Origin of the sequence: Mitsuokella apri (assembly GCF_047974105.1) — a bacterium.
Classification (GTDB): Bacteria; Bacillota; Negativicutes; order Selenomonadales; family Selenomonadaceae; genus Mitsuokella.
Genome location: NZ_JBHYRS010000001.1, coordinates 249,153 through 479,838 on the forward strand (window position 1 = coordinate 249,153; position 230,686 = coordinate 479,838).

Here is a 230,686-nt window from a genome sequence, read left to right on the forward strand (position 1 = left end):
GCGGTTTTGTCACGACGACCGTGTCACTTGGACGCAGCAGGATGTCGAGCATCGTATCGATGTCCTTGTCCTTGAGGATGCCCAGAAGCAGGACGCGGCCCTCTGCCGGAAAAACCGTGTCGAGGCTTTCGCGCAGGGCCTTCATGCCGGCCGGATTGTGCGCGCCGTCGATGAGAATCTTCTGGGAGCCGAGCTCCAGACGCTCAAAACGCGCCGGCCAGCTCACGAGGCACAGGGCCTCGCAGACCGACTGCATCGTGATGCGTTCATCGATGTTGTGCAGGAGACGCACCGTCATCAGGGCCACGGCACTGTTTTCCACCTGATGGCAGCCGAGCAGATGCAGCTCATACAGCTTTTTCTCGATGCCCAAAAGCTCCGACGTGAATTCGAGCTTCTGCGTATGGCCGTCGCACGACAGGAAGTGCGAGGAAAAATCTTCCCCTGCCACAAAAATATCCGCGTTCTTCGTTTCGGCCGTCTCACGAATGACCTCTAAGGGCTCGCCCTTGGCCGCCGTGACAACGGGGACGCCCTCTTTGATAATGCCGGCTTTATTCTCGGCAATGCTTTTGAGCGTGCCGCCGAGTTTATCGGCATGCTCCATTGTGACATTTGTGATGACCGAGACTTCCGGCGTGATGACATTCGTCGAGTCGAGCGTGCCGCCGAGGCCGACCTCGATGACCGCGTACTCGACCTGGCATTTGGCAAAATAATAGAAGCCAAGTGCCGTGAGCACCTCAAACTGTGTCGGGCATTCATCGCCTTCCGCGAGCATCTCGTCGATTTTTTCACGGATGACCGTCAGGCCTGCCGCAAAATCCTCTTCACTGATGTTCTGCCCGTCCACGCGGATGCGCTCCGTATAAGAAACGAGATGCGGCGAGCTGTAAAGCCCCGTATGAATGCCGCTGCGGCGCAGGACGCCCTCGACCATGGCCGAAACCGAGCCCTTGCCGTTCGTGCCCGTCACGTGAATCGTACGATAGCGGTCCTGCGGCATATCAAGAAGCTCTAAGAGTCTCCTGATACGCACAAGGCCGAGACGGATGCCAAAAATCTTCAGTCCTTCCAGATAGGAAATGGACTCCTGATAATTCATATCGCGTCGCTCCATTTCTCAAAGCTTGGCAAGATCCTCGATGCGGCCTGCCACGGCATTCTTCTTCTCTTCATAACCGGCGAGCTTCTCGCGCTCCTTGGCGACGACAGCCTCCGGTGCCTTTTTAAGGAAGCCTTCATTGCTGAGCTTACCCGTCAGGCGCTTGATTTCTTTTTCGAGCTTATCCATTTCCTTCTGCAGGCGGGTCGTCTCCTTCTCGACATCGATGAGGCCCTTTAAGGGCAGGTAAATCTCAACGCCATCGACGACACCGGCCATGGCATTCTCTGGCTTTTCGGCCGTCTCGGCAAGCAGCGTGACAGGTTCGGCAGCGGCCAGCGCCTTGAGATAGCCCTCATTGTCGGCAAATACCGGACGCAGTTTGCTCTCCGTAAAATGCAGCATGACTTCGCTCTTATGGCCCGGAGCTGCCCCGACTTCTGCGCGCAGGTTGCGGACCGTCTTGATCGTCTCCATGATGGCCGTCATCTGAGCTTCGGCTTCATCATCGATGAATTTTTCGTCGCCTGCCGGCCAGTCGGCAATCATGATGCTCTTACATTTCTCGTCATGCGGCACTTTCTGCCAGATTTCTTCCGTGAGGAACGGCATGAACGGGTGCAGCAGGCGCAGCGTATGCTCGAGAACGTACGAAAGGACATAGAGGGCCGTGTTCTTCGCGCGCTCATTTTCCTTATCGTAGAGGCGTGCCTTCGTGAGCTCGATGTACCAGTCGCAGAACTCGTTCCAGATGAACTCGTAAATCATGCGGCCCGCTTCGCCGAGCTCGAAGTTGTCGAGGCTCTTCGTGACATCGCGCTCCGTCTTCGCATAGCGCGAGAGAATCCACTTGTCTGCCAGCGTGAAGTCGCTCTCCTCAGGCTTAAAGCTCTTGTCAAAGCCCTCAAAGTTCATGAGCATGTAGCGCGAAGCATTCCAGATTTTATTGGCAAAGTTGCGGGCCGATTCGACGCGTTCCCAGTAGAAGCGCATATCATTGCCCGGCGTATTGCCCGTAATGAGCATGAAGCGCAGCGTATCCGCGCCGTATTTTTCGATGACTTCGACCGGGTCGATGCCGTTGCCGAGCGACTTGCTCATCTTGCGGCCCTGACTGTCGCGCACGAGGCCGTGGATGAAGACATGGCGGAACGGAATGTCCTTGCCGAATTCCATGCCCATCATGACCATGCGGGCCACCCAGAAGAAGATGATATCGTAGCCCGTGACGAGTGTCGACGTCGGATAGAACTGCTCGAGCTCCGGCGTCTTGTCCGGCCAGCCGAACGTCTCAAACGGCCAGAGGCCCGAGCTGAACCACGTGTCGAGCACGTCTTCATCCTGATGGATGTGCTTGCTGTGGCAGTGCGGGCATTCCATGAGGTCCGTGCGCGAAACGCTCGTCTCGCCGCAGTCGTCGCAGTACCATGCAGGGATGCGGTGGCCCCACCAGAGCTGACGCGAAATGCACCAGTCGCGGATATTTTCGAGCCAGTTGATGTAGATTTTCGTGAAGCGTTCCGGCACAAACTGGATGCGGCCGTCCTTGACAGCTTCGATGGCCGGCTTGGCGAGGCTGTCCATCTTGACGAACCACTGCTTCGAGACGAGCGGTTCAATCGTCGAATGGCAGCGCGAGCAATGGCCGACAGCATGCTCATGCTCTTCAACGGAAACGAGCACGCCCGTCTCCTCGAGCTCTTTGACGAGGGCCTTGCGGCATTCGTAGCGGTCCATGCCGGCGTACTTGCCGGCGCCTTCGAGCATCTTGCCCGTATTGCCGATGACCTTGATTTCCTCAAGATGATGGCGCTGGCCCATCTCAAAGTCGTTCGGGTCATGGGCCGGCGTGACCTTGACGGCGCCCGTGCCGAAGTTTTTGTCGACGTATTCATCGGCAAAGAGCGGGATGCGGCGGCCGACAATCGGCAGAATCAAAGTCTTGCCGACGAGGTCTTTATAGCGCTCATCGTCCGGATGAACCGCAACGCCCGTATCGCCGAACATCGTCTCCGGACGCGTCGTGGCGATTTCGACATATTTGCCCGGCTCGCCTTCGACTTCGTAGCGCAGATGCCAGAGATGGCCCTTTTCCGTCTCGTGCTCGACTTCGATATCCGAGATGGCCGTGTTGCAGGACGGGCACCAGTTCGTGATGCGCGTGCCCTGATAAATGAGGCCTTTTTCATAGAGGCTGACAAAAACTTCGCGCACGGCGCGGCTGCAGCCTTCGTCCATCGTGAAGCGCTCGCGGTCCCAATCGAGCGAAGAGCCGAGGGAACGCAGCTGGAACATGATGCGGCTGCCGAATTTTTCCTTCCAGTCCCAGACGCGCTCAAGGAATTTCTCACGGCCGAGCTCATAGCGGTTCGTGCCTTCCTTGCGCAGCGCGGCCTCAACTTTTGCCTGCGTCGCAATGCCGGCGTGGTCGCAGCCCGGAATCCAGACCGTGTTGTAGCCCTGCATGCGGTGATAGCGGATCAGGATATCCTGCAGCGTATTGTCGAGCGCGTGGCCCATGTGCAGCTGGCCCGTGACATTTGGCGGCGGAATGACCATGCTGTACGGCTTCTTGCTCTTGTCGACCTCAGCATGGAAGAATTTATTCTTCTCCCAGAACGTATACCATTTCTTCTCAAACGACTGCGGGTCATAGACTTTCGGGATGTTGTTCCCGAGCTCTTCTTTCTCTGCCATTTAAATCCTCCTCAATAAATAAAGCGCCTCCGTCCAAAAGGACGAAAGCGCCTGCCTTCGTGGTACCACCAATTTTCTCAGGCTCCTGCCTGACTCTCGCGTTAACGCCGCCGACGTCCCCGCCTACAATACTTTCAGCACGTTCAGCGAAGCAACTCCGAAGCTACCTTCCGCATTCTCCTGCCAGAGCTCACACCAGCCGCCCCGTCTCTTTGCCAGAAGCAATCCGTACTCCTCTTCGTCATCGTCTTTGACAAAATTTGTCCTATACGGGAATTATCTTATCACAAGACACCCCAAAAAGCAATTCTTTCCCTAAAGTCTCTCCCGTACCTCAATCCAATTCCTTCTGACCATGCAGTGTACGGAACCTTGCTTTGTCACTGTCATAGTCGGGACTCGTCAAGTCATTCTTGTCCTCATAATCATCCGGCACCATAATCCCCATGACAGCTAGCATTGTATTATAGATCAAATCATTTGTAAAACGAACCTGCGCATGTTCTCTAAGTTCATGAAGAACACCTGGATTTCTGCTCATGTACTCATCTGAAAAAATCATATAAAATGGAATTCTTGTCATATCCTGCGTAAAGCGGCTGGCATCGTGCCCAATATTGCGGTCAACATCATCGGCATGGTCTGCAAAATACACCATTCCCTGAAAATTCGGCATCTGTTTCGCCGTGTCATAAAGATGCTGCACAACGTAATCGTTGTAAAGAATGCTGTTATCGTATTCAGCCGTCGCCCCTTGTTCTACAGCAAAATCCTTCGGATAACGATCAGCATAGCTGCCATGATTCCCCATAAGATGAATCACGATGAGCATTTTATCAGTCGGCTTAATTTGTGCCAAATGATCAGCCAATGCGCCATCGTATACAGCTGTCTCGGTTGTTTCGCCAACATGTGTATTAAGCCATTCTTGTTCATCAGCCTCGCTGGCAATCGCTGAAGTCGGTGTATCCCATGCACCATAGCGAACCTGATTGCTGAGCCAGACTGTTTCATAGCCGGCCGCTTTCGCTGCTTCAATTAAAGTTGTAGATTTTGCTAAGTCACGCTGGTCATATTGATTTTTAGCAGTCAATGCATAGGAAAGAACTGGTACCGTATGTGTATGACAAGAGCGGGCATCCGTGAAAAATACCGTGTGCGTATCATTCTTCATCTGGTCAAGCCACGGAGTTGTCTCTTTATCATAACCATACGCTGACATGTGCATCTTGTTTTGCGATTCTCCAATCACAAGTATATAAACGCCGTCACGCCCACTGCTGATGCCGGCAAGATTGTCTTTCAGAGCCGCTGCCCTTGCGTTCCTATAAAGTGTAAAATCACGATAGGCCTGCAAACCGCGCTGGGATTCCCATGCAAGATGTTTATAAAAGTTATCGCGCGTGCGATATAAGGAATATCCTGTCAGCAAAATGCAAAATACGACCAGCATGAATCCCCAACGATTTTTTAGAGAATCCCTCAGGCAAACCAAAGACGGCTGCCATTGGCGCAGTATAAAGACGTAGGCCGACAGCAAAACAGCCATAACGCCCCACGCCTGCCATGGCATAAAGTCAAGCAAATAACTCTTAGCCTCTGCCGGATTCGTCTGAAACACAGCCAGAACAGCCGTAGCGTTAAGCAAACTGTGAGAAGCAAAGAAATATCCCCATGGCAGAAGAAACACTAAAAATACAATTGCATAAAAAAATATTGATACGATTCTTCTTATTTTCCCCAATGGCAGTAAAGACTGCAGGAGGAAAAATGCCCCTGAAATTATCAAAGAGAACGCAATCGTTCTGTACTGCATGGGCAGCGGCAAAGGCTGCTTGGCCAGCAAACCAATAAATGCAGGCGACATCAATAAAACGGCAGTACAAAAGGACCGCATCAGAAACTGCTTTTTCCCGGTCAGGCATGCACAGGCAAAAGTCAAAACAAGCACACACAAGGCCAGATCACCCGATTTTACTTTCCAAAATGGAAAAATTAAATAAATCAATAGTTCCAACAAAGCATACCCAGCCAGTGCACCGCTTGCGTAGATAAAAACGGTCTTAGGGCACCATTTCTTCACCGACAACATCTCCTAACCATTATGAAAAAACTTGATTCCGATTAGATTCGTATTATAAAATTATACATTTTGTACAATACATTTTCAAGTCTTTCCGTTTTGAGCAATACTAAGAGATTTGCCTGTTCTTATAGTATAATCGGGACAAACAGGGAGGGATATGGGTGAAATTTGGCGACCGCATTCGTTATGCCAGGGAATGTTTGGACATTTCGCGCAACGATTTGGCGAAAAAATTGCAGTTAAGTTATTTTACACTGTCAAAATATGAAACCAGTGAACGTGAACCGGATTACCAGACACTCCTGCACATCGCACAAGCTCTCCATGTATCTACAGATTTTCTGCTCGGCAATGAAATGACACAAACCGCCATGGATTTATCAGAATCAGAGCTATCCTTTTTAATGCAATACCGCGTTCTCTCTTCAAAAGCAAAAGCACGCATCCAAAATCAAATGAACTTTGAATTTATACAACAGCAACAAAAATAACGCCATGATTCAAAATACACTCTGAATCATGGCGTTATTTTTGTTAAATTAGAATAAACACTTGAAATCGGCTCAGGCTTCACTCGCCAAGTCCTTTAACGGGACATGATGAACACAGCGGCAGCCATCGCCTTTGCCGCAGCGGTTGTAGTATTCCACTTTGTCGTGATACATGCGGCGGTCGGTGATGCGCAGCGCTTCGTTGAGCGTCCTGCTGTCCGCGGTCCAGTCGCTGCCCACGGCGACAAAAATCTCCTTTTCCTGCTCCAGTTTTTCACGAAGGCGCTTAAAGCTGTTCACAAAATCGATTTTTTTGATGAGCGGCACGAGCACGACGAACTCGTCGCCGCCGGCGCGGTAGGTATTTTCCACGCCATAGCACTCCGTCAAAATGGCTGCGGCCCGCTGCAGGGCCCTGTCGCCGGCCTCATGGCCAAAGTTGTCGTTGATTTCCTTGAGGCCGTTGAGGTCCGCATAAACGACGCCGACGCTGCACGCGCTCTGCTGCACGGCATCCATTTTCTCGATCAGCGCGTTGCGGTTATGAAGACCGGTCAGGGAATCGTAGCGGCTCAGACGCTCGAGCTCCGCCATGAGACTGTGATTTGTGATTTTCGAAGCGATAAAATACGAGACCGTCTCCAAGATATCTGCGGTATTGATAAGGTCACTGACTTCGTAATTATCGGCCCCGAGATAGCCGATGCAGCTGCCATCGTGATAGAACGGCACGGCGATGAGCCTTTCTATGCCCTGCCGTTTTAAGATGTCATAGGCCGCAGGGTCATAGGCCTTGAACGCTTCGAGTTTCTCGATAAGCACGTAGGGTACATCCTTAAGCATTTTCTCCCAACCGCTGAGATATTCCCTGCAGTCGAGATTCTGCAGCGTGTCAATCTCCGGCGTGATGCCCTCTGCGCACCATTCAAACGTATTCGAGACCGTTTTGCCGTCCGTTTCGAGGATATAAAGTCTGTCGGGATGAATGACACGGCTGAGTTCCTGCAGCGCGTGATTCATCGAAGTCTCATAATCTTCTTCATTATTGAGGATTTTGGAAATGCTCAATATGGCCTTCTGCGAGGCATCGCGCTGCTCCATGTTCAGCTTATATGCACGGTCGGCATCGATATTCATAAAGGTATAGGACACATAGCCCGGACGAGACAGCGGCATAATCGTAAAATCAAGCCAGTGCTGAATTTCCGGCGCATAAACGCTGTCGCGGATGGGCCGCCCCGTCTTGATAGCCTGCCCGCAGTACGTCATCCAGCAGGGATCGGCCTCTTCAAATGAGGACATAAACATACTGCCGATGAGCTCCTGCTGGCTTTTCCCCGCCAGCTCGCAGTAAAGACGATTGACATAAACATACTGTGTATCCTTTACCGTCTCGCCGTCCTCGGCAAAAAACACCTTAAAAACGGCATAGGCCACCGGAACATCGTTATAAACATCAGGTGTCCAGCTGTTTTCCATCTTACTCATCCTATCTTATTCCGTCTTGCCAAAACAAAACAGACCATCTGCTCAGATACCGCAAAAAGCTTTGCTCATATCCGAAAGAGATAATCTGTTTCATTTTATTTCTCTGCTTTCATTATAACATAAAGAAAACATTTTGTTTGCTTATTTCTTTCCTTTTGTCTGGAAAGGGCAGCATAATTTACGCTTTATCCACCAGCCTGAGGGGCTGGGCGTGGCGTGCGGCGCGGTGGCCAGTGCCCTTGTCGCGCCGATTGTAATACTCGACTTTATCATGATACATACGGCAGTCGGTGACGCGCAGCGCTTCATTGAGCTTCGTGCTGTCGGCAATCCAGTGACCGCCGACGGCCACAGAGATCTCTTTTTCCTGCTGCAGTTTCTCCCGCAGACGGCTGAGGCTGCTTTGAAAATCGATTTTCGTGATGAGCGGCACTAAAACGACGAATTCATCGCCGCCGGCACGGTACGTATTTTCCACGCCATAGCACTCCGTCAAAATGGCGGCGGCCCGCTGCAGGGCCCTGTCACCGGCACCATGGCTAAAGTTGTCGTTGATTTCCTTGAGCCCGTTGAGGTCGGCATACACCACACCGACACTATAAGTGCACTGCTGCATGGCATCCATTTTTTCGGTCAGGGCATTGCGGTTATGCAGGCCGGTCAGAGAATCGTAGCGGCTCAGCCTCTCGAGCTCGGTCATGAGACTGTGATTCGTGATCTTGGAGGCGATAAAGTACGAAACCGTCTCCAAAATATCTGCCGTATTGATGAGGTCGCTCACTTCGTAATTATCCGCCCCGAGGTAGCCGATGAGCCTGCCATCGTGATAAAACGGCACGTCGAGAATCCGTTTGATGCCCTGCCGCTTCAGATTGTAATAATCAACGGGGTCATCCTCCTTGAGCGTCTCGATATCCTCGATGAGGACATTCGGCGAGTCCTTGAGGAATTTCTCCCAGCCGCCAATGTACTCCTCGTAGTCGAGATCCTGCAGCGTGTCAATCTCCGGCGTGATGCCTTCCGCACACCATTCAAACGTATTCGAGACCGTTTTGCCGTCTGTTTCGAGGATGTACAGCCTATCGGGATGAATGACACGACTGAGTTCCTGCAGCGCATGGTTCATCGAAGTCTCATACTCCTCATCATTATTAAGTATTTTCGAAATATTCAAGATAGCCTTCTGCGAGGCATCCCGCCGCTCCATGTTCATCTTATAGGCACGGTCCGCATCGATATTCATAAAGGTATACGCCACATAGCCAGGTTTCGCGAGCGGCATGACCGTAAAGTCCAGCCAATGCTGGATTTCCTGCGCATAAATGCTGTCGTGAACCGGCCGTCCTGTCTTAATGGCCTGTTCGCAGTACGTCAGCCAGTGCGGGTCCGCCTTATCGTAAGAGGACAGGAACAGGCTGCCAACGAGCTCTGCCTGACTCTTCCCTGCCATCTCGCAGTAAAGCCGGTTGGCATAAACATACTGCGTGTTCTTTACGGTCTCACCATCCTCTGCAAAAAGTACCTTATAAACGACATACGCCACTGGAATATCGTTGTAAACATCAGGTGTCCAGCTGTTTTCCATCTTACTCATCCTATCTTACCCGGTTTTGCAAAGACAAAACAAACCAGACTATCCCTCTCATCACCAAAAACTTCCCTCCTATTCCTTTCGCTTCTATTTGAAAAGAGATACTCCGCTTTATTTTTCTTATCTAATAGTATTATAGCACAATTAAAACATATTGTTTGCACAAATCTGTCCATCACCGGAATAATGTCCCCCCCTAATGGACTAAAACAGCAAAAGGCACGCTGCAGGGCTTTGCTGCAGCGTGTCTTTTCATGACTTGTCGCTTCTATTGATTTTGTTGATTTTGTTGATTTTGTTGATTTTTTGAAGATTTATTTGGCAGAGGTCTGTGCCGAATTCTGCCGATGGCGCAGATAGCTCGGCACAATCAGAAGAGCGCTGACCGCAAGGCCGAAGAACAATGGATTGCCGGCGGCGCCGAGGAAAACAACGGCGAGAGCAGCGGCTGTCGAAAGTGCCATCGAGAGCGTCGCACCGATATTTGTCACGGTATGCGGCGCAAAGATGGCAAAACTCAGCGGCAGGAAAATACCGCCGCTGCGCAGGGCCATGGAAAGGTAGTTCCAGAACAGGACCTGCGAGCCTTCGTTGGCAAAGGCAATGAAGGCCGCGAGGGCAATCACCGCGAGCACGATGGCCCGCGTGACGGCGAGTTCGGAGAAATGATACGGATGATTGACGGTCGGAATTTCCGTGATGTCGATTTCCTGCTGCTCGGGGTCATCGGCGAGCTTGTGAATTTTGCGGGCACGCAGCGTCACGCGGGCGCGGTGGAAAATATCGCGCGAAAGCATCGTGCCGATGCCGAGCGAGAGGCCGGCAATCGAGCCAATCAGAGACAGCATAATGCCGCCCATCGCAATGCCGCCGAGGAGCGACGGCTGCTCCGTCAAAAGGTAGACAGGCAGCGAGAGGATTGGCGTGACTTCCGGATGAGCTGCATGCATGTAGATGCCGACGAGGGCACACGGCAGTCCGACCGGCAGGCTGATGAGCGCGGCAAAAAAGGCGGCGACCGAGGCCGTGCGCGGGTTCGAAGCCGAAAAAATCGCCTGAATGTACGACTGCGTGCAGAGCATGCCGATAACGACGGACAGGAAATTTGCGAGGATATGGCCCGTATCGCCGTGCAGCAGGTTAAACGTGCCGTCCGGAATAGCCGCTGCTACTGCAGCATCCGCGAAAAGCGAATGTGCGGCCATGGCTCCGGCGATGGCCATGGTCACCCAGATGACAATCATCTTGAGGATGCCGCCGACACCGGCACTCTTCATGCCGCCGAAAAACGCATAGGCCGCGACCGCAAGAATCAAAAGGATCGTCGACGGAAAGAACGAAATGCCAAAAATCGCCGAAACGATGTAAATGGCCGGCAGGCAGCTCGCGACGGCGCTGAAGAGAATACCGATGGACGAGACGATGCTCGAGAACACGCCGCAGGTCAGGCCAAAATTCTGCGCGAGGAACTGCGGAATCGTCTCCAAGGCCGTTTTGCGCAGGGGTCTCGCATAAAAAAGTCCCATGATGATGAGGCCAACGCCCGAACCAATCGTGAACCACCAGGCCGAGAGCCCCGCCGTCGCCGCGAGCTGTGCCGTACCGACGGTGGCGCCGCCGCCCACGCACGTGCCCGCAATGCCGCCCGCGACGAGCGGCACACCGGCCGAGCGCCCGCCGACGCTGAAGCCCTTAGTCGAATGGACCGAACCTGCCGCGCGGATGCCAAAACCCAAGACCACGGCAATTGTCGCACAGATGACGACGAGCTGAAATAACGAAATCTCCATGAATTCCTCTCCCTCACGATAAAACTAAAAGAAAAACGCCCCGTGCTCCAAAAGAGGGGCGCATAACATACATCCAGCAGAAAAGACGTCAAAGGGGACTTGCCAACGCTCCGCGCAGCAGGCTGAAGCTGCGCTTATGGCAAGTCCCCTTTGACTCACGATTTGCGTACGACATTATGAAAATATCTTACGCTCGTCTATTTTTTTCGTCAACTATTTTAATTGATTTATCATGTCTTAGCAAAGCCAATGCCTCAGCCAAACCAAATCCAGAGCACACCGGCTACGGCGACGACTACGGCTGCGGTGTTGCGGTGATAGTAATCCGCGAGCCAGTTTGCATGGGTTGTATCGTAGAGCCAGCCGAGCACGCGCAGGGCGATGTAGTGAATGACACAGCCCACGATGTAGGCGAGGCCGACTTCGATGGCAACGGCGAGCATCGTGATGGAAAGTCCGACCATCGCAAAAATTCCCGTGAGGAACAGGCCGAGGATCACGGCAGCTGCGACGATGACAAAGAACGTGCCGCCGAGGGCGACGCCGACACCGGCAAAGGCCGTGAGGATTGCTTTTAATGCGTCCATGATTTTCCCTCCTATCGAAATAAACATCTCCTGAAACGAAATGGTATGAATCTGCCTTCATTATAGAGAGTATCCGCAAAGATGGCAAGAGTGCATTTTGCGTCAGCCATTTTTTTCTTCGAGCAGAGGTTTCAGGAATTTGCCCGTATACGAGGCCGGCACCTTGACGATATCTTCCGGCCTGCCTGCCGCGACAATCGTGCCGCCCTTGTCGCCGCCTTCGGGGCCGAGGTCGATGATGTAATCGGCCGTCTTGATGACGTCGAGATTGTGCTCGATGACGACGACCGTATCGCCGCCATCGACAAGGCGCTGCAGAATGTCGAGCAGTTTGTGGATATCCGCAGTGTGCAGGCCCGTCGTCGGCTCGTCGAGGATGTAGAGCGTCTTGCCCGTCGAGCGGCGCGAAAGTTCCGTCGCGAGCTTGACGCGCTGGGCCTCGCCGCCCGAAAGCGTCGTCGCCGGCTGGCCGAGCTTGATGTAGCCAAGGCCGACATCCTGAATAATTTTGAGCTTGCGCGCAATGCGCGGCACATTGGCAAAGAATTCCACGGCTTCATCAATCGTCATGTCGAGGACTTCTGAGATATTTTTGCCCTTATAGCGTACTTCGAGCGTCTCGCGGTTGTAGCGCGCGCCCTTGCAGACTTCACAGGGCACATAGACATCGGGCAGAAAATGCATCTCGATTTTTAAAATGCCGTCGCCCTTGCACGCCTCGCAGCGTCCGCCCTTGACGTTGAAGCTGAAGCGGCCTGCCTTATAACCGCGCATGCGCGCTTCGCTCGTCTGGCTGAAGAGCTCGCGGATGGCATCAAAAACGCCCGTGTACGTCGCCGGGTTGGAGCGCGGCGTGCGGCCAATCGGCTGCTGGTCGATGTCGATGATCTTGTCGATGTTCTCAAGACCTTTAATTTTCTTGTGTTTGCCCGGCTTGCCCTTCGCGTGGTAAAGACGCGAAGCGATGCCCTTGTAGAGAATCTCATTAATGAGCGTCGACTTGCCCGAGCCCGAGACGCCCGTGACGAGCGTTAAGGTGCCGAGCGGGAAACGCACGTTGATGTTCTTGAGATTATTTTCGGCCGCCCCGACGACCTCGAGGAATTTGCCATTGCCCGGACGGCGCTTAGAAGGCACCGGGATGAATTTGCGGCGCGAGAGATACGCACCCGTGATGGAATTGGGATTCTCTTTAATTTCTTCGGCCGTGCCCTCGGCGACGACCTGTCCGCCGTGCGCGCCGGCCCCCGGCCCGATGTCGATGATGTGGTCAGCCGCGTACATTGTATCTTCATCGTGCTCGACGACAATCAGCGTATTGCCGAGGTCGCGCAGATGCTTCAAGGTCGCGAGCAGGCGATTGTTGTCGCGCTGATGCAGGCCGATGCTCGGCTCATCGAGGACGTAGAGCACCCCCTGCAGCCCCGAACCGATCTGCGTCGCGAGGCGGATGCGCTGGGCCTCGCCGCCCGAGAGCGTCCCTGCCGAACGCGCGAGCGTCAGGTAGTCGAGTCCGACATTTAGGAGGAAATTCAGCCTTGCGTGGATTTCCTTTAAGATCTGCGCGGCAATTTTTGCCTCGCGCGGCGTCAGCGTCAGCTGCTCAAAAAATGCATCGGCCTGACGAATCGTCATGCGCGTGACCTCGTCGATATTTTTGCCGCCCACCGTGACCGCAAGCGTCTCGGGCTTGAGCCTTGCGCCGTGGCAGGCCTTGCACGGGATTTCCGTCATGTAGTTTTCGTACGACTCGCGCATCTCGTCGCTGTCCGTCTCCTGATAGCGGCGCGCGAGCAGCGGCAGCACGCCCTCAAACGGCACGAAGTATTCCTTGTCCTCGCCGAACATATTCGTATAGCGGAATTTGAAACGCTCCTCGCCCGAGCCGTGCAGGAGCACCTGCTGCGTCTTTTTGTCGAGCTCCCGCCACGGCGTCTCAAGTGTATAGCCGCGGTTTTCGAGTATGGCCTTCATCACGCACATCGCGTACGAATGGAGGTTCTTCGACAGCGGCGCAAAGACGCCTTCGCCGACGGAAAGCGCGGGGTCCGGCAGCACGAGCTCCTCGTCGAACTCCATATGGCTGCCGAGGCCCGTGCAGACGGGGCAGGCACCGTACGGATTATTGAACGAAAACATGCGCGGCGTGATTTCCGGCAGGCTGATGCCGCAGTCCACACAGGCGAAATTCTCACTGAACATCAAAAGCTCGCCCCCGACAATCTGGACATAGGCAACGCCGTCGCCGAGCTTCAGGGCCGTCTCCAAGGAATCTGCAAGGCGCGTCTCCATGCCCTCGCGCACGACGAGACGGTCGATGACGACTTCAATCGTGTGTTTTTTATTTTTTTCGAGCTGGATGTCCTCGCCGACGTCCATGACCTCGCCGTCGATGCGCACGCGTACATAACCTTCATGACGAATGTGCGCGAGAATCTTCTTATGCTCGCCCTTCTTGCCGCGCACGACCTGCGCCATAATCAGCAGTTTCGTGCGTTCCGGCAGTTCCTTGATTTGATCCATCATCTGGTCGACGGTCTGCTGCGTGATGGGTTTGCCGCATTTTGGGCAGTGCGGATGGCCGGCGCGCGCAAAGAGCAGGCGCAGATAATCGTAAATCTCCGTGACCGTGCCAACCGTCGAACGCGGATTGTGGCTCGTCGTCTTCTGGTCGATGGAGATGGCTGGCGAAAGGCCGTCAATCTGGTCGACATCGGGCTTGTCCATCTGCCCGAGGAACTGACGTGCATACGACGACAGTGACTCGACATAGCGGCGCTGTCCTTCGGCATAAATCGTATCAAAGGCCAAGGACGACTTGCCCGAGCCCGAAAGGCCCGTGATGACGACGAGCTTGTCGCGCGGGATATCGACATTGATATTTTTTAGGTTGTGGGCTCTGGCGCCCCGAATCTTAATGTATTTTTCCATACTAAAACCTTCTATAATATATACTCAAGCTTTTTGATGAATCATCGTGTAGTAAACGAGAATGCTCAACAGATAGCCGCTGAGCATCAAAATGCCCATGGGCAGCGGATTGCTGTCACCGGCAATGCCGACGAGCGGCATCATCGCACCGCCGAGAATCATCTGACTGAAGCCCAAGAGAGCACTGGCCGAGCCGGCATTTTTCCCCTGCCGCGAGAGCGCGAGCGAGAAACTCGCCGTGCCCATGACGGAAAGCGGCACAATCGTGACGAAGAGCACGGGCAGCGTGTACCAGATGGGCGCGCCGAAAGCGAAACCAGCGAGCAGCAGCGCGGAACCAACAAGCGGCAGAAACAGGGAGTACTCCAAGAGCTTCTCATCGGGCACGCGGCCGGCAAAACGGGCCGGCACCGTGCCCGCCAAAAAGAGGCCGACGCCGATGCCGCCAAAAATCAGGCTGTACATCTGCGCCGAAACATGGTAGACATTCTGAAATACAAAGGAGCTGCCGCCAATATAGGAAAAGAACGAACCAAAAAAGAACAGCTGCAGCAGGCAGTGGCCAATAAAATAACGGTCGCGCACGAGCTGCGGGAATTTGGCAAAGGACTGCCCGACGCTTTTAATGCGCTCGGCAGGTTTCAGTGTCTCGCGGTAAATCAGCGTCGAAACGAACTGCGCCACGCCAATGAGCACGAGCAGGGCAAAAATACCGCGCCAGCTCGTAAAGCGCAGGACCTGACCGCCGATGACCGGCGCTAAGATTGGCGCGAGGCCGTTGACGAGCATCAGGATGGCGAAAAAGCGCGTGAGTTCCGGCCCCTCTGCCACATCGCGCGCAATCGCCCGCGCGATGACGATGCCGCTTGCACCGCTGAAGCCCTGCAGGAAGCGGAACACGAGAAAGGAAGAAATATTCTCTGACAGATATGCCCCAAGGCTTGCCGCCGTAAACACGGCCATGCCGATAAGCAATGGCTTTCTGCGGCCGAACCGGTCGGAAAGCGGCCCCATGAAAATCTGGCCAAAGGCCATGCCGAGCATCGTCATGGTCAGAGTCAGCTGCGCGAGTGACGCCGAAATGCCAAAGGCCTCGACAAACTCCGGCAGAGCCGGCAGGTACATATCGGTCGAGAGCGGCGCCATCGCCGTCATGATGCCGAGGAACACGGTCAAAAATAATTTCTGTTTTGGACTCAAGGTCAAAAAAATCTTCCTTCCTATTATATAGTCTTCTTATATCGTCTTCTCACGCCTATCCCAAGGTATTTGTCACTTTTTCGCACCGGGCAGGCTGCCGTCGAGCTCGAGAATCATATCGCGAAGCTCGGCCGCCCGCTCAAATTCGAGGGCCCGCGACGCCTGCTGCATCTCACGTGTCAGCGTCTTGATGAGTTTTTCCTTATCCTTCTTCGTGAGTTTCTTTTTGCCTTTCTTGACCTCGTACTTGCCGCCGCTCTCCGCCACGAGCGTCGTTTCGATGAGCGGCTTGATGGGCTTGACGATGGTCTTCGGCACAATGCCATGGGCCTTGTTGTAGGCATCCTGTATCTCGCGGCGGCGGGCCGTCTCATCTATCGCGCGCTTCATCGAATCCGTGATGCGGTCCGCGTACATGATGACATGGCCGTTCGCGTTGCGCGCGGCGCGGCCGATAATCTGTATGAGAGAAGTATCACTGCGCAGGAACCCCTCTTTATCCGCATCGAGGATGGCGATGAGCGAGACCTCCGGCATATCGAGGCCCTCGCGCAGCAGATTGATGCCGACGAGCACGTCGAATTCGCCGGCGCGCAGGTCGTGGATGATTTCCGCACGCTCGATTGTTGCGATGTCCGAATGGAGATAGCGGACCTTGACACCGACTTCCGTGAAGTAGTCTGTGAGATTTTCCGCCATCTTCTTCGTCAGGGTCGTGACGAGCACGCGTTCATGGCGCTCAATGCGAAGTTTAATCTCCGCGAGCAGGTCATCAATCTGGCCTTCCAAAGGCCGCACTTCGATTTCCGGGTCGAGAAGGCCTGTCGGGCGAATAATCTGCTGGGCTACCTGCTGCGCATGCTCAAGCTCGTATTTGCCCGGCGTCGCCGAGACAAAGATAATCTGGTTGATGCGCGCGGCGAATTCTTCAAACGTCAGCGGACGGTTGTCAAAGGCCGATGGCAGGCGGAAGCCATTCTCGACGAGCGAGACTTTGCGGCTGCGGTCGCCCGCGTACATCGCGTGGAGCTGCGGCAGCGTCACGTGGCTCTCGTCCATGACAATGAGGAAATCCTCTGGGAAATAGTCGAGCAGCGTGTACGGCGCTTCGCCGGCTTTGCGGTGTGTCAGATGGCGCGAGTAGTTCTCGATGCCCGAGCAGTAGCCCATTTCCTGCATCATCTCGAGGTCGTAGCGCGTGCGCTGCTCGATGCGCTGTGCCTCCAGAAGCTTTCCTTCAGCCTTGAATTTCCGGACCTGCTCCTCCATTTCCGCTTCGATGTCCTTCATCGCAATCTTGAGGTCTTCCTCCTCCGTGACATAATGCGAAGCCGGGAAAATCATCGAATGCGTGCGCTCGCCGTAGACTTCGCCCGTCACGACATCGAATTCAACGATGCGGTCGACCTCATCGCCGAAGAGTTCGATGCGCACAGCGCGGTTGTTGTAGCCGGCCGGAAAGACCTCGATGACATCGCCGCGCACGCGGAACTGGCCGCGCTCGAACGCCACATCGTTGCGCTCATAGCGGATGGAGACGAGCTTGCGGAGTATCGCATCGCGGTCAACTTCCTGTCCCTTATGCAGCGAAAGCACCATCTCATGGTAGCTTTCCGGCGAGCCGAGACCGTAGATACACGAGACCGACGCGACGATGATGACATCGCGCCGTTCGAAAAGCGAGCACGTCGCGCTGTGGCGCAGTTCATCGATTTCATCGTTAATCGAAGCATCCTTCTCGATGTACGTATCCGTCGAAGCGATGTAGGCCTCCGGCTGATAAAAATCGTAATAGCTGACAAAGTAGCCGACGTAATTATGCGGGAAAAACGCCTTGAACTCGCTCGCGAGCTGCGCAGCGAGAGTCTTATTATGCGCGATGACGAGCGTCGGCTTCTGGACCTTCTCGATGACCTTCGCAATCGTATACGTCTTGCCCGTGCCCGTCGCACCTAAAAGCACCTGTGCCTGCTGCCCGTTTTTTACGCCTTGTGCCAGTTCTTCGATCGCCTGCGGCTGGTCGCCCATCGGCTCAAACGGCGCCACTACCTGAAAAGGCGTCTCCTTATCAAAATGCATTGTATTGAGTTTTGGCACCATCGCCATCGCGGTCCCTCCCGTAATCAAAAAATATTATCCATTGTCAAACGTAACTCCATTATATACGTCCGGACAAAAAAAATCCACCATCTGATAGAGAGAGTTCCCTTCCCTCTTTCAGATGGCGGATTTCGATATTACAGCTTAATCAACTCAGCCTTTGACGACGATATTGACGAGCTTCTTCGGCACGCAGATGACTTTGACAATCTGTTTGCCGGCCGTGAGTTCCTTCGTGCGCGGCAGGTCCATGGCGATGGCCTTCATGCCGTCGCGGTCCGTGTCCGCAGGAATCGTGATTTTGTCGCGGACTTTGCCGTTGATCTGCAGGACGATCTCGATCTCATCGAGCTTCGTCGCGGCTTCGTCATACGTCGGCCACTTCTGCTGATGAACGCTGCCCTGACCTGCAAACAGGCGGCTCCAGAGTTCTTCCGTGATATGCGGGGCGAACGGGGCGAGCAGCTTGATGAGGTTCTTGGCGACTTCACGCGCAAGGCCTGCGTTGATTTCTTTATCCTGGAAGCCATAGAAAGCATTGACGAGCTCCATGATGGACGAAACGGCCGTGTTGAACATGAAGCGGTCGCGCACATCTTCCGTGACTTTGCGGATCGTCACGTGCAGGATGCGGCGCAGGTCTTTCTCTTCCTTTGTGAGCTTCGTGACATCGTAATCATCCGCACCGTTCTTGATGTCCTCTTCGAAATGGCCGAGGATGCGCCATACGCGGTTCAGGAAGCGGTACGAGCCTTCAACGCCCTGGTCGCTCCACTCGAGGTCGCGGTCGACAGGTGCGGCGAACAGGATGAAGAGGCGGGCCGTATCGGCGCCGTACTTCGCGATGATTTCTTCCGGCGAGACGACATTGCCCTTCGACTTCGACATCTTCGAGCCGTCTTTGAGGACCATGCCCTGCGTCAGAAGGTTCGTGAACGGCTCATCGAAGTCGACGAGGCCGGCATCATGCAGAACCTTCGTGAAGAAGCGCGAGTACAAGAGATGCAGGATGGCATGTTCGATGCCGCCGATGTACTGGTCGACAGGAGCCCAGTAGTTGACTTTATCCTTCGCGAACGGCTCCTTGTCGTTGTGCGGGTCCGTATAGCGCAGGTAATACCACGAGGAGCAGATGAACGTATCCATCGTATCCGTCTCGCGCGTCGCGTCGGCGCCGCATTTCGGGCACTTGCAGTGCACGAAGCTCTCGCTCGACGCCAGCGGCGAAAGCGAGCCCTGCTCAAACGAGACATCTTCCGGCAGCATGACCGGCAGGTCTTTTTCCGGTACGAGCACCTCGCCGCAGTGCGGGCAGTTGATGACCGGAATCGGTGCACCCCAATAGCGCTGACGCGAAATCAGCCAGTCGCGCAGGCGGAAGTTGACGCGGCGCTTGCCAAAGCCCTCTTTTTCGGCCTTGTCCATGATGCCCTTCATGGCTTCCTTGATGTCCATGCCCGTGAATTCCGCGGAGTTGACGAGCACGCCGTCCTTGTCCGTATACGCTTCCGTCATTTCTTCGAGCTTGAGCTCATGGTCGCGCGGCTGCAGCGTGATGATTTTCGGGATGTTGTACTTCGTCGCAAACATCCAGTCACGCGAATCCTCGGACGGAACGCCGATGACCGCGCCCGTGCCGTAGTCGGCAAGAACGTAGTTCGTGACCCAGATCTGGACTTTATTGCCGTTGAACGGGTTGATGCAGTATGCACCCGTGAAGATACCCTCTTTTTCGGACTCGCTCGACGTGCGCTCAATCTCGCTCTGGTTTCGCGTGCGCTTGACGAAAGACTTGATTTCCTCAGCCTTCGGGTTGTTCTCGCAGATTTTGTCGACGAGCGGATGCTCGGCAGCGAGAGCGAGGAACGTGATGCCGTAGACCGTATCCGGACGCGTCGTGTAAGCCGCGATTTTCTCGCCGAGTTCCGGTGCCTCGAGGTTGAACTCAAGGCCTTCGCTGCGGCCAATCCAGTTGTCCTGCATCGTCTTGACGCGCTCCGGCCAGCCCTTGAGCTTGTCGAGGTCCTTCAGGAGCACATCGGCATAATCCGTAATCTTGAGGAACCACTGCGACAGGTCTTTCTTGTGGACCTCATGGTCGCAGCGCCAGCACTTGCCGTCGATGACCTGCTCGTTCGCGAGAACCGTGCCGCACGTATCGCACCAGTTGACCGATGCTTTTTTCTTGTAGGCGAGGCCGCGCTTGTAGAAGAGCTCAAAGAGCCACTGCGTCCATTTATAATAGGAAGGGTCGCACGTCTTGACTTCGCGGTCCCAGTCGTAGGAAAGGCCGAGCTTCTTCTGCTGCTTTTCCATGTTCTCGATGTTGCTGTACGTCCAGTCGGCCGGTTTTACGCCGTGCTTGATGGCCGCGTTCTCGGCCGGCATGCCGAAGGAGTCAAAGCCCATCGGATGCAGCACATTGAAGCCTTCCATCGTCTTGTAGCGCGCCATGACGTCGCCGATGGCGTAGTTGCGCACATGACCCATGTGCAGATTGCCCGATGGATACGGGAACATCTCGAGTGCATAATACTTCGGGCGGTTCGGGTCTGCTTCTGTCTTATAGACCTTGCCCTCTTCCCATTTTTTCTGCCATTTTGCCTCGATGTCCTGCGGCGAATATCTTTCCATGCTGTTTCCTCCTAAATAAAAAGTCCCCGGCCGTCATTTCTGACAGCCAGGGACGATGATTCGCGGTACCACCCTGCTTGATGCCTGAGCATCCTCTCGGAGCCTTAACGCGGCTGACGTCAGCTGTTTTGGCTTTAAGGCCTCCCCAGCAGCTCCTCAGCAGTGAGTTCAGCAAATTCTGCCGCCAGCTCTCACCTGCCGCTGGCTCTCTTGGGGCTCCTTTTGCCTACTGCTCTGCCTTCATCGGATTTACGCATTTACATATGACTTATTATAGCCGCGAAAATCCATATCGTCAACTATTTCTCTTTCGGTGCATGGCTGCTTTCAAAGGCCAGCTGCTTTTCGTGCGTCTGCTGCCACTTGCGGCGGGCATCCTCGTAGCTCTCGCAGTCAAGCGTAAAGCCCTTGCCCGAGACTTCCGACGTATCCGAGACAATCATGAAGGCCTGCGGGTCGTGATGATTGACGATGGTCTTGACGCGGCTGACCTGCGTGAGGCTCACGACGACGAACAGAATATTCTTCGGCTCCTCGGCAAAACCGCCGCGCCCGTCGATAAATGTCGCGCCGCGGTGGACATTCTCCATAATGTCGCTGCAGATGGCCCTGGCCTGCGGCGAGACGATGAAGATAGATTTCTCGCGGTTGAGGCCGGCTGCCACGCGGTTCGTGAGCTCCGCCGTGACATAAATCGAAACGATGCTGAACAGTGCGACCTCGATGCCAAAGAGGGCCACCGAGCCCATGATAATCAGGAAGTTCAGGATGAAAACGACCGTACCGACATCGACGGAATAATATTTCTTCGTGACGGCCGCGATGACATCGAGACCGCCCGTGTTGGCGTTCGCGCGAAAGACCATGCCGAAGCCGACGCCGGCGAGCACGCCGCCAAAAATCGAATTGAGCATGGGGTCCTGACAGATGCTCCAGCCGACGAGAAAATGCGTCGCATCGAGGATGACGGAAAGGGCCACTGTGCCAAAAATCGTGTCCGCGGCATAGAGCTTGCCAAAAACATGATAGGCAAGATAGAGAATCGGCAGATTGTAAACGAGGTTCTGCATGCCGACGGGCAGGTCCGTCAGGTAGTAAATGATGAGCGCAACGCCGCTGATGCCGCCCGTCAGGAGATGCGCCGGTATCAAAAAGAGGTTGAAGCCAAGACAGACGAGCAGGCAGCCCAGTGTAATCTGGAAATAACGCAGGGCATGCTTGCGCCAGATATTCTGATTCATAGAGACGCTCTCTTTCTCTGACCCAAATCAGGCCAGCGAGAAAAAGTCCTTTGACTTGCGGTCGGCGATGACTTCGACATGGCCTTGATCCTGCAGCTCTTCGCGCAGGCGCTCGGCGAGGACCTCGACAACAGGGAATTCCGTGCCGAAATGGCCGGCATCGATGACGTGCATGCCGAGCTCGGCGGCGTGCTGGGCATCGTGATAGCGCACATCGCCCGTCACGTAGGCATCGGCGCCCATGGCCGCGGCTTTTGCGATGAATTCTGCACCGGCGCCGCTGCAGAGAGCAACTTTGCGCACGGGACGGTCACCGGCATCGACAAAGCGCACGTGCTCGGTTGGCAGGGCATGGCGCACCTGCTCGGCAAATTCACGGATGGTCATCGGCTGCGGAAGTGTGCCGATACGGCCGAGGCTCTCTGTCTGGCCGTCCTCAGCCTGTGCCGTGATGACAAAACTCGAGAGTTTGCCGAGGCCGATGGCTTCGGCGAGCACATCATTGACGCCGCCGCGCGCGATATCGAGATTCGTATGCGCTGCTGCCACGGCGATATCGTGCTGCAGCAGGAGCTGCAGGCGATGGCCGAGCGGCTCATCCGTGCGGATTTTCTTGATTGGACGGAAGATCAGCGGATGGTGCGCGACGATCATCTCGGCTCCTTCGCGGATAGCCTGACGGACCACGCTGTCGCTGACATCGAGGGCCGTGAGGATGCGGCTGACCTCCCTTTGCGGGCTGCCGACGAGCAGTCCCGGGTTATCCCAGTCCTCTGCTAAATGACGCGGTGCGATGCGCTCGAGCGCATCCATGACAACTTGACATTTCACCATGACAAATGCTCCTCCAATTCCTTGATATGACGAACGGCCGCCTGATACTTCTTGGATTTCCGCGCTTTCTCGCTCTTTTCCATGCCGGCAGCGGCGCGCCGCTGCTGAAACAAAAGCGACTCAATGTGATGGCGCAAAAGAGGCGGCTTTTTCTGCCAGAGCATCGGGCCGATCTCTAAGAGCAGCGGCGACGGCATCTTGCGGCGGCCGCGTTTAGCCATAATGATCTCATAAATGCGGCCGTCGTCGAGTGCCAGCGTCTCATCAGCAATATACCAGTGATTTTTATAAAGCCACTGGCGAAGCTCGGCAGCGCCTCCCTGCGGCTGCAGGATCAGCGTCTTAAGCCCTGCCACGATTTTGGGCGAAGCGGCCAGTATTTCCATCATAAGCGTGCCGCCCATGCCGGCAATGCAGACCGTATCGACTTCACCGGGGGCAAGACTCTGCAGACCGTCGCCGAGGCGCACGGAGATGACGTCATCCGTCAGTCCGTTTTCCCGCACGGTGCGGACCGCGGCCTCATAAGGCCCGGCATTTTTATCACTGGCAACGACAAATTTCGCCTTGCCAGACTGTACAAGTTCTACAGCGAGATACCCATGATCCGTGCCGATATCGGCCACACGGCTCCCCGCCGGCACAAAATCGGCCAGCGCCTGCAGCCTGTCACCAAGCTTCATGAAAATCCCTCCTTTAAAACACAAAGCATGAAAACATGAAAGCGCAAAACGGCAGCAAAAAGAAAAATTCTGACTTTGCCTTTATCTTAACATAAGAAAAAGGGTGTAACAAGCGTTACACCCTGATATTTCATTTGGCTCCTCGAGCAGGATTCGAACCTGCGACAGCCTGATTAACAGTCAGGTGCTCTACCGGCTGAGCTATCGAGGAATATCAACAACAGATATTATGATACACGAAAAAAATCATTTTGGCAAGTCTTTTTTACAAAAAAAGAAAAAATTGTGCTCAAAAAGAAAAGGCCCGCCAACCGGACCTTTCATCTCATAAAATCAATCCAAGAAATCTTTGAGCTTGCGGCTGCGGCTCGGATGGCGCAGCTTGCGCAGAGCCTTCGCTTCAATCTGGCGGATGCGCTCGCGCGTAACGCCGAAGTTCTGGCCGACTTCCTCAAGCGTGCGGGCACGGCCGTCATCGAGGCCGAAGCGCAGGCGCAGGACTTTTTCCTCGCGCGGCGTCAGCGTATCGAGAACTTCCTCGAGCTGCTCCTTCAGCAGCATGAAGGATGCCGCATCAGCCGGTGCCGGTGCATCCTGGTCCTCGATGAAGTCGCCGAGATGCGAGTCTTCCTCTTCGCCGATTGGCGTCTCGAGGGAAACAGGCTCCTGCGCAATCTTCATGATTTCACGCACGCGCTCAACGGAAATTTCCATTTCCTTGGCAATCTCCTCCGGGGTCGGTTCGCGGCCGAGCTGCTGCAGGAGCTGACGGGAAACGCGGATGAGCTTGTTGATGGTCTCGACCATATGCACCGGAATGCGAATCGTGCGGGCCTGGTCCGCGATGGCACGCGTGATGGCCTGACGAATCCACCAGGTCGCATACGTGCTGAACTTATAGCCCTTGTTGTAATCGAATTTTTCCACTGCCTTGATGAGGCCGAGATTGCCTTCCTGAATCAGGTCGAGGAACAGCATGCCGCGGCCGACATAGCGCTTGGCAATGCTGACAACGAGGCGCAGATTTGCCTCGGCCAGACGTTTCTGTGCTTCTTCATCGCCGGCTTCCATGCGCTTGGCGAGAGCAACCTCTTCTTCTGCCGTCAGCAGAGGCACACGGCCAATCTCCTTGAGGTACATGCGCACCGGATCATCGATGCTGACGCCCTCCGGCACGGAGAGGTCAATCTCGACTTCCTCATCCGACTTGTCGATATCTACATCATCGTCATTCGAATTATCCTGTGAATCATCGACGATCTCGATGCCGCGTTTGCTGAACGTATCGTACATGGTATCAATCTCGTCCGGAGAAAGGTCCTGCTTCTGCAGGGCATCGATGAGTTCCCCATAGGTCAGAGTGCCACCATTCTTTTTGCCTTTGGCCAGAAGATTCTCCACAATTTCAGAACTGGAACTGCCCGCCTTGCCGGCAGTTTTTGCTGTCTTTTTTTCAGCCATTCGACTGCCCCCTTTCCACATGTTTCATCCATCTTTTCTCTAGTGATTTACCATTCATCCATTTCATGTTTGATTCTATTTACCTCATTCAATTCCTGCAGACAGGCCTTATCCTGGCCCTTCTGCGCATATTCATTTGCCCTGCGGCTGTGTTCTTCGTACAGCACATTCAGGTACGCCCTGCGCAGCACGCGCAGCGAATCATCGTAAGCCTCTGTCTCATCACGGCCGCCAAGATCCTCAACGAGCGCGCGGGAAAGCTCCGCCGCGGCCTCATCACTCAGGGACGACGCACTGGCATCATCGACCGGCCGGCCTTCCTCTGCTGCTTTCTGCAGAAAGGCCAGGATCTCATGCTGCACAGGGTCCCTTATGCCGTCAAGCGGGACGATTGTCTGAAGATGAGCGAGTACGGCAGGATCCTGCCAGGCCATGCGAATGACGGTGCGGCCGGCTTTGCGCAGAGCCGTATCAGGCTTTGCGACGGCCCTGCGCATGTTCTGGCGCTGCCCCGTGCTGACAGGCTCAGGCTCTTCATGATAATGACGGAGCTCCGAGCGCACAAGGCCTTCATCGAGCATCAGCGTCTGCGCTAGTTTTTTCTCATATTCCAAAAGCACAGTCTGACTGCGGATGCCCGCAAGCACGGGAACCATCTCGTGCAGGGCCTTGACCTTGCCGTCGAGTGTGTCGTAATTCGTATGCGACAGGACATAGCGCAGCCGGTATTCCACCAGCGGCAGTGCCTTGCTGACGAGTTCACGGAAAGCATCCGCTCCGTGCTTCCGGATAAATTCATCTGGATCCTTGCCATCCGGTACGACAATGACGCGGACAACGGCCCCTGTATCACGCACAATGGAGAGTGCGCGAATCGTTGCTTTCTGGCCGGCCTCATCGCTGTCATAACAGAAGCAGATTTCCGGTGCATAATGCAGAAGTTTCTTGGCATGCTCGGGTGTAAACGAAGTGCCAAGCGAAGCCACGACATTATGTACACCGGCATCGAATACCGAAATGGCATCCATGTACCCCTCGACCACAATGGCCCGTCCCTCCTGCTGGATGGCGCGGTGCGAACGGTCGAGGCCGAAGAGGATTTTCCTCTTATTAAATAAGATGGTTTCCGGTGTATTGAGATATTTGGGTGTCGAGTCATCGAGCACGCGCCCGCCAAACCCTACTACCCTGCCGCGTTCATCGGCGATGGGAATGATGACGCGTCCGCGGAAGCGGTCGTAGAGGCCGCCCCCCTGCCTGCGCTCAGCCGCAAGGCCGCTTGCCAGTAAAAACTCCTGCTTAATTCCACGCTTCAGAAAAGCAGTGGACAACTTATCCCAGGCAGGCGGTGCATAGCCGAGCTGGAATTCCTCGATGGTTTCTTCCCGGATGCCGCGCCCGGCAAAATAGGCTTTGCCCGTTTCGCCCATGCGCGTCATGGTCAGACAGTTGTGGAAAAAGTCACGCGCGAGTTCATTGACCTTCCGGAGGTCCTTGATCTCACGCTCCCTGGCAATCTCCTGAGGACTCTGACGGCGTTCCGGCAGCGGTATCCCCAGTTTTTCTGCCTGCAGCTTGATTGCGTCAAAATACGAGATGTTTTCGATAAGTGAAATAAACTTAAACGCGTTGCCGCCGGCATGACAGCCAAAGCAATAAAAGAAACCCTTATCCGGAACGACAGAAAAAGACGCCGTCTTTTCCTGATGGAACGGACAGCAGCCCCAGTAGCGGTTTCCCCTGCGCTTCAGGGGCACATACCCCTGCACGACGCGCAGGATATCCGTGGCCTCACTGACCCTTTCGACGAAATTGTCCATCGCCTCATTTCGCATTCGTTCCAAAGTCTGTCATCCTTCCCCCCATTCATGCTGCTGCATAAAGGGGCACTTTTGTATATTCGCTGTCATTTGCGAAAAACCTTCCTGCACTGCACAAACTTTCTGCTGTTTTGCCAGCAGAGATTTCTCTTGGGCCTTCTTTTCAGATATATATTCCGCAAAAAAACGAAATCTCCTTTTTCTCATGTGCAAAATTTATCATTGGCCTGCCCATCAGCGGCTGTAGCGTATGACACGGCCCACGGGCGGAATGAAAATCTCCGAGAACAGCTGTACCGCATAGCTGTCCGTGAGGCCTGCAACGTAGTCCGTCACGATCTGCCTGCGGCCCCAGCGTTTTTCCCGCTGACAGAATTCCTCCGGCAGTTCCGTCGGGTGCTCCAGGAAATACGCATAGAGCTGCCGCAGCATGAAACCGGCCTGACGCCTTTCATGCGCGAGGGCGTCCGACAAATAGATATGCTCGAACATAAACTTACGGAAAATGTCCATGACCTCTTTTACTTCGTCCGACTGCCGGATATCCTGCAAATCCGCCGAACTCTCAATCATATCGGCCACCATGCTCGTAATCATATGCGAGGTATCCTCGCCAAAGCATTTGTAGACAATATCCGGAAGGTCCCCGTGATGCAGGAGTCCCGCCCGCAGGCTGTCATCATAATCATGGGTCAGATAGGCAATGCGGTCAGCCGTGCGCACGATGCATCCTTCCAGTGTTTTGGGAAGATGCGGCCCCGTGTGATTGACGATGCCATCCTTGACCTCAAACGTCAGGTTGAGGCCCCTGCCGCCCTTTTCCAGAAATTCCACAACGCGCAGGCTCTGCTCATTATGGGCAAAATGCCCCGTGAGTTCGTTCATCACGGCTTCGCCGGCATGGCCAAACGGAGTATGCCCGACATCGTGGCCGAGGGCAATGGCTTCGACGAGGTCCTCGTTGAGGCGGAGCCCCCGCGCAATCGTCCGCGAAATCTGCGCGACCTCAAGGCTGTGCGTCATGCGCGTGCGGTAATGATCGCCCGCCATGATGTAAACCTGAGTCTTATGCTTGAGACGCCTGAATGACTTCGAATGCAGGATGCGGTCGCGGTCGCGCTGGAATTTCGTGCGCAGTCTGCACTCGGTGACCGGCTGCTTGCGTCCTGCCAGGCGGCTCTTCGCTGCCTGCGGCGCCAGATACTGTTCTTCAAAAGCTTCTGTCCGTTCCCGTATGTTCACACGATTCCTCCTTCCCCCTTGTTCCCTGTTCCTTTGACCATCTGCCCGCCGCATTTTCCTGCGGATAAACAGTGACAAAGTTCTTCTTTTGTCATATAATTATATATTACGCGCTTGATGTTCAATTTCCTGCTGACAGCATCTCATTTCTTTATTTTTTGCAAAATATGCATAACAGGAGTAAAATAAAGGCATCTGACTTGATATGAGGTGATCCTTTGCTTACACTCTGGAAAAATAAAGGAAAAGTACTCTTATGCACCTGCCTGCTCACGGCCATTTCCTGTGCAGCGGCTTCTGCTGAAAATACGCAGCCCGTCACAGAAGTACGGCCCATCACATCGTTTGCCCAAAGCGTGCAGCCTGTCATTTCAGCCAATTCTGTCCGCTACGATGAACAGATGGGCCGCTATATCTGCCATGGCAATGTGCGCATCAGCCTCGGCGACCGCACAATTGCTGCCGATGAAGCCCAGCTCACGGGCGACCTCAGCGCCATCTGGACACAGGGCCATGCCAAGTTTACCGAAGGAGAAACGACGTTCTGCAGTGAGGCCATTTACGCCCGTCCGGCAGACGGTCTCGCTTATTTTTTCGGCGACCGCTGCAAACTCAAGCGCCCCGGTCTGGCCATTGACAGCGACTCCATCGAATACAACTGGCAGAATAAGATTGCGGTCTTCGACGGCCACGTGCTGCTCATCGACAGCAGCGGCGAAAAAGCTGCCGCCCATCTCGAATACGATTTCAACAAAAACAAGGCTTCCTGACCGCAGCTTGCGAAAAATATTTTCCATATTAATTCCATATAATAATAAGGGAACAAAAAGAAGGGCCCGGCATCCAAATGATTCGAATGAGTCTTTGGACGCCGGGTCCTTCTTTATGAATCTTTCAGTCAGCTCAGCCTTCAGGCCAGGACAATCTTCGTGAAATCGGCAATGCGGTTCACGAGGGTATCAATGGACTTCAGGAGTGCGAGACGGTTGTTCTTGATCTTCTCGTCCTTATCCATGACCATGACATCATCGAAGAACGCATTGATGGGCTGCTCGAGCTCGGCAAGAGCCGCGATGGCCTCAGCATAAGCTTCTTTCTTGATATCGCCGTCCACGGCAGCGGCCGCTTTTTCATAAGCGGCGAAGAGATTTTTCTCTGCGTCGTTCTGGAACAGGGCGGGACTTACTTCAGCCGCTTCGGCTTTCTTCGCGAGATTTGCCACGCGGACAAAGGCCTGAATGCCAGCTTCCGCCTTGGCAGAGGCCACAAAGTCGGCAACAGCTTTGGCACGCAGAGCTACGGCATAAATATCATCGACATCCGCAAGAACGGCGTCGACGACATCATAGCGGATATCCTCGAGCACGTTCTTGAGGCGCAGGCGCATGAAGTCGGCCACATCCTGCTGCATCTTGGCGCGGGCCTTTTCGTCCGTGATGCCATAGAGGTCCATGGACTTGGCGACGATGGCAGCAAGGCTCAGATGATACTGGGCTTCAATGATCATGTTGACGAGGCCGAGTGCCTGACGGCGCAGGGCAAACGGGTCCTGCGAGCCCGTCGGAATCTTGCCGAGGCTGAACGTGCCGACAATCGTATCAATCTTATCGGCGAGGCTCACGATGCGGCCGGCCGTCGTCTGCGGCTGACTGTCGCCGGCAAAACGCGGCTTGTAATGCTCGTCGATGGCAATGGCGACTTTCTCGCACTCGCCGTCGAGTTTTGCGTATTCGCGGCCCATGATGCCCTGCAGTTCCGTGAACTCCGTGACCATGCCCGTGACGAGGTCTGCCTTCGAGAGGATGGCAGCGCGCTTTGCATGTTTATGTGCCTTCTCGTCGGCGCCGATGGCATCCGCGATGAAGTCCGCGAGTTTTTCGAGGCGTTCCGTCTTCTCATACATCGTGCCGAGGCCCTGCTGGAAGACAACGGTCTTGAGTTTCTCGCGATGTTCTTCAAGACTCTTCTTGCGGTCTTCGTCGAAGAAGAACTGCGCGTCAGCGAGGCGGGCACGCAGCACGCGCTCATTGCCATGCTGGACCGTCTCGAGGTACTCTTTGCCGCCGTTGCGGACCGTGATGAAGAGAGGCAGGAGCTTGCCTTCGGCCGTCTTGACCGGGAAATAGCGCTGATGGTCGCGCATCGGCGTGATGACAGCTTCCGGCGGCAGGGCGAGGTATTTCTCCTCGAATTTGCCGCAGAGCGCCGTCGGATACTCGACGAGGTAAAGAACTTCCTCGAGCAGGTCTTCCGTGATTTCGGCCTGACCGCCGTTTTCCTTCGCGACTGCTTCAATCTGCTCGCGGATCATGGCCTTGCGCTTGTCCTGATCGACGATGATGAAGTTCTCTTCACAGGCTTTCTCGTAGTCATCGGCAGAAGCGATCTCAAAATCGCCCTGCGAGAGGAAGCGGTGGCCGCGCGACGTGCGTCCCGACTTGACGTTGGCAAGCTCAAACGGGATGACGTCCTTGTCGTAAAGGGCGACGAACCAGCGGATCGGGCGGATGAACTTGAAGTCGAGGCTGCCCCAGCGCATATTGTTCGGGAACGAAAGGCCGCAGACGAGGTCCGGCAGCAGCGTTTCGAGAAGTCTGGCCGTCGGCTGTCCCTCTTCGTGTACTTCTGCATAGACATAACCGTCCTTGACGACAAGGTCCTCAGGAGCCACGTGCTGGCCGCGGGCAAAGCCCCGTGCTGCCTTCGTCGGCTTGCCGTCGGCGTCAAAGGCAATCTTGACGGACGGACCGCGATTCTCGCTCGTGACATCTTCCTGCTTTTCGGCAAGGCCTTTTACGAGCAGGGCCGTGCGGCGCGGCGTGCCAAGCGTGCGGATGGAATCAAAGGCAATGCGGTTTTCCTTAAATGCCTGTTCGGCATGTTCTTTGAGCTGGGCCAGTGTGCCCGGCATGACATGGGCAGGAACTTCTTCCGTGCCGATTTCAAATAACAGATCTTTGGCCATGGCTCACTTCTCCCCTCTGTGCAGCATCGGATACCCGAGCTCTTCACGCTGTTTCAGATAACACTCGGCGCAGAGACGCGCGAGTTTTCTCACGCGGCCGATGAAGGCTGCGCGCTGCGAAACCGAGATGGCACCGCGGGCATCGAGCAGATTGAACGTATGCGAGCATTTGAGCACGTAGTCGTATGCCGGATGAACGTAGCCCTTCTCGATGATGCGCACGGCCTCTTTCTCGTATTTGTCGAAGAGGTCGAAAAGCAGTGCTTCGTCCGAAAGGTCGAAGGCATAGACCGACTGCTCGTACTCATTCTGATGGAAGACATCACCGTACGTATAATCATCCGTCCACTGGATGTCGTAAACATTCTCGACACCCTGGATGTACATGGCGAGACGCTCGAGGCCGTACGTGATTTCCGAAGCGACGGGACGTACGTCCTGGCTGCCTACCTGCTGGAAATACGTGAACTGCGTGATTTCCATGCCGTCGAGCCAGACTTCCCAGCCAAGGCCCCAGGCACCGAGCGTCGGCGACTCCCAGTTATCCTCGACAAAGCGGATATCGTGCTGCTTCGGGTCAATGCCGAGGCGCTCAAGGCTCTCGAGATACAGCTCCTGAATGTTGTCAGGCGACGGTTTCATGATGACCTGGAACTGATGATGCTGGTACAGGCGGTTCGGATTATCGCCATAGCGGCCGTCGGCCGGACGACGCGAAGGCTCGACGTAAGCGACATGCCACGGCTCCGGGCCGAGCACGCGCAGAAAAGTCGACGGATTCATCGTGCCGGCGCCCTTCTCGACATCATATGGCTCTGCCAAGATGCAGCCCTGTTCCGACCAGAATTTCTGCAGGGCCAGGATGATTTCCTGAAATTTCATGGGAACAACTCCTTTTCCTCTATATCTGTCACAGAAACAAATAAAAATCTCGTTCCTGCAACGTAACGTTACAGGGACGAGACTTGTTTTTTATCAAGTACCGCGGTTCCACCCTGATTGACCTTCCCGCATGCTGAAAAGATGCCGGAAAGCCCGCCTCAAGTTATGGGATTATGCTCCGAAGTGCCTTTCGTCTCATTTCATGTTTTTCATGCTTAAAAAATCATGGACAGCCTCACACCATCGCTGTCTCGCTGGATAGGAGATTACTCTTCTTCATCATTGCTACCTACGAGTTTAGCAAAAGGCTTAAGACTTGTCAACCGCTTCGGCGCATTCCGCAGGCTGCGTCAGGCAATCAGGAAAAAGGAACTCAGCCCTTCTGCCACATGATAATGAGCGGCTTGCCGTATTCCTTCTTGAACTGCTTGCAGTACGACTTCATCTCAAACTCTGCCGCGCTGTGGTCCTCGCCCTTCTTGCCGCGCAGCGAGAGCACGACGGCCTCTTCATCGTCGGCGACGTCAATCTTGCGCACGACGCCTTCATACGTCACATCGGCAGCCTCGGCAAGGGCCAGCAGCAGCGCAAGGCGTCTGACTTTTTTCCAGTCAGCCGGCGTCAGCATCATCGCGTAGCGGTAGGCGCGCATGATTTTATTGCTGATGCCGTGATGGAAGCCCGCAATGAACGCAGCCTTGAGCTGTTCGAGCTGGCGCATGCCGTAAAGCGGCGCATGCGCGATGATAAAGGCCGAATGGCGTGCATGGTCGTAATAATTGACGACCTTGCCCGAATCGTGCAGCCAGGCCGCGACCTCTAAAAGGCTGCGGTCGCGCCGCGTCGCTTCATGTGATTTTTTGAGCTGGTCGAAGAGGCTCAGCGCAAGATTCTTCACGCGCTCGAGGTGCTCCATGCGGCGGTCGGCACTCAGGAGATAGTTGTGTACGCTCTCGCGCAGGACATCCTGCACGATTGGGCCCTGACCGTATTTTTCACCGTAATACTCGAAGAACACGCCGTCGCGCAGGCCGCAGCCGGAAACGATGATGTTCTGTCCGCCCGCAAACTCCATGAGCGTATTGACGATGATGCTGCCCGCGACGATGAGGTCCGCACGCTCCGAAGAGAGCCCCTTCATGCGGCGGCGGGCCGAAAGATTTGACTTGATGATGTCCGCGTGCATCTCTTCAAAGCGCTTGCGCGGGATGATGTAGTTGTGGATGCGCGAAAGCTGATAGTTTGTGCGCGCCTGGTCCATCTTGGCAAAGTTGCGGACCGTGCCGCCGACGCCGATGACCGGCAGATTCGTGTCCGCCGCCCACGGAATCATCTCTTCGTACTTTGTGCGCACGAACTCAATGCAGCGCTCAATGGCCGCGCCCGTGACCTTATCCCCGAGATTGAACGCATCCGTCACGGTCACGGCACCAATCGGCACGGAGACGGACTCGACAATTTTGCGGTCGCGTACGAGCGAGACTTCGATGGACGCGCCGCCGAGGTCGAACTGCAGATAATTTCGTTCGTCAATCGTGTTGACGACACCGAGATAGCCGAGATACGCCTCGCGTTCCCCCGAGATGACCTCAATCTCAATGCCCGTCTCGCGCTTGATGCGCTCAATGAACTCCGCGCCGTCTGAAGCATTGCGCGCAGCTGCCGTCGCCACGGCGATGCATTTTGTCACCTGCATGACCTCCATCATGTGCTTGTAGACATGCAGGCAGGCCATTGCCCGCTCCACGCCCTCCGGATTGAGTTTTCCTGTTTCCGACATGCCGCGCCCGAGCCTTATGGCCTCTTTCTGCTGATATTCGAGATGATAGGCCTTGTTGTCTGCCACCTGCATGACAATAAAGCGAATCGAGTTCGACCCCATATCGATGATTGCCACTCTCTCCATGAACGGAATCCCCCTTGTCTTGCTTGAATGCATCTGTATATTTTATGAAATTTATAATTCGGATAATTTTAGTATAACAATTCAGACGGTATGCTTCAAGATAATTCAAAATTTCTCCATAATGAGGTATAATTAAACTTACATTCTTATCGATGAAATACAGGCCATGACGAATATGTTTTTCATGCTGTACCGAGTATAAGAATGCCTGTCTGCGTTTCCTTACCTTAACAAAAAATTTACGTAAAAGTAACGCGGAAAGCGCAGCAACTGCTTACAATATAAATTATGGGTATATCGGCTCTTCGCTATGGAGCACCGACCAGTACTCCAGAAAGGATGTTATTTATGAAGAAAAAGTCGATTTTCGGCATCGTTCACATCGGCTCCATCCACACGAGCATGGCCATCGTGGATTATCGTTCCCCGACGGACATCAAAGTGATTGAATCGGCCAATAAAGAACTGCCGCTCGGCGAGGAAGTTTTCCGCACACACCGGCTCTCCTTTGCCTCCATCCACGAGCTCAGCCGTATCCTGCAGGGCTTCCGTCAGCTGCTGCTCGATTATCAGGTTGACACGGTCTATCCGATTGCGACGACCGTGATCCGTGAAGCGGAAAATCGCCTTGGCATTCTCGACCTGCTCGCCATGCGCACGGGATTCCGCTTTCACGTTGCCGACATGACGGAAGAAGTGTATTACAAATTCTTCGCCCTGCATCATTTCCTCAAAAAGAACGAAATGGTCGGCAAGAAACCGACGCTGCTCTTAGATGTCACGTCAGGCGGTCTCGGCTTCACGGGCTGGCAGGACGGCACGCTGCTGTTTCAGACGAATGTCACGGGCGGCCGCCTCAGCGTCCTTGAGCACTTCACCGAGGAAGAGCGCGTCGATGTCATGTTCCCGTCGGCCGTGCGCGACTATCTGCACGCTTCGCTCTCGTCCCTCTGGCCGCGCATCGAGCATGCGGACATCCACACACTCGTACTCACGGGCTTTGAAGCGCGCATCCTCGTCTCGCATCTCACGGAAGGCGCGAATACATCGTATCCGGCCGTCATCGACCCGCGCAAATTCCTGCAGATTGCCGAATCCTTAATGCCTTTAACCACGCATAAGCTCATGCAGGCCTTTCATCTCAGCGAACGCAGGGCACAGCTCCTGCTGCCGACACTGCTTCTTTATGAAGAAGTCGTGCGCACGCTCAACATCGACACGATTCTCGTCATGGATACGACGTTTCTCTACGGCTATGCAGCCTGGTGCGGCGCGCGAGAAATCAGCCCTAAGGCCATCACTGAGCAGGACGATTTGCTCCTCGATCTCGCGCGCAGCATCGCTATGCGCTACAACTGCAACCTGCCGCACATCAGCCGCATCGATGAGTACGCGACGAAGCTCTTTGACGGACTGCGCCGCGTCCACGGGCTCACGCCGCGCCACCGCCTGCTGCTGCGCATGAGCTGCCTGCTGCACGAAACGGGCAAATTCGTCAATCTGCGCAACTATCCGCTGCATTCGTGGCAGATCATCATGGGCACGGACATCTTTGGCATTACGGATGCCGAAAAAGAGGTCATCGCCTGCATCAGCTACTATTATCACCGCGACAACCCCGGCAAGAAAGACGCACATTACCAGCGCCTGACGCAGACGCAGAAAATCGTTGCGGATAAATGCTGTGCCATCCTGCGCCTCGCCGATGCACTCGACCAGGGCCACAGCGGCCGCATCCAGGGACTTTCTGTCCGCCTCGTAAAAGAAAAACTCTACGTCAACTACACCTCGGAATACGATATTTCGCTGATTCGCTGGACCTTCAAGCAGGCCTCGACGCTCTTCCGCGAAATCTTTGGCATCGAGCCTGTCTTAAGGAGGAAATAAATATGGATTTGAATTTCAATGACCGTCAATATTATCTGAACCGCGAATGCACGTGGCTGAGCTTCAACCAGCGCGTGCTGCGCGAATCCACGAGCGAGGACAATCCGCTTTTGGAGCGCCTGCGCTTCATCGCCATCACCTGCTCCAACCTCGACGAGTTCTTCATGATCCGCGTCGCCGGCCTCAAGCATCTCATCGAAAGCGGCGTCAAGCATCACGACATCAGCGGCCTGACCCCTCAGGGCCAGATGGACGCCGTCAGCAAGATTGCGCACGAGCAGATGCATGACATCGACCGCTGCCTCAAGGCGACGCTCGCCGAGCTTGAGATGCACGGCATCCGCTTCATCCATCCTGCGGACCTCGACACGAAGCAGGAGCTCTGGCTGACGGAATTCTTCGAGCGCGAGATTTTCCCAGTCGTCACGCCGATGGCCATCGACCCGTCGCATCCGTTCCCGTTTCTGACGAGCAAGAGCCTGAACCTCGCCGTTCACCTCAAGCGCCCCGAAGACAAGGATGTCCGCCTCGCCATCCTGCCTGTGCCGGTCTCCGTCATCGGCCGCCTCATCAAGGTGCCGGAAGTCCAGCACTACCTCTATCTTGAGGACATTCTGAGCTACTTTGCCAACCGCTTCTTTACGGGCTATGAAATCATCGAGACGACGCCGTTCCGCGTCACGCGCGATGCCGACCTCGATATCCGCGAAGACGTCGACGACCTGCTGCTCGAAGTCGAAAAATCCCTCGAAAAGCGCCGCAAGGGCGCGGCCGTCCGCCTCGAGCTCGCCAAGACGAGCTCCAAAGAGACGCGCAAAATCCTGGAAAAGGAACTCGAACTCAAGGAAGAGGATATCTACACGATTGACGGCCCGCTCGGCGCTTCGTTCTTCTCCTCTTTCGCAAATATCAAGGGCTATGACGACCTTCGCTACGAACCATTCGTACCGCAGCCGTCCATCGAGCTCTCCGCGCGCCATACCAAAGATATCTGGGCCGCCATCCGCGAAAAAGATGTACTCGTCCATCATCCGTATGAAACGTTCGCCACAGTCGAAAATTTCATCCGCACGGCTGCGGACGATGAAGCGGTCCTTGCCATCAAGCAGACGCTTTACCGCGTATCGAGCAAATCGCCGATCATCTCGGCCCTTGCCGATGCCGCGCGCAACGGCAAACAGGTCACGGTCCTCATGGAAGTCAAGGCCCGTTTCGATGAAGAGAACAACATCATCATGGCCCGCCGCCTCGAAGAAGCCGGCTGCCATGTCATTTACGGCATTCTCGGCCTCAAGACGCACTCGAAGATCACGATGGTCGTGCGCCGCGAAGAAGACGGCATCCGCCGCTACTGCCATCTGGCCACGGGCAACTACAACGGCTCAACGGCCAAGATTTACACGGATATCGGCCTGATGACCGCCGACAACGAAATTGGCGTCGACGGTTCGCGCTTCTTCAACTTCCTCTCGGGCTTCAGCGATCCGCCGACCTGGAACAAGCTCATCGTCGCGCCGCTGAATCTGCGCGAGACCATCATGGCCGAGATTGACCAGGAAATCGAGCATGCTAAGCGCGGCGAACCGGCCTACATCGCCGCCAAGATGAACTCCCTGCTCGACCGCTTCATCATCGCAAAACTCTACGAGGCCTCGGCTGCCGGCGTCAAGATTGACCTCATCGTCCGCGGCATCTGCGTCCTGCGTCCGGGCGTGCCGGGTGTCAGCGAAAACATCCATGTCCGCAGCATCGTCGGCCGCTTCCTCGAGCACAGCCGCATCCTCTACTGCTATAACGGCGGCCGCGAAGATGTCTTCATCTCCTCGGCCGACTGGATGCCGCGCAACCTCAACAACCGCGTAGAGCTCATGATCCCGATCCGCGAGCAGGACCACAAAAACCGCCTGCATGCCATCCTGCAGACGTACCTCAAGGACAACACGAAGGCCTATCTCATGCGTGCTGACGGTTCCTATGTCCGCGCTTCGTGCCGCAAGGGCCAGACGCCGGTCGGCGCTCAGCAGACCTTCATGGAAACGGCACTCAAGGGCAAAACGCTCGGCTGATTTCCTTTCATCTAATTTCATACAGACAGCAAAAAAAGACATCCTCAGGGATGTCTTTTTTGTTACGAAAATATTCAAGTCATGCTGAGCTGCTGGATAAAGGCCAGTGACTTCAGCGGACGTCCGAGAAGCTCCTGCAGGTACTGCAAAAGCAGCTGTTCGGCAGTCATGAGCAAAGTCGAGGAAAGACGCATGGTCCCTTGCTGCCAGTCAAAATCGCGCAGGCCGATGATAAAATGGCGCAGTTCCGCAGGAAAAGGCTTTGCCGACGCTGTCCGGCAGTTTTCGCAGAGCACGCCGCCCTCGCTGATGGCAAAGAAAGCATCGCCTTCTATTTTTTTGCCGCAGTGCACGCAGTGCTCATAATGAAGCTGCAGGCCCGTGAATTCCATGAGCTGGTAGACGGCGGCCAGCGCGGTCACGCGCGGATTGCGCCGCTCAAAGGCTTCGAGAATCTGCAGCAGGAGCTCAAACATCTTCGGCTCCGGCTGCCCTTCGGGCAGGAACTCACGCAAAAATTCCGCGACAAAACTGCCATAGGCCATGGCTGTGAGGTCCTCACTGAGCTTCTTGTAATGATGGCGCAAAAGGCACTGGCGCACCGTATCGACGCGCCGCCCTTCCGATAATTGCAAATCGAGATGCGAAAACATCTGCATGCCTCCGGCCAAAGGGCTTCTCGGTCTGCGGCAGCCAAAGGCCGCGGCTTTTACGAGGCCGCGCTCTTTGGTGAAAAATGTCATCATCTTATCCGCGTCGCCCCAGTTTTTCGCGCCGAGCACGACTGCTTCAGTCTGGTAGATGGCCATGCTTACGCCTTCTTCTTTTTCGCGAGCTCGGCAGCCGCTTCTGCTGAGATGTTGGAAGAGGACTGTTCCGTTCCCCCATGAGCGAGTTTCTGCGGCATGACTGCGCCTGCCGTCAGCATGTACTGCAGGGCCGACTCGCTGCTGATGTCGAGATAGATGACGTCGGACTTGCGCACGAAGAGGTTCGTGCCCGAGGTCATGTTGAGGCTCCAGGGCACAAAGACGCAGACGTAATCATCGCCGAGTTTTTCCTTGAGCACCTGCGGCACATCGGCCATGATAAAGCCCAGAGCCTTGGACTGATGGAACGGAATGAGCACGACGTGGTCAAACATATTGTTTGACTCAAAGACAGCCGTCGACAGATGCTTGACGCTGTTGTAGATGAATTTGATGATGGGGATCTTGCCGAGCAGGGCTTCGCCGTAATGAATCAGGCGCCGCATGATCCAATACGAGGAAATCCAGCCGACAAAATAGATGCCGAGCACGACCGTGAGGATGCCGAGCCCCGGAAAATAGAACGGCAGATGCTTGCCGAGCACACCTTCCGTGAAGTGCAGCACCTCACTGCAGACGAGCAGCGTGATGACAATGGGCACAAGGAGAATCAGGCCATTGACAAAACGGCGGGAAATGCGCTTTGAGAGACGGCTCTTGTGTTCTTCTGACATTACGACTCCACTCCGAAACCGAAGTTATGCAGCACGCCCTCGCGGTTGCGCCAGTCCTTCTTGACTTTGACCCAGAGGTCGAGGAAGACGCGCGAACCCAGAAGAGCTTCAATATCTTTGCGCGCCATCGCACCGATTTCCTTGAGCATCGCGCCTTTCGCACCGATGATGATGCCCTTCTGCGAATCGCGTTCGACATAAATCGTCGCGCGGATGTAAACATCGCCGTTCGGGCGCGTCGTCATCTCATCCGTTTCGACGGCTACGGCATGCGGCACCTCGTCGCGCGTGAGCTGCAGGACCTTCTCGCGGATGAGCTCTGCGACAATCAGGCGCTCCGGCTGGTCCGTGACCATGTCCTCCGGATAATACTCGGGGCCTTCGGGCAAATATTTCTTGACTTCCGTCAGCAGCGCATCGAGATTCGTCTCCGCCTTCGCGGAAATCGGCACGACCCCGACAAACGGGTATTTATCGGCATAGCGCGAAATAATCGGCAGCGCCTGTTCCTTCTCGATGAGGTCAAGTTTATTGACGACGAGGATAACCGGCTTGCGTGTCGCCTGCAGGCGTTCGAGGATGTAGTACTCGCCCGGTCCCATCTTTTCCGTCGCATCAACGACAAAGAGAATCGCGTCGACTTCCTTGAGCGTGCCTTCGGCAGCCTTGACCATGTATTCGCCGAGTTTGTGCTTCGGCTTATGAATGCCCGGCGTATCGAGGAAGATGATCTGTGCATCGGGTTCCGTCAGAATGCAGAGAATGCGGTTCTGCGTCGTCTGCGGCTTGTCGCTCATGATAGCAATTTTCTGGCCAATCAGGGTGTTGATGAGAGTCGACTTGCCGACGTTCGGACGGCCGATGACGGCGATAAAGCCCGATTTATGCTTTGTGTTCTGCTGGTTCTGTTCCATAGGATTCACTTCTCTTTCTTCTATATATTATGTTATGACGATGGCAGCTTTCCTGCCAGTCTTTTCTTATTCGCGCGGAATGCCGAGTTTTTCCATGACAAAACGCTGCTCGGCCTCCATTTCAAGGCGTTCGGCCTCTTCCATATGGTCATAGCCTAAAAGATGCAGCATGCCGTGCACCGTCAGAAAGGCCATCTCGCGTTTGACGCTGTGGCCGTAGTCCCTGGCCTGTTCCTCAGCGCGCTCAACGGAGATGACGAGGTCGCCGAGGACGTTGATGTCCGCGCCGCCCGTGACCTCCGGTTCCTCGCTCTCATTGAGGGCAAAGGACAGGACATCGGTCGGACGGTCGATGCCGCGGTACTCGCGGTTGAGTTTGTGGATATACTCGTTGTTCGTCAGTGTGATACTGACTTCGCCGTTGTCCACGCCGTAGAGCTCCCCGACTTTTTCGGCGGCTGCCGTCACATTTTTGACATATTCCTCCGGCACCTCGAGGTCTTCCGGATAATTGCTGATGATGACATTCACTTCGCGCGCACCTCCCGTTCTTTTTCCTTCTGCTCTTTTTCTTTTTTCTTTTTCTCTTCCCAGGCTCCATAGGCCTCGACGATGCGCGTGACGACATCGTGGCGGATGACATCGATGGGTGCCATGCGCACGATGCCGATGCCCTTGACGCCGCGCAGAATCTGACTGGCCTCGCGCAGACCCGAAGACACGCCGCGCGGCAGGTCGACCTGCCCGAGGTCGCCCGTGACGACCATGCGCGAACCAAAGCCGAGTCGCGTCAAAAACATTTTCATCTGCTTGTCCGTCGTATTCTGGGCCTCATCGAGGATGACGAAGGCATCCTCAAGCGTGCGGCCGCGCATATAAGCAAGCGGAGCAATCTCGATGATGCCCTTGGCCATGAGCTTCTGGTAGCTGTCCTGCCCGAGGATGTCCTGCAGGGCGTCGTAGAGAGGACGAAGATACGGGTCGACCTTGTCCTGCAGGTCACCGGGCAGAAAGCCGAGCCGCTCGCCCGCCTCAACGGCAGGACGCGTCAGGATGATGCGCCGCACCTCTTTATTGCGCAGGGCTGCAACAGCCATGACCACGGCGAGATACGTCTTGCCCGTACCGGCAGGGCCGATGCCAAACGTGATGGAATTATGGCGGATGGTATCAAGATAAAGCCGCTGCCCGAGGGTCTTCGGGCGCACATGACGGCCGCGCGACGTCACAAGAATCGTATCGCCAAACAGCGTGTGCAGAGCCTCGCCCTTGCCGCCGCGCACGAGCCCGATGCCGTAGCGCACTTCGTGCATCGTGATGGCCGTGCCCTGCCGGTAAAGATACTGAAGCTCCTCGACGAGCGTCGCCGCCATTTTGACCTCTGCGGCTTCTCCGAGAATCTCAAGCTGCTCGCCGCGGCTGATGAACTGGCAGTCAAAATTCTCACGGAGCACCTGCAGGAATTCATCGCGGTCCCCAAGCAATGCATATGCTTCTTTATGGTCTTCAAAGACAATCTGTCTTTCCAATGCCTGTTGCAAAGAATTACTTCACCTGTTTCTTTCTTATAAATAGAGATAACATTTCACAATATAATTTCATTTTACAACACCCATTATTTTTGTCAATAATCGGCATCGATTCGTAAATCGCATTTCAAAGAAGAGTTGACGGTTAACCCGTATACTCCTATAATGTTGACTATGAATATTTTTACAGCATGCATGCGACCATATCATCAACGAATCGAGGGAATATTATGTCCGAATCAAAATGCCTTGCTCTGGCAAAAAAAATAATCGCCGGTTACCGTATTAAGCGCGGCGACGACCTCTCAATCTTTCTCTCCGCGCCGCTTGCGGAGCTGCAGGAAGGCGCGCGTTTGCTGCAGGACCATTTCTGCGGCAGGCACGTCGACTTCTGCACCATCATCAACGGGCGCAGCGGCCGCTGCGGCGAGAACTGCAAGTACTGCGCGCAGGCAGCCTGCCATAAGACGGGCATCGAAACATATTCCTTTCTTCCCAAAGAGACCATCCTCATGCATGCGCGCGCCAACGAAAAGGCCGGTGCCAACCGCTTTGCCATCGTGACCTCGGGGCGTGCCCTCACGGGCCGCGACTTTGACAAGGCCATCGAGACATATGAGGCCATGCGCGACACACTGCACATCGGCCTCTGCGCCTCACACGGCCTCTTGTCGCGCAGCCAGCTGCGCCGCCTGCACGAGGCCGGCGTCACGAGCTACCATCACAACATCGAGACGAGCCGCCGCTTCTTCCCGCAGATCTGCACGACACACACGTATGACGACCGCATCCGCACGATCAAAATGGCACAGGAAGAAGGCTTCTGCGTCTGCTCGGGCGGCATCATCGGCATGGGCGAAACGTGGGAGGACCGCCTCGATATGGCGATTTCCCTCGCCGAACTCGGCATCGAGTCCATCCCCATCAACGCCCTGATGCCCATCAAAGGCACGGGCATGGAAGGGCGCGCACAGCTGCCGGCCGAAGACATCCTGCGCACGATTGCCTTCTTCCGCTACATCAACCCGACCGCCAACATCCGCCTCGCCGCAGGGCGCAAGCTGCTGCCGGAAAACGGTGCCACGGCCCTGCGCGCCGGTGCTTCCGCCTCCATCACGGGCAATATGCTGACGACATCCGGCACGACCATCAAGGAAGACATGCAGATGCTCAAAGAACTCGGCCTTACAAACCGCGACGATGACTGCCAGTCGGTCACCGGCACCTGCGGTGCCCGCTGATAAAAACAGCTGCACAAAAGTACACAAAAAGGAAGGATTCCCAAAAGAGTCCTTCCTTTTTACTTTGCCATACTGTTTTATTTGTTTGGGCACCGAGCTCAGTCTTCGTGGAACTCTGCCTTCCAAAGGCCGTGCAGGTTGCAGTAGGCCAGCGCTGCCACCGGCTTGTCGCCGCCAGCGAGCATGAAAATGGCCTCCGGCGCATCCCCGGCCTTGAGGTGCTTAATCTGTGCGCCTTTTTCCGTCACAAGGTGAATCCATTCAATGAGATGCTCCGGCGTCATCGGATGCGCTGCCGTGCCGACCTGTACCGTGACTTCGCCGCCCTCGCGATCGAGCGTGATGACCGGGACGTGCTTTTCCGCCGCTGCATCCGTCGTATTCGGGATGAGCTCCTTCATTGGCTGACCGCAGCAGGAAAGCGTGCCGCCGCCATCATTGATCAGGCCCACGATGTTGCCGCATTTCTCACAAAGGAAAAAACGTTTTGCCATAAGAATACCTCCCCTATTGATTCACGCGATTCACATCCTGTGAATCTTACACATCTTCATCTTCATTGTAGCGAATCCAAACGCATGTTGCAAGAGGGATACAGGGCTTAGCGGCGGCGCGCGTTAAACTTCTCGATCATCTTGACCGGCTTGTACGACTCCTTGGCCTTGCGCAGGCCCTCATGGCCCATGTCCTCTTCGCGGTTGATGTACGTCATATCGCTCCAGGCGTGTTCGACAAAGCCCTGATTGATGGCCGGATAAGCCCCGCGGATATTCGGGTCGGCCTTCTCGACGTGGATGACGGCCGTATCGGCATTAAGGGGCTCACCGAACGTAAAGGCGATGATGCGGTTATCGAGACGGATGGCACCGCCCTTGAGCTTGAAGAAATCATAGTCGTCGAAGATCTCAAGGATGGCCTTGCGCTCCCAGCCGATGAACGGGTCATCCGGTTCATCCTGAATGCGCAGCTTGTACCAATTGTTGAGTTCGATCTTGCAGGCCGTGATGATATCCTCGGTAATCGGCAGATATTCCGCCTCGGGATGGAGCTTGCGGAAGGCGTTCAGGTGATTTTTCTTGGAATGCAGCTTACGGCCCGAAAGACTGATGAGTTTTTCGGCCTCATAGACATAGTCCCAATTGTCGCGGTCGTCTTCGACTTCAAAGTCAGCGTCTTCGTACTGCTGCAAAAACTCTGCATAGGCTTTCTCGATGCCCGTAAAGACCAGCGGGCGCTGCTGCTGCTCAAAATACGCGATGATGTTCGCAGTGGCTTCGGGCCATTTTTCTTCAGCGCAGAACGGCTGAATGGCCATGAGCTCGTTTTCCCATTCGCAGGTCATGTAGAGCACGCCGTCTTCTTCCGCCCATTTGACATGGTACGGCTCGCGCCACATGAAGAAGTTCGTGAAATTGAAATGTGAGTTCTCGTAATAGCCGCTGGCAAAATATCGGTCCAGCACCGGTTTATCCTCTTTGGTTAAATCCTGAAAATTGATGGTACTCATCCCCCTGACCATAAAAAAATCCGTCAGTCATAATCTTACACCTGTTCATTATATCAATTCTGTCAAATGCTGTTTGTGACCCGCTCACGCAGAACTCCGAAATATCATGCCGATGGATTTTCCATCTTGGCGAACTGGCGTGCCGATTCGGCCTGCCTGACGACCTCGCTGAGGTCCGCGCCGTTTGCCGCTGCTACAGCCGCGAGGACTGCCCCTTCGGCAATCGGGCAGTCGACGAGGCGCACGGCTTCGTCGCGGCATTCTTCGACGGCAAGCTCTGCCGTCATGACGGCAGAGCCCATATCCATGAGCACGACCGCACCGTCTGCACCGCAGACATCTTCAATCGCGACTTTGACGCGCTCAAAGCTCGTGCCGAGCAGCCCTTCCTCCAGGCCGCCAGCCGCTTCGATGTGCACGTCATGTGCCATCATCTCTGCAAGTTCCTTTACACCTTCAGCCAATTTCTGGCTGTGCGATACAATTACGATACCAACCAAGGCAATTCCCCCCAATATAAGAATGCGGCCAGTAGCAACTGACCGCATTCGTCAACATTTCTTTTATTTTAGCACGTCAGGCGCTGAGCGTCCACTTATTTATAGTAGCGGACACCGGCCTCAAAGAGCTGCTGGTCCTTGTTGCCCGGTACGTTCTTGGCTACACAGCAGCCAATGCGCTCCGAATGGCCCATCTTGCCGAGCACGCGGCCGTCCGGACTTGTGATGCCTTCGATGGCATCGACGGAGCCGTTCGGGTTGAACGGAATGTCAAGCGACGGATTGCCTTCAGCATCGACATACTGCGTCGCAATCTGGCCGTTTGCCTGCAGCTTTTTGACCGTCTCGGCATCGGCCACGAAGCGGCCTTCGCCATGGGAGATGGCAATCGTATGGACATCGCCGACCTTGACGTTGTTGAACCACGGTGAGAGGTTCGAAATGACGCGCGTGTCGACCATGCACGAAGCATGACGGCCGAGCGTGTTGTGCGTCAGCGTCGGGGAATTCTCCGCGAGGTCGCGGATTTCGCCGTACGGTACGAGGCCGAGCTTGATGAGAGCCTGGAAGCCGTTGCAGATGCCGAGCATGAGGCCGTCGCGCTTCTGCAGCAGGTTCATGACCTCTTCCTTGATGCGCGGATTGCGGAACATCGCCGCAATGAACTTACCCGAGCCGTCCGGCTCATCGCCGCCCGAGAAGCCGCCCGGCAGCATGATGATCTGCGAACGCTTGATGCCATCGACGAGGGCATCGACCGTCTCTTCGACAGCCGTCGGCGTCAGGTTGCGCAGGATGATGGTCTCCGCCGTCGCACCGGCGCGCTCCCATGCTCTTGCCGAATCGTACTCGCAGTTCGTGCCCGGGAATACCGGAATGATGACGTGCGGGCGCGCGATATGCGTCGAAGACGTGACGGCATTGCCCTTTTCGTACGGAACATACGTGGCCGTGCCGCTGACCTTCTTCGTCTGCGTCGGGAAGATTTTCTCAAGCGGCGTCGTGTAGGCCTTCAGGGCCTCGTCAAGGCTGACTTTCAGACTGCCCATCGTGATTTTTTCTTCTGCAGTCGTCCGGCCGAGTTCGTAAACGCCCGTATCGGCGAGAGCCGTCTTGACATCGACATCATCCTCAAGCTCGAGGATAATGGAGCCGTAGTCGGCGCAGAAGAGCTGCTCTTCCATGAGGTCTTTGGCAAATTTGAAGCCAATGCGGTTGCCGAGCGTCATCTTCGTGATGGCTGCGGCGATGCCGCCTACGCCGATGGTCTGTGCGGCGCGGACTTTTCCGGCAGCCGTGAGCTGGCGGATTTTCTCGAAGTTTGCACGCAGTTTCGGGAAGACCGGCAGGTCCTGTGCATCCTTCTCTGCCGGCACGACATAGACATGGCTTCCTGCCTGCTTGAATTCCGGCGAAACGGCATTGCCGGCCTTCATGACGTCGACGGCAAAGGCTGCAAGCGTCGGCGGGACGTGAATGTGCTCAAACGTACCGGACATCGAGTCCTTGCCGCCGATGGCCGGAATGCCGAGTTCATGCTGTGCCCAGAGAGCACCGATGAGGGCGGCAAACGGATTGCCCCATTTTGCCGGGTCTTTGCCGAGGCTCTCAAAGTATTCCTGGAACGTCAGGCGAATCTTCGCGGCGTTGCCGCCGAGGGCGACCATCTTAGCCGCTGCTTCGACTACGGAATACAGGGCACCGTGGAACGGGCTCCAAGTCGTGAACGCCGGATTGAGGCCAAATGTCATGGCCGTGGCCGTCGTCGTCTCCGCGCCGAGCACCGGCAGTTTGGCGACCATGCCTTCTGCCGGCGTCATCTGCGTCTTGCCGCCGAACGGCATGAGCACCGTGTTGCCGCCGATCGTCGAGTCAAAGCGCTCGGCAAGGCCTTTCTGGCTGCAGACGTTGAGGTCGGAAAGGTTCGTCAGCCATGCTTTGTGAAGGTCACTGCCGCAGGCCTTGACCGCTGCCGGCACCTCTGCGAGGTAGCGTTTTGCCGTATCCGGCTGTGCAATGACAGCCGTGACATGCTGGCGCACGCCGTTCGTATCGAGGAAGGCGCGGTTCATCTGAACGATGGCATTGCCGCGCCATTTCATGATGAGGCGCGGTTTTTCCGTGACGACGGCGACAGGCGTTGCCTCGAGGTTCTCTTCATCCGAGAATTTCTGGAAGGCTTCGACGTCCTTCGGGTCGAGCACGACAGCCATGCGCTCCTGCGATTCGGAGATGGCGAGTTCCGTGCCGTCGAGGCCTTTGTATTTTTTCTTGACGGCATCGAGGTCAATGACGAGGCCGTCGGCCAGCTCGCCGATGGCGACGGCGACACCGCCGGCACCAAAGTCATTGCAGCGCTTGATCATGCGTGAAACGCTCGGATTGCGGAACAGGCGCTGAATCTTGCGCTCCGTCGGCGGATTGCCCTTCTGGACCTCTGCACCGCAGGTCGTCAGCGATTCTTCCGTATGCTCTTTCGAGGAGCCCGTAGCACCGCCGCAGCCGTCACGGCCCGTGCGGCCGCCGACGAGCACGATGATATCGCCGGCGGCCGGACGCTTGCGCACGACATTTTCTTTCGGGGCAGCCGCGATGACGGCACCGATTTCCATGCGCTTGGCCATGTAGCCTTCATGGTAGACCTCGCGAACCTGACCCGTAGCAAGGCCGATCTGATTGCCGTAGGAGCTGTAGCCTGCGGCAGCGCCGAGCGTGATTTTCTTCTGCGGCAGCTTGCCCGGAAGCGTCTCACTGAACGGACGGCGCGGGTCAGCAGCACCCGTCACGCGCATGGCCTGATAAACATAGGAACGGCCCGACAGAGGATCGCGGATAGCACCGCCGAGACACGTTGCCGCGCCGCCGAACGGCTCGATTTCCGTCGGATGGTTGTGCGTCTCATTCTTGAACATGACGAGCCAGTCTTCCTGTTTGCCGCCGATATCGGCCTTGACGACAATGCTGCAGGCGTTGATTTCTTCCGACTTGTCGAGGTCATCGAGCAGGCCCTCTTTGCGCAGGGCCTTGGCGCCGATGACGGCGATGTCCATGAGCGTGACGGCGCGGTCCGTATCGGCACCGTACAGTTTATCGCGGTCTTCTTTATACTTGCGGTAAGCAGCCGTCAGGGCCGGCGAGAAGTAGCCATCCTCAATCTCGACATCGTCGATGGCCGTCGTGAACGTCGTATGGCGGCAGTGGTCGGACCAGTACGTATCGATGACGCGCAGTTCCGTAATCGTCGGGGCGCGGTGCTCCGTATCGCGGAAATATTCCTGACAGAACTTGAGGTCTTCAAAGCTCATGGCAAAACCGCGCGCATCCATAAAAGCGTGCAGCTCATCTTCGCTCATGTCATTAAAAGCCGTCAGTACTTCGACATCGGCCGGTTCTTCCGTGACCATGTCAAGGGACTCCGGCTTTGCAAGCGATGCTTCGCGGCTCTCAACGGCGTTGATGCAGTAGTCCTTGATTTTCTGCAGGGCTTCATCGTCAACATCGCCCGTCAGGACAATGACGCGTGCCGTGGCAATCTGCGGACGCTCTTTCTGCGTGACGAGCTGGACGCACTGTGCTGCCGAATCTGCCGTCTGGTCATACTGGCCCGGCAGGTACTCAACCGCGAATATGCGGGAGTCCGCAAATTCCGGCAGCGTCTCTTCATAGACTTTGTCAACAGGGGCTTCTGCAAAGACGACAAATTTGACCTTGTCATACTCTTCATCGCTGAGGCCTTCGATATCGTAGCGGTTGATGATGCGGACCGACTTGAGGCCATCGAGATGGAACGTCTCCTTGAGATCGTCGCAGAGCTGCTGAGCCGGGATGTCAAATCCCTGTCTTTTTTCTACGAAAATTCTTCTTACCGTCATGAGTGCTTTTTCCTCCAAATGCAATATAGATCTGAAACACAGCGTCACAGAATCACAAACAATCCATCGCGATCTTGACCACGACTTTGGTCACGGATGCAGGTGCCCCCACTGCCGCCTGCGGACGGTGCACGTCCGCAGGATAAAGCACGGCAAAGAAGCCCGGCCGCAGGGTGATATCACTTTCCGGCACGAGCTTTTCATAAAAGAGGATATCCTTCTCTTTATTGTAGGGAACGGCCACCTTTAGGTCCGGACTGACCGGGCACCAGCCCAGTCTTTCCTCCCCTTCGACAACGTACTGGATATCTGTAAAGCGCTCATGGCGTTCGGGCCTGCAGTCGGCTGCCGGACGCGTCGTATAGCGCTGCAGATTTGCCGTAATGCCCTTGGCAATCTGGTACGAACCATCTTCCATTTTCGTAAAATCATGCGCATGCAAATACGCAAGTGACTGTTTGATGGCCTCGGCGAGATTTTTGGCATCTTCGGCAAGGATATCCATATTTCCTACAAACATGCGAAAGCTTCCTCCTCATTCCTGCTGTCATGAATGTATTTGCTTCTATATTAGTATTGTACCCAAAACATATGTCAGATGCAAGAAGCCCTCACAATCTTTTCGCAAAGAGACGCCTGTCCTGCTCTTATTCTTCATTTGTCTTTATCATATGGACAAGCCCAGACATCATTTATTCTCGCTTCCCCTTAGGGGGCCGATATGATATAATTATCTTTAACTTCTGTGAATTATTTATGCATGATGACCATCAAGGGAGGATTTCCATATGAAAGAATTGCTGGAGCTGCTCGAGCACGATGCACGCCGTCCTGTCAGTGAACTCGCTTCCATGCTGCACCGCAGCGAATACGAAGTCGAGCAGGACATCAAGAAACTCGAGAAAGACAAGATCATCCTGTCGTACAATACCCTGATTAACTGGGAAAAATTCGGTACGGACACCGTCACGGCTGTCATCGAAATCAACCTGACGCCGCAGCGCGAAGTCGGCTTCGACGCCATTGCGGAGCGCATCTACCGCTTTGACGAGGTCCGCACGGTCTACCTCATGAGCGGCAGCTTCGACCTGCTCGTCATCATCGAAGGCAAGTCTCTGAAGGAAGTCGCCAATTTTGTCGCCACGCGCCTCGCGACGATTGAAGGCGTCACGCAGACGCGCAGCCACTTCATGCTGAAACCCTATAAAAAAGACGGCGTCATCATCAACGACGAAGAGCGTGACCGCAGACTGGTGGTGACGCCATGATTGAGAAGAGAACCGACTGGCAGCAGCGTCTCTCGCCGCGCGTCAATGCCATCGCACCTTCGGGCATCCGCAAATTCTTCGACATTGCTGCCAAAATGGAAGACGTCATTTCCCTTGGCGTCGGCGAGCCGGATTTTGTCACGCCGTGGTCCATCCGCGAGAGCTGCGTCTACGGCCTCGAACAGGGCTATACCTCTTATACGGCCAACCGCGGCCTGCCGGAACTGCGCGAAGAAATCGTCAAGCACTATCAGGAAGAATACAACTGCTCCTATGATGCCGAAACGGATGTCCTCGTGACCGTCGGCGTCAGCGAGGCCCTCGACCTCGTCATGCGCGCCATCCTCGCGCCCGGCGACGAAGTGCTGATTCCGGAGCCCTGCTACGTCTCGTATCAGGCCTGCACGACACTCGCGGGCGGCACGCCGGTATCCGTCCCCGCCAAAATCGAGAACGAATTCCGCATCACGCCGGAAGAACTGGAAGAACACGTCACGCCGAAGACCAAGGCCCTCCTGATAGGCTATCCGAACAACCCGACGGGTGCCATCATGACGCGCAAGGACCTCTTAGCCATTGCAGAATTCGCCGAGAAACACGACCTCATCGTCATTTCGGATGAAATCTACGGCGATTTAACGTACGGCGGTGAAAAGCACGTGGCCTTTTCCTCGCTGCCCGGCATGCAGGAACGCACGATTCTCTTAAATGGCTTTTCCAAGGCCTATGCCATGACGGGCTGGCGCATCGGCTACGCCCTCGGCAACAAGGCCTTCATCAGTGCCATGACGAAAATCCATCAGTACACGATGCTCTGTGCGCCAATCACGGCCCAGATTGCCGCCGTTGAGGCCCTGCGCCACGGCAAGAAATACATGCTCAAGATGGTCGCCGAGTACGACCGCCGCCGTCACCTCATCTACGACGGCTTCACGAAGATGGGCCTGCCGTGCTTCGAACCAAAAGGCGCGTTCTACATCTTCCCGGACATCACGAGCACGGGCTACACCTCCGACGAATTTGCCGAAGAGCTCCTGAAGACCGAACACGTCGCTCTGATTCCAGGCTCCGCTTTCGGCGCCTGCGGCGAAGGCCACGTGCGCTGTTCCTACGCTACGTCAATCGACAAAATTGCCGAAGCACTCGCACGCATCGAGAACTTCCTCAAGAATCACAAAAAATAAAGACAGTTCTTAAAAATAAGGCTTTGCACGCGCGTTTTTTCGCGCTTGCGGGGCCTTATTTTTCTTGCTTGTCATTTCTTCATCGCAGTGCTGGAAAAAGCGCCTTTGCCCCCTTGTCAGCCCTCCATACCATGTTATAATGTAATCGTTTTCAGAGTGATAAACCGCTTTTTATCATAGACTTTTAGAAAAGAATCGAAAGGAGCATATGACATCTATGGATTGGGCAAAAGGCTATCTGCTCATTACACTTACTGCATTTCTCTGTGAATATGTCCGCGTGCGCGTCGACTATCATATTCTCGAACTCGTCCTCATTGTCGCCGCTGTGCCGGTTGTTCTGTTTGGCATCTCGCTGGTTTTCTACCTCATCCTCGCTTCGCTTACCGACCATGTCTGCGACTTCATCGAAAACAGACATTCCGTCGGCCGCATGCGCACCGACCCCTGACAAGCCACGAGGGCTCAAATTGACAATATCATGGTTTCCATGGTATACTATTTTTTGTTCACGATGAACGCGCGCTCGTAGTCCAGTGGATAGGACGTTGGCCTCCGGAGCCGAAAGCGGCAGTTCGACTCTGCCCGAGCGCACCAATTGCACACTAGGCGTATCCGCATGGATGCGCTTTTTTTATAAGTTTTTTGCAATCGATATTTACCTCTCTTTCATATTTCGCTACAATAAAGTAAAATGAAACGTTTTGCTTTTCCGAAAAGAGGATTTTTATGAAACACCCCCTCCTCTCCCTCGTGCTCGTGCTCTGCCTGCTCGCCGGCTTTCCTGTTGCTCCGGCAGAAGCCGGCGCCGATACCTCCGTCCCAAAAATCGTGCGGACGGGCTATACGCTTCCTGACCCGAATGTCCCGGACCCTTCTGCGGTGCCGCGCACGGGCTATATCTACGAGTACCAGCAGATGATCGCCTCCTTCAATAATTGGCAGTATGAGTACGTCTATCACACCTGGAGCCAGATGCTCAAAGAACTCGAAAACGGAGACATCGACCTCATGGCCAACGTCTCCTATACGCCGGAACGCGCGAAAAAATACGACTTCTCCGCCTTTCCGCTGCGCATCGAGACGTATTACATCTTCGTACCGGTGGCCAAAGCCGACGAATACCCCAATGCCGAAGCGCTGCGCGGCAAAAAAGTCGGTGTTGCGAGGAGCACGACGACGGACGACCAGCTTCGGGAATGGAACGAAAAAAACCAGGCGGGCATAAAGATTGTCGAGTTCAAGGATTTCCAGTCGCGCCGCGATGCCCTCGACCGCGGCGATATCGATGCCATCGCCGAATTCACCTCGCGCGTGGAAATCGGCACTTATGTCGTCCCTGTCGTGCGCTACGGCTCGAGCAACTCCTACATCGCCGTTTCGAAAAAACGCCCCGACATCCTCAAAGAGGTCAACGAAGCGCTCGCGATGATCAACGTCTACAATCCTGCCTTTCAGGTCAATCTGAGCCAGAAGTATTTTCTGCATTCGGCCGATGCTGCCATCCTCACGGCAGAAGACAGACTCTGGTTCAAGAAGCACGGCACCATCCGCATCGGCTACCTCCGGCACATGGCTCCATTTATTGAGGAAGGCCCTGACGGCGAGGCGCGCGGCATGTTCCGCGACCTCATCAACCACGGGTTCAAGGCCTTTGAACTCGATAATACGGTCGAGTACGTCCCCTACGATGACCCCGATGAACTCAAGCAGGACCTTATCGCCCATAAAATCAATGCGGCCCTGCCGGTCTACGATACGCCGTGGGAAGATGAAAAGCTCCATCTGCTGCAGACGCCAAATGTCGTCTCCATGCAGATGTACTGCGTAAGCCGCACGGATGAACCGACGACCAAAGATACCATTATTGCCGTGGCGGATGACCTGCCGCCGCAGCTGAAATTCGTCAAAGAGTATTTCCCTGATAACGAAATCCGCCATTACAAAACAGAGGACGAAGTCATCGAAGCCCTGCACAAGGGAGAAGCCGACGCTGCCTTCATGAATCCCTACCTCATCTCCATTTATCTGCAGGGCGAAACGAAGCTCCATCAGACCCTGCTCGATAATACGGAAAATCTGACCATTGCGGTAAGCCCCGTAGACCACCCGCTCTTCATGGCCATAAGCCGCATGAACACACTCTGGGGCGAAAGCAGCATCCGCGAGTCCCTGCTGCGCCACACGGATGAGTCCTTTGTCCCCTCCTTCTGGTACTTCGTACAGAGGCATTACAAGGAAGTCCTGCTGCTCACGGCTTTTGGCGTCATGCTGCTGACTTTCATCATCGCCTTTGCCGTCTTCCGCACGCGCCAAAAAAGGCAGGCCGACCGCATTGCCCGCCACGACTTCCTGACAGGGCTCGAGAACCGCCGTGCCTACGACGAGCAGATTCTGGCCTTGGAAAAGAATCCGCCTCAGCACTGCGCCATCTCGATGATCGACATCAACGGCCTCAAGGCGGCCAACGATACCATCGGTCATAAGGCCGGCGACGAGCTCATCCGCGGCGTGGCCGCCTGCCTGAAAAAAACTTTTGCCGACCCGCGCTGCGCTGGAGCTCCTTATTTCGGCTACCGCATCGGCGGTGATGAGTTCACGGTCATCGGTCTCGTTGACGATGCACTGTTCTGCCAAATCGTAGAGACCTTCCGCGGGCATATCGCCGCCTGGAAGGGCGAATTCTGCGATGCGCTCTCGATTTCATTTGGCTGGGCCAGTCACGAAGAATTCCCAGAGGCCTCAATCGACGAACTCCTGCACAAGGCCGACAAGCGCATGTACGCGGACAAAGCCGCCTACTACCGCCAAGCTGGCATTGACCGGCGCAAACACTAAAAAAATCCCTGCCATGGCTGCAGTTCCATGGCAGGGATTTTTTTATTACGCTTCGCTGTGCTGAAGGATATCTTGAATTTTCGTCTTCATGATGTCAAAGGCCACATCGTTGAGACCGCTGTTGATGACGATGTCCGCAAGATTTTTTGTCGGTTCGACATAGAGATAATGCATGGGCTTGACCGTTGTCAGATACTGATTGATGATATTCTCGAGGTCGCGGCCGCGCTCGTTCATATCGCGCAGCACGCGGCGCAGAATGCGTTCATCGGCATCAGCCTCGACAAAAATCTTGATGTCAAATAGATTGCGCAGGCGCTCATCCTGAAAAATCAGGATGCCCTCGACGATGATGACGCGGCTCGGTTCGATGCGCTTTGTCTTCGCGGAACGCGTATGGCGCGTGAAATCATAGACCGGACAGTCGATGCTCTCGCCAGCACGCAGTTTTTCAAGATGCCCGACGAGAAGGTCTGTATCAAGAGAATCCGGATGGTCGTAATTGATGTACTGGCGCTGTTCAAAGGGAATATCGTCATGCGGCTTATAATAATCATCGTGGTAAATGACCGTGACTTCATCGCCAAAATACGCCTTGAGTCGGTTCGTGAAGGTCGATTTGCCCGAGCCGGTACCCCCAGCAATGCCGATAATGGTCGTCTTGTTCGTATCCAATGCTAAAGTCCTCCCCTGTGTCTGCCCGTTCTTCCTATTTTGTTAGGAAACATTTCTCACTATCTTATCACAGAATTGCCTTTCTGTCTGCCCTAATGCCAAAATCAGCGGCTGACATACGGCTTGATGAGCAGCGTGATAAAGAAAATCACCGACGAAATGACGACAATCGTCGCACCGGCCGCCATGTCAAAGTAATAGGCCAGCGCCAAGCCTAAAAGGCCTGAAAACAGGGCAATCAGCACGGAAAAGACGTGATACTGCTTGACATTGTTCGCGACATTGCGCGCGCCGGCTGCCGGCAGCACGAGCATGGCATTGATAATCAGGATGCCGACCCACTGGATGCTGATGGAGACGACGACGGCCAGCATCGCCGCAAAGGCACTTTCAACCCAGAACGTTTTGATGCCGCGGCTGCGCGCAAAAGACGAATTGATGGACAGCACAAGCAATTGGTTGAAAATCAGGGCCCACGCGATGATGCCGAGCACAAAGACAATAGCCAGTGCCGAGAGGTCCTCGGGCGTAATCGACAGAATATCGCCAATCAGGAACGAGGAAAATTTATTGAAGCTGCCGCCGTGGCTCATGAGCATGAGGCCGAGGGCGATGGCCGTGGCAGAGAAGACACCGATGATTGTATCCGTCGAAGCCGTGCTTTTATTCTTGATATAAGTGATGAAGAGCGCAAACGCCACGGAGAAAATGACGAGCGACAGGAGCGGCGAGACAGAGCCTAAAAGCACGCCAATCGCGATACCCGTGAAGGCTCCGTGGCCGAGCGAATCGGAAAAAAAGGCCATGCGGTTCGAGACGACCATCGTGCTCATGAGGCCGAAAAGCGGCGTGACGAGCAACACGGCCAAAAACGCATTCTTCATAAAGGCACTCGTCAGCCAGCCAAATGGCAGGATGACATCCATCACCTGATAAATCATATCCATCAGCATTTGCCCCCTTCCTCTGACGCCGCTTCTTCCGTTTCCTCATGACCGGCAGGGATATCCGCTGCGGCTTCAACTGCCGACTCCCCTGCGAGCATGCCAAAGATTTTCTTCGTGCGTTTATCGGCAAAGACTTCTTCGGGCGTACCGCTCATGACGACGCCCTTGTTCATCAGCACGACCTGGTCTGCGTGCTTTGCGACCATGTTGAGGTCATGCGAAATCAGGATAATCGCCATATCCTCCTTTTCGCGCAGATCCGCGACAATCTCATAGAAAAGCTCAAGCCCGTTCTGGTCGACACCGGACACAGGCTCATCGAGCAGCAGCAAATCCGGCATCGGGTCAAGAGCGAGCGCGAGAAGCACGCGCTGCAGCTCGCCGCCCGAAAGCGCGCCAAGTCTGCGGTCGATGAGGTGTGCCGCACGCACGCGCTCAAGGCTTTTGAGGACGCGCGGGCGCAGGGATTTTGCCGAGCACAGCCAGACAGGCCGGCGCGTCAGGCAGGCCATGAAGATATCCATGACGCTCGTCGGCGAGCTCACGTCAAAGCGCAGATACTGCGGCACGTAGCCGATGACGGGATGGCCCGTATGCTTGCCCTTGGCATCGACATAATGGAGCTTGCCCGCATGCGGCACCTCGCCGAGGATGGCCTTCAAGAGCGTGCTCTTGCCGGCGCCGTTCGGGCCAATGAGGGCCGTGAGCTGCCCGCAGTGGATGTGGATATTGACATGGTCAAAGATGGTCAGACGGCCGATCTTGACCGAAAAATCCTCGATTTTCGTGCAGCAGAGCTTTGTGCAGTCTGTGCACGACGAGGCATGATGATGCAGGATGGTCTTAAACAAAATACGTTCCTTTCTATTATATATGCTTTATTCTGTGAGCCGGCGAAAGGCGCGGCTGCCCCAGATGAGCCCGATAAAGGCATAAGCGAATAACACGAGCAGGGAAAGCATCGATACTTCCGCATCGCTGCCGAGGCCGCGCAGGAGATAACTCGTATGCGTCAGCGGCAAAAGCTCGATAAAAAAGCGTACAAACGCAGGCAGTGTCTGCGTCGAGAAAAACGTGCCGCAGAGGAAGGACATCGGCAGCAGGATGTACGTATTGACCTGTGCCATCTCTTCATACGTGCTGATCTTCATTGCCGCTAAGAAGCCAATCTCGGCAAAAACAATGCAATTGAGCACGAGAACCAGCAGGAAAAGCGGCGTCATCGAAAAATGTGCCCCAAAAAGCAAAGCGAGCACAACAATGATGGCCGAGGAAATCAAGGCGCGCAGCACGGCAGCCAGCACCTTGCCGATGAGGAAGGCATCGGGCCAGATTGGCGCGATGATGTATTCCTCAAGGCTCTTATGATAAATTCGCTCGGCATGCACGGGCGTGATGCTGTTGAAGCTGATATTCATCGAGTTCAGGGCGAGGATGCCCGGCACGAGGAAATCGAGGTACGAGCCCGCGCCGACATCGATGCTGCGGCCGAGGCCCCAGCCAAACGCCACAAGGTAGAGCATCGGCGCGACCATGCGCGACAAAATGAATTTGGTCATACGGCGCCTTAAAACGACCCAGTCGCGCCAAAATACGGTCCAGATATCCAAAAGGTTGTTCCGGATGTTCATCTTCTGCCCCCTTCGCGCTTGTCTTTTTCCGCCGTCAGCGCCAAAAAGACTTCCTCAAGATTCGGCAGGTCCATCTTTTCACGCAGATGTGCGGGCGTATCGAGGTCGACGAGCTCGCCTTTCGCGAGAATCGCCACGCGGTCGCAGAGGGCTTCGGCCTCTTCAATATAATGCGTCGTCAGGAAAACCGTCACGCCGTTTTTTGCCATATCGCGCACGAGCGACCAGATGCGGCGCCGGACCTGCGGGTCAAGAGCCACGGTCGGCTCATCGAGAAACAGGATGCGCGGTTTGTGTATGAGTGCGCGCATGATGAGCAGGCGGCGCTTCATGCCGCCCGACAGCCGGCGCACGCCGTCGTTGATGACATCCGTGAGCTCGACATAGCGCAGGAGCTCCTCGATGCGCGCTTCGCGTTCCTTTTTGCCCATATGATGGAGTCTTGCGTGCAGTTCGAGGTTTTCCCCGACCGTGAGGTCCTGATCGAAATTGACATGCTGCGGCACGACGCCGATAAGCGATTTGATTTCCCTGGCATTCGTACTCGTATTGAGCCCGTCGTAGAGAATCGTGCCGCCCGTCGGCTTTGTCTGCATGGTCATCATGCGGATGGTCGTGGTCTTGCCGGCGCCATTCGGGCCCAAGAGGCCGAAGATTTCTCCTTTTTCTACGGACAAAGTCAAATCCCTGACCGCAGTTTTCCAAATTTCTTTCCCGGACTTATCTTGATGCGGGAATTTCTTGACAAGGTGGTTGAGTTCTATCATATCAATATAAACTGCCTTTCTCTGCAGCCATGCTGGCATGCATACAGTACCTTTTATTTTCGCACAAAATTTTCTATCTGAAAAGGTGTTTGGAGAGGATTTCCCCAAAAGACGGCGAATAATTCTCATATACCGAAAACAGGCTTCGGTCAAGGAGGAATCTTTATGAGTGTACGTGAAGTAAATGAAAAATTTAAGCGGCTGCCTCTCGGCCTGCCCCTGACGGTCAGCGGCCTTGCGACCATCGCGACGATTTTTGCCGGCAAGAAAGTCCACATTGCCTGCGGCGCGGTCTGGGGCGCTCTGTCCATCCTGCACGGCCTGCAGCACGCCGGCAAGATGAAACACGATGTCACGAGCATCGTGGGACGCACGGCCAAAAAAGCTGCGGACAAGGCCGAGGATATTTCCCTGCACGCCTTCCTCGCCGGTACGGACATCCAGAGCTATCTGCCCGGCCGCGTGCGCGTCTACAATCTCGCGCTCGCCGGCAACGAAAAACTTGCGAAGCAGCTGACCGATTTCGTCAAGTCATTTGCGGGAATCAAGGATGCACTTGTCTCCCTGCCGACCGGCGGCATGCTGATCACCTACGAGCCGGAAACGCTGCGCAAGAATCCGCACCTCGCCCATGTCGAAAAATTCATCGCCGAGCACGCCAAAATCAAATAATTTGGCTGCTCTATTTTTAAAGACTGCTGTCTGCTGACGGCAGTCTTTTTTATTCGGAATGAATTTCATTTCTTAATTGTTAACAAGATGTTAACAAATCCTTTGCAATTCGCCTGACGATACCTGTTAGACTGAAGGCAAATACAAAGGAGGAAACATAATGTTCAGTATCAGTAACAAGCATGAGGAGTTCTTTGACTACCTGATGGAAAACGCCGAGAATTTTCACCGCGGGGCTCTGATTGCGCAGGAAGCCATGACCGATATCAAGAAGCTGCCGCAGCATCTCGATGACATCGTCAATCTCGAGCATAAATCCGACGCGATTAATCAGGATATCATCCACAAGCTGTCGGTCATCTTCATCACACCGATTGACCGCGAGGACTTTTACCGCCTTACCTGCCATCTCGAGGAATGCATCGACTGCCTGCAGGGTGCCCTGATGCGTCTGAACATGTACCATATCGATACGCTGATTTCTTCGGCCGGCAAAATCATGGCCCAGATCGTCACGATGTCGGAGGAACTCAAGGTCCTGTTCTCCCTGCTGAAGAACATCGACCGCAATGAAGCCGAGCTCATGGCCCGCGCCGACCACCTCGGCAAGCTCGAATCCGAAGTCGACCACATCTACCGCGAAGAGATTTCCGACCTGTTCGATGGCACGAAAGACCTTTTCGATGTCATCCGCTGGAAAGATATTTTAGCTACGCTTGAAGATACGGCCGACAAAGTCGAAGAACTCTCCAACATCATTAAAGAGGTGACGATGAAGTATGCCTGATACGTCACTCATCATCCTCGTCGTCATCCTCGCGCTGACTTTCGACTTTATCAACGGCTTCCACGATACGGCGAACGCCATCGCGACCTGCGTCTCGACGCGTGCCATCCGCCCCGGCGTCGCCATCATTGGCACGGCTGTGCTGAACTTTCTCGGCGCCATGATTTCCACGGGCGTCGCCAAGACCATCGGCGGCGACATCGTCATGTCGGCTTCGATGATTACCGAAGTCACGATTGTCGCCGGCCTCATCGGCGCCATCATCTGGAACCTCGTCACGTGGTGGTTCGGCATGCCGTCGAGCTCTTCCCACGCCCTGATTGGCGGCATCATCGGTGCCGTCATCGTCTCGGCCGGCATTTCCGCACTCAACGGCTGGGGCATTCTCAAAATCGTCCTTTCCCTGATTATTTCCCCGGTGGCGGCGATGATCTGCGGCTACATCCTTATGAAAATCGTCTTTGCCATCTGTCATTCGTATAAACCGGCCCGCGTCAACCTCACGGCCAACCGCCTGCAGGTTCTCTCGGCCGCACTCATGGCCTTCTCGCACGGCTCGAACGATGCGCAGAAATCCATGGGTATCATCACCCTCGCCCTGCTGTCCGGCGGTTTCATCGGCACACTTGAAGTACCGGATATCGTCAAACTGCTCTGCGCTGCGGCCATGGCCTGCGGCACGAGCGTCGGCGGCTGGAAAATCATCCGCACAGTCGGCGGCAAAATCTTCAAGATGCATCCGATTCACGGCTTCGCTGCCGACCTCAACTCCTCGCTCGTCATCTTTTCCGCTACGCTCATGCATCTGCCGGTTTCCACGACGCACGTCGTCTCCGGCTCCATCATGGGCGTCGGTTCTGCCGAGCGTGTCAAAGCTGTTCATTGGGATGTTGCACGCCAGATGGTCACGGCCTGGGTCATGACCATCCCCTGCACCGCCCTGATGGGTGCGCTCTCGTACCTCGTGGTACACACATTCTTCTAATTTTGCCCATCCTTCATTTCTTATTTCTTTCACATTTCTCAAACACAAAGACACGCTGTGCCGCGTTGGCGGTCAAGCGTGTCTTTGTGTTTTATGCAAAATAAATGACTGAAATTACGTTGTCTTATGGCGGAACAGCCAGCCGGCCAGCGGCATCGTCAGAGCCGCGACGGCCACCATCGGCACGAAGTCGCCGGCAATCTCCGTGAGCCCTGCACCCTCCAGATAAATGCGGCGCACGGCATCGATGACAAAGCGCATCGGGTCGGCATACGTGATGACCTGCAGAAACTCCGGCATGTTGTTGACCGGCGTCACGAGGCCCGACAGCAGCACCATCGGAATCATGAGCACGAGCAGATAGACGAGGACCTGCTGCATGTTCTTCGCGACCGACGAAATGGAAAGGCCAAGCCCCGTCGTGCTGACCATGAAGATAAACAGCGTCAAAAACAGCGTGAACAGACTACCGGCAAACGGTACCTCGAACCAAAACCGCGCAATGAGGAAGACCATCGCGGCCTGAAACAGGCCGACGAGCACCGGCGGCGTCGCCTTGCCGATGAGAATTTCCGTCGGCGAGAACGGCGTGACGAGCAACTGGTCAAACGTCCCCTGCTCACGCTCCTTCGCAATCGAGAGGCCCGCGAGGAACATGACCTGCACAAAGGCAATCATCGCGAGGAAGGAAGGCAGGAACGTCCAGCGCGAGAGCTGGTTCGGATTGAACCACGTGCGCGTCTCGATGGAAACGGGCAGGCTGGCATAGCCTTTTTCCTCACTCCACGAAGCGGCAATCTGCGTGATGTAGCTCTTGACCATGCCCGCAATCATCGGATTGCGCCCATCCGTGATGACCTGCACGGGAGCCTGTTCCCCATGTTCCAGTTTTTTCTCGAAGTCTTCGGGCACAATGACGCCGCCGAGGACGTCACCGGCATCGATGAGCGTGCTGACTTCCTGCACATTGCCGCAGACCGCATAGCACGAAAACGTCGGAGCACCGGCGATATGTGCAAGAAAATCACGCGAAGATGCTGTCGCCGAATTGTCGACGACGGCATACGGCACTTCCTCGATATTGTAATTGGCCGCATAGCCGAACAAAAAACCTTCAATAATAACCGGCATGACCAGCTGCGTGCGCATGCGCGGGTCCTTAAAAAGCGACAGCAGCTCTTTCTGGCAGATGAAATAAAGATGGCGCAGGAAACGCTGCAGCGAAAAATTCATGGCTCCACCTTCTTCCGCGTCATATGAAAGGCCCAGCCGAGGAAAAACAGCGCAAATAAGACGAGAATCGCCGTGTCGCGCGCAATGAGCGGCCAGTAATTGCCCGACAGAAACAGCGATTTCATGAGCTCGAGGTAATACGTCGTCGGGATAAGGCTGCTGACGACGCGAATCGCCGCGGGCTCCGCGTGCAGGTCAAACAGGAAGCCCGACAGCACGACCGACGGCAGGAAGCTGATCATCAGCGAGACATGGCACGCGAGGAACTGATTTTTCGTCAGGGCTGAGATGACGAGGCCAATGCCAAGCGATACGACGAGGTAGAGCATCGACTCGCCGATAATCAGTACGAGCGAACCGCGCATCGGCAGGTCGTAAAGTTCACGGCCAACCACCAGACAGAGCAGCATGCCAATCATGGCGATGACAAAGTACGGAATGGTCTTCGCGAGAATCAGCTCCAAAATCTTCATCGGCGTGACAAAAAGCGACTCAAACGTACCGCGCTCCCATTCGCGCGCCATGACGACGGAAGTCAGGAACACGCCGCTGATGGTCAGCACGAGCATGAGAATGCCCGGCACGTAAAACCACGTGCTCGTATTCGCATCATTGAACCAGATGCGCGGGACAATCTCGATGCCGCCGGCCGCCAGGCCGTGCTTCGCGCCTTCTGACGCGGCCCACGTCAGGATGCCCGCTTCAAAATACCCCTGCGCACTCATGGCCGTCGTCGCTTCCGTGCCGTTGAGGATAACCTGCAGTTTGCCTTTGCCCTCGGCAAAACGCGCCGAAAAGTCAGGCGGCACGACGAGCATCGCATCGACCTTGTGCTTTCGTATCATCGCTTCGCCTTCCTGCAGGGACGGGACAAAGACGGGCTGAAAATACTCTGAGCCCTGCGTAAAGCTCACGGCCTGACGCGCGAGCGGCGAGCTGTCCTCGATGACCACGGCCGTGGGTACATTCTTGACATCAAGGCTCATGCCATAGCCAATGATGAGAATGAGCACCAAAGGCAGGACAACGCCCAAAGCCAGACTGCTGTTGTCGCGCAGGAGTTCGCGCGTCTCCTTGCGTATGAGCGCGAGCAGACGCCGCCAGAATCCACTTGTCATCATGACTCCGCCCCCTTTGCTTCATTTTTCTCAGCACGCGACCTTTCAACAATGGCCACAAAAATATCGTCCATCGTCGCCGCGCCTAAATGCATGCGCTGCCGGATTTCGGCCGGACTGCCGAGCACGAGCATTTTGCCGTGGTCCTGTATCATGAAGCGGTCGCAGTATTCGGCTTCTTCCATGAAATGCGTCGTGATGATGATGGTCGTGCCTTTCTCTGAAAGAGCCGTGATTTCACGCCAGAACGTGCGGCGGGCCAGCGGGTCGATGCCGCTCGTCGGTTCATCAAGGAATAATATCTTGGGCTCGTGGATGAGAGCCGCGGCCATCGAAAGGCGCTGCTTATAGCCGCCCGGCAGGCTGCCGGCCGCGTGGTCCGCCACGTCCTGCAGATGGAATTCCTGCATGACCGCCTGAATACGCTCGTAAAGATGCGCGCCAAAAAGGCCGTAGGCCCCACCAAAAAACCGCAGATTCTCATAAACAGAAAGGCTGCTGTATAAGGAAAATTTCTGCGCGACATAGCCGACTTTCGCGCGCGCCTCGATGCGCGCCGTGCGCAGATTGACACCCGCGACCGAGAGTTTGCCGCTCGTCGCCGGCAAAAGGCCGCAGAGCATGCGGAACGTCGTGGTTTTGCCCGCGCCGTTTGGGCCGAGCAGACCGAAGACCTCGCCGCGGTGAACGGAAAACGAAGTATGCGAGACGGCCGTAAAGTCGCCGAACTTGCGCACAAGGTCCTGTACTTCAATCTCCACAGGCGCATCCATCGGGGAACGGCCCGAAAATGCACCCATATTTTCGGCTGAGGCAGCGGCCTGACTTACAGGCTGTCCTGCCTTGTTTTCATCCTCTTTGAGAAGCGTCATAAAACCGTCCTCAAGGCGCGGCTCGATGGCCTCTGCCCTTAAGGAACGACGCTTTAAAGGCGCCAGCTCGTCCGGATTTCCGCGCGTGATGAAGCGCACGACACCGCCCGACGGCACGGCATCGATGACGTCTTTTTCCGCGAGCAGACGGCTCTGCAGCGAACGCAGGGGCATACCCGCGGGCGGCGTCACCTTGTAGCAGGTCCCCTTGGCCACCTCGCGCAGTTCATCCGGTGTGCCGATTTTCAGGAAATGGCCGTGATTGAGCACGTAGACTTTTTCGCAAAGTGCCGCTTCTTCCATATAAGCCGTACTCACGAGCACCGACAAACGCTCCTCATGAACGAGCTGCTGCAGAATCTGCCAGAGCTCGCGGCGCGAGAGCGGGTCGACGCCGACCGTCGGCTCGTCGAGCAGCAATAGCTTCGGCGAGCGCACGAGCGTACAGGCAAGGCCGAGTTTCTGCTTCATGCCGCCCGAAAGCTTGCCCGCGAGACGCTTCGTAAAAGGCGCGAGCTCCGTCATCGCGAGGAGATGCGCAAAGCGCTGCTCCCTTATATCCTGCGGCACGCCGTGCAGGTCCGCGTAGAGGTCGAGATTTTCCTGCACGGTCAAATCCTCATAGAGGCCGAACTTCTGCGGCATATAACTTAAAAGGTCCTGTACGGCCTGCGGCTTTTCCGTGACATCAAGCCCCACGACCTGCAAGGTCCCGGAAGTTTTCGTCATCAGCCCGCAGACGAGGCGCATGAGTGTCGTCTTGCCGGCGCCGTCAGGCCCGACGAGTGCCGTAAGCTGTCCTTCCGGCACCTCAAGGTCGATGCCTGACAGGGCTCTGACCTCCGTCCCATCTTTCAGGGTAAAAATCTTCGTGAGTCCCTTTGCTTCGATGATCTCCATGCGATCACCTCCGCTCAAAGTGCAATCTTGACCGTCGCAGGCATACCGAGGCGCAGGACATTATCATCATCGTCGACATAAATGCGCACCTCGTAGACGAGGGCCGTGCGCAGTTCGTCCGTCTGTACGGTCTTAGGCGTAAACTCTGCTGTGTCCGCGATGTAGCCAATCTGTCCCGTGAGGGGCTTATCCTTCTGGCTGTCAATGTAGACCTTGGCAGTCTGTCCCTCATAAATCTTGCCGAGGTCGTCTTCTTTGACATAGGCGCGGACCCATTTCTTGTCGAGCAGCGAAAGCTTAAAGACAGGCGTCGAAGGCGAGGCCATATCACCGGGTTCCAGGAGGCGCGAGCGGATGACGCCCTTCATGGGCGCGCGCAGCTCGTACTGCGAAAGCAAATATTCCTCACGCGATTTTTCTTCCTCAAGGGCCTGCAGCTGGGCTTCTGCGGCCTGAATATCCTCAGAACGCGGGCCGTTTAAAGCTTCATTGAGCGCTTCTTTGGCCTCATCGACCTCGGCCTGCTTGGCTTCGGCCTGCGAGCGCGCATTGTCGAGGTCCTGCTCGCTGACGCCCTGCACGCTGTCATAGACGGCCTGACGGCGTTCGTATATGCCCTGTGCGTTCGAGGCAGCGGCCTGCGCAGCCTTGAGTTTCTGCTGGGCCTGCGCGATTTCTTCTGAGCGCGTGCCGTTGTGGAGTTTATTGACGGTGCTCTCCTGCGCGGCGATCTGCGCCTTTGTCTTGCGCAGATTGATGTTCAGCTCATCTGTATCGAGCCGCGCGAGGACCTGTCCCTCCTCGACCGTATCCCCCTCTTCGACGAGAATATCCTTGACGCGGTCGCTCTCACGGAACGCCAGTGTCACTTCACGCACATCGACATTGCCCGAAAGCGTGAGTGTCTGGGCAGCGGCTTTTCGGGCCGCTTCTTCATGCTGCTCATAGGCATAAATCCCGACGCCGATGAGCAGTATGAGAATGACAGCAAGGATGCCCTTCTGTTTTCGTTTCATGAAAATCCCCCTCCCAATTCTTTGCGTACTGCAATTCTGAGGTCTGCCAGCAAAATAATAGTTCCGTTCCAAATAAAAAAATATCCTATTCTGCTTATAGGATATTTTTCTAGGAAGAAACATGGAAATCCTCTTTGTCTCAGGAATCCATCAAAATGATTTTTTCAGGAGGAAAATAAAGCGAGAGTTTCGCCGCCGCAATGCGCTGCCATTCCTCCTTCGGCAGCTCCCAGCGGATGCGGCGGGCATTCGTGCCGGCGCGGCGCACCATGATGAGATACGAGAACGTGTCCTCGATGACATCCGTGACTTCCATGCGGAAGATATTTTTTTCAGGGCTCTCGCCTTCTTCGCGGTAGGCAAAGAAATGCGCGCGCAGTCCGACATAGGAAAGATTTGGACTGACCTCTCCCTCCGTATGCAGGGGCAGCTGCCAGTCTTCCGCTTCCACCAGGTTATCGGCAAGTTTATGTGCCTTGGAAACATTCTTGCAGCCCGTCAAAAGCGTTGCCGCCAGCGTTTCCGGATTTTGGAAGAGTTCATCGCGCGTACGCACGGGCTGCATTTGGCCGCGGTCGATGACGGCTGCGCGGTCAGCAAGGCGGTAGACCTCGCCGCGGTCATGCGAGACGAGCATCGCGGCCCCGCCGTACGCCTTCAGCACCTCGCGGAGTTCGAGCTCGAGCTTCCATTTGAGGTAATGGTCAAGGGCCGAGAACGGCTCGTCAAGCAGGAGAATCTTGGCCTCGGCCGCCAAAATGCGCGCAAGGGCCGCACGCTGCTGCTGGCCGCCCGAAAGTTCCGCAGGATATGCCTCACCGAGCTCCGTCAAATCGAAGCGCGCGAGATTCTCGCGCACGCGCCGTTCGCGCTCCGCCTGGCTGCCCTTTGCCACAAAGCGGATATTGTCGGCAATCGTCATATTCGGGAAAAGGGCAAAATTCTGGAAGAGATAGCCGACCTGACGCTGCTGCGGCGAAAGGTTGATCCCTTTTTCGCTGTCAAAGAGCACGCGGCCGTCAAGCACGATGCGTCCCCTGTCCGGCCGCTCGAGCCCCGCGATGCACTTCAGCGTCATGCTCTTGCCGCAGCCGGATGCCCCGAGCAGGGCAAAAACCTCATCGCGCACGGCAAAATCAGCCCGCAGCGTAAAATTGCGCAGTTTCTTTTCGATATTAACAAGCAGTTCCATTACAGCCTCCTGCTCTGCGGCACACCCGTGCGCGAAATCACGATGTTCATCAGGCTGACAAAGACGAGCGAAAAAATGATGATGACCACGGCCCACTCGAATGCCAAGTCGTAGTCGTTAGCCTGCACAGCCGCATAAACCGCCGTGCTCATCGTCTGCGTGACGCCCGGGATATTGCCGGCGAACATGATGGTCGCACCGAATTCGCCGAGTGCGCGCGTAAACGCCAGCACGAGGCCGGCTAAGATGCCTGAGCGCGCATTCGGCACGAGCACATGCCAGAAAATGCGCCATTCCGAGACCCCGAGCGTGCGTGCCGCACCTAAGATATTCGGGTCAATCTGCTCAAAAGCCCCGCGCGCCGTGCGGTACATCAAAGGCAGCGAGACGATGACGGCCGCCATGACCGCAGCCTTCCAGGTAAAGACAATCGTAATATCAAACTGCAGCAGAAATCTGCCAATGAAACTGCGCCTGCCAAAGGCCAGCAGCAGAAAAAAACCAACGACGGTCGGCGGCAGAACCAGCGGCAGCGTAATAACGGCATCGGCAAGACCCTGAAACCGCCGCATGCGCGCGACGGCCAGAGCCAGGCCGATGCCGAGAAAAAATGTTGCCACCGTTGCCACCACGGCCGTTTTCAGCGTGATGAGAAGCGGTGCATATGTCATTTTCACTTTACCTCGAAACCGTATTTTGCAAAGCGTTCCTTGTTTTTATCATTCGTTACAAAAGCGAGAAAATCCTTTGCCGTATCGAGATGTTTCGTGTCCTTCAGGATGGCTGCCGGATAAATGATATCCTTATGCGTGCCCGCAGGAGCCTTGGCTGCGATGCGGACATCGCCCGAAATGGCAGCATCCGTGGCGTAGACAAGGCCGGCATCGGCTTCGCCCGAAGCGACCCAGGCGAGGACCTGACGCACATCGGAGCCATAAACGGCCTTGGCTTTGACATCATCGAGGATGCCGAGCTTCGTGAGGATTTCTTCCGAATACTGACCGACCGGTACGCCTTTCGGTTCACCGAGGGCGATATGCTGGAGCTGGCCGCTCGTCAGCTGGTCAAAGGAAGTGATGTCCTTGCCGCCTTCTTTCGGTACAATCAGCACGACCTCATTCTGCAGCAGGTCCTTGCGCGTGCCGTCAGCGAGCAGGCCCTTCTTGTCGAGGGCATCCATCTGCTTCTGCGCAGCCGAGAAGAACAGGTCGGCATTGCCGCCATTCTCGATGGCCTGCTGCAGGGCACCCGAACTGCCGTAGTTGAATACGACTTTGACATTCGGATGCTCTTTTTCGTAATCCGCACCGATTTCATTCATGACATCCGTGAGGCTCGCTGCCGCCGAAACATGGAGCTCCACAGGCTCCTGCGACGACGACGATTTCGTTTCACTGGCATTCTGACTGCCGCCGCAGCCCGTCACCAGGGCCAAAAGGCAGACCGCCATCAGGGCAAACAGTTTCTTCATATACATTCTCCTTTTCAAGAACGGAAGGAAATATCATTTCTAATATTTCCCTGTGGGTTTTACCCAGGCTCAATCTCGTAGACTCATCGTCCTTAGAGATTTTCGCTCGGAGTATCGACTTTATTATTATAGCAGAAAACTATATCACTTCACGATGATTTTTTTCACATTTGTCCGGGTTTATCGCATAAAATAAAAAATCCGCCTGCCGAGAGACGGATTTTTCAGATGTGTGATATGGAAATAAAAAGTCAGAACGACTGCAAATTATTTTGCTTCCAAAGCATTCCAAGCGTCGTTGGCGCGCTCGAGATAGAGGTCCTGGATGGCCTTGTTCTCGCCGATGCCGTGGATGTAGGCATCGACTTTATAGCCGGCGGCTTCGAGGATGGATTTATGCGAATCCGGGTCAGAGCCTGCCATATCATTGTTGGCATGGTCACCGGCGACCATCATCATCGGCATCAGCGTGACGTGCTTGATGCCATTTGCCTTGAGCTTCGGCATGACCGTCGCAAGCGATGGCCAGCCTTCGACCGTGTAGACAAAGACATTCTTGTAACCAAGCTCATCGATTTTCGCCTGAATGACGGAATAATAGGCGTTCGAAACCTGCGGCGTGCCGTGCGCCATGATGAGGATGGCATCGTGTTTGCCCTGTTTTGGGAACTGCGTGGCCAGTGCCTTGATGGTCTCCGTAACATCGTCCGGCTGGTTTTCCTGTCCCTGCCAGTACATCAGCGACGTGCCGAGCGTCATTTTCTTGAACTGGTCCTTGTAGTTCTGATAGACGCCGAGGTCGTAGTTGTACTCCATGCCTGGGATGACATCGAGCGAGACGAGCGCGACGCGGCTGTAGCCATCGGCCTTGAGCTGCTGCAGGGCTTCCTCCGGCGTCGGGAACTTGATGCCTTCTTTTTTCGCCACGCGGTCGATGATGATGTGTGACGTGTAGGCCGTCACGACCTTGACGCCCGGATGGGCAGCCTTGATGGCATTGACGGTTGCATCAATCGTCTTGGCGCGCGTGTCCTTGTACGTCGTGCCAAACGTCATGACGACAATCGCATCTTTATTGGCCGTATCTTTAAGTTCGGGGTTCTCATTCTTGAGCACGCCGATTTCTGAAGCCTGTTTCAGGGCCATCGTCGCGTTCTTCACTTCCGGATTGAGCTGGTACGAAGCCTCTGTCACAGCCTGATTCCAGCCGAAGGCAGCCGTGCATACGAGACCGGCCGCCAGCATTTTCTGCCAATGTTTCATTTTTTTCCTCCTTCGACAAACCATATAGAAATAAAAAAGGCTCTTTTCGCACGCATGCGAAAAAAGCCTTCCTATCGTAAAAAACTGTACCACAAAGACACAGCTTTGCTGATAGCAATCGCCTTCCCATCGCTCGCAGGTCGTAACGGTGATTTTCGGACAGGCAGTTCTCCTGGCTCGGTTCATCGCTCCTCTGCGCCTTCCCAGAAATTTTCCAGTGACGTAACTATGCAGATTCGCTTCCCTTACAGTGGCGGGACCGCGCCGGCTTATACCGGCTTCTCTTTTCAGCGCCATATGGCGCCACCTGTGCCCTCATATGAAATTGTCAATCATGAACTGCTGAAATCACAGAACCTCAGGGAGCAACGTCCTTGCCGCCATCGGCCGCACGCAGCCGGCGATTGATGGACGACAGCCCCTTGTAGATGGTATTGAGGTCAATGTCATCGCTGCGCGTCTCCATGTATTTCTCGAGCTTGCGCTTGACACGCTGCAGGGCATTGTCGATGCTCTTGACATGACGTCCTAGGTCTTCTGCGATTTCCTGATAGGATTTGCCATCAAGATAGCTCATGAGTACCTTCCACTCAAGGTCTGAAAGAATCTCCTCCATCTTTTTCTCGATGTCGACAAATTCCTCCTGACTGATGACAAGTTCCTCAGGGTCCGACACCTTAGCCCCCGAAATGATGTCGAGCAGTGTACGGTCTGAATCCTCGTCGTAAATCGGCTTATTGAGTGAAACGTATGAGTTGAGCGGTATGTGTTTTTGACGGGTCGCCGTCTTGATGGCCGTGATGATCTGACGCGTCACGCAAAGCTCCGCAAAGGCGCGGAACGACGAGAGCTTGTCATCGCGGAAGTCACGAATGGCCTTGTAAAAGCCAATCATGCCCTCCTGCACGATGTCCTCGCGGTCCGCACCGATGAGAAAATACGAACGTGCCTTAGCCCGGACAAAATTCCGGTACTTGTTGATCAGATAATCCAGTGCGACCTTGTTGTTATGTTCCTTGATATCAAGCAGGATTTCTTCGTCCGTCAGATTTTCATATCCACGGTACATGTCCTCCATGATATCCGTGTCTGCTGCTTCTGCCATCGCACTTTCTCCTTTTTTTATGACAAACACGTATCCTTATAAACTTCCCTAAAATCCCTTCATAAATTCGATTATACGCTCTTTCCCCTAAAAGCTCAAGATGAAGCCCGCTTCTTTGCCAGGCGCTGACGCATGGATTCGTACATGAGGATGGAGCCGGCGACCGAGGCATTGAGCGAATTGATGCGGCCGACCATCGGCATGCTGACAATGAAGTCGCAGGCTTCTTTGGTCAAGCGGCTCATGCCCCTGCCCTCGCTGCCGACAACGAGCACGAGCGGGCCCGTGAGGTCGGCCTCATAGTAGGCTTTCTCGCCGTCCATATCGGCACCGGCCACCCAGAAGCCCTTTTCCTTGAGCTTCTTGATGGTCTGCGCGATATTGCCGATGCGGGCCACGGGGACGTATTCAACGGCACCGGCCGAAGTCTTGGCGACCGTGGCATTCAGGGAAACGCTGCGGCGTTTCGGAATCAGGATGCCATGCACGCCGGTCGCATCGGCCGTGCGCAGCAGGGCGCCGAGGTTGTGCGGGTCCTCGAGTTCATCGAGCAGTACGAGAAACGGCGCCTCGCCTTTTTCCTCGGCAGCCTTGAGGATGTCGTCAAGCTCGACATACGGCACCGGCGCCACATAGGCCAAAACGCCCTGATGACGGTGCCCGCCCGCAAGAGCCTCAATTTTCGCGCGTTCGACATACTGCACGACGATGCCGCGCTCTTTGGCGAGGGCGGCAATCTCCGTGATGGAGCCTTCCCTGTCGCCATTGGCAAGCAAAATCTTGTTGATGCCGCGGCCTGCCTTCAAGGCCTCGGTCACGGCGTTGCGTCCGATGAGAACGTCATCCGGCAACTCGCGCGGCTCTTCCCGATGGGGATTCATTGCCTGCTCGGGATTTGACCGGCGCTTTTCTGCCCGCCAATCTTTTGCCGGACGGTCCTCCTGCCTGTGGTTTCTCTCCGGATGCTGAAAGTTATTTTTTCGGCGGCCGCGGCTTTCCTGCGGACGCGGCTTTTTCTTTTCTTCGTATCTGCGTTCTTTTCGTTCCATAGGCCTCAGTCCTTTTCTCTGAGCTTCAGCATCTCAGCCAATTTGCCGCAGGTCATATCGCCTTCCGGGCAGCGGCCCGTATTGACGCAGCTCGCACCGGCATTGTGGAACAGCGTCGGCGCGACTTTCTTGACCTCGGCGAGCATCTTGTACGCCATCTCGCGGATTTCCCACTGCGCGCGGTTGCAGCAGCGCAGATTGAAGAAATGCAGAAGTGACCTGGCATTCATCGTCACGAGGATTTTCGTCTCGGCCGCGTTGGCGAGAACATAGCGCGCATCTTCTTTGGGCACGCCCATCTCCGTGAGCTCGTCATACGTCCTGCGGATTTCTTCCATCAGGGCGTCGTATTTTGCCTTGGCCTCAGGCTTTTCCGCGATGGTCGGCGGCGTGATGTACTTAAAACCATGCGCTGCCACATAGCGCTGCGACTGCTGGTCGTACGACGCGATGCGGTGGCGCACGAGCTGATGCGTCAGCACGCGCGAAACGCCTTCAATGCCAAACGTGAAGGAGACGTGCTCGATGGTCGAAGCATGGCCAAGCTTGACCATCTTGCGGACCATCTCGCGGACCTTTTCATCGCTGAGGCGTTCGGCGAGCTCTTCCGCGCCGACAGGCGAATAGCAGAGACGTGCGGCCATCGCCACAACGCGCTCCGGCTCCGGTGTATAGTCCAAAAGTTTGACTTTAATCATGCCTTGTTCTTCTCCTCCGTCTTTTTGTCATGAATTTCCTGCATCATAGCCTTGCTGATGACCTCAAACGCCGCTTCAGAAACCTCTTCGAGACGCTCGAACTGCTCCGTGAGGTAAAGCGTCCCCAAAAGAGCCTCAAAGCCGGTACTCGAATGATATTCCGCCACGCTCGAGCTGCGCGGTGCGTGGCTCTTGGCGTTGCGTCCGCGGCGGTAAATGGCCTTTTCCTCTTCCGTCAGCATGGATTCAATGCCGAGGTATGCTTTGTGCTGCCAGACGGCCGAGACAATCTGGGCACTGAACGCATGCAGGGCATGAACCTTGGCCTGCTCATATGCCAAGAGACGCGTGCGCACAAACAGATGAAAGACGGCGTCGCCGACGTAGGCGAGCACGAGAGGATTCATCTGCCGGACGTCCGTGCCTTCATAGCGTTTCTTGATGCCGCCGTTTTCGTCCGGCGTGAACATCATATCGACGAGCAGCTTGAACTGCGTGAACTTCATGCCTTTTTCCACCGTACGCCGTTTGGCGTATCCTCAAGCACGACACCGGCGTCTTTGAGGGCATCGCGGATTTTATCGGCCACGGCCCAGTTCTTTTCCCTGCGCGCGTCCTGACGCAGCGTGATGATGATGTCCATGAGCTTATCCGTCAGACCATCGTCGGCGGCTTTGTCCTGCTGCTCGAAGATGCCGATGATCTCGGCCATCTCGGAGTAGACATCGCTGACTTTCTTGAAGTTCTCAGCATCAAAGGCCTTGCCGCCATTCACGACATCCTGGTAGTAGATGTTGATGTCCTTCGACAGCGCAAACATCTGGCTGATGGCCAGAGCCGTATTGAAATCGTCGTCCATGGCTTCGTAGAAGGCTTTTTTGAGCTCTTCTGCTTTCGCTGCGAGCTCTTTGGCCGTATCAGCCGTGCCCTGTTTCTTCAGCAGTTCATCAACATATTCCTTCGTATTCTGCAGGCGGCCGAGGCTCGTCTGTGCTTCCTTGAGGCGTTCATCCGAAAAATCGAGCGGGCTGCGGTAATGCGTCTGCAGGATGAAGAAGCGGATGACTTCACCCGGATATTCCTTGAGGATATCCTTGACCGTGAAGAAATTGTTCTTCGACTTCGACATCTTCTCGTTGTGAATCGTGATGAAGCCGTTGTGCAGCCAGTACTGGGCGAAGCTGTGGTCATCGCCGATGCAGGCCTGCGACTGTGCAATCTCGTTCTCGTGATGCGGGAAAATGAGGTCGCTGCCGCCGCCGTGGAAGTCGAATTTCTCGCCGAGATATTTCAGAGACATCGTCGAACATTCGATGTGCCAGCCCGGTCTGCCCTTGCCCCACGGGCTGTCCCACGAAGGCTCGCCCGGCTTTGCTGCCTTCCAAAGGGCAAAGTCCATCGGATGATGCTTGGCCGTGTTGACCTCGATGCGGGCGCCGGCCTGCATGTCGTCGAGGCTGCGGCCGCTGAGCCGGCCGTAATGCGAGAATTTCTCGACGCTGTAGTAAACATCGCCATTGTCTACGACATAGGCATAGCCCTTGTCGATGAGCTTCTGCACCATGGCGATGATTTCCGGCATCGTCTCGCTGACGCGCGGATAAACATCGGCGTGGCGGACGTTCAGGGCATCCATCGCTTCAAAATAAGCCTTGATATAGCGGTCGGAAATGTCCTTCCACGTCACGCCCTCTTTGTTCGCCGCGTTGATGATCTTGTCATCGACATCCGTGAAATTCTGGATATAGCGGACTTTATAGCCCTTCTTGGCAAAGTAACGGCGAATGACATCCCAGGTCACAAACGGGCGCGCATTGCCGATATGCGGATGGTTGTACGGCGTGACGCCGCAGCAGTAAATGCTGACCTCTCCTTTTTTGAGCGGCTTGAACTCCTCCTTGCGGCGGGTCATCGTATTGTAGACTTTAAGCATGTTCTTTATCCTCCAATCTCTTTTCGAGTTCATCAACTTTCTTTTCGAGCGCCTGAATCTGGCGCATCATGCATTCGCGCATCTCCTCATCGGGGTCCGGCAGCATGTCATGGTCGAGGTCGACATCGAGTTCTTCCTCGATATCATTGATATTATCGTCTGACTCGACAAGGCGCGTGCTGCGCAGGGCCTGACGAAGCTCTTCAGCCGTGTGGACGCGCTTGCCGTGCATGACGACAATGCGTCCCGGAATGCCGACGACCGTTGCATAGGCCGGCACGGGTTTTAAAACGACGGAACCGGCGCCAATCTTGGCGTGGTCACCGACCGTGAAGGAACCGAGGACCTTGGCGCCGGAAGCCACGACGACGTTATTGCCGATAGTCGGATGGCGCTTGCCCTTTTCCTTGCCCGTGCCGCCGAGCGTCACGCCCTGATAGAGCGTGACATTGTTGCCAATCTCGGCCGTCTCGCCGATGACGATGCCCGTGCCATGGTCGATGAACAGGCCCTCGCCAATTGTGGCCCCCGGATGAATCTCAATGCCCGTCAAAAAGCGCGCAAAATTCGAAATCATGCGCGGGATAAGCACCCAGCCCCTTTTGTATAGGGCATGGGAGATGCGGTGAAACCAGATGGCGTGAAGTCCGGAATAACAGAAGAGCACCTCGATGACACTGCGTGCAGCCGGATCGCGCTCAAAAACGACACGGATATCCTTGCGGAGCCGCGAAAAAAAACTCATATTCCTTCCTCCTAGTTCGTACACAGCAAAGGCCCCGCATCTCTCAGAGACGCGGGGCCGTGGTTCCACTCTGGTTAAGGGAAATGGAAAATTCCCTTCACTCAAGAAGATAACGCCTTCCTGCGTCAGGACGTACTATGAAAACATTCAGTCCTGCAGCTCCGAGGTGCATTTCAGGCTTCTATCCATAGTCTTATTCCAGCAAATAAAGACCTCTCTGTATGGACGCGATTGACCGTACTTCTCCTCATCATCGCTTTTCTAATATGGAATTCATTCTATCACAGCTTCTCGATTCCTGCAACTGCATAGGCCGAGATTCCCTGTTCTGACCCTGTGAAGCCGAGTTTCTCCTCTGTCGTGGCCTTGACATTGACATCGTCCACGGAAATACGGAGCACGCGTGCGATATTTTCGTTCATCTGCGGGATGTAATCCTTCATCTTCGGCTTCTGCGCCACAATCGTCGCATCGACATTGCCGACACGATAGCCCTTTTCCTGCAGCAGACGGCCGACTTCTTCAAGAAGTTTGAGACTGTCCGCGCCCTCATAGCGCGGGTCCGTGTCGGGAAAATGGCGGCCGATGTCGCCAAGGGCAGCAGCGCCTAAAAGTGCATCTGAAATGGCGTGCAGCAGAACGTCGGCATCGGAATGGCCGAGAAGACCAAGTGTATGCGGAATCTCCACGCCGCCGATGATGAGCCTGCGGCCCGTGACGAGGCGGTGGACATCATAGCCCATACCAAAACGCGTCATGTGCAATCAATCCTTTCCATGCAAGAAATCATGTACCTTGGCGGCGGCATCCTGCATCGTATCGTGCAGGCTCCTTTTCTGCCGCAGAAAAGCTTCGGCCACAACGAGGTCCTCAGGCGTCGTGATTTTGATGTTCTGATACGAATCCATGACGACATGGACCTTGGCACCATAGTGTTCCACAAGGCTCGCGTCATCCGTACCGAGGAAGCTGTCTTTTTCCGCCTTTTCGTTGGCGGCCATTAACAGGCTGCGCTGAAAGCCCTGCGGCGTCTGTACAGCCCAGAGTTTGGCACGTTCAGGCGTCGAGACCACCACACCATCTTCCACGATCTTGACGGTATTTTTCTCGGGCACAGCCGCAATGGCAGCCCCGTATTCCTTTGCCGCCGCAATGACGTCTTCTATCGTCTTGCGTGAGACAAGCGGACGCGCCGCATCGTGAACAAGCACGACATCGGCGTCCGCAGACGAAGCCTCCAGGCCGTTCCAAACAGAATACTGCCGTTCACTGCCGCCGGTCACGACTTTCACGGCAGGCAGACCCGGCAGATGCTGCAGGGAACGTCTGAGAGCGGCCACTTCATCTTTGCCCGTCACGACAATGAGCTCCCTGACTTCCGGCACCGCCGCAAAGGCCCTGAGCGTGTGGTAAAGAATGGGCTTGCCCAGAAGGCTCAGAAATACTTTATTGACTCCCGCCTGCATGCGCTTGCCGCGCCCTGCAGCGGGCAGGATGACACTGACCAAGATATTTCTTCCTTTCCACTTTTCCGTTGCTGCGCATCAACGGGCCGGTTTAGCAAAAATCATGCGGCCAGCCGCCGTCTGCAGGGCAGAAGTGACCTCGACCGTAATGCTTTCATTCATATGATGGTAACCGTTCTCGACAACGATCATCGTGCCGTCATCGAGGTAGGCCACACCCTGTCCAGGTTCCTTGCCCGACTTGACAATCGTCACGCGCATCGTCTCGCCCGGAATAACCACAGGCTTTACGGCATTGGAAAGCTCATTGATATTGAGGACTTCGACGCCGCGCAGCTGGGCGACCTTGTTGAGGTTGTAGTCATTCGTGATAATCTTGCCGCCGACCTGCTGGCCAAGGCGCACAAGCTTCGAATCGACTTCGGCAATATCATCAAAATCGACATTTGTAACCTCGACTTTGACCTTCTTGCTCTGACGGATGCGCTGCAGGATATCGAGTCCGCGGCGGCCGCGCGTGCGCTTTAACGCATCGGCAGAATCCGCGATATGCTGGAGTTCTTCGAGCACGAAGACCGGAAGCAGCAGCGTCCCTTCGATAAAGCCCGTATCGCAGATATCGGCGATGCGGCCGTCGATGATGACGCTCGTATCGAGCAGCTTGTAGTATTTGGGAGCTGCCGATGCATCCTGCGGCTTCACGGGGACAGCAGCTGCCTTTTCCGCGGTATTCGCCTGTGCCTGCTGTGCGCGCATTTCCCGCATCTTCGTGAATTCCTTCATAAAGCGCGGCACAAAGTCAAAAAGGCCCGTGAGCTCCTGACGCTTGCGTATGGTAATCGTGATACCAAGATAACCGAAAACAATGCTGAAAATGACGGGAATATAATCTCCGACGACCGGAATCTTCGCAAAGGAATAGCCAAGCAGATTGGCAATAATAAGTCCGACAGCGAGGCCAATGGCACCGGCGATGACATCATGAATTGGCATCTTGTTCAGCTGCACTTCAACCCAGCTCGAAAAACGCTTGAGCCGGCCTATGAGATACGGCGACACCAGATAGCCGATAATACCGCCAAGGATGGCACCTAAGAGGATGCAAATAAGACTTCCCACCGTAATCCTGACAACGCCCATCTCCATTTTGAAGATTTCCGTACCAACGTACATCGTCAAGACAGGACTGGCAAGGTCCAGAAGTGCACCTCCGGCAATCGCTAAAAATAACGTGATAAAAAAACGTAAGACACGATCCAGCATGTTTTCACCTCCTTAATAAAAAAGACAAAAAGAAAAGTCCGAACAGAATCAGTATACTCTACTCTGCTTGGACTTGTCAAAAGTCGTTTTCTCATTTTGCTTTGTTTCGTTATTTTGTTCCCTACCAACCCGGCTTCAATGCGCAAAGGCATTTTCTGCCAATACCGAAGAAAGCCAATGCTCGACTTCCTTCGGCGTTTTATTGCAGGCATAAACAAGTTCGCTGACAAGGATCTGTTTTGCCAGGTCCAAAAGGCGCCGTTCACCGGAAGAAATATGACGGCGGCGGTCCTGCAGGATGAGATTGCGCGCGACCGCAGCGACATCGCAGATATCGCCGCTTTTCATGCGGTCCAGGTTCGCATGGAAGCGTTTATTCCAGCTGCCCTTTGGTTTTTCCGGCTTCTCCTCCAGCACTTCGCGCACCTGCTCTACCTTATTTTCCGGAATGACATCGCGGAGTCCGACATGGTCGGCATTGTCCGTCGGGATCATGACCTTCATGTTGCCAAGCGGCATTTCAAGAACGTAGTATGACTTGCCCTCGCCGAGGACTTCACAATTCTCGATGCCAGCAATCACCCCGGCACCATGCATCGGATAGACGACCTTATCTCCTATCTGTAACAAGAACACCCCTCCTCTACACACGAGCCAACCACCTGTCAAGTCCATGACATTTACATATTTATTCTAGCATAATTCCGTAAAAAAGTAAAATTTTAATTTTATCACAACGCATAGGCAGAGTCAATATAAAATATCATAAAAAAAAGGAGACTGACGCCTTCTGCGTGAGTCTCCTTTGCATTTTTGTATGTTCTCAGACCGCTTCCGCTAAGTCTCAACGCACAAAAACGACGTTCGTGCGGTCAAGGAAGCCCGTGGCACCATTTTCAATCAGGACACGGTTGGCATCTGCGACCGAAAGAATCGGATTGCCATTGTGGTTGTCGAGTCCGACAGCCTTGACAATCAGAGGATTCTGGCCTGCGCGGGCTGCTTTGTTGATATCCGTCGTGTAGCTGGCCATGCCATTCTTGATGACCGTAGCCGAATCGAGGTTCTTATAGCCATAGATGGGTTCCCCGTTCGCATTCTTGATGACAGGGGACATGACCGGCTTGAGACCAAGTCCGCGGCAGTCCACGATCAGGCCCGTATAACCGCCAATGGCTTTGCCGGCCGGAGCGGCTGCTGCCGAAGAGCCCAGCACGGACGGCGTGCCCGTCGTTGCAGCCGTCGTGCCCGGCGTCACCTGCACATTGACCTGTACGGAAGACGGCGTGCTTGCCGGCACGGAAGCATCCGGAGCAGGGAAGGACGTCTGCGTGGTATTTGGCGTCAAAACAGCCCCGGCGAGGGAGTTTGAGGCACCAAAGACCGACATCTCCATTGTCACGGTGTAGCCGCCGCCCTCAACGGCCTGCTCCGAAACGATGCGTGCGCCCTGAATCAGGGCCGTAACTTTTGTCCTTGTGACGTCACTCGTCACCATCATATTCTCGACCGTCGTCTCGGAATCGACATTGACGCCCTTGACGAGCTCAGCGAGCTGACGGTAGGCGTCGACCACAGCCGCACGGCGTGCGAGCATGCGGGCCTGAATGGAATTGACGGCAGTCGTCGGTGCTACGCCCATGCCCTGCACCGTAAGTTTGCTGTCACCGCTCCAGTCCATGCCGGTTCCTGCCGCAAAGGCACTGGCAGCCGACATGATGACCATGGTCATGGCCAGAAGACACGCGGTCAGCAGCTTGGAAATATGTTTCTTCATCCTACTTCCTCCCCCTGTATCAAAAGGTTAAAGATTTTATTATGAAGTGAGCATACACCCACTATCTTAAGATTTCCCCAAAAAACAAAAATTATTTTACCACATCAACCAATAATTTGACAAGGCCGTCTCATTCCGCCTTTGTTGCACGCATAAAGAGCTGCATGAGCTGTGCCTTCGGGTCTTTATGCACGTGGATAATCGCATAGACCGTCGCACAGATCGGCAGTTCCACATGGAATTCACGCGAAAGGTCCATGAGAGCTTCCACTGTGTAGACTCCTTCTGCCAATTTCGTAAAGGGTTTGCCGGTGATGAGGTCCTCACCGAAGCGGCGGTTGTTGCTGTGCGGCGAAAAAAGCGTCGCTTCATAATCCCCGAGATGAGAAAGGCCGTAAACCGTCATGCGGTCGCCGCCCATTGCCTCAATCAGTCGCGAGAGTTCATGTGTGCCGCGGGCCATCAGTGCGCCCTTGAGACTGCTGTAGCCAAAGCCGTCGAGCATGCCCGCAGCCAGGCCGATGACATTCTTCGAAGCAGCGCCGATTTCCGTGCCCAGCAGGTCCTCTCCATAATAGAAGCGAATCAAGGGACTCGAAAAAGCTTCGACGAGCTCTTTTGTCAGCTGCATCTCACGCGCAGCGATGACCATGCAGTTCGGGATGCCGCGCACAAAGTCCTGCACATGGCCGGGCCCGACCCAGACGGCCACGCGCACCGCAGAGCCCATTTCTTCGTAAAAGACCGTCGTCAGGCGCTTGCCCGTGCCAATCTCCAGCCCCTTCATGCAGAGAACAAAGCGTTTTTCTGCAAGACTGCAGTCAAGGGCCTGCAAATCGCGGCAGAACGAACGAAGCTGCTGTGAGCTGATGGAAATGATGATGATATCGGCCGTCATAACAGCGCTTTTGAGGTCGTCCGTCAGCTTGACTGCATCCGGTAATGTCAGATACTCATTTTTTCTCGTTTCCTTGAGTGCCTCGAGATGTTTCGAGCCCGGACGTCCCCAAAGGGTCACGTCATGACCGATGTGATTGGCATACCAGGCATGGAACGTTCCCCAGCGTCCGCAGCCGAGTACGGAAATATTCATGCAGATACCTCCACTTTGGCCCCCGTGAGGTCACGCACGACTTCGCCGGCAATGATGAGGCCGACGACAGACGGCACGAACGAGATGCTGCCCGGCACGGCACGGCGCATATCGCAGTTGCGCGCACTGCCCGGCGGGCAGATGCAGTTCTTGCCGCAGCCGCTCTGGCGGACCCGCAGGGGTTTTTCCTTTGAATAAACAACCTTGAGTTTCTTAACGCGGTTTTCCTTGAGCTTTTTGCGCATGACGCGCGCGAGAGGGTCGACGCTCGTCTTGTAGATATCCGTGACCTCGAACTTCGTCGGGTCAAGCTTGTTGCCGGCTCCCATACTGCAGATAATCGGAATATGGCGGTCGCGGCACTGCAGGACAAGGTCAATCTTGCCCGTCACGGTATCGATGGCATCGACAACATAGTCGTAATGACCGACAAAGAACTTATCGGCATTTTCCGGCAGGTAAAAATCCTCGATAGTATCGACCACAGCCTTCGGATTGATGTCAAGAATGCGCTCTTTCATCGTCTCCGTCTTCTTTTTGCCGACCGTCTTGGACGTCGCATGAATCTGGCGGTTGATGTTCGTCAGGCAGATGAGGTCATTGTCAATGAGGACAAGATGACCGACACCGGCACGCGCCAGCCCCTCCGCTACAAAGGAGCCAACCCCTCCCACACCGAAAATAGCGACCGTGCTGTTTGCAAGTTTTTCCATGCCAGCTTCGCCAAGCAGCAGTTCCGTGCGGGAAAAACGACCTAATTTACTCAAGATATCTGTTCCTTTCTATGTACTATGCATTGATGCAGTCTCGTTATTTCTCGTCCTTATCGTCAGGTGCCAGACGGAACGCTGGAATGGCAAAAGCCCCCTGCGGCTTTGTCTGTGCTGCCGGACGATTTCCCGCAGGAGCCTGCTGCGTCATAAAACGCGGCGGCTCCAGCGTAAACGAGTCTTTCTTCGGCTGCGGCGCTGCCTGCTCTGCAGCCGGCTTTTGCGTCTTTTCTTCCTGTCTGCCCGCGCCCGTTCCCTTGAGCATGACACCATCCGTGAAGTCCGTCGCGATGATCGTCGCGCGCACATCGCCATTCAGCGAGTTGTCAATGACCGTGCCGAGGATGATGTTGACTTCAGGGTCCGTATGCTCATAAATGTAGCGCGTCGCTTCATCGACGTCGTAAAGGCTCAGCGTCTTATCGCCCGTAAGATTCAGGATAATGCCGCGCGCTCCTTCAAGGCTCTTGCTGATGAGCGGGCTGTCAACGGCCTGCTGCACGGCTTCCACGGCACTGCGCGAACTGCGGCCAATGCCGAGCAGGGCATCGCTCGACGCGCTCTGACGGAAAATCGTTGTGACATCGGCAAAGTCGACATTGATGACACCCGTCGTCAGGATGAGCTCTGCAATGCAGTTAATGGCCTGCTGCAGGATATCATCGGCACACGAGAAAGCCTTAACCAGCGTCATATGGCGGTTCTCGGGCAGCTTCATTAAATTGTCGTTGGCCACGAGAATCAGGGCGTCCATTTGTGCCTGCATTTTCGCGAGGCCTTCATTGGCCAGACGTTTCTTGCGGCTGCCTTCAAAGCTGAACGGCTGCGTGACGACGCCGACCGACAGCGTGCCGAGGTCGTGGGCAATCTTGGCCACGACGGGGGCTGCTCCTGTACCCGTGCCGCCGCCGAGACCGGCCGTGACAAAGACGAGGTCTGCACCGGACATGGCATCGCGGATTTTTTCCGAGGCATCGAGAGCTGCCTTCTCGCCAAGCGCGATATTGCCGCCCGTGCCGCGTCCTTTTGTCAAATCCTCACCAATCTGCAGTGTTTCCACGCCGGCTTCCGCCACGCGTGCAAGCTGCTTGGCATCCGTATTGACGGCAATCAGGTCAATGTCGAGATCCTTATGACGGCCCATACGCATGAGTACGCTGTTGCCGCCGCCGCCGACACCAAATACTTTGATTTTTACTTTTGGCTTTATGATTAACGTTTCTTCTGCTGCCATGCGCTTTTACCCCTCTCGAATCAGAATCTCTGGGAAATATTTCGCCATTCAAAAAACAATTTCCTGCCCCTGCCGCGAATTTCGCAGGCTTCCATTCATCGAAAAGAGCAGGGCTGCCACCAGCAGCTCTGCTCTTTTATCCGACGGACTCCTATAGCAAATCAATGGAAGAGAAGTACAGCCGCACAGGCCAGAACAATCTTCAAGCTATCGAGCTTCACGTAAAAACACTTCCTTGTTATATTCCATCTAAATTTTATGATTTCTGCAGTCATATTACCAGCTGCTATTAATACGATTATACAATGATGCCGTACCTTTTTCAAGACATACGGCGGCGATCCTTGAGAAGCGGCCGAATCTGCGTGATAATCATACCAGCCAGCATCAAAACACAGCCCATGATCTGGGCAATGGTCATCTGTTCACCGAGCAGCAGCCAGCTCGAAAGCACGCCAAAGACGGCCTCAAAACTCATGATAATCGCAGCCTGACCAGGCTCTGCGTACTGCTGGCCGAGAATCTGCAGCGTGAACGCCACGCCCGCTGACATGACGCCGCCGTAAAAAATGGCAAACCAGGCACTAAAGATCGGCTGCACGGCAATGGTCTCAAAAAGCAGCGCCGCGACGAGACTTCCCGCCGCACAGACGCCTACCTGTGTCGTCGAAAGTTCAATCGGGTCAACGAGACTGGCAAACCGGTCAATAAAGAGAATATGACCGGTCCAAAAGAAGGCACTGATCAAGACGAGCCCATCGCCAAAACTCAGGGCTACTTCACCGTGTATCGAAAGAAAATAAAGACCGGCCAAAGCCAAAAAAGCACCAATCCAGTTCTCAATATGGATGCGCTTGCCAAGGAGCACGGCCCCGAGCGGCACCAGGATAATGTAAAGCGCTGTAATGAACGCCGTCTTGCCCGCCGTCGTATAAAGCATGGCTACCTGCTGCAGCGAAGTCGCCACGAACATGATGCAGCCGGCACCAAGGCCTGCCTTCCAGCCGGCATGGTATGTCCCGGCACGCTTGGCCGTCTCACGCGGCCCCTTCCAGGTGTACCAGAGCCCGACAAGAAAGAGAAAGCCCAGAATATAGCGCGCAGCCGCATACGTAAAAGGGCCTAGTCCATCCATGCCGACCATCTGCGCGACAAAAGTCGTGCCCCAGATAAACGCCGCTAAGAGCAGCATGAGATTCCCACGAAGATGCATAAAGTCCCCCTGTTATAATGAATGAAGCAAATAAAGCGTCAAAAAACAGGTATGCAATGCATACCTGTTTGTATTTTACGATGTTTGTGCGCCTCAGGCAAGTCCCGTAATCATGTAGAACAGGATGCAGAGGAACGGCACGAAGAACTTGAGTCCCATGATGACCGCGATATCGAAATACGAATCGTGATGCGTAAGTCCGCAGATTGCAAGCAGCGTGACAAGGGCGCCGCAGTGCGGGACCGGGTCAATACCGACCGAAGCGATGGCCACGATGCGGTGCAGAACCTCAAGCGGAATGCCCGCAGCCTGGGCCATGGCAGCCCACTGGTCACCGAGCATCGAAAGGGCAATCGTCAAACCGCCCGAAGCAGAACCCGTGATGCCGGCCATGATATTCGTCGTGATGACGGCCGAGAGCAGCGGGCCGAACGAGTCCGCAATGCCGATGAGGGCCTGCGTAACCGGCACAAAGCCCGGCAGAGCCGTGATGACACAGCCAAACGCGTAGCCGGAAGCGACGTTCAGGACGGCCGTAGCCGAAGAAATGGCTGCGTAGTTGATCGGTGCGAGGAAGCCATCCATGACCATGAAGCGCTTGCGGCCAATGAAAGCCGCTGCGATACTGCTCAGGATGAGCGCTACCGTAATCGACCAGATGGCCGAGACCTTGCCGACATTTGCTGCGAGCAGACTGAGCTTCAACGGCAGGAACGCCTCGAGTGCATTTGCATCCCAGTGGAAGCCCCACGACCATTTAAACGGATTCGAAAGGATGATGTTGATGACGATAACCATCACGAGAGGCAGGAGGGCCCAGTACCACGGAATGTGGATTTTCGGACTCGGCTTGTGATGAGGAGCTCCCTCAAGATGACGGCCATAGCCTTCGCCGCGCGCCTTCAGGATTTTTGCACGGCGCGTCACCCAGCCCCAGCCGATCAGCAGGAACAGGAAAGACGCGAACAGGCCGATGATTGGTGCCGACCATGTGCTCGTGGAAAAATACGAGGACGGAATGATGTTCTGGATCTGCGGCGTGCCCGGCAGAGCGACCATTGCGAAAGAAAAGATACCGACCCAGAGTGTTGCTGGCAAAAGGCGTTTTGGGATGTCCGCCTTGCGGAAGACGACAGCGCCGAACGGATACATGACGAATGCGACGACAAAAACCGAAAGGCCGCCATACGTCAGGGCACCGCAGCCCAGAAGGACTGCCAGCACAGCACGCTTCTCGCCGAGAACATCGACAATTTTTGCTGCTACAGAAGAAGCCAGACCACCTTTTTCCATCAGGCGTGCAAACACAGCGCCAAATAAGAAAATCGGATAATATGACTTTGTATACTCAGCCATACGTGTCATATAGAGCTCACTGTACGTAGGCAGAACGCCAAAGATACTGGCAAGCGCTGCGACACCAGCAAAGATTGGTGCAATCAGAATGATTGACCAGCCGCGGTAAGCAAAATACATGAGACCGACAAGGGCCACCGCGATACATATTCCTTCTAACAGATGGATCGTCCCCTTTCTTTCATGTTTCAGAGCCCCCCGGCGCGAAACATGGCGAATGGCAGCCGTTCGGCTCCACCGGCTGCCATTCATTTGTATTGTCCTGCGTCATGCAGAAAACGAACTATCATCCTGCATGACGCGCATTACGATGTAATCATACCATTAGTATTTTTTATTGTCAATATTGCTTGCTAAAAATTTTTGTAATGTTGTAATCTTACGAATTTAGTCAAAACTTGTCTGCAGGCGCAGTTTCGGTTACAATAAAAGAAATACGATAAAACTCCCTGTAAGGGAAATGAAACAAGCGAAAGAACAGGTGATAGTACATGGCTGTCCATGTCATCAATGAGGCACGCCGCTGCCTCCAGTGCAAAAAGCCGCTCTGCCGCCTCAAGGGCTGCCCTGCGCAAACGAATATTCCGGAGATGATCCGCCTTTTCCTCGACGGAAAAATCAATGAAGCCGGCGAGATGCTCTTCATCAACAATCCCATGAGCATCGTCTGCTCCCTCGTCTGCGACCACGAGAAGCAGTGCGAGGGCAACTGCATCCAGGGACGCAAAGGGGCCCCTGTACAGATTTCCAGCATTGAACATTATATTTCGGATATCTATCTCGACAAGGTCGTCATGAAGCACGAACCGCCCAAAGGACAGAACGTTGCGGTAATCGGTTCCGGTCCGGCCGGCATCACCGTGAGTGTCAAGCTCGCGCAGCTCGGCTACGATGTGACGATCTTCGAGCGCAAGAGCAAACTCGGCGGCATGATGCGCTACGGCATCCCGTCATTCCGCCTGCCGCTCGAAATTCTCAACCGCTATCAGGAAAAACTCATCGAACTCGGCATCCACATCCGCCCGAACACTTCGATTGGCGGCGTGCTGACACTCGACACGCTGTTTGCCGATGGCTACGATGCCATTTTCATCGGCTCGGGTGTTTGGCGGCCGCGCGGACTCGGCGTGCGCGGCGAAAGTCTCGGCAACTGCCATTATGCCGTCGATTACCTGCAGAATCCTGATGTCTATCATCTGGGTGACCGCGTGGCCGTCATCGGCTCGGGCAATTCGGCCATGGATGCCGCGCGTACGGCCATCCGCAAGGGCAGCCGCTTTGTCACGGTCTACGCGCGCCGCAGCGAAGTGCGCGCGAGCATACGCGAATACGAATACGCGCAGGCTGACGGCGTTGAATTTGAACTCTGCAAGGGCGTTGCTTCCATCACGAAGGACGGCCCGATGCTCTACGACCGCCATTTCGATGAAGAAGGAAATCTCGTAAGCGAGGACGAACCGCGCCTCTACGAAGCCGACAGCACGATCATCGCCGTCAGTCAGGGACCGAAGGACAAGATTGTCCGCACGACCACGGGCCTTGAAGTCAACGAACGCGGCCTTGTCGAAGTAGACGAGAACGGTGCGACGACACGTGAGGGCGTCTTCTCGGGCGGCGACGTCGTCCTCGGACCGGCCAATGTCGTTCAGGTCGTTAAGGATGCCAAGCACGTGGCCAAGGCCATGGATGCCTATCTGACGAGCAAGCGCGAAAATGCCTGACAGTCATTGATACAATAGTTTCTTTCTATATATAATAGGAAGGAAACATACAAAAAAAGAACCTTTTCTCTGTGAAAGTGCGCATTACACGCTCCTTTCTGCAGATAAAAGGTTCTTTTTTGTTTCAGCTCTTAAAAATCAATCTCCTTCTCGCGCATATCCTTCGGCGTCTTCATGCTCTGGTCGTAATTGCCGGTCAGATAGTCGCCGAGCAGGCCGACCTTGAATTTCTTCGGGTCGCCGTCGGGCCGCTGCTCATTCTTGGTCAAGAGCAGGTCAAGAGCATACGGCGTGCGCACAGCTGTACGGCTCATATGCATGATTATGATAGCGCCGCGGCGTACATCACCATTGCGCTTATGGACAATATGATCCAAGATGCCCTCGAGTGATTCCATGGAAATCGAACCATAATCTTCGGCACTGCCTGAGCCGCTGACTAAATATGTAAAGCCCTCATCCATAGCAATTGCAGAGCCATTACGGCTGACGGCCAGCTGCGGAGGACGCATGAGGCGCGTGAGCCCATAACGCCGGCCATTCTCGATTTTCATATCCCCAATGGTTTCAAAGAGCTTGGTGTAGGAATCCCTGACATTTTGACGATAGGTCTTTTCATCCTCAACAGCATGGCTGCGCCCTTTTTTATCAACAGTCAGCATCGGTACATGATGGTCTGTATGGCTGCCGACTTCATTGCCCTCTGCCACGATGGCCCTTAATAGATTCGGGTTATGAACCATATTTTTCGTGATGACGAAGAACGTTGCATGTACGTGGTGTTTGCGCAGGACGTAGAGCAGCTTATTGACGGAATCATCTTCGCCCCAGTCATCAAAAGTTAAAAATATAGTCTGCGGCGCAGCGGTCTTGACAAGGCCCGTCTCGTCAGCCAGAGCCAATTCCCGTGTTGTGAAGCCCAGCATGCGGTCGTTAGCACTGACTTCAGGGGCACCGATATAGCGCTTACAGAATTCCCTCTGGAAATTCTTCTTCGTGATATTGCCGCTGCCGTAGCCCGGCTGCAGTTCGATGGGTAGGTCCATATCATCGACTGGATACGTATAGAGATGGGACGTATCATTCAACACATCCTGTACCGAAGCAATCCGGTAAGCAGAATCGTTGCTTCCGGAATGTTCCGCCCCCTCTTGAAAAGCAATATTATCCACCTTCTGCTTTTTAATGGCCATCATGACTTCAGCAGCCAGTGTCGGCTTCGTATAAAAATCCGTACGGATGTAGACAATCTCATTGCGCCCCAGAGATGTTACCCATTTGCCAAAGATATGAGGCATGACCTCGTCAGCAGACATGGCATTCTTATCCTTTGACTGCACGGCGTTAAGTCCCTGCCCGACAAAATAACCATGCATCGCCGAAACAGCTTCTTTCATGGCCGCTTCGTTCTCTGCTGATGCCAATTGTCTCATGAGATTTGTCTGCACACCATAGCGCGTCCGCAAAAGCTGCTGAACTCTAAAAATCTGTGCAGCATATTCTGCGGCCGTGCCGCCCCCTTTAATGGAAGTCAGGCCGATGCCGAGGTCCTGCCCATACGACTGAATCAGATGAATATTGTCTGCATTGCGTTTGAGCTCACGCTCTGTCGCAAAAAATGTGCCGTGCATGTTGTTAGCCTTCATATCATCAAGTACACGCACCAAGCTTTCCCGCTTGGAAAGTCCGCCAAACGTAAAAATCACCGACTGGCTCGTAGAAGGTACAAATGTATGTTTCTCTGCCTGATGCCCCTGATTCTCCGCCAGTGCTTCGCGAACTTCCTGCGGTATATTGGCCTGTACGGCCGTATTTTTTGTCGTTTTCATTTTGGGAGCCGGAGTTTGGGCCATTTCTGCGGCTGGCTGAACAAGATTTTCCGCAGCAGCCTCTGCACGCGCAACCATATCACCCGAAAAAGGAACATCCAGATTCAGGCACGTGCTTCCCGACAGAAGGGCCAGTCCCAATAGAATCCTCCCTGCCAATTTCTTTTTACGCAAGAATACCACTCCCTTATTCCTTCACTTCGTGCTGTCATGCTTTTATGCCATTATGGATGTACTTTGCCGAGGTCTTCGTTGCCGCCGAGACGCCAGATGCTCACATCCGTAATGCCGAGATTGGCAATCTCCGTAATCCACGCGTTGAGCGTCTCATCATCGGCATACCAGACTTCATAATGATGCTTGTCCTCATCATAGGCAAACGTCAGTGCTCCGCTCATCTCATCGCGCTTGACTTCTGCCTTGTGCTTTTGTGCCAGAGCCGCTGCCTCCTGCTCGGAAATGAACTTCGTCGGACCGCGGCTCAGGCCGAGCAGCTTATAGTCCTGCCAAAGGCAGCCGCCCGTCGCGATGGCCACGCTTTTTTTGCCCGGCAGTTTCTCCATGCGCTGAATCGTCTTCTTGATGAACGCACCGTCAGCCTTGGGGCCTGGGCCGCTGTGCAGGCCGTACAGATTGTAGAGCATCACGACGTATTCCGGGCCCTTGGCAAACGGCGCATCGAAGGGAGCCGACGGCTCGAGTACAATGCGCAGCTTGAGATTCTCCTTAATGCAGGCCGAACTCAGCTTATAGGTAAAATCGAGAAACGGCGTCTTCAATTTACTGTCCTTGAAAATGCGCTCGTAGTCGAGCTCAATGCCGTCAGCACCGGCTTCCTTCGCTTTCTGCACGAGCAGCTGTACCTGTGCATCCTTCGAAGTCTCGTCCTTCAGTAAACGGCCGACAAGCGCCGTATCCTTTTCCTGACTTTTCCCAGCGGCATCCTGTCGGTCGTTGACGACGGTCAGATACGCTTCCTTGCCGTCTTTTTTCGCCTGCTTCAAGGCCTGTTTTGTCTCTTCGGGCACGAGCAAAGCATCATCGGGGCCGTAATAGGCCGCAAACGCGCTGATGCCATCAAGGCGGCGGCGGATTTTTTGATAATCCTCCCTGCCGGCCTCGTCATCCCAATAAGCTGTCCAGGCTGAAAGCTGCACCGCCGGATGCGGACCATCCTTTACGGATTCCGCTTTCGCGCAGCTCAGGCCGGCAGCTGAAACCGTCAGGACGGTCAGAACGGCCAGGCCGCAGATGATTCTCTTCCGTGTCCGGAATAACATAATATATCCTCCCACTATTCATCATTGGACATCGATACGAACGGTTGCTGCAGCATCAGAGATTCGTCAGGAACCACTTGAGAATGGCCTCCCAGATTTCTTTGGCGCGATGCTCGTAATGCTCAAGTCCCGTATACTGCATCGTGAACAAGACTTTCTCGTCTTTTTCATCCTTGCCTGTATTGGCAAGGACGGTGAATTTGTCAAACACGCCGTCGTAGACATCGTCGGCGAGATTGCGCTGGCTCCAGGCATCGGCCTTCCAGTCTGCACCGAGAAGGATGCTGCCATTCTGCGTACTGCTGATGGGCAAATCCTCGCAGGCCGTCCTGCCATCAAGCTTTACCGTCAGCATTTCATCTTTAAAAGCAATATCGATATCGTGTTTGCTGCGTTCATGAAAGCTCGTTACGGCATCATCCGCTTCAGCACCGTCCTCGACAGATGCGGCCGGCTCCTGCTGACGCTCATTTGCGCGGGAAAGATATTCCTTCGCTTCAGCCGGCGAATCCGCATAGCGTGCAAAGGCCTCGTTCTCCGTGACCTCTGCTTCCTTTTTCATCTCTTCTTTCGAAGGGATTTTCTCACCGAGAATGGAGGCAATCTTTCCGCGGTAAAGCTCGCGCTCTGCACCGCCGATTTTTTCCGTGACGACAAGGTCGCCGTTGCGCAGACTGACTTCCTCGTAGCTGCTGAGGTCGTCCGCTGCGTGGAAATAGATTTTCTGCGTGCCGAAGGTATTGCCCTCAAGGCGCGTGCGGATGCGGGCATTGCGGAACTTATCCTTCCTGTTCAAGCGGGAAAGGGCCTCACCTTCCGGCAGCGTCGTCAGGATGTATTTTTCTTCCTTGATTTCAGCCGCACCTTTGGTGTTTTCCCAGTCCCCCTGATGGCGGTCTTCGCCCTTCATGAAGGTAATCGGCTGATTGATATCGTACTTGATGCGCATGAGCAGGTGATTGACCGGCCAGTATGGCTGCGGCTGCATGCGCGTGAGGTCGTAAATGCTGCTGTTTCGCTGATTGAACGAATACCCCTCACGGTTGAAATTCATCGTGAAGAGGTCGCGAATCCAGTACTCATTGACCGCGCTGACATCGCGGTTGTTGCCGAACCGGCCCGTATTGGCATGCATGAGCACATAAACAGACGGCACCTTGCCGAGCTTATCCTGATAAACGTCATTCAGGTGCTCGTAATCGTAGCTCACACGCCGTTTCATATGGTCGTAGCTCTCTTTGGGCACGCCGTTCTTGTCGCGGATATAATCCATGAGATAATGATTGTAGTAGCGTCCAAGATAGCGGTGCACCATGGCATAGCGCAGAGGGTCGATCTCGCCGAGATAATTGCCGTAGCGGTCACGGACATTGATGTACTCAAGGCGGTAGCCATTGGTGCCAAGCTCCCAGAACGTCGAGTCTTCCATATCGCGCAGTTCTTTTGGCTTCAGGAATTTGGGGTCCTCGCGGTCAAATTCCCCGGCATACGTCATCATGGTCGCCTTGTAATTCATGCGCTCCATGAGATTGTCGGCAAAAATCGCCGTATCGCGGCGCCCGTCCTCAAACATCAGATAGAGAGCCCGCCTTGGCAGCTTCTTGCCGTGCAGGTAATAGTCCTCGATATCCTTCTGCGTGATCGTGACATAGCCCTGTGCCTTGAGTGCCTTTAGATGCTGTTCCAAAAGGTCCTTGCCGATGAGCGTCGAGGTATCGCCGATGCGGTCAACGCCAAAATACGAGATGGCAATGAAGCCCGTGTCCTCGCTGCTGTCCGACACCTCCCCCTCTCCATAGGGATGATAGGTCTTTAAATGAAAGAAGAGACTGAACAGCAGGGCAAGGCAGACCGCGAGAATGAGGAACTGCAGCAATGTGCGCAGGCGTTTATGGCGCTCCTTGCGCTTCGTGAAAGCATCGTCGCCGAGAGCCGCAATTTCCGCTGCCAGATTTTCCTTTCCTTCTGCGGGATTTTCCTGCGTGTTTTCTTGTTTGTCTTTATCAGAAATATCACTCACGGCTCATTCACCTTCTTCTTTTTCTTCTCCTCTTTCTCACGCTCTTTTTTCTTCTTCTTCTCGAGTTCCGCGAGGTCCGCCGGCGTCATGCGCGTGCCCCAGGTCGACTTCCAGAACGTGAACCAGGCGACCGGCATCTGCCAGAGAAGGACCGCTTCATAATAAAGGCAGAACCAGACACCGAAAATCCACGTCGTGCTGCGGCGAAGGAAAAGCTGAGCCATGCTCATTAAGAGTGCCATCATGAGCATGCCGACGAGGAATGCGAGCGGGAACACGCGGTGCATAATCGGAATGTAGATGAGGTTGTAGAGCACGATGATTGGCGCGGCAATCGGCACCAAAAGGCCCATGTAAAAACTCAGGGACATAAAAGGCTCTTTTTTCCACATATAGCAGGCCGCGATGATGGACTCGCGCAGCCACGAACGCTTCCAGCGCATCTGCTGGCGCAGGAACATCTTATACGACTTCGGCACAATCGTCATGCAGACGGCCGTATCCTGATACGTCGTCCGGTTGTGGCGCAAAATGAAATTTGTCATGCTGCGGTCGTCGCCGAACGTCGCCTTCTGCCCGAGGAATTTCTGATTGATCCAGTCATCGGCGTATTTCAGCACGAGGTCCTTGCGGTAGCAGGAAAGCGGCCCCGACAGGCAGGTGACGGCGTCGAAAAATCCCTCTGCCGCCTTCATGATGCGGAACGCGATGTAATAGCGCACGGCCTGCATCTTCGTCAGCGTATTCGTATACGTATTGGCCACATCCGTGCGGCCCGAGACACCGCCCATTTTCTTGTCCTTAAACGGCTGGACGATATTGCGCACGGCATAAGGGTCGAGGAAACTGTCGGAATCGACGAAGACCAGGAGCTCATGCTTCGCCTTATGCGCGCCTAAGTACATTGCATCGCGCTTGCCCTTATTGACGGGCTGTACGTAGTAATGAAGCCGGTCTTCGATGCGGTACATCTTGCGGTCGCCATCGTTTTCCTTGAGTTTTTCGATGATTTCCTTGATTTTCTCGACGGAATGGTCGTTGGAGCAGTCATCGACCACGATGACTTCAAGCTTGTCAATCGGATAGTCCTGATTGATGCAGCCGAGGATCGTATGCTGGATCCATTCTTCTTCATTGAAGCACGGAATGATGATGCTGACGCCCGGCGTATACTTCGGGTCGATCTTCGTCGGCCGGTAAAAAGAACCGAAAAGATAGCGCGTCAAAAGGAATGTCGCGGCGATGATGCTGTAGAGATAGAGCCAGCGGTTAAACTGGAAGTAAATGACGGACTCGGCACGCATAAGCACGATGACAAAGACGATGACCGCGAGAAAGAACGAAGCGACGGCCAGCATGTAATTCTTGCGGTGCGTGTTCGAAAATTCAGCGAGCGTCGACTTGAACTGCATGCCGTAAAGCTTCGTGCCATCCGGCCGTTCCGCCTCTCGCACACACTGAGCCGGTATTTTCTTGACCGTCATTTCATAGCCTTCCGGCATCGACCCCGGCGTGATTTCAAACGTCAGCTTGATGTTTTCCGCTTCCAGCAAAGGCAGGGCCTCGCTGCCGGCCGGCTGCGTCAGCAGAATGCCGGTCGTCGAGATATCTTCGCCCTTCAGCGTTTCGGTGTATTTTTTCCCTTCGTACTGGAAAACGGCCGTGACCTTATAATCGACGAGATAGCGCTGACCGTTTTTATCATCCTGCTGCAGCTTGATATACCCTTCGCTCGTCCCTGCTGAATCTTTGCCGCGGCGGTCGCGGTTCGTGCGCGTGCCCGTACTGTCCGGCGCGTAGGAAAGCAGACGGCGGTCCGGCTTCAGATGGAACAGTACATCCTGCTCTTCCTGTTCTTTTTTCTTCTTGCCTTGTTTCTCCTGCTCACTGCCCATCAGCTGCCCCTCCTTCCTGATTTACCAGCGCATCAGCCTGTGCCTTCGCCGCCTCTTTCGCCTGACCGGCAAGGACAGCAGCATTGGCGGGGATGTAATGGATTTTGCGGAAGCCGTTGACATTCATCACCTTGAACCCCCGATTCTCAAGAGCCGTCAGCAGCCAGTCGAGCTCATCGGCAAGGTCGACGGTCGGTGCGGCCGGTTTTTGCCCGTCATCGTGGATGGTCGGCTTCATATCAATGGCGGGACGCTCATCGATATCGCCCTTCGTCTCGGCCTTGCGCTCGACCGGATGGCCGATTTCAACGGCTATGATGCTGCCGTCGGGAATATTGGCCGCATACGCAGCAGCATTTTCCTGACTTGCCAGCGTCCCCTTCTTATAGCGCACATTTTCCTTGACTGCATAAGAAAGGCCGGCTGCATGAACCGTCTTCAGCAGTTCATCGGTAAAGACCGTGCGCGGTGCCCGGAAAAGCGTTGGCGTAAAGGCAGAACGCACATTGACGATTTTCTGCGTGCGGCATAGTTCAGCAAGCTGCTCGTCCTGTGAGGCCTTATCAAAATCTGCAAGCCCGACCAATGTGTAATTGCCCAGCTCAAAGCCCTTGTCGCGCAGCAGGCGGATGGTCTCAGGCTGGTCCGCCGCATTCTGCCCTTCCACAAAAAACGTCGCCGTGGCCTGATGTTTTTCGAGTACATCGATGAGACGCGCCGTCAGGGGACGGTCGGGCAGGCCGTCGATGACGATGGCCACGCACGAAGCTCCTTCCGGCAAAGTCGTGATGACCTGCGCCGGCTCAATCCCAGCCTGCAGTTTGTCCTTCGCTTCCGCGATTTCCTCATCGGCCTGATACGCAGCGCTGACATCGGTGATTTCACTCAGTTCGTGCTTTCCTACCGATGTATGGTCCCGCAAATAAACGAGGCCCGCGCATATTACCAGCAGCACCGCCAGGGCAATCGCTGCAATTTTTTTATAGCTCAAGTTTCCCACTTCCCCGAATGAAAACGAACTTCCTATTCACCTGCTTCTTCCAGGGCTCAAAGGCCCCAATAGGCAAAGCCAGCCCGCCCGGCTTCCTTCCTATTAAAGATATGCTTCACATCGACGAGCACGGGCCGGCCTTCTCCACAGGGCCTTGCCATTTTTTGCAGTTCTGCCATCGTCAGCTCCCGAAATTCCTGATGCGCCACGAGGAAAACAAGAGCATCCGCTTCCTGAATCTCGTTCAGCGGCCGCAATTTTATGCCAAATTCTCTGACAAATGACGCTGCCTCGGCCCGCGTATCGACGGCCAGCGGTGAAATTCCATAGCTCTCGAGCTGGTGGTAAATATCGACAGCCCGGGAATTGCGCGTATCGGGACAGTTCTCTTTAAAAGTCATGCCGAAAAGGACAATGCGCGCATGAGCTACATCGATTTTCTGCCGAATGAGCTCGCGCACGATATTGCCGGTCACAAAGGCACTCATACCCTCGTTCGTCTGCCGTGCGGCCAGAGTCAGTGGCGTGTGGCCCCCCAGACGTTCTGTCTGATGAATCAGATAATAAGGGTCGACACCGATGCAGTGCCCGCCGACGAGCCCCGGGCGGAAATGCAGCGAATTCCACTTCGTATCCATGGCCCGGGCGACATCTTCTGTGTCAATGCCCATGCGGTGAAACGAACGCGAAAGCTCATTCATGAACGCGATGTTGACATCGCGCTGGGCATTTTCCGAGAGCTTGGCCGCTTCTGCTGCCTTGATGCTTGACGTGCGGTAGATGGATGGCGCAACATTTTGATAAACGGCTGCAATCTCAGACAGAGCCTCTTCATCGGAGCCTGACACGATTTTTGTCACCTGTGCCAGACGATGCTTTTTGTCGCCCGGATTGATGCGTTCCGGTGAATAGCCAATCTTAAAGTCATGCCCGCAGCAAAGTCCGGATTCCTGCTCGAGGATGGGCCTGCAGACATCTTCGGTAACCCCCGGATAAACCGTGGACTCGTACACGACGATACTGCCCTTTTGGAGATTTCGGCCCACGCTGTGGCTTGCCGCTGTCACAGGGCCGAGGTCCGGTGTCTTATCATCATGAACAGGCGTCGGCACGGCCACCACGATAAAAGAGGCCTGCGCAAGTTCAGAAGCATCTGACGTAAATTTCACCTTGGCCTCGCGAAGAGCAGCATCGCCGACTTCTTCCGTGACATCATGTCCCTTTTGGTAACAGGCAATTTTTTCCTCATTCAGGTCAAAGCCGATTACCTCGAAGTGTCTGGCAAATGCAACAGCCAAAGGCAGGCCGACATAACCGAGGCCGACGACAGCCAATGCCGTCTGCCGTGCCTTTAATTTTTCTACTGCCCCCATCATTTCTATCGTCCCCTTGTTATGAATATATTCTGTATTGTATCGGTATCTTCTCTTACTCAGTCAGTCTTCATAATTCTTGAAATACGTGGTCAGTGAGCCCCAGATGGTATTGCTGGCCTTGTGCCCATCGAGATCCCAGAGATGATAGTACTCGAGATTAAAGAGCCAGTCTTTGCTCAGGGTGTACGAATATCCGGCCCCCCAGCCCTTGAAGCCGCCATACTTGCGCATAAAATCGGCCGTGCCGTTCATCGTATGCGAGTAATACGTCTCATACGGCTGATAATAGTATTTGAGCCACCAGCTGCGGCTGCGCGGCTTCCAGCTCTGCTCCTGTCCGTTTGCCGCCGAGATGACGTACCCTGTGCCATCATGCCCGCGGTCCTTGCCGTAAAGGACCATGGCCCCGAGGTCAATACTGCCCACGAGCTTATGGACATTGGCCATGGCGATGCTCTGTTTGCCATCGCGGACGACATTGTCTTTATCGTAGCCGCCCTCAAAGCGGTAGACGCCCGCGCCGATGCTGTAAGTTGGCTGCACATAATCGGCCGTAGCATCCCAGGCCTTGTCCGTATCATTCGCTTGGCCGTATTCAAAAGCGTATTTTACAGGCACACCTCCCTCAATGCGTATGCCCTTGAACTTGCTGTCGTAGATATTGCCCTCGGCCATCAGGGAACCAAAGGCCCCGGCATCGACCTTGGCCAGCCCAACATGGCCCTCAAGGTAATACCGGTCCAGACGCAGTTTTTCGTCATCTTTGTCCTTGCGGCTGCCGAATTCCTTCTTGCCTTCCACCATGCCGATTGCATGCCAGTTGCCGTCGATGTTGTAATCCGGATAAACGCGCAGGCGCAGTTCCGAATTGTGGTAGCGGTATTCATCCCGGTCTCCTGTAGATTTGCCATCCGACAGACGTACCTCGCTATCGATACGCAGCCTCGGACGCTGAACATCCTTGACCGGAAGGTCGTCTGCCAGATGCGCATTCTGCTTGTCAAGAGCCCCCGCTTCGTCCAGCTCGCTGACAAATTCCGTGCGCAGGGCCGAAAGACGCGCCATCGCGTCCGCATCCTGAGCAGAGCTGTCGCGCAAAAGCCCTGCACTCTGAGGGGACGCAGCCGAACCATTTATGCCGGACGTGCCAGTCATGCCAGCTGTGCCGGCTGGCAAAGAGCTCTGCGGCAGCGGTCCTGTGCCTGACGATGCCCCTGTCATGGCCGCCATGATATCATTCTGTCTCTGCTCGAGTTCGTCGGCCATGCGCTGACGGCGCAGGGCACGCTGGCGTGCAATCGCAAAGTCGCGCGCCGCTCCCTGCAGCCGCATCTGGCTTTCCTTAGCCCGTTTCTGCAGGGGCTCCATGACTTCAAGGCGGTTGTTGCCGCGCAGGGACTGGCGTGCCAGGGCATCCGTATCGCGCCGTGCCTCTCTTTCCCGCTGGCGAAAGATTTTGCCGGCAGCTTCGAGCTGCTCTTTGGCCAGCCCGAGTTGGACTTTATCTTCCACGAGCAGCTTCGTCACGCGGCCGTATTCATCGGCAAGGCTTGTTCCCTCATAAGACTCCATCCGGTCCATCGCTTTGCCGACCAAAGCAGCGAGGTCTTTGCGGCTCAGCTGATGCAGGTCCCCTGGGGGAAGTTCGAGATACCCTGCTCCGGCAAGCTGCTCTAAATCTTCATATACCCATTCGTCCGCCACGGGTGCTGCCATGGCAGAGGACGGCATCACGCTGATGGCAGCGGTCACCAGCGGCAGATACCAAATCCACTTCTTTCTATTCATCAACCATCAATCCCCTCGTGTGAATCTCTTTTCATCCATTCCCCTGCGTCCGTCTTTTCTCAAAAAAGCTTCTGCAGCATGACGAAAGACTGCCAGCCATGGCTGTCTCCCTGTATCCCATCGTTCTGTTTATAATAGGAAAGCTCTGCGCCCAAACTCAAGTCTTCGCGAAGCAGCCGCTCCATGCCAAGTACGCCCGACCAACGCCTCACATCCTTTTGCAGCAAATAGCGGGAAGGTTCGATGCGCGTACCTCCCATTTTCATATAAGAGGCTCTGGCATAATATAATAAGAAAGGATTTTCTTCATGACGCCAGCCAAGTCCGTAAAGAATGCCGCTGCAGCGGCCATCTTCCCCTGCCTCAAGACCTGTGAACCCAGAAAAATCCGTGCTGTAACGGCCGGCCAGCTGGCGGAAGGAAGCCGCATAAGCCTGCATGGCATCACGGGAAGACACGTAATGCTCTGCATACCCTCCGAAAAGAGTCTGGGTACCGGGACGATAGCGGAGATTCCCGATTTCGCTCTTTTCCTCTGTCATACACACGGCCTTCAGCATATAAGAGGAAGCAGCGCCGCTGTGCAGGTAAGCAAGGGACTGGCGGTAACGATTGCCGGGATGAACATCCGGCTGCCACCCCTGCAAAGCCGGTGCCCGATAATGCCCCGGTACCGTGATGTCAAAACGCGTTTTCAGGACGTCATCCTTCGTATAATGATAAGAAAATTCCATGCCCGGCGTGACTTCCCAGCCGCGATGAACATAATCTATGGTACCAAGGCCATCGGGGACCAAATCACGCACGGACTGCGTCCTGCCCGTCGGCAGGCGAAGCCCCAGAATATAGCGCAGGCCGCGCGGTCCGGAATGCGCAGGTTCAAAGGAAGTTTCCGTTTCCAGATCCAGCAGACTGGCAAAGTCTTTGCCGAACCCTTCCTCATTTTGCTGATGCTGCCATAAAAAACCGCCTGCCGCCTTGACCGCAAAACCATCTTTTGCATATGATGCTGCCAGCGGCCAGACAAGCTGGCTGCCCTTATCGGCACCGGCAGGCCATGAAGAACGGCCGGACCATGACGCATAGGACATGCCCATCCTGACGGTATTTCGCTTGTCCAAGGCCCTGAGCTGACGCTCGATTTCAAGGGCCCGGACCTGTTTATCGGTCAGAAAAAGTTCCGCTTTATCACGCGCCGCGGCCGCTTTTGCCGTTTCCTGCTGCCAGTAAGCGCGCCTTTCTTCAATCAATTGATTGTGAAACTGCGTTTCCTGATAGATTCTCAGCTCCGTCTGACACATCTCAAGATGCTGCTGCGCTGCGGCCAGTTCCTTTTGGGCCTGCTTTTCTGCCTGAGCGTTCCGGTCTTTTTCTTTTGCCAGTCTCTGTCTTTCATGATGTTCATGACTCGTCTGGCTGAGTTCCTTAAGGTCTTCCTGTGACTGTGTCCACGGCTGCAGGCTGCCGGACGCCAAAGCGCGGGAATGAAGAAAAGGCAGCAGGCATAAGGAACCTGCTGACAGACAGGCCAGAGACTGACGCAGCTGACGCTGCCGTCTCTGCCGGTCGCGAAAACGGCGTAAAGAAAGACGGCTTCCATACCTTGACCCTGCACAATCTTCATTCTGCTCTTTGCACCGTCTGAGCCATGCCCTGCGGCGCCGTCGTGTCATACGCATGTATCCGTCTTCACCACCTTTATTCCATTCTTCTATCGCTTAATATAAATGATTAAAATCATTTTGTTTTAATAATACTACAAATGCAACGAAAAATCCACCTTAACAATAAGGAATGAACGATTCATTAAAAAAAGGAAACAAAAAACCAGACTCCCTATTTTAAGGAATCTGGCTTCTAATAAAATTATGGAATACTATATTATGCTTTCTTCTGCAGTGCAGCGAGTTTCGCCGCTTTTTTCGCGAGGAAGCGCTGGCGCATGACCATTTTATGCTTCATGCGCTCCACGAGGTCTTTGGCATCCGCGATATCCTGTTCATCGGGATGCGTCGAGGCGAGTTTCCAGCGCTCCATGCTCTTCGGACCGCCGTGCGGGTCATCGGGGCCTGCATTCTGGCGCTTCTTGAGCATGGCCGGATTGATCTTGCCGCGGCAGCCGAACGTGCCGAGAATCGTGCAGTCAGGGCCAAGAAAATAGCCGGCGCGCGCAAAGCTCGTGATGGCGTGTTCGCTCGTCGGCGCCGTGCCGTGCGTCTGAAAGAAGATGACCTGAGCATCATGGACCTTCGGCAGATATTTGAGCATCAGAGGGTCCGGCTGACCGAGGCGCAGCCAGTAGCCAAGTGCTACAACCTCATAGCCGGAAAGGTCCTCCGGTGCATCCTGCACGCGGAACACGTCAGCATCTCCGGCCTGCTCCGCGATGGCTTCTGCGATTTTCTTTGTATTGCCCGTAACCGACGAATAAATGACGGCCCATTTTCCCATATCTATCATCCTCCTGTTTCATGTTTTCATCGTAACACAATACCTTGTATTCCACAGTAACATTTGCTACAATATAAGGCGCTGCAGGCAATCCGCTCTGCTGTATTACGGTATGTTGTTTATGTAATTTATATAGAAAGAAGTGTTTTTATGTCTGAACTTCTTGCGTCGCCGACAGCCGACTTTGCCATGCTTGGCACTTTGCTGTTGATTTTAGGCGGACTTTATACGCGTCATATCCATCTGACAACGCGCACGCTCATCGATATCGCGCTGATGCTCGCGCTGACGATTGTGCTGCACCAAATTCGCATTTTCCATATGCCGCAGGGCGGCAGTGTGACACTCGGTGCCATGGTGCCTCTTTTGCTGCTCTCGTACCGCTATGGTCCCGGCATCGGCGCTCTGGCGGGCTTTCTCTACGGCCTCATCAACATCATACAGGACCCTTTCATCGTGCATCCCGTACAGGTGCTCTTCGACTATCCGCTGCCGTATATGGCCATGGGCCTTGCCGGCCTCTGGCGCGAGCATATTTACCGCGGCACGGCTCTCGCCTTTCTCGCGCGTTTCCTCTGCCACCTGATTTCCGGCGTGGTCTTCTTCGCCTCGTATGCACCGGCCGGCATGAACCCGCTCGTCTATTCGCTCGTCTTCAATGCCAGCTACCTGATTCCGGAATTCATCATCTGCTGCATCATCCTGCGCCTGCTGCCCATCAAGCGGCTGCTGCGGGCCATGGGAGACAAGAGCAGCCGTATCTAATACAGGCAAAAAATTCAAAGGAGACTTTTTCATGTCAAGCGAATTAACCGCCAATGTCAAGTTAACTGCCAGAAAGGACGGCACGCTGCTCCTGAGCACCGGCCATTTCCTCAATGATTTTTACTGCAACTTCCTGCCCATCCTGCTGCCGATCATCATGCCGAAGCTCGGCATTTCCCTGACCGTCAGCGGTCTCCTCGTCATGGTGCTCTCCATCACGAGCAATATGATGCAGCCGGTCTTCGGCTACATCATGGACCGGCACAATCTCAGCCGCCTGCTGATTCCCGTCATCCCGTTCGGCGCCGTCTGCATCTGCTCGATTGGCCTGATTTCGACGAAATTCATGCTGTTCCTGCTCATCGCATTCACGGGTCTTTCCGTTTCGGGCTTCCACCCGCTCGGCTCGACACTCGTAGCCAAGACAGCACCATCGGAACGGCAGGGACGTTCCATGTCGTATTACATCGCGGGCGGCAATCTCGGCTATGCGCTCGCGCCGATCATCGTCATCGCCTTCCTCAATCGCTTCTCGATGGAGGATCTGCCATGGCTCATGGTGCCGGGCTTTCTCTTTGCCTTCATCTGCCTCAAGAGCGGCCTCACGCAGTATTCGACCGTTGCCGATAAGGCAAAAGCCAAGGTCTTCCATCTCAGCGAAGTCTTCCAGAATGCTTCTATCCTGCGCCTGAACATTGCCATGGGACTGCGCTGCTGCACGCATGTCTCGATGTCGACGCTCCTGCCGCTGCTGCTCGTCTCGCATGGCTACTCGGGACTTCTCTCCGGCACGCTTTTGACGCTTTTCCTCGTTGGCTGCACCGTGGGCGGCCTGATTGGCGGCTATCTTGGCGACCGCTTCGCCCATAAGCGCATCATCATCATTTCTTTAGCCCTCTCGATTTTCCCGACCGTCTACTTCTATCTGAATCCGGGCAACGAACCGCTTTCCCTCATCGCACTGTTCCTGACGGGCGCCCTGCTGCTCGCACCGCAGCCGAGTTCCCTCGTCTGGGCACAGCGTGCCATGCCCGGCAGTGAAGGCATGGCCTCGGGCATGATGCTCGGCTTCTCCTTTGGTCTCGGCAGCCTCGGCACGGCCATCACGGCTGCCCTCGGTGACCAGATTGGCCTGACGCAGGCCCTTTTGCTGTCGTCACTGACGCTGCCGCTTGCCGCCATCTGCACAATTTTTGCGCCGTTCCCGCAGAAAGCAGCGAAATAATTCCGTATATATGAATCAATCCTTTCCTTTGCAGAGGGTGATGACCGCCTCTTCAAGGACTTCATTGCCGGCCTGCCCCGTCTTCAGCGTATAGTCGGCGCCAATCAGCATGAGCATGGCGCGTTTGAGTACAGGCTCCGGAAAAGCTGCAGCCGCACGGCCGAGTTTTTCGGCAATAAAGGGATTGAGCTCCAAGGGCTTCGCGAGCGCTTTGCCGCGAATGCCCTTTTTCATTAGTTCCTTTGCCTGCCAGAGCTGACGCACATGACGTGTCAACAAGGCCACGAGCACCGTGAAATACGTGCCGTCCGCAAGCTGACGGTGCAGGAGCAGCAGGGCTTTTTTACTGTCGCGCGCACTGATGGCATCAAGCAGGGCAAAGACTGAGACTTCCGGCAGCCCTGAAAAAACCTCAACGAGCTCGGCCTTCGTAATATGGCGTTCTTTGCTGAACAGCGCGAGCTTGTCAAACTCCTTGTCAAGATACGCGAGGGAAATCTGCTGCATCATGCTGACAGCTCCGGCAAAATAGGCATAAGCCTCACGGTCCATATCTTTATTGAGAGACCTCAGCTTTCCCTGCAGCCATTCGCCAATATTCCAGGCACGCAGGGGCTCTGCCTCAAGGATCAGGCCGGCCTTATTGACGGCCTTGTAAAGCTTGCGCCGCTTGTCGGCCTTATACGGGGCAATGAATACGACATAACTGTAAGGCGGCATATCCCCGAGCAGCCGGATGAGTTCATCGAGTTCCTTGCTGTCGCCGCCCGCCTGTTTGCTGTCGCGGAAGAGATTCGTGCCATTCAGCAAAATGACGTTCTTGTCCGCAAAAAAAGGAACGGACTCAATATTTGCGAGCAGCGCAGAAAGTTCCATATCGCCATCGGCCTTCTGCAGGGCATCTTCACTCCCCTGCCCCTTAGGGAACAAACGGCTTAGTATGGCCTCTTTCGCCTTATCGATATAATAATGTTCTTCTCCTGACAGCAGGAACACATGCGGCAGTTCCTGTTTACGGATATTCCCCATGAACTCTGTGAATTTCACCCGGTTTACGCCCCTTTCTGCAAAGTGTTTCTAAAAAATTATAACACAAATCCTCCCATACAAAAAAGCACGCTGCCTGACAAAAACAGGCAGCGTGCTTTAGCATTCAGACATTTTGTACATAGCGGCGCGGCAGCGTGCGCAAAAAACGGCTCATATGCGTGTAATGGCCGCGCTGTGACTGGCACCAGGACAAGAAAAGCTGTTTTTTCGGCCGCGTGATGGCCACGTAAAAGAGACGTGCCTCTTCATCCATCGTATCATTCTTCTCGGCCTGCAGTCCCGGAAAATTTCCTTCCTGAAGTCCCGCAACAAAGACATAGTCAAATTCCGAACCCTTGGCCTGATGCACGGTGATGATGGGAATCTGCTGACGCTTGGTCAGGGCATCGAGGTTCGTGTTGGAGAGGACGGTATAATTGAGAAAGCGCAGAAGGGCATCGAGGGGCCTGACTTCCTTTTCGTCCATATCACGTGCCTGACGAAAGAGGTCCCGCAGATTTTCGATGCGCGTTTCTTCGTTTCTGCGCCTATAATAGTCATCCATTTGCGTCTTGACGACGATCTGGCCAATCAGCTGCCACGGCCGCATCACTTCGGCATCCCGCCGGAAAGAAGATATTTTCTCTGCCATATCCGTAAAGAGTACCTGCCATTTCGCCATAAAGGCACGGCGGTCCTCTGCATAGGGCTTTATATTATGCTCCACGGCAAACAGCAGGATTTCCGAAGTTGCACAGATATCATCCATGGCATCGTGCGTGGAACGGTGTGATACCTTGCAAAACTCGCCGAGATATTCGAGTTTATGGTTCGGCAGGTTCGGATAAAAGCGCCGAAAAATGTCAAGTGTATCATAGTAGCGGCGGTATTTAAGCTGCGGCAGTCCGAGACGCGTGAGTTCACTGCCGAGGATGCTGAGGTCATAGGTGACATTATGCCCGACAATGACCGCGTCTTTGGCAAACTCGCAGAAATCCCGAAGCACCTGTGCAGGTTCCTGCCCTTCCTGCTGCAGCATATCATCTTCAATATGATGAACGCGCACGCTGTCGCCCACAGAACGCGCAGCTCTCAAGAGGCGCTTGAACTCCGCCTTGACGCTGCCATCGCGGCTGAGCCTTATCCCCGCAATCTGGATGATCTCATCGCGCGTCGGGTCCACACCTGTCGCTTCGACATCAAAGACGACGACATTGTCTTCGTCCAAAGCCTTCAGCAGCACCGCAAACGGGTCGCCCGTGCGGCGCGCATCATCGTCGAGATAATCCGTGATGCGGATGCCTGCCCTGCGATACGATTCCTGCGATATCCTGCGGATTGTCCCCGGACCTATGCCTTTGCCGAAACGGTTGAGGATACGCACAAAACTTGCCGTATCATGCGGATTGAGGATGAGCTTCAGAAAGGCCAGTACATCCTTGACTTCCTGACGCCTGTAAAATTTGACCTCATCAATGAGCATGAACGGCAGCCGCTCTTTGTCGGGCAAATGACAGCCAAAGCTCCGAAAATACGAAGAGAGGTCCTTATTATAGCGGTTGCTGCGCGTCAGGACACAGACACTGCTGTAATCCTTGACGCCCAGCTGCTGAATCGTATAATAAATCCACTGTGCTTCTTCCTGAAAACTGACAGCGCCCTTGAGGACAATGGGCGGACCGTACTCAGGACTTACGGCATGCAGCCCCTCGGGATAAAGCGCCGAAACGCGCTCGGGAAAAAGCTGCTGCAGGCAGGCAAAGGACGCACTCAAAAGGACCTGCGTGGAACGATAATTTTCCGTCAGGACCAGGCGGCGCGGCTGCCAGTCCCGCTGATAAGCGCGCAGGACCGTCTCGGGGTGTGAACCGCGCCATTCGTAAATCGTCTGAAAATAATCGCCGCAGAGCAGCAGACGACTGCAGCCAAAGATGCGGGCCATGATCCTGTACTCGAGTTCACTCGTGTCCTGCACCTCATCAATATTGATATAAAGGAAGCGGCGCGCCCATTTCGTCGCAATTTCGTCCTGCCGGAACAAGGCATCTGCCTGTACGATGAGGTCCGTAAAGTCAAGGCCGTGGATATCGTGCAGCCTTGCATCATAGAGAGCCGTGACATGCGGCCCCCAGACCTGCCAGCCCTCAAAGAGCTGCCGATAGAACTGATAGTGTTCATCCGTGGACAGTTTGCGGACCGCTTCCGGGTGTTCCTGCATCAGACGTCTGAGTGCTTCCTGATAATCCGCTTCATCGTCTCCGGATTCAAGATGATAAGCCGTTCTCGCCGACTTCAGGCCGGCAATCAGGGACTGCACGGACCGTTCGGGCCATTTCTCCTCAAGGAGCTCGCGCACAATTCCCAAGCAGTCGGTCTCATCAAAAATCGTAAAATCCGCAAAAAGGTCGGAATGACGCTTGGCTTCGGTCTTGATGACGTCGTAGCAAAAGCCATGGAATGTCTTGACGATGACGCGCCTGCCGGCCTCACCAGCCCGCATGACAATGCGCTCCTTCATTTCGCGGCAGGCCTTATTCGTGAACGTCAGGCAGAGGATTTCCTCTGGTTCCGCACGTTTCTGCTCCAGGATATTGGCAATGCGGCAGGCCAACGTGTTTGTCTTCCCCGTGCCGGCCGGTGCGAGGAGCAGGATATTGTTCTGCAGGTCCTGTACGGCTTCTCTCTGCGCCGGATTCAGTTCTTCAAATTCCATAACGTCACCTCAAAATCTTTGTATCCGCATAGGTCTCCACGCGCATGGTCTTCCCATCGGTATGAAAGACGACAGCCCCATCCCGGTCCGTGCGCAGGGTCCGTATGCCATGCTCCTGATAGCGCTGCACGATTTCCGGCTTGGGATGGCCGAACGAATTTTCAAAGCCCACACAGAAAACACCGTATGACGGGGCCACGTTTTCCAGAAAAGCCTCTGAGCTCGACGTCGCGGAGCCATGATGACCGGCCTTCAGGACATTGGCATGCAGATTTTTTCCTGTGGCGATGAGCTTTGCTTCCTGCTCTTTGACAAGGTCGCCCGTAAACAAGAAACTGGCCCTGCCATACGAAACGCGGTAAACATTTGACACTTCATTGCCCGTACCGCCGCCGGACGGCTTTGGCGGAGCAAACAGCACCTCTACTTTAACACCGTCAAGCATAAACGCATGGCCTTCTTCTGCCGTCTGGAATTTCCGCAGCACGGGGTCAGCATCGCTGAGCTGCAGACTGCGCGCGTAAGCATCCAGGCCCTCTTTCGCCATATAGACACGCTCGACGGGTATTTTTTTCAGGATGCCGCTGCAGCCCTGCGCATGGTCCTCATGTGCATGCGAAAGAAAAATGGCATCGAGCGCGTGGACATCGTGATGCAGAAGGTACGGCACATCGACCTTGCTGCCGATGTCAAAACTGCCGTCGCGCGTGCCGCCCGTATCAAACATCATGGCCCTGCCATGCGGCGTCACGACGAGGACGGCATCTCCCTGCCCGACATCGAGGAAATGCACGGCCATTTCGCGCGTGGCCAGCAGCTGCGACAGCCCATAGACAAGAAACAGGGATAAACAAACAGCCGCTGCCTGCCGCCTGTACGGATAAAGATGCGTCCGGACAAAATCGCGCCGGCAGAAGCAAAACAGCAAAAAGCCCAGCAGAAAATAATAGAGCAGACAAAGCTGCCATTTCATCGCCGGCAGATACAGAAGGCCTCCGGGAATTTTAGCCAGTACATGCGCAAGCTCTGCCGCCACGCCTAAGAGCAGGCTGTCAAACGCAAAGATGAGATGACCGGGAAACGGCAGAAAAAACGCCGCAATGCCGGCAAACAGCCCCAAGACAATCATGAGCTCCAAGATGGGCACGACCAAGAGATTGGCCAGCAGGGAAGACAGGGATACCTGCCCGAAATACCAGAGCAGCACGGGAAGGGAGGCCAGCTGCGCTGCAGCCGTGATGGCCAATCCCATCGCCATAAAGGAAGGAATCCCCCTCTGCCTTCCCCAGCGGTACAGCACCGGTGCCAAAAAGATCAGTCCTGCCGTTGCCAGATAGGAGAGTTCAAAGCTGATATGAAAGAGCAGCAGCGGCTGCCACATCAGCATGAAAATCCCTGTCAGCAGCAGGATATAGCGCGACTCGCGCTCGCGCCCAAAGGCCAGTGCCAGAAAACTCAAGCTGCCCATCAGCGCCGAGCGGATGACAGGGGGAACACAGCCCGCGAGGATGCTGTAAAAGGCAATGCTGCCGAGCACGAGGACAGCAGAAATGGCACGCGGCAGGCGCAGCATGGAAGCCAGCCAGAGCATGACGGCCGCGACAAGGCTGATATGAGAGCCCGAGACCGACAGAATGTGCACGATGCCCGTCGTCTGAAAATCCTCGATGAGTTCCGGCTCAATGCCCTCATAGCCGCCAAACAGCATGGCAAAAACAGCAGCCGCATCTTCCTTTGGCATGACGTTTTCCATGCTCTGCCGGTAATGGCGGCGGCAGTCGGCGACGAACCGTTCCAGAGGGCAGGCATCCCTCTGTTCTATATGGACAGTTCCCTTGCCCGCTGTCAAAAGAGCGGTAATCCCGTCGGCGCGCAGCAGCAGCTCCGTATCAATCTGTCCCGGATTCTGATAGCCATGGGGCCTTCGGACCGTCCCGCCCACCGTCAGGCCGTCACCGATGCGGGCCTTTTCCTCTTTTGCCGTCGTTCTGGCATAGACATAGCATTTGCCTGAAGCTGCCTGCCACTGGCCGCCGGACTTGACTTTTTCTGCCTGCACGAGATAACGCACCTTATAAAACATGCTGCCATCGGGCGCCAGCACGCTCTGCCAGCGCGGCTCCTCAAGCAGCGTCCCGCTGAGCCGGATTTCCTGTTTAGGCTGCTCTGCCCATCGTGAAATATCATGTTCCGACAGGGACATGCTGCTCTGCAGGCGAAAAATCCCGCAGAGGAAAAAGAGCAGCAGCAAAGGCAGCCAGCAAAAGCGGCTGCTGTGCCAGGTCATCCATACCGCCAGCAGGAATACCGGCAGTCCCAGCATCAGCCAGAAAGATACACCGAACCCCCAAAAATCTCCCAGATTCCCTAAATAAGGATGGAAATACGATACAGCAATTCCCGCAGCCAGCATCAGCAGCAGGCCGGCGAGAAAAAGAACGGGATATTGTCCTGTCTTCATAGCCGCCTCCCATTAAGGTCTAAGGTCAGATACAGATCTTGTCTTTGAGTTTCTGGAACTTTGCCTCGCCAATGCCCCTGACCTTCTTGAGGTCCTCGGGGGCTGCAAAGCTGCCCTCTGTCTCACGGTATTCGATGATGCGCTTTGCCATGGCAGGGCCAATGCCCGGCAGCGTGTCAAGCTCCTCAGCCGATGCCGTATTGATATTGACGACAGCTGCTGCAGCCGCGTTTTTCGCGCTGCTTTGTCCCGCTGTCTGCTTGTTCGCTGCTGCAGATTCTCCCTTCTTCTCCGGAATGCGGACCTGCTGCCCGTCCTTCAGCACCTGTGCCATGTTGATCTGCCCGCTGTCAGCCGTTGGCAGCAGCCCGCCGCAGGCGTTGACGGCATCCATGGTGCGCGCCCCGTCTCTTACGGTCACGACACCCGGCTTGTTCACCGCACCTGTCACATAGACTGTTACTTCAGGAAGATCCTGCTGCGTCCCGCTGCTGCCTGCCGCCGCATCAAGCTGAATCGTCTCTTTATCCTGCGTATAACAGCCATAATACGTTCCTCCTGCCACTGCTGCGACGATAAGGAGCAGAATCAGCAGAGATTTTCTGTACATCGGCAAGAAAATCGCCTCCTCTTCTATTTTGTTTTCTCCTTACACACTTCGCGCCCAATAAAAAAACTCCTGCCTGAGCAGGAGCTTTCCTTTACTTTTGATTAAAATTTAAAATCCATAACATGCCCTTACGATTCAAAGATTCAGGCAGTCGCCGTCTGGACGCGGAAGAAATCTTCAATGTAGCTCGTCCAGCCAAGGTCGTAAATATTTTCTTCGCCAATCTCGTTCTGGTAAAGTGCCAAAACAATCATCATCAGGGAATCGGCCACATAGCGGTCATCCGCCATGCCCATTTCCTCGTAGTTCTCATAAATCGGTACGACGATGCGCGTGAGACGTTCACGGGACATGCTGGCGATGATATCATACATGGCGTCGCAGTATTCCATTGTATCTTTGCGATAAGCCATCGGATTCCTTTTGACGGAATCTTCGATATTCCGAATCTGGCTCAAAGCAATCAATTTAATTCTCATCATAAGCATATCTTTCATATACATACGTCATTCCTCCATCCGTGGATTTATTATAGCGCAGGTTTACATATATTGCAAATTGTATGCATGTATACTTAATGGATGTTTCGATGATGATTCTATATTTTTACTCTTGTATACATAGTACATGCCAGAAATATCGCATAAATCAATTCAGGAAGGACAAAACAGGTTGATTTTTTTATATTGTCTTCTCTCAATTGACAAAGCACAGCAAAATCTTATAGAATAGAACAATCTACACCGCATATATTTTTTCAATCTCTGGAAAGGAGAATTTGCTTTATGACGAAAAAAGGACTGCAGATTGGGCTGCTTCTGTTCGGCATGTTCTTCGGCGCCGGTAATCTGATTTTTCCACCTTCCCTTGGCTTTCAGTCCGCCACGATGTTCGGACCAGCCATTTTGGGCTTCCTGCTCTCCGGTATCGGCATGCCGGTGATCGCCCTGATCATCGGCACGTTCAACAGCGGCGGCTTCCGTGCGGAGATGAGCCGCAAACTCTCCCCATTTTTCTCGCTGCTCATTCTCTCACTCATCTACCTCTCCATCGGACCTTTGATGGCCATCCCGCGCACGGCCGCTACCTCTTTTTCCATCGGCGTACTGCCCATCACGGGCGACGGCACTCTGCCTCTGGCCATTTTTACCAGCCTTTACTTTGCCTTTGGCTGGTGGCTGGCCATCACGCCTTCCAAACTTCTCGCCCGACTCGGCAAAGTGCTGACGCCAATCTTCGTCCTGCTCATCGTCGTGCTGACGATTGCCGGTCTCTGCACCTATACGAATACCACACTGCCGGCCCCGCTTGGCAAATACGCTGAAGCATCATTTGGCACCGGCTTCATCGAAGGCTACAATACGATGGACACGCTGGCTTCCTTCGCATTCTGCATCATTGCCCTAAACGAGATGCGCCGTCTCTCCTTCCGTTCGGCCAGGGAGCATTATTTCTGCATCTGGATGGCGGGACTTGCCGTTACGCTGCTCATGGGGGCCCTGTATCTCGGACTTGCCCTGCTCGGCAATCACTTTCCCATTGCTCCCGAAATCTACAGCAATGCCCATATCAACCTCGGCGCTTATGTGCTTTCTGAGACTTCCCTGCATCTTTTCGGGCCCGCAGGCATGTATTTTCTCGCCGTTATGATTACCCTGACCTGTTTCACGACAACCGTAGGGCTCATTGCCGCTGTGGCAGAATTCTTCTATGGGGAATTTCCTTTTATGTCCTACCAAAAATATGTGACGGCCATCAGCCTCGTGAGTTTCCTGCTCGCTAATCTCGGCCTGAACGAGATCATCAAGGTCTCCCTTCCCCTGCTGCTTTTCCTCTATCCCATTGCCATCACGATTGTCCTCATGACGATCCTGAACAAATTCGTAAAGCTCTCGCGTACTGGCATGCGCCTTGCCGCTTTTGCTGCGGCTCTTGTATCGCTTTTGGACATACTGCGCCAGTTTGCAGGGCTTTCCTTTGCCGCTTCCATCACGGGCAGCCTGCCCCTGCACGAAAGCGGTCTTGCGTGGCTGCTGCCCGTCATCATCTGTCTTGCTCTCTCGCTGCTCCTGCCCGACAAAATCAGCGGCGAAGATACTCTAAACGCATAAAAGCCATCAAAAAAAACTGCTGTACTAACAGCAGTTTTTTTATTTCTTCCTATATTATATAGGAAGATCTTATTTAGATTTCGTAGAAATTGACGAGCTTGGCGTCGAAGATGCCATCGAGGGCTTTGACCGTTTCGAGAAGAGCTGGCGGGATATCGTTGTCGACCGTCAGAACCATGAGGTTCTTGCCCTCTTCCTCCGTCGTACCGACCTGCATGGCCGAGATATTGACACCGTTGCCGCCGAGCAGCGTGCCGACCGTGCCGATGACGCCAGGACGGTTGATGTGTGGACAGATGAGGATGCGCGCATGCGGGTCAACATCGACGCGGAATTTATTGATGCGGACGATGCGGCCCTGTGTGCCGAACAGCGTGCCCTGTACGGAAAGTTTCTTGCCGCCGGCGACGACATCGACCGTGATGAGGTTGGCAAAATTCTCGGCCTCGCGCTCCTTGCGCTCCGAAACCTTGATGCCGCGCTCTTTGGCAAGGCCCGGTGCATTGACATAGTTGACTTCATTCTCCATGACCGGATTCAGGATGCCCTTGATGACGGCCGTCGTCAGAAGCCCCGTATTGACTTCCGTAATCTCGCCGTTGTACGTGACTTCGACGGATTCAATCGGGCCGTCGGCGAGGCCGACGACCGTGCCGCCGAGACGTTCCGCCAGCGTAAGGTACGGCGCGATGACGCGCATGACCTGCGGCGAAACCGGCGCCATGTTGACGGCCGTAGCCACAGGCTCACCGTGCAGGGCAGCGATGATGCCCTTGGCTACATCGACCGAAACACCGATCTGGGCCTCAACGGTCGAGGCACCGAGGTGCGGCGTCAGGACAATGTTCGGAGCCTCGAGCAGCGGATTGCCTTTTTCAGCCGGCGGCTCGCTCGTGTAAACATCGATGGCCGCGCCTGCCACGAGGCCCTGCTTGAGTGCTTCGGCGAGATCCGCTTCGTCGATGATGCCGCCGCGGGCGCAGTTGACGAGGCGGACGCCCTTCTTCATCTTCTTCATCTGCTCCATGCCGATCATGCCCTTCGTTTCCTTTGTCAGCGGCATGTGCACCGTGATGAAATCCGAGTTCTCGATGACTTCGTCAAAGGTAGCGATTTTGACGCCGAGAGCTTTCGCACGCTCTTCATTAATATAAGGATCATAAGCGAGCACGTTCATGTCGAAAGCCATGGCGCGTTTGGCAACGCCCGAGCCGATGCGGCCCATGCCGACAACGCCTAAAGTCTTGCCGCGCAGCTCAACGCCGACGTATTTCTTGCGGTTCCATTCGCCCTTATGCATCGTCTCGTTGGCAATCGGGATGTTGCGGGACATCGCGAGCATCATGGCCATCGTGTGCTCCGTTGCCGCAATCGTGTTGCCGCCCGGGGAATTGATGACGATGATGCCCTTGGCCGTAGCGGCCGGAATATCGATATTGTCGACGCCGACACCGGCACGGCCGATAATCTTGAGGTTCTTGGCACGGTCAATGACCTCTGCCGTCACCTTCGATGCCGAACGCACGATGATGGCATCAAACTCCGGAATGATTTCCAAAAGTTCCTCTGCCGGCAGTTTGTCCTTGACAACGACCTCGAACTCCTTCTGCAGAAGCTCAATTCCTTTTGGCGAAATACCATCTGCTGCTAAAACTTTCATGTTTTTCTCTCCTCTTCATCATACCTGATAAACTAAAAAAGCGCCCGTCCCGATTTGGGACGAAACGCTTTGATTCCGTGGTGCCACCCAAGTGAGGCAAGGCCTCTCTCTCGACGCTTTAACGGGCGTACCCGTCTGACTTTCATCAGCTGCTCCGGGGCGGAACCTCAAAATACCCTGCTGACTTGCACCGGCCGTCAGCTCTCTAAAAGGGTCTCTTTCCCGGCTTCCCCATCTTCGCCTTTGCTTTTCATTTTGCAATTTTGCATTGTCTGCATTTTTCGTGCATATGTGTATTATATGCCATCCACTTTCTGCCGTCAAGTGTCTGCTCAGAAAAAACAGTTTTTATTTTTCTGCTTGCTTTTCTGTTTTTTTCGCGCTAGAATATAAAAAACGCGAGCCTGTCCACAAGACATGGACAGGCCCGCAAACCGGACTGATTTCCAAAGACAAGTCCGTTAAAAACAAGCAGATTCAACAAAATTCAAGATTACAAGAGGTTTTGGGAGGTTTTTTCATGGAAGCAGGTCGCGTCTATAATTTCAACCCGGGTCCGGCAACCCTGCCGCTCGAGGTACTCAAAGAAGCACAGGCAGAGTTTTTGAACTTCAATCACACTGGTATGTCAATTCTTGAAATCAGCCATCGTGCACCGGCGTATGCCGCTGTTCACGAGCAGGCAAAGAAAGACATCAAAGAGCTCATGGGCCTCGGCGATGACTACGAAGTCCTGTTCTGCCAGGGCGGTGCCAGCCAGCAGTTCGCAATGATCCCGCTGAATTTCGCCACGAAGGAGCATCCGGGCAGCTACGTTCTCTCGGGCAGCTTCGCGGAGAAATCTTACAAAGAGGCCGAGCACCTCGGCGTCGGTGAAATCATCGCTTCGAGCAAGGAGACGGGCTACCATCATGTACCGCAGCAGGACGAGCTCAAGATTGACCCGAATGCCGCTTATGTCCACGTCTGCTACAACAACACGATTTACGGCACGGAGTATCACTACGTCCCAGAGACGAACGGCGTGCCTCTCTTTGCCGATATGTCTTCTGACATGCTCTCGCGTCCGGTTGATTTCCACAAATTCGATTTCATCTACGCAGGCGTACAGAAGAACCTCGGCCCTGCCGGTGTCGTTCTCGTCGTCGCCAAGAAATCGCTGCTCGAAAACAGCCCGGAAAAACTGCCGACGATGTTCCGCTACAGCACGTTCTACAAGAAGGATTCGCTCTACAACACGCCGCCTGCTTTCTGCATCTACATGGTCGGCAAGGTTGCTGCCTGGATCAAGGCACAGGGCGGCCTCGAGGAAATGGAACGCCGCAACATCAAGAAGGCAAAGGTCGTCTACGATGCCATCGACAACTCGAACGGTTTCTACCGCGGCCATGCCGACAAAGAAAGCCGTTCTTTCATGAACGTCACCTTCCGCCTGCCGAACGAGGAACTTGAGAAGAAATTCGTGGCCGAAGCTCTCGAGCATCAGCTCAGCGGCGTCAAAGGCCATCGCAGTGTCGGCGGCATGCGTGCCTCGATCTACAATGCCATGCCGTATGAAGGCGCTGTCGCCCTCGCGGAGTTCATGGACAAATTCCGCAAAGAAAACGCCTAAAATAATTTGATTTGACCGCACAGCTCCTTTTGCCCTGCACCTTTAGAGCAAGAGGGGCTTTTTGTTTGAGAAGGGAAGATGTTCATGAATCCCCGCCATACGAATCTCCTTGACATCATCAGCCGGGAAAAACGCGTGTCCGTGACGGAACTTGCCCGCCTGCTCAAAGTCTCGGAAGTCACAGTCCGCAAGGACCTAAACCTGCTCGCCCATCAGGGCCTTTTAAAACGCGAGCACGGCTTTGCCAGCATGGTCATGAGTGATGATATCGGCCATCACCTCTTTTTTCACTATGAGAACAAAAAGCGCATTGCCGAACGGGCCGCACGCTGCGTACAGCCCGGTGAAACCGTCATGATTGAATCCGGCAGCTGCTGTACCCTGCTCGCCGAAGAACTTTGCACACGCTGCCGTCATATCACCATCATCACCAATTCTGCCTTCGTCGCCGGCTTTGTCCGCAAGATTCACGGCGCCCGCGTCATCCTTTTAGGCGGCAGCTACCAGAACGAATCACAGGTCATGGTCGGACCGCTCGTCGGCCTCTGTGCGAGAAATTTCCGCGTGGATAAATTTTTTCTCGGCATTGACGGCTTCGATGAAACCGGCGTCAAGAGCAGCGACCGCCTGCGCATCGAAGCCGCGCAGGCCATGGCAGCCCAGGCCCGCGGCATCATCGTGCTGACGGAATCCGAAAAATTCCGCTGCGAGGCAGCCGGGCTCCTTTTCCCCTTTGAACAGCTGCGTGCCGTCTATACCGATGCACAGGCCGAACCGCAAATGATTCAAACACTCGAAGCTCATGGCGTCGATGTTTTCCTCGCCGCCAAAAGCCAGAAATAAAAAAATCCTGCACAAGCCCTTCGCAGAAGCTTGTGCAGGATTTTTATTTTATTCACTCGCTCACTCTTTGGAGAAGTAATTGACTTCCTGAGCAGCCGTATGGATGATATCCGATTCGAACATGCGGTTCCACGGGAAACGCACTTCGATATTGGCCAGCGAATCGATTGGCGGCAGATTATCCTCGACAAAGCGCGTGAGCATGCGCTCCGAGCGCGTTGCGACGGCATCCGTCTTCGAATCGAGGCTGCCGTAGACGCCATCGCCGCGCAGCCAGGTCAGCTGGCGTGCAATGACGTTGCGCACATTGGCCTGATAAGCCCAGTCATCGAGATAGCGCGTGAGCAGCAGGTCATCGACAGCGTCATTCGTCATGTCCTTCGCGAGCATGCCCTCGCCGATGACAAAGCCCGTGCTGTTTGTCGGCGTATTCCAGCCGGCATAGGCGCGAATCTTGAAGAGCAGGCCGCGGTCGCGCAGCTCATCCATCAGGGCATTGTCGGAGCCGTTGGCATACGCGATATCGGCAATGCCGACCGGATAACCGCGGCTCACGTAATCACTGACGATATCGGCGAAGTATTTCGTGCCTTCGCGCGGCGTGCCGTCATTCTCGCGGTCATTGGCTTCATACGTTTTGCCATTCGGGTTCGTATTAACCGTCAGCACGAGGTCAGCCTTCTCAGGCGACTTGACCATCATGCCGCCCGCAGCCGTGACGGCCGCAGCGATGGAATCGCCGATTTTTTCATCGGAGTACGACGGCACCGTGTATTCGCCCTTGCCCCAGTTGTAGCGGGTGTAGACAAACGGCACATCGCGGCGGATATCGTTGACAGCGCGTGTCAGCATCAGCATACCGATCTCGTCGATGCCAGCCATGGCCTGAAAACGCGTCTTGCCGAGGTCCTGGCCCTCAGCAGCGAGATGACGGCTCTCAAGGTGCGTCTGTGAATACGGCGCATTATCGTCGCGGCCAAGCACGAAATAATTGAATGTATTCTTACGCGTCAGCTGGATCATCTTTTCGTTGGCTGCAAAATTCTTTTCGCGGCGGCCCATCCAGTCGCTAAGAGAAGCCTTCGGAATCAAGCGCTGCAGGAAATCGTATTCCTTCTTTTCGCGGCGCGTCAGGCCCTCCATCTCCTGCTTGTCCTTGAGTGCCGTATAGCGGAAAATATCGGCACCGTAGTTGCGGTAGTAGCCCGGTTCCTCATGACCGGAAGCCTCGCCGGAACGCGGCGTGCGCATGATGGAGCCAAAGACGTAAAGCTGCATCTTCGGGTATTCTTTGCGGAATGTCTGGAATTTATCCACGCGGTCGAGCACTTCTTTTTTCGAATACTCGTGCTTGCGCGAGCCGACCAGACTGCCATAGAGCATGGAGTCCGACGAAATAACGGCAGCATCGGCATCCTGTGCATTCTGCTTGAGCCAGTTCCAGAGCTCATCGGGATGACCGAGGTCGCTGCGGCTGCCGAGCATATCATCCGGCGGCACGACTACGTCATACCCGAGCTTCTTGACAACTTCCGCTGTCTGCTTGTCCGAAATTGGACGATTGTCATGCGGAATGTAGAGGATCTTCTCGACCTTCTGCGTTTTGTGATGAGCGGACGCTGCCGGCATGACGGCCAACGTCATCATGAGAGTACAGAGCACTGCCGTGAGTGCCATGATACACTTCTTCAAAAAATCTCTCCCTTCTTTTTGCTTTTCACTGCGTTTTTTGTTTTAGTTTTCACTTTGCTGGTCAGACGAAGCGGACGAATCTGCCGGACTGTCCTGCTCCGACTGAAGTTCTGTCTCTTTGTCCTTGAGCAGAGCCACGAGGGCTTTTTTGACATCATCCGGCACATTGAGCTGCGTATCGAACTCGATGCCGCCGTCTTTTGGCGTTGCCCCTTCAATCTCAATCATATCGGTGAGCTTATGTCCCTGATACTCCGTCCTGCCAAAGTCGGATTCGGCGAGCACCTGGCTGTAATCCACCGTAATCGTGTTGTGCTTGATGGAAACCGGCAGATTGTCCGGCATATCGATATGACCGACCATGCGCTCTGCCATCGACAGCGAGATGCGCGAAAAAATCCACGACATCAGGCCGTGTTCCGGGATGTTGCGGCTGCGCACGCGGTACGTCACATACGACTTGTCGCCGTTATGGACGAATTCCTTGATTTCGCCGGATAATTCCACGGGACCGACTTTTTTCGTCTCCGCGCGGATATCCATCCGGCCATTGGCGTGCGATTTAATGGTCACGCCCGTGACCTGCCCGCCTTCGGGGATGCGCTTGGCAATTGCCTCGTTGATGACCGAGTCCGGCACAAAGAGTTTTCCCTGACTGATCTCCAGCAGAGATTCTTTTGACCACGTCTGCTGCAGTACCTTGATGGCCGGACCGTAATCCTTGACCGACTCCTGTACTTTCGACCAGTCGATGTTCTGGATTTTCTGCACCCAGTTCGCAGGAATATCAATCATAAAAACACCTTCTATCGATGTAACGTTGTATGCTTCTCAAAAACAACACTTTTTAGGATACCACAAAATGATGAAAAAAGAAATAAAGACAAGCAAAGAGACGGCCGAAGCCGTCTCCCATTCGCCAATATACAGCGAAACTATGAAATTTTGAACATTCATCTGAACATTCAGCAGCGGCCAAAGTGCTCCGTCAAGGCACGAAGCTTCTTGGCATCGAGCTTTTTGAATTCTTCCGGACGCATGCACCAGCGCCAGTTGCCCTCGGATGTGCCCGGTGTATTCATGCGGCAGCTGCCGTCAAGTCCTAAGAGGTCCTGCATCGGGATAACGGCGAGTCTTGCATTCGACGCATAGGCAAAGCCGATAAGATGAGCTGCAATTTCTTCCGGTCTGCGTACATCGGCGCGCACGAGGTCGGCCACGGCCTTGCGCAGCGACGGCGTGATATCCGTCTTGAGCCAGCCAATCAGCGTGTTGTTATCGTGCGTGCCCGTGTAGACGATGCTGTTTTCCGGCACGACCGTGCCCAGGCGGTGCTGGTTGTTGAGATACAGCGTGAACTCGAGGACTTTCATGCCGGGGAAGCCGCAGTCGTCGCGGAGCTTCTCGACTTCCGGCGTGATGATGCCGAGGTCTTCTGCCACGATGGGCAGATTGCCGAGCTCGCGGCGCATTTCATCGAAGAACGGCTTGCCCGGGCCCGGCAACCAGCGTCCCTTGATGGCATTTTTCGCCTTGCCGTCGACTTCCCAATACGACTCAAAGCCGCGGAAATGGTCGATGCGGGCGATATCGACAAGCGAATAGAGCTTGTGGAAGCGCTTTTTCCACCAGGCGTAATTCTCAGCCTTCATGGCCTGCCAGTTGTACTGCGGATTGCCCCAGAGCTGTCCCGTCGCACTGAAATAATCTGGCGGTACGCCGGCAACCGTATGGGCCGTGCCATCGGGATTGAGGTCAAAGAGTTCCTGATTAGCCCAGACATCGGCGCTGTCCTGTGCAAGGAAAATCGGCATATCGCCCATGATGCGGATGCCTTTTTCCTTGGCATATTCATGCAGGCGCTGCCACTGGCGGTGGAACAGGAACTGCATGAACTTCTGCAGCTCGATGTTTTCCTCCAGACGTTTGCGCAGGGAAGCCAGTGCCTGCGGGTCGCGTTTTTTCACCGGCTCCGGCCAGTCCATCCACACCTTGCCGTCGTATTCCTTCTTGGCTGCTTCAAACAGGGCATAGTCATCGAGCCAGTAGGCTTCTTCTTTGCAGAACACTTTGTATTCCTGCTGGGCTTCCTCATCCTGCTGGAACGCAGTATGCGCCTTGCGCAGGCATTTATTCTTGAAGGCGCGTGCCTGCTCAAAGTCGGCCGACGAATCAAAGTCTGCGTACGTGACTTTTGTCTCCTGTTTTGTCAGCCAGCCTCTTTCCACGAGTTCATCGATATTGATGAGCAACGGGTTGCCGGCAAAAGCCGACGGCGACTGGTACGGCGAATAGCTGAAGCCGACCGGGCCGAGCGGCAGAATCTGCCAGACGCTCTGCCCTGCCTCAGCGAGAAAATCGACGAATTTATACGCCTCTTTGCCAAAGTCGCCGACCCCGTATTTCGACGGCAGCGACGTCGGATGCATGAGCACACCGGCTTCATGCTTGTACTGACGCTCCGGCGGGATATTCTGGAGCAGGAAGCCCTTGAGCGGCAGCAGCTTCACCGTCAGCTGGCCGTTCTCGACCGTAAAGCGCGTCTCCGGATGAAATGCATCGGCAAAAGCGCCATCGGCAAAGTCGCCGACATTGAGCGTGACGGTTTTTTCTTCCTTGAGACTGCGGTTAAAGAGAGAAATGAAGCATTCATCTTTGGCCGGCTCACCGAAGACATCACGGCCGCCGCGCACGACGCGGGCAAAGGCCATGACATCGCCCTCCGCGTAAAGCGGCAGCAGCTCACCGGTCTGCAGTGCCGTGTGGGCATTGCGCATGTGAATCAGGCGCTCATAGCGGCTGCGCACATACGTATCGCCGCTTTCCCAGTTGTACGGACGGCGGTTGTACGGGTCTTTGAAGCCCTGCATGGCAATTTCATCGCCGTAGTAAATGCACGGCACACCGGGATACGTCATCTGCCAGAGTGCAGCCATGAACAGGCGGGCCATGCCGAGATTGTACTGGTCATCCGTCAGCCGCGCGCGCGACTGCTCGATGGCCGGCATGCCGTCGTAGAACGGCTCTTCGCCGAGAACGGTCATCGCGCGTTCGACATCGTGGCTGCCGATGAGGTTCATCATGGCGTAGAAATTCTCGCGCGGATAATTCTCGCGCAGGCTCTCGAAGCGCCTGAGGCTCATCTTCGCATCGACATGGCCGAGCAGGAAGTCAAACAGGATTTGGCGGAACGGATAGTTCATGGCCGAATCCATTTCCTGACCGCAGAGATATTCACGCGGCACGCCGTAAGCCACTTTGTGCGACGCATCCTCCCAGACCTCGCCAATCATGACGGCCTCAGGATTCGTCTTCTTGAGCTCTGCAAAAAATGCCTGCGAGAAAGCCGCCGGCAGCTCATCGATGACATCGAGACGCCAGCCCGCAATGCCCTCTTTCATCCAGTGATGCATGACGCTGTCTTTGTCATAAATGATGAAGTCCATGTACGACGGCGTCGTTTCCTTGACATCCGGCAGCGTGGAGAAATTCCACCAGCTCTCGTATTCGTACGGGAAATTGCGGAAATTATACCATTCATAATACGGAGAATCCGGCGACTGGAACGCACCAATCGTATCGTACTGGCCTTCGCGGTTAAAATAACGGCTGTTGCTGCCCGTATGGCTGAACACACCATCGATGATGATGCGGATGCCCTTAGACTTTGCCTTTTCTACGAGATGATGGAACTCTTCATTTGTGCCGAGAATCGGGTCAATTTTATGGTAATCGCCCGTATCGTAATGATGATTGCTCTCCGACTCAAAGACCGGATTAAGGTAAATCACCGAAATGCCCAGTTCCTTCAAATAATCGAGCTTGCCTTCGATGCCCTTGAGATTGCCGCCAAAGAAATCATATGCGACGATTTCCTTGGTATCGGGATCCTTGTAGTAGCACGGGTCATCCTGCCAGCAGGCATGGAATACCGCACCCTTTTTCTCAATGATTTTATCGCCCTCACGCGCAAAGCGGTCCGGAAAAATCTGGTACATGACGGCATGCTTGAACCAATCCGGCGTCTTGGCTCCTTTATTATAAACGGTAATCTGGAAAGACGGGGGAACATGGTCGTAAAGTGTACCCATGCCGCCAAGCTGTTCCGGATTATTGCCATAATACCAGGTACCATCCTCCATCGAGATGACAAAATAATACCAGATAAGTCCGCCTTTTTCCGGCAGCGGCAGCCAGCCGCTGTAAAAATGATTCTCCTGCAGCGGGTCATCCTGCGTCTCAAGAGGAATGAGATGCTCGCCTGTCTGATCCTGCCAGCAGCGCAGAATAACCTGGCGAATCCCCTCTTTTGTCCGCAGGCGCAACCCCATTCTGACTTTTGTGCCTGCTTCCGCCGCGCCAACCGGCGAGCGGTAATTGATATCCTGAGAGTCATGCCAGACCTGATCTTGCGTCAGCATGAAAACTCCTCCTTCCAAATCGAAAAGAAAGGCGGCATGAACTGCCGCCCTCCTTCTCACTTGCTCATTTCTTATTCTGCTTTTTCTGCCTGTGAGCCCATGAGTTTTTCATAAAGTGCCTTGTACTCGCGAGCCGATTCCTTCCAGCTGTAATCCGAGTTCATGGCATTTGTGGCAATCTGTTTCCACTCTTCGTAATTCTCATAAGCACTGAGTGCACGCTTGAGTGCGTACATCATCTCATGTGCATTGTAATCGGAGAACAGGAAGCCATTGCCTTCCTTCGAATATTTGTCGTACGGGATGACCGTATCCTTCAGGCCGCCTGTCTCGCGGACCACCGGAACCGAGCCATAGCGCAGGGCAATGAGCTGGCCAATGCCGCACGGCTCATAATTCGACGGCATCAGGAAAATATCCGATGCTGCGTAAATGCGCTGTGCCAGCTGATTCGAGAAGCGAATGTTGGCCGACACTTTCGTCGGGAAACGCCATGCGAGGCCTTTGAACCAGTCTTCATACTCCTTGTCGCCCGTGCCCAGCAGGACAAACTGAATGTCCTCATGCTGCAGGATCTCATCCATCATGCGTACGACAAGATCGAGGCCCTTTGCTGCCACGAGGCGCGAAACCATCGCGACCATCGGCGTACGGCGGGCAATCGGCAGGCCAAGATCTCTCTGCAGCAGGACCTTATTGTCAGCCTTGCGGTCGAGCGTCGTCACATCGTAGTTCTCATAGAGATTTTTGTCCGTAGCCGGATTGTAAACGTTGTAATCGATGCCATTGACAATGCCGAAAAGCGTGTCCTTGCGGCTGCGCAGCAGACCGTCGAGGTGCTCGCCAAAGTACTCATACTGGATTTCCTTGGCATACGTCTCGCTGACGGTCGAGATGTAGTCGGCGTAAATCAAGCCGCCCTTCATATAATTGACCGCATCGTAGAACTCAAGGTCGCCATTGTTGAAGTACTTCCAGTCGAGGCCGAGTACATCGCCCATGACATCTTTCGGGAATACGCCCTGATATTTGAGATTGTGAATCGTATAGAGCGTGCGGATGTTTTCGTAGCGCTCATCACCCTGATGCTCAAGCTTCAGGAAAACATTCACGAGACCGGAATGCCAGTCATTCGTGTGAATGACATCCGGCCAGAAATCCATGGCCGGCAGCAGGTTGAGCACGGCGCGGCAGAAAAACGAGAAACGCTCTGCATCGTCACCGTAGCCATAAAAGCCCTCGCGCTTGAAATACTCTTCATTATCGACGAAATAATACGTTACGCCTTCATAGTCGAGTTTATCAAGGCCGACGTATTTCGAACGCCACGATACCGGAATTTCACCATCATAGATGTGCTCCATCTCGTTGCGGAAATGCTCCGGGATCTTGCCGAATTTCGGCATGATGACGCGAACGTCCACTCCCTCGGCCTTCAGGGCTTTTGGCAGAGAACCAGCAACATCAGCCAGACCACCCGTTTTGGCAAAAGGCACTGCCTCAGAAGCAACATATAGAACTTTCATTCGAGAATCCCCCTCATGATGTACTTTGCAAATATTTGATTTGATATCCTAATGTATTGAGCTGGTCAATCAGGATTCACCTGCAGCGGCTTTCGTCGCTTCTTTTTTCCTGCTTGTCTTGCGGGCCGTTGTCTTTTTAGCTGCAGCCTTTGCGGTTCCCGCACTGCGTCTGCGCGTCGTCTTTTTGGGCTTTTCCCCCGCTGCTTCGGCCTTCGCTTTTTTCGCGGCTTCCCTCTTGGCCTTGGCTGCGGCTTTTTCCTCTTCCGTCATGCGCGGACGTCCGCGGCGGCGCTTCGGCTTGTCTTCAGGAGTCTCCTCCTTCTTGGCAGCAGTGCGTTTTGCTGCTGTCTTTTTCGTTTTTGCTTCGGCGGCTTCTGCCTTGTCAGCAGAACTTTTCTCTTCATGGCCTCTGACTTCGATCTCCACCGGAGCCTCATCAAAAGAATTCTTGCCAGCTGCCACCTGCCCCTTGTGGCGCAGATAAATCGTGGCCATCGGCGGAATCGTCAGGACGATGGACTGGTCGCGGTCATGCCACTTGATATCCTCAGTTGGGATTTCCCCCTCGTTCTTGACGCCGCTGCCGCCAAAGGCCTCATCATCGGAGTTGAACACTTCGACATAGCTGCCCTTCTCCGGCACGCCGATGCGGTAGCCATGGCGCACTTCCGGCGTGAAGTTGCAGACAGCGATGAGATAGTCAGAAGGATCTTCTGCCTTGCGGATGAAGGAAACCACGCTGTTCTCATTATCGTTGCAGTCAATCCACTGGAAGCCGTTCCAATCGAAGTCAACCTGCCAAAGAGCCTTGTGATCGCAGTAGAATTTATTGAGTGCGCGGCTGTATTCGAGCATTTTCTTATGCATCGGATACTGCTGCGGCAGATGCCAGTCGAGGCTGTCATCGTAGTTCCACTCAATGAACTGGCCGAACTCACCGCCCATGAACAGGAGCTTCTTGCCCGGATGAGCGATCCAGTAAGCAAAGAACGTGCGCAATCCGGCAAATTTCTGCCAGTAATCGCCCGGCATCTTGCTGATGAGCGAGCATTTGCCGTGTACGACTTCATCGTGCGAAAGCGGCAGGACAAAGTTTTCGCTGAACGCATACATGAACGAGAACGTGACTTTGTCGTGATTCCATTTGCGGTAAATCGGGTCGAGCGACATGTATTTGAGCATATCGTTCATCCAGCCCATGTTCCACTTGTAGTTAAAGCCCATGCCGCCCATGTAGACAGGCTTGGAAATCAGCGGCCAGGCCGTCGATTCCTCCGCAATCATCAGGGCCTGCGGATGATACTTGAAGATATTCTCATTGAGCTTTTTCAGGAAGTCCATGGCCTCGAGGTTGCCCGTATCGCCGTATTTATTCGGCGTCCACTCGCCATCCTTGCGGCCGTAGTTGAGGTAAAGCATATTGGCGACTGCATCAATGCGCAGACCATCGATGTGGAATTCTTCAAACCAGAACATCGCATTCGAGATCAGGAAGCTCTGTACTTCGGTACGGCCGTAATCGAAATTCGTCGTGCCCCACTCCCAGTTCTCCGCGAGCTGCTCATTGTCGGACTCGTAAAGCGTCTGGCCGTCGAAATGGCGCAGGCCCTGTTCATCCTTGCAGAAATGGCCCGGCACCCAGTCCATGATGATAGCAATGCCATTCTTATGAGCTTTGTCAACAAGATAGCGGAAATCATCCGGCGTGCCAAAACGGCTCGTCACCGCATAATAGCCCGTAATTTGGTAGCCCCACGAGCCGTCAAACGGATGCTCGCAAAGCGGCATGAACTCGATGTGCGTGTAATGCATCTTCTTGACGTAGTCGATGAGCTGGTCAGCGAGCTCACGGTAAGAAAGATACTCGCCATCCTTATCGCGGCGCCAGGAACCGGCGTGCACCTCATACGTCAGCATCGGGCGTTCGTAAGAAGACTCTTTTTTCTTCTGTTCGAACCATTCACCGTCCTGCCATTCGTATTTGCTGAGATCGTAAACGCGTGAAGCCGTCTCCGGTTTTTTCTCAGCATAGAAGCCATAAGGATCGGCCTTCATGATGCGCGGACCGCCCCACTGCGGTTCAATGGCATATTTATAGACAGCGCCCTGCTTGACATCGGGAATAAAGACCTCCCAGATTTCGCCATCGCGAATGCGCGTCATGGGATTCACGCGTGTATCCCAGTTATTGAAGTCACCAACCACACTGACGGACTTGGCATGAGGTGCCCAAACAGCAAAACGCACCCCCTGCTGCCCGTCGTGTTCGACGAAATGAGCGCCGAGCATTTCATAGGCATGATAGTTCGTCCCCTGATGGAACAGGTAAAGGTCGAACTCGCTTAATTCTGATGTTTTCACAAATAATCCCCCTCTGTATATCCCCTCAGAACCAGGCAGGGGCAAGGCCCCTGCAAAATTCCAAGCTTATGGGATCATGACAGGTTTGACCTGCCAAATTTCATTTGCATATTCATCAATCGTGCGGTCCGAAGAGAACCTGCCCGAATTGGCGATATTGACAGCAGAAGAACGCAGCCACTGGAAGCGTTTCTGATAGCGTCTCATGATTTCGACATGAGCATCGGCATAGGCATTGAAATCCTTGAGGATGAAGAATTCATCGTTGGCATGGACGAGGTAATCAAACAGCGACTGGAAGTTGCCATAGGTGCCGTCCGTCAGCTGGTTGACGACCGTGCGCACGTTTTCATTCGTATTGTATTCATCCCAAGCGGAATACGTGCCCGTTGCATAATAATTGAGGACTTCCTCTGCCTTGAGGCCGAAGATGACGCAGTTGTCATCGCCGCCCACAGCTTCGCGGATCTCAACATTTGCACCGTCGAGCGTGCCGAGCGTGATGGCGCCGTTCATCATGAACTTCATGTTGCCCGTGCCCGATGCTTCCTTCGAAGCCGTCGAAATCTGCTCACTGACATCGGCTGCCGGATAGACGATTTCGCCGATGGAAACACCGAAGTTCTCAATGAAGACAACCTTGATCTTGCCCTTGATGCTCGCATCATTGTTGATCTTATCGGCAACGGCATTGATGAGGCGGATTGTTTCCTTGGCGATGTAGTAGCCCGGTGCAGCCTTGCCGCCAAAGAAATACGTCGTCGGCAACATATCAAAGTTCGGATCCGTCTTGAGCTTATTGTACTGATACATGATATGCAGGATATTCATGAGCTGGCGCTTATACGAATGGATGCGCTTAACCTGGATATCGAAGATGCTGTCCGGATTTACCGTGATGCCATTGTGTTCCTTGACGTATTTTGCCAGGGCTTCCTTGCGCAGATGCTTAATGGCACCGAGTTTCTCGAGGAACGGCTTATCGTCAACATAATCATTCAAGAGGTCGAGCTGTTCCGGATGACGGTGCCAGCGGCGGCTGCCAATCGTCGCATCGATGAGGTCCGAAAGCTCGGGGTTTGCGCCCATGAGCCAGCGGCGATGCGTAATGCCGTTCGTCTTGTTGTTGAACATGCGCGGATTGTATTCGTAGAATTCATGCAGCGTCGTGGATTTCAGGATGTCCGTATGGATGCGGGCCACGCCGTTGACGCTGTGCGAACCAACAATGGCGAGGCGTGCCATGTGAACCATGCCGTCCTGAATGATGGAAAGCTCATGGACCTTCGTCTCATTGCCGGGATAACGGTCACGCACATCGATGAGCCAGCGGCGGTTGATCTCGTCGATGATCATGTAGATGCGCGGCAAAAGCGGCTTAAACATGTCAATCGGCCATTTCTCAAGGGCTTCCGGCATGATCGTATGATTCGTATAAGCAATCGTGTTCTTCGTGATTGCCCAGGCCTCGTTCCATTCAAGGCCCTCTTCATCGACGAGGATGCGCATGAGTTCGGCGACGCAGAGTGCCGGATGCGTATCATTGATATGAATGGCAATCTTCTGCGCGAATTCATGAATATCCATGCCGACTTTCTTATAATGGCGCACAATGCTCTGCACACCGGCCGAAACGAAGAAGTACTCCTGAATAAGGCGCAGGCGGCGGCCATCGTACGTGCTGTCATCAGGGTACAGATAGCGCGTGATGCTCTCGACGAAATTGCGGTAATCATTCTTCTGACGCATCTGTTCCTGCGTCAGGCGGCCGTAATCCGAGAAGTCGCGGTTGACCTCTGCATTCCAGAGGCGCAGCGTGTTGACCGTATTGTTATGATAACCGACAATCGGCACGTCATACGGTACAGCCATGACCGTCATCGGATTCTCATAGACGAGTTTGAGGCTGCCATCCGGCATTTTCTTCATATAGGCATTGCCGTTGAATTTGACATCAATGGCCTTATCCGGTTTGCGGTACTCCCAGGCAAAACCATTCTTGAGCCAGTTATCCGGAATCTCAACCTGATTGCCCTCAATGATTTTCTGCTCGAACAGGCCGTACTGATAACGGATGCTGCAGCCATGGCCCGGCAGACGGTGTGCTGCCATCGAGTCAATGAAGCAGGCAGCCAGTCTGCCGAGGCCGCCGTTGCCGAGACCGGCATCCGGCTCTTCCTCGAACGTCTTGACGATATCGAGATTGAAATCCGCGAGAACATCCTTAACGGCTTCTTCAATACCGAGATTGATGAGATTGGACTTGAGCAGACGGCCGAGCAGGAATTCGATGGAGAAATAGTAGATCTGTTTCTCCTGGCGTTCTGCATATGTCTTATTCGTCTTGATCCAGTTATCCGAAATGAACTGCTTTGCCGTAGCAGCTACCGTCTGATAGACTTCATTCTTAGTCAAGTCCTTGATTTCACGGCCATACATCAAATGTGCCGTATTGACGAAACGGATTTTTAGATTTTCCTTGAGCTTCTCAAACTCACGGCTCTTTTGTTTCTGTTCCTTTGTTTCTCGTGCCAAAAAAAACACTCCCCTTGGCTATGTCTTGCTTATTTTATATAAGAAAAGCCGTCGTAAACGAGCGCTGGCCCATACCTGCCTGTGCATGTCCATTTACAACGGCTTGTCTCAAGCTTAAATCACCACATTTTTCGCAACGATCAGCGGATAATTCTGCGCTCCCTTGAGCCATTTCTCCTTCGTGATCACTACATTCTTATCACAGATGACGTTCTCCAGCAAAGAATTTTCCTGAACATCGCATTTCTGCATGATGATGGAGTTCTTGACTTTAACGCCCTTTTCAATGGTCACGCCGCGGAACAGGATACTGTTCTCGACTTCACCGCGAATGATACAGCCGTTGGCAATCAAAGAATTCTTGACAACAGCCGTGTCCTTATACTGGACCGGTACCTCATCCTTGACCTTCGTATAGATGGAATTATTGCCCATGAAGAGCTCTTCCCACGTAGACGGATTCAGTACATCCATATTCGCTTTATAATAGGAAGATGTCGAATCGATGTGTGCAACGTAACCGTCATGCTCATAAGCATAGATATTGTACTCATTTGCACGGCGGATGATGCCGTCGAGCAGCAGGTCCTGACCGCCGTGTTCGTAGCTGTAGCGGACCATCTCAACGAAGATGCGCTTCTCCATGAGGAATACATTCATGGAAACCTTCGAGCCGTCATAGACAGCCGGTTTCTCGGCAATATCTTCGACAAGACCATTTTCTGCCGTCTCGATGACGGTGTTGCGGCCGGCCGCTTCCTGCGGCGCCGTGTAGTACACCATCGTGATATCGGCGTTCGTGTTCTGGTGGAAGCGCAGCAGCTCATTGAAATCAATGTTGTAAACGAAGCTGCCTCCTGCCAGAAGCACGTATTTCTGCGAGCTGTGCTCAAAGAAATCGAGGTTGTAATAGAAGTTTTTGAGGTCGCCGCGGCGTTTTGCCTCTTCTTCCTGCGGAGCGGGCAGATAGAACAAGCCGTCATGACGGCGGGCTAAATCCCAATCCTTACCGGAACGCAGGTGATCGAGTACGGAACGCGGTTTATTCGGCAGCATGACACCGACATTCTGAATGCCAGAGTTTACCATGCTCGACAAAGCGAAATCAATCAGTCTGTAGCGTCCGGCAAAAGGCAGAGACTCCACAGCGCGGCGGTCAGTCAGCTCACGAATCAGGCTGTTGTCTTCCTGAAGATTGATAATCCCCATTACTGTTTTCAATTTTATTCACTCCGATCTTCTGGTCTATGTTCTATTGTATATAGGAGCGGACAACTTTCTCAGCCTGCCTGCTTGCTGCCAGCTTCGGCCATGACAGTTTCTCCGTCTGCAACGACCGTAATGGCACCCTTCTCCCCGACTACTTTGGCACCCTCGCCTACTTCACAGTTCTGGGCAAGGATTGCATAATCAACGACGGCATTCTCACGGATAACCGTCGACGGCATGATGACCGAATTGCGGATCTTAGCGCCCTTGCCGATGCGCACACCCGGGAAAATGACCGAGTTCTCTACATCGCCAAGAATCATCGAGCCTTCGCTGACCATCGAATTCTTGACCTTGGCATCCGGACCGACATAATGCGGCGGCATGGACGGGTTCGAAGAATAAATCTTCCAATCACCATTGAGTTCAAAAGGCGGCTGATCCTGCAGCAGATCCATATTAGCCTGCCAGAGGCTTTCAATCGTGCCGACATCTTTCCAATAACCATCAAAAGCGTACGAGAACAGACGTGCCTTATCGGCAAGCATCTTCGGGATGATGTTCTTGCCGAAGTCATGAGCCGAAGTCTCATCCTTTGCATCTTCCTCAAGATACTTCTTCAGGAAGTCCTTGTTGAAGATGTAAATGCCCATCGAAGCGAGATTGCTCTTCGGTTTTGCCGGTTTCTCTTCGAACTCTTCGATGCGGCCGCTCTTATCGGTATTCATGATGCCAAAACGCGGTGCCTCTTCCCACGGAACTTCGATGACGCCAATCGTTGCTTCTGCCTTATTGGCCTTGTGTGCATCGAGCATCCAGGAATAGTCCATCGTGTAGATATGGTCGCCAGACAGAATCAGCACGTACTCCGGATCCGCGAGGTCAATGAAATTCAGGTTCTGATAGATGGCATCAGCCGTGCCGCGATACCAGTCTGCTCCCTTTTCACGTGCATACGGCGGCAGGATAAACACGCCGCCCTCTTTCTTATCGAGGTCCCAGGCACTGCCCGAAGCCAAATAGTTGTGGAGTTCCAGCGGACGATACTGCGTCAGCACACCGACCTTATCAATGCCGGAATTGGCGCAGTTACTGAGCGGGAAATCAATAATGCGGTACTTGCCGCCAAATGGAACGGCCGGCTTGGCAATTTTCTTCGTCAAAGCACCGAGACGGCTGCCCTGGCCGCCGGCCAGTATCATTGCTAAACATTCTGTCTTTCTCATACAAAATCCCCCTTGGATATATCTGGCAGGAATGGCCTCCCCTTACATAATTCGCCATGCCCGCCAAGCATGCATTTTCATAACAGATAATACTCTGTCAGTATACAACATTTATCAATTATTGCAATAATATTTTATGTATACATGAAATACGTAATACCAATATTACCGATCGCATTCACCCTGCCCTCTCTAAAAAAACATATGAAAACCGCAATTTTTCCGTCAATTCCCATGAAAGAACTGCTGCTTTGTGCACAGCTCCTGTTGAATTTCAGAAAACTATCTTTATATTATGTAGGTTCTATACAAAAAATAAAAATCCTTCACCGTCAAAGTAAATTTACATAATTTTTTTAGAGAAAATACCAAAAAAATAATCTGCCCGGCCCGCAAGGCAGGCGGCAGACCCTTTTCAGTCTCAGCAGCAGGGCAAAATGCCTGCAGTCATGAGCATCATCAAGTATGCGCAAAGAAATCAATAAAGCGCAGCCGCGCCGTGAATGATGTCCGGCAGCATGTCATAGAGATTCTGCCCTGGGCAGGCTGTCGCATTAAAATCACGATGGCCAAAAATCGTCGCAGACGACGGCGCAAAACCATAATAACGGCAGAGAGCAGCCAGCAGCTTCTTAGCAGAAGCGATCTGTGCATCCTCTGGCATATAATCCTCAAAATTGCCAACCAGGTTCACGCCGACCGTATGGTCATTCTCGCCATAGCAGTGTGCCCCGACCGTATCCATGGGCCTGCCCTGTTCGATCGTGCCGTCCTTGCGAATCACGAAGTGATAGCCAATGCCGGCCCAGCCATTGGCCAAGTGCCAGCGGTGGATGGTCTCCGCTGATACATCCGCATTCGTATTGCCGACATGATGCACGATGATGGCGTCGGTCACGCGTCGGTTTGTCAGGGAACGGAATGTCAGATAGGTTTGGCGTATGGATACACCGGAAAGACCGCTGCCGTCCTGCCAGGCTGCCTCTGCCATCTTACTCGTGACGATTTCCGGTGCAAGGGCCAGCCCCACTCCCATATAAAATAAATTCCGAATAAACTCCCTGCGTTTCATTGCTCTATCTGCTACCCCCTGTAATTTTATTATTTTAGCGCATTTATCTGAAAATCAGCCGAAAGCTCATTTCTTTCCATTCATTTCCTATTCCCACACCGCTGCACATCCTTTTTGTCTGCAAAGCAAAATTCAAGCAATCAAACATTCTTTTTTATCTGTTTATATTGTATTTTAAGGAGGATTGACCTATAATGAAGATGAATAATCAACAACTTCAAAAATATTTACGAGGGATTAGAAAGAAGGGGCTTTTATGCTGGGATTGGAACGCCGACAAAAAATCATGGAAAAAATTCGGCTTGACCGCAAAGTTTACGTCTCCGAACTTGCGAAGTCGTTCAAGGTAACGGAAGAAACCATTCGCCGCGACCTCGAAAAACTGGAAAGTCAGGACCTGCTCCGGCGCAGCTACGGCGGTGCTGTCATCGCCGAAAGCACGAGCGACGAACTCTCTTATACACGGCGCAGCGCCATAAACAGCGAGGGCAAGCTGCTCATTGCCGAAAAAGCGGCCAGCCTGATTCACGATGGCGATACCATCATGATGGATTCCAGCACGACGTGTCAGGCACTCCTGCAGCGCTTAAAAGGACAGCGCGATATCACGGTCATCACAAATTCCATCCGCCTCATGAACGACTTCACGGGCAGCGGCTTCAAGATGATCTGCACGGGCGGCACGATGCGCGACAGCTCCTGCTCCCTGACCGGCTCCATTGCCTGCCAGACTCTTGCCAGATACTATGTGGACTTTGCCTTCATCAGCTGCAAGAGCATCGACCTCAAAAAAGGCATCATGGAGTCCAATGAAAGCGAGAGCCGTATCAAGAGCATCATGATGCAGCAGGCCCGCAAGACCGTCCTGCTCGTGGACCACTCCAAGTTCGACAAAACAGCTTTCGTCAAATGCGACAATTTTGCACGCATCGATACGCTCGTGACAGATGTACCGCCTTCCAAGGACTGGCAGGAATTTCTTGCCGACCAACACATCAACGTAATCTGCTGACGAACAATTTCCTACTAATATATATAAATAATAAAATCCCCGCTTCACTGCCTGCACAGGAAGCGGGGATTTTATTACTTTAGGAAAAGATATCAAGTGGATGAGCAAGTTCAAGGCAGGAAGAATACCTGCTGCATCTTTGGCTGTGCACCCGTCTTCGGATCCATTTCCATGACCATGACATCTTTCATATATTCATTCCATTTATCCACAACGGGGCTTTCTGCCTGATACTTCTCAGCGTAGGCCACGCCCTTTTCGCATTCAAAATAACCAAAGAGCTCATTACCGACATTCCAGATCGTATAATTTGAAATGCCAGCTTCCTTGAGCACCTGTTTCATCTCCGGCCAGATATGAGCATGACGATACTTGTACTCCTCGAGTTTGCCATCCTTGACCGTAGCTTTCCATGCAAAACGTTCCATCGAAAAGACCTCCTAAAAAGAAAGAAAAGAGCCTTCCCCCTGCTTCTCCATTTGTCTGTCAAAAGAAGTCAGCCGAAAAGGCGAAGGCCCTTTATTGATACAGATTACCTAAAATCGTGAATCAACATCTGTTATTTTCCTGCCGGATGCATCGTGCTGGCATTCTGCTCAGCAGAATCAACAAACCAGCCATTTTCATCGATTTCATTGCCATAACGCTGTTTCGTGACTTCATCAAGCGTCATACCGCGGGCATCCGAACCGAAGAACGTGCCGGCAACCCAGCTGACGAAAACAAAGCCAATCATGATCATCGCAGCGACCTGGAAACCAACCGTCTCCATGAGGATTGGAACAAGGAAGCCCCAGATAGCGGCCGAAAAACGCGTAACAAAGAACGTGAAGCCCTGTGCCGTTGCACGATAGCGAACCGGGAAGAGTTCGGAACTCCAGAGCTGATAGAACTGCTGCTGCATCGAGAATCCCCAGAAAACGGTAAAGAATACGAGCATCCACATCTGCAGCATGTCAGCCGGCAGAGCCCAGACAAACCAGCTGATAACGCCAAGTCCGGAAAAAATGCCAAAGATCTTACGGCGATTGAATTTATCACCCGTGTACATGAAAATGAATGTCGTCAGGATGCAGACGGCAAAGTTCGTAGCCGTCAGGAGCAGGGACATGGAATTCGAAAGTTTGCCGACATGCTCGTAAATGTACGGCATAAAGAAACCATTCGTGCTGGCTGCGAGGTTCCAGAGCGTGTAAACGGCGCAGAGCATGACAACCGTCTTGAGGCAGGTGCCATGAAGGATATCGCGGTAATGGACTTTGCGGACTTTGACGCCTTTGGCCTCAAGTTCCTGTTCGCGTTTATGCGCTTCCGTCCATTCTGTCGACTCCGGCATTTTCAGGCGCTGATACCAAATCCAGCCGGCGACTACAATCAAATGAGCGAAGATAATGCGGTTGCCGAGGAGACCGAACATCGAGTTGAGCGGGATAGATGCGAGGAAGACGACAACTGGGCCGAGCATCCAGGCAACCTGCGCGGAACCGCAATGCTTAGCACGGTCCTTCGAAGGAGCTTCTTCGGCGATGAACGTCCAGGAAGCAACGACATCGGCACCGACCATCAGGCCGACAACGACATAGCCGAGCAGGAACATTGGATAGTTCGTTGCGAGGCAGATCATCAGTACGCCGATCATGTAAATGAGCAGTGCGTAGTTATAAACGAATTTACGTCCGTACTTATCACAAATCTTGCCGCCGATCAGGGCACCGATAGCTGCACCGCCTGTGTTCGAGGAAAGCGCGGCCAAAAGGCCCATCTGTACGCTGCTCATGCCGAGATAATCCTGCCACATGGAAAGACCGGAAGCACCTGCTACGATTGAACCAGCATCGATATAACTGATGAGGCCGGCAATCAGGGTCTTTTTCCAGGCGGACATGTGGTAATCAATTTTGACACCTAACATTATAATTCCTCCTATGATCCCCAAAATTCATTTTTGCTTATGAATATTAAGTCAATTAAGGTTTTAGGAATGGCGGCAGGAGCAGTTCATTTCTCCTGCCGCAATCCGATTCATTTAGTCCAAAAGGTCCGTATTCAGGTTAATGTGGAAATCCTTCGCGAGCTGGATGAAGCCCTCACGCGGGATGGTCTGCTTCTTGCCGCCCATCGAAAGGACTTTGACGCAGATTTCCGAAGCCTTCTCGACCGTATCCATGAGGCCAAACGCTTCATCGAAGTCATCGCCGCAGACGAACAGGCCATGATGTGCCCAAACGATAACGCGGTATTTCTCCATGAGCTTGACGGATGCATCGGCAATCTCCTTGCCGCCCGGTACCATCCACGGCACAACGCCGATGCCTTCCGGGAAGATGACCGGATCTTCCGTGGCCATTTCCCAAAGCGCACGCGTAAATTCCTTATCCTTGAGCGGCAGGACAAACGTCAGCGCGATGAGATTCGTCGGATGAGCATGATAGATGATGCGGTTCGTGCCGTTCGTCATCTTTTTCTTGAGCTCGTGAGCCGCAAGATGCGTCGGCAGTTCACTTGTCGGACGGCCACCGTTGACGAGGCCCCAGACGATGCCGTAATTCTCGCCCTTCTCATCAATCTTGATGAGTGCGGTATTTTCCTCAGGAGCCAATGCTACATTGCGCATGTACTTGCCGCTGCCCGTGACGAGGAAATACTCGCCAGCAAGCCCCGGCACCGTATTGCCAATCGGCTTCCACTCTTTGACTTCGTGCAGGGATTCCTTGACCGCCTCGACGTCTTCCGGTTTGACGCGGTACGTCAGGTTGCCGCCGTTGCGCTCATGCCAGCCCTTCTGGAAGGCATCGGCCGTCAGGCGTTTGAAGCCCTCCATGAATTTTGAGTCCTTGATATCCATGACACATTACCTCTTTATAGCAAAACTTTGATTATCTCTTGAACAGAACGTCCTTCTCGTATTCCTTGACAACCGGATACCACTGGCCGTCAACTGGAACATCATTGCGTTTGCAGAACTCGGCCCAGACATCGCCGAACGGCAGCGTCTTGATTTCCTCCAATCCCTGCAGGACACGCGTGAAATCGGCCTGATCCTGTGCTTCCTTGAGTTCCTTATTCGGCGTCAGCAGACCATAGAGCAAGGCTTTCTGCATATTGCGCATGCCGATGACCCAAGCCGCGATGCGGTTGATGCTGGCATCGAAGAAGTCGAGGCCAATAAATACCTTGTCGAGGGCATCGCAGCGGACGAGTTCCGTCGCGAGTTCCTTGAGCTCATCGTCGAGTTTGATGACATGGTCACTGTCCCAACGGACCGGACGGCTGACGTGCAGAGCAAGGCTGTCGTTAAAGAGCAGCATAGAGGAAATCTTGTCCGAAACGACTTCCGTCGGATGATAATGGCCCGTATCGAGCAGGCACATGATGCCGTTCTTCGCAGCGTAGTTCATGTAGAACTCATGCGAACCGACCGTATACGATTCCACGCCGATGCCGAAGACCTTGCCTTCGACCGAATCCGCGATGTTCTTGCGGTCATATTTGACGGAAAGAATCTCATCGAGGGATTCCTTGAGGCGCTGACGCGGTCCGATACGGTCAGCCGGCACATCCTTCGTGCCATCCGGAATCCAGATGTTATCGAGCGCCGTGATGCCAAGCTCTTCGCCGAAGTAGTTTGCAATCTTACGGCAGGCTTTGCCATGGGCAATCCAGAAGTCGCGGATATCCTTATCAGGGCTCGAAAGCGTCATGTTGTTCTTGACGTTCTTGTGGCTGAAGAACGTCGGGTTGAAATCAAGGCCGATGCCTTCTTCCTTCGCAAAGTCAACCCAAGCCTTGAAATGTTTCGGCTCAATCTTATCGCGGTCGACTTTTTCATCCGTGATGCGGTAGGAAGCATGCAGATTGAGTTTATGCTTGCCCGGAATCAGGGAATATGCCTTCTTGATATCCGCCATGAGCTCTTCCGGATTGCGTGCACGGCCCGGATAATTGCCTGTCGTGGCAATGCCGCCCGTCAGGGCATCCGAGTCAAAGCCAAGGACATCATCGCCCTGCCAGCAGTGCATGGAAATGCGCACTCCCTGCAGTTTTTTCAGGGCAGCTTCAACGTCCACGCCAATGGCTGCATACGCTTCTTTTGCATCTTCAAATCTCGACATTATGAAAACCTCCTAATATTATTCAAATGTATTCTCGATGCGCTTGACATCGAACGATTTTGCCACGACCTGACGCGCTTCCTTAAGGTCTTCAAAGACCTTGTCACGCAGCATCTGGGCCATGATATTGCCGATGGCCGTCGCTTCAACCGGACCGGCATAAACCTCTTTGCCCGTCGTCTCCACGAGCAGACGGTCGAGGAATTTATCCTGACAGCCGCCGCCGACCACATGGATCGTATCGTAGGTACGGCCCGTGACCTCTTCGATTTCCGCGACGGTCTTGGCGTAACAGTTCGCCAGACTCTTGTAGACGCAGTAGAGAAGTTCGCATTCCGTTTCCGGTTTTTCCTGTCCCGTCTTCTCGCAGTAGTCCTGCAGTGCCTTGATCATGCTTTCCGGCGCGAGGAAGGATTCGTCATTGACATCGACGGTCGATGTGAAATAACGGCCGATATGCGCGAGCTCGTAAAGCTCTTCAAACGTGTATTTATGTTTGAACTCGCGGCGCAGGTTCTGCATCATCCACATGCCCATGATGTTCTTGAGATAACGGTAACGGTGATGATAACCGCCCTCGTTCGTGAAGTTATGCTTGCGGCTCTTTTCCGTGCAGTCCGGAATCAATCGTTCAATGCCCATGAGCGACCAGGTACCGGAACTCAGGTAAATGCTGTCGTCCGAATTCGTCGGCACTGCCATGACGGCTGAACCCGTGTCGTGCGTAGCCGGCAGTACAACGTTTGTCGTGAAGCCGACGCGTTCACTCATTTCTTTTGAAAGCGGTCCGACCAGCGTTTTCGGCATATTGAGCTCACCAAAGATCTTCGTTGGTAGTCCGAGCATCTCGAGAAGCTCAAAATCCCAGTCCTGTGTTTTTGCATTAACAAGCTGTGATGTTGTGGCATTTGTATACTCATTCATGGCTACGCCCGTCAGGCGATAGTTGAGATATTCTGGGATCATCAAAAAACGTTCTGCTTTTTCCAGTGCTTTTGGTGTTTCTTTTTTGATTGCCATGAGCTGATAAATGGAATTGAACAGCTGCTTTTGGATACCGTTGCGCCCGTAAAGTTCCGATTCGGAGATAACCTTGTATACCTCTTGATCCATGCCTTTCGTGCGGCCATCGCGGTACGCTACGGTATTGCCGATGATATTGCCGTTCTTATCGAGCAGGACAAAATCAACGCCCCAGGTGTCAATGCCGACGCTCTCCGGAATGCGGTCGAGTTCCCTGCATTTCTTAAGGCCCTCCGCAACCTCATGGAAAAGGTGCTCAAGATCCCAGCAAAGATGACCATTTTGTTTGACGAGCTTGTTTTCGAATCGGTAAATCTCCTCGATGCGGATCTTGCCTTTGTCAACCCAGCCCAGGATATGCCGACCGCTCGAAGCGCCGATATCAACAGCCAGATAATACTTTGTTTCTGACATATTTCCATCCCTTTCGATGAAGCAACACACTCAAAAACGCTTATTATTATTTTGTTATTGCTTTGTTTATCTTTGTTCTTACATGAGTTATTATATTCCCAGCGATGATAAAAGTCAACATTTTTTTCTTTATTTTTTATGTTTTTATTTGATTTATAATTGAATTATCTTCTGAAATAGCAGAAAAACCAACATTCATATAGAATCACAGGCTTTTTATACGACAGATCCTGCAATATCTGCATAAAAAAATCCGATTGGTTCTAAAACCAATCGGAAAATAAACAAATCCTATTGATGAAATATCTGTGTTCTTCTGTTTATCAGACCGTTACCGGACGGCACTGCCAGCTGCCGTCCCCCATGAGATGGAGTTCTTCCTGATGCTGCCGGAAAAGTGTCGAACGATGGCCGACACTGACGATACCCGTATGCGGCAGTTCCCTGCGCACGAGTTCGTACATTTCCTGTTCGCGCGGTTCATCGAGAGCCGAAGTCGCCTCATCAAGGAAGACCCAGTCGGGCTTTACGAGCAGGATGCGGGCAAAAGCCAGACGCTGCTGCTCGCCAAGAGAAAGGATGCGGCTCCAGTCGTCGATATCGTCAAGGCGTGGGATAAAGTCAGCCAGTCCGACTTTGCGCAGAGCCTCTTTGAGATTTTCTTCCGGCCCCGACGCACTGAGAGGATAATACAGGGCTCTCCTGAGACTGCCAAGCGGCAGATACGGTTTCTGCGGCAAAAACAGGATCCTGCTCTTAGCCGGAATCTCCACTTTGCCCTCACCATAGGGCCAAATGCCAGCCAGCGTGCGCAAAAATGTACTCTTGCCGCAGCCGGAAGCACCGGTAATCAGCAGACGGTCCCCGGCCTTGAGCGTCAGATTGCAGTCAGACAGCAGCACGCGGCCGTCCGGCAGTTTGACATCAAAATCACGCAGGGAAAGGTCATCCGTTGAAGCATTTTCACGCACCACTTCGCTTTCGATATCTTCTGCCCCTTCCATATGATTTGTAAAGCTTGCAAGACGGCGGATGACAGCTGCAAGCTGCGCGATGGTATCGTAAACCGAAACAAAGTAGGAAAGTGCATTCTGCACGCGGCCGAAAGCGGAAGAAGTCTGCATCAGACCGCCGAGTGTCATCGTGCCGGCAAAATACTGCGGTGCCGCCATGACGAGCGGCACGATGATGGCCAGCTGCCCGTAGCCGTTAACATAAAAGTTCAAGAGTTTTGTCCGACGCATGAGCTGCCAGTAGTTTTTGATGACCTTAGCAAAGCGTTCCGCAAACCCCACGGACTCCGGCTGTTCGCCGCGGTAAAAAGCGATGCTCTCGCTGTTCTCGCGCACGCGCATCATATTGAAACGAAAATCGGCTTCGTAACGCTGCTGGTCAAAATTGAGCCCAATAAGTTTGCGGCCGACAAAATGCACGCCAATCGTGCCGAGCACCGAATAAATGAGCGAGAACCAGAACATATACCCATAAATGACAAATTCATGACTGCCAATCGGCACGGTAAAGGCACCGGAAAGATTCCAGAGCACCACGCCAAAGGCGCCGAGTGTCGTGATCTGCTTGAGAACACCCACGAGCAGCTGCAGAGTCAGCGAGACAAATTGATTGATATCCTCGCTGATTCGCTGGTCCGGGTTATCCGTATCACTGCGCAGGACCTGAAGCCGGTAATAGACCTGCTTGTTCATCCAGTCATCAAGATAGCGGTCCGTCATCCACGTACGCCATTTAATCTGCAGCATCTGACGCAGATAAATCGCATAAACAGCCAAGATGATATAGAGGAACGCAAGACCTGTAAATTCTGCAATAAGCGACCAGAACGATTCTGCCTGATACTGCTGCAGGGCATTATAAAAGACATTATACCAGCTGTTTAGCTGCACCAGTACATAGACCGAGGCAAAATTCAGGCCAATGACGATGGCTAAAAGTCCCCGTGCCTTCCATTTTTCTTCTGAATTCCAGTATCCGCGAAACAGATGCCAGAAATTTTTCCAAAACTCTTGTTTCAAATTATCACATCCTTAACGAACACAGTATAACGCGTTCCCCGCTTCCCTGCAAGACTTGCGCCATTGTCTTTCCCGCTCCTATTTGTTAGAATAACAGTAAGAAATGAATTTTCGGAGGTAAGACCATGCTCATTTATATAGGGGCCATCGTCGCCATCCTGCTGCTTGCACTTCTCTACCATTATATACCGAGCCGCAGGATTTTCTTCTGTTTTTTTCTCGTCCTCTGTGCAGCGAGCGCCATTGTCTTTTTTGTCTGGCCTTCACCGCATCACAGCAATGACATCGTCATCAGTCAGCAGGAACGCGAAGACAGGCAGCAGCAGCAGCAAATATTTGCCGTTTGGTACGAAGGCTGCCAAAAGGATATCGATGACCTTGACCATAACTGGCAGCGGTATCATAAGATCCTCTCGGATTTCCACGACGACATCATCAGCATCCAGACGACGTATCTGCGCCTTGCCCAACTCGAAAAGGACAGTCAGGCACTCGAAGACCGCATTGCCGGACGCACACCGCCCCTCGAACTCAACGACTACTGCTACGACCAGTCCATCGAACTCGTGCGCAAGACTCATGACTATGCCGATGCCCAGCACCGTGCCATTGCCCTGACACGCGCTGCTGCAGATCCTGCGAATCTGCACACAGATGATCAGGAAGAACAGAGCCGGATGCTGCAGGCCGTCATGATTCGCGAATCCCCATCGGCACTCTTCATTGCCGATGAAATCGCGGCCATCCGCAGCTACCTCGCCCTGCCGGAAGAAACAGCAGACGGCGATAATACGGACAGCAGTCAAAAAGAAAACTGAAACAACTTATAAATTACAAACTGCAAACGACAAAAGGCCTCAAACCATGGTGCATGATGCATGATTCACCATGGTTTGAGGCTTTTTGCATATATTTTGTCTTTATAAGAGAGGGATGCTCAGACAAAAGTGGATACGTTATCAGAAACCATTATTTTCTGCAAGCCCGCGGAACCAGCGGCCCGACTTCTTAATGGTTTTTTTCTGTGTGACGAGGTCAAGCGCGATGAGGCCATAGCGGTTCTTGTAGGCATTGGACCAGGACCAGCAGTCAATCGGCGTCCAGAGATGGTAGCCAAAACAGTTCGAGCCTTCCTGAATGCCCTTGTGCAGCCATTCCAGATGCTCACGGATGAAGTCAATGCGGTAATCGTCGGCAATGACGCCATCTTCACCGATAAACTTCTCCTCGCCTTCCACCCCCATGCCGTTTTCGGAGATATACCACGGAATATTGCCGTAGTTATCGCGGACGTTGATGGCAACATCGTAGATGGCCTTCGGATAAATTTCCCAGCCGCGGTACGGATTCATGCGGCGGCCCGGCATTTCGTATGTATCAAAGTACTTATCCGGCAGCCAGCCATGCGAACCGTCGAACTTGGATTCTTTAGCCTTGGCGCGGAACGGCTGATAGTAATTGACGCCGAGGAAGTCGACCGTATTGTCATGAATCGTCTTCATCTCGTCAGCCGTCGCTTCCCAAAGTACGCCGTCGCGCGTCAACACTTCAACGAGCTTCTCTGGGAAAACGCCCTTGACAGCCGGATCGAGGAACGACTTGTTCTTGAACGTCTCCGCAAAGTCTGCAGCTGCTACATCAGCAGGGTCCTCGGAGCGCGGATAAGCAGGCGTCAGGTTGATGACGATGCCGATGCGGCCGCCGAGGCGCGCGCATTCCGTCTCATGGAAAATCTTGATGGCCTTAGCCGAAGCCAGATTGAGATTAAAGATGCACTGTACGGCTTTTTTGCCATCAACGAGCAGCGGATAATGGAACTGATACATGTATTCGCCTTCGGCTACGACCATCGGCTCATTGAACGTCGTCCAATCCTTGACGCGGTCGCCGAAGAGCTCAAAGCAGCGCTTGGCATAGATGGCAAAGAGGTCCACAACGTGTTTGCTCGTCCAGCCGCCGTATTTCTGATAAAGCTCAACCGGCAGATCAAAATGATGAAGATTGATAATCGGACGAATGCCATTCTTTATAAACGCATCGATGACATGATTGTAGAAGCTCACGGCCTCCGGATCCGTCTCACCCGTCTCAAAATCCTTGATGAGGCGCGACCACTGGATGGACGTGCGCACGGAGTTGAGCCCCGTCTCCTTCATCAGGCGGATATCATCCTCATAATCATTGTAGAAGTTCGAGGCGACATTAGGGCCAACCTCGTTAAAAAAGGCCTTGGGGTCCGTATCATACCAGTAATCAAATACATTGCGATGGGCTTTATGGAAACGTCCTTCCGACTGCGGACCGGACGTGGCGGCTCCCCACCAGAAGCCTTCTGGAAACTTATGTGCAATCACGCTGATCGCTCCTTATTTCTTCAAATCACTTTTTCAAATCTTCGTAGAGGTCTACCATGAGTTTGGCCATGTCGCGTACGGCAAGAGACGTCATGAAATGATCCTGGGCATGAATGAGCAGGATGGATTTCTCGACAGGGTGCCCATCGCATTCCGCCGACATCATGGCCGTCTGAATGTCATGAGCCTGGCCGATTTCCTTGCCGGCATCTTCAATCTGCTTGCGTGCTTTCTCGATATCGTGGTCTTTCGCGAGATTCTGAATGGCTTCGATGACCATCGAACGACCCGTGCCGGAATGCAGAATCAGCTGCATCGACTGTTCTACTGTTTTTTCATCCATGATATGAATACTCCTTTGCTTCCTATATAAATCTTCTACAGCTGCTGTTTGACTTAAGCTGCGTCTTCTTCCTCTTCTTCCTCTTCGTCCTTTATCTTATTGGCCGCGATGACAAACGGTGCGTAAATGCAGACATCCGCTGCGATACAGACGAGCTGCAGGAGACCGCCGCTTATGGAGCCGGTACCGATGAGGCCGCCGAAGAACGAAGGCATTGTCCACGGCACGACGTATTTAAAGATTGGTACAATCCCCGTCGAGATGGCCAGCCAGCCGATGATCGTATTGGCAATTGGCGCAAAAATGTACGGGATTGTACGGGATCAAAAGAATCGGGTTCAGGACAATCGGCAGACCAAAGGCGATTGGCTCCTGAATATTGAAGAGCATCGCCGGAAAACCGACTTTCGCGACAGCGCGCCAGCTTGCTTTCTTCGAGAAGATGAAGATGGCGAGTACGAGACCCATGACCTGCAGCAGCGTGAGTTCTTCAAAGAAGCCGTTCGAGAAAACATACGACGCATCGCCGGCCTGATTGGCAAGCTGTGCCGGCATGTAAACCATGTTCTGGATAGCAGCCGTGACATTGTGGCCGTGAATACCAAACCACCAGAAGAACCAAACGATGAACTGGTAGAGGATGGAGAAGCCGAGGCCCTGCGAAAAGCCCATGAGCGGTGCCTGAATCAGGGCATAAATGAGGTCATTCAGGGCTGTCTTGCCCATGAAATTGCCAACCGAGAGAATCGTGGCAAAGACCGTGAAAACAGACAGCGTGACAAAAACCGGCACGAGGACGGCGAAAGAATTCGATACAGCCGGCGGTACGGTCTCCGGCATCTTGATGCGGATCTTCTCGTTTTTCGAGAGTTTGACGAAAAGCCACGAAGCAACGGTTGCGACGATGATAGCCGTCAAAACAGCCTTATTGCCAAAATAATCGAGTCCAAAAGCACCGATCTTATCACCGGCCTTACCGATGACCTGGCCCGGCGTCACGATGATGAAAGCGCCGATAGCCGTCAGGGCCGTCGAGAACGGGTCCCCGCCCCAGATCGTGCCAAGACGGTAAGCAAAGGCAGCGACGAGCATGAACGAGAAGATGCCGAAGCCGACCGTAACGACATTGTTGCAGAGGCCTTGAATGATCTGCAGGGTCGAGACGAAAGCCGAAGCCTTATAGGCATCGCTCTTCGGATCGAGGCCCGTGAATACCTGACCGAGGTTCATGCCATCCGGGCCCATGATCGTGCCCCATGGATCGAGGATAACCCATTCCACGATGCCGAAGAACGAACCGACGATGATAAACGGCAAAAGCATGGAGAACGCATCACGCATCGCGAGCAGATAGCGATTGCCGGAAATCTTGCCGGCAATTGGCATCATGACGCTCTCAAATTTTTCAATTACAGAGTTCATTTCCCTTTTCTCCCTAATAATATTCAGTAAACTATTATATATTTCCTGATTATTCCGAAAGTATTATTCCTTCGAAAGGGGCGGACGGACCAGCGAGGGAGCCTGCTGCCCCCGGCAGGACTTTCCCACGCTGCCGTCTTCTGTCCTTCCGATTCATTTGTCAGACCTGTCCGTTGACTGACACGCAAATTCCTCAGCCGGATTATTTGGCATCAATCATCTTCAGCGCTTTATCGAGGACCTTATCGCCGCGGATCATGCCGTAGTCACGCATATCGACAACATCGACCGGGCATTTGCCGTTGACGATTTTCTTGACATCGCCGAGCATATGGCGGATCTGCGGTCCAAGCAGGACGGCATCGGCCGTGTCTACACGCTCATCGAGGATCTCAACCGAGAACGCTTCGACATGAACATCATCGAGGCCCTTTTTCTTGGCAGCTTCCTGCATCTTCTTGACCAGAATCGACGTCGACATACCGGCATTGCATACGAGATAAATGTTTTTCATGATGATTCCTCCTGTTTCGTAAAGCATTTCTGCTTGATTCCCTTTCCTTTTTACAGTTCTTATTATACTGTCTTGTATCGCTCTTGTCAACAAAAAGTTATGTCTTTTTGTAAATTAATTATAAACATGGTAAAGAAAAATTTTAAAATGATATATTATAAAAAACGACAGAAAGGAAAAGCAATGTTATCCCTTCTGTCGTTTGTATGAGGTGCTGCCCCTTAACGGATACTGACCACGCGAAAAGCCTGCTCATCGCCGCGATGATGGGCCTTTGAATACTCAAAAGCACGGCCGTCATCGAGGAAGGCAATCTGTTCGACCTCAAGGATCGGCAGTTTGCCATGCTGAATATGTAGGAACTTCTCTTCTTCCTCCGTTGGCATCAGCGCGCGGATAAACCGATGAGCCGACTGGATCTTGAAATGGAGCGTCTTTTCAATGTACCCGTAAATGGACTTTTCCAGAACTTCACGCTTAATTCCCGGAATCAGCTCAATCGGCATCTGCGTGTATTCGATGACGACGGGGCGCCCGTCGAGCTGGCGCAGACGCACGATATCATAGACAAAATCATCCGTCGTGATATTGAGCTTTTCCGCGACTTCCTGTGCCGGATGAATGATATCGAAACGCAAGACCTTCGTCTCGACTTTATGGCCCTCAAACGTTTTGGAAAATCCCGAGAACTGATTGGCCATGCTGATATCATGTACATCCTGATTGCCAAGGCTCTTGACGAAGGTCCCCGAACCGCGGCGCTTGACGACGAGTCCCTCCTTAACCAGCTGATCCACAGCCTTTTTGATGGTGATGCGGCTGACGCCGTACTGCTCGCACATTTCGCGCTCCAGTGCCAGCTGCTCGCCGGACTTATAGACTCCGGCCTGAATCTGCGAACGCAGCTCATTTGCTATTTCCTGATATTTTACCATAACACACATTCCTCTTAATAAGTTATATCATTTATTTAAATTATAGAGCATATCCGTTTTTTTTGCAAGAAAAATGAAATAAAAAATCATATTACGAAAACAGTACAAAAAATGCCGGCTGCAAAAGCAGCCGGCATACAGAGCAATATTTTATAAGGGCGCAGTTTATTTATGCTGCAAAAAATGATATACGGCACCGAGCAGGTTCGCATCGTTGCCAAACTTCGCCTGACGCACGTCAGGACGGACGCGGGCAATGCGGACTTTCTCGAGGATTTTATTGACGGCCGCATCGATGGCCGGCACAAAGTCTTCGCGTGCACTGATGCCGCCGCCGATGACAAAGCATTCAGGGTCGTACGAATACTGAATATTGTAGATGGCACGTGCAAGCTGCTCGATCATTTGTTTGATGGCGAGTTTGGCATCGGCATCGCCATCATCGGCCATGGCAAAGACCTTTTTGCCGTCAAGGCTGCCTGCGGCCGCCCCTTTCATCTGCTCACAATGACGTACCATATTTTCCGTTGAAGCTGCTTCGCTGAGAATCGTACCTTCCTCATCCACAACCATAAAGCCGAATTCGCCGCCATGAAGATGGGCGCCATGATGGATATGGCCGTTCTTGACGAGAGCGCCGCCAACGCCGCTGCCGATGACAAGAAAAGCCACATCCTTCTTGTCCTTAGCAGCACCGAGCCAGACTTCACCAAGGGCTGCACAGTTCGCATCGTTTTCCATCGTGACAGGCAGTTCAAGGATTTTTTCCAGAGCCTTCTTGATGGTAAAATCGTGGATATACGGGATGGCGCTGGCGCCCCCGATGATGCCGCGCTCGTCATCGACGGCACCGGGCATTGAGAACGCCGCACCGCGGATTTTATGCTCTGACGCCAATTTTTCTTTTACCTGCTGAAGCCCCTTATAAAAGCCTTCCAAATCCGCAGGTGTCTTGAATGAGCCTTTTTCACCGATGGTACCGTCTTTCTTGACCACAGCGTACTTGACGCTGCTGCCGCCCACATCGAATGCCAGAATTGCCATAATCCCTTCACCTCATTGTTTGTTCCAGATCTTATTTACCGAAAGCACGGTAGTCCGCAATGCCATCTGCGAACAGCGTGCCTTTTTCATTGTAGAAATTGACAAAGTCGTTGATCATCTCGTGGCCGCGCGTCTTGCTGACCATGTACGGCGCAAAGAAATTGTGCGGCAGTTTCTCGAAATTCGCCCACGTCATGAAATACGGGACATGATGTTTCTCGGCCACGGCCGCCACTTCGCTGAACCACTTCTTGTCCGTATTGCCCGAAACAGCCAAACTGCCGCCCTGACGCACGCCGGCCTCGGTCAGGGCAATGATTTTGCCATGCTTAGCTGCGGCCTGCTGCATGATGCCGAGAGACGTATCGAGATTCGTGAAATACTCCCCTGTCTGATTATCATCATAGGTGTCGATGCCCATAATGTCAACCCACGCATCGCCCGGGTAACGCGTCAGATAATCCTCTTCCGAGGTGAACGGGCCGTTTGGCGAATACGCATAGAGGAAGTTATGAACCCCCTTCTTATCGCGCAGATACGTAACCGTGTACTCCCAAAGTTTCTGGAAATCCTGTGCCGAAGTATTTTTCGCACCCCACCAGAACCAATAGCCATTATGTTCGTGCAAAGGACGGAAAATGACCGGAATCCCCTGTTTCTGCATGCGCAGGCCATAATCGGCCACCATATCGAGGTAGCCATTAAAAATCGTATTGAGGTCGCCGCCCGGCAGGATGCGGTGAGCGACATTTCCTTCCATTATATTCGGCGAATAACCGCTGTAGTCGACTTTGCCCGTGACCTTGGCCTTCTTGGCGACAAGGTCAAAATTCGGCATATGCATCGAAAGCGTCAGAATCGAACCTTCCTTAGCCGCTTTCGTCGTGATATCGACCATGCGGTCCACACAGGTCACGCCCATATTGGCCTCGACATCGGTAAGGCGCAGCTCATCGCCCGTAAACGAAAGGGCATCAAAGCCTGTCATGCCAGCCAGAGAGCCCGTGACATCCTTCGTATCGGACTCGCTGCCGCCCTCCGGACGGAACATCTTATGATGCGCGTCATTTTCATGACCGTAGATGACATAGCCGCTTTTGCCGACAGCATCGAGATAGCGGTAAAGACCGACAGCATCCTTCGTAGCCTTTTTATCAGCCGGCATGAGCTTTTCATTGACAAGCGGCGCGAGCTGCCCGATGGTTGGTGCTTCCGCCTTGGCCTTCGCTGCATCCGGCTGAGCCGTGCGTTCCACATAGGCTGGGTCATCGGCATCCGTCACTGGATTTGCAAACGCCGCTGCCGGCATCAGCGACAGGCAGGCGCAGGCTGCCGCAAGGCGTAAATACTTTTTATTCATCCTCATTTCCTCCCATTTTTAAGGTGTTCTTATTTTTCTCTCTTTTTCTATTATAGTAAGGCATTTATTTTATGTCAATAAAAACATATCTTTTATTTTAAAAAGAACTACAAAAATAGCAGCAGCTTCTGAAAAGAAACTGCTGCCAGAAAAATAACAAAAAGAATTTTAAACTTTGCTGAGGATCAGGCTGGCTTTGCCCGTCAGGGTATAATGGCCAAGACCTGCCGGCAGGAAGGACGATTCGCCCTTCTTAAAGACGAGTTCGTCACTGCCGGCCTTGAGCGTCACTTCGCCCTCGAGCACCGTAAAGCTCTGGAACGAATCTTTGCCGGCCGTCAGATGGCTCGTGCCATCGACTTCAAGCTCATAGACCGTAAAGTATTCGCAGGCTGCCAGCAGGCGTGCCTTGGTGTCCGCAAAAATATCGAGCACGGCGTCAAGATGCGGACGTTCTTTGACGGGTTCGAGATTCGTCACATCAATGGCCTTCTTGACATGCAGCTCACGCGGCTTGCCGTCCTTGCCCACGCGGCCGTAATCATAAACGCGGTACGTCGTGTTGGAATTCTGCTGAATCTCGCAGATGATGATGCCCTTGCCAATGGCATGCAGCGTGCCCGAAGCGATGAAGAAAACATCGCCTTTGTGCACAGGGACCTGATTGCAGACCTCGAGCAGTGTATTGTCGGCAATGCGCTTTTCAAACTCTTCCTTCGAAATCTTGTTCTTGAAGCCGTAAATCAGCGTGGCGCCCGGCTCACAGTCGACGATGTACCACATCTCTGTCTTGCCGAACTCGCCTTCAACGCGCATGGCGTAGTCATTGTCCGGATGCACCTGCACGGAAAGATTATCCTTGGCATCGATGAGCTTGATGAGCAGCGGGAAATACGGGAATTTCTTCGCATGCTCGCCAAGAACCTCAGGACCTGCCTCATCAAGATAAGCCTTGAGCGTGCGGCCGGCCTCAGGACCATTCTCGATGATGCTCATGCCGTCCTTATGGCAGGCAAGTTCCCACGATTCCGATACTTTGTCGAGATCCGTCTTCTTGCCGTAATCCGTCTTGAGTTTCGTGCCGCCCCAGATATAATCCTTGAGCGGAGCCTGCAGTTTCATTGGATACAAATCCCTCATCCCCCTGTTTTAAGCAATCATGTGATTTTCTCTTGCCTTCATTATAAGAGACAGCTCTGCTTGTGTCAATAATATTATATCTTTTAGTGTATAAAAAGATTACATATTTAAAGGAACTCGACAAAACATATATCTTTATTTATTTTACGGCATGGATATCGTCGAAATAAAAGTCCGACTCAACCGGTTCATCGCCAATTGTATTGCAGTAAAGGGCAAAATGCTGGATGGCAGAGGTATCGAGTTTGCCGCCATTTTTCCCTTTGAACTCACTGAACGGAATGGTCACGAGCTGCGGTTCTGTGCTGGCTGCGACATTCGTCAGATTGACTTCAAAATCTTCGCCGTTGCTGTTGAGCTGACAAATAAGCTTCTGAGCCTTGCCATCCGGCTTAACCCAGAACTTTACCCCTGTATAGGATGACCAGTCAACACCCTTGAGGCTCTTGATAATACCGGCATAACCGCCCTTCGTAATCTTATAATGATAGCGAAGTCCTGTTTCCCCTTCTTCATGTTCCCTGCTGAGCGTCACATCCACGCTGCAGCCGGCGCCGCAGTTCGTCGAATACGAGCCCTTGAGCAGTCCATTGTCACCGTAATAGTTCTCAAAATTGTCGACCATGGCAGGATTTGGTATCGGTGCCGGCATATTGTAGAGGACTTGTACGTCATCCGTCTGCTGCCCGTCGACCGTCAAAGCCACCCTGCCTACAGTTTTCCCCATGGCGGCGAGGTTATCGGCAGAAAGTTCTGCTGTCGCATAACCGTCCTGAATGGTTGCAGGAATCGTGGCTGCCGCTGTGCCGTCTTTGCGCTGCAGGATAAAAGCGGCATTCTGGCAGCTGCCTGTCAATTTTGCTTTGAGCTGGACCGGTGCTAAAATACGCGTCATGGCGTCTGGAGTGAGTAAATAGCCATCCTTAGCCATGGCCGGCTCAATCTTGACATTGAGCTTGCCGTAATCGCCAATCTGTCCGGCAAAAATGGAATCCGGATCATTGTAGAACTTGATAAAATTGTTGACCATCTCATGACCGCGCTTATTGGTGACCATATACGGCTCATCGAAGTTATCCTCGCTGAAATTCGACCATGTCATGAAATAAGCCATCTTATGCGGGGAAATTTTCTTTAAAGCTTCCTCGAACCAGTCCAGACGCTGATTGCCCGTTTTGGCCAGTGCGCCGCCCTTATTGCCGACGAGGATGCCGGCTTCCGTGACAGCCGCAAGTTTATGATGAGCTGCAGCGAAATCGTCAACAACTTTCATCGTATCATCAAAACCCTTCATCCAGTCATCCTGTTTCGCCGGGTCGCGATGATACATATCAAAGCCGACAATATCGATATAGCCATCGCCCGGGTAACGCGAAGCATAATCGGCCGTATCGGCAAACGGACCGCCCGGAGAATAAGCGTAGAGCAGATTGTGCAACCCCTTCTTATCGCGCAGGTACTCTACCGTATAACGGTAAAGGTTCTTGTATTCGCTTGATGTGCAGTAAGCAGCGCCCCACCAGAACCAACTGCCGTTGTTTTCATGGAACGGACGGAAGACAATCGGAACATTGGCAGCCTGCAGACGTCCGGCAAAATCCGCGACCATGTCGAGATAGCCGTTGAACACACCGTTGAGGTCGCCGCCCGGCAGAATGCGGCGCACGACATCCCCCGAAGTGACATTTGGCGAATACGTGCTGTAATCATACTTGCCATCGACCTTTGGCTTTTTCGAGACAAGGTCAAAATTTGGCATATGACAGGACATCGTGATGACGGCGCCTTTCTGTCCGGCCGGAATGACGAGATTGGCAAGTTTTTCCGCATACGTCACACCTGCCGCTTTTTCGGCATCCGTCAGCGAGAGCTCATCGCCCGTAATCGCAAGACCGTCAACACCGATGACAGCGGACAAATCCCTGACCATATCATACGTATCCGACTTGCCCGGCAGAGTGCTGACTTTCTTGTGAAGCTCGTTTTGATGGCCGTAAAGCACGTACTGCGAATCGGCAATTCCCTTTAAATACGCATACATCTGGGCTGTGCGTTCCGAGGCTTTGCCATCGACAAGTTTGACATCTGCCGGCGTCGCCAGTGACGTTGGCTCTACCGTCTGCTGTTTGGCGACTTTTTCCGTCTTATTGACATAGCCGTCCGGCAGCTTGACATAATGGGCCGAAACCTTGCCTACATATACGGCTCCCTTATAATCCGTATTCGAGCCGACAATGCTGAACATGAAGTAATTGAGTTTTTCCTTGACCGGCTGGAACGCCACTTGGACCGTAACGACCTTCATGCCATTGCCGGCATCGCGTGCCTTGCTGAGGTCAATCTCTGGGGCTGTATTGATGACTTCTTTGCCGGAAGTATCTTTGGCATAGACTTTTGTCTTAAAAGAGCCGGCCGTCATGGCCTGGGGATTGAAATACAAATCATAGCTCAGTACGTTGCAGCCCGCAAGACTAATGGGGCTGTTCGCCGCCTTGGCGTATTCCAGTTTGACTTCCGACCAGCTCTGGTCTGCCGTCGGCGTGTAATCGAGATCAAGCTTAATTGTACCGCCGAATTCGTTTGACCAGTTCACAGCCGGTTTGCCCTTATAAGCCCATTTGCCGCCGTATTTCCACCCTTCAAGGTCTTTCGTGAAATTCCAGCTCATGCCCTTGGCCGCGGCCTGTACCTCACTCTGGCAGAACGCCGGCGCATACTGCGGCACAACGGCCGGCAGCGAAAAAAGCATGCCCGCGGATAAGGTCAGTGGGATGATCTTCTTTAAAAACTTATTCTGCATGGGGTTCCCTTCTTTAAAGCACAGTGCAAAAGGGCTGCCACGAAACAGCCGTGGCAGTCCTGCTGATTTCATCTGTTACATCTGGAGGTTATTGATGTAAACATCTCCCTTATAGCCGGAGAGATAGCTTACAAGGCTGACTTCAAGATGGCTGATCTTGCCCGTATACGTATCCATCAAAGGCACTTTGACATGAACGCGCTTGAGGTTTGAGCCTTCCACCGGTTTCGCGCGGCTCATGCCGATATCATCCGCCAAATCATTGATGACTTCATCGTCTTTGTCATCTTTGGCATAGACCTTGACCTTAAACGTACTGTCGCCGGAAATCTTCGCCGGGTCATAATAAAGGTCAAATTCTACAACATTGCAGTTCGAAACGGAAATCGGAGCAGCCTTGCTGATGGACGGATCGGATAATTTGACCTCGCTCCAAGTCTCATCCTTGTCCTTTGAGTAATCGACCGTGAGCTTCAGCGAACCGCCAAAAGCCGGATCATACACAGCTGCAGCCTTGCTGTCATAGTTGTAATTGCCAAAATACTGCCAGCTGCCAATGCTCTTCGAAAAATCCCATGTCTTCGTAATGGCAGCCGAAGCGACGGCCGGAGCCAGCGGCGTATCCTCAAGAGCCGGTAAATTGGCACTTGGAATGGCAAATGTCACCGCCATAGCAGCTGAAAGAACAAATGGCATGGTTTTCTTCAATGATACAAGACGCATAGTAGAACACTCCCTCTTTTTCTCTTAATGGATGATGATCTTCTAACTTCTTCGTGTTTTGAGAATTTCTTTGTCGTCCTTTTTATAGGGCTATTATATAATTTAGCCCGTTCTTTGTCAATAAAAAGATATTACTTTTGTTGACAACTTACACCGGTAGCAGCCTGTTGAAAAATTTTCTGCCGTCTTCTGAAACAAATCAGCCTTTTCCTTCCATATATACCCTAAAATTTATCCCCTCCATCTCCAAGTTATATAATGTTTTTATTTTTAAAATGTTATATTCTTTTATTGACAAAGACCCAGTTTTTATTGTATTATCTGATTAAGCAATAATTTGCAAGGGATAAAAAGATTATTGCCTGGTGAGAATTTCTATTAGTCCTTATCATTAGAATCACTACCTTAGGGGGAAAGACGATGAAGAAGAAACATATGCTTGCAGCAGCCATGTCGGCACTGGTCGTTGCTTCGGCCAGTCCCTGCTTTGCTGCAGCCAACCCATTTTCCGATGTTCCGGCAGACCATTGGGCATACGACGCTGTGAGCCAGCTTGCCAAGGATGGTGTCATCGAGGGATATGGTGACAGCACATTCCAGGGCAATAAGAAAATCACGCGCTACGAAATGGCCCAGATGATTGCCAAAGCCATGGCCAAACAGAATGTCAGCAGCACGGATAAAGCACTCATTGACAAATTGTCCTCCGAGTTCAGCGATGAGCTCAACAACCTCGGCGTCCGCGTAGCCAACCTCGAGCGCAACTCCGACAACGTCAAATGGTCGGGCAGCTTTATGCAGAAGTATCAAAAGAAATATCAGGCATACGATGACAACAAGCAGCGCAAGTCTGGCGGCTCCCCTTGGTATGAAAAAGAATTTGACCTCAATATGGCTGCCAAGATTCCGGGCAGCGATTGGACGGCCCATGCTGCTATTGTGACAAAATGGGGCTCCGATGGCTCGGGCGGTGCAAAAGGTGCCGGCTTCAATGACGAACGCGACATCCCCGATACTTGGAATGGCGGCGACTCCCGCTCGAATGAGAACCGCCTCGATAAAGTCTGGGTTGAGGGCAATCTCGGCAAGACCGGTCAGTATGTCAAACTTGGCGATTTCCAGCCTTGGACGATGAACGGCTTTGTCAACGATGCCAACGTCAAGGGTGCTTCGGCTGAGCATTGGGGCAAGAATTACGCTACCCATATCTTTGGCGGCCGACTCGATGTCAAAGACTGGGATATGGGCGTAGGTTCCTCCCTCGTCGACTGGAATGGTACTTGGGATGGCTGGGTCGATGGCACGAACGGAACTGTTGCAAAACAAACTTATAAACTGAAAAGCGGCAATTACTATGGTGATTTCGTTCGCAAACACGATTCTACAGTAACACGTTACACAACATTTACCAAAGATCATGCCTGGGGCAACAACGACGGGTGGAATGATTCCAGTACCACAAATAAGTGGGAAGGAAATATCGGTGCTGATAACGGCGAAGATTACAATACCGGTAATTTCAAGCCACACCGCAAGGACATCATGGGTGCCGTCTTTGACTATACCTTCAATAAAAAAGTCAACGGCAGTCTCGGTTACTACGGCTTCCGCTCTGCCGCTTACGATGGCGACTGGCTCCACATCGGTGCAGGCCTGCTGAATTACAAGCTTGTCCGCAACCTCAATCTCGAAATGATGTACGCGCGCGGCAATCAGGGCGGCCATAACGACGCGTGGAACGTCGAGCTGCAGTTCCGCGGCAATCCGTGGATTCCAGCCGATCGCAAGCATCTCTTCGGCGCTTATCTCGGCTATCGCTACCTCGGTCCGGATGCCCTCATCAAGTCGAACTTCGGTGATGGCGCAGACGAAGGCCAGAAAGGCTGGGAGGATGGCATGTTCTACAATCTCATGAAGAACTGCCAGGTTACGCTCAAGTACTTCAACGGTAAATCTATCACGTACGACAACGAGAAGCGTTCCAAGGTATTCAGCTCCATCGGCTGGAACTTCTAAAATCTCCTTTTGAAAATCCCCATAAAGAACTTCCTTACCTCATAATACAACCTCTTAGAACCAAAAGAAGTCCGTCAGACATCTCCCCCCTCGATGTCTGACGGACTTCTTTATTTTTGTACGATACTATTCTACTTTTTCATAATGACAAAGCTCGACGAGATTGCCATCAGGATCTCGCAAATAGATGCTTTTCATCGCACCACGGGCACCATGCCGCCCGACAGGGCCGAGCTCCACTGGCACTCCTTTTGCAGACAGTTCCTGCACCAATGCCTCGCAGGTATCCTCAACGATCAGGCAAAAATCAAGGCTGCCATGCTGAGGCTTGGCAGCTGCCGGCAGAAATTCTGCAGGCCTTTGATGGATATTGATCTTTGACGTTCCGAAAAACAAAGCATAGCGTCCTTCTCTTTCCTCCACGCGCATGCCGAGCACATCGCGGTAAAAGTGAAGGCTCTGTTCAAGGTTCTTTGTTGTCAGGACAAAATGGTCCAACGATTTCACTTTCATTTTGGCTCTCCTGTAGCACAGCCAACATCAGCTCTGCTGAAGAATCGTATAATTCTCCGGGTGCATGCCGGGGACGACGGTGACTTTGATGTCGGTGCCGAATTCAGCGGCGAGGTTCATCATGAGCTGATTCTGACGCAGCTCTTCGGCAACGGTCTCGTGTACTTCGATTTCGTAGCCTTCGCGGGCATGGGATTTGCGTTCCATGCGGCGGATGTCGCGGCTGATGCGGATGGAGACGGTCTCGGGCGACTCGATGCGGCCGCGGCCGTGACAGGTCGGGCACTCGCTGTAGACGATGCTCTCGATGTTCTGACGCGACTTTTTGCGCGTGATCTCGACGAGGCCGAGGCTCGTGATGTCGACAATATTCGTCTTCGTGCGGTCGTGCTTGACCTGACTGCGCATGTAAGTCAGCAGTTCTTCCTTCTGTTCTTCTTTTTCCATGTCAATGAAGTCGACGATGATGATGCCGCCGATGTCACGCAGGCGGATCTGTTTGAGGATTTCGGCCGCTGCTTCAAGGTTCGTCTGGTAGACCGTGTCGCCGAGATTCGTCTTGCCAACGTATTTGCCCGTGTTGACATCGATGACGGTCAGGGCCTCGGTCTTGTCGATGACGAGAAAGCCGCCCGACTTCAGCTCGACTTCACGCGCACCGAGTTTGTCGATTTCCTCTTCGATGTGATAGGCCTTGAAGAGCGGCGTCTTCTTATCGTAATAATGGATGCGTTCGACGAGCTCCGGTGAAATGGCCTCGACGAGGTTTTTGACGCGCTGGTAAGCCTCCTGATTGTCGATGACGAGTTCATCGATATCGGCGGTAAAGCGGTCGCGCACGAGCCTTATTAAAAGGTCCGCATCACGGTAGAGAAGGGACGAGCCCTTGCTCTTGAGTTTATAACGCGCGAGGATGGATTCCCAGAGGCGCACAAGATAGCGCACATCGGCCGCGAGGTTCTCCTCGCTCTGGCCGGCAGCGACCGTGCGGATGATGAGCCCCATGCCTTCAGGGCAGATGCGTTCGGCAATGGCGTGGAGTCTGGCGCGCTCCTCCTCGTCCTCAATACGCCGCGACATGCCGATATAGGCGGCCGTCGGCATCAGGACGACATTGCGTCCCGGCAGCGAGATATGCATCGTCGCGCGCGGCCCCTTTGTGCCGATGGCATCCTTGACAATCTGAATGGGCAGACTCTGCCCGATGTGAATGCGCGTATTCTGCGGCATAGATTTTATCGTGTCGTGCGGCAGGCCGTCCCCTATATATAGGAAAGCATTTTTGCCCGTGCCGATGTCGACGAACGCGGCCTGCATGCCGGGCAGGACGTTCTGCACACGGCCTTTATAGATATTGCCGACAAGATGGGAATGCGAGGAACGCTCCACCTCCACCGCCTCGAGTTCGCCGTCTTCCAGCAGAGCCATGCAGGTCTCCTCGGGCACCATATTCACGATGATCGATTTCATAACGTCACCCCATTCCTCTCTTCCAAAAATCAGACTAAATCGATGAGCTTTTTCCCCTTGCCGAAAATCCCCTGACGCTCAATCAAGGCCTCGGCCGGATTGACAGCGAGCCCGAAATCCTTCGCGATAAGCGAGAGAACCTCGAGCGGCTTGACGCTGCCCGACTGCGTAATCGTGATGTCCATGGTCAGTTCGAGCTGGCCATCGTTTAAAGCAAAGGCAATCGGCTGTTTCATGTACTGCTTCGTCTCGATATCGCGCGTCTTTTTCGGCGTCACGCGGTGCCAGACGGCGGTCTCAGCCTCTGCGTAAGCCTTGAGACTGGCTTTCACGGCAGCCTCTGTGCCGGCATACGGCACGTGCAGTTTGTAGACAGCCTCATCGGCCTCGGACATCAGGGCCTTGTGCTTGCCCTTGATTTCACGCAGCTTCAGGAGTTTCGCTCCCGGCGGCAGCTCGTTCTGCAGGCGGTCGAAGATTTCCGGCTGGCAGAGCGGCTTCGTAAGCTCGAAATCCATGTATTCGGACGCACTCGTGACGCCGAGCGACAGGGCCGAGGCAAAGGCGACTTTCATATGCGGGTTGAAGCCCTCGGAATAGGCCATCGGCAGTTTTGCGCGGTCGAAGGCACGCAGGAAGAGGTTCGCATAGTCGAGATGCGAGACATAGCGGAGTTCCTCGCCCTTCGTGACTTCCGCGCGCCATGCATAGAGATGGCGCTGACGGCCCGGTCCCTTCGGGTCATGCTCGGCTGCCTGTACAGTCTTCTCTTCAGCTGCTTCTGTCTCTGCCGATGCTGACTTCTCGGCCAGAGCGGCTTTTTCCTGCGTTTCGCGCTCGTCTTCCTGTTTCTTGTAGTCGATGACATGAACGCCGAGGTTCGGGCAGATGCCGCAGGCCGTGCAGCGGCCGCGGCGGCAGTCCTCCGTGAGGTTCCCGCGCATCGCGTGATGCCACTCGCGCAGCAGGAATTCCTGATTGACGCCCGGCGATGTAATAAGCCATGGCAGAGGTTCGTTGAAATTACGCGTGCGCATGTTGTAATAGCCCATGTCCACGCCGCATTTGCGGAAGGCTTCATGCCAGACATCGTCGCGGTAAAGGTCGGACCAGCCATCAAACTTTGCACCATCCTGCCAGGCCTGATAGAGGACTTTTGCCAGGCGGCGGTCGCCGCGCGCAAATACGCCCTCGATGACGGAAAGGCGGGCATCGTGATAGTTAAACGTGATGGCGCGGTCCGTGATGTTTTCCTTCAGGAGCTGCTGACGGCGCTGGAACTCCTCAATCGGCAGCTGGCCGAACCACTGGAACGGCGTATACGGTTTTGGCACGAAGCAGGCCACGGAAATCGTGACCTTGCAGCCGCGTTTGCCCTTAATTTCGGTATAGAGGTCGACGACTTTCTTCGCGAGCTTCGCGATGCCAATGACATCTTCGTCCGTCTCCGTCGGCAGGCCCATCATAAAGTAGAGCTTGACCTGTTTCCAGCCCTGACGGAACGCCGCACCGCAGGCCTTCATGAGATTTTCTTCCGTCACGCCCTTGTTGATGACGTCGCGCAGGCGCTGCGTGCCGGCTTCCGGTGCAAACGTCAGGCCCGATTTTCTAACCTGCTGCATCTTATGGGCCAGGTCAATCGAGAAACTGTCAATGCGCAGCGACGGCAGTGAAAAGCTGACTTTCTCATCCCTGAAATCATCCATGAGGTCATCGACGAGACGGCCGAGACACGAATAATCGGCCGACGAAAGCGACGTCAGGCTCATCTCGTCATAGCCCGTCGCGTCGACGAGGCCGCGTGCCATTTTGCGCAGATTCTTTTCCGTGCGCTCACGGGCCGGACGGTAGCAGATGCCGGCCTGACAGAAGCGGCAGCCGCGCGAGCAGCCGCGGAAGAGTTCGAGCATAATGCGGTTGTGCACGATGTCCATATATGGCACGACAGGATGCTCGACGGAGCTCACCTCGTCCATATCCTTGACTACACGCTTGTAGATGACTGTTTTTGCCTCATCAGCGAGTGGACGCAGGTCCTTGTAATTGCCCTCTTCGTCGTATTCTGCCTCGTAGAACGACGGCACGTAGATGCCGTCCACCTGCAGCAGCTGCTTGAGGAAACCGCGGCGGCCGCCCGGTCTGCCGTCTTTTTTCCACTGCATCAGGGCATCTGACACTTCGACAATGACTTCTTCGCCCTCACCAATGATGAAGAAGTCGAAGAAGTCGGCAATCGGCTCGACATTGTAGACACACGGGCCGCCGCCAACGATGAACGGCATATCCTCGCCGCGGTCTTTGGCCCAGAGGGGAATCCGTGCCAGGTCGAGCATGTTGAGCACGTTCGTGTAAATCATCTCATACTGCAGCGAAAAGCCGACAAAGTCAAATGCCGAGATTTCTGTCTTCGTCTCGAGCGAGAACAGCGGCATCTGGCGTTTGCGCATCTCGGCTTCCATGTCCGTCCAAGGCGCATAGACGCGTTCGGCGGCGATATTCTCACGGCGGTTGAGAATTTCATACAGGATGGCTAAGCCGAGATTGCTCATGCCCACTTCATAGACATCCGGCAGGGCCAGCGCCCAGGTGCAGCCGACCTTGCCGTGGTCCTTGATGACTGCATTCCACTCACCGCCCGTATAGCGCGACGGCTTGAGGACGGACTGCAGTACTTCGTGTTCGAGTCGTACCATTTTTTCCTCCGTTTTCTCTCCAATATATATATATATGCGATATCATAATTTCGAAAAAGAAAAAGCCCTCCCCTCTTCGGGAATCGAAACAGGGAAGGCCGGGCACAAGGCCCATTTAAAAGACTAGTTTCTGTTTGCGCCTCTCAATATTGAGCAGGATGGCAATGGACATGATGTTCGTCGTCAGCGAGCTGACACCGTAACTCATGAGCGGCAGCGGGATGCCCGTGACCGGCATGATGCCCATCGTCATGCCGACATTGACGAGCACATGGAAGGCCAGCATCGACGTAATGCCGACGGCCAGCAAACGCCCGAACGTATCGCCGGCGTCGCGCGCCGTCACGATGCCGCGCCAAAGCACGACAAGGTATAGGAGCAGCAGGAACGTCACGCCGACAAACCCGAGTTCCTCGCCGACAACGGCAAAGATAAAGTCCGTATGGTTCTCCGGCAAAAAGTTCAGCTGGCTCTGCGTGCCGCCGAAAAGGCCTTTGCCGAACAGCATGCCCGAACCGATGGCGATTTTCGACTGGATGATGTGGTAGCCGGAGCCCAGCGGGTCAACATTCGGATTCATGAAAACCGTCAGACGCATTTTCTGGTAATCCTTGAGAAAATGCCAGAAAAGAGGGAACGCGGCAATGCCCGCAGCAAAAATACCGCCAAGCAGCTTTTTATTGATGCCCGCCGCATAGACCATGCCAAAGAAAATGGCCATAAAGACCAGCGATGTACCGAGGTCAGGCTGCTTCAGGACCAATAGGAACGGCAGACCGACGTAGGCCGCAACAGGCAGGAGTTCCCTGACACTGTTGAGCTTGCCGACCTTATCGTCGAGCATCGTCGCAATGGAAATAATCATGATGAGTTTGGAGAACTCCGACGGCTGGATGCTGATAGGGCCAATCGTAATCCAGCGCTGCGCGCCGAGTGCCGACTGACCGACGGCCATGACGGCGACAAGCAGGACGAGATTGAAGATGTAGAGCTTATTGCCATAGCCCTGCAGAACTTTGTAATCGAAGTTCATGAGGAAAGCTGCCAAAGCGACATTGACAAGGGCGAAAATACCCTGACGCTGTACGTACCAATAGCGTTCCTCACTCGGCGTATTGATATGCGTCGCACTGCCGATGATGACGAGGCTCATGATGATGATGGCCGCCGTCGCGGCAATGAGAATGTAATCCGTACGGCGCAGATAACGTTTGTTCATCATTGCTTAAGTCTTCTCACTTCTCATTTCTTGCCCGCATCGTGTTTCATGCGGTTCACCGGGATATTCGCTACGAGCGCGACCGAATTGTCGTCGTTTTCGAGCGAAATATCCATATCCTTCTGATTGATATCCATATAATTGGAAATCACCTTGATGATATCATTCTTGAGGTTTTCCATGACTTCCGGCGAGACATTGGCACGGTCATGGATGAGCACGACCTTGAGACGGTCATGCGCAATCTGGCCGGATTTCTCCTTCTTGCCAAAAATCTTTTTGACTAAATTGTCCAGCATGCCTGTCCCTCCTTATGCTCCAAATACGCGGCGCTTGAGTCTCTGGAAAAAGCCTTCCTTCGGGAATTCCATGAACGGGATGTCCTCGCCGCAGATACGGCCGACGATATTGCGGTAAGCCTGACCGGCCAGGGAATTCTCCATCGTGATGCACGGCTCGCCCTTATTCGTGCTCGTGACGACCATCTCATCATCCGGCACCTGACCGATGCAGTCAATCGAGAGGATGTCGTTGATATCGTTCATATCGAGCATATCGCCGCTCTCGACCATCTGCGGACGGATGCGGTTTACGATGAGCTTGATGTCTTCTTTATCGGCACGTGCGAGTTCGCCGATGATCTTATCGGCATCGCGGACAGCCGAAATTTCCGGCATCGTTACGACAATGGCCGTATCCGCCGCGGCAATGGCCGTCTTGAAGCCCTGCTCGATGCCTGCCGGGCAGTCAATGAGAATGTAGTCGAACTCCTTGCGCAGGTCTTCGCAGAGCTTGACAAGCTGTTCCGGATTGACGCTCGTCTTGTCCTTGACCTGAGAAGTCGGCAGCAGGAAAAGGGTTTCGTATTTTTTGTGGCGCACGAGAGCTTTCTTGTACGGCACACGCCCTTCTGCGACGTCGATGAGGTCGTACATGATGCGGTTTTCGAGGCCAAGCAGCAGGTCAAGATTGCGCAGGCCCGTATCCGTATCGACGAGGACTACATTCTTGCCGCGCATGGCAAGGCCTACGCCCAGATTTGCCGTCGTCGTCGTTTTGCCGACACCGCCCTTGCCCGAAGTGATTACATAAACTTTGCTCATACCCCTTATCCTACCTTTCTATCGGTTCAATGACAATCTGTCCATCTTTTATTGAAGCGCGTTCCGCACGCTGTGTCATTTCCATATGGTCAGGCGAGCGCGCGATGAGATTGGCGATGCGGATCTGTGTCGGCATCAGATGATCGGCGATGATGAATGCCTTCGTATCGCCCGCAGCACCGGCATGCACAAGGCCTCGGCAGGTTCCGCGGATATCGATGCTGCCGCCGGCGATGATCTGGGCTCCGGGATTGACGTTGCCGCAGACCAGCACCGAGCTTTCGGTGCGGATTTCCTGACCGCCGCGCAGGGTGCGGTTCACCACGACCATCTCCTGCACACGTTCGTCTTTTTTCTGCACGGCTGCCGCTCTTTCCGGCCGACCTGCTCTTTCTGCAGGTACTTTGGCAGCGGCTGCTTCCTTCGTCAGCGTCCGGCAGATCAGACCATGCTCATGGAAGAGCTTCTGCAGTTTCTCAAATTCTTCCTTTAAAAAGCGTTCTCTCGGTACAAGTACCAAAGTACCGCGCAGGAAAAAGCCGGAGCCCGACTCGAGCTTCTGTTCAATGTGTTTCCAGATGTCATCAAAAGAGGCGTCTTCTGCAAAACTCAGCTGCAGGCCCTTTTTTCCACCTTTGATCTTTACAATCTCATCATGCATGATGGCTGGTGACTCTCCTCTCTATCCACTCTCGCTTTTGCGCCTGTTACTTTTTATCACTGCTGCCGTCCTGATTGAGTCCGAATGCAGCCTCAAGGATCTTGCGTCCGATTGGTACGGCCGACTGCGAACCATAACCGCCGTTCTCGACGATGACGGCCACGACAATATTCGGGTTGTCAAAAGGACCGTAGGCAACAAACCAGCCATGGTCGCGTCCCTGCGAGTTCTCTGCCGTACCGGTCTTACCGGCAATATCGACCGTGAAGCCGCGGAAACTCGACGCAGCGGTACCGTATTTCGTAACGTCGTGCAGACCATCCTGAATGAGCTTGATATCCTCTTCCGGTACATCGAGCTGCGACAGGAGCTCCGGCTGGAAATCCTTGACGACGCTGCCGTCTGGAGCCAGGATACGGTTGACGACATGCGGCTTATAGCGTTTGCCGTCAGCCGCAATCTCCCCCATGACCATCGCGGCCTGCAGCGGTGTCACAAGGTTGAAGCCCTGGCCGATGGCGGCATCGAAGGTCTCCGAAAGATACCATTCGCCATCGTCAAAGTTCTTTTCCTTATAACGGCGGTTGGCAACAAGGCCCGAAGCCTCATAAGGAAGGTCCACGCCCGTCTTCTGGCCGAGGCCGAACATGCGGGCATATTTCTCGAGGCGGTCAATGCCAAGGCGGTTGCCCATTTCATAGAAATAAACGTTATCAGAATGAGCGAGAGCCGAACGGAAATTCAGCCAGCCGAGAGCCTCGCCATCGGCGTTGCCCTTCGGAATCAGCCAGTGATGGCCCGAGTCAAAAATCTGCTCATCCGGTGTGACGACGCCCTCGGTAAGGGCGGCCGTGCCCGTGACGATTTTGAACGTCGACCCCGGCGGATATTCACCCGTGATGGTCTTGTTGTCCATCGGATGATAGGGGTTGTTGTTGAGCTGATTCCAGTCCTTCGCAGAAATGCCATGCGCAAAAAGGTTCGGGTCAAAGGCCGGACGGCTGACCATGGCGAGGATTTCACCTGTCTGTGGGTTCATGACGACAGCCGCAGCAGCATGAGCGCCAATCTGCGTAAGCTGTTCATCCACGGCCTTCTCCGCCGCCTGCTGCAGATTGATATCGATTGTCAGCTCGAGATCATCACCCGGGACCGGCTCCTTGCGGCCGAGAATCTGCACCGGCTTGCCCGATACATCGACTTCGACCTGCTGGCCGCCGTTCTCGCCGCGCAGTTCCTTATCATATACTTTTTCCAGGCCGAATTTACCGATGATATCACCGGACTTATAGCCTTCATCCTTCATTTTTGCCAGCTCGTCATCGTTGATCTCACTGACGTAGCCAAAGGTGTGCGCACCCTCCTGCTTGAGGATGTAATCGCGGATTGGCGTGACTTCGATGACAACGCCGGGATATTGGTTCTTCTGTTCCTCAATAATCGAAACGATATCCGGTGTGACATCCGTCTTGATGCGGATGGGGTTAAAGCCGCTGTGACCGGCAATTTTCTGCCGGATCTCATCTTCCGGCACCTTCAAAAGATCCGAAAGACGCGCAATGACATCATCCGAAATCGGCGCGGTGAGCGGCAGCAGCGAAACCGAGAAACCTGGACGGTTGGTGACGAGGAGCTGTCCGTTGCGGTCATAAAATGTGCCGCGCGGTGCCATCGAAGGCACAATGCGGATGCGGTTGCCGTCAGCCAGAGCCTTGTAATACTCCCCCTGATAAATCTGCAGGTAGGCAGCCCGCCCGATGAGAACGGCAATGACCAGGACCGATATGACCATCAATGTCCGCAATCTGCTGTTGAATTCATCATTATCCAAAATCGAATCTCTCCCATAATGAAAGGCACCCCGCAAGGTGCCTTAATCATTGCCAAAAAATCGTCTGCCGCACTAGGGCCGCCGTCATGCCTTTCCGTATCGTTTCTCGAGTTCATAAGTCAGACGATGAACCGGATAAGCAAATACCAGCTGGTAGATGAGCATTGGCAGCAGCGTATACTCCATATGTCCCATCAGATTAAAGCGATACCCTAATAATAGCATAAGTAACGCCAAAATAAAATAGTTCGCCGTCGTCACCACTAAAGATGCAAAGACCGGCAGGAAAAACTGCTCCTTGAATACCTCATCGGAAAATTTGCCGACAAGATAACCGAGCAGAAGACGCGTAAAAGCATTTATGCCCAGAAATGTGCCGCTGGCAAGGTCCTGCAGAAGACCTGCAGAAAAACCAGCTAATGCGCCGATGCGCGAACCGCGCAGAAAAGCCATCGACGTCGTGAAGAGCAGCAGAAGATCTGCTGTCACGCCATGATAGGCGATGAGCGGCAGCAGCGAGGTCTGAAGCGCATAGAGAATGATGACGAAAAGCGCTGTCACGCCTGCCTTCTTCATTGTGCGCTCCCCTCCCCGTCAGATGAACTGCTTTCCGAGCTCGAGGAATCCGCAGAGGAGTCCGAATCCGAAGAATCGGAAGAATCTCCCTCTCCATTCGCTTCAGCTTCCTGCTCTGCGGCCTGTGCTGCAGGGTCCGTCTCGGTTCCCGGCGTCTGCGGCGGCGTCTTCAAGGGCTCCGGCGGTGCTTCACGCGAAGCCGTGATGACCATGACATCCTCAAGCTTCTGGAAGTCGACAGCCGGCTCAAGAACGGCAATCTTTAAAAGACCGCCCTCGTCGTTGCGCATTTCGGAAACGACGCCGACATTGAGGCCTTTTGGATATACCCCGCCGAAACCGGACGTCACAACTACATCGCCTTCCTCAACATCCGCTGTCTTTGGGATATTGACCATGCGCGGCATGGTCGGATTGTCCATATCGCCCTCAACGATGCCGGCTACACGTGAATCCGCACGCTGTACGAGCGTGCCGACCGACGAGCGCGGGTCGAGGAGCAGCTGGACCTTCGACGAAGTCGGACCGGCCTCGATGATATGACCGACGAGACCTTTATCCGTCACAACAGCCATATCGACGTCAACACCGTCACGCGTGCCGCGGTTGATCTCGATGACACTGGACCAGGTCGCCGATTCACGGCCGATGACCCTTGCGGCCACGAGGTCAAACTGCGTAGCCGTCTGCTTGTACCCAAGCAGGGCACGCAGCCGCTGATTTTCCGCATCGTATTCGCTCGCATGGAGATTTTGGATGCGCAGCTGCTCGACCTCATTGCGCAGCATCTTATTCTGCTGATGCAGCGTGGCAATTTCCCAGATGTTGCTCGTCACGTAGTTGAGCTGACTGCCGACCCACGAAATTGCACGCTGAAAAGGTGTCATGACAATGGACACAGCCTGCTCAGCCACAGGCGCGTGAAAGCGGCCGCGGGCTGAGAAAAATATGATGCAGAACAGGCTGACCAGCACGACAATCAGGATGCCGATTTTTTTGCCCGTTCCCTTTTTATTGTTCTTCCTGTATTTTCCGCTCATCACTGTCTCAGCTTCTTCGAAGTCATGACTACGCGTTTGAGAAGTTCAATATTCTCGAGCGACTTGCCCGTGCCTTCGCCGACACAGGAGAGAGGATCCTCGGCAACGAGGACCGGCATGCCCGTTTCATGAGCCAGCAGCTGGTCGAGGTTTTTGAGGAGTGCACCGCCGCCCGTCATCATGATGCCGTGATCCATGACATCGGCAGCGAGTTCCGGCGGCGTTTTCTCGAGCGTAGCCTTGACGGCATCGACGATCTTGTAAATCGGCTCACCGAGGGCTTCGCGGATTTCCTTAGCCTGAATCGTGATGGTCTTGGGCAGGCCGCTGACGAGGTCGCGTCCGCGGATTTCCATCGAAGTATCCGTTTCCGGCGTCACGATGGCCGTACCGATGTTGATCTTGATTTCCTCTGCCGTGCGCTCGCCAATCATGAGATTGTACATGCGCTTGATGTACTGGACAATGGCAGAATCCATCTCGTCGCCGCCGATGCGGATGGAACGGCTCGTGACGATGCCGCCAAGAGAAATGACGGCGATTTCCGTCGTGCCGCCGCCGATATCGACGACCATATTGCCCGTAGCTTCCTCGACCGGCAGGCCTGCACCGATAGCAGCAGCCATCGGTTCCTCGATGAGATAAGCCTCACGGGCACCAGCCTGCTGTGCTGCATCGATGACAGCACGTTTCTCGACTTCCGTAACACCGGAAGGAACGCCGACCACAACGCGCGGACGTACGAAGGACTTCGTATTCATAGCTTTGCGGATGAAATACTTGAGCATGGCCTGCGTCACGTCAAAATCCGCGATGACACCGTCCTTCATCGGACGAATGGCCACGATGTTGCCAGGCGTACGGCCAATCATCTGCTTGGCCTCATCACCGACAGCCAGAACATCTCCCGTATCACTCTTTATGGCGACAACAGAAGGCTCACGCAGGACAATCCCCCTGCCTTTCACATGGACGAGCGTATTGGCCGTGCCAAGGTCAATACCCATATCGTGAGATAAACCACCAAAAAGACTCCACATTGTACTGATAAACTCCCTTCAGAATTTCTTTATCGAAACAATACATACTATTGTAACACATCTCATAATGGATTGTAATGGCAAAATAGGGGAACGTCAAGATTTATTCAGGAAATCATGCCTTTTTCCTTTAAACTAAGGAAACGATTGTCGCCAAGAATGATGTGGTCCAGCACTGGAATATCCAAAATGCGTCCGGCCTTGACCAAACGGTCCGTGACGGCGAGGTCCTCGCGGCTCGGATTCGGGTCACCGCTGGGATGATTGTGCACGAGGATCATCGAAGCCGCCGCATAGCGGATGGCCATAGAGAAAACTTCGCGCGGATGCACGATGGAGGCCGAAAGACTGCCGATCGAGATATCGCGAAGCCCTAGGATATGATTCTTCGTATTCAAAAGCAGCACGGCAAAATGCTCCTTCTGTTCGTAGCGAAGATGCGGCATCGCAAAATGAGCAGCATCCTCAGGCCCGTGCACAATCTGCACCTTGGCCGCTGCCTTCTGGGAAAGACGCCTGCCAAGTTCCACGGCCGCCAGTATCGTCGCTGCCTTTGAGGGACCGATGCCGCGGATATCCGCAAGATCGGTTACAGACATCTGCACCATCGAGGCCACGCCGCGCTCCTTATACCGGCCGAGCACGGACTCCGCGAGATGCAGTACAGACTGTTCCCTCGTGCCCGTGCGCAAAAGGATGGCCAGAAGCTCGGCATTGCTCAAAGCGGCCGAACCATAGGCAATGAGTTTTTCACGCGGTCTCTCCTCCTCCGGAAGATCCCTTACCATGATTGTCATAAAGATCCACGCCTGCCTTTCCGGCAAGACGGCAGACCGCATAAAGAGGCAGACCGACGACATTGGAAAAAGAACCTGCAATCGAGTCGATGAACGCGGCTGCCTGCCCCTGAATTGCATAGGCTCCGGCCTTGTCAAGAGGCTCTCCTGTATCCACGTACGCAGCAATCTCTTCTTCCGTCATCGGCGCAAAAAAGACACGAGTCGTCTCGACATCCGTGAAGACCTGTCCATCATGAAGCCAGGCTATGCCTGTCGCGACTTCATGTTCACGGCCTGCTAAGGTGCGAAGCATCTTTCTGGCCTCTTCTGCGTCATGCGGCTTGCCAAACACCCTGCCGTCCAAAAAGACGATGGTATCCGCACCGAGCACAGCCTGTCCGGGATATTCCTCAGATACGGCCTTTGCCTTGCGGACGGCATTTTCCACGACGATTTCAGCAGGTGCCAGACTGCCGCCCGTCACTTCCTCTGCCTGACTGACTTTGACGGTGAAACTGGCCTTTATCTGCTGCAGAAGTTCCCTGCGGCGCGGTGAAGCGGATGCCAGAATGAACATATCATTTTCTCCTTTCTTATTTCCTGTAAGAATCCTCTCAATAGCGGCGGTAAAGGACGATGGCCAGAATAATGCCAAGCATGCTCATGAGATTCGGCATAAAGGCCACACCAAGCGTCAGCTTCACCACATAGAGATTGATGGTCACCGGCGTCATATCAAAAATCGGGTATGTCGTCACGAGAAACGGCATGATTCCGGCAAGCGACGGCACATTTTTCAAGAGTTCGCCAAGAATGCCGCCAAGGATTGCGCCAATGATCACGAACAGGATACACATTCCATATCCACGTCCACCAAATTTCGACAAGAGAACCCCTCCAAACAACCAAATAATGTTTACTATTGTACCTATTCTTGCCGAAAACGCGAAATCCTGCCAGCCTCCATAAATAAAAAAGACTCCTCCAAAGAGGAGCCTCATGGCATCAGAGCAGATAACGCAGATAAACGTAAACCGTCGAAATCATGATGGTCATAATCATGATGGGGAAACTGATCTTAAAATAATTGAGGAACGAAATCTTGACGCCGCGGTCCGCTGCCATGCCGGCCACAATGAGGTTTGCCGAAGCGCCGACGAGCGTGCCGTTGCCGCCGAGGCAGGCACCGAGCGACAAGCTCCACCAGACCGGCTCGAGATTATCGACGCCCATGGCTCCCATATTCTGAATCAGCGGAATCATCGTTGCCACGAACGGGATATTGTCGAGAACGGAAGAGACGAGAGCGGAAAGCCAGAGCACGAGAAGCGACGTCTTCGTCACATCGCCCTGCGTCAGAGCGACAGCCTGCGTTGCAAGGTCATTGATGACGCCCGTCTCACTGAGACCGCCGACGGCGACAAACAGACCGATGAAGAAGAAAATCGTTGCCCACTCGACCTTGCGCATCGAAAAATCAACCGCATTCTGACTGCCGCCTGCGAGCAGCAGCAGCAGGAAACCGCCGAAGAGCGCGACGATGGAGGACTCGATGTGCGTAAACGAATGCGTGAAGAAACCGAGAATGGTCAGGGCGAGCACAAAGAGAGAACGCGCCAAAAGCTTCTTATCTTTCAGAGCCTTATTTTCATCCATCTGCATGATTTCAGCCTGCAGTTCCGGCTTCGTGACGAGCTGTTTGCGGTAAAGGACATTCATGACGAAGAGCACGGCCACCATGCAGACGAGGATGACCGGCGTGAGATTTTCAATAAACGCGACAAACGTGAGTTCCTTGACGGCACTGCCGATCATGATATTCGGCGGATCGCCGATGAGCGTAGCCGTGCCGCCGACATTCGAAGCGAGAATCTGCGTGAGCAGGAACGGCACGACGTGAATGTGCAGTTTGCTCGTAATGGCAAACGTAACCGGCACCATCAGAAGGACGGTCGTCACGTTATCGAGGAAGGCTGAAAAGATTGCCGTGATAAAGCCGAGATAAATGAGCAGGCGGCGCGGCTGTGCCTTAGCTGCCTTGGCCGTCTTGATGGCCACATAGTCAAAAAGTCCGGTCTTCGCGGTAATGCTCACGAGAATCATCATGCCGATGAGCAGACCGAGCGTGTTGAAATCAATGTGATGCAGAGCTGTATCAACCGGCATAATGCCGACGATGATCATGATGAGTGCGCCCATCATGGCGACAATGGTGCGATGAACCTTTTCTGAAACAATCAGCATGTACATCAGCACGAAAATAATTGCGGCTAAAGTTTCCATTCCCCAATAGGCCTCCTTGATAAATGAAGTAAATATCATGCGGATTGCAAAAAAATTAGACGGAGCCTGCAGTTGAACAGACTCCGCCTAAAACTTCCGTATGCAATTCACATATGCGAATTATACCATATCAGAATACGATAAGGCAAGAGGAATTTCGTAAAAACAATAAAAAAGCTTCGGTCAAAACCGAAGCTTCATTTTGCAAATGGTGCGTCTGGCAAGATTCGAACCCGCGACCCACGGCTTAGAAGGCCGTTGCTCTATCCAGCTGAGCTACAGACGCAGAAATGGTCGGGATGACAGGATTCGAACCTGCGACATCCTGCTCCCAAAGCAGGCGCGCTACCAAACTGCGCTACATCCCGATGCGTACTATAATAGTATAATGATTCCGCGCTGGATTGTCAATTAAATTTTTCTTTGCAGGCCAAAAATCTTCCGCCCGCAGGATAAAGTTGACAACTTTACATACTAATGATAACGTTATCGTGTAAGTGTTCCAACTCAATCGGAATCATGCTCATTATCGCACGAGGAGGATGTACTATGATCAAAGAAGCCATTGAAAAAATTGTCAGCAAAGAAGATTTGACATACGACGAGGCCTATACCGTCATGAATGAAATCATGAATGGCGAGACCACGCAGGTGCAGAATGCCGCCTATCTTGCCGCACTTTCGACCAAGAGCACCAAGGCCGAAACCATCGACGAGATTTCCGGTTCAGCCATGGCGATGCGCGACCACGCATTGAAAGTCGAACACGATATGGATGTGCTCGATATCGTCGGCACGGGCGGCGACCATGCACACAGCATCAATATCTCAACGACCGCTGCCATGATCATCGCCGCAGCCGGTGTCAAGGTCGCCAAACACGGCAACCGCGCGGCTTCCTCAAAATGCGGTGCGGCCGACTGCCTTGAAGCCCTCGGCGTCAATCTCGACCAGCCGCCGAAAAAAATCGTCGAAGAACTCGACAAAATCGGCCTCTGCTTTATGTTTGCCCAGAAATACCATGCATCGATGAAATACGTCGGTGCCATCCGCAAAGAACTCGGCATCCGCACAGTTTTCAATATCTTAGGCCCGCTGACGAATCCGGCTCATCCGACGCGCATGGTCCTCGGCGTTTACGATGAATACCTGCTTGAACCGCTTGCCAAAGTTCTGCTGACGCTCGGCGTCAAGAACGGCATGGTCATCTACGGTCAGGACTGCCTCGATGAATTCTCCATGAGTGCACCGACGAGCGTCTGCGAATTCAAAAACGGCTGGTACCGCCGCTATACGGTAAAACCGGAGGATTTTGGTTTCACGCGCTGCACGAAAGACGATATCCGCGGCGGCAACCCTGCTGAAAATGCTCAGGTCACGCTCGATATTCTCAAGGGAGCAAAGGGGCCTAAGACCGACATCGTTCTCTTAAATGCCGGCGCTGCCATTTATGTCGGCGGCAAAGCCAAGGACATCGCTGAGGGCATTGAAACCGCACGCCAGCTCATCGCTTCGGGTGCTGCACTCAAAAAGCTTGAAGAATTCAAGCAGCTTTCCAACGCCTAATTTTTTATCTCTGAAACATAACAGGGGAATCCGGCCGCAGCTGGATTCCCCTGTTTGTTATGTTCTATGTTTTTTACATTCCGCTTATTCGTTGCGAAGCTTCTGCACTTCATCGAGCAGATATTCATTGAGGACTTTGATATACGTGCCCTTCATGCCGAGTGATTTCGACGAGATGACACCGGCCGATTCGAATTTGCGCAGGGCATTGACGATGACCGAACGCGTAATCTTGACCTGGTCGGCAATCTTCGAGGCGACGAGCAGGCCTTCCGTGCTGTCCAGAGCAGAAAGGATGGCAAATGCAGCCTTGCGCTCCGAGAACGACAGCGTATTGATGGCAATCTGAACCGTTGCTTTCTTGCGCGCTTCGATTTCAATCTTCTCCGCATGGTCGCGCAGCATCTCCATGCCGACAACCGTAGCACCGTACTCGCAGAGCAGCAGATCATCATCATCGAACTCTTCATCGTATTTTGCGACAATCAGCGTGCCGATGCGCTCACCCACACCGTAAATCGGCACAATGGTCGTATTCTTGCCGTTGAACAGGCATTTCGTATTTTCTTCATAAGCGCACATGCCCGTTTTCGAACGCAGATTGGCATTCGTCTCATCCATGCGCATGAGCCAGTTGACATAGTGCTTCGGGAATTCTCCTTGATCAATGACTTTGTCGATCATGAGGTCGCATTCAAAATCATCGACAAAAGCATAACCATAGATCTTGCCCTTTTTATTCGTGATATAGACATTTGCATTCAGGACATTGCTGAGTACACGGGAAATGCCATCGTATTCTACATTTTCAGAACGCTGAAGCAGACGATTAATCTTACGGGTTTTTTCTAGTAAAGACGACATAATATTCGCTCCTTTGCTCTCCTCTAAAATGGTTTCTGGATAATACTGTTTCATTTTGAACTATATTTAGTTTATCATACTTTTCAAAATAGTCAAAGATACTCTGCTTATTTTTTTCAATTTTTTCGGATAACGCAAAAAAAGAGAAGCAGAATGCAGATAAATTTCTGCACTCTGCTTGTTTTATCAAAGAATAAACTGGGACAAATCGCGGTTGACAACGATATCTGCCAGACGTTTATTGACATAATCGGCATCAATTACAACATCTTTATCCTCAAGTTCCGGTGCATTGAAGCTGATATCCTCAAGGACTTTCTCCAAAAGCGTATGCAGGCGGCGTGCGCCGATATCCTCAGCCTGTTCGTTGACCTCGCAGGCGAGTTCGGCAATGCGGCTGATGGCATCGGGCTTAAAGGTCAGGTTCAGGCCTTCCGTAGCGAGCATGGCTGCATACTGCTTAATCAAGGCATTCTGCGGCTCTGTCAGGATGCGCTCGAAATCCTCCTTGCGCAGGGATTTGAGCTCCACGCGGATAGGAAAGCGGCCCTGCAGCTCTGGGATGAGGTCGGACGGCTTGGCCATATGAAAGGCGCCAGCTGCAATGAAGAGGATGTGGTCCGTGCGGACCGGGCCGTATTTCGTCGAGACCTGCGAACCTTCGACAATCGGCAGGATGTCGCGCTGTACGCCCTCGCGCGAAACGTCCGCACCGGAGCTGTTGCCCTTGACGGCCACTTTATCGATTTCATCGAGGAAAACAATGCCGCTGTACTCCGTGACCTTGACGGCTTCTTCCGCTACGGCTTCCATGTCGATGAGCTTGCCCGCTTCCTCCTGCGTGAAAATCTTGCGGGCCTGTGCGACCGTGACCTTGCGTTTCTTATGACGCTTTGGCATGATGTTGCCGAGCATGTCCTGCAGATTGTCCCCCATGCCCTCAAGGCTCGAGCCCGAGAACATGCCCACGACTGGACGGCGCGTCTCCTCTACGTCAATTTCAATGAGCTCTTTTTCAAGTTCACCCTTCTCGAGGCGTTTGCGGACCCATTCACGGCCTGCCTGATATTTTTTCGGCTCTTCGTCCGCCTTGTCCTTCTCCTCCTCGTCGTCACCGCCAAAGAGACGGCCGAGCGGGTTCTGAGACTTCTTCGGTTCGGGGACAAAGACATCGAGAATGCGCTCCTCGGCCTGTATTTTGGCTTTGTCCTGTACTTCCTCAAGGCGCTGCTGGCGTACCATGCGCACGGCGGCTTCCGTCAGATCGCGGATAATCGACTCAACATCGCGGCCGACATAACCGACTTCCGTGAATTTCGTCGCTTCGACCTTGATGAACGGCGCTTTGACGAGTTTCGCGAGGCGGCGGGCAATCTCCGTTTTGCCGACGCCGGTCGAGCCGATCATGAGAATATTCTTTGGGATGACTTCTTCTTTCATCGTGCCCGTGAGCTGACGGCTGCGCCAGCGGTTGCGCAGGGCAATGGCTACGGAGCGCTTTGCTTCATCCTGACCGACAATGTAGCGGTCGAGTTCTTCGACGATTTCACGCGGTGTCTGCTCGTTGACACCAATCTGTTCCGTAATCTGTTCCATCAGTCCAATTCCTCCACTCTGATATTGTGATTCGTGTAAACGCAGATATCCGCAGCAATTGTCAGGGCTTCCTTCGCAATCTCACTGGCATCCATATCCGTATGCTTGACGAGGGCACGCGCAGCCGACAGGGCAAAGAAGCCGCCCGAACCAATGGCCGCAACATCGCCGTCCGGCTCAATGACTTCGCCATTGCCGGAAAGCATCAAAAGCGTATCCTTGTCGGCCACAAGCAGCAGCGCCTCGAGTTTGCCGAGCATCTTATCCGTGCGCCATTCCTTGGCAAGTTCTACAGCAGCGCGCTGCAGATTGCCGTTATACGATTCCAGTTTGGCCTCGAACTTCTCAAAAAGCGTGAAGGCATCGGCCACGGAGCCGGCAAATCCAGCTAGGACTTTGCCGTGGTAGATGCGGCGCACTTTGCGCGCCGTCGATTTCATGATGGTATTCTGACCAAATGTCACCTGACCATCGCCAGCGATTGCCGTTTTGCCATTCTTGCGCACGGCACAGATGGTCGTAGCATGGAACTGTAATTCTGTACTCATATGCTGTTTTCTCCTTATATTTTATACCTGCATTAGCCCAAAATCTGCGGCTTGAAGGCCTCGATGGCCTGCAAAGCCCTTTCCGCGAGCAGCTGTTTCTTCATCTTTTTATCGCGGATGCGGCGTCCATTCGCGTCGCGCGTCTCCACGGGCGGCAGAATGCCAAAGTTGACATTCATAGGCTGAAAATGCTTGGCTTCACTCGTCGTGATGTAATGGCAGAGTGCACCATGGCAGCTCTCTTCCGGAAAAACGAGCGGCTCTCTGCCCTGCGCGAGGCGCGCTGCGTTAATGCCTGCGACAAGTCCCGACGAGGCGGACTCAATATAGCCCTCAACGCCTGTCATTTGTCCGGCAAACAAAAGGTTGTCCTCTCCCCTGAGCTGCAGCGTCGGACGCATATGCTTTGGGGAATTCAGAAATGTATTGCGGTGCATGACACCGTAACGCAGAAATTCCGCATGCTCAAGCCCCGGGATCATACCAAAGACACGGCGCTGTTCCGGCCATTTGAGGTGCGTCTGAAAGCCGACGATATTATAAAGCGTCGCTCCCGCATTATCCTGGCGCAGCTGTACGACCGCATACGGACGCACGCCCGTCACAGGATGCTCGAGGCCGACTGGCTTCAAAGGGCCGTAAAGCAGCGTATCAATGCCGCGGCTCGCCATGACCTCCACGGGCATGCAGCCTTCAAAGAACTTTTCTTTCTCGAAATCCTTCGTCGGTGCTTTTTCAGCCGTCACGAGCTCATGCCAGAACGCTTCATATTCTTCCTTGTTCATCGGGCAGTTGATATAGGCAGCTTCGCCCTTGCCGTAACGGGAAGCGCGGTATGCCTTCGTCATATCAATGGACTCAAGGCTGACAATCGGGGCAGCTGCATCGTAAAAATACAGCGAATCATTGCCCGTGCGGGCCGCGATATCTTCGGCGAGACTGCCCGCCGTCAGCGGACCGCTGGCCACGATGGTCACGGCATCATCCTGCTGGGGGATCTTGGGGACCTCCTCATGAACAACCGTAATACGCGGATGCTCTGTGACTTTCTGCGTCACGTAATCGCTGAAACCATGGCGGTCCACCGCGAGAGCCCCGCCAGCCGGTACGCGCGTCGCATCGGCCGCTTCCATGATGATGGAGCCAAGGCGGCGCATTTCTTCCTTGAGCACACCAACGGCATTTTCGAGAGAAGCTCCGCGCAGAGAATTGCTGCAGACGAGTTCGGCAAAACCAGCCGTTTTATGAGCCGGCGTCGATTTTTGCGGACGCATCTCGCAGAGCGTGACCTCTGCTCCCTGCTCTGCTGCCTGCCAGGCAGCTTCACTGCCGGCAAGACCTGCTCCGACTATGATGACTTTTTTCATGAATTCTCCTTGCTGTCCTTGCTGTCTTCCTGTACCGCAGCAGCCTCTTTTTCTGCTTCGCGCTTTTTCCTGGCTTCGGCACGCTCGCGCATCTTCTCGAGCTCCTTATTGATGGGGTGGTTGATGCGCGTCTCGCAGTTATCATTGCTACAGTAAAGCATGCCGCGTCCATTCTTGAAATGATGTAAGAGGAGGAAAGCACCGCACTTTTCGCATTTCTGCTGCTGCGGCGTATCCCAGGTCGTATAGTCGCACTGCGGATAATTCTCGCAGCCGTAGAACACGCGGCCGCGGCGCGTGCGGCGCTCGACAATCTTGCCGCCGCACTTTGGGCATTTGACGCCCGTATCCTTTAAGAGCGGCTTCGTATTGCGGCATTCCGGAAAGCCCGGGCAGGCCAGGAATTTTCCGTAACGGCCCTGCTTGACGACCATCAGGCGGCCGCAGCGCTCGCATCTGACATCCGAAACTTCCACCGGAAGCTCCACATGGCCGATGGCTTCGTCCGCTTTTTCAAGGGTCTTTGCAAATGGATCGTAGAATTCCTTGAGCAGCTGATTTTTATGCACTTTGCCCTCAGCGATTTCATCGAGCTCATTTTCAAGATTGGCCGTGAATTTGACATCGACAATATCTTTGAAATATTCCTTGAGCATATCCACGACGACAAAACCGAGTTCTGTCGGCTGAAAATGCTTATCGATGCGCTGTACATAGCCACGGGCCTGAATCGTCTCAATGATTGGCGCATACGTGCTCGGACGCCCGATTTCCTTTTCTTCAAGCGTCTTGACAAGCGAGGCATCGTTATAGCGCGGCGGCGGTTCCGTGAAATGCTGCTGCGGCAGCGTCTTGGCAATGTTCAGTTCATCGCCCTCTGCCATATCCGGCAGCAGGACGTCCTTTTCTTTCTTGGTCGTCTCGGCGCCGGCGTAGACCTTGGTAAAGCCTGCAAATTTCAATCTTGAGCCGTTGGCACGCAGGCCGTAGCGGCTGCCGGCCTTGATGGCAATGGCCATGGTGTCGTAAACAGCCGGTGTCATCTGACTTGCGGCAAAGCGCTGCCATATGAGCGTATAAAGCTTGAGCTGATCCTTGTTCAGATATTTTTCCAAGAGTTCCGGTGTATGTTCGAGGCTCGTCGGACGGATTGCTTCATGCGCATCCTGTGCCTTCTTGCCCGTCACATAAATATTTGGTTTTGCCGGCACATACTCTCCGCCGAAGTGCTCGAGCAGGAAGGATTTGGCTTCATTCTGCGCGAGTTCTGAGATGCGCGTGGAATCCGTGCGCATATAAGTGATCAGACCGGTAGCTCCATGACGGCCAAGCTCAATGCCTTCATAAAGCTGCTGAGCCAGCATCATCGTCTTGCGCGAGATGAAACCAAGCTTGCGCGCAGCATCCTGCTGCAGGGAACTCGTCGTGAACGGCGCAGCCGGTTTTCTCTTGCGTTCGCTGCGCTTGACATTTTCCACAACGAGCTGCTGCGCTGCCAGATCTTCCGTCAGACTCAGGGCCTCTTTTTCATTGTGCAGAACAAACTTCTTGCCGTCATCGTCCTTGACGGCAAGTTTTTTGCCATCTACCTGCGTGAGGTCTGCCTGGAACATTGCGGACTTGCCCTTGCGGAGCTTCAGTCCGACCGTCCAGTATTCATCCGACTTGAAGGCCTGAATTTCCTTTTCACGGTCACAAATCAGGCGGACCGTCACAGACTGCACGCGCCCCGCCGAAAGTCCCTTGCGCACTTTGCGCCAGAGAAGCGGGGAAAGCTTGTAGCCAACGATGCGGTCCAGCATACGGCGTGCCTGCTGCGCATCCACCTGGTCGAGATTGATGGGCCGCGGATGCTTGACAGCCTCCTGAATGGCCGGCTTCGTGATTTCATTGAAGACAATGCGGCAGTCCGAATCCGGATCCAGCCCCAGAATAAAGGCCAAATGCCAGGCAATGGCCTCACCTTCACGGTCCGGGTCGCTTGCCAGATAAATCTTATCGGCATTCTTGGCATCTTTCTTCAACGCCTTGATGAGGTCGCCCTTGCCGCGGATATTGATGTATTTCGGTGCGAAATCATGCTCGACATCGATGCCAAACTGACTTTTCGGCAGATCGCGCAGATGTCCCATCGAAGCGCGCACCATATACTTTCTTCCCAGATATTTTTCGATGGTCTTGGCCTTAGCTGGTGACTCGACAACGACTAATGTTTTCTTTGTCTTCGCCTTGGTTTTCGTTTTTGCTTTTGTCTTTGTTGCAGTACTTGCTTTCGTTGCAGCCAAACCGTCACTCCCTCTCAGCACGCCTGTAGGCGTGCAGTTCATTTTCTATAATCAGTCCCTTCAGCTCCATCTGCAGGAGTGTAAAGGATAGATTCGGCATTTCTCCATCCGGAAGGCTCATGAGGATCTCATCTGCACTGAGCGGATGCTCAAAAGACAGGACCTGATAGACCTTGTGCTCCTCCGCCGTCATCTTCAGCCGTTTTTTTGGTCTCTGTTCGTCAATAAGCCCCAGGTCCTTCAGGATTTCCCCAGCCCTCGTGACCAGCTTCGCTCCCTGCTGAATCAGATGATGACAGCCTTCACTCGTCTTGGAGAAAACACTTCCTGGCAGAGCGTAGACCTCACGCCCCTCATTCAGGGCCATTTCAGCCGTGATGAGCGAGCCGCTGCGCGCGGCTGCTTCCACCACCAGCGTCCCTGATGAGAGCCCGCTGATGATGCGGTTGCGCGCAGGGAAAAAAGCAGGCAAAGGCTGAACACCTGGACCATACTCCGAAATCACAGCGCCCTGCTCCGCGATTTCCGTGAGCAGCCGGCGGTTCTCAGGCGGATAGGCAATATCGATGCCGCAGCCAAGTACAGCCACTGTCCTGCCCGTCTTCAGGGCCCCGCGGTGCGAGCGCGTATCAATGCCGCGCGCTGCCCCGCTGACCACAGTAACACCGGCAGCTGCCAGCTGCTCGCCAAATTCCAGTGCCAGAGCCTCACCATACGGGCTAAGCCGGCGCGAGCCGACCATCGCAATGCGCAGGGCTTTTGGCTGGAGCGCGCCGCGATAGTAAAGTACAGGCGGCGGGGAAAAGATTTCCTTCAATAAATAAGGATAGCATGAATCCAGCATTGTACAGAGATGTACATGACGCTGCTGACAAGCCTCTGCCAAGCGTTCCGGTAAATCCGGCTCTGCCCTGCGGAACGATGTCAGCATCTCAATCAGGCTGGCCGGCATCCTGACCAGACGGTCCATTTCTAGGGCCGGCATGCGCCAAAGTGCTTCGGCATTGGGGCACAGGGAAAGAAGATTTCCCAGACGGCGGCTGCCAAGTCCGGGGCATCTCGCGAGTGCCGCTAAGTAGAAATCCTGCTTTGCATCCATTGCTTCGCCTTCTTCCTGACCTATACGTTATATCATCTTACCCAAAAAAAATGGAATATGCAACCTTTTACTGTAAAATTTCAGAAAAAATATACAGCCAGGCCTGCTATTCTATAAAAAAACCATCCACCTACCGGCAGATGGCTCATACCTCATTCCGTAAACAGTTCATCCCAATAAGCAAAGGCAAACATCAGGATGATCAGGAACAGAAGGAAGAGATCCCCCATGACTCCACCCCCTCTGAAAAAAATAAAAAAAGGGAGAGAGACCTCTGCCCCTCTCCGAAGAAATTACATGACGCGACGGGCACCGATATAGCAGGAACCCCAATAGGAACTGTACAGGGATGCCACCGAAACGCCCTGGCTCGACGATGCATTGATGAAATCGCCATCGCCAAGGTAAATGCCGACGTGCGACGGACCCGGTTCATACGTCGAGAAGAAGACGAGGTCGCCAGGAGCGAGTTCGCTCGTGGAAACGGAATAGCCAACTTCATACTGTGCATCAGCCGTGCGCGGCAGGTAAACACCGGCATTGGCAAATACATAGCGGACGTAACCCGAGCAGTCAAAGCCGTTCGGCGTCGTGCCGCCAAAGACGTACGGAACACCAAGATAATTCATGGAATCCGATACGACGCGGCGTGCGATGGAGTTCGTCGTCGAGCTGACTGCCGGCATCGTCTTGCCGAGCAGGGCTGCATACGTGGAAGGACCGACAAGTCCGTCTGCGTTGATGCCCTGCGTCATCTGGAAGCTCTTGACTGCCTCGACCGTTGCGGGCCCGTAGGCACCGTCTGCCGTGACATCATAGCCCAGATTGGCCAGCTGGCCCTGGATTTCTGCTACATCGCTGCCCTGATCTCCGACGCGGAAAGCTGACGCTCCGGCCACCGAAAACCAGCACATAAGGATCATGGATACTGCGAAAATGATACGCATTGCTTTACTCAAAAAGCCACTCCTCTCTCTGCTCCGCTTACGAGGTTAGCTGCCGGGTTAGGGTAGAGAAGACCACCCTCGCCTATTTCACCATGAAGGCCTCTTGGCCTGACACCGTGAGCCAGACGTTCACCCCAAAAAACTTGGTTCCCCCGCTCCTGGGCTGGACTCAGCTTATTCTTTTAAACCCAATTTCTAAATATATATCATACGACAAAGTCGTCGTACTTCAAAAAATAAGAAGTAAAAAACGATAAAGAGTGCTTCCTTCTGTTTCAAAAATCGTTCGTTCTCATTTCTTTCAGGTTCTTTTCAGATTGACCCCAGACATGAAAACAGGCTGCCAGAAGGGGCAGCCTCGTTGCTTTTTAGGTCGTTGCTATAAGTAATCAATAAGCCGAGTTCTGTTCCGCTTGCGCGGCGACAATCATTTATCTAGGCACGGCAGTTGCCTGCCGGCTCAAGCGACTCAACCCGGAAGGTTCCGCGGGCCGCATCATCCCTTCCCTATTTGGTCTTGCTCCATGTGGGGTTTACCGAAGCCAGCCAGTCACCTGACTGCTGGTGCGCTCTTACCGCACCTTTCCACCCTTACCTGACAAGTCAGGCGGTCTAAATCTCTATGGCACTTTCCCTGAGGTCACCCTCGCTGGACGTTATCCAGCACACTGCCCTGTGGAGCCCGGACTTTCCTCATCAGCCTCAGCGGCTGCCGCGATTGTCCTGACAACTTATATCAACACAATGGATTATACTACTTTAGCACTAATCTGTCAAACCTGCTTCTAAAATGAGCTTAGACGACTTTAAGATGGGACATTTGCCCTTTTCTTTCGGTCCATTTTTCTTTATAATGAGCATATACGATTTAAAATCTTCAGAAAAGAAAATCCTATCCTCTCACGTAAAAGAAAAGAAAGAAGGAACTATCATGAGTACTCCACATATCGCTGCCGAGAAAGGCGAAATCGCAGAACGCATTCTGCTGCCGGGCGATCCGCTGCGCGCCAAATTCATTGCCGAAAATTTCCTCGACAATGCCAAACAGTATACAGGCGTCCGCAATATCCTCGGTTTTACCGGCACGTACAAAGGCGTTCCCGTCTCCGTACAGGGTACGGGCATGGGCATTCCGTCCATTTCCATCTACGTACATGAACTCATCCATGAATTTGGCTGCAAAAAGCTTTTCCGCGTCGGTACCTGCGGTGCCATGCATCCGGACGTTCATCTGCGCGATGTGCTGATTGCCCAGGCTGCCAGCACGGACTCCGGCATCATCCGCAATATCTTTGGCGGTTCCATCAACTACTGCCCGATTGCCGATTATGATCTGCTCTCGAAGGCTGTGGCCAACACGAAGAAGCTCGATCTCAAGGCAACGGTCGGCAACATCATCTCCGTTGACCGCTTCTATGATGATGAAATCGACAACGACAAACTGCGCAAATACGGCATCCTCGCCGTCGAGATGGAAGCTGCAGCCCTCTACACGCTCGCAGCCGAAGCTCATGTACAGGCACTCGCCCTCTTCACCGTCAGCGACCATCTGCTGACTGGCGAGGCCTGCACAGCTGAGGAGCGCCAGACTTCTTTCAATGACATGATCAAGATCGCTCTCGAAACGGCCATCGAAGACTGATTTTAACAAAATAAAATCCCGAACCACCAAGAAGCGTGGTTCGGGATTTTTCATTTCATATGGAAAATCATATGGAGAAAAGAGGCATCAGGCTTCGGCGAGGAAGGCCATATAGCCCTTCTTCACTTCGTAGATATCGATCTTGCTCGTCGCTTCCCACGGCGCGTGCATCGAAAGGACGCCGACGCCGCTGTCGATGACCTGCATGCCGTAAAGGCTCATGATGTAGGCAATCGTACCGCCGCCGCCAAGGTCAACGCGTCCGAGCTCCGCGAGCTGAAAATGGACGTTGTGCTTGTCCATCATGCGGCGGATTTCGCCAAGATATTCAGCATTGGCATCATTTGAGCCCGACTTGCCACGCGCGCCCGTGAATTTATTGAAGACCATGCCGCGGCCAAGATAAGCGACATTCTTCTTATCGTAGGCACTGACATAAAGGGCATCATAGGCACTCGAGACATCGGAAGAGAGCATCTTGGAATTTGCAAGGCAGCGGCGCAGGCCGAGTTCGCTGTACTGGCCGCAGGCATTCATGAGCTCCGCAAGAATGTTTTCAAAGAAATGCGACTGCATGCCCGTAGCACCGACGCTGCCGATCTCTTCCTTGTCGACGAGCAGGCAGCAGGATGTGCGCTTGCGCGGGGCATCGCTCTCGAGCATCGCACGCAGGCTCGTATAAGCGCAGACGCGGTCATCCTGCCCGTAAGCGAGAATCATGCTGCGGTCAAAGCCGAGGTCGCGCGCCCTGCCGGCCGGTACAAGCACGAGCTCTGCCGAGAGAAAATCCTCTTCCTCGATGCCGTACTGATCCTTGATGAGCTTCAGGACGCCGGCCTTTACGGATTCTTTCTCGCCGTCTTTTAACGGATAATTGCCGACGAGGATGTCAAGATCCTCGCCTTCAATGACTTTGGCCGCATTTTTCTTCATCTGCTCCTGCGAAAGATGGATGAGCAGGTCTGTCACGCAGAATACCGGGTCATTTTCGTCTTCGCCGATGCGGATCTCCACGACCGTGCCGTCCTTTTTGACGACCACGCCGTGCAGCGCGAGCGGCAGCGTGACCCACTGATATTTCTTGATGCCGCCGTAATAATGCGTATCGAGGTAAGAAAGTCCCCCATCTTCATAGAGAGGATTCTGCTTGACGTCGAGACGGCAGGTATCGATGTGGGCGCCGAGGATGGCTAAGCCCTTTTCCAGCGGCTCTGAGCCAATCTGAAAGAGCACGATGCTCTTTTTCATATTGACGGCGTAGACTTTGTCGCCTGCCTTGAGCTTCTCGCCGGTCTGCAGGACATCGGCAAGATCCTTATAGCCGGCTGCCTTTGCCTCGCGCACAGCTTCGACAACGCTCTCGCGCTCCGTCTTGCAGTTTGACAGGAAATCACGGTAGCCTGCTGCCAGTTTTTCCAGATTTTCTTTGTCCGCATCCGTATACGAAGACCAGACCGATGCTTTTTCTGTTTCTGCCATATTCAATCATTCCCTTCAAAATATTTCTCAAGTATCGCGACAAAATCCTCGCGCGATACCGCCTTGTTGAAAAGGTCGCGCAGGACCGCACCGTGCACGATGCCGCGCGTGTACCAGGTCGCATGCTTGCGCATCTCGCGCGGCCCGACATAATCGCCCTTGTACATTAAGAGCAGGTCGAGATGGCGCAGAATGACTTCGGCACGCTCTTTCATCGTGGGGCCCGGCAGTTTCTCGCCCGTCTCCAGATAATGCGTAAACTGACGGAAAATCCACGGATTGCCCTGTGCCGCGCGGCCAATCATGACGCCGTCACAGCCCGTCACCTCGCGGATTTTGTCGAGATCCGCAAACGTCCGCACATCGCCATTAGCGATGACCGGAATCTTAACGGCCTCTTTGACCCTGCCGATGATTCCCCAGTCCGCATGGCCCGTGTAAAATTCCTCGCGCGTGCGTCCATGCACGGCAATAGCATCGACGCCTGCAGCCTCGGCGATTTTTGCCATCTCGACGACGTTAACGGAAGTCTCATCCCAGCCCTTGCGCATTTTGACCGTGAACGGCATTTTTACGGCCCTGCGGATGGCCGAGAGAATTGCAAAAGCCTTTTGGGGGTCGCGCATCAAAGCGGAACCCTCGCCGTTCTTGACGATTTTCGGGGCAGGACAGCCCATATTGAAATCGAGGATATCCGCCGTGCCGAGCTCTTCGACAAAGGCAGCAGCCTCAGCTGCCATCTCCGGCGTATTGGCAAAAATCTGCATGGCGAGCGGCCGCTCTTCCTTTTCCGACTGCAGCATAGAAAGCGTCCGCTCATTGCGGAAATGAATGCCCTGCGCCGAAACCATTTCGGCAAAGCACAAAGGACAGCCCATATCATGTGCGATAATGCGGTAAGCCGTATCCGTCACACCGGCCATCGGGGCCAGAAAGACCGGCGTCTTGAACGTAAATTCACCGATCTTCATGATGATGTCCTTTCTGATTGCGTTCATAAAGCACGCGCAGGCCTGTGAGCGTCAGGAAGTGGTCAATTTTATCAATAGTAGAAGATTCCTTCGCGATCATGCGCGCAAGTCCCCCCGTCGCAATGACCTTAACCTCTTCTTCAATGCCATTTTCCTTCATCTCTTTTTTGATGCGGCGGACAATCTCGTCAATCTGGCCGACGTAGCCAAAGATAATGCCGGCCTGCATGCCCTGTATCGTATTGCGGCAGATGATGTTCTTGGGCGGCACGAGTTCAATGCGCGGCAGCTGCGCCGCGCGCTGGAAAAGTGCCTCTGAGCTCGTGCCGATGCCCGGCGCAATGACGCCACCGAGAAAATCGCCGTTGGCAGCCACGACATCAAAGGTCGTAGCCGTGCCAATATCGATGACGATGAGAGGCCCGCCGTACTGCTCATGCGCACCGACGACATTGACGATGCGGTCGGCCCCAATGGAGCGCGGATTCTCATAGTGAAGGCGTATGCCCGTCTTGATGCCGGGACCGACGATGAGCGGACGCAGGTGAAAGTAACGCTCACACATCTTGATAAACGGCACGACAAGCGGCGGTACCACAGAAGAAATGATGATGGCATGGATATCTGCCATCTCGATGCCCTGATACTGAAACAGGCTGTTGATGAGCATGCCGTATTCGTCGCCTGTCTTCTGGCGGTCTGTTGAAATGCGCCAATGCTTGCAGAGTTCCCTGCCCTCATACGTTCCCATGGCGATATTCGTATTGCCGATATCTAAAACTAATAACAAAATAATCCCCCTGTAAGTCAGTACGTTTCTCCATGCTGCGGACGGATCGAGACGTCGCCGGCAAGGACGCGCCGGCGTCCCTCGGGCGTATCAACGAGAAGAGCCCCCTCCTCGTCAATATCAACGGCCTTGCCGGTAAAGACATCATTCGTGCGTGCGCCAATGACGCGCACATCCTGTCCGAGCGTGATGCTGTAATGACGCCATTCATTGAATACATCGGCAAAACCATCCTGTTCTGCCTTGCTGTAAAGGTCGTCCATGGCTTCGAGTACGGCGCGGAAAAACGGCACGCGCGGAATTTTTTCGCCCTTCATGATGGCCAGCGACGATGCCTTGGCGCGGATTTCCGGCGGAAAATCCTCTTCTTCTATATTGACGTTGATGCCCGTACCGATGATGACGTAGTGGATGCGTTCCATCTCTGCACTCATCTCCGTCAGGATGCCCACGAGTTTTTTCCCCTGATAAAGTACGTCATTCGGCCATTTAATCTGCGCCTTAAGACCAAATTTTTCCATTGCCCTCGCAACGGCCACAGCTGACAGCAGCGTGCATTTTGGCGCGTCCTGCGGCAAAAAGCTCGGGCGCAGAATGACAGAAAACCAAATGCCCTTGCCCTTTGGTGAAAAGAAGGGACGTTCGAGGCGGCCGCGGCCGCTGCCCTGCTCTTCTGCCACGACAACGGTGCCGTCAGGCGCGCCCTGCGCAGCAAGGCGTTTGGCCTCAAGATTCGTCGAGTCAATTTTATCGTAAAAATAAATTTTTTTGCCAAGGCACTTTGTCTTTAAGCCATGCTGGATTTCTTCCGGCAGCAAGAGATCCGGAGCGGTCTGCAGGGCATAGCCGCTGCGCGAATGGCTGACAATGTCGTAGCCCTCGCGGCGCAGCTCCTGAATGTGTTTCCAGACCGCCGTGCGTGAAACACCGAGACGTCTGGCCATCTCCTCACCGGATATATAAGAATCGCCTGCTTCCCTCAGCAGGGCCAATATTTTCGAGCGCAACTGCGCCACCTCCTCATTTGACACCATTTCATTATACACCGTAGTCAGATATAAAAAAAGCAGGAGCTTCCTTGCGTCTGCTCCCACCTTTCGTTATGTTGCGGCAATGAAATTTATTTATCGTAATGCGTGACGTTGAACTTGGGTTCGGCTTCTTTTTCGTGTTCCTCGTCCGTCTCCGTCTCTTTTGCCTTTTCTTCTGCCGTTTCGTCAGCTGCCTCCGCCTTGACTGGCGTCATGGCCGGCGTGCCGTCCTCAGGCTTATCATCCTCCGGCTTATTATCATCATCCGTGTCATCATCGTCCGTGATATGGCCGGTCGTCATGAGCTCTTCGAGTTCCTTCGCCGTCAGCGTCTCACGTTCCATGAGGGCCTGTGCGATGAGTTCGAGCTTATCGCGGTTCTCCGTAATGATCTTGCGGCAGGCTTCATAGGCCTCTTCCATGTACTTGCGGACTTCCTTATCGATCTCGCTGGCCACTTCTTCCGAGTAATTGCGCTGATGATTGAAGTCACGTCCGAGGAAGACCTGATGATTCTGGCTCTCGCCATAAGCAACAGGACCTAAGACATCGCTCATGCCGTACTGCATGATCATGCTGCGCACGATGCGCGATGCCTGCTGAATATCCTGCGAAGCACCCGTGGAAATCTCCTTCAGGACGACTTCTTCGGCGACGCGGCCGCCCATGGCCACCTTCAGGCGGTCAAGGAGTTCCGAACGCGTGGCGTAATTGCGGTCTTCCTTTGGCAGCATCAGTGTGTAGCCGCCAGCGCGTCCGCGCGGGATGATCGTGACTTTGTGGACAGGATCCGCGTGCTTGAGCATCATGCCGACGAGCGTATGACCGCCTTCATGGTAAGCTGTCAGGCGTTTTTCTTCATCGCTCATGACGTGCGACTTGCGTTCCGGTCCGGCAATGACGCGCTCAATGGCTTCTTCCATCTCGGTCATGCCAATCCGATGCTTGTTGCGGCGGGCCGCAAGAAGTGCCGCCTCATTGACGAGATTCGAAAGGTCGGCACCGGTGAAGCCCGGCGTGCGGCGTGCGAGGATATCGAGGTCGACATCATTGGCAATTGGCTTGCCCTTCGTATGAACCTTGAGGATGGCCAGTCTGCCGCGCACATCCGGCTTATCGACGACAATCTGACGGTCGAAACGGCCCGGACGCAAAAGTGCGGGGTCGAGGATATCCGGGCGGTTCGTCGCGGCGATGATGATGATGCCTTCATTCGCTGCAAAACCATCCATTTCGACGAGCAGCTGATTGAGTGTCTGTTCGCGCTCATCGTGGCCGCCGCCGACACCGGCACCGCGCTGGCGGCCGACCGCATCGATCTCATCGATGAAGACGATACACGGCGCATTTTTCTTGGCCTGTTCAAAGAGATCGCGGACACGCGAAGCGCCGACGCCGACGAACATCTCCACGAAGTCAGAACCGGAAATCGAGAAGAACGGTACACCGGCCTCGCCGGCTACTGCGCGCGCGAGGAGCGTCTTACCTGTGCCCGGAGGGCCGAAGAGCAGTACGCCCTTCGGGATGCGGGCACCGAGTTCGTTGAATTTCTTCGGATGCTTGAGGAATTCGACAACCTCCTCGAGTTCCTGTTTTGCTTCATCCGCACCGGCGACATCGCGGAACGTGACTTTGATCTTGTCCGCGCCGCTCATGCGCGCCCGACTCTTGCCGAACGACATGACACGGCCGCCGCCGCCCTGCGTCTGCTGCATGATAAAGAACCAAACACCGATGAGCAGCAGAATGGGGATGACAGATGAGAACATCTGCGACCACCATGGCGGCTCCGGCGGATTCTCAGCGGCAATATCAATGCCCTTGGCTGTGAGTTTTTGATAAAGATCCGGGTCATTATTCGGCGCGTCCGGCGTAATCGTCGTGAATTCCGTACCATCCGCAAGGGTGCCGTGAATGGTATTCTGGATAATGACGACCTTGGAAACTTCGCCTTCATCTACCTGCTGCAGGAACTGCGTGTACTCCACTTCCTGACGGTTGGTATTCTTGGTCGAGAAATAATCAATGATGGATATCGCGACCAGGATGATGAGCAGATAGAAACCTACATTGCGTAGAAACTTATTCAATCCCTTGTCCTCCTTTATCTCAGAGCTCTTGCTCTAAGAGCTGGCCCTTATTCGTAGATTTCAGGCTTGAGCACACCGATGTATGGCAGATTGCGGTATTTCTCTGCATAATCGAGGCCATAGCCCACGAGGAATTCATCCGGCACCGTATAGCCGCAGTAATCAATCGGCACATCCACCGTACGGCGCGATGGCTTCGAGAGCAGTGCGCAGAGCTTGACGCTCTTCGGCTTGCGCTCACGGAAGTATTTGAGCAGATAATTCATCGTCGTGCCCGAATCGATGATATCTTCGATGACGATCAGATGTTTTCCTTCAATGTCATAGTCAAGATCCTTTAAAATCTTGACCGTGCCGCTCGTCTCCGTGCCATTGCCATAGCTCGAGGCAATCATGAAGTCAAACTGCACCGGCAGATTGATGCTGCGCACGAGGTCTGTGTAAAAAACAACTGCACCCTTGAGGATGCCTACACAAAAAATCGTTTCCTTGGCATCTTTATAATCTTCCGTAATCTGCGCGCCGAGCTGCGCAACGCGTTTCTTGAGTTCTGCTTCTGAGAAGACGACCTTCTCGATGTCATCCTTCATCTCTCTTGTCATGTTGTTTCCTCTTTTCTTTGTATGTGGAAATATAGGATATTCTTTGTATCATCTGTGACAGGATAACGGCGGCTGCGCCTTTTCCCGACAAGCCAGAGAATTTCGCTGCCGTCCGACAAAAGGAGCAGCTCATCCCGCTTTGCGCGCGGAACCTTGTCATCTATCAAGATGTCTTTTATTTTCTTATGTCCGGCTGGAAGTTCCATGAAATCACCGGCCCTGCGTGTGCGGAAGAGCAGGCTGCGGCTTTCAAGACGGTCAAAGTCCAGATAATATGCCGATGGTCCTGTCTGCAGAGGCTTTTGTGTGAGGATCTTTGCTTCAATTGCATAAGGCCCCCAGGTGACTGTGCCGGGAATTTTGGGTCTTACCGCGCAGGCAGAGATTTTTCTTTGCCCATCGTCCTGCCTGCCCTGCTGTTTCGTCATGGTGAGCAGCTCGTAGCCAAAACAAGCCGTGACCCCTTCCGGAAGTTCCAGACGCTTGCCTGTCTGCTGACCTGCAAGGAGCATGAGACGCATTTTTTCGACATGGGCAAAGCCCAAATCCCGGCCGCTTCCGGCTGTCTCTGCAAAGAGCCGCCGCAGGGCCCGTCGCTGCATGGCCGGATGATGGCGGCGAAAAGCCACAAGCCTCAGGCCATATTCTCCTGCCTGACAGGCCGTCAAGTACGGCCAGAGCTCGTCAAGCTGCCGTTCCAGAAAATCACTGTCCACGCGGGCAAGTTCTGCCAGCTGGCATAACGTACGCGAGATTTCAGGATTTCTCTGCCGCAAATACGGCAGGACCTCCAGACGCAGAAGATTGCGCGTACAGTCGGGGAGGTCATTCGTCGCGTCGTGGCGCGGCTGCAGTCCTCTTTCCCGGCAATACGCTTCAATCTGACAGCGCGAGGCGAAAAGCAGGGGCCGGATCTGACGGCTGCTGCACGGCAGCATGGCAGAAAGGCCGTCAAGCCCTGTCCCGCGCAGGATGCGCATGAGTACCGTCTCCGCCTGATCGTCGGCATGGTGAGCCGTGGCCAGTACATCTGCCCCGACCCGTTTCAAGGTCTGCCAGAGAAAATCATAACGAAGTTCCCGCGCAGCAAGCTCCAATGACTGTCCCTTCTTCGCGGCTGCCTCTGGCACAGAAGCGCGGCCAAGAAAGCAGGGAATGCCATGCTCCTGGCAAAAATCTGCCACAAAAGCCGCATCTGCCTTAGAAGCTTCTCCCCGAATGCCATGGTCGAAATGCGCCGCGGTAAGGACAAGCTGAAATTTGGAGCGAAGTTTCATGAGGATATCAAGCAGGGCCAGAGAATCCGGCCCTCCTGAGCAGGCCACGAGTACATGCATGCCCTTTGCCAAAAGGCCATGCGATTTTGCGTAGCGGGCCGTATCGGCAATCATCTGATTCGTGCTGTCCATATGCTCATCTCCGCGCTTATATTTTCCCAATTCTCAGCCGAAATACATAAAGAACAAAAGCACCCTGTCGACAGAGTGCTTTTATCATTCAGATAGTCAGTCCGAGCGGCGGGATCCGCGGCCTCCGCGTTTCGAGTCAGTCTTACGGCGCAGGTCCGTCAACCTCTCATCACTGTCCTTGAGGAACTTCGAAAGCTTGTCCTCAAATGACGCTGTGGAATTGTTGTAACGGCCGGAACGGCGGAAATCCCGTGGCCCGCGATTCTGCCGCTGCGGACGGAAGGAAGAATTTCCTGCTTGAGCCTGAGCTTCCGGCTTTTTCTCCTGAAGCTGCTTGATGGAAAGGGCAATCTTGCCGCGATCATCGATGCTCAATACTTTAACCTTCACCTTGTCTTTTTCGGAGAGGAAATCATGGACATCCTTGACATAGACATCCGCTACCTCGGAAATATGGATGAGACCGGTCTTGCCTTCCGGCAGTTCTACGAAAGCACCGAAATTCGTGATGCCCGTGACAACACCCTCAACTACATTGCCAACTTCAATGGACAAATTAATTCTTCCTCCTTAAATCGTGATGGAAAATACACGCTTTATTATACCCTTGCGCGACAAAGAGTGTCAAGAAAAGAACGTGATTTCACTCAACGTGAGCCCACAGATTTTCCCGCACTGTACGGCAGTTCCCCCTTGCGGGTCATGCCGAGCTCCTCGCGCGCGATTTTTTCGATATAGTCCAGACGATTGAGATCATCTTTTTCCTTCACGAGTTTCTCATGCTCTGCCTTAGCGGCAGACAGCCGTTCTTCCGCCGCTGCCTGGTCCACGCTGACCTGATTGAGATAGATCTGCTGCTTGACGAGGATGACGGCAAAATACCCGATGATAATGACCATTAGGATGGTAAACCAGTTAAAGATGCCCTTTCTGTGCCCTTTTTGTATTTTCATGAAATCAACTCCTCCTGAAGCAGGGATGTGAGGTCTGACGCTATTTCCAAAGCCGCCCGCGGCTTCGCGCAGGCATGGGCTTTTTCGCTCATGACCTGCAGCGCATTGCCCCATAACAGATTTTCTACCGCTCTGGCCAGGTCCTCACGCGGATGCAGCCAGACGGCAGCCCCATTCTGTGTCGCATAGATGGCATTTTCCGTCTCAGGCCCCGGAATCGGGTCATGCAGCAGCATGGGCAGCCCCAACACAAACGCTTCGCTGATGGTCAGGGCTCCCGGCTTTGTAATCAAAAGGTCCGCTGCCCGCATGAGGAAATGGACCTGGTCCGTATAGCCCCAGACAAGGACCTGATGATGCGAGACAAGTCCCATGTCCTGAACGCGGTCCTTCAGCCGTTCGTTGCGGCCGGCAACGACGAGGATGGTAAGGCGTTTCTCGATTTTCTCGAGGTCCCTGAGATTCGACTCAATGCCGCCAAGCCCCAGCCCTCCGCCCATGAGCAGAATGGCGGGCTGCCCCTCGGGGATGGCCATGGCCCGGCGCACGCCCGCCTTATCTTTCATATCCTGCAGAACACCGGCAACGGGAATGCCCGGCACCATCAGGGTATCGACGGCAAAGCCATGACCGATCATGCCCATGCGCATCTCTTCCGTCGCCATGTAGTAGCGGTCGACTGCAGGGTAAAGCCAGATCTGATGCAGGGAATAATCCGTCATGACCGTGGCCAGATGATAATGCTCCTGCTGACGCCTCTTGAGAAGCGATGCTGCTCCTTCCGGAAAAGGATGTGTGCAAAGCACGAGATCCGGCTCATAGCGCCGCACGAGTTTTTTCATCGCCGGCATCATGACATAAGCAAAGGCATTCTGTACGAGAGTGCCTCCCGAAGAACCCCCCGATAATTTATAAAAGACATCGTAGAGGTTCGGCACGAAGGCCAGCATGACGAGGTAAAACTTCTTCATGAACCAATGGATGCGTGAAATGCGCGAATCCATGAAGTCCACCGTGGTGATTTCGGCTTCCGGCAGCAGCCGGCGCAGTTCAATCTCTATGGCTTCAGCCGCTTTGATATGCCCCGAACCGATGGATGCGGTCAAGATAAGGATGTTTTTTTTCAAGCCGTCAGCCCTCCATCGATGCCATAGACAGCACCTGTCACAAAAGAAGCACGCGCGGACGCCAGGAAGACAATCAGGGATGCCGCTTCCGCGGGCGTGCCAATGCGTCCGAGCGGATAAACCGAGGCCATTTCCTGCAGGCTCTTTTCACGTTCTGCTCCCCGGCCAAGCTGCGCCTCCGTAAGGGGCGTCAGAATATCTCCCGGTGCAATGGCATTGACGCGTACACCAAAGGCTGCCGTTTCCAGAGCCAGAGCACGGGTAAAAAGGACCACAGCCCCCTTGCTCGCGCAGTAAGCCGCACAGAAATAGTTGCCATGCACGCCGGCATCGGAAGCGACATTGACGATATTTCCCCGCGCACGCTTGAGGTGCGGCAAGGCAGCCTTCGACAGATGAAAGACGCCCTTGACATTGATATCAAGTATGTCCGTGAGTGTCTCTTCTTCCAGGTCTTCCAGAGCTCCTTCTTTGTATATGCCGGCTGAATTCACCAATACATCGAGGCGCCCAAAATGAAGAACGGTCTCGGCCACGGCCTGACGGCAGTCTTCTTCGCTGCGCACATCGCCGGCACAGAAAAGAATTCTTTCGGGCTCTGCAGACTCCCGCAGGCTTTCGACTGCTGCCAACCCGCGTTCTCTTGAACGCCCCATCAGCACAACGGCAGCTCCCTCCTGCAGGAATTCTTTCGCTGCCTCAAGACCGATGCCCGAGGTTCCACCTGAAATCAGCACGACTTTTGCTGCCAATCCGAGCTCCACGCGTATCCCTCCAATACAACAAGAAGCCGGGCTCCCAAGGGAACCCAGCTCCTCATAACCAAGCCAGATTATGCATTCACAGCATCTTTCAGGGCCTTGCCAGCCTTGAACACCGGATTCTTCGAAGCCGGAATCTGGATCGTCTCGCTCGTGCGCGGGTTGCGGCCCGTGCGAGCAGCGCGCTCCTTGACTTCAAACGTACCGAAGCCAATCATCTGTACTTTATCGCCTTCAACCAGTGCCTGCTGAACGCTCTCGAAAAGTGCATTTACAGCCTTTTCAGCATCTTTCTTCGTCAGACCTGCTTTTTCAGCAACGCTAGCTACCAATTCAGTTTTATTCACGATCGTAGCCTCCTTAAATAATTGTTTTACTTATGTTGGCAGATATTCGTGATGTATCACGTTTTTTCCTGCCTGCTTATCAAAATTTAGCAGAAAACCCTTGAAAAATCAAGGGTTTTCGGAAAAATAAACAAAAACAGGCCCTAAAAACCTCATTTTGCCGGTATAAAAAGGCTCGTCAGATGGTCAACATCTTTCTGGCGGTCGAGCTCGTAAAGTGGAATTTTGCGGATGGATTCGTCCGGCAAAGCCAGATTATGAATATACGTGACCTCGTATTCGTCAGGATAGAGATCCATGAGCATGAGTTTCGTATCCGACGCGATGATGGGATCGTACACCTGCGTGATGACGAGCGACTGCGCAGGGCGGGCCTTGAGCGTATTGACATCTTCCGCATCGAGGATTGTAAGGCCTTCGATGGGGTCGATGCCAAGGCGCGTGTACAGGACTTCAACAAAGCTCATGCCCGGCAGGATTTCTACCGTCACCGGACTCTCTTTGGCCATTTCACGCAGCAGCACGACCGTGCGTTCTGCAACTAAGGGACTTCCGGGCACGGCGTAGACGATATCGCCCTCTTTTTCCGCGCGGTGCAGGAGGTCTTTGACGATATGCGTGTAAAGGGTTTCAAAATCCGGTGCTTCCTCATAGAAACCATCATACGTCGAGAACGTCAGGCCCCGTTTTTCAATTTCTTCTGCGGTTGGATGGATGCGCGTGCGCAGCACAAGGTTTTTCGCCTGCTGCATGAGCTGCCACGACTCGAGCGTGATGAGGCCAAAACGCCCGGGGCCAAGACCGACAACTGTGATTTTTGCCTGTTTCATATTATGCTTTCGTTTCCTTTCTTCCCTTTGCCTTATCCGCCTGTGCCGCGGCTCTTTCCTGCAGAGCTGTTTCATCACCTGCAGCCAGCATGAGCACGCGCGTGACGAAATTCGTGATATTTTTCTTATAGCGGTCGCTCAGGGCAAAACGCAGGCCGTTTTTATCGGGCAGACTGCGCATTCTTTTGCCAAAAAGCTCCGCCAGAGCCAGCATCCCCTTGGCCGGCATGCGTTTCTGCGGCAGGAAATAAATGTCAAGTGCCAGCGGCAGCTGCTTGATGGCGCGGATGCCGAGCTCACGAGCATAATTCTTGATGCGCGCGACTTCCAGAAGATGCATGACGGGCTCCGTCGGGTCGCCAAAGCGGTCGATGAGTTCATCGAGCAGGACGCGGATTTCCTCGTTCTTGCGGATGGCAGCAATGCGCTGGTAAATCTCGATCTTATGCATGGCATCGGCGATGAAGTCCCCATCGATATAAGCTTCCGTCTGCAGGTCTATGAGTGGCTCCGGCGGTGCTTCTTCCGGCGCTTTGCCATTCTGCAGGCGTTCCACGGCTTCTTCGAGGAGCTTGCAGTACATCTCAAAGCCGACACTGGCGATATGGCCATGCTGCTGTGCACCCAAAAGATTGCCTGCACCGCGGATTTCAAGATCACGCATGGCGATCTTGAAGCCCGCACCGAGCTCGGCAAATTCCTTCATGGCCTGCAGTCGCTTTTCGGCCGTCTCCGTGAGAATCTTGTCGGCCTGATAGACAAAATACGCAAAGGCCATATGATGCGAGCGGCCGACGCGGCCGCGCATCTGATAGAGCTGGGAAAGGCCGAAATGATCGGCATTGTAGACAATGATGGTATTGGCATTGGCTACATCGAGGCCATTTTCGACAATGCTTGTCGCGAGCAGAATGTCGTAATCTCCTTCATAAAAGTCCATCATGACATGCTCGAGCATTTCTTCCGGCATCTGGCCATGTGCCGTCTGGATGCGGGCTTCCGGCACGAGCGAGGCAATGTGGTCGCGCATGCGGTCAATCGTATCCACGCGGTTGTAAATGAAATAAATCTGGCCGCCGCGCTTCATCTCGCGCCGAATTGCATTGGCGACAATCGTATCGTTGTTCTCCACAACGTACGTCTGTACGGGGAAACGCTCCGCCGGCGGCGTTTCAATGATGCTCATATCGCGCGCGCCGACAAGAGACATGTGCAGCGTGCGCGGAATCGGCGTGGCTGAAAGCGTCAGCACATCGATGCCGGCAGCCAGTTTGCGGATTTTATCCTTCTGCTTGACGCCAAAGCGCTGCTCCTCATCGACAATCAAAAGCCCAAGATCTTTCCAGATGACTTTTTTCTGATTGAGGATGGCATGGGTGCCAATGAGGATATCGACCTGACCGAGGCGGACTTTCTCGAGTGTCTCCTTTTGCTGTTTGGCCGTGCGGAAGCGGCAGATGACGTCGATGACCGGCGCAAAACCTGTGAAGCGCGTGGTAAATGTCTGATAATGCTGCTGAGCAAGGACCGTCGTTGGCACGAGCACGGCCACCTGCTTGCCGTCCATCGCTGCCTTATAGGCCGCGCGGATGGCGACCTCGGTCTTGCCAAAGCCGACATCGCCGCAGAGAAGTCTGTCCATCGGTTTTTCTTTTTCCATATCGGCCTTGATTTCGGCAATAGCCCGCAGCTGGTCCTCTGTCTCCTCGTAGGGGAACGCATCTTCAAAATCGCGCTGGCTGCTGTCATCCGGCGGGAAGGCATGGCCTTTTGCCTGTTTGCGCTTGGCATAAATCTCGATGAGCTTTTTGGCGATGTCTTCGACGGATTTTTTTGCCCTTGCCTTCGCTTTGACCCATTCCGTGCCGCCCATGCGGTGCAGGCGCGGCACTTCACCTTCCGAGCCGATGTACTTCTGCAGGAGACTGACCTGGTCCGTCGGCACAAAGAGCTTATCGTCGCCTGCGTACTGGATATGCAGGTAATCCTTGTGGATGCCGCCGACATCGAGCGTTTCCACGCCGAGGTATTTGCCGATACCATGACTCTCGTGTACGACGTAGTCGCCCGGCTTGATGTCACGGAAATGCGAGATCTTTTCGCCGTAATCACTGTGGCTGCGCACAGCTGTACGGCGTTTATGACGGCCAAAGATATCCTTTTCCGTCACGACGACGAGACGCGCCGAAGCCATCTCAAAGCCCGTGAGCAGGGCTCCCTGCCGAATGTTGATGGCATCGTCGCGCAGGGGCTCACTCATCTTCCCGATCAGCGAAGGAATGCGGCGATGTGCAAAGAATTCACGCAGGCTGTTCGTCTTTTCTTTGTCACTTAAAAGCACGAGTACACGCTGTTTCTGCGACAGCCAGCGATGTGCCTCATTTTCCAGAAGGTCCATCTGACTGCGGAACGGCGTCATCGTTGTGGCCGTCACGCCGATGTTTTCCACGGGCGCTACTCCCGGTACCTGCTGCAGCAGCAGGGCCATGTAGATGATGCGGTTGCCCTGTGCGGCCTGCAGGAGTTCCTCCCAGCTGAAGATTTTTTCCTTGATATCCGGATTTTCCTTGACCAGCGTGCGTATCGTGTCGCGGATACGGGTCGGCTCGTCAAAGAGCACCGTGCCCCTGCCCTCCAGATACGAAAGAAAATTTTCGGGCCTGCCGGAGCTGTCTGTCTGCGCGAGAGGCATAATGGTCACAGCGCTGATGTTCTTGATGGAGCGCTTCGTCTCGATATCAAATTCGCGCAGTGAATCAACCTCATCGTCAAAATACTCGAGACGTATCGGTGCTGCCGCATTGATGGCAAAAATATCGACAATGCCGCCGCGCACACTGAACTGGCCGACTCGCTCGACTTCGTCTGTATTTTCATAGCCGAGATCGACAAGGCGGTGCAGCAGCTCCTCGCGCGGCACAACATCCCCCATGCGCAGGGAAAGTGAGAGTCGGGCAAATTCATTCCTTCCCATCCCCTTCTGCACGGCAGCTTCTGTCCTTGCGAGCACGATGAGCTGCTCACCGCGCATCAAGCGTCCCAGCACCTCCATGCGCCTGGCCGCGCGTTCCTGACTTTTGGCCGCTGCCTGCACCTCAAAATTATCAACTTCCGGAAGTTCCACGACCGGAACTTCCGGCAAAAGCAGGGATAAATCCTCTTTCCAGTCGGCCAGGGTCTCTGCAGAATGGCAGACAATGGCCATCATCTGCGGCTTAGAGGCATAGCAGGCTGCCACAGCAGCATGTTTCTGCGAGCCGCCCAGTCCATAAATCAGTGCTTCTGCCTTTTCTCCTGTTGTATAAGCCTGCAGACGCTGCAGCGCACCATCCTGCAGCATCGCGGCAAATAATGCATTCATGAATACGATACCTCACGTCAAAAAGACCCGGGAAACCGGGTCTTCTCTATGTTATGTCGTTTTTTACTGCTCAAGGGCTGCCTTGAGGAAGTCGCGGAACAGCGGATGCGGATTATTCGGACGCGACTTGAGTTCCGGATGTGCCTGCGTAGCCACGAACCACGGATGATCCTTGACTTCAATCATCTCGACAAGGCTGTCATCCGGCAGAGTGCCGGCGATAACCAGGCCTTTTGCCTGCAGAGCTTCGCGGTATTCGTTGTTGAACTCAAAGCGATGGCGGTGACGCTCATGGATGAGGTTCGTGCCATACGCCTCTTCGGCATGCGTGCCGTTCGCGAGCTTGCACGGATACGAACCGAGACGCATCGTGCCGCCTTTTTTGACAATGCCCTGCTGCGATTCCATCAGCGAAATGACAGGATGCGTCGTCTCCGGGTTGAATTCCGTCGAATCGGCATCCGTCATGCCGCAGACATGACGGGCAAACTCAATGACCGCGCACTGCATGCCAAGGCAAAGGCCGAGGAATGGGATCTTATGTTCACGCGCATACTGAATGGCCTTAATCTTGCCTTCAATGCCGCGGTTGCCAAAGCCGCCCGGCACGAGAATGCCCTTGCAGCCAACGAATACTTCATCGAGGTCGATATCCGGATTTTCCTCGATTTCTTCCGCGTTGACCCAGTTGATCTTGACCTGCGCATCGTTGGCAATGCCGCCGTGATGCAGGGCTTCCGTAACAGAGATATAAGCATCCGGCAGTTCAACGTATTTGCCGACAACGGCAATCTTGACGCGTTTCTGCGGATGATTGATTTTATAGACCATCTTTTCCCAGTCGCTCATATCGGCCGGACCATAGTCCATGTTGAGCTTCTTGAGAGCGATCTTATCGAGGCCCTCTTTCTGCATCATCAGAGGGACTTCGTAAATCGTCGAAGCCGTGCGGTTCTCAATGACAGCTTCCGGCTGCACATCGCAGAACATGGCAATCTTGTCCTTCATCTCCTTGGAGATGGTCTTCTCCGTGCGGCAGACGAGAATATCCGGCTGGATGCCGATGGCGCGCAGCTCCTTGACGCTGTGCTGAGTCGGCTTCGTCTTGAGCTCGCCGGCTGCCGAGATATACGGCAGGAGCGTCACATGGATGTAGAGCGTGTCGTTCGGGCCAACTTCTTTCTTGACCTGACGAATGGCCTCAAGGAACGGCTGACTCTCGATGTCGCCGACCGTGCCGCCGATTTCCGTGATGACGACATCGGCGCCATCCGCCTTGGCGACATCATAGACCTTCTGCTTGATTTCATTCGTGATATGAGGAATGACCTGTACCGTCGAGCCGAGGTATTCGCCCTTGCGCTCTTTATTCAATACGGACCAGTAAACCTTACCCGTCGTGATATTGGAATTCTTCGTCAGGTTGATGTCGATGAAACGCTCGTAGTGGCCGAGATCCAGATCTGTCTCCGCACCGTCGTCCGTGACAAAGACCTCGCCATGCTGGTAAGGGCTCATCGTACCCGGATCAATGTTGATGTACGGGTCGAACTTCTGGATCGTGACCTTGATTCCCCTGCTCTTGAGCAAACGGCCGAGTGAAGCGGCCGTGATGCCTTTGCCGAGGGAAGAAACAACGCCACCGGTAACGAAAATATACTTTGCCATGGAACTGCCTCCTGCTTGTTCTTTGAAACACATGTTGACTATTCTAACCCCAATCCTCATGGGGTGTCAAGACGCGATTATTCCTGGATGCTCTCGAGTTTCTTTTTGCGGTTGCTGCTGGCCTTTGCTGCAGCCTTGCTCGAGCCTGACGTCGAACGGCTCGTATGCGTGCGCTTGACTTCAGGCGGATTCCACTCCGTCAGGCCCCACTGGCCTTCGCCTTCATAGTGGAAACGGCTGTCCATATTGATGAGCGTATAAACTTCCGAAATGGCTGCCGAGAGGGACTGCACCGGCTTGTGCGTCTTCTCGATAACCTCAAGGACAAGATCCTTGTAGTACATAGTCTTGCCTGCCTGAGACAGGATGTAATAAGCGACATCAACTTCTGAGCTCTTCAGAAAATCCATTCTATATATCTCCCTTCGCAAAATGCGTAATCGACTTCTCTTACATATGCTCCGGTGCGGATACACCGAGAATGCCAAGGCTGTGGCGAATGACATGAGCCGTGACGGTGACGAGTGCGAGACGCGCCTCGGCGAGGTCGTGGTCAACGCCCATGATGCGGCATTTATTGTAGAAGCTGTGGAACAGTGCCGCGAGGTCATAGCTGTAGCGTGCGATGCGCTGCGGCGCGTAATCATCCGCTGCCTTTTTGACTTCTTCCGGATATTCCTCAATCTTCTTGATGAGAGCCACTTCGCTCTCGTCTGTCAGGAGTGCAAGCTTCGGCTCTTTGCCAAGCACGAGATGCGTCTCTTCCGCCTGACGGAAGATGCTGCAGATGCGCGCATGCGCATACTGGATGTAATAGACCGGATTGTCATTTGACTTTTTCTTTGCCAGGTCGAGGTCAAAGTCAAGCTGGCTGTCGAGCGAACGCATGAGGAAGAAATAACGGGCTGCATCTGTGCCGACTTCTTCCATGAGTTCGTTCAAAGTGACGCTCTGGCCCGTGCGCTTGCTCATCTTGACGAGCTCGCCGCCGCGGTAAAGGCTGACCATCTGCAGGAGCAGCACCGTGAGTTTTTCCGGGTCATGACCGAGGGCCTGCATCGCAGCCTTGACGCGGCAGACATAGCCATGATGGTCAGCTCCCCAGATATTGATGAGCCGGTCAAAGCCGCGTTCATATTTATTATGATGGTAGGCAATATCAGCGGCGAGATACGTCGGCACGCCGTTGTCGCGGATGACAACGCGGTCCTTGTCATCGCCGTAGGCCGTGGATTTCAGCCAAAGAGCGCCTTCTTTCTCGTAGATATCGCCTTTCTTCTTGAGGATTTCCACCACGTTGCGCACAGCATCCGGATGGAGCGTGCGCTCACTGAACCAATTGTCAAAGGTCACGTGGAATTTTTCAAGGTCTTCCTTGAGGATGGCCAGTTTCTCATGATAAGCGAGGTCCTTGAAGATGGCCAGGCGTTCCTCTTCACTCATGGCGAGGTATTTGTCGCCATCGCGGGCAATGATGCGCTTAGCCGTATCGATGATATCCTGGCCATGGTAGCCGTCCTCCGGGAATTCGACTTCCTTGCCGAGGAGCTCAAGGTAACGCGCATTGACAGAGCGCGCGAGGTTGTTCATCTGGTTGCCGGCATCATTGATATAATACTCGCTCTCGACAGGGAAGCCAGCGGCGCGCAGAAGATTGACGAGAGCCGAGCCTGCCGCCGCACCGCGGCCATGGCCGACATGTAAGAGTCCCGTCGGGTTGGCACTGACATATTCGACCTGAATTTTAGGATGAGCCACTTTCGGCAGATTGCCAAAATTTTCTCCCGCTGCGATAATTTTCTGGAACGAATCGTAGAGCACATTGCCCTTAAGGTAGAAATTCAGGAAACCCGGTCCGGCAATCTGCGTGTGGTCAAGCCAGTCTCCCTTGATACGGCTGGCAAGAACTTCAGCAATCTGGCGCGGGTTCTTGTGGAAGACGCGTGCCGACTGCATGGCAAAATTCGTCGCAAAATCACCAAATTCCTTCTGCGGCGGCACCTCGAGAACGACCTGCGGCAGCTCACCCGCCGGCAGGGCCCCATCGTTTATGGCATCGCACGCGGCCTTTTTAATGGCCTCTGTCAATATGTCTTTGATTTCCAAAAAACTTCCTCCTATCATGATCGTCATGTATCGTGCTTTCGTGTTCTGCCCCTCACCTGGCCAGGGCCGGATTTACGGGCAGTCTTCTTCTATTTCAATATGAAGTCTGTTTTGACTCTGGAAGGCACCGTTGACCCACAAGCCGTAGCGAATATCTACGCTGCCTGCAACATCACCGTAATGAACCGATAACGCTTCTGTGCGCACCGCTAAATCGATATTGCCATAGGGCGTGCGGTAAACACTCTTATGCTCCCTGCCCGCCTCAAAGCGCTGCTCCTGTTCCAAAGGCCCCCTGCGCAAAAGCGTCATCATATCTTCATCTATTTTGAGCACAGTGGAAACTTTCGTGCCCTGCTGGAGACTTTCATCTTCATAAATGACATAGTGCTTGCCGCGATGAAAATAATGATGGCCCTTTGCTTCGGTGCGGATGCTGTCTTTTTTTCCTTCGGCATCCTGCCAGGACCCCCTGACTTTTACGACGACCGGTTTCTTTTCACTCATCCGCCTGCCCCCTTTTATACATTGTATACTATTATATCCCAAACGGTCGAGCCTTGCCAACTAAAATTTTATGCCAGAAAGCTGCCCAATGGCTGCTTTCTGGCATCTTCCTAAAATATCTGCCTTTTTCTCTTATCGGTCCGCTGTATCACATGCGCGAAAGAATCTGGCGGGCTACATAAACGCCGCTGGCACCTGCCTGCGAAAGGCCGCGCGTGACGCCGGCACCATCGCCTGTCGCAAAGACATTGCGCAGCTTTGTCTCAAGCTGATGCGAAAGCACGACACGGGCACTGTAAAACTTGACTTCCACACCGTAGAGCAGGGTATCGTCATTCGTCATACCCGGTGCCACATAATTGAGTGCCTGAATCATCTCAATGATGTTGTCGAGATGGCGCTTTGGCAGCACGAGGGAAAGGTCGCCTGGCGTCGCAGCCAGCGTCGGCTTCGTAAAGCTCTTGCTCAGGCGGTGCGTATTCGTGCGGCGTCCCTTGATGAGGTCGCCATAGCGCTGCACGATGATGCCGCCGCCGAGCATGTTCGAGAACGAAGCGATGCGTTTGCCATACTGATGCGGGGCTTTGAAAGGCTCCGTGAAATGATTCGAAACGAGCAGGGCAAAGTTTGTGTTATGGCTCTGCAGTTTCGGGTCGCTGTAGGAATGGCCGTTGACCGTCACGATGCCGTCTGTATTCTCCATGACGACATGGCCGTGCGGGTTCATGCAAAATGTGCGGACAAAATCACCGTACTGCTTCGTGCGGTACAGGAGCTTTGCCTCGTAGACCTGGCTTGTGATGTCATTCCATACCTCATCCGGCACTTCCACGCGCACACCGACATCGACGCGGTTGTTTTCCTGCTCGATGCCAAGACGGCTGCATTCATTCGAGAACCATTCCGCGCCGGCACGTCCCGGGGCCACGACGAGGAAATCCGCCTCAATTTTCTCCCCGTTCTCGAGATCCAGCTGATTGTTGCCCTGCCCATCCGATTCAATATGAGCCACGGGGCATTCAAAGCGGAACTCGACCTTTTCTTTCAAATATTCATACGTCTGCTCGAGCATGCGCAGATTATTCTCCGTGCCGAGATGGCGCACACTCGCAGAAAGAAGGTGCAGGTCATGCTGCAGCGCCAGCTTGCCGATGTCCGAGCCCTTCGTCGTAAAGACCTTGGAAGGTGCACCGTGTTTCATGTTGATTTTATCGACATAGTCAATGAGCTCCATGACCTCGTCATCCGGCAGATACTCATTGAGCCAGCCGCCAAACTTCGTCGTGAAATTGTACTTGCCGTCGGAGAAGGCACCGGCACCGCCAAAGCCGCGCATGATGCTGCAGGGCTTGCAGCCGATGCAGCTCTTGACCTTGCCTGCGGAAATCGGGCATACGCGGTGGTAGATATCCTTGCCGCTCTCAAAGACAATAACATGAAGCCCCGGCTTTTTCTCCACAAGTTCATAAGCCGCCATGACACCGGCAGGGCCGCCGCCGACAATTGCCACATCGTATTTTTTCATCAAAAAGCCTCCTAATAAAATCCCCTCAGACAAGGAATGTCTCTCTTTAAATCTGCACACAGCAAAAGAGCGCAGTTGCTTTTGGCCCTGCCATACGTGAGTCCGGGCCGCCCCCTGCGTTCAAACCTTATGTATTATACCCGCAAAGCCTTACGATTGCAAGCATTTTTTATTGATTTTCAAAAAAAATGTACACAATGCCCTATTTTTATACCTTCTATACAAATAAGTATTGCATTTTACCTCGTTTTTCCCATATAATTGAACTATTCTTGTAAACTTATTTTATTATAGAAAGAAATGGGGGATTCATTTTGACTCATGATCTTACCATCATCAATACCTTTGTGCTCTACATCGGTTTCATGATGGCCATCGGCGTGTACTATTACCGCCGCACACGCAACATGAGCGATTACTTCCTCGGCAACCGCAAACTCGGTGCCTGGGTCACTTCGCTCTCTGCCGAAGCTTCGGATATGAGCGGCTGGATGCTCATGGGCGTCCCGGGCTATGCCTATCTCTCCGGCCTCAATGCCGGCTGGATTGCCGTCGGCATCGCCATCGGCACCTGGGCCAACTGGCATTTTGTCGCCGCCCGCCTCAGAAAGTACACGGAGCTTGCCAATAACTCCCTGACACTGCCGGAATTCCTGCAGAACCGCTTTCACGACAAGTCGGGGCTTTTGCGCATTGTGCCTGCCATCTTCATCCTGATTTTCTTCGTCATCTACACATCTTCGGGCTTTGTCTCGGCCGGCCGCCTCTTTGAGACCGTCTTCGGCATCCCGTATCAGTACGCGATTTTCATCGGCGCTGGCTCCGTCGTCTTCTACACGCTCGTCGGCGGCTTCCTCGCGGTCTCGCGCACGGACTTCATCCAGGGCGTCATGATGTTCTTTGCCATCCTCGTTGTACCAATCTGCGGTGCCATGCAGTGCGGCGGCTTTGAAGCAACGGTCTCGGCCATCCAGAATGTCCAGGCCACAATGCTCGAACCTCTGACAAAATCCGACGGCTCGACCATGAGCTTCATCGAACTCATCTCGCTTTTAGCCTGGGGCATCGGTTATTTCGGCCAGCCGCACATTCTCGTGCGCTTCATGGCCATCCGCACCTCAAAGGAAGTCAAGCAGGCCACGCATATCGCCATGACCTGGGTCGTCCTTTCCCTCGCTGCGGCTGTCGCCGTCGGCATGGTCGGCCGCGTTTATCTTTCCACGCCGCTTGAAGGCACGGCCTCTGAGACAGTCTTCCTCGTCATGACGAACGAGCTCTTCCCGCCGATTGCCACGGGCCTGATTCTCTCGGCTGTCCTCGCCGCCATCATGAGCACAGCTTCTTCGCAGCTGCTCGTCGCCGCCTCGGCTTTTGCTCAGGATTTTTACCGCACACTGCTGCGCAAGGATGCCGAGCAGAAAGAGCTCGTCTGGATTTCGCGCGCGAGTGTCCTCGTCATCGCGAGTCTCGCGATTTTCCTCGGACTCAATCCGAATAATTTCATCCTCGACATGGTATCCTATGCCTGGGCAGGCTTCGGCGCTGCCTTTGGTCCGGCACTCCTGATGAGCCTGTTCTGGCGCCATACGACAAAATACGGCGTGCTCGCCGGCATCATCGTCGGCGGTGTTACCGTCCTCGTCTGGAAGCAGTTTGCTCTCTTCGGTCTCTACGAGATCGTACCGGGCTTCCTGTTCTCCGCTCTCGCCATCTGGATCGTCAGCTGGCTCGACCGCGTGCCGGAACGTTCCATCCTCGAAACATTCGACAAGGTCGGACAGAGCAAGATTTAAGCATTTTGCACATAAAAATCCCCATCATCCACAGAAGATGATGGGGATTTTGTGTATAAGTCAGTTCGTGAAAATTATCCACAGGGCTGATTTTTTCTTTTTCATGAGCAGCGGATACTTTATCAGAGCAGATAACGCAGCCATACATAAGCGCTCGAAATGGCAATGGTCATGATCATGATTGGGAAAGCAATCTTCATGAAGCCAAGGAACGACATCTGTTTGCCGCGCTGCGCTGCCATCGAAGCGACGACGACGTTGGCGCTGGCGCCGATGAGCGTGCCGTTGCCGCCGAGGCAGGCACCGAGTGCGAGCGACCACCACATCGGGTCGAGATTCGTGAGGCCCATCTGGCCCATATCCTGAATGAGCGGAATGAGCGTAGCAACAAACGGGATGTTATCAATAAAGGCCGAAGCAAAGGCACTCATCCAGAGAATCAGCATGGCCGTTGCATTGACGCTGCCATTTGTGAGCTTGATGGCCTCGGCAGCGAGGAACTTGATGACGCCCGTCTCGACAAGAGCACCGACGAGAACAAAGAGTCCGGCAAAGAAGAAAATAGCGGTCCATTCAATCTTGGAAAGCACTTTCGTGATCATGCCCTCATCACGCGTGTAAGTGATGAGCAGCAGGAGGCCGGCACCAGAGAGTGCAGCCGTTGCCGTCTGCAGGCCGAGATAGCCGTGAACAACGAAGAGGCCAATGGTCAGGGCAATGACGAAAAGGCATTTCTTCAGGAGCTTCGGATTGGCAATCTGGCTGTGCGCGTTGAGGCGCATGACCTTTTCCTGCAAATCCGGCTGCGTCTTGAGTTCTTTGCCATAAATCGCGATGAGCACGAGTTCGACAACAAAGAAAATCAGGACGGCGATACCGGAGAGGTTTGCCATGAAGTCCATGAAGTTCAGGCCGACAGCACTGCCGATCATGATGTTCGGCGGGTCACCGATGAGCGTGGCCGTACCGCCGATATTCGAAGCCAGGATCTGCGAGATCAGATACGGCTTGACATCGACCTTGAGCTGTGCCGTGATACTGAAGGTAATTGGCACCGTCAGCAGGACGGTCGTGACGTTATCGAGAAAGGCCGAGCAGACCATGGTCAAGGCTGACAGGGCAACCAGCAGGGCAATCGGGCGTGCCTTGACTTTCTTGGCCGACCAGATTGCTAGGAAATTAAAAAGTCCCGTTTCACTCGTGATATTGACGATAATCATCATGCCCATGAGCAGGCCGAGTGTGTTGAAGTCAATATGACGAATTGCTGTATCCTGATCGATGACACCGAACAGGATCATGAGCATAGCACCAAAGATACCGACAATGGTTCGATGAACCTTTTCTGAAATGATCAGTGCGTAAGCAGCAACGAAGATGACGATTGCAATCGTCGTTGTACTAACCAATAGAATCCACTTCTTTCCCTAAAAACTTCCCTATTTATTTCTTATACTTCGGGATCAGCACGATATTCTCGCCATCGCGCTTGATCTTGAAGGTATAATTCTTGATATCCGCGCGAAAGAGTTCCATCTTAAGCTGCAGGAGGGCTTTCGCGAGTTCTTCTGTAAGCTGTGGGGTGAAGCCGGCGCGCAGGAAGTCAGCAGACGGCGTTACCTGTTCCTGCTGTTTCTTCTTCGCTTTTTTCTCAGCCGCAATGAAGCGGTCTTCTATGGATGTATCTTCTACATAATCCTTGAACATGTCCTTGTCAGACAGATTCTTAGGGATCTTAGACATAAACGTCACCTTCTATAAGATTTCAATATGGTATCCTTGCAGCACTTATTTATTGACTTTGGCCCAGCTGTCACGCAGTCCGACCACGCGGTTAAAGACCAGATGCTCAGGTGTCGTGTCAGGATCCACGACAAAATAGCCGACGCGCAGGAACTGGTAATGCGTGCCAGCTGCCGTAAGCTTGACAGAAGGCTCAATCAGGGCATTATCGATGACCTTCAGAGAATTCTTGTTGAGGGCAGCGATAAAATCCTTCGGCACATTGCCGTTCTCATCGGTCTCAATGAGGTAATCGTAGAGACGGACTTCTGCCTTGAGCGCCGTCTTCTCTGCCACCCAGTGAATCGTTCCCTTGACCTTGCGGCCTGCCGTAGCGCCGCCCGTCTTCGAATCGAGGTCTGCCGTGCAGTGCAGCTCTACGACATTGCCCTGCTCATCCCTGATGACTTCGTCGCATTTGATGATATACGCATGTTTGAGACGAACCTCTCCGCCCGGTTTGAGGCGGAAGTACTTCTTCGGCGGCTCTTCCATGAAATCTTCCTGCTCAATGTAGAGCGTGCGGGAGAATGGCACGAAGCGGTGGCCGCCATGAATCGGATTGTTGTCTGCGAGCAGCCATTCTTCCTTGTCTTCCGGATAATTCGTGATGACGACCTTCAGAGGATGCAGGACAGCCATGACGCGGTCGGCATTCTCGTTGAGGTCAGCGCGGACTTCATGCTCGAGCATCGAGACATCGACGATGCTGTCGGCCTTAGCCACACCGATTTCCCTGCAGAAATTGCGGATGGACGCCGGCGTATAGCCGCGGCGGCGCAAGCCGGAAATGGTCGGCATGCGCGGGTCATCCCAGCCGCGCACATAGCCCTCTTCGACGAGCTGACGCAGCTTACGCTTGCTCGTGACCGTATTCGTGAGGTTCAGGCGGGCAAACTCAATCTGGCGCGGACGCGTGTTCGGGTCAAAGCCCAGCGAGTCAAGCAGCCAGTCATAGAACGGGCGGTGCTCCTCGAATTCGAGCGTGCAGACAGAATGCGTGATGCCCTCAATGGCATCTGAGAGCGGATGTGCAAAATCATACATCGGATAGATGCACCATTTGTCGCCCGTGCGGTGATGGCTCACATGGGCAATGCGATAGATGACCGTGTCGCGCATGACGAGGTTCGGCGAAGCCATATCGATCTTGGCGCGCAGGACCTTCTCACCATCGGCAAATTCTCCGGCCTTCATGCGTGCGAAGAGGTCGAGATTCTCCTCGATGCTGCGATTGCGGTAAGGGCTTTCCTTGCCCGGTTCCGTCAGCGTGCCGCGGTAAGCCTTGATTTCCTCTGCAGAAAGGTCATCGACATAAGCCAGCCCCTTCTTGATAAGCGTGACAGCAAAATCATAGAGCTTGTCGAAGTAATCCGAAGCATAGAATTTGCGATTGCCCCAGCTGAAACCGAGCCAGCGGATATCGCGCTGAATGGAATCGACATATTCCGTGTCTTCCTTGGTCGGATTCGTATCATCGAAACGCAGATTGCAAAGGCCATGATTGTATTCTGCCAGGCCAAAATTCAGGCAGATGGACTTGGCATGACCGATATGCAGGTAACCATTCGGCTCTGGTGGAAAACGCGTGTGAATGCCTTCTGTATATTTGCCGTTCTTGAGGTCTTCTTCAATCATGTTCTGAATGAAATTCGAAGCCACCGTAATTTTTTCTGCCATCTGATTTCTCTCCTTATGTTTCTATCATTTCATAAAATGCAAAACAAACGTAAAACGGAAACGCAGCTTAAAATCAAAGTTCCGCTGCGTCCTCCTGCGCACATTTTTTCGCAATATAAGCGCGCAGCCTCTTCACCCCTTCATCAACACCCGGCTGCTCAGGCAAATAATGAATGATGCGGTCGACATAGCCGCGCTTGACAATCTCCCTGAGCGTCCAGCTGAAATTGATGTCATAAATCCACAAAAGCCGCACGAGCTTGCGGTCGCCATACGTGCGCAGTTTCCGGTAATCGGCCTGACGCCCAGCTTTAAAGTCCTCTATGAAATCCGGGCTGATGAGCTGGCTGGCATCCGCTGCGATGAATTTTGGCGCCTTGTCCGCATTTTCCGGTCCCAGATATGGCGAAAGCACACGGTAAATATCGAGCTTGTCAGCATCGCGCAGCAGCTTTGCAAAAAGCAGTGCCTTTTTACTCGGTGCCGGACCGATTTCTTTCTTATTATGACGGCCAATGGCAAAGCGTACCAGCGTTTCATCTTCCGGTGCGAGCTTCTTCATAAAGGCGAGTTCGGAAAGCACCTTGAGGCCGAGGTCTGCATGATCTTCCGACGCCGCGTCATTGAACGTCTTATAGAGGCTGTACTGGCGGAAGCGGCCAACATCATGGAAAAGTCCCATGATTTCCGCCAGCTTCACGTCATGCTCGGAAAGCTGCAGATGCTTTGCCAGCTGCACTGCAATTGCCGTGACATAGCCAGTGTGTATTTCCTTGATGCGGATCCCCTGCATGACTTCTTCATCGTCTGTATGGAATGATTTCATATAAGCATCCATCCAGCTGTGCATTTCCTTAAGCAGTTCCTTCACGCATCATCCATCTCCTTTACACAAATATATGGGTTAGAAAAACTTCCCGTTTCGAATCAATGCCTACATTATACTACAGAAATGCAGTATGATGCAATTGGGTATTTTCTGATAATATTATAGGCTCAATCTTCCACAAGAATACCAAGAGATTGTAATTCTTTGCGGATGACTGTCAAAGCCTCTTCATCGGGAACCTGTATCGTATGCATATGAGTGCCGCCGGTCACCACGAGCAGCGGATTGGCCTGACATTTCTTCATCTTCGTCAGAAAGCGTTTGATGTCGCGCCGGCTTTCAATCAAAAGGTCGCCGCGGATGGGTCCGTAAACGGGATGCTCCACAATGACATCGAGCACCGAACCCCCGTTATCGACAACAGTCTCCAGTTCCTTTTCCATGCCGGCCGCATCATGGCGGCAGACAATGGTGGCCTTCAGTGCCTGTGTTTTTTCATCGCGCGGCATGATGTAGCCGCGCGGCGTAGCATAGACCTGTACGCCCTCCGCACGCAGGATGCTGATATCCCCCACGATAATTTGGCGGCTGACGCCGAGCTCACGCGCGAGTTTTGTACCAGTCAATGGCTGCGAAGCTTCCTGCAGGCGTTTCAGTAAAAGTTCACGTCTTTTTCCTGTATTCATGAAAGACCCCTGACTTTCTGTTTTAAGCTAACAAAAAAAGCTGCCTCACGGCAGCTATGCTTCTAAATTGGTGGGCGATAACAGGATCGAACTGCTGACATCTTGCTTGTAAGGCAAGCGCTCTCCCAGCTGAGCTAATCGCCCAATGGTGACGCCAATGGGATTCGAACCCATGAACCCGCCGTGAAAGGGCGGTGTCTTAACCGCTTGACGATGGCGCCATTGGCTCCTCGAGCAGGATTCGAACCTGCGACAGCCTGATTAACAGTCAGGTGCTCTACCGGCTGAGCTATCGAGGAATATAAAATGTCTTGATACTCGCGTATCGACTTGTATTATTATAATGGATAACGCGCAGGAATGCAAGAACTTTTTTCCGCACCAATAAAAAATTTTTGTTCTTGTGCGCCGTCAGCCCCAAAATCAATCATGTCATCCCCGCGGGTAATGATTGATACAGAGGGCTTCACTGATTCCTTCACCCTCATTCGTGTAAATATGACGCAGCGTCGCGTCAAATGTCAGGGAGTCGCCGGTCTGCAGGTAAAAAAACTGTCCGGCTACTTCGAGCTTCAATTTTCCCTCGCGCACAAAAATGTATTCATGCGAATGCTCCGTATGCCCTTCCGTCACATGCGTGACGCCCGGGTCAAAGGACAGCAGAAAACATTCAAAGTCACGCTCCGGCGTACTCGGATAATAACAGCCAATGCGGTAATGCCCCTGTTCATCGCTCTGCATGACCAGGTCCGACTGGGCAATTTTATGGGCTGCGGCCTGACGCGGCTCCAAAAGCGCCGAATACGGCACATGCAGCGCCTCGGCAATCTTCCAAATGGTATTGATGGTCGGATTGGCCCTGCCCTTTTCAATATTCGACAATACGGCTTTCGAAAGTCCCGTTTCTTCTGCCAGCTGACCAAGGCTTTTATTTTGGCGCAGACGGAGGTCCTGCAGATTGACAGCAATGATTTCGTTAACATTCATGAGAATTCCTCCTTTGCCTTGACTTTTCTCCCGGCTGACGGTAAGATAAGGCTACATCGTTCAATATAAAAATCTATCGTCAATTATAATACTACAGAAAGGAATCTGCAAGATGAAAATGCGCGCACTGCGGGCAGCCTTTCCCTACACTATCCCGATTTTTGCAGGATTCTGGTTTTTGGGACTTGCCTATGGCATTTATGCCAATGTATCCGGTTTTTCCTTTATCTATCCGATGATCATGAGTATTGTCATTTTCGGCGGTTCACTCGAGTTCGTCACTGTCACCATGCTGCTGTCGCCTTTTGCTCCTCTGCAGGCCTTTCTGATGGCCATCCTCATACAGGCACGCCATCTCTTCTACGGCATTGCCATGCTCGACAAATTCAGGGGAACGGGCTGGAAAAAATATTATTTAATCTACGGCATGTGCGATGAGACGTTTTCCATCAACTTCACCGCCAAAGTTCCACAGGATGTCGATAAGAGCTGGTTCATGGTCTTTGTCACACTGCTCAACGAATTCTATTGGGTCAGCGGTGCAACCATCGGCGGTCTCGTCGGTTCTTACCTGACGTTTGACACACAGGGACTCGGCTTTGTCATGACGGCCATGTTTGTCGTCATCTTCATGGAACAGTATGAGCGCGAGCATTCGCATATCACGGCCTATGTCGGCCTTGCGGCGTCTTTTCTCTGCCTCAATGCCTTCGGCAGTCAGGCCTTCATCATCCCATCGATGCTCTGCATTCTCGTGACGTTGACGCTGATTCGCGGTCCGCTTGAAAGGAAGGGAATTTAAATGACACTTTCGGAACAAGTCATCACGATTGCCATGTGCGCCATCGGCACGATGCTCACGCGCTTTTTGCCTTTCCTCGTCTTTTCTTCAAAAAAACCCACGCCCGATTACATCCAATATCTCGGCCGCGCCCTGCCCTGCGCGATTTTCGCCATGCTCGTCGTCTACTGCCTCAAAGATGTTTCCTTTACCACAGGCAATTATGGCCTGCCGGAAATGCTCGGCATTCTCATCACGATTCTGCTGCACAGATGGAAACGGCAGATGCTCTTATCCATCGCGGGCGGCACGATTTCCTATATGCTTCTGCTGCAGTATGTATTCCACTGAAATCTCTATCTTTCTGTATCAAAAAAAGGCAGCCGCAAAGCTGTCTTTTTTGTATGCCTGATATGTAATTGGGAGTTCTGATAATCAGAAGTACACATCGATACGGCCGAAGAGTTTCGATGCATCTTTGTCTGCAGCAATATCCTTGCCGTTGAAGTATTTGGCAACGAACTGGATGTTCTTGAAGGCCGTATAAGTCGTGCCGACTTCGATGCCTTTCTGGCCGCCGTCAACACCATCGCCGTACGTCGACCATGGAGCAGCGTACTGGCCGAGGTTGCGGTAAGCAAGGTACATGCCCCAAGTGCCTGGGTTCTCCTGCTGAGCCCCCTTGTAATCGTACTCGAAGCTGTAGGCGTTCTTGTAGTTGTCAGCCTTCGTGTTCTGGGCATATTCTGCCTTGAAGAAATTATTATGGTCGAAGCGATAGCCGGCATTGACAAACCAAATATTCGCCTTAAACTCGTTGTCCTGACCAGCCTTGTAATCGCTGTTATAAGCTTTCGGCAGGCTGCCAGTGAACGTAGCACCGCTCATATGCTCATAACCAGTGTTGCCATAGAATTTGTTCTTGGCGTAGCCGAGATTGACAGCCTGGAAATTCGTCGTATCATCCGTACTCTTAAATACGTTGTTCATCTGTCCCTTCAAATCGCGGCCAAAATCACCAAACTGCGTTGCGTCGAGGCGGCCGGCTTCCATCGTAACCTTGAGGTCCTTGCCGAACGTTACGGCTGCACCGGAATACGGGTCATCCGTCGTTGAAATGAGATTGATGGCATTCGGCAGTTTACCGAGCTTGACATTGAAGTTGTCATAATGACCTTCAGCCCAAACACGCTTGAGGTCAACTTTGCCGTCATTGTCGCCACCTTTGTCTTTATCAAGTTTTAAATCAGCATCGAGACGGGCATGTACATCCCAGTTTTTGTTGATTTCGGCTTTCGGCTCGAGACGGAAGACGAGGTCATCATCGTTATACTTGCGCTCTTTGGCCGTCGTGCCGGCATCATGACGCGTGCTCGTATACGTGTACTCGACGAGGCCGTTCCATTTTACTTTGTCGGCATTGCGCTCGAGGTTGCTGACGCGGACGCCAAGGTTGTTGAGTTCATCGGAGAACTCGGCAGCGAGTTTGTCGATGAGAGCCTTGTCGGCAGCGGAGACATCGCTCTTGGCCATGGCCTTTGCGATCATCTGGGCCATCTCATAACGCGTGATGTTCTGATTTCCGCGGAAGGTCGTGTCGCCATAACCTTCGATAACGCCGTCAGCTGCGAGCTGCGATACAGCGTCGTAAGCCCAATGGTCAGCCGGTACATCCGAGAACGGATTGGCGGCAGCGAACGTAGTCGATGCGGCGCCGACAACCAGAGCAGTCGTGAGTGCGGATACCAGAGTCTTCTTCATAATAAACTCCCCCTAAAAGATGATTGTTTCGCATCGCTTCTTTTATGAGTGTCCATGTTTCCTCATATTTCCCCTAGCGATACTTCGGCTTGTTCTTATTGGAACTGTTTTTAGTATAGCATATGGGAACGGTTTCTGCAAGCGTTTACTATTATTTACTTTCATACTAAGAAAAAAAATATAGGCTTGTTAAACACAAAGCCTATATTTCCGTATATCAAAAAAAGATAATAATAAATCAATATAAAGTAAGGGCTCCCGCTCATAACCGATAATTATCACGGCGGATATCTTCGGCAATGAGCTCTTCCAAACGGTCAGGCGTCATATCCTCTTCCGAATAGACAGTCAGGCCATGCTGCTGCAGCAGGGCCGCAGTCACGCCAGTGCCACGGATTTTAGTCCCCGTGAAGCTGCCATCGTAGATGCGGTGTACACCGCAGGAAGGACTGCCGTCCTTCAGAATAGCGGTTTCCGCATGATAGGTCTCGGCAATGCGCAGGACCTTCTCCGCCCCAAGCCGCATCGCCGCGGTCAAATCATGTCCCTCAGCGTCGACGATTTTTGCCCTGTCCTCCAAAACCTTGCGCCCCGTACCATAGCGGATCTCCATCGGTGTACGCGGTACGGGCAGTCTGCCGAAGCACTCCGGGCAGACAGCGACAAAGCGGCCGCGCGCATTGTATTTCTGCAGCAGTGCATGGTCATTGCTGCCGCCGTTGTATTTGACTTTATGCCCTAAAAGGCACGCACTGACCAAAATCATATTATCCTTCTTTCTCTGCTCCTGCTTAGCCGAAAAGTCCGCTGGGCCGGAAGGCAAATGGCGAAATGCGGATGCCGAGATGACGCGCGAGGGCCTCAAGGCTTGCATCCGAAAGTTCCTGCCCCGCACGAATCGGAATTGCCGCACAGGCCTTGGCATCTTCCAAGGCATCGTGATGGCGGAAATGCAGATTGAGGTATGCTCCGACCGTACTGAGTTTATGATTGGCAAGATTCGGCCAGGCCCTGCGCGCAATTGCCACGGTATCGCAGTAAGAAAAATCCGGTGCAGAAAGGCCATACAGAGTCAGGCAGGCCCGCAGGACGCCCATATCGAATTTGGCATTATGGGCAACGACCAGCTGTCCTGCCAGATGCTCCCGAAGCTCCGGCCAGATACCGGCAAAATCAGCGACATTTGCCGTATCTTTTTCCGTAAGGCCGTGAATCTGGGTATTGAAATAACTGTAGCGATTCTCAGGCGGTCGGATCAGCGTATAATACGAGTCTGCCAGCTGGCCGCCGCGAATCGTCACGACAGCTACGCTGCAGGCTGAATTGCGCGCTCCGGTAGCCGTCTCAAAGTCGATTGCTGTAAAATCCATCATTTCTTATTTCTTCTTGCTCTGCAAATACTTGTCGATGGCCGCAGCAGCCTTGCGTCCTGCTCCCATCGCGAGAATGACCGTCGCGGCGCCCGTGACGATATCGCCGCCCGCAAAGACGCCTTCCTTGGACGTTGCGCACGTCTCTTCGTCTGCCGCGATATTGCCGCGCTTTGTCGTCTCAAGCCCCGGTGTCGTATGCGCGATAATCGGGTTTGGACCCGTGCCAATGGCGATGATGACCGTGTCCATCTCCATATTGAATTCTGAACCTTCGATTGGAATCGGACGGCGGCGGCCCGAAGCATCCGGCTCACCGAGTTCCATGCGGATGCAGCGAAGGCCCTTGACCCAGCCGTTCTCATCGCCGAGCACTTCGACCGGATTCGTCAGGAGCTTGAAATCGATTCCCTCTTCCTTAGCATGGCCGACTTCTTCCGCGCGCGCGGGGATTTCGGCCTCGCTGCGGCGGTATATAATGGAAACTTTTTCAGCTCCAAGGCGCAGAGCCGTGCGGGCTGCATCCATCGCGACATTGCCGCCGCCGACTACGGCGACGTGTCTGCCGACCTGAATCGGCGTCGCGTATTCCGGGAATTTATACGCTTTCATGAGATTGCAGCGCGTCAAGAACTCGTTGGCCGAATAAACGCCGTTGAGGCTCTCGCCCGGAATGCCCTGAAAACGCGGCAAACCTGCGCCCGTACCGATAAAGACGGCATCAAAGCCCTCTTCCTGCATGAGCTCATCGACCGTGTAAAGGCGGCCGGCGACAGAATCGAGTTCAATCTTGACGCCGAGTTTTTCGATGTTCTCGATTTCCTTCTTGACGACCGTGTCCTTCGGCAGGCGGAATTCCGGAATACCGTAGGACAGCACGCCGCCGGCCTTGTGCAGGGCCTCAAAAATCGTTACATCGTAGCCTTTCTTGGCGAGGTCGCCGGCGCATGAAAGGCCGGAAGGCCCTGCACCAATGACGGCGACTTTCTGAGCATCTTTTTTACGTTCAACAGGCTTGACCTCTTTATTGGCAGCAAGCTCGCGGTCCGCGACAAAACGCTCGAGACGGCCGATGGCGACAGCTTCTCCGCGCTTGGCGAGGATGCAGTGCTTCTCGCACTGATTTTCCTGCGGGCAGACGCGGCCGCAAATGGCCGGCAGGGCATTGGATTCTTTAATGGTCGCAATGGCGCCGTCAAAATCGCGTTCCTTGAGCTTGCCGATGAAGGTCGGAATGTCGATGGCAACAGGACAGCCCTTGCGGCACTGCGGCACTTTGCAGTGCAGGCAGCGTTCCGCTTCGGCCACAGCCGTATCTTCATCGTAGCCGAGGGCGACTTCATCAAAATTATGGGCACGGACCTTCGGGTCCTGCACCGGCATTTCATGTTTCTTGAGTATCAGGGCCATTACTTTTCTCCTCCCAGACCGATATGGCAGACATGGTCTTTTTCGATGGCTTCTTTGTCGCGGTACATGCGCTGGCGGCTCATAAGTCCCTTGAAGTCCACGAGATGGCCGTCAAACTCCGGACCATCGACACAGGCAAACTTCGTCTCGCCGCCAATGGTCACGCGGCAGCCGCCGCACATGCCCGTGCCGTCGACCATGATTGGATTCAACGATACGACCGTGTGGATGCCAAGGTCACGCGTCGCGTCGGCCACACTCTTCATCATGATGACGGGGCCAATGGCCGTAATCTGCGCAATTTTTTCGCCGCGGTCGACAAGAGCCTGCACGGCATTCGTGACAAAGCCCTTGATGCCATACGAACCGTCATCCGTCGTCACGAGGACTTCATCCGTCACGGCCTTCATCTCGTCTTCCATAATGAGGATGTCCTTATTTTTTGCGCCCATGATGGCAATGACCTTGTTGCCGGCCTCTTTCATCGCGCGCGCAATCGGATACGTCGGTGCAACGCCGATGCCGCCGCCAACGACGACCATCGTGCCGTCAAGTTTCTTGATTTCCGAAGGACGGCCAAGAGGACCGACAAAATCGAGGATGCTGTCGCCCGCGTTCAGGGCTGCGAGTTCCATGGTCGAGGCGCCGATAGCCTGAAAGACAATCAGGATTTTTCCCGTCTCGCGGTCATAATCGGCAATCGTCAAGGGGATGCGTTCGCCCTGCTCATTGACGCGCAGCACGATGAACTGACCGGCCTGCGCTTTTTTTGCCACGCGCGGCGCTTCAATCTCCATCGCGTAGACATTCGGCGACCATTCCTCTTTGCTAAGGATTTTAAACATACTTCACTCTCCTATATACATTGTCAGGCAAGAACACCTGCGAGATAGGCCTCGAGGTTCGTCTTGATCGGCATCAGATACACATTAGCCCCCTCACGCTCCGCATAATCCATGACTTTTTTCGCAAAATCCACGCTCCATGCAAGCGTCGGCTCAAAATCATGCGGGAAAACCACATGGTTCTTGCGCTCCCAATAGCTCTGCGAACGCGCGCTCATGACAGGTGACACGCCCCAATAGACTTCAAGCCCCTGCAACATGTCGGCATAAACTTCCAGATAGCGCATATCAAAGAACGGCTGCGTAAAGAAACCTGCGGCACCGGCCTGCAGTTTGCGCCTGATGCGGTAAAGCTCCTGCGCCATCGAGCCGCGGTACTGGTCAATGCCTGCATAGACCTTGACTTCCGGCATCTCCTTGCGGAACTTCCAGATGACATCGACACTGTTCGTCGGATAAACTTCATGCATCATATCCTGCGGCGGATCGCCTTCAATGACAAGCACCTCACGAATATTGTGTTCGCGCAGATAATCCTTCATCGTAAGCTCTTTTTCAAGATCGATATCCATCGCACGGATATGCGGCATCGAGTTTTTAAAACGTTCCTGCGCAATCGCCGCCCCCTGCCAGCTGCGAATCGGAAAACGCAGAAGGTCGGGGATATTGATGACATCGACTTTATTTTGGAATTTGCCAAGCAGGGAAAGTTCCTGCCGCAGACTGTCCTCATCGCGTGGAACGAGTTCTACTGAGATACGTTTCATAGGGATCCTCCGAAAGGTAATCGTCAAAAAAAGCTACAAATATCAATAATATTGTAAAGTCTTTCCCCACATTTTGCAAGTACGCTCTTCTTTTCTGGAAATACCTGTCCCCTGAGGGCATTGCCTCCAAAATAAAAAAGCACAGCAAACATGCTGTGCTCCTATATAATAGAACAATATGACTAAAACTCAAAGAATCAGTCCCAGCCACTTCCAATACGTATTGGTCAGCAGCAGGATGGTCAGGTACGCAAAAATCGTCAGTGGAATGCCCGTCTTGATGAAATCCTTGACTTCGAACGTGTCGGTACTGTAGGCAATCATATTCTGCGGGGCATTGACCGGCAGGATGAAGCCAAAACAGATCGTGTACTGCAGAATCATGACCATGCCGACAACATTGAGCGTTGTATTTTCCGCTGCTCCCTGCAGAACGGAGATGCAGATTGGGATCATGGCCGAAGAGAGGGCCGTGGCACTCGCAAAACCGAGATGTATGAGAATCAGGAACAGCGCGAGAATCGCGATAATGAACGTCGCCGAAGCATCGAAAAGTCCGAAGGAATTGACTATGACATGAGCAATCCACTCACCGGCTTTTGTCGAGAGAATTGTCGAACCAAGGCTGATGCCGACGCCGAACAGCAAAAGCGTGCCCCAGTTGATGCGCTCCTGCACTTCTTTCCACGTCATAATGCCGATGCCCGGCATCATCATGAGCGTGACGGCGACAATCGTCGTCGAAGAGGTGTCGAAAGGATGAACGATTTTTTCCGTAGCCCAGAAGAAGAGCAGGACAAGGGAAATGAACATGAGCTTCTTTTCATCTGTCTTCATGGGCCCCAGCGCCTTGAGTTCCTGCTCGATTTTTTCTTTGCCTCCCGGGATTTCCTTCATCTCAGGCGGCATGAGCTTGAGCAGTACGAAATAGAGCACGACACTCATGATGATGGCAAAAGGAGCTGCCGCAATAAACCAGTCAAGCCAGCTGATGGTCGTGCCGAGCTGCTTTTCGATAAAACCGAGAGCGACCATATTCTGCGCAGCTGCCGTCTTGATGCCGACATTCCAGATGCTGTCAGCCTGCGCCACGGCAATGAGCATGATGGCCGCAAACTTGCTCTTGCGCGAAACACCGAAAACAGCGATGATGCCCATGACGATTGGCACCATGCAGGAAACGCGCGCCGTCGTGCTCGGTACGAAGAAGCTCAGCACAAAGCCGACAAAGATGACGCCGGCGAGTACATGGTGCGTCTTGGCACCGATTTTGGAGAGGACGAACAGGGCAATGCGTTTATCAAGCCCCGTTTTCATCATGGCTGCCGCAATCAGCAGGGCTGCACCGACGAGAGCCAAGGCTGTGCTTGAAAAACCGGTCAGTGCCATCTTCAAGGCACCTGACGTGCCGAGCATCTTAGACGGATTGGCCATATTCGGCGCCGTGCCAAGCAAAAAGGCCATCAATGACATGATGATGCCGGCAGATACCGGATAAGAGACCGCTTCTGTCATCCAGATGATGACAGAAAAAATGAGAATTGCCAGCATGCGGTGTCCGGCCGTCGAAAGGTCCGGCGGCGTCGGAATCAAAAGCAGCAGGATGAGAACGAGAAAGCCCACAGGCAGCCCCATGCGGCTCAGATTTTTCTTCATAGTACATTCCTCCCTAAAACATTTTCCCCTATTCATATATCCATAAAAAAAGACAGTCCGCTCCCGACGAACCGTCTTCGCCACGATTGCAGTGCGCCATTGCACTTATATCGTATATTTATATATTATATGCTTAAGGTGTATATCTATAATAGCGCAGAAAATATGTCTTGTCAATGTGTATGCCTGTATACATATAATCATCTATCTGATAACAAAAAATCGCCATATCGTAAAGATACAGCGATTTCTGTTGCATGGGCGTGCTCATGCCCTTCGTCATTTGTGATCTTGGTGAGCTTTAGAAGAGGCCCGTGATCTTGCCGTTGACGTCAATGTCCATGTTCTCTGCAGCAGGATGCTTCGGCAGGCCCGGCATCGTCAGGATGTTGCCAGTCAGGGCCACGATGAAGCCGGCACCGGCACTTACACGCAATTCCTTAACCGTGATACGGAAGCCCGTCGGACGGCCGAGTTTCGTCGCATCATCCGACAGGGAATACTGCGTCTTGGCCATGCAGACCGGCATCTTGTCAAAGCCGAGTTCTTCAATCTCCTTAAGCTGTTTTTTGGCAGCCGGCGTGAAGTCAACACCATCGCCGCCGTAGATCTCGCGCGTGATTTTCTCAATCTTTGCGGGAATGCTCTCGTTAACATCGTAAATGAAATGGAAGTTGTTCGGCTTTTTCGTCGCAGCTTCGACTTTGTCCGCAAGGGGCAGACCGCCTTCACCGCCCTTGGCCCAGACTTCGGAAAGAGCGACTTCCGCGCCGAGTTCGTTGCACTTCTTCTCGACAAAATCGAGCTCTTCCTTCGTATCCGTCGGGAAGGCATTGATGGCCACGACAGCCGGCAGGCCGAACTTCTGGATATTCTCGATATGCTTCGTGAGGTTGGCAATGCCTTTTTCAAGAGCGGCCATATCTACTTTGTTGAGTTCTTTCTTGTCAAGACCGCCGTGCATTTTCAGCGCGCGGACCGTGGCGACGATAACCACGGCATCCGGCTTCAGGCCGGCAAAGCGGCATTTGATATCGAGGAATTTTTCCGCGCCGAGGTCCGCACCGAAGCCGGCCTCCGTGATGACATAATCCGCGAATTTCAGGGCAAATTTCGTCGCCATGACGCTGTTGCAGCCGTGGGCGATATTCGCGAACGGGCCGCCGTGAATGAAAGCAGGCGTGCCCTCAAGCGTCTGAACGAGATTCGGCTTGATGGCGTCCTTGAAGAGCAGTGTCAGGGCCCCCGTGACATTGAGTTCCTTGGCGCGGATGGCACGGCCCGAACGGCTGTAGCCAATGACGATTTCACCAAGGCGCTGTTTCATATCCTCGAGGTCTTTCGCGAGGCAGAGGATGGCCATCATTTCCGAGGCCACCGTGATATCAAAGCCCGTCTCGCGCGGCGTGCCGTGTGCCTTGCCGCCGAGGCCGATGACAACGTGGCGCAGGGCGCGGTCGTTGAGGTCCAGCACGCGCTTCCACGTGATGCGGCGCACATCGATGTCAAGGGCATTGCCCTGCTGGATGTGGTTGTCGATGACAGCTGCGAGCAGGTTATGAGCCGTTGTGATGGCGTGAAAGTCACCCGTAAAATGCAGGTTGATATCTTCCATCGGCACAACCTGGGCATAGCCGCCGCCGGCAGCGCCGCCCTTGAGGCCAAAGCACGGGCCAAGCGAAGGCTCGCGCAGAGCAACGGCCGTCTTTTTGCCCTGACGGTGGAACGCATCGGCAAGGCCGACACTTGTCGTCGTCTTGCCTTCGCCAGCCGGCGTCGGGTTGATAGCCGTTACGAGGATGAGTTTGCCATTTGGTTTATCCTTGACACGTTCCCACGCAGACAGGGCGACTTTTGCCTTGTACTTGCCATAGAGCTCGAGTTCATCATCCGCGATGCCAAGCTTTGCGGCAATTTCTTGAATGGGGCGCATCTCGGCTTCCTGTGCGATCTCAACATCGGTTTTCATTTCTGTACCTCCTGCAATTCGTAAGGGAAACAACACTAACAATATTTATTTATCGAAGCTGCATTTCTGCAGCGCGGACAACATTTTCCATGAGCATGGCGACGGTCAAAAGGCCGACGCCGCCCGGAACCGGCGTGATGGCACCGGCCACTTCTTTGACGCTTTCAAAATCCACATCGCCGACGAGCTTGCCTTTTGGATGTTCTTCATCGGGAGCAAGGCGGTTGATGCCAACATCAATGACCGTCGCTCCTTTTTTGACCATATCGGCCGTGACAAAGCGCGGACGGCCGACAGCTGCCACAAGGATATCGGCCTCGCGCGCGACAGCGGGCAAATCCTTCGTATGACTGTGACAGATCGTGACCGTCGCGTTTTTGCCGAGCAGAAGATGGAGCATCGGCTTGCCGACGATGTTGCTGCGGCCGATGATGACAGCGCGCTGACCGTCCATCGGGATGCCCGCGAGCTCGAGCATGCGCAGGCAGCCGTACGGCGTGCAGGGCACGAGGCCCGGCTCCCCCGTCACGAGACGGCCGACATTTACAGGATGAAAGCCATCGACATCCTTTTCCGGACGGATGCGCTCGAGGATTTCGGACTCATGTGCGGCAATCTGCTTGGGAAGCGGCAGCTGCACGAGAATACCGTGAATCTTCCTGTCATCATTGAGGGCATCAATTTTCGCGAGAAGTTCTTCCTTCGTCGTCGTCTCCGGCATCTCGATGACTTCGGAGTAAATGCCAAGGGCCTCGCAGGATTTGTGCTTGTTGCGCACATAGACCTGCGACGCGGGATTGCTGCCGACAATGATGACGGCCAGCCCCGGCTGCACGCCGTACTTCGCGTGAAGGGCCTCTGCCTTTTTCTTCGCATCTTCGCGGAACTGCTGGGCAAAGACCTTGCCTTCCAAAATACGAGCTGTCATAGAATCACCTTTCCTATCTCTCTATCTCTGAAAAAAGCAAAAACAAAAGTAGATGTCAGATATAGAAACTCAGCCAGGTACAAACAAAGATGGCAACAGAAACGATGCCATTGCGCATGAAGTACCGCTGTGTCACGCGGGAAAAATCTGTGGGGCTCACAATCTGATGCTGGTAATAGAGCGTACCGCCGGCAATGCCGACGCCGATAAAATACAGGAAATCCAGATTCATCATAATGCCTACCGTAAAAAAACACAAGATGCAGATGATGTGCAGAGCATCCGCAATGCGGAAGGCCCCAGCGGCCCCATAGCTCACGGCCAGAGAGTGAAGTCCCTGAGAGCGGTCAAACTCCTCGTCCTGTGCGCCGTACATCGCGTCAAACGCGCCAATCCAGAGGGCCACAGCAATGCAGAGCACAATGAGGGGCATGGATATCGTGCCGCTGACGCCAACCCAGCCGCCCGCCGGTGCCATGGCAATCGCCAGTCCCAAAAAGAGATGCACCCAGCCCGTCACGCGCTTCATGAAGGGATAAATAATGAACGGAATCGCGGCTAATGGCAGCAGATAAATGCAGATGGGCTGCAGCTGCAGAACCGAAAGCACCATGAGCACGAGACAGATGACGATAAACACCAGCGCCTCGCGCTTGGAGATTTTCCCTGCCACCATCGCGCGGTAAGCCATGCGCGGCTGCTGGCTGTCATATTTGAGGTCCGCCCAGTTGTCGATGGCCATCGCTGCCGCGCGGCCTGTCGTAATAGCCATGGCAATCCAGAATAAATCGAGGAGGCGCGGATGGCCCCCCGCTGCCAGTACGGCGCCCATAAAGGCGAACGGCAGGTCAAAAATCGTGTGGTGCAGAGCAACATTATTGATATGTGCCTTGATGGAAATCAATCGAGTCCAAGCTCCTTCCACTTCGCGTCAACCCTGGCCTTGATATTCTCAGACATCGCGATTTCATCCGGCCACTGACGGCTGTGTCCTTCTTCCGGCCACGTCTTCGTCGCATCGATGCCGAGCTTGGCACCCCATTTGGCCATCGGCGAAGAATGGTCGAGCACGTCGAGCGGCCCCTCGACGATTTCGAGATCATGCTTGGCATCAATATTATTGAAGACACGCCAGGCGACTTCGCTGATATCCTGCACATCGACATGAGAGTCGACGACGATGATCATCTTGACATTCATCATCTGCCCCATGCCCCAGAGCGCATGCATGACTTTTCTGGCCTGCATCGGATACGATTTCTTGATGGAAACGATACAGCAGTCGTGGAAAACACCCTCAAGCGGCATGTTGATATCGATGATTTCCGGCTGCATCTGCTGCAGCAGCGGCAGGAAGATGCGTTCCGTGGCTTTCGCGAGAAAGCAGTCCTCCATCGGCGGCTTGCCGACAACCGTGGCCGAATAAATCGCATCTTTGCGGTGCGTGATGGCCGTGATGTGGAAAACCGGATAATCATCGGCCAGCGAATAATAGCCCGTGTGGTCGCCAAACGGGCCTTCGCGGCGCATTTCATCCGTCTTGACGTAACCCTCGAGGATGATTTCGGCCGTGGCCGGCACCTCGATGTCAACGGTCTTGCACTTGACCATTTCGACGGATTTATGGCGCAGGAAGCCGGCAAAGACCATCTCATCGATATCGCGCGGCAGCGGCGCCGTCGCCGCATACGTCACGACAGGGTCCGTGCCAATGGCCACAGCTGCCTCAATGCGGTCGCCGCCCGCGGCCTTCATGTCGCGAAAATTCTCCGCGCCGTTCTTGTGAATGTGCCAGTGCATGCCCGTCGTGCGGCTGTCGTATTTCTGCAGACGGTACATACCGACATTGCGCTTGCCCGTCTTTGGATTTTTCGTAAAGACGAGCGGCAGCGTCACAAACGGACCGCCGTCATCCGGCCAGCACTTGAGGATAGGAATATCATCGAGGCTCGGATTTTCCGTCTCGACGACTTCCTGACACGGTGCATGTTTGACGTATTTCGGGAAATTGATAGCCCGTTTAATCATCGGGATCATCGTGACAACGCTCATTTTATTCTGCAAAGACACATACGGCAGCTTCATCATCTCGCGCAGTTCATCGGCCACATCATCGAGCTTTTCAACGCCGAGAGCCATGGCCATGCGCTCATAACTGCCAAACGCATTCATGAGCACCGGCATCTTCGACCCCTTGACGTTCTCGAAAAGCAGAGCGACATTCTTTTCGCCCTTCATCTTCGAAACGCGGTCCGTGATTTCCGTAATCTCAAGCTCCGGGTCTACTTCTGTCTTAATGCGTTTCAAGAGACCTTTGCTCTCAAGGTCTGCCATAAATTCGCGCAAATCCTTGTATGCCAAGAAAATTCCTCCTTACATTTCCCAATAATTTCTGCACCTTGCACTCTTAATTCCGCAATATGTAGCGGACAATGAAATAGCCCACCTCGTAAAGCACAATCATCGGCAGGGCAATCATCGACTGCGTAAAGACATCCGGCGTCGGCGTGATGATGGCACCAGCGACAAAGGCCAGAAAGATGACAATACGCTGGTACTTCTTGAGGATGGCCGAAGTCAGGATGCCCATCTTGCCGAGAATCGTAATGATGAGCGGCAGCTCAAACACGAAACCGAACGGCAGCACAAAGGTAATAACAAAGTCAAAATACTTATTGACCGAAAACAGCGCCTGCAGTTCATCATTGCCAAAGCCCATAAAGAAGCGGATGCCGGCTGGCAGCACGAGGAAAAACGAAAACGATAATCCTGCAAAGAACAGGATGACCGAGACCGGTACAACGATGCCGAGCACCATGCGTTCCTTACGCGTCAAAGCCGGCAGGAAAAAACGCCATACCTGATAAAATACGATGGGCAGGGCCATGAGGAAGCCGGCTACTACGGCAACCTTCAAATACGTGAAAAAAGCTTCCGATGGCTGCATATAGTAAAGTTTGCCGGCCGGCAGTGTCAAATAATGCATGATCTCATCGATGAAGTAATAACCGACACAGCTGCCAAGGCCGATTGCGATCAGGCATTTTATCAGGCGGCTGCGCAGTTCGGTAAGATGCGCAACAAGAGACATCGTGCCATCATCATCGGGCTCCATGTCCTGCGCGGCCTCTGCGCTCTGTACGGCAGTCTCCCTCTGCTGCGGAGCTTCTATTTCTTCAAATTGTCTTTCTTCTGCCATTTCTGCCATGAATACCTCTTATCCTGATCACTTCTGCTCGTCTTTTTTCGGCGGGATTTCTTTCGTCTGTGCCGTGACATCAATCATCTTGTCGTCGGCTTTTTTATCCTCTTCTGCACTTGCTGATTTGAATTCGCGAATGCTCTTGCCAAGCGCCTTGCCAACATCCGGCAGTTTGCCCGGTCCGAAGATGACAAGACCGATAATCAAGATGAGCACGAGTTCCGGTACGCCTAATCCAAACATAATATTTCCTCCTAAAATAAAAATATGTGAATACATGCTATCGTCTGCGCAAAGCAGACCAGCAGGACTTTCATCCAGCTCTTATAATCTCAATTTATATCATAATAACTAAGAAAGAAAAACGGGCGCAAAAAACTGCGCCCTGCCTCAAGCTTCTTTGTTCTCTTTGCCTGACGGCTCTTTTTTTGCCTGTGCCTCCGCAATCTGCTGACGGACGCTGTCCTGTGTCGGTGCCTGATAGACAGGTGATGCAGGCTTTGCCTCCGCTGCAGGGGCTGCCGTGCTGCCCTGCGGTGCGTTTTTGTCTGCGGCCGCTGGTTTTGCAGCTGCAGGAGCTGCTGCCTGCTGCGCTGCAGGGGCTGCGGGCGGCGGTGTCTGCTGCGCTGCCGGACGCTGCGGCTGATTCTCCGGTGCGTTGATAGCCTGTGATAAGGCATTTGACGCCTTACGGAATTCACGAATGCCCTTGCCGAGCGTGCGGCCCATCTCCGGCAGCTTGCCGGGACCAAATACGATGAGCCCGATGATCAGGATGAGCACGAGCTCCGGTACGCCAATTCCAAACATAATGTTCCTCCGTCAATGAATCTCTATTACCTTCTGTCTTCTATTTTCATGCCTATTGCACGCAAAATCAATGTCAGAAGTCACGGTCGCCGATAAAATCTGCTACCATCTCATAAGCCTCACGGATTTCTGAAGGCAGGCTCTCCGGCAGAGACGCTTTCGCCTGTTCCAGATAGGCATCGGCCTTGTCCTTGGCAAAATCAACGCCATCCGTCGCCTTGACAATGGCGAGCGCACGCTCGACCATTTCATCCGTCATGTCCATATCCGTAACGATGGCTTCAAGCTCTTTGGCATCTGGGCTGACTTCGAGTGCCCGGATGACAGGCAGGGTGACAATGCCCTGACGAATGTCATTGCCGGCCGGCTTGCCGATTTTCTCCGCCGTCTGCTCGATGTCCAGGAGATCATCGGTGATCTGAAAAGCCATGCCGATGCAGTGACCGTATTTGCCGAGCGCTGCCACGTCCTCTTTTGTCATGCCGCCAACCATAGAACCGAGCTCACAGCAGATCTCAAGAAAATCTGCCGTCTTCTTTTGGATGCGTTCATAATAATCAGCCATGCCGCGCGATGCCTGATAAATGGCATTGTCCTGAATGATTTCACCGACACTCAGATTGCAGACAAGTTCTGCCAGACGCTTCGAGACATGGGCATCGTAGTCCTCCTCAGCAATCAGCGTGAAGGCCCTTGCAAAAATATAATCACCGGAAAGAATCGCGACCTGATTGTTCCAGCGGGCATTGGCCGTGGCCGCACCGCGGCGCGTATCCGCTTCATCGATGACATCGTCGTGAACCAGGGATGCCGTATGGATGAGTTCGAGTGCTTCCGCCAGCGGCAGAACATGGGCGAGGTCAAACGACTTGCCGCCGTGAGCCGAGAGCAGACAAAGAGCCGGACGAATGCGTTTGCCGCCCGACGTAACGATATGCAGCCCGACTTCGGTCACGAGTTCATTCGTGGAAGTCACAGCTTTCTGCAGCCCCTGTTCCAGCACTTCGAGGTCGCTTTTTATTACATCAAACATCTGGTTTGACAAATTCATCACCTACAAAACCTTACTTTTATTTATGACGCATAATACATTCTATAATTTTACTACAGAATCATCGTTTTGTCATGGGAAAAACTCACAACAAAAGGAAAGCCTCCCCAAAAATTGGAGAGACTTGTTCTTCTTTCTTATTCCTGCTCTATTATTTGCGCCAATACGGATTCTTATGGCGATAGGCCTTCGGTTTTCCCAAAAGCTCCGCCATGACAATGGACTGCTGGATGGAAGCAGGCGTAAATTGAGGCAGAATCGGTGCCTTTCTCCGTGTCTTCTGTCCCGGAAGCTTGGCCTGCTGCTCGTAAATGGCCTCTTCTCTGGCGCGGATAGCCTCTTCTTCGGCCTTGCGCTCCTCTTCATAGGCCGCTTCGCGGGCCTTATCCGCCATTTCCTCGCGATAGGCCTCCAGCATGTCCTGCATCTTTGTGCCGGGCTCGCGGTAGACGCCTTCATCCGTCTGACCGGAAGGCAGCTGCGCTCCTTTTAAATCGGGAATTTCAAAGGGCAGTGAGCTCTTCTTTTCGGATTCCGGCTGCGCCTTTGTCCCCCATGGCTGCGGCATGGGCGGCGGCAGCTGCTCATCCGCATGAGAAGAATTTTCTCCCGCCCGTCTCGGCATCTCCGGAAAGGGAAACGGAGGCCTTTGAGCCGGCGGCTTTTTCTTGCCCCCCAGCTTATCCGTGAGAATGGCCATGACGGCGAAGAGGATAATCGCCAGAATCGATGAATCCATCAGCCATGCCCCCTTTCTTTGCCTTCACTCATTTAACAGGCTGCGTCGGACGCATCTTATCATCTGCCCCAGCCGTACTGATGGCATTGCGCATATCCGTGTCAGCCTGTACATTGTTGAGATTGTAATAATCCATGACACCGAGGCGGCCTTCGCGCAAAGCTTCGGCCATCGCATGCGGGACTTCGGCCTGTGCTTCGACGACTTTTGCCTCCATCTCCTGCGTATACGCTTTCATTTCCTGCTCTTTGGCGACGGCCATCGCACGGCGCTCCTCGGCCTTAGCCTGCGCGATGCGCTTATCAGCTTCAGCCTGATCCGTCTGGAGTTCTGCGCCGATATTGCGGCCGACATCGACATCGGCGATATCGATGGAAAGAATCTCAAAGGCCGTACCGGCATCAAGGCCCTTGCCGAGTACCGTTTTACTGATGTCATCCGGATTGGCCAGCACGTCATTGTGACTTTCCGAAGAACCGACCGTCGTGACTATGCCCTCGCCGACACGTGCGATGATCGTCGGTTCGCCGGCACCGCCGACGAGGCGGTCGATATTGGCACGCACGGTGACGCGCGCCTTGATCTTGAGTTCGATGCCGTTACGCGCGACGGCCGAAACCACAGGGGTTTCAATGACTTTTGGATTGACACTCATCTGCACGGCTTCAAGCACATCACGGCCGGCGAGGTCAATGGCCGCAGAACGCTCAAACGGCAGAGGAATCTGCGCGCGGTGCGCGGCAATCAAGGCATCGACAACCTTGTCGACGTTGCCGCCCGCCAGATAATGGGCCTCAAGCTGATTGACCTGTACATTTAACCCTGCCTTATTGGCCTTGATGAGCGGCAGGATGATTTTAGCCGGCGGCACGCGGCGCATGCGCATGCCGACAAGGGTGACAATGCTGACATGGACATCGGCAGCCAAAGCCGAAATCCAGAGCCCCAGCGGCACAAAATGAAGAAAAATCATGATGGCCGCGACAATGAGCACAAGAATGAATGCGGATGTGATAAGAGATGCCATAAAAACGCCTCCTGATTTTTTTACCTATAAAACTTACTCAGCTTCCCTGCTTACTGCTCAAGCTGTTTTGCTGCTTCCAACCGGCGCACGACGACGCGGCTGCCATGGACCGAAACGACTTTTACCTTTTCGCCCTTCTGGATGAAAGCGCCTTCCGAGACCACATCGACAGGATGGCCCGCCAGCATCGCCGTGCCCGAAGGGCGCAGCTCGGTAAGGACAATTCCCTGCTGACCGACGAGCTGGCGCTCTTCATGGGCGCTGATATAGCCGCGCTTGGCCGTCGACTGGTCCTTGAGCACAAACTTTTTCCAAAGCCGGCTCGATGGCAGCTGATTGACAATCAGGGCAAAGACGGCAATCGCTGCCATCAGGGAAATCACCAGCACCGAAACGGCCGCCAGATTGCCGCCAAGGGCCAGCACGACACTGTAAAGCATCGCGGCCACGCCGACACCAGCCAAAAGTCCGATGGTCGGCAGCAGCATTTCGATGATGATGCAGAGGATACCGCCGAGAAACAGACCGATCTGGAAAAGGTCAACCGTACCTTTGACATACTGACTCCCCCAGAATACACCGGCCGCCACGATGCCGAGCATGACGCCGGCACCTGTACCGCCCGTCTTGACTTCCACAAAAATGGCCAAAAACATGATGGCCAGCAGCAGGACCTGCAGAATTGGCATGCTGACAATATCCATATTGCTCCTCCTTTCATTTCTGCCTGTCTGCTTAATCAGACCTTTGTATCTTACTATCATCTTTTTAATTCGACAAAAACAGGCAAATACCTTTAAAAAAAGAAGCCGCCGTATGGCAGCCTCTTTTTATTCTGATTCATTTTTATGTCTTGGAGATGGACAAAGTTTCTTGTTCAGCCCTGCAGCATGCTGCGAACGAGCGTATTGACCATCTTGCCATCGGCACGGCCCTTGACTTTTGGCATCAGCATGCCCATGACCTTGCCCATATCCTTTGGCGTCTTGGCTCCCGTCTTCTCGACGGCTTCC

Annotated in this window: 192 protein-coding genes, 7 tRNA genes, 1 other RNA gene, 3 riboswitches and 3 other annotated features (2 of these 206 only partly in view); of the genes, 27 read left to right on the plus strand and 173 right to left on the minus strand. The window is 53.8% G+C overall.

The genetic code is table 11. The features are described from left to right. From ACE419_RS01250 to ACE419_RS01260, 3 genes are all read right to left on the minus strand, one after another. Nucleotides 1–1,105, minus strand: partial view of a bifunctional folylpolyglutamate synthase/dihydrofolate synthase gene (locus ACE419_RS01250; RefSeq protein ID WP_435720757.1) — the 5' portion only. The gene continues 200 nt to the left of window position 1, outside the view; the window shows 1,105 of its 1,305 coding nt (coding positions 1–1,105); it begins with the start codon at nucleotides 1,103–1,105; its stop codon lies off the left edge, out of view. A gap of 18 nt (nucleotides 1,106–1,123) precedes the next feature. Beyond that, nucleotides 1,124–3,802, minus strand: coding sequence for a valine--tRNA ligase (locus ACE419_RS01255; RefSeq protein WP_435720758.1), 2,679 nt, complete (start codon nucleotides 3,800–3,802; stop codon nucleotides 1,124–1,126). Between the two features lie 34 nt (nucleotides 3,803–3,836). Further along, nucleotides 3,837–4,056, minus strand: a binding site (T-box leader). A gap of 80 nt (nucleotides 4,057–4,136) precedes the next feature. Beyond that, on the minus strand, nucleotides 4,137–5,885 hold the full coding sequence (locus ACE419_RS01260) for a phosphoethanolamine transferase family protein (RefSeq protein ID WP_435720759.1): 1,749 nt from the start codon (nucleotides 5,883–5,885) through the stop codon (nucleotides 4,137–4,139). Between the two features lie 164 nt (nucleotides 5,886–6,049). On the opposite strand from ACE419_RS01260, the gene ACE419_RS01265 reads away from it, so the two are divergent. After that, nucleotides 6,050–6,379 (plus strand): helix-turn-helix domain-containing protein, encoded by a 330-nt coding sequence (locus tag ACE419_RS01265; RefSeq protein ID WP_432646037.1) that lies wholly within the window; start codon nucleotides 6,050–6,052, stop codon nucleotides 6,377–6,379. Nucleotides 6,380–6,451: 72 nt separating this feature from the next. Here the strand turns inward: ACE419_RS01265 and ACE419_RS01270 are convergent, their stop codons facing one another. The 15 genes from ACE419_RS01270 to ACE419_RS01340 form a co-directional block, all read right to left on the minus strand. After that, the gene (locus ACE419_RS01270; protein WP_435720760.1) at nucleotides 6,452–7,867 is read right to left on the minus strand and encodes a GGDEF domain-containing protein; all 1,416 of its coding nucleotides are present in this window, start codon (nucleotides 7,865–7,867) and stop codon (nucleotides 6,452–6,454) included. Nucleotides 7,868–8,045: 178 nt separating this feature from the next. Beyond that, entirely contained in the window at nucleotides 8,046–9,461 is a 1,416-nt protein-coding gene (locus tag ACE419_RS01275) for a GGDEF domain-containing protein (RefSeq protein ID WP_435720761.1), read from the minus strand. A gap of 311 nt (nucleotides 9,462–9,772) precedes the next feature. Then, the gene (locus tag ACE419_RS01280; RefSeq protein WP_432646040.1) at nucleotides 9,773–11,248 is read right to left on the minus strand and encodes a sodium:solute symporter family protein; all 1,476 of its coding nucleotides are present in this window, start codon (nucleotides 11,246–11,248) and stop codon (nucleotides 9,773–9,775) included. A 254-nt stretch (nucleotides 11,249–11,502) separates the two neighbouring features. Further along, a complete protein-coding gene (locus ACE419_RS01285; RefSeq protein WP_435720762.1) occupies nucleotides 11,503–11,835 on the minus strand; it encodes a hypothetical protein in 333 nt (110 codons plus the stop codon). A 102-nt stretch (nucleotides 11,836–11,937) separates the two neighbouring features. Next, on the minus strand, nucleotides 11,938–14,766 hold the full coding sequence (uvrA, locus tag ACE419_RS01290) for an excinuclease ABC subunit UvrA (RefSeq protein ID WP_435720763.1): 2,829 nt from the start codon (nucleotides 14,764–14,766) through the stop codon (nucleotides 11,938–11,940). A 24-nt stretch (nucleotides 14,767–14,790) separates the two neighbouring features. Next, nucleotides 14,791–15,972 carry a multidrug effflux MFS transporter gene (locus tag ACE419_RS01295; RefSeq protein WP_503128866.1) on the minus strand — a complete coding sequence of 394 codons (1,182 nt, stop codon included), beginning with the start codon at nucleotides 15,970–15,972 and terminating at the stop codon, nucleotides 14,791–14,793. 66 nt (nucleotides 15,973–16,038) lie between these two features. Then, entirely contained in the window at nucleotides 16,039–18,072 is a 2,034-nt protein-coding gene (gene uvrB, locus ACE419_RS01300) for an excinuclease ABC subunit UvrB (RefSeq protein WP_435720764.1), read from the minus strand. 147 nt (nucleotides 18,073–18,219) lie between these two features. Further along, the gene (gene leuS / locus ACE419_RS01305) at nucleotides 18,220–20,700 is read right to left on the minus strand and encodes a leucine--tRNA ligase (protein ID WP_432646045.1); all 2,481 of its coding nucleotides are present in this window, start codon (nucleotides 20,698–20,700) and stop codon (nucleotides 18,220–18,222) included. A gap of 45 nt (nucleotides 20,701–20,745) precedes the next feature. Then, nucleotides 20,746–20,953: a binding site (T-box leader), on the minus strand. Nucleotides 20,954–20,999: 46 nt separating this feature from the next. Further along, nucleotides 21,000–21,941, minus strand: a complete 942-nt coding sequence (locus ACE419_RS01310) for a YitT family protein (protein WP_432646046.1) — start codon at nucleotides 21,939–21,941, stop codon at nucleotides 21,000–21,002. A 27-nt stretch (nucleotides 21,942–21,968) separates the two neighbouring features. Next, nucleotides 21,969–22,775: a Nif3-like dinuclear metal center hexameric protein gene (locus ACE419_RS01315; protein ID WP_435720765.1), complete on the minus strand. Its 807-nt coding sequence runs from the start codon at nucleotides 22,773–22,775 to the stop codon at nucleotides 21,969–21,971. Beyond that, nucleotides 22,769–23,458 carry a tRNA (adenine(22)-N(1))-methyltransferase gene (locus tag ACE419_RS01320; protein ID WP_435720766.1) on the minus strand — a complete coding sequence of 230 codons (690 nt, stop codon included), beginning with the start codon at nucleotides 23,456–23,458 and terminating at the stop codon, nucleotides 22,769–22,771. Before ACE419_RS01320 ends, ACE419_RS01315 begins: the two co-directional genes overlap by 7 nt. Before the next feature lie 135 nt (nucleotides 23,459–23,593). Next, nucleotides 23,594–23,669 (minus strand) — tRNA-Asn (locus ACE419_RS01325). 122 nt (nucleotides 23,670–23,791) lie between these two features. Further along, on the minus strand, nucleotides 23,792–24,919 hold the full coding sequence (rpoD, locus tag ACE419_RS01330) for an RNA polymerase sigma factor RpoD (protein WP_432646049.1): 1,128 nt from the start codon (nucleotides 24,917–24,919) through the stop codon (nucleotides 23,792–23,794). A gap of 47 nt (nucleotides 24,920–24,966) precedes the next feature. After that, nucleotides 24,967–26,754: a DNA primase gene (gene dnaG, locus ACE419_RS01335; protein WP_435720968.1), complete on the minus strand. Its 1,788-nt coding sequence runs from the start codon at nucleotides 26,752–26,754 to the stop codon at nucleotides 24,967–24,969. Between the two features lie 219 nt (nucleotides 26,755–26,973). Then, nucleotides 26,974–27,981 carry a deoxyguanosinetriphosphate triphosphohydrolase gene (locus ACE419_RS01340; RefSeq protein WP_435720767.1) on the minus strand — a complete coding sequence of 336 codons (1,008 nt, stop codon included), beginning with the start codon at nucleotides 27,979–27,981 and terminating at the stop codon, nucleotides 26,974–26,976. Nucleotides 27,982–28,199: 218 nt separating this feature from the next. Between ACE419_RS01340 and ACE419_RS01345 the strand changes: the two genes are divergently transcribed. Beyond that, a complete protein-coding gene (locus ACE419_RS01345; RefSeq protein WP_432646051.1) occupies nucleotides 28,200–28,751 on the plus strand; it encodes an LptA/OstA family protein in 552 nt (183 codons plus the stop codon). A gap of 140 nt (nucleotides 28,752–28,891) precedes the next feature. On the opposite strand, the gene glyS is transcribed toward ACE419_RS01345, so the two are convergent. From glyS to ACE419_RS01360, 3 genes are all read right to left on the minus strand, one after another. After that, nucleotides 28,892–30,946, minus strand: a complete 2,055-nt coding sequence (gene glyS, locus ACE419_RS01350) for a glycine--tRNA ligase subunit beta (RefSeq protein ID WP_435720768.1) — start codon at nucleotides 30,944–30,946, stop codon at nucleotides 28,892–28,894. 3 nt (nucleotides 30,947–30,949) lie between these two features. After that, complete coding sequence (gene glyQ / locus ACE419_RS01355) at nucleotides 30,950–31,828, minus strand: glycine--tRNA ligase subunit alpha (protein ID WP_118015016.1); 879 nt, start codon at nucleotides 31,826–31,828, stop codon at nucleotides 30,950–30,952. 373 nt (nucleotides 31,829–32,201) lie between these two features. Beyond that, entirely contained in the window at nucleotides 32,202–33,734 is a 1,533-nt protein-coding gene (locus ACE419_RS01360; RefSeq protein ID WP_432646054.1) for a Ppx/GppA phosphatase family protein, read from the minus strand. 348 nt (nucleotides 33,735–34,082) lie between these two features. Here ACE419_RS01360 and ACE419_RS01365 point away from each other — a divergent pair, with 348 nt between their 5' ends. Together ACE419_RS01365 and ppk1 are read left to right on the plus strand one after the other, a co-directional pair. Further along, nucleotides 34,083–35,621 carry a Ppx/GppA phosphatase family protein gene (locus tag ACE419_RS01365; protein WP_432646055.1) on the plus strand — a complete coding sequence of 513 codons (1,539 nt, stop codon included), beginning with the start codon at nucleotides 34,083–34,085 and terminating at the stop codon, nucleotides 35,619–35,621. A 2-nt stretch (nucleotides 35,622–35,623) separates the two neighbouring features. Beyond that, the gene (gene ppk1 / locus ACE419_RS01370) at nucleotides 35,624–37,687 is read left to right on the plus strand and encodes a polyphosphate kinase 1 (protein WP_435720769.1); all 2,064 of its coding nucleotides are present in this window, start codon (nucleotides 35,624–35,626) and stop codon (nucleotides 37,685–37,687) included. Between the two features lie 74 nt (nucleotides 37,688–37,761). Here ppk1 and recO read toward each other — a convergent pair whose 3' ends face one another. The 5 genes from recO to ACE419_RS01395 form a co-directional block, all read right to left on the minus strand. After that, nucleotides 37,762–38,496: a DNA repair protein RecO gene (gene recO / locus ACE419_RS01375; RefSeq protein WP_435720770.1), complete on the minus strand. Its 735-nt coding sequence runs from the start codon at nucleotides 38,494–38,496 to the stop codon at nucleotides 37,762–37,764. 2 nt (nucleotides 38,497–38,498) lie between these two features. Continuing rightward, the gene (locus ACE419_RS01380) at nucleotides 38,499–39,170 is read right to left on the minus strand and encodes a DUF502 domain-containing protein (RefSeq protein WP_435720771.1); all 672 of its coding nucleotides are present in this window, start codon (nucleotides 39,168–39,170) and stop codon (nucleotides 38,499–38,501) included. Continuing rightward, a complete protein-coding gene (era, locus tag ACE419_RS01385; protein ID WP_432646059.1) occupies nucleotides 39,170–40,084 on the minus strand; it encodes a GTPase Era in 915 nt (304 codons plus the stop codon). The genes ACE419_RS01380 and era overlap by 1 nt, the downstream gene beginning before the upstream one ends. 66 nt (nucleotides 40,085–40,150) lie before the next feature. Continuing rightward, complete coding sequence (gene ybeY, locus ACE419_RS01390; protein WP_435720772.1) at nucleotides 40,151–40,615, minus strand: rRNA maturation RNase YbeY; 465 nt, start codon at nucleotides 40,613–40,615, stop codon at nucleotides 40,151–40,153. Further along, nucleotides 40,612–41,625, minus strand: coding sequence for a PhoH family protein (locus ACE419_RS01395; RefSeq protein WP_432646061.1), 1,014 nt, complete (start codon nucleotides 41,623–41,625; stop codon nucleotides 40,612–40,614). Before ACE419_RS01395 ends, ybeY begins: the two co-directional genes overlap by 4 nt. A gap of 218 nt (nucleotides 41,626–41,843) precedes the next feature. Between ACE419_RS01395 and bioB the strand changes: the two genes are divergently transcribed. Next, the gene (gene bioB, locus ACE419_RS01400; protein WP_432646062.1) at nucleotides 41,844–42,854 is read left to right on the plus strand and encodes a biotin synthase BioB; all 1,011 of its coding nucleotides are present in this window, start codon (nucleotides 41,844–41,846) and stop codon (nucleotides 42,852–42,854) included. A gap of 98 nt (nucleotides 42,855–42,952) precedes the next feature. Here bioB and ACE419_RS01405 read toward each other — a convergent pair whose 3' ends face one another. The 5 genes from ACE419_RS01405 to ACE419_RS01425 all read right to left on the minus strand — a co-directional run bounded on the left by ACE419_RS01405 (nucleotide 42,953) and on the right by ACE419_RS01425 (nucleotide 49,253). Next, complete coding sequence (locus tag ACE419_RS01405; protein ID WP_432646063.1) at nucleotides 42,953–43,348, minus strand: desulfoferrodoxin family protein; 396 nt, start codon at nucleotides 43,346–43,348, stop codon at nucleotides 42,953–42,955. Between the two features lie 107 nt (nucleotides 43,349–43,455). Next, nucleotides 43,456–44,361, minus strand: a complete 906-nt coding sequence (locus ACE419_RS01410) for a DUF2156 domain-containing protein (RefSeq protein ID WP_435720773.1) — start codon at nucleotides 44,359–44,361, stop codon at nucleotides 43,456–43,458. Between the two features lie 104 nt (nucleotides 44,362–44,465). Continuing rightward, nucleotides 44,466–44,861 (minus strand): dihydroxyacetone kinase phosphoryl donor subunit DhaM, encoded by a 396-nt coding sequence (dhaM, locus tag ACE419_RS01415; protein ID WP_432646065.1) that lies wholly within the window; start codon nucleotides 44,859–44,861, stop codon nucleotides 44,466–44,468. Nucleotides 44,862–44,956: 95 nt separating this feature from the next. Next, nucleotides 44,957–48,733: a phosphoribosylformylglycinamidine synthase gene (locus ACE419_RS01420; protein WP_435720774.1), complete on the minus strand. Its 3,777-nt coding sequence runs from the start codon at nucleotides 48,731–48,733 to the stop codon at nucleotides 44,957–44,959. A 52-nt stretch (nucleotides 48,734–48,785) separates the two neighbouring features. Continuing rightward, nucleotides 48,786–49,253, minus strand: a complete 468-nt coding sequence (locus tag ACE419_RS01425) for a NanQ anomerase/TabA/YiaL family protein (RefSeq protein ID WP_432646067.1) — start codon at nucleotides 49,251–49,253, stop codon at nucleotides 48,786–48,788. Between the two features lie 268 nt (nucleotides 49,254–49,521). Here ACE419_RS01425 and ACE419_RS01430 point away from each other — a divergent pair, with 268 nt between their 5' ends. From ACE419_RS01430 to ACE419_RS01450, 5 genes are all read left to right on the plus strand, one after another. After that, nucleotides 49,522–50,001, plus strand: a complete 480-nt coding sequence (locus tag ACE419_RS01430; RefSeq protein ID WP_295630449.1) for an Lrp/AsnC family transcriptional regulator — start codon at nucleotides 49,522–49,524, stop codon at nucleotides 49,999–50,001. After that, entirely contained in the window at nucleotides 49,998–51,185 is a 1,188-nt protein-coding gene (locus tag ACE419_RS01435; RefSeq protein WP_435720775.1) for a pyridoxal phosphate-dependent aminotransferase, read from the plus strand. Before ACE419_RS01430 ends, ACE419_RS01435 begins: the two co-directional genes overlap by 4 nt. Nucleotides 51,186–51,402: 217 nt before the next feature. Beyond that, nucleotides 51,403–51,636, plus strand: a complete 234-nt coding sequence (locus ACE419_RS01440; protein WP_435720776.1) for a hypothetical protein — start codon at nucleotides 51,403–51,405, stop codon at nucleotides 51,634–51,636. 71 nt (nucleotides 51,637–51,707) lie between these two features. Further along, a tRNA-Arg gene (locus tag ACE419_RS01445) sits at nucleotides 51,708–51,782 on the plus strand. Between the two features lie 132 nt (nucleotides 51,783–51,914). Beyond that, a complete protein-coding gene (locus ACE419_RS01450) occupies nucleotides 51,915–54,023 on the plus strand; it encodes a transporter substrate-binding domain-containing diguanylate cyclase (protein ID WP_435720777.1) in 2,109 nt (702 codons plus the stop codon). A 45-nt stretch (nucleotides 54,024–54,068) separates the two neighbouring features. On the opposite strand, the gene udk is transcribed toward ACE419_RS01450, so the two are convergent. From udk to ACE419_RS01475, 5 genes are all read right to left on the minus strand, one after another. Further along, nucleotides 54,069–54,698: a uridine kinase gene (gene udk, locus ACE419_RS01455; protein WP_432646769.1), complete on the minus strand. Its 630-nt coding sequence runs from the start codon at nucleotides 54,696–54,698 to the stop codon at nucleotides 54,069–54,071. A 104-nt stretch (nucleotides 54,699–54,802) separates the two neighbouring features. Further along, nucleotides 54,803–55,645: a metal ABC transporter permease gene (locus tag ACE419_RS01460; protein WP_432646775.1), complete on the minus strand. Its 843-nt coding sequence runs from the start codon at nucleotides 55,643–55,645 to the stop codon at nucleotides 54,803–54,805. Next, complete coding sequence (locus ACE419_RS01465; protein ID WP_435720778.1) at nucleotides 55,645–56,496, minus strand: metal ABC transporter ATP-binding protein; 852 nt, start codon at nucleotides 56,494–56,496, stop codon at nucleotides 55,645–55,647. Before ACE419_RS01465 ends, ACE419_RS01460 begins: the two co-directional genes overlap by 1 nt. Nucleotides 56,497–56,523: 27 nt before the next feature. Continuing rightward, entirely contained in the window at nucleotides 56,524–57,276 is a 753-nt protein-coding gene (locus ACE419_RS01470) for an ABC transporter permease (RefSeq protein ID WP_435720779.1), read from the minus strand. Beyond that, complete coding sequence (locus ACE419_RS01475; protein ID WP_435720969.1) at nucleotides 57,273–58,043, minus strand: ABC transporter ATP-binding protein; 771 nt, start codon at nucleotides 58,041–58,043, stop codon at nucleotides 57,273–57,275. The genes ACE419_RS01470 and ACE419_RS01475 overlap by 4 nt, the downstream gene beginning before the upstream one ends. Before the next feature lie 165 nt (nucleotides 58,044–58,208). Here ACE419_RS01475 and ACE419_RS01480 point away from each other — a divergent pair, with 165 nt between their 5' ends. The 3 genes from ACE419_RS01480 (at nucleotide 58,209) to ACE419_RS01490 (ending at nucleotide 60,487) form a co-directional block, all read left to right on the plus strand. After that, nucleotides 58,209–58,715 (plus strand): HMA2 domain-containing protein, encoded by a 507-nt coding sequence (locus ACE419_RS01480; protein ID WP_435720780.1) that lies wholly within the window; start codon nucleotides 58,209–58,211, stop codon nucleotides 58,713–58,715. Between the two features lie 160 nt (nucleotides 58,716–58,875). Next, nucleotides 58,876–59,502 (plus strand): DUF47 domain-containing protein, encoded by a 627-nt coding sequence (locus tag ACE419_RS01485; protein WP_435720781.1) that lies wholly within the window; start codon nucleotides 58,876–58,878, stop codon nucleotides 59,500–59,502. Beyond that, a complete protein-coding gene (locus tag ACE419_RS01490; RefSeq protein WP_435720782.1) occupies nucleotides 59,495–60,487 on the plus strand; it encodes an inorganic phosphate transporter in 993 nt (330 codons plus the stop codon). The genes ACE419_RS01485 and ACE419_RS01490 overlap by 8 nt, the downstream gene beginning before the upstream one ends. A 114-nt stretch (nucleotides 60,488–60,601) precedes the next feature. Here the strand turns inward: ACE419_RS01490 and ACE419_RS01495 are convergent, their stop codons facing one another. From ACE419_RS01495 to ACE419_RS01610, 24 genes are all read right to left on the minus strand, one after another. After that, entirely contained in the window at nucleotides 60,602–61,720 is a 1,119-nt protein-coding gene (locus ACE419_RS01495) for an ABC transporter permease (protein WP_435720784.1), read from the minus strand. Then, nucleotides 61,717–62,841, minus strand: a complete 1,125-nt coding sequence (locus ACE419_RS01500) for an ABC transporter permease (RefSeq protein ID WP_435720785.1) — start codon at nucleotides 62,839–62,841, stop codon at nucleotides 61,717–61,719. Before ACE419_RS01500 ends, ACE419_RS01495 begins: the two co-directional genes overlap by 4 nt. Next, nucleotides 62,838–64,610 (minus strand): ATP-binding cassette domain-containing protein, encoded by a 1,773-nt coding sequence (locus ACE419_RS01505; protein WP_435720786.1) that lies wholly within the window; start codon nucleotides 64,608–64,610, stop codon nucleotides 62,838–62,840. Before ACE419_RS01505 ends, ACE419_RS01500 begins: the two co-directional genes overlap by 4 nt. 14 nt (nucleotides 64,611–64,624) lie before the next feature. Beyond that, entirely contained in the window at nucleotides 64,625–65,626 is a 1,002-nt protein-coding gene (locus tag ACE419_RS01510) for an HlyD family secretion protein (protein WP_435720787.1), read from the minus strand. A 139-nt stretch (nucleotides 65,627–65,765) separates the two neighbouring features. Further along, complete coding sequence (locus ACE419_RS01515; RefSeq protein WP_435720788.1) at nucleotides 65,766–66,818, minus strand: sulfate/molybdate ABC transporter ATP-binding protein; 1,053 nt, start codon at nucleotides 66,816–66,818, stop codon at nucleotides 65,766–65,768. Further along, nucleotides 66,818–67,489, minus strand: a complete 672-nt coding sequence (modB, locus tag ACE419_RS01520) for a molybdate ABC transporter permease subunit (RefSeq protein ID WP_435720970.1) — start codon at nucleotides 67,487–67,489, stop codon at nucleotides 66,818–66,820. Before modB ends, ACE419_RS01515 begins: the two co-directional genes overlap by 1 nt. 2 nt (nucleotides 67,490–67,491) lie before the next feature. Then, nucleotides 67,492–68,295, minus strand: a complete 804-nt coding sequence (gene modA, locus ACE419_RS01525; protein WP_435720789.1) for a molybdate ABC transporter substrate-binding protein — start codon at nucleotides 68,293–68,295, stop codon at nucleotides 67,492–67,494. Then, a riboswitch (molybdenum cofactor riboswitch) is annotated at nucleotides 68,281–68,413 on the minus strand. Its footprint overlaps the gene before it by 15 nt. A gap of 143 nt (nucleotides 68,414–68,556) precedes the next feature. Then, the gene (locus ACE419_RS01530; RefSeq protein ID WP_435720790.1) at nucleotides 68,557–69,552 is read right to left on the minus strand and encodes a sirohydrochlorin cobaltochelatase; all 996 of its coding nucleotides are present in this window, start codon (nucleotides 69,550–69,552) and stop codon (nucleotides 68,557–68,559) included. Nucleotides 69,553–69,697: 145 nt separating this feature from the next. Further along, nucleotides 69,698–69,878, minus strand: a riboswitch (cobalamin riboswitch). 32 nt (nucleotides 69,879–69,910) lie between these two features. Continuing rightward, the gene (gene sigH / locus ACE419_RS01535) at nucleotides 69,911–70,657 is read right to left on the minus strand and encodes an RNA polymerase sporulation sigma factor SigH (protein ID WP_295630518.1); all 747 of its coding nucleotides are present in this window, start codon (nucleotides 70,655–70,657) and stop codon (nucleotides 69,911–69,913) included. A 95-nt stretch (nucleotides 70,658–70,752) separates the two neighbouring features. Then, entirely contained in the window at nucleotides 70,753–71,538 is a 786-nt protein-coding gene (gene rlmB / locus ACE419_RS01540; protein WP_435720971.1) for a 23S rRNA (guanosine(2251)-2'-O)-methyltransferase RlmB, read from the minus strand. Between the two features lie 173 nt (nucleotides 71,539–71,711). Next, nucleotides 71,712–72,404: an FAD-dependent thymidylate synthase gene (gene thyX / locus ACE419_RS01545; RefSeq protein ID WP_295630521.1), complete on the minus strand. Its 693-nt coding sequence runs from the start codon at nucleotides 72,402–72,404 to the stop codon at nucleotides 71,712–71,714. Then, nucleotides 72,401–72,910 carry a Mini-ribonuclease 3 gene (locus ACE419_RS01550; protein WP_295712542.1) on the minus strand — a complete coding sequence of 170 codons (510 nt, stop codon included), beginning with the start codon at nucleotides 72,908–72,910 and terminating at the stop codon, nucleotides 72,401–72,403. Before ACE419_RS01550 ends, thyX begins: the two co-directional genes overlap by 4 nt. Then, entirely contained in the window at nucleotides 72,907–74,337 is a 1,431-nt protein-coding gene (gene cysS, locus ACE419_RS01555; RefSeq protein ID WP_435720791.1) for a cysteine--tRNA ligase, read from the minus strand. The genes ACE419_RS01550 and cysS overlap by 4 nt, the downstream gene beginning before the upstream one ends. Further along, nucleotides 74,330–75,082, minus strand: a complete 753-nt coding sequence (gene cysE / locus ACE419_RS01560) for a serine O-acetyltransferase (RefSeq protein WP_432646750.1) — start codon at nucleotides 75,080–75,082, stop codon at nucleotides 74,330–74,332. The genes cysS and cysE overlap by 8 nt, the downstream gene beginning before the upstream one ends. 42 nt (nucleotides 75,083–75,124) lie before the next feature. Then, nucleotides 75,125–75,345, minus strand: a binding site (T-box leader). An 18-nt stretch (nucleotides 75,346–75,363) separates the two neighbouring features. Next, the gene (gene ispF / locus ACE419_RS01565) at nucleotides 75,364–75,840 is read right to left on the minus strand and encodes a 2-C-methyl-D-erythritol 2,4-cyclodiphosphate synthase (RefSeq protein WP_435720792.1); all 477 of its coding nucleotides are present in this window, start codon (nucleotides 75,838–75,840) and stop codon (nucleotides 75,364–75,366) included. Between the two features lie 6 nt (nucleotides 75,841–75,846). Beyond that, nucleotides 75,847–76,590, minus strand: coding sequence for a 2-C-methyl-D-erythritol 4-phosphate cytidylyltransferase (gene ispD / locus ACE419_RS01570; RefSeq protein ID WP_435720793.1), 744 nt, complete (start codon nucleotides 76,588–76,590; stop codon nucleotides 75,847–75,849). A 36-nt stretch (nucleotides 76,591–76,626) separates the two neighbouring features. Continuing rightward, nucleotides 76,627–77,811, minus strand: a complete 1,185-nt coding sequence (locus tag ACE419_RS01575; RefSeq protein ID WP_435720794.1) for a PIN/TRAM domain-containing protein — start codon at nucleotides 77,809–77,811, stop codon at nucleotides 76,627–76,629. Between the two features lie 135 nt (nucleotides 77,812–77,946). After that, nucleotides 77,947–78,441, minus strand: coding sequence for a CarD family transcriptional regulator (locus tag ACE419_RS01580; protein WP_432646746.1), 495 nt, complete (start codon nucleotides 78,439–78,441; stop codon nucleotides 77,947–77,949). A gap of 214 nt (nucleotides 78,442–78,655) precedes the next feature. Then, on the minus strand, nucleotides 78,656–79,588 hold the full coding sequence (locus ACE419_RS01585; protein WP_435720795.1) for an LPP20 family lipoprotein: 933 nt from the start codon (nucleotides 79,586–79,588) through the stop codon (nucleotides 78,656–78,658). Between the two features lie 130 nt (nucleotides 79,589–79,718). Beyond that, nucleotides 79,719–80,681 carry an NAD(P)H-dependent glycerol-3-phosphate dehydrogenase gene (locus ACE419_RS01590; protein ID WP_435720796.1) on the minus strand — a complete coding sequence of 321 codons (963 nt, stop codon included), beginning with the start codon at nucleotides 80,679–80,681 and terminating at the stop codon, nucleotides 79,719–79,721. Beyond that, nucleotides 80,678–81,394 (minus strand): tRNA threonylcarbamoyladenosine dehydratase, encoded by a 717-nt coding sequence (locus tag ACE419_RS01595; RefSeq protein ID WP_432646773.1) that lies wholly within the window; start codon nucleotides 81,392–81,394, stop codon nucleotides 80,678–80,680. Before ACE419_RS01595 ends, ACE419_RS01590 begins: the two co-directional genes overlap by 4 nt. A gap of 97 nt (nucleotides 81,395–81,491) precedes the next feature. Continuing rightward, the gene (gene ftsZ / locus ACE419_RS01600; protein ID WP_435720797.1) at nucleotides 81,492–82,685 is read right to left on the minus strand and encodes a cell division protein FtsZ; all 1,194 of its coding nucleotides are present in this window, start codon (nucleotides 82,683–82,685) and stop codon (nucleotides 81,492–81,494) included. 322 nt (nucleotides 82,686–83,007) lie between these two features. Next, nucleotides 83,008–83,898, minus strand: coding sequence for a DMT family transporter (locus ACE419_RS01605; RefSeq protein ID WP_435720798.1), 891 nt, complete (start codon nucleotides 83,896–83,898; stop codon nucleotides 83,008–83,010). 93 nt (nucleotides 83,899–83,991) lie between these two features. Further along, nucleotides 83,992–85,374, minus strand: coding sequence for a GntP family permease (locus tag ACE419_RS01610; protein WP_435720972.1), 1,383 nt, complete (start codon nucleotides 85,372–85,374; stop codon nucleotides 83,992–83,994). A 371-nt stretch (nucleotides 85,375–85,745) separates the two neighbouring features. Here ACE419_RS01610 and ACE419_RS01615 point away from each other — a divergent pair, with 371 nt between their 5' ends. Then, on the plus strand, nucleotides 85,746–86,975 hold the full coding sequence (locus tag ACE419_RS01615) for an NAD(P)-dependent oxidoreductase (RefSeq protein ID WP_435720799.1): 1,230 nt from the start codon (nucleotides 85,746–85,748) through the stop codon (nucleotides 86,973–86,975). Between the two features lie 131 nt (nucleotides 86,976–87,106). Here ACE419_RS01615 and ACE419_RS01620 read toward each other — a convergent pair whose 3' ends face one another. The 9 genes from ACE419_RS01620 to ACE419_RS01660 all read right to left on the minus strand — a co-directional run bounded on the left by ACE419_RS01620 (nucleotide 87,107) and on the right by ACE419_RS01660 (nucleotide 100,605). Beyond that, a complete protein-coding gene (locus tag ACE419_RS01620; protein ID WP_435720800.1) occupies nucleotides 87,107–88,978 on the minus strand; it encodes a polysaccharide deacetylase family protein in 1,872 nt (623 codons plus the stop codon). A 50-nt stretch (nucleotides 88,979–89,028) separates the two neighbouring features. Then, on the minus strand, nucleotides 89,029–90,084 hold the full coding sequence (locus tag ACE419_RS01625; RefSeq protein WP_435720801.1) for a glycoside hydrolase family 18 protein: 1,056 nt from the start codon (nucleotides 90,082–90,084) through the stop codon (nucleotides 89,029–89,031). 55 nt (nucleotides 90,085–90,139) lie between these two features. Then, the gene (locus ACE419_RS01630) at nucleotides 90,140–92,104 is read right to left on the minus strand and encodes a polysaccharide deacetylase family protein (RefSeq protein WP_435720802.1); all 1,965 of its coding nucleotides are present in this window, start codon (nucleotides 92,102–92,104) and stop codon (nucleotides 90,140–90,142) included. Further along, on the minus strand, nucleotides 92,101–93,999 hold the full coding sequence (locus ACE419_RS01635) for a glycosyltransferase family 2 protein (RefSeq protein WP_435720803.1): 1,899 nt from the start codon (nucleotides 93,997–93,999) through the stop codon (nucleotides 92,101–92,103). Before ACE419_RS01635 ends, ACE419_RS01630 begins: the two co-directional genes overlap by 4 nt. Next, nucleotides 93,989–94,990 carry a polysaccharide deacetylase family protein gene (locus ACE419_RS01640; RefSeq protein WP_435720804.1) on the minus strand — a complete coding sequence of 334 codons (1,002 nt, stop codon included), beginning with the start codon at nucleotides 94,988–94,990 and terminating at the stop codon, nucleotides 93,989–93,991. Before ACE419_RS01640 ends, ACE419_RS01635 begins: the two co-directional genes overlap by 11 nt. Nucleotides 94,991–95,046: 56 nt before the next feature. Then, entirely contained in the window at nucleotides 95,047–96,363 is a 1,317-nt protein-coding gene (locus tag ACE419_RS01645; protein WP_435720973.1) for a nucleotide sugar dehydrogenase, read from the minus strand. 63 nt (nucleotides 96,364–96,426) lie between these two features. Then, nucleotides 96,427–98,157: a translation initiation factor IF-2 gene (locus ACE419_RS01650; protein ID WP_435720805.1), complete on the minus strand. Its 1,731-nt coding sequence runs from the start codon at nucleotides 98,155–98,157 to the stop codon at nucleotides 96,427–96,429. Between the two features lie 56 nt (nucleotides 98,158–98,213). Then, nucleotides 98,214–99,833 (minus strand): hypothetical protein, encoded by a 1,620-nt coding sequence (locus ACE419_RS01655; protein ID WP_435720806.1) that lies wholly within the window; start codon nucleotides 99,831–99,833, stop codon nucleotides 98,214–98,216. A 202-nt stretch (nucleotides 99,834–100,035) separates the two neighbouring features. Then, nucleotides 100,036–100,605 carry a flavodoxin family protein gene (locus ACE419_RS01660; RefSeq protein WP_435720807.1) on the minus strand — a complete coding sequence of 190 codons (570 nt, stop codon included), beginning with the start codon at nucleotides 100,603–100,605 and terminating at the stop codon, nucleotides 100,036–100,038. A 150-nt stretch (nucleotides 100,606–100,755) separates the two neighbouring features. On the opposite strand from ACE419_RS01660, the gene thiT reads away from it, so the two are divergent. Both thiT and ACE419_RS01670 read left to right on the plus strand, forming a co-directional pair. After that, the gene (gene thiT, locus ACE419_RS01665) at nucleotides 100,756–101,370 is read left to right on the plus strand and encodes an energy-coupled thiamine transporter ThiT (RefSeq protein WP_435720808.1); all 615 of its coding nucleotides are present in this window, start codon (nucleotides 100,756–100,758) and stop codon (nucleotides 101,368–101,370) included. 31 nt (nucleotides 101,371–101,401) lie between these two features. After that, a complete protein-coding gene (locus tag ACE419_RS01670; protein ID WP_435720809.1) occupies nucleotides 101,402–102,595 on the plus strand; it encodes an MFS transporter in 1,194 nt (397 codons plus the stop codon). A 15-nt stretch (nucleotides 102,596–102,610) separates the two neighbouring features. On the opposite strand, the gene holA is transcribed toward ACE419_RS01670, so the two are convergent. The 5 genes from holA to ACE419_RS01695 form a co-directional block, all read right to left on the minus strand. Further along, complete coding sequence (gene holA, locus ACE419_RS01675) at nucleotides 102,611–103,642, minus strand: DNA polymerase III subunit delta (RefSeq protein WP_435720810.1); 1,032 nt, start codon at nucleotides 103,640–103,642, stop codon at nucleotides 102,611–102,613. A gap of 106 nt (nucleotides 103,643–103,748) precedes the next feature. Beyond that, on the minus strand, nucleotides 103,749–106,337 hold the full coding sequence (locus ACE419_RS01680; protein WP_435720811.1) for a 3'-5' exonuclease: 2,589 nt from the start codon (nucleotides 106,335–106,337) through the stop codon (nucleotides 103,749–103,751). Between the two features lie 4 nt (nucleotides 106,338–106,341). After that, complete coding sequence (locus tag ACE419_RS01685) at nucleotides 106,342–108,798, minus strand: DNA internalization-related competence protein ComEC/Rec2 (protein ID WP_435720812.1); 2,457 nt, start codon at nucleotides 108,796–108,798, stop codon at nucleotides 106,342–106,344. A gap of 25 nt (nucleotides 108,799–108,823) precedes the next feature. Continuing rightward, entirely contained in the window at nucleotides 108,824–109,414 is a 591-nt protein-coding gene (locus tag ACE419_RS01690; RefSeq protein ID WP_435720813.1) for a ComEA family DNA-binding protein, read from the minus strand. Nucleotides 109,415–109,551: 137 nt separating this feature from the next. Further along, nucleotides 109,552–109,890: a hypothetical protein gene (locus ACE419_RS01695; protein WP_435720814.1), complete on the minus strand. Its 339-nt coding sequence runs from the start codon at nucleotides 109,888–109,890 to the stop codon at nucleotides 109,552–109,554. 303 nt (nucleotides 109,891–110,193) lie between these two features. On the opposite strand from ACE419_RS01695, the gene brnQ reads away from it, so the two are divergent. Next, nucleotides 110,194–111,519 carry a branched-chain amino acid transport system II carrier protein gene (gene brnQ / locus ACE419_RS01700; RefSeq protein ID WP_432647259.1) on the plus strand — a complete coding sequence of 442 codons (1,326 nt, stop codon included), beginning with the start codon at nucleotides 110,194–110,196 and terminating at the stop codon, nucleotides 111,517–111,519. A gap of 73 nt (nucleotides 111,520–111,592) precedes the next feature. On the opposite strand, the gene serA is transcribed toward brnQ, so the two are convergent. Further along, a complete protein-coding gene (serA, locus tag ACE419_RS01705) occupies nucleotides 111,593–113,179 on the minus strand; it encodes a phosphoglycerate dehydrogenase (RefSeq protein ID WP_295633565.1) in 1,587 nt (528 codons plus the stop codon). Nucleotides 113,180–113,699: 520 nt separating this feature from the next. On the opposite strand from serA, the gene serC reads away from it, so the two are divergent. Continuing rightward, complete coding sequence (gene serC / locus ACE419_RS01710) at nucleotides 113,700–114,791, plus strand: 3-phosphoserine/phosphohydroxythreonine transaminase (protein ID WP_435720815.1); 1,092 nt, start codon at nucleotides 113,700–113,702, stop codon at nucleotides 114,789–114,791. Between the two features lie 78 nt (nucleotides 114,792–114,869). Then, the gene (locus ACE419_RS01715) at nucleotides 114,870–115,634 is read left to right on the plus strand and encodes a DeoR/GlpR family DNA-binding transcription regulator (protein WP_435720816.1); all 765 of its coding nucleotides are present in this window, start codon (nucleotides 114,870–114,872) and stop codon (nucleotides 115,632–115,634) included. A gap of 60 nt (nucleotides 115,635–115,694) precedes the next feature. Here the strand turns inward: ACE419_RS01715 and ACE419_RS01720 are convergent, their stop codons facing one another. The 9 genes from ACE419_RS01720 to ACE419_RS01760 all read right to left on the minus strand — a co-directional run bounded on the left by ACE419_RS01720 (nucleotide 115,695) and on the right by ACE419_RS01760 (nucleotide 131,640). Next, nucleotides 115,695–117,281: a DUF4127 family protein gene (locus ACE419_RS01720; protein ID WP_435720974.1), complete on the minus strand. Its 1,587-nt coding sequence runs from the start codon at nucleotides 117,279–117,281 to the stop codon at nucleotides 115,695–115,697. A gap of 87 nt (nucleotides 117,282–117,368) precedes the next feature. After that, entirely contained in the window at nucleotides 117,369–118,121 is a 753-nt protein-coding gene (locus ACE419_RS01725; protein ID WP_435720817.1) for a hypothetical protein, read from the minus strand. A gap of 170 nt (nucleotides 118,122–118,291) precedes the next feature. Next, entirely contained in the window at nucleotides 118,292–121,747 is a 3,456-nt protein-coding gene (gene malQ, locus ACE419_RS01730) for a 4-alpha-glucanotransferase (RefSeq protein ID WP_435720818.1), read from the minus strand. A 71-nt stretch (nucleotides 121,748–121,818) separates the two neighbouring features. Beyond that, nucleotides 121,819–123,273 carry a glycogen synthase GlgA gene (glgA, locus tag ACE419_RS01735; RefSeq protein ID WP_435720819.1) on the minus strand — a complete coding sequence of 485 codons (1,455 nt, stop codon included), beginning with the start codon at nucleotides 123,271–123,273 and terminating at the stop codon, nucleotides 121,819–121,821. Between the two features lie 69 nt (nucleotides 123,274–123,342). Then, nucleotides 123,343–125,634 (minus strand): 1,4-alpha-glucan branching protein GlgB, encoded by a 2,292-nt coding sequence (gene glgB, locus ACE419_RS01740; RefSeq protein ID WP_435720820.1) that lies wholly within the window; start codon nucleotides 125,632–125,634, stop codon nucleotides 123,343–123,345. A 66-nt stretch (nucleotides 125,635–125,700) separates the two neighbouring features. Beyond that, complete coding sequence (locus ACE419_RS01745; protein WP_435720821.1) at nucleotides 125,701–128,169, minus strand: glycogen/starch/alpha-glucan phosphorylase; 2,469 nt, start codon at nucleotides 128,167–128,169, stop codon at nucleotides 125,701–125,703. A gap of 114 nt (nucleotides 128,170–128,283) precedes the next feature. Beyond that, the gene (gene glgD / locus ACE419_RS01750) at nucleotides 128,284–129,390 is read right to left on the minus strand and encodes a glucose-1-phosphate adenylyltransferase subunit GlgD (RefSeq protein ID WP_435720822.1); all 1,107 of its coding nucleotides are present in this window, start codon (nucleotides 129,388–129,390) and stop codon (nucleotides 128,284–128,286) included. A gap of 59 nt (nucleotides 129,391–129,449) precedes the next feature. Then, the gene (locus tag ACE419_RS01755; protein WP_435720823.1) at nucleotides 129,450–130,604 is read right to left on the minus strand and encodes a glucose-1-phosphate adenylyltransferase; all 1,155 of its coding nucleotides are present in this window, start codon (nucleotides 130,602–130,604) and stop codon (nucleotides 129,450–129,452) included. A gap of 478 nt (nucleotides 130,605–131,082) precedes the next feature. After that, the gene (locus ACE419_RS01760) at nucleotides 131,083–131,640 is read right to left on the minus strand and encodes an N-acetylmuramoyl-L-alanine amidase (RefSeq protein WP_435720824.1); all 558 of its coding nucleotides are present in this window, start codon (nucleotides 131,638–131,640) and stop codon (nucleotides 131,083–131,085) included. Between the two features lie 292 nt (nucleotides 131,641–131,932). Between ACE419_RS01760 and ACE419_RS01765 the strand changes: the two genes are divergently transcribed. Continuing rightward, a complete protein-coding gene (locus tag ACE419_RS01765; protein WP_435720825.1) occupies nucleotides 131,933–132,688 on the plus strand; it encodes a DeoR/GlpR family DNA-binding transcription regulator in 756 nt (251 codons plus the stop codon). A 110-nt stretch (nucleotides 132,689–132,798) separates the two neighbouring features. Here ACE419_RS01765 and ACE419_RS01770 read toward each other — a convergent pair whose 3' ends face one another. The 6 genes from ACE419_RS01770 to ACE419_RS01795 all read right to left on the minus strand — a co-directional run bounded on the left by ACE419_RS01770 (nucleotide 132,799) and on the right by ACE419_RS01795 (nucleotide 140,270). Then, the gene (locus ACE419_RS01770) at nucleotides 132,799–133,116 is read right to left on the minus strand and encodes an L-rhamnose mutarotase (RefSeq protein WP_118015612.1); all 318 of its coding nucleotides are present in this window, start codon (nucleotides 133,114–133,116) and stop codon (nucleotides 132,799–132,801) included. 131 nt (nucleotides 133,117–133,247) lie between these two features. Further along, on the minus strand, nucleotides 133,248–134,600 hold the full coding sequence (locus tag ACE419_RS01775) for an MFS transporter (protein WP_435720826.1): 1,353 nt from the start codon (nucleotides 134,598–134,600) through the stop codon (nucleotides 133,248–133,250). Nucleotides 134,601–134,714: 114 nt separating this feature from the next. Beyond that, nucleotides 134,715–135,533 carry a rhamnulose-1-phosphate aldolase gene (gene rhaD / locus ACE419_RS01780; RefSeq protein WP_435720827.1) on the minus strand — a complete coding sequence of 273 codons (819 nt, stop codon included), beginning with the start codon at nucleotides 135,531–135,533 and terminating at the stop codon, nucleotides 134,715–134,717. Between the two features lie 31 nt (nucleotides 135,534–135,564). Next, nucleotides 135,565–136,800: an L-rhamnose isomerase gene (locus ACE419_RS01785; RefSeq protein WP_435720828.1), complete on the minus strand. Its 1,236-nt coding sequence runs from the start codon at nucleotides 136,798–136,800 to the stop codon at nucleotides 135,565–135,567. A gap of 18 nt (nucleotides 136,801–136,818) precedes the next feature. Further along, a complete protein-coding gene (rhaB, locus tag ACE419_RS01790) occupies nucleotides 136,819–138,237 on the minus strand; it encodes a rhamnulokinase (RefSeq protein ID WP_435720829.1) in 1,419 nt (472 codons plus the stop codon). Nucleotides 138,238–138,560: 323 nt separating this feature from the next. Beyond that, a complete protein-coding gene (locus ACE419_RS01795) occupies nucleotides 138,561–140,270 on the minus strand; it encodes an ABC transporter ATP-binding protein/permease (RefSeq protein WP_435720830.1) in 1,710 nt (569 codons plus the stop codon). Nucleotides 140,271–140,395: 125 nt separating this feature from the next. On the opposite strand from ACE419_RS01795, the gene ACE419_RS01800 reads away from it, so the two are divergent. After that, the gene (locus tag ACE419_RS01800; RefSeq protein WP_435720831.1) at nucleotides 140,396–141,088 is read left to right on the plus strand and encodes a hypothetical protein; all 693 of its coding nucleotides are present in this window, start codon (nucleotides 140,396–140,398) and stop codon (nucleotides 141,086–141,088) included. 141 nt (nucleotides 141,089–141,229) lie between these two features. On the opposite strand, the gene ACE419_RS01805 is transcribed toward ACE419_RS01800, so the two are convergent. The 11 genes from ACE419_RS01805 to ACE419_RS01855 form a co-directional block, all read right to left on the minus strand. Then, nucleotides 141,230–142,624 (minus strand): glycoside hydrolase family 1 protein, encoded by a 1,395-nt coding sequence (locus ACE419_RS01805; protein WP_435720832.1) that lies wholly within the window; start codon nucleotides 142,622–142,624, stop codon nucleotides 141,230–141,232. A 25-nt stretch (nucleotides 142,625–142,649) separates the two neighbouring features. Further along, complete coding sequence (locus ACE419_RS01810; RefSeq protein ID WP_435720833.1) at nucleotides 142,650–142,967, minus strand: PTS lactose/cellobiose transporter subunit IIA; 318 nt, start codon at nucleotides 142,965–142,967, stop codon at nucleotides 142,650–142,652. A 53-nt stretch (nucleotides 142,968–143,020) separates the two neighbouring features. Then, nucleotides 143,021–143,194, minus strand: coding sequence for a hypothetical protein (locus ACE419_RS01815; RefSeq protein WP_435720834.1), 174 nt, complete (start codon nucleotides 143,192–143,194; stop codon nucleotides 143,021–143,023). A 7-nt stretch (nucleotides 143,195–143,201) separates the two neighbouring features. After that, the gene (locus tag ACE419_RS01820) at nucleotides 143,202–144,389 is read right to left on the minus strand and encodes a PTS sugar transporter subunit IIC (RefSeq protein ID WP_435720835.1); all 1,188 of its coding nucleotides are present in this window, start codon (nucleotides 144,387–144,389) and stop codon (nucleotides 143,202–143,204) included. Between the two features lie 202 nt (nucleotides 144,390–144,591). Then, on the minus strand, nucleotides 144,592–144,903 hold the full coding sequence (locus tag ACE419_RS01825; RefSeq protein WP_432647091.1) for a PTS sugar transporter subunit IIB: 312 nt from the start codon (nucleotides 144,901–144,903) through the stop codon (nucleotides 144,592–144,594). A gap of 221 nt (nucleotides 144,904–145,124) precedes the next feature. After that, nucleotides 145,125–145,838, minus strand: a complete 714-nt coding sequence (locus ACE419_RS01830) for a GntR family transcriptional regulator (protein ID WP_432647090.1) — start codon at nucleotides 145,836–145,838, stop codon at nucleotides 145,125–145,127. 165 nt (nucleotides 145,839–146,003) lie between these two features. After that, nucleotides 146,004–146,882, minus strand: a complete 879-nt coding sequence (locus ACE419_RS01835; protein WP_435720836.1) for an ROK family protein — start codon at nucleotides 146,880–146,882, stop codon at nucleotides 146,004–146,006. A 31-nt stretch (nucleotides 146,883–146,913) separates the two neighbouring features. Next, the gene (locus ACE419_RS01840; RefSeq protein ID WP_435720837.1) at nucleotides 146,914–148,242 is read right to left on the minus strand and encodes a glycoside hydrolase family 26 protein; all 1,329 of its coding nucleotides are present in this window, start codon (nucleotides 148,240–148,242) and stop codon (nucleotides 146,914–146,916) included. 168 nt (nucleotides 148,243–148,410) lie between these two features. After that, nucleotides 148,411–149,364 (minus strand): type I phosphomannose isomerase catalytic subunit, encoded by a 954-nt coding sequence (locus ACE419_RS01845; protein ID WP_435720975.1) that lies wholly within the window; start codon nucleotides 149,362–149,364, stop codon nucleotides 148,411–148,413. A 157-nt stretch (nucleotides 149,365–149,521) separates the two neighbouring features. Then, nucleotides 149,522–152,182 (minus strand): glycosyl hydrolase, encoded by a 2,661-nt coding sequence (locus ACE419_RS01850; RefSeq protein ID WP_435720838.1) that lies wholly within the window; start codon nucleotides 152,180–152,182, stop codon nucleotides 149,522–149,524. 75 nt (nucleotides 152,183–152,257) lie between these two features. Beyond that, complete coding sequence (locus ACE419_RS01855; RefSeq protein WP_435720839.1) at nucleotides 152,258–152,905, minus strand: hypothetical protein; 648 nt, start codon at nucleotides 152,903–152,905, stop codon at nucleotides 152,258–152,260. Nucleotides 152,906–153,325: 420 nt separating this feature from the next. Here ACE419_RS01855 and ACE419_RS01860 point away from each other — a divergent pair, with 420 nt between their 5' ends. Further along, nucleotides 153,326–154,921 carry an S-layer homology domain-containing protein gene (locus tag ACE419_RS01860; protein WP_435720840.1) on the plus strand — a complete coding sequence of 532 codons (1,596 nt, stop codon included), beginning with the start codon at nucleotides 153,326–153,328 and terminating at the stop codon, nucleotides 154,919–154,921. Nucleotides 154,922–155,047: 126 nt separating this feature from the next. Here the strand turns inward: ACE419_RS01860 and ACE419_RS01865 are convergent, their stop codons facing one another. The 17 genes from ACE419_RS01865 to ACE419_RS01945 form a co-directional block, all read right to left on the minus strand. After that, nucleotides 155,048–155,434, minus strand: a complete 387-nt coding sequence (locus tag ACE419_RS01865; RefSeq protein ID WP_435720841.1) for a VOC family protein — start codon at nucleotides 155,432–155,434, stop codon at nucleotides 155,048–155,050. A 27-nt stretch (nucleotides 155,435–155,461) separates the two neighbouring features. Beyond that, nucleotides 155,462–156,904, minus strand: coding sequence for an Rne/Rng family ribonuclease (locus ACE419_RS01870; RefSeq protein ID WP_435720842.1), 1,443 nt, complete (start codon nucleotides 156,902–156,904; stop codon nucleotides 155,462–155,464). A gap of 29 nt (nucleotides 156,905–156,933) precedes the next feature. Then, nucleotides 156,934–159,597, minus strand: coding sequence for a TIGR03960 family B12-binding radical SAM protein (locus ACE419_RS01875; RefSeq protein WP_435720843.1), 2,664 nt, complete (start codon nucleotides 159,595–159,597; stop codon nucleotides 156,934–156,936). Between the two features lie 115 nt (nucleotides 159,598–159,712). Beyond that, complete coding sequence (gene rodA / locus ACE419_RS01880) at nucleotides 159,713–160,819, minus strand: rod shape-determining protein RodA (protein ID WP_432646127.1); 1,107 nt, start codon at nucleotides 160,817–160,819, stop codon at nucleotides 159,713–159,715. A 20-nt stretch (nucleotides 160,820–160,839) separates the two neighbouring features. Beyond that, nucleotides 160,840–161,115 carry a cell division topological specificity factor MinE gene (gene minE / locus ACE419_RS01885; protein WP_432646126.1) on the minus strand — a complete coding sequence of 92 codons (276 nt, stop codon included), beginning with the start codon at nucleotides 161,113–161,115 and terminating at the stop codon, nucleotides 160,840–160,842. Between the two features lie 12 nt (nucleotides 161,116–161,127). Then, on the minus strand, nucleotides 161,128–161,919 hold the full coding sequence (gene minD / locus ACE419_RS01890) for a septum site-determining protein MinD (protein WP_432646125.1): 792 nt from the start codon (nucleotides 161,917–161,919) through the stop codon (nucleotides 161,128–161,130). Between the two features lie 10 nt (nucleotides 161,920–161,929). Beyond that, nucleotides 161,930–162,580 (minus strand): septum site-determining protein MinC, encoded by a 651-nt coding sequence (gene minC, locus ACE419_RS01895; RefSeq protein WP_432646124.1) that lies wholly within the window; start codon nucleotides 162,578–162,580, stop codon nucleotides 161,930–161,932. Nucleotides 162,581–162,626: 46 nt separating this feature from the next. Next, entirely contained in the window at nucleotides 162,627–164,414 is a 1,788-nt protein-coding gene (gene mrdA, locus ACE419_RS01900; RefSeq protein ID WP_432646132.1) for a penicillin-binding protein 2, read from the minus strand. 81 nt (nucleotides 164,415–164,495) lie between these two features. Further along, a complete protein-coding gene (gene mreD, locus ACE419_RS01905; protein WP_432646123.1) occupies nucleotides 164,496–164,987 on the minus strand; it encodes a rod shape-determining protein MreD in 492 nt (163 codons plus the stop codon). Further along, complete coding sequence (mreC, locus tag ACE419_RS01910; RefSeq protein ID WP_435720976.1) at nucleotides 164,984–166,027, minus strand: rod shape-determining protein MreC; 1,044 nt, start codon at nucleotides 166,025–166,027, stop codon at nucleotides 164,984–164,986. Before mreC ends, mreD begins: the two co-directional genes overlap by 4 nt. Next, a complete protein-coding gene (locus ACE419_RS01915) occupies nucleotides 166,027–167,067 on the minus strand; it encodes a rod shape-determining protein (protein ID WP_435720844.1) in 1,041 nt (346 codons plus the stop codon). Before ACE419_RS01915 ends, mreC begins: the two co-directional genes overlap by 1 nt. A 107-nt stretch (nucleotides 167,068–167,174) precedes the next feature. Further along, nucleotides 167,175–167,864 (minus strand): RadC family protein, encoded by a 690-nt coding sequence (gene radC, locus ACE419_RS01920; RefSeq protein WP_432646120.1) that lies wholly within the window; start codon nucleotides 167,862–167,864, stop codon nucleotides 167,175–167,177. Further along, nucleotides 167,818–168,423: a Maf family protein gene (locus ACE419_RS01925; RefSeq protein WP_435720845.1), complete on the minus strand. Its 606-nt coding sequence runs from the start codon at nucleotides 168,421–168,423 to the stop codon at nucleotides 167,818–167,820. The genes radC and ACE419_RS01925 overlap by 47 nt, the downstream gene beginning before the upstream one ends. Nucleotides 168,424–168,460: 37 nt before the next feature. Continuing rightward, complete coding sequence (locus ACE419_RS01930; protein WP_432646118.1) at nucleotides 168,461–168,733, minus strand: DUF4321 domain-containing protein; 273 nt, start codon at nucleotides 168,731–168,733, stop codon at nucleotides 168,461–168,463. 118 nt (nucleotides 168,734–168,851) lie between these two features. Further along, entirely contained in the window at nucleotides 168,852–170,129 is a 1,278-nt protein-coding gene (locus ACE419_RS01935) for an ArsB/NhaD family transporter (protein WP_435720846.1), read from the minus strand. Nucleotides 170,130–170,338: 209 nt separating this feature from the next. Next, nucleotides 170,339–170,415 (minus strand) — tRNA-Arg (locus ACE419_RS01940). A 5-nt stretch (nucleotides 170,416–170,420) separates the two neighbouring features. Further along, nucleotides 170,421–170,497, minus strand: a tRNA-Pro gene (locus tag ACE419_RS01945). 181 nt (nucleotides 170,498–170,678) lie between these two features. Between ACE419_RS01945 and trpD the strand changes: the two genes are divergently transcribed. Beyond that, nucleotides 170,679–171,695 (plus strand): anthranilate phosphoribosyltransferase, encoded by a 1,017-nt coding sequence (gene trpD, locus ACE419_RS01950; protein WP_435720847.1) that lies wholly within the window; start codon nucleotides 170,679–170,681, stop codon nucleotides 171,693–171,695. Between the two features lie 84 nt (nucleotides 171,696–171,779). On the opposite strand, the gene codY is transcribed toward trpD, so the two are convergent. The 8 genes from codY to rnpB form a co-directional block, all read right to left on the minus strand. Further along, a complete protein-coding gene (gene codY / locus ACE419_RS01955) occupies nucleotides 171,780–172,559 on the minus strand; it encodes a GTP-sensing pleiotropic transcriptional regulator CodY (protein ID WP_295633436.1) in 780 nt (259 codons plus the stop codon). A 186-nt stretch (nucleotides 172,560–172,745) separates the two neighbouring features. Beyond that, the gene (gene hslU / locus ACE419_RS01960; protein WP_432646115.1) at nucleotides 172,746–174,155 is read right to left on the minus strand and encodes an ATP-dependent protease ATPase subunit HslU; all 1,410 of its coding nucleotides are present in this window, start codon (nucleotides 174,153–174,155) and stop codon (nucleotides 172,746–172,748) included. Beyond that, on the minus strand, nucleotides 174,155–174,703 hold the full coding sequence (hslV, locus tag ACE419_RS01965) for an ATP-dependent protease subunit HslV (RefSeq protein ID WP_432646114.1): 549 nt from the start codon (nucleotides 174,701–174,703) through the stop codon (nucleotides 174,155–174,157). Before hslV ends, hslU begins: the two co-directional genes overlap by 1 nt. A gap of 32 nt (nucleotides 174,704–174,735) precedes the next feature. Beyond that, nucleotides 174,736–176,070 (minus strand): methylenetetrahydrofolate--tRNA-(uracil(54)-C(5))-methyltransferase (FADH(2)-oxidizing) TrmFO, encoded by a 1,335-nt coding sequence (gene trmFO / locus ACE419_RS01970; RefSeq protein WP_432646113.1) that lies wholly within the window; start codon nucleotides 176,068–176,070, stop codon nucleotides 174,736–174,738. Further along, nucleotides 176,067–178,397, minus strand: coding sequence for a type I DNA topoisomerase (topA, locus tag ACE419_RS01975; protein WP_435720848.1), 2,331 nt, complete (start codon nucleotides 178,395–178,397; stop codon nucleotides 176,067–176,069). The genes trmFO and topA overlap by 4 nt, the downstream gene beginning before the upstream one ends. Further along, nucleotides 178,360–179,454 carry a DNA-processing protein DprA gene (gene dprA / locus ACE419_RS01980; RefSeq protein WP_432646111.1) on the minus strand — a complete coding sequence of 365 codons (1,095 nt, stop codon included), beginning with the start codon at nucleotides 179,452–179,454 and terminating at the stop codon, nucleotides 178,360–178,362. The genes topA and dprA overlap by 38 nt, the downstream gene beginning before the upstream one ends. Nucleotides 179,455–179,747: 293 nt before the next feature. Further along, the gene (locus ACE419_RS01985) at nucleotides 179,748–180,401 is read right to left on the minus strand and encodes a C40 family peptidase (protein ID WP_432646131.1); all 654 of its coding nucleotides are present in this window, start codon (nucleotides 180,399–180,401) and stop codon (nucleotides 179,748–179,750) included. 19 nt (nucleotides 180,402–180,420) lie between these two features. After that, nucleotides 180,421–180,586: riboswitch (cyclic di-AMP (ydaO/yuaA leader) on the minus strand. A 193-nt stretch (nucleotides 180,587–180,779) separates the two neighbouring features. Then, nucleotides 180,780–181,135: RNase P RNA component class A (gene rnpB / locus ACE419_RS01990), an RNA gene on the minus strand. 197 nt (nucleotides 181,136–181,332) lie between these two features. Between rnpB and deoD the strand changes: the two genes are divergently transcribed. Then, complete coding sequence (gene deoD / locus ACE419_RS01995) at nucleotides 181,333–182,043, plus strand: purine-nucleoside phosphorylase (protein ID WP_432646110.1); 711 nt, start codon at nucleotides 181,333–181,335, stop codon at nucleotides 182,041–182,043. A gap of 87 nt (nucleotides 182,044–182,130) precedes the next feature. Here the strand turns inward: deoD and ACE419_RS02000 are convergent, their stop codons facing one another. The 19 genes from ACE419_RS02000 to ACE419_RS02090 form a co-directional block, all read right to left on the minus strand. Beyond that, a complete protein-coding gene (locus ACE419_RS02000) occupies nucleotides 182,131–183,522 on the minus strand; it encodes an aminopeptidase (protein ID WP_432646109.1) in 1,392 nt (463 codons plus the stop codon). A 2-nt stretch (nucleotides 183,523–183,524) separates the two neighbouring features. Beyond that, nucleotides 183,525–184,493 carry a tRNA dihydrouridine synthase DusB gene (gene dusB / locus ACE419_RS02005; RefSeq protein WP_432646130.1) on the minus strand — a complete coding sequence of 323 codons (969 nt, stop codon included), beginning with the start codon at nucleotides 184,491–184,493 and terminating at the stop codon, nucleotides 183,525–183,527. Continuing rightward, nucleotides 184,480–185,283, minus strand: a complete 804-nt coding sequence (locus ACE419_RS02010) for a type III pantothenate kinase (protein ID WP_432646108.1) — start codon at nucleotides 185,281–185,283, stop codon at nucleotides 184,480–184,482. The genes dusB and ACE419_RS02010 overlap by 14 nt, the downstream gene beginning before the upstream one ends. 17 nt (nucleotides 185,284–185,300) lie before the next feature. After that, the gene (locus ACE419_RS02015; RefSeq protein ID WP_432646107.1) at nucleotides 185,301–186,290 is read right to left on the minus strand and encodes a biotin--[acetyl-CoA-carboxylase] ligase; all 990 of its coding nucleotides are present in this window, start codon (nucleotides 186,288–186,290) and stop codon (nucleotides 185,301–185,303) included. Between the two features lie 113 nt (nucleotides 186,291–186,403). Then, complete coding sequence (gene ftsH / locus ACE419_RS02020; protein ID WP_435720849.1) at nucleotides 186,404–188,404, minus strand: ATP-dependent zinc metalloprotease FtsH; 2,001 nt, start codon at nucleotides 188,402–188,404, stop codon at nucleotides 186,404–186,406. Nucleotides 188,405–188,451: 47 nt separating this feature from the next. Next, nucleotides 188,452–188,994 carry a hypoxanthine phosphoribosyltransferase gene (gene hpt / locus ACE419_RS02025; protein WP_432646129.1) on the minus strand — a complete coding sequence of 181 codons (543 nt, stop codon included), beginning with the start codon at nucleotides 188,992–188,994 and terminating at the stop codon, nucleotides 188,452–188,454. 8 nt (nucleotides 188,995–189,002) lie between these two features. Then, nucleotides 189,003–190,415 (minus strand): tRNA lysidine(34) synthetase TilS, encoded by a 1,413-nt coding sequence (gene tilS / locus ACE419_RS02030; protein WP_435720850.1) that lies wholly within the window; start codon nucleotides 190,413–190,415, stop codon nucleotides 189,003–189,005. 96 nt (nucleotides 190,416–190,511) lie between these two features. Further along, nucleotides 190,512–190,970 carry a S1 domain-containing RNA-binding protein gene (locus tag ACE419_RS02035; protein WP_432646104.1) on the minus strand — a complete coding sequence of 153 codons (459 nt, stop codon included), beginning with the start codon at nucleotides 190,968–190,970 and terminating at the stop codon, nucleotides 190,512–190,514. Nucleotides 190,971–191,062: 92 nt separating this feature from the next. Further along, nucleotides 191,063–191,368 (minus strand): FtsB family cell division protein, encoded by a 306-nt coding sequence (locus ACE419_RS02040; protein ID WP_435720851.1) that lies wholly within the window; start codon nucleotides 191,366–191,368, stop codon nucleotides 191,063–191,065. Further along, nucleotides 191,365–192,495 (minus strand): MGDG synthase family glycosyltransferase, encoded by a 1,131-nt coding sequence (locus tag ACE419_RS02045; RefSeq protein ID WP_432646102.1) that lies wholly within the window; start codon nucleotides 192,493–192,495, stop codon nucleotides 191,365–191,367. Before ACE419_RS02045 ends, ACE419_RS02040 begins: the two co-directional genes overlap by 4 nt. After that, entirely contained in the window at nucleotides 192,492–193,259 is a 768-nt protein-coding gene (locus ACE419_RS02050; RefSeq protein WP_435720852.1) for an SDR family NAD(P)-dependent oxidoreductase, read from the minus strand. Before ACE419_RS02050 ends, ACE419_RS02045 begins: the two co-directional genes overlap by 4 nt. Nucleotides 193,260–193,327: 68 nt before the next feature. After that, nucleotides 193,328–193,603 carry a non-specific DNA-binding protein Hbs gene (gene hbs / locus ACE419_RS02055; protein WP_295631168.1) on the minus strand — a complete coding sequence of 92 codons (276 nt, stop codon included), beginning with the start codon at nucleotides 193,601–193,603 and terminating at the stop codon, nucleotides 193,328–193,330. 152 nt (nucleotides 193,604–193,755) lie between these two features. Further along, entirely contained in the window at nucleotides 193,756–194,433 is a 678-nt protein-coding gene (locus ACE419_RS02060; RefSeq protein WP_435720853.1) for an SAM-dependent methyltransferase, read from the minus strand. Nucleotide 194,434: 1 nt separating this feature from the next. Then, complete coding sequence (gene mfd / locus ACE419_RS02065) at nucleotides 194,435–197,794, minus strand: transcription-repair coupling factor (RefSeq protein ID WP_435720854.1); 3,360 nt, start codon at nucleotides 197,792–197,794, stop codon at nucleotides 194,435–194,437. Nucleotides 197,795–197,857: 63 nt separating this feature from the next. Beyond that, nucleotides 197,858–199,462 (minus strand): CTP synthase, encoded by a 1,605-nt coding sequence (gene pyrG, locus ACE419_RS02070; RefSeq protein WP_432646098.1) that lies wholly within the window; start codon nucleotides 199,460–199,462, stop codon nucleotides 197,858–197,860. A 77-nt stretch (nucleotides 199,463–199,539) separates the two neighbouring features. Continuing rightward, nucleotides 199,540–199,872 carry a DNA-directed RNA polymerase subunit delta gene (rpoE, locus tag ACE419_RS02075; RefSeq protein WP_432646097.1) on the minus strand — a complete coding sequence of 111 codons (333 nt, stop codon included), beginning with the start codon at nucleotides 199,870–199,872 and terminating at the stop codon, nucleotides 199,540–199,542. 40 nt (nucleotides 199,873–199,912) lie between these two features. Beyond that, complete coding sequence (argS, locus tag ACE419_RS02080; protein ID WP_435720855.1) at nucleotides 199,913–201,568, minus strand: arginine--tRNA ligase; 1,656 nt, start codon at nucleotides 201,566–201,568, stop codon at nucleotides 199,913–199,915. Nucleotides 201,569–201,640: 72 nt separating this feature from the next. After that, nucleotides 201,641–202,075 carry a YwiB family protein gene (locus tag ACE419_RS02085; protein WP_432646095.1) on the minus strand — a complete coding sequence of 145 codons (435 nt, stop codon included), beginning with the start codon at nucleotides 202,073–202,075 and terminating at the stop codon, nucleotides 201,641–201,643. Nucleotides 202,076–202,223: 148 nt separating this feature from the next. Beyond that, nucleotides 202,224–203,600, minus strand: a complete 1,377-nt coding sequence (locus ACE419_RS02090; RefSeq protein WP_435720856.1) for an NAD(P)/FAD-dependent oxidoreductase — start codon at nucleotides 203,598–203,600, stop codon at nucleotides 202,224–202,226. 314 nt (nucleotides 203,601–203,914) lie between these two features. On the opposite strand from ACE419_RS02090, the gene putP reads away from it, so the two are divergent. Continuing rightward, nucleotides 203,915–205,393 carry a sodium/proline symporter PutP gene (gene putP, locus ACE419_RS02095; protein ID WP_435720857.1) on the plus strand — a complete coding sequence of 493 codons (1,479 nt, stop codon included), beginning with the start codon at nucleotides 203,915–203,917 and terminating at the stop codon, nucleotides 205,391–205,393. Nucleotides 205,394–205,515: 122 nt separating this feature from the next. Here the strand turns inward: putP and ACE419_RS02100 are convergent, their stop codons facing one another. From ACE419_RS02100 to ACE419_RS02140, 9 genes are all read right to left on the minus strand, one after another. After that, the gene (locus ACE419_RS02100) at nucleotides 205,516–206,802 is read right to left on the minus strand and encodes an ArsB/NhaD family transporter (protein WP_432646078.1); all 1,287 of its coding nucleotides are present in this window, start codon (nucleotides 206,800–206,802) and stop codon (nucleotides 205,516–205,518) included. A gap of 34 nt (nucleotides 206,803–206,836) precedes the next feature. After that, on the minus strand, nucleotides 206,837–207,136 hold the full coding sequence (locus ACE419_RS02105; RefSeq protein ID WP_432646077.1) for a hypothetical protein: 300 nt from the start codon (nucleotides 207,134–207,136) through the stop codon (nucleotides 206,837–206,839). A gap of 45 nt (nucleotides 207,137–207,181) precedes the next feature. After that, nucleotides 207,182–208,855, minus strand: coding sequence for a glutamine--tRNA ligase/YqeY domain fusion protein (locus tag ACE419_RS02110; RefSeq protein WP_435720858.1), 1,674 nt, complete (start codon nucleotides 208,853–208,855; stop codon nucleotides 207,182–207,184). Nucleotides 208,856–208,928: 73 nt separating this feature from the next. After that, nucleotides 208,929–209,726, minus strand: a complete 798-nt coding sequence (locus ACE419_RS02115) for an HD domain-containing protein (protein ID WP_435720859.1) — start codon at nucleotides 209,724–209,726, stop codon at nucleotides 208,929–208,931. A 125-nt stretch (nucleotides 209,727–209,851) separates the two neighbouring features. Then, nucleotides 209,852–210,370: a transcription repressor NadR gene (locus ACE419_RS02120; protein ID WP_432646074.1), complete on the minus strand. Its 519-nt coding sequence runs from the start codon at nucleotides 210,368–210,370 to the stop codon at nucleotides 209,852–209,854. 68 nt (nucleotides 210,371–210,438) lie between these two features. Continuing rightward, nucleotides 210,439–210,514: transfer RNA gene (locus ACE419_RS02125), tRNA-Val, on the minus strand. Nucleotides 210,515–210,516: 2 nt separating this feature from the next. After that, a tRNA-Glu gene (locus ACE419_RS02130) sits at nucleotides 210,517–210,591 on the minus strand. A gap of 2 nt (nucleotides 210,592–210,593) precedes the next feature. After that, nucleotides 210,594–210,669, minus strand: a tRNA-Asn gene (locus tag ACE419_RS02135). Between the two features lie 133 nt (nucleotides 210,670–210,802). Continuing rightward, nucleotides 210,803–211,357: a helix-turn-helix domain-containing protein gene (locus ACE419_RS02140; RefSeq protein ID WP_435720860.1), complete on the minus strand. Its 555-nt coding sequence runs from the start codon at nucleotides 211,355–211,357 to the stop codon at nucleotides 210,803–210,805. 112 nt (nucleotides 211,358–211,469) lie between these two features. Here ACE419_RS02140 and ACE419_RS02145 point away from each other — a divergent pair, with 112 nt between their 5' ends. Further along, nucleotides 211,470–212,159, plus strand: a complete 690-nt coding sequence (locus ACE419_RS02145) for an AzlC family ABC transporter permease (RefSeq protein WP_435720861.1) — start codon at nucleotides 211,470–211,472, stop codon at nucleotides 212,157–212,159. Further along, nucleotides 212,160–212,489 carry a branched-chain amino acid transporter permease gene (locus ACE419_RS02150; protein ID WP_432648523.1) on the plus strand — a complete coding sequence of 110 codons (330 nt, stop codon included), beginning with the start codon at nucleotides 212,160–212,162 and terminating at the stop codon, nucleotides 212,487–212,489. An 84-nt stretch (nucleotides 212,490–212,573) separates the two neighbouring features. Here ACE419_RS02150 and ACE419_RS02155 read toward each other — a convergent pair whose 3' ends face one another. From ACE419_RS02155 to ACE419_RS02245, 19 genes are all read right to left on the minus strand, one after another. Further along, on the minus strand, nucleotides 212,574–213,899 hold the full coding sequence (locus tag ACE419_RS02155) for an S-layer homology domain-containing protein (protein ID WP_435720862.1): 1,326 nt from the start codon (nucleotides 213,897–213,899) through the stop codon (nucleotides 212,574–212,576). Nucleotides 213,900–214,161: 262 nt separating this feature from the next. Beyond that, the gene (locus tag ACE419_RS02160; RefSeq protein ID WP_435720863.1) at nucleotides 214,162–214,665 is read right to left on the minus strand and encodes a 2-thiouracil desulfurase family protein; all 504 of its coding nucleotides are present in this window, start codon (nucleotides 214,663–214,665) and stop codon (nucleotides 214,162–214,164) included. Nucleotides 214,666–214,690: 25 nt separating this feature from the next. Beyond that, nucleotides 214,691–215,272: a 3'-5' exonuclease gene (locus ACE419_RS02165; RefSeq protein WP_432648308.1), complete on the minus strand. Its 582-nt coding sequence runs from the start codon at nucleotides 215,270–215,272 to the stop codon at nucleotides 214,691–214,693. A 3-nt stretch (nucleotides 215,273–215,275) separates the two neighbouring features. Beyond that, nucleotides 215,276–216,679 (minus strand): NADPH-dependent glutamate synthase, encoded by a 1,404-nt coding sequence (gene gltA / locus ACE419_RS02170; protein ID WP_435720864.1) that lies wholly within the window; start codon nucleotides 216,677–216,679, stop codon nucleotides 215,276–215,278. Then, nucleotides 216,679–217,524, minus strand: a complete 846-nt coding sequence (locus tag ACE419_RS02175; protein WP_435720865.1) for a sulfide/dihydroorotate dehydrogenase-like FAD/NAD-binding protein — start codon at nucleotides 217,522–217,524, stop codon at nucleotides 216,679–216,681. The genes gltA and ACE419_RS02175 overlap by 1 nt, the downstream gene beginning before the upstream one ends. Before the next feature lie 23 nt (nucleotides 217,525–217,547). After that, on the minus strand, nucleotides 217,548–218,291 hold the full coding sequence (locus ACE419_RS02180; protein ID WP_432648361.1) for a methylenetetrahydrofolate reductase: 744 nt from the start codon (nucleotides 218,289–218,291) through the stop codon (nucleotides 217,548–217,550). A 189-nt stretch (nucleotides 218,292–218,480) separates the two neighbouring features. Then, nucleotides 218,481–219,947 (minus strand): DASS family sodium-coupled anion symporter, encoded by a 1,467-nt coding sequence (locus tag ACE419_RS02185; protein WP_435720866.1) that lies wholly within the window; start codon nucleotides 219,945–219,947, stop codon nucleotides 218,481–218,483. Nucleotides 219,948–220,248: 301 nt separating this feature from the next. After that, nucleotides 220,249–221,916, minus strand: coding sequence for a formate--tetrahydrofolate ligase (locus ACE419_RS02190; RefSeq protein WP_435720867.1), 1,668 nt, complete (start codon nucleotides 221,914–221,916; stop codon nucleotides 220,249–220,251). Nucleotides 221,917–221,965: 49 nt separating this feature from the next. After that, complete coding sequence (gene folD / locus ACE419_RS02195) at nucleotides 221,966–222,844, minus strand: bifunctional methylenetetrahydrofolate dehydrogenase/methenyltetrahydrofolate cyclohydrolase FolD (protein WP_435720868.1); 879 nt, start codon at nucleotides 222,842–222,844, stop codon at nucleotides 221,966–221,968. A gap of 55 nt (nucleotides 222,845–222,899) precedes the next feature. Next, nucleotides 222,900–223,748: a 4-hydroxybenzoate octaprenyltransferase gene (locus ACE419_RS02200; RefSeq protein WP_432647756.1), complete on the minus strand. Its 849-nt coding sequence runs from the start codon at nucleotides 223,746–223,748 to the stop codon at nucleotides 222,900–222,902. Next, nucleotides 223,745–225,205, minus strand: a complete 1,461-nt coding sequence (locus ACE419_RS02205; protein WP_432647755.1) for a menaquinone biosynthesis decarboxylase — start codon at nucleotides 225,203–225,205, stop codon at nucleotides 223,745–223,747. Before ACE419_RS02205 ends, ACE419_RS02200 begins: the two co-directional genes overlap by 4 nt. Before the next feature lie 46 nt (nucleotides 225,206–225,251). Next, entirely contained in the window at nucleotides 225,252–226,043 is a 792-nt protein-coding gene (gene tatC, locus ACE419_RS02210; protein WP_432647754.1) for a twin-arginine translocase subunit TatC, read from the minus strand. A gap of 27 nt (nucleotides 226,044–226,070) precedes the next feature. Continuing rightward, on the minus strand, nucleotides 226,071–226,289 hold the full coding sequence (locus tag ACE419_RS02215) for a twin-arginine translocase TatA/TatE family subunit (RefSeq protein ID WP_432647753.1): 219 nt from the start codon (nucleotides 226,287–226,289) through the stop codon (nucleotides 226,071–226,073). Between the two features lie 147 nt (nucleotides 226,290–226,436). After that, the gene (gene tatA / locus ACE419_RS02220; protein ID WP_432647752.1) at nucleotides 226,437–226,856 is read right to left on the minus strand and encodes a twin-arginine translocase TatA/TatE family subunit; all 420 of its coding nucleotides are present in this window, start codon (nucleotides 226,854–226,856) and stop codon (nucleotides 226,437–226,439) included. A gap of 73 nt (nucleotides 226,857–226,929) precedes the next feature. Next, nucleotides 226,930–227,901 (minus strand): polyprenyl synthetase family protein, encoded by a 972-nt coding sequence (locus tag ACE419_RS02225; protein ID WP_435720977.1) that lies wholly within the window; start codon nucleotides 227,899–227,901, stop codon nucleotides 226,930–226,932. Nucleotides 227,902–228,058: 157 nt separating this feature from the next. Further along, nucleotides 228,059–228,646 (minus strand): hypothetical protein, encoded by a 588-nt coding sequence (locus tag ACE419_RS02230; protein ID WP_435720869.1) that lies wholly within the window; start codon nucleotides 228,644–228,646, stop codon nucleotides 228,059–228,061. A gap of 28 nt (nucleotides 228,647–228,674) precedes the next feature. Then, nucleotides 228,675–229,673, minus strand: a complete 999-nt coding sequence (gene floA, locus ACE419_RS02235) for a flotillin-like protein FloA (protein ID WP_295632631.1) — start codon at nucleotides 229,671–229,673, stop codon at nucleotides 228,675–228,677. Nucleotides 229,674–229,723: 50 nt separating this feature from the next. Continuing rightward, nucleotides 229,724–230,377, minus strand: coding sequence for an NfeD family protein (locus tag ACE419_RS02240; RefSeq protein ID WP_435720870.1), 654 nt, complete (start codon nucleotides 230,375–230,377; stop codon nucleotides 229,724–229,726). 173 nt (nucleotides 230,378–230,550) lie between these two features. Further along, nucleotides 230,551–230,686, minus strand: partial view of a GatB/YqeY domain-containing protein gene (locus ACE419_RS02245; protein ID WP_435720871.1) — the 3' portion only. The gene runs 314 nt beyond the window's last position; 136 of the gene's 450 nt are visible here — the last part of the coding sequence; the start codon falls outside the window, past its right edge; its stop codon occupies nucleotides 230,551–230,553.

Coding starts and splice junctions, on each gene's coding strand:
- ACE419_RS01255 (WP_435720758.1), bottom strand. CDS start 3,802: ATGGCAGAGAAAGAAGAGCTCGGGAACAACATCCCGAAAGTCTATGAC.
- ACE419_RS01270 (WP_435720760.1), bottom strand. CDS start 7,867: ATGAGTAAGATGGAAAACAGCTGGACACCTGATGTTTATAACGATGTT.
- ACE419_RS01275 (WP_435720761.1), bottom strand. CDS start 9,461: ATGAGTAAGATGGAAAACAGCTGGACACCTGATGTTTACAACGATATT.
- ACE419_RS01280 (WP_432646040.1), bottom strand. CDS start 11,248: ATGGAGATTTCGTTATTTCAGCTCGTCGTCATCTGTGCGACAATTGCC.
- ACE419_RS01285 (WP_435720762.1), bottom strand. CDS start 11,835: ATGGACGCATTAAAAGCAATCCTCACGGCCTTTGCCGGTGTCGGCGTC.
- uvrA (WP_435720763.1), bottom strand. CDS start 14,766: ATGGAAAAATACATTAAGATTCGGGGCGCCAGAGCCCACAACCTAAAA.
- uvrB (WP_435720764.1), bottom strand. CDS start 18,072: ATGGCGATGGTGCCAAAACTCAATACAATGCATTTTGATAAGGAGACG.
- leuS (WP_432646045.1), bottom strand. CDS start 20,700: ATGGAAAGATATTCGCCGCAGGACATCGAGGCAAAATGGCAGAAAAAA.
- ACE419_RS01310 (WP_432646046.1), bottom strand. CDS start 21,941: ATGAATCAGAATATCTGGCGCAAGCATGCCCTGCGTTATTTCCAGATT.
- ACE419_RS01315 (WP_435720765.1), bottom strand. CDS start 22,775: ATGGTGAAATGTCAAGTTGTCATGGATGCGCTCGAGCGCATCGCACCG.
- ACE419_RS01320 (WP_435720766.1), bottom strand. CDS start 23,458: ATGAAGCTTGGTGACAGGCTGCAGGCGCTGGCCGATTTTGTGCCGGCG.
- rpoD (WP_432646049.1), bottom strand. CDS start 24,919: ATGGCTGAAAAAAAGACAGCAAAAACTGCCGGCAAGGCGGGCAGTTCC.
- dnaG (WP_435720968.1), bottom strand. CDS start 26,754: ATGCGAAATGAGGCGATGGACAATTTCGTCGAAAGGGTCAGTGAGGCC.
- glyS (WP_435720768.1), bottom strand. CDS start 30,946: ATGGCCAAAGATCTGTTATTTGAAATCGGCACGGAAGAAGTTCCTGCC.
- glyQ (WP_118015016.1), bottom strand. CDS start 31,828: ATGAAATTTCAGGAAATCATCCTGGCCCTGCAGAAATTCTGGTCGGAA.
- ACE419_RS01360 (WP_432646054.1), bottom strand. CDS start 33,734: ATGGAGAGAGTGGCAATCATCGATATGGGGTCGAACTCGATTCGCTTT.
- ACE419_RS01365 (WP_432646055.1), top strand. CDS start 34,083: ATGAAGAAAAAGTCGATTTTCGGCATCGTTCACATCGGCTCCATCCAC.
- ppk1 (WP_435720769.1), top strand. CDS start 35,624: ATGGATTTGAATTTCAATGACCGTCAATATTATCTGAACCGCGAATGC.
- recO (WP_435720770.1), bottom strand. CDS start 38,496: ATGGCCATCTACCAGACTGAAGCAGTCGTGCTCGGCGCGAAAAACTGG.
- ACE419_RS01380 (WP_435720771.1), bottom strand. CDS start 39,170: ATGTCAGAAGAACACAAGAGCCGTCTCTCAAAGCGCATTTCCCGCCGT.
- era (WP_432646059.1), bottom strand. CDS start 40,084: ATGGAACAGAACCAGCAGAACACAAAGCATAAATCGGGCTTTATCGCC.
- bioB (WP_432646062.1), top strand. CDS start 41,844: ATGTCCGAATCAAAATGCCTTGCTCTGGCAAAAAAAATAATCGCCGGT.
- ACE419_RS01405 (WP_432646063.1), bottom strand. CDS start 43,348: ATGGCAAAACGTTTTTTCCTTTGTGAGAAATGCGGCAACATCGTGGGC.
- ACE419_RS01410 (WP_435720773.1), bottom strand. CDS start 44,361: ATGAGTACCATCAATTTTCAGGATTTAACCAAAGAGGATAAACCGGTG.
- ACE419_RS01420 (WP_435720774.1), bottom strand. CDS start 48,733: ATGACGGTAAGAAGAATTTTCGTAGAAAAAAGACAGGGATTTGACATC.
- ACE419_RS01425 (WP_432646067.1), bottom strand. CDS start 49,253: ATGTTTGTAGGAAATATGGATATCCTTGCCGAAGATGCCAAAAATCTC.
- ACE419_RS01430 (WP_295630449.1), top strand. CDS start 49,522: ATGAAAGAATTGCTGGAGCTGCTCGAGCACGATGCACGCCGTCCTGTC.
- ACE419_RS01435 (WP_435720775.1), top strand. CDS start 49,998: ATGATTGAGAAGAGAACCGACTGGCAGCAGCGTCTCTCGCCGCGCGTC.
- ACE419_RS01440 (WP_435720776.1), top strand. CDS start 51,403: ATGGATTGGGCAAAAGGCTATCTGCTCATTACACTTACTGCATTTCTC.
- ACE419_RS01450 (WP_435720777.1), top strand. CDS start 51,915: ATGAAACACCCCCTCCTCTCCCTCGTGCTCGTGCTCTGCCTGCTCGCC.
- ACE419_RS01460 (WP_432646775.1), bottom strand. CDS start 55,645: ATGGATATGATTTATCAGGTGATGGATGTCATCCTGCCATTTGGCTGG.
- ACE419_RS01470 (WP_435720779.1), bottom strand. CDS start 57,276: ATGAACATCCGGAACAACCTTTTGGATATCTGGACCGTATTTTGGCGC.
- ACE419_RS01475 (WP_435720969.1), bottom strand. CDS start 58,043: ATGATAGAACTCAACCACCTTGTCAAGAAATTCCCGCATCAAGATAAG.
- ACE419_RS01480 (WP_435720780.1), top strand. CDS start 58,209: ATGAGTGTACGTGAAGTAAATGAAAAATTTAAGCGGCTGCCTCTCGGC.
- ACE419_RS01485 (WP_435720781.1), top strand. CDS start 58,876: ATGTTCAGTATCAGTAACAAGCATGAGGAGTTCTTTGACTACCTGATG.
- ACE419_RS01490 (WP_435720782.1), top strand. CDS start 59,495: ATGCCTGATACGTCACTCATCATCCTCGTCGTCATCCTCGCGCTGACT.
- ACE419_RS01495 (WP_435720784.1), bottom strand. CDS start 61,720: ATGAATTTTTCGCTGCAGCGTTTCCTGCGCCATCTTTATTTCATCTGC.
- ACE419_RS01500 (WP_435720785.1), bottom strand. CDS start 62,841: ATGATGACAAGTGGATTCTGGCGGCGTCTGCTCGCGCTCATACGCAAG.
- ACE419_RS01505 (WP_435720786.1), bottom strand. CDS start 64,610: ATGGAGATCATCGAAGCAAAGGGACTCACGAAGATTTTTACCCTGAAA.
- ACE419_RS01510 (WP_435720787.1), bottom strand. CDS start 65,626: ATGAAACGAAAACAGAAGGGCATCCTTGCTGTCATTCTCATACTGCTC.
- ACE419_RS01515 (WP_435720788.1), bottom strand. CDS start 66,818: ATGGAACTGCTTGTTAATATCGAAAAGAAACTGCGCAATTTTACGCTG.
- modB (WP_435720970.1), bottom strand. CDS start 67,489: ATGACATATGCACCGCTTCTCATCACGCTGAAAACGGCCGTGGTGGCA.
- modA (WP_435720789.1), bottom strand. CDS start 68,295: ATGTATATGAAGAAACTGTTTGCCCTGATGGCGGTCTGCCTTTTGGCC.
- ACE419_RS01530 (WP_435720790.1), bottom strand. CDS start 69,552: ATGAAACATTGGCAGAAAATGCTGGCGGCCGGTCTCGTATGCACGGCT.
- sigH (WP_295630518.1), bottom strand. CDS start 70,657: ATGGCAGAAGCAGCAGACACGGATATCATGGAGGACATGTACCGTGGA.
- rlmB (WP_435720971.1), bottom strand. CDS start 71,538: ATGAATCCCCATCGGGAAGAGCCGCGCGAGTTGCCGGATGACGTTCTC.
- thyX (WP_295630521.1), bottom strand. CDS start 72,404: ATGATTAAAGTCAAACTTTTGGACTATACACCGGAGCCGGAGCGCGTT.
- ACE419_RS01550 (WP_295712542.1), bottom strand. CDS start 72,910: ATGAAGTTCACGCAGTTCAAGCTGCTCGTCGATATGATGTTCACGCCG.
- cysS (WP_435720791.1), bottom strand. CDS start 74,337: ATGCTTAAAGTCTACAATACGATGACCCGCCGCAAGGAGGAGTTCAAG.
- cysE (WP_432646750.1), bottom strand. CDS start 75,082: ATGAGTTTTTTTTCGCGGCTCCGCAAGGATATCCGTGTCGTTTTTGAG.
- ispF (WP_435720792.1), bottom strand. CDS start 75,840: ATGACGCGTTTTGGTATGGGCTATGATGTCCACCGCCTCGTCACGGGC.
- ACE419_RS01575 (WP_435720794.1), bottom strand. CDS start 77,811: ATGCTGGATCGTGTCTTACGTTTTTTTATCACGTTATTTTTAGCGATT.
- ACE419_RS01585 (WP_435720795.1), bottom strand. CDS start 79,588: ATGAAGAAACATATTTCCAAGCTGCTGACCGCGTGTCTTCTGGCCATG.
- ACE419_RS01590 (WP_435720796.1), bottom strand. CDS start 80,681: ATGAATATTTCCGTACTCGGCTGCGGACGCTGGGGAACGTTCCATGCC.
- ACE419_RS01595 (WP_432646773.1), bottom strand. CDS start 81,394: ATGGAAAAACTTGCAAACAGCACGGTCGCTATTTTCGGTGTGGGAGGG.
- ftsZ (WP_435720797.1), bottom strand. CDS start 82,685: ATGGCAGCAGAAGAAACGTTAATCATAAAGCCAAAAGTAAAAATCAAA.
- ACE419_RS01605 (WP_435720798.1), bottom strand. CDS start 83,898: ATGCATCTTCGTGGGAATCTCATGCTGCTCTTAGCGGCGTTTATCTGG.
- ACE419_RS01610 (WP_435720972.1), bottom strand. CDS start 85,374: ATGTATTTTGCTTACCGCGGCTGGTCAATCATTCTGATTGCACCAATC.
- ACE419_RS01615 (WP_435720799.1), top strand. CDS start 85,746: ATGGCTGTCCATGTCATCAATGAGGCACGCCGCTGCCTCCAGTGCAAA.
- ACE419_RS01625 (WP_435720801.1), bottom strand. CDS start 90,084: ATGTTATTCCGGACACGGAAGAGAATCATCTGCGGCCTGGCCGTTCTG.
- ACE419_RS01635 (WP_435720803.1), bottom strand. CDS start 93,999: ATGGGCAGTGAGCAGGAGAAACAAGGCAAGAAGAAAAAAGAACAGGAA.
- ACE419_RS01645 (WP_435720973.1), bottom strand. CDS start 96,363: ATGGGGGCAGTAGAAAAATTAAAGGCACGGCAGACGGCATTGGCTGTC.
- ACE419_RS01655 (WP_435720806.1), bottom strand. CDS start 99,833: ATGCGTATGACACGACGGCGCCGCAGGGCATGGCTCAGACGGTGCAAA.
- ACE419_RS01660 (WP_435720807.1), bottom strand. CDS start 100,605: ATGGGAAAATGGGCCGTCATTTATTCGTCGGTTACGGGCAATACAAAG.
- thiT (WP_435720808.1), top strand. CDS start 100,756: ATGTCTGAACTTCTTGCGTCGCCGACAGCCGACTTTGCCATGCTTGGC.
- ACE419_RS01670 (WP_435720809.1), top strand. CDS start 101,402: ATGTCAAGCGAATTAACCGCCAATGTCAAGTTAACTGCCAGAAAGGAC.
- ACE419_RS01680 (WP_435720811.1), bottom strand. CDS start 106,337: ATGGAATTTGAAGAACTGAATCCGGCGCAGAGAGAAGCCGTACAGGAC.
- ACE419_RS01685 (WP_435720812.1), bottom strand. CDS start 108,798: ATGAAGACAGGACAATATCCCGTTCTTTTTCTCGCCGGCCTGCTGCTG.
- ACE419_RS01695 (WP_435720814.1), bottom strand. CDS start 109,890: ATGATGAGAATTAAATTGATTGCTTTGAGCCAGATTCGGAATATCGAA.
- brnQ (WP_432647259.1), top strand. CDS start 110,194: ATGACGAAAAAAGGACTGCAGATTGGGCTGCTTCTGTTCGGCATGTTC.
- serA (WP_295633565.1), bottom strand. CDS start 113,179: ATGAAAGTTTTAGCAGCAGATGGTATTTCGCCAAAAGGAATTGAGCTT.
- serC (WP_435720815.1), top strand. CDS start 113,700: ATGGAAGCAGGTCGCGTCTATAATTTCAACCCGGGTCCGGCAACCCTG.
- ACE419_RS01715 (WP_435720816.1), top strand. CDS start 114,870: ATGTTCATGAATCCCCGCCATACGAATCTCCTTGACATCATCAGCCGG.
- ACE419_RS01720 (WP_435720974.1), bottom strand. CDS start 117,281: ATGATGACGTTGGCCGTCATGCCGGCAGCGTCCGCTCATCACAAAACG.
- ACE419_RS01725 (WP_435720817.1), bottom strand. CDS start 118,121: ATGATTGATATTCCTGCGAACTGGGTGCAGAAAATCCAGAACATCGAC.
- malQ (WP_435720818.1), bottom strand. CDS start 121,747: ATGCTGACGCAAGATCAGGTCTGGCATGACTCTCAGGATATCAATTAC.
- glgA (WP_435720819.1), bottom strand. CDS start 123,273: ATGAAAGTTCTATATGTTGCTTCTGAGGCAGTGCCTTTTGCCAAAACG.
- ACE419_RS01755 (WP_435720823.1), bottom strand. CDS start 130,604: ATGAGAAAGACAGAATGTTTAGCAATGATACTGGCCGGCGGCCAGGGC.
- ACE419_RS01760 (WP_435720824.1), bottom strand. CDS start 131,640: ATGGGAGTGGGGCTGGCCCTTGCACCGGAAATCGTCACGAGTAAGATG.
- ACE419_RS01765 (WP_435720825.1), top strand. CDS start 131,933: ATGCTGGGATTGGAACGCCGACAAAAAATCATGGAAAAAATTCGGCTT.
- ACE419_RS01770 (WP_118015612.1), bottom strand. CDS start 133,116: ATGGAACGTTTTGCATGGAAAGCTACGGTCAAGGATGGCAAACTCGAG.
- ACE419_RS01775 (WP_435720826.1), bottom strand. CDS start 134,600: ATGTTAGGTGTCAAAATTGATTACCACATGTCCGCCTGGAAAAAGACC.
- rhaD (WP_435720827.1), bottom strand. CDS start 135,533: ATGGATATCAAGGACTCAAAATTCATGGAGGGCTTCAAACGCCTGACG.
- ACE419_RS01785 (WP_435720828.1), bottom strand. CDS start 136,800: ATGTCGAGATTTGAAGATGCAAAAGAAGCGTATGCAGCCATTGGCGTG.
- rhaB (WP_435720829.1), bottom strand. CDS start 138,237: ATGTCAGAAACAAAGTATTATCTGGCTGTTGATATCGGCGCTTCGAGC.
- ACE419_RS01800 (WP_435720831.1), top strand. CDS start 140,396: ATGCTCATTTATATAGGGGCCATCGTCGCCATCCTGCTGCTTGCACTT.
- ACE419_RS01810 (WP_435720833.1), bottom strand. CDS start 142,967: ATGGATGAAAAAACAGTAGAACAGTCGATGCAGCTGATTCTGCATTCC.
- ACE419_RS01820 (WP_435720835.1), bottom strand. CDS start 144,389: ATGAACTCTGTAATTGAAAAATTTGAGAGCGTCATGATGCCAATTGCC.
- ACE419_RS01825 (WP_432647091.1), bottom strand. CDS start 144,903: ATGAAAAACATTTATCTCGTATGCAATGCCGGTATGTCGACGTCGATT.
- ACE419_RS01830 (WP_432647090.1), bottom strand. CDS start 145,838: ATGGTAAAATATCAGGAAATAGCAAATGAGCTGCGTTCGCAGATTCAG.
- ACE419_RS01835 (WP_435720836.1), bottom strand. CDS start 146,882: ATGGCAATTCTGGCATTCGATGTGGGCGGCAGCAGCGTCAAGTACGCT.
- ACE419_RS01840 (WP_435720837.1), bottom strand. CDS start 148,242: ATGAATAAAAAGTATTTACGCCTTGCGGCAGCCTGCGCCTGCCTGTCG.
- ACE419_RS01845 (WP_435720975.1), bottom strand. CDS start 149,364: ATGAAACTGCAGGCTCCGCTCAAGGATTATATCTGGGGCGGCACGAAA.
- ACE419_RS01850 (WP_435720838.1), bottom strand. CDS start 152,182: ATGCAGAATAAGTTTTTAAAGAAGATCATCCCACTGACCTTATCCGCG.
- ACE419_RS01855 (WP_435720839.1), bottom strand. CDS start 152,905: ATGCGTCTTGTATCATTGAAGAAAACCATGCCATTTGTTCTTTCAGCT.
- ACE419_RS01860 (WP_435720840.1), top strand. CDS start 153,326: ATGAAGAAGAAACATATGCTTGCAGCAGCCATGTCGGCACTGGTCGTT.
- ACE419_RS01865 (WP_435720841.1), bottom strand. CDS start 155,434: ATGAAAGTGAAATCGTTGGACCATTTTGTCCTGACAACAAAGAACCTT.
- ACE419_RS01870 (WP_435720842.1), bottom strand. CDS start 156,904: ATGAAATCGATCATCGTGAATATGGTGCCCGAGGAGACCTGCATGGCT.
- ACE419_RS01875 (WP_435720843.1), bottom strand. CDS start 159,597: ATGGTACGACTCGAACACGAAGTACTGCAGTCCGTCCTCAAGCCGTCG.
- rodA (WP_432646127.1), bottom strand. CDS start 160,819: ATGATGAACAAACGTTATCTGCGCCGTACGGATTACATTCTCATTGCC.
- minE (WP_432646126.1), bottom strand. CDS start 161,115: ATGCTGGACAATTTAGTCAAAAAGATTTTTGGCAAGAAGGAGAAATCC.
- minD (WP_432646125.1), bottom strand. CDS start 161,919: ATGAGCAAAGTTTATGTAATCACTTCGGGCAAGGGCGGTGTCGGCAAA.
- minC (WP_432646124.1), bottom strand. CDS start 162,580: ATGCATGATGAGATTGTAAAGATCAAAGGTGGAAAAAAGGGCCTGCAG.
- mreD (WP_432646123.1), bottom strand. CDS start 164,987: ATGAAGAAGGCAGGCGTGACAGCGCTTTTCGTCATCATTCTCTATGCG.
- mreC (WP_435720976.1), bottom strand. CDS start 166,027: ATGAGCGGAAAATACAGGAAGAACAATAAAAAGGGAACGGGCAAAAAA.
- ACE419_RS01915 (WP_435720844.1), bottom strand. CDS start 167,067: ATGTGGAGTCTTTTTGGTGGTTTATCTCACGATATGGGTATTGACCTT.
- radC (WP_432646120.1), bottom strand. CDS start 167,864: ATGACAATCATGGTAAGGGATCTTCCGGAGGAGGAGAGACCGCGTGAA.
- ACE419_RS01925 (WP_435720845.1), bottom strand. CDS start 168,423: ATGTTCATTCTGGCATCCGCTTCACCGCGCCGCAGGGAACTTCTGCAG.
- ACE419_RS01935 (WP_435720846.1), bottom strand. CDS start 170,129: ATGGAAACTTTAGCCGCAATTATTTTCGTGCTGATGTACATGCTGATT.
- trpD (WP_435720847.1), top strand. CDS start 170,679: ATGATCAAAGAAGCCATTGAAAAAATTGTCAGCAAAGAAGATTTGACA.
- codY (WP_295633436.1), bottom strand. CDS start 172,559: ATGTCGTCTTTACTAGAAAAAACCCGTAAGATTAATCGTCTGCTTCAG.
- hslU (WP_432646115.1), bottom strand. CDS start 174,155: ATGGAACAGATTACGGAACAGATTGGTGTCAACGAGCAGACACCGCGT.
- hslV (WP_432646114.1), bottom strand. CDS start 174,703: ATGAGTACAGAATTACAGTTCCATGCTACGACCATCTGTGCCGTGCGC.
- trmFO (WP_432646113.1), bottom strand. CDS start 176,070: ATGAAAAAAGTCATCATAGTCGGAGCAGGTCTTGCCGGCAGTGAAGCT.
- topA (WP_435720848.1), bottom strand. CDS start 178,397: ATGAACTGCACGCCTACAGGCGTGCTGAGAGGGAGTGACGGTTTGGCT.
- dprA (WP_432646111.1), bottom strand. CDS start 179,454: ATGGATGCAAAGCAGGATTTCTACTTAGCGGCACTCGCGAGATGCCCC.
- ACE419_RS01985 (WP_432646131.1), bottom strand. CDS start 180,401: ATGCGTATCATTTTCGCAGTATCCATGATCCTTATGTGCTGGTTTTCG.
- deoD (WP_432646110.1), top strand. CDS start 181,333: ATGAGTACTCCACATATCGCTGCCGAGAAAGGCGAAATCGCAGAACGC.
- ACE419_RS02000 (WP_432646109.1), bottom strand. CDS start 183,522: ATGGCAGAAACAGAAAAAGCATCGGTCTGGTCTTCGTATACGGATGCG.
- dusB (WP_432646130.1), bottom strand. CDS start 184,493: ATGAAGATCGGTGAATTTACGTTCAAGACGCCGGTCTTTCTGGCCCCG.
- hpt (WP_432646129.1), bottom strand. CDS start 188,994: ATGAAGGATGACATCGAGAAGGTCGTCTTCTCAGAAGCAGAACTCAAG.
- tilS (WP_435720850.1), bottom strand. CDS start 190,415: ATGGACAGCACGAATCAGATGATTGCCGATACGGCCCGCTACGCAAAA.
- ACE419_RS02040 (WP_435720851.1), bottom strand. CDS start 191,368: ATGAAAATACAAAAAGGGCACAGAAAGGGCATCTTTAACTGGTTTACC.
- ACE419_RS02060 (WP_435720853.1), bottom strand. CDS start 194,433: ATGAAACAGGCAAAAATCACAGTTGTCGGTCTTGGCCCCGGGCGTTTT.
- mfd (WP_435720854.1), bottom strand. CDS start 197,794: ATGAATGCATTATTTGCCGCGATGCTGCAGGATGGTGCGCTGCAGCGT.
- pyrG (WP_432646098.1), bottom strand. CDS start 199,462: ATGGCAAAGTATATTTTCGTTACCGGTGGCGTTGTTTCTTCCCTCGGC.
- rpoE (WP_432646097.1), bottom strand. CDS start 199,872: ATGGATTTTCTGAAGAGCTCAGAAGTTGATGTCGCTTATTACATCCTG.
- ACE419_RS02085 (WP_432646095.1), bottom strand. CDS start 202,075: ATGAGTGAAAAGAAACCGGTCGTCGTAAAAGTCAGGGGGTCCTGGCAG.
- ACE419_RS02090 (WP_435720856.1), bottom strand. CDS start 203,600: ATGAAAAAATACGATGTGGCAATTGTCGGCGGCGGCCCTGCCGGTGTC.
- ACE419_RS02105 (WP_432646077.1), bottom strand. CDS start 207,136: ATGTCTAAGATCCCTAAGAATCTGTCTGACAAGGACATGTTCAAGGAT.
- ACE419_RS02110 (WP_435720858.1), bottom strand. CDS start 208,855: ATGGCAGAAAAAATTACGGTGGCTTCGAATTTCATTCAGAACATGATT.
- ACE419_RS02120 (WP_432646074.1), bottom strand. CDS start 210,370: ATGAATACAGGAAAAAGACGTGAACTTTTACTGAAACGCCTGCAGGAA.
- ACE419_RS02140 (WP_435720860.1), bottom strand. CDS start 211,357: ATGAATGTTAACGAAATCATTGCTGTCAATCTGCAGGACCTCCGTCTG.
- ACE419_RS02145 (WP_435720861.1), top strand. CDS start 211,470: ATGAAAATGCGCGCACTGCGGGCAGCCTTTCCCTACACTATCCCGATT.
- ACE419_RS02150 (WP_432648523.1), top strand. CDS start 212,160: ATGACACTTTCGGAACAAGTCATCACGATTGCCATGTGCGCCATCGGC.
- ACE419_RS02155 (WP_435720862.1), bottom strand. CDS start 213,899: ATGAAGAAGACTCTGGTATCCGCACTCACGACTGCTCTGGTTGTCGGC.
- ACE419_RS02160 (WP_435720863.1), bottom strand. CDS start 214,665: ATGATTTTGGTCAGTGCGTGCCTTTTAGGGCATAAAGTCAAATACAAC.
- ACE419_RS02165 (WP_432648308.1), bottom strand. CDS start 215,272: ATGATGGATTTTACAGCAATCGACTTTGAGACGGCTACCGGAGCGCGC.
- gltA (WP_435720864.1), bottom strand. CDS start 216,679: ATGGCCCTGATACTCAAGAAACATGAAATGCCGGTGCAGGACCCGAAG.
- ACE419_RS02175 (WP_435720865.1), bottom strand. CDS start 217,524: ATGTTTAAAATCCTTAGCAAAGAGGAATGGTCGCCGAATGTCTACGCG.
- ACE419_RS02180 (WP_432648361.1), bottom strand. CDS start 218,291: ATGAAACGTATCTCAGTAGAACTCGTTCCACGCGATGAGGACAGTCTG.
- ACE419_RS02185 (WP_435720866.1), bottom strand. CDS start 219,947: ATGAAGAAAAATCTGAGCCGCATGGGGCTGCCTGTGGGCTTTCTCGTT.
- ACE419_RS02190 (WP_435720867.1), bottom strand. CDS start 221,916: ATGAAAACCGATGTTGAGATCGCACAGGAAGCCGAGATGCGCCCCATT.
- folD (WP_435720868.1), bottom strand. CDS start 222,844: ATGACAGCTCGTATTTTGGAAGGCAAGGTCTTTGCCCAGCAGTTCCGC.
- tatC (WP_432647754.1), bottom strand. CDS start 226,043: ATGGCAGAAGAAAGACAATTTGAAGAAATAGAAGCTCCGCAGCAGAGG.
- ACE419_RS02215 (WP_432647753.1), bottom strand. CDS start 226,289: ATGTTTGGATTAGGCGTACCGGAACTCGTGCTCATCTTGATTATCGGT.
- tatA (WP_432647752.1), bottom strand. CDS start 226,856: ATGTTTGGAATTGGCGTACCGGAGCTCGTGCTCATCCTGATCATCGGG.
- ACE419_RS02230 (WP_435720869.1), bottom strand. CDS start 228,646: ATGGATTCATCGATTCTGGCGATTATCCTCTTCGCCGTCATGGCCATT.
- floA (WP_295632631.1), bottom strand. CDS start 229,673: ATGGCATCTCTTATCACATCCGCATTCATTCTTGTGCTCATTGTCGCG.
- ACE419_RS02240 (WP_435720870.1), bottom strand. CDS start 230,377: ATGGATATTGTCAGCATGCCAATTCTGCAGGTCCTGCTGCTGGCCATC.